Genomic DNA, 228664 nt, shown 5'->3' with positions numbered 1-228664 from the left:
AAGACGCTTGAAGATCTTTCTGGGGGGACGATTTGCACGACACAGGGATCCGGTACTGAAGTCACCCTTGCTAACCTATTCAAGGCCAAAAATGTAGCGAATATCAACGTCTTGACGTTCGATGCTGACGATAAGATATTTGCGGCTTTGGGTAACGGCCGATGCAATGCGATGGCGACAGATCGAACTGCCTTGGCCGGTTGGCGCGCCAGTTCGCCCAACCCCGCAGACTACAATATCCTCAAGGAATCGACCGGTAAATCACCATTTGCCGGCTTCGTCGTCGCGAACGACTCGAAATGGCGCAACCTGTTGAGGTGGACTATTTTCGCACTATTTCAGGCGGAGGAGTGGGGCATTACCACCGCTAACTTGGGCGAGATGCAAAAATCACCCGATCCGGTCATCCAGAAGTTCCTGGGCGTAAATGGCGGATTCGGCACGGACTTCCACGTATCAGATAGTTTCGTCGCTGATATGATCAAGGCCGTTGGCAACTACGGCGAGATGTACGACCGCAACCTGGGCCCGGATACGCCGTATTCTCTTGACCGCACAGGTACCCCAAATGCATCATGGGTCAACGGCGGTCTCCTGTTCTCAGCTCCTTGGGAGTAAGCGGATGTCGCCGTCGGTCAATCCGCTTGTCCGTGCATCGGACTCCGACATGAGAGAAGGGCCAACTAGGCTGCGCCGGTCCTTGCTCCCGAGGCGATCCGTTAAGCGATATATTGCCTTGGCCCGGTATAAGCTGACTCACGGCGTTGTAGTAGCGGCCGTTATTGGGATAGTTATTCTGGCGGCTGTAGCAATCCGCCAGACTTTGGCAAGCCGAGGTATTGACTTCAGCTTTGCTTATTTGTCTGCACCTTCGCGATTCAACATCAGTGAGGGGTTGGCGCCCACCTGGACGGGGTGGGCGCCAACTTTTGAAAGTGCGAACTCTGCGTCGTCGAATTTGGCGATGCTGGCAGCCGGCCTTTTTAATTCGATTAAAGTTGCCCTTCTGGCGATCGTGTTCTCGACAATGTTTGGCATTGGCTTGGGCGTGTCTCGGTTATCAACTAACTGGCTTGTTCGGAATCTCGCCTTCTCGGTTGGCGAGTTCATCCGAAACACGCCGCTACTGATCCAGCTCATGTTCTGGTATTTCGCGGTCATGCTCCAGTTGCCGTCCGCCACAAGCGCAACGAACGTCGATAGGTGGTTCGTCGCAGAGCAATCGGGCGTCTTTTTGCCGCTACCACATCTATCCGATAGTACGGGACCGGCGTCGACGGCTTTGCTCGCTGCAGCAATAATCCTTCTGGCGGCGGCGTGCCTGCAACGCTTCCCTGCGTGGCGACGTTTGACGCTAGTGATCACAGGATTGGGTTTTGTCGGTGCGAGCTACGCGACAGGCTTCAGCATTGATTTTGATTTGCCGGTACTTGGACGCTTCGGTGCGACCGGTGGAATGCGCCTCACCCCAGAGATGTCAGCCATCCTAATTGCCATCATGGTAAACAGCGCAGCGTACATCGCGGAGATCGTTCGTGGGGCAATCGAAGGCTTGCCTAAAGGGCAGTGGGAGGCGGCGGCGGCTCTAGGTTTGTCGCGGGGTGATACGATTAAAGACGTTGTGCTCCCGCAAGTGTTTCGAGTTATTCTACCTTCTCTCACTAACCGCTATATCAGCCTCACAAAGGATACGTCGATCGGTATAGCCGTCGGTTTCCCGGACTTGTTCAGCGTTAGCGGTACTGTGGCCAACCAGACTGGTCGCGATTTCGAGACCGTCATTGTCGTCATGGCGACTTATCTGCTCGTCAGTTGGATAATCAGCGCCTTCACAAATGTCGTCAATAGAAGAATCGCACTGGAGAGAGCGTGATGATCGCGACATTGCATAGATGGGTTCGTCGCAACCTCTTCGTGAATCTTACCGATTCCGTACTTACAATACTCGTCTTTGCTGTCCTTGGCTGGGTTTCAGTGATCTTCCTGCAATGGGTGATTTGGGGCGCGCAGTGGCAAAGGATTTACGAGAGCCTGCGTTTGCTGCTGATCGGCTTGTATCCGGCGGAGCAAACATGGCGCGCTTGGTTAACGCTCGCCATTCTGTGCACTGCGGTCGGCGCCTTGCTACTGCCTTGGTCGCGTCGGTTTGCTGCGGCTATATGGCTGACAGCCTGCGGGATCGCGGTATTTGTTCTGGCTCCGCCCGGGTTTGATCGATGGGGTGGGCTTATGCTCAGCATAATGCTCACGGTAATCGTTTCAACAGCGTCGCTGCCGCTCGGCATTCTGCTCGCGCTCGGCCGCTCTAGCCGTAATCCAAGTCTGCGAGCCTGTTGTACTGGTTATATCGAGGTGATGCGGTCGGTACCACTAATTCTCGTTGTCTACTGGATTTGGATCACCGTGCCGCTATTCATGCCGCAAGCTTCGGTATCCTCGCTTACGCGGGGCATGGTCGGGTTCACCATTTTCAATGCCGCTTATGTGGCCGAATATGTGCGCAGCGGGTTCCAAGCCGTGCCGCGCGGACAGCGGGAGGCGGCGCACTCGCTGGGCATGTCGGACTGGACGGTTGCAACTGAAATAATCCTGCCGCAGGCGCTCCGGGTTGTCCAGCCAGCACTGGTCGGTAACGTGCTCGACGTTTTCAATGGCGCGACGCTCGTGTTTATCATTGGACTGACGGACTTCCTGCGCGCCGGACAACTGATTCTGGTGGACCCCGCCGCCAGTAGTCAGACAAATGAAGTCTACTTGTTCATGTTCGCCGTATATTTCGTTATCGGCTCCGCGATTACTTTTGGAGCGCGGCGAATGGAGAGCCATATGCATAGGAGTACGCGCTAATGATAATGCGGCGGCCTGATGATTCCTCGCAGGCGATGGTGGCATTTGCCAACGTAAACAAATTTTATGGAAACTTCCAGGCGTTGTGCGACGTGACGTTGTCGGTGTCGGCCGGTGAGGTGGTGGTGCTTATCGGCGCCAGCGGCTCCGGCAAATCCACGCTGATCCGCTGCGTCAATGGGCTGGAGACCCATCAGGACGGTTGCGTGGTGGTTGACGGATTTACGATGCCGACGACAAAGGATCTAGAATTCGGCGGCGAGAAGGCTCTGCATCAAATCAGACGCGGCGTAGGAATGGTCTTCCAGCAGTTCAACCTGTTTCCTCACAAGACGGTGATAGAGAACATTGCTCTCGCCCCGATGCGCGTCCGCCGCAAGTCGCGCCAGGAGGCAGAGACTGTTGCTTTACGGCTGCTCGATCGTGTTGGACTGCGAGACCAGGCGCAAAAATATCCCGGCCAGTTGTCGGGCGGTCAGCAACAGCGAGTGGCGATTGCTCGTTCGCTGGCCATGGAACCACATGTTATGTTGTTCGACGAACCCACTTCGGCCCTCGACCCGGAGTTGGTTGGTGAGGTTCTGGACGTCATGCGCGAACTTCGCACCGATGGCATGACAATGATGATTGTCACGCATGAAATGGCCTTCGCCCGTGAAGTCGCTGATCGCGTCATCTATATGGATCGCGGTGCCATCGTAGAGGCAGGGCAACCCGGGCAAATCTTCGATGAGCCGAGAAATGAACGAACCCGATCTTTCCTGTCGCGCGTCCTAAAGCACTGAATCGAGGGCATTCCACCATCCGGTAGGGGCGGCGTCCATCTCGAGACAGTTGGCGGACACACCAATCGCGGTGGTGAAGGAAGACGTCGAAGCCCGGTACCTGAGCTTAGGCACCTGGACCGAAGACGTCGGTTCGGACGCGTAGAGGCAATTCGGCCAGCGAGTCAATGCGGCGCCTGAGCTGATCCTGAGCTGATTACGTTCAGCCGCTAATGCGATTATCGGTAGATGCGCCACTTGCCTTTCTCCTCTGAGACAAGCTTGTAAATTGAACTGTTATCCAGCACTGGTTCGCCCCACAACCCATCTCTTGTCGTGACGACGAGAGTTTCACAAAGATATTTTTCCTTCATAACCCGGAGTTGTTCTTCGGTAACGCTGCCTTCAAAGACACCGACGAAGAAGTTAAAAACGTCTGATGCTTGTTTTGGCGTGAGTTGAGCGGCATAGGAGCGAATAAGTCCAAGAGACGTTGCGCAATTGCGTCGTTGTGACAGTACTGCCCAGGCAATGTTACCTGGCTGGGCCGTTACGTTTGCGAAATCAAGTGGGTTATTGGCGACCGCTTCATTCGTTGGTGTTACTTCGCGCACAGCTTCCCACATTTGAGGAGATGCTCTGAAAGCTCTGCCCCCCTCTGTATCAGATCCTTGAGCTCCAAATTGGAAGGCGGAGGAATAAACAAATCGAGCGCCAGCCAAAATTGACGGGGTCAATAATACGACGGCAGCTGTTGTCGTTAGACGCCCCAACAACGCTTTCCCGCCAATATGCCTGGAAAATAGCTCAGATGTCAGTGTCACCATAGCCAGTATAGATGGAATTACCACGTCCCATCCAAGGTCATTATACAGAAGGACGCTGCGTAGAAATTGCGCACAAAATAACGGCGCAAGAATCGACACAATCAGGGCTCGGTCGATAAGCGAATGTTTTGCGCTTTCACCCGGTCTCTTAGCAAAGCTCCAGATAATAAAACCCACAAATATCACACCAAAATCTAGGGCAAGCAGTACGAGCCAATAACTGACCAAATCAAGCAACCGGTTCGCGCCGATAAACACGGGCAAAACCCAGAATTCCACTGCTCTTCTATAGTGCAGTAAAGCGACCTGTTCGTGGATTAAGACTCCTGCACAGAGCACAGTGATAGCGGCGGCGATCGAAAGAGAAATGGACACCTCTAGCATTCGATCGGCTCTTAGAAGGTGAGAGATCGATAGCACTCCTACGATTGGCAATATCAAAAGTAGCGAAAAACCGCCAGCCCATGTGGAACTGCCGTAAGCCGACGCGAGGATAGCGCCCATAACTACCGCTAAATTCGGACCGCGTGGGGCTGCGTTACAATATAAAAGTTGCGTATACGCCATGATCGCGATCAGAGCTAGGGTGCCGGAGAACACGTGCTGCGGTGCCCATGTAACCGCAAAAATCCACGTTTGGTGAAATTGCATGGTTTGAAAGTGCGAATGCCGTACCATCCAGGTGTCGAGCCAGTTTCCCGAAACGAATTGCACGACCGGCTTAAGAGAACTGACAAGCAAGAGCGGTAGAATCCACCAGGCGGCGTTTGCGCAGCTGCTCCGCGCCACTGCTAGCCATGCCAGAACAAGTGTCGAGAAAAACGCTGTCATGCCGGTAAGAGCAATGTCGGCCTCCCAACCGGTTGCGCCCGTAAGAACGGATAGACACGCCGCTATGAAGTACCAGACGTAGTGATAAATAAGGGTGTTTTGGCTTCCCGCTTCGGAATAAAATGGATTCCTGGGAGGGAGACCATTTTGAGCTATCTCGTCTATTATGGCTATTTTGGCATGGTCCCAGATTGGGTAACCAAGGCTGGCGCTTTCACCGTAATACTGCGGGATAATCGCTAGGGTGGGCAAAAGACAGAGAAGAAATGAAGCGGCGAGCCAGGAAAGACCGGGACTAGTCCGTGAGCGCAGCAGCGGTTCGACGGAGCCGCTCGAGAGCCAGAATGCGACAGCGGACATGCCAAGCACGACCACATAAAGATTGACCGCGGTTAGCGATAACAGATGAAAAATGGAAACGCCTGCAGCGCCGAATGTTCCAAGCCCGATAACGGGCGCAATAAGCAAGCGCATCCTACGGTGGCTGTCGAAGTACTTAGACACCGGAAAACCTACAGCATATCCGATGATGCCCGCAACAACAGCGCTAGATATGACGGAACAGATTCTTATGAGCAAGAGTGCACTCCCAGTCCTGGTATGCCTCGATCAAATTGTCTGGCCGTGTGTCAGACACCATTCCACCGAAAGACGCATTCCTTCGCGCAGGGCAATTTTAGGCTTGTAACCAAGCACTTTTCTCGCTTTAGTGATGTCGCATGCGATGGTCTTATTCATTTCGGACAGAACATGAATGTTCTGGTAGTAAATGCCGACATATTGGAGAGTCGCATCGACCAAGCTTGCGACTTCGCCTACGACGCTCGGCAGACGGAACTTGTTAGGTTTGGCGGCGATGCCGAAATCTTCGCGCAAGACCGCGCCGACGGTCTCAACAATCTCATTCATGGTGTACGGGGCCTCGTCTGCAATCCAGAATATTTCTCCTGCCGCGCGCTGGTGAACTGCGGCCAGAAGCATGCCATGCGTCAGGTTGTCCGTGTAAACCATGGAGCGGCGATTATGCCCCGCCCCAACGAGGGGAAACTTGCCGTCCTTCACCATCTTGAAAAAGCGCGTTTGCCTTGACGGCTGGTTGGGGCCGTAGAACCATGGGGCGCGTACGATGACAATTTCCATCGGGCTACCAGCGGCAATTTCTGCGCGAAGGGCCTTTTCCATCAGCATCTTGGAGCGGCCATACCCCATATAGGGGCTATAAGGACTTTCTTCAGTGAATCTGTGGTCCGAGTGCAGATTACTGCCGATTGGCGAATTTGATGACATGACAACGGCGCGCCGCACACCCGCCCTTTGCCCTGCTGTAATCAGATTGATCGTGCCCTGCGTGTTGACTCCTTCAAACTGGGCAACCGTTTTGGGATGAATGATTCCGGCCATGTGAATCAACACGGCGCCCTCGGCGCCGGCTACAAAGGCCCTGACCGTTTCCATATCCCGGATATCGCCTGTAACGATTTCTACGCCCAGTTCACGCAGCCGTGACACGTCTTCTCCCGCAGGAACGAGAGCCCTCAGTTCAAAGGTCCCAGCTACGAAGCATTCTGCCTCCGACAATCCACTTGTCAGTGCAGCGGCGACGCGCCCGCCCAACCAGCCGGTAGTACCCGTCAGCAGTACAAGAGAAGCATTCAGAGTTATCGCATTTGTGTGGTGCATATTTGCAAACCTATCTGTTTCCAGAGCGCCAGTGCAAAGGCGAGCGCGATGATTTCGACCATGGTGTATCCTGAGTTCCGACAACCAATCCTCACACGATTATTTTTCCCGGGATCACAGTCTTAACCCTGATGCCCGCCTTACGGAGCTGTGTCGCGTATTTTGTGCCATTGCAACCAAGACGGCGCCGCAAGCGGCCTCCCAAATCGGTAGATCGGCGGCACTGTCACCCGCGTAGATGAAACCGTTGGGGAAGCTTTGCTGAAGCCATTTCAACTTGTTGCGGCTCTTTAGGTTCAATGAGCCATCACTTCCTTTTGCACCTTTGACACTGCCAAGATAGCAGCTGATACTATCCGCTATGCGTTGGTCAGCTGCTGTAACGAGATAGGTTTGACGCCCCTCGGCTTTAGCGTTGCGGCTTAGTTCCAATACAATTCGCCATTATTTTCTTCAAGACTGCGCGGCCCTTGCACCAACTGGGCATTGTGCCGAGTAGTCGTTGCGGCGAATGAAAGAGGGCGTCATAGAAGCTGTCGTGAGCAGTATTTGTCTTTATCAAAGTGCCATCTAGGTCAAAAACCAAAGGCACGTGACGGTCAAAGCCGTCCCAATCAATCTTGTTCATCTCAATCCCCGAAACGAAATCGAGTTTGTGCAGCTTCATTCGGCCACTTCATCAAAGAGGCGAACGAAGCGCATAGTAGCAATGGACTATCAAAAGTCGTGCCAATCTGTGCACGACGTGATTCACAAGAGCCTTTCTGCATATTGTTCAGTGAGGTGCATCAGTCGGCGGGAGGAATCCAGCTGAAGGAGGCCGGGTCTCGATCCAGACAAAATCAACACCGATGTCGGCAGTTCGACTTATTCCGGAAATGGTGAACGTGTCACTTCAACTGAGATCGACGTGGGCGCACTTGGGAGCGTCGCGGTAGGGACGCTCGTTTCCCAGCGCCCCGCCCTGATCTGTACGTGCGGAACTACCGCATACTGCTTCTGCCACGGTTCATGATGCGTACTTTGGATTGGCATGCGGATGACAGGCGCGGGACTTTCGGGATGTATCGCCCAAGCATAACGCTGGAACCGGTTCCCGGGTCATGGGAGAGCGCTGGCTACGTCGACGAAGCGAGCGCAGCCATGCGCTGCAGACCTCGGTGCGGAACATGCCCAGCCGTTTCAGGCTCCCGGAATCGCATGGGAGTTCAGGTATCCTTATACCACGCGACGGAGCCAGGCGCCGGTCTCAACGATGGGCGCATGGCGGCGCGTTTCATCGGGCCGTGTCGAATGGCACTCAGCGTCGCCTGCATGCGGGAGGCGATTGGGCGATTGTCACGCGTCGGATTGTGAAGTGCGGATTTATGGCGGGTCGCGACTACATTGAAGCCTGATTGAATTGAACCGCAGGACGGCGGGCCCCGCGGGTCACTTCAAATTCCCCCGGGTAGGGTCAGTCAAACTCCCCCACCCGCAAGACAGGACAGAGGTGGATTTGTTAGTTTGACTTTGTTTCCCGAGCAAGGGCTTCAGCGGCCTCTTTGAGGCGATAGCTGCGTCCATCGAACTCAAGCAGATGGCAATGATGCATCAGCCGATCGAGTATCGTCGTGCTCATGGTGTTGTCTCGCAGATATGTCCCCCAGTCCTGCACGACCCGATTGGAGGTGACGATGACGCTGCGGCGTAGTTTGTAGCGCTGATGGATCAGGGTTTGCAGCCATGCGCCGGCGTCGTCGGGGATGGCGCGTGCGAGGAACAGATCGTCCAGCACGAGGAGATCGCAGTCGATGATTGTTCGCATCCGGGCCTCGCGTTGCGCGGGGGCGTTCAGAGCGTGGCGGTGGAAGAAGTCATCGGTCTCGAGATACTGGACCTTGTGGCTGTGCAGGATCGCCTGATAGGCAATCGCCTTGGCGATGTGGGATTTCCCGGTGCCCGGTTTGCCGATCAGCATCGCGTTCTCGCCGGCGGCAATGAACGCCAGGGTGTGGAGCTGGAAGCAAGTTTGGCGGGGCAATTTGGGATTGAAGGACCAGTCGAATTCGGCGAGCGTCAGTTTTTCATCGAGCCCGGATTGCTGATATCGCCGCTCGATAAGGCGGGATTGGCGACGATCCAGTTCATCCTGCAGGATCAAGGAGAAGGTCTCGAGGAAGGGTTGGTTTGCGCCCTGCGCCTGCAGCACGCGCGTCTGCAGCGTGTCGCGGACGCCCGACAGGCGCAGCTGTCGCAGGCAACGTTCAATTTCGGGTATGGTCATCATGGGGTTGGATCTCCAGTTTGAGGTGAGAAGGGGTAGCGGGAGCGCTCGTGGCGGCGAAGCTGGTCGGGGTTGCGCAGGCGCCACGAGCGCGGGGTGGAGAGGCGCGGTCGTCGTCAGCCCCAGCCTGCCGGCCATTGTTGCCGGCATCGTGTCGCACAGCATGGCTGAAGAGGTCGCCATATTCCGCGGGGGCGCGGATCAGTGGATGATCCTGGGTGAGCTGCGATACCGGCTGTGGGGCTTCTTCAACCTGTTGCAGCGCCTGCTCAAACAGCTGCTCGACAGTCGCGCGTACGTGCTTGTAACGGTAGATGCGGTTGCTGATGGCATGAGCACAGGCCTGCTCGACCAGCCGTGTCGGATACTTCCGGCTCAGCCCGACAATGCCCCACATCGCGCGCTGTCCGGGGCGTCCCTCGGCATCGAACATGTGTTGACACAGGGCCTTGGTTTGGGGGCCGATGCGACCGGCGTTCGCCAGCAGCACGGCGGTTTGCCGCGACGGATTGAACGGCCGTTCGTTCGTCGGCAAGGCGACAGAACCGGGGTGCGTCATCCGGGGATGAATCCGCAGCAGCGCATGGGTGTGGCGATCACGGATCTCGATCGTGGAAGTGTAGATGCGCACGACGACCTGACTGCCGATGGCCGCGGGCCGCGCGGCGTAATAGCTGCTGTCGACGCGGACGGTGGTGTCGTCGCAGACGGTCCGAACGACTTCCGTGAAGATGCGGAAGGGTGCGACGGGCAGCGGCCGCAGGTGTGGCTTCTCTTCCTGGAACATGGCCTCGACCTGACGGCGAGTACTGCCGTGGATCCGCTTGGAAGCCCAGTTCTCCTCCCAGTGCCTCAAGAACTCGTTCTGGGCTTCCAGCGTCTCGAAACGCCGTCCGGCCAGCGCGGTCCCCTGGGTATGTTGAATCGCATTCTCGACGCTGCCCTTCCGATTGGGGTCCGCCACGCGGGCCGGATCGGCGACGACGCCGTAATGAGCCAGCATCGCACTGTAGATCGGATTGAGCTCGGGCTCGTACAGATCGGGCTTGAGGACGCCTTCCTTCAGGTTGTCGAGCACCACATAGCTGGCCACCCCGCCAAAATAGCGAAACGCCTCTTCGTGAAGCTGAGCCCAGACTTGCTGGCTGGATTGCCAGACCACCCGCCGGAAGCTGCGCCGCGAATAGCGCAGCGTCATCACGAACAGGCGGGGACGACGGTACCGGCCGCTCTTGGGATCGATCGTCAGCGCGCCCTCGCCATAGTCGACCTGAGCCTCCTCGCCGGGGAGGAACTCAAGACGATCAAACTGCTTGGGATCGCTTTGTCGCAACGTGCGCACAAACCGCTTGACGCTTTGGTAGCTGGACGGAAAGCCAAACTGATCGACCAAGTCCTGGTAAATCGCCTGCGCATTTCGCTTCAGGCGGACCTGTTCTTCGATCCATGCCCGATGCGGTTCGCAGGCTGAGCGGGCCAGGCTGCTGGTGACCGTCGCTCCCGACACCCCAAAAGCCGGTGGTCGGGGTGGAGGAATTTGGTCCTCCGCGCTTGCCGAGCCGGTGGTCACTTCCCCGGGGGATTTTGCCTCCCCACCAGCCCGCTGCGCTCGGTAACGCCGAATCGTCTTGCGATCGACACCCGTCAGCCTTTGGATCTCGCGCTGGCTGGTGTTGCGATCAAGTAATGTTAGTACGGTGCTTTGCAGATGTGCCTTCAAGACGTTCAACTCCCGGTCCCCTCGCTGTATGAAAGGGGATGAAAATAAACGTCCTGTCTTACCGGCTACCGCTGTTCAGTAGCGCTGCCGGTGACCATCAGGTGGGGGAGTTTCAAGTGACCATACCCGGGGGATTTTGACCGACCCACGGGGCGGCGGGTAAGGCTATGGCCGTCCTGCGGCTTCGGCCGCACGGCGCGCTTTATGTGTTCCGGGCCGAGCGGGTCCAACAACCCGATCTCAATCACACGTTCAAGAGCTAAGAAACTCCTTGCACAACGGGCGGCAACCACAGAAGTGATGTCATTTCGGGCAGCCTCACAGCACGGCGATCAGCCCGTGTCTGATCGGCTTGTGGTTAGGGTTCTCGACATACTTTGTCGGGTTTGTCCGTTTTGCGGCAGGAATGTAGTTTATCGATCTCCTCCCGCCTCTGCTATTCAGCCGGAAAATCAACCAAGAAGTCTTTTGTGGGGTAGGTTGGTGAATTGGCACGAATTTTGAAGCTCTTCTCACAAGGGCGCCAACATCGGCATCCTTAGGTTCCGGCATGAGGACCGGTGGCAATAGTCGAAGGTTGCCAGCGGCTCCCTCGGTCTCGACAGGCAAATGAGGAAAGAGGTCATCTCTTATGCAGCAGTCGGGCAAACGCGTTCTTGACCCCAGTCCCCTGGTCCAAGAACCGGAATTTAGGAGATGCTCGCAGAGAGGAGATGAGAATTTTCGAGCAGAGAGATTTCCCAAGGCGTTCTAGCAGCGTTTGAAATGGGGGGCACTTAAATAGGTCAAAGATGGTGAATACAGCGCTAGTTACCGGCGGCTCCGGGTTTTTTGGGCAAGTACTGAGCAAGCAGTTGCTTAAGAGAGGGACCCACGTCCGCGTGCTCGACTTACACTGCCCTGGCTTCAGTCACCCTAATCTGGAATTTTTCAAAGGCACGATTCTGGACCGCATCGCTGTCAAACAGGCAGTCTCCGGTGTGAACAAGGTATTTCACAACGCTGCTCAAATTCCCTTAGCCAAAGATGTAGACTTGTTCTGGTCCGTCAACAAGGATGGCACGCAGATCATTGCCGACGAATCGGCCGCGGCGGGGGTCCGGAAGTTGATCTATACCTCATCCAGCGCTGTCTTCGGCGTACCGAAATCGAATCCCGTCACAGAGAATACGAAACCAAATCCTGGCGAGGATTACGGGCACGCGAAACTCGCAGGAGAGATCATTTGCAAGAAAGCAATGGAACGCCATGGTCTGGATGTAGCGATTGTGCGTCCGCGGACCATTCTTGGCCATGGCCGCCTTGGCACCGTCCACATCCTGTTTGACTGGATTGAACGGGGCCTCGATATTCCAGTTTTGGCTGGGGGGGCCAACAGATATCAGTTCGTTCACGCAGATGATTTGGCCTGGGCATGCGTTGCAGCGTCGAATTCAAAAGGATTTGCCACATACAATATCGGTGCAGCTGAATTTGGGACAATGCGTGAACTTCTGCAGGCGGTGATCGATCATGCCGGAACCGGAAGCCGAATCAAGTCCATTCCGATGGGACCAACTGCCGTAGCGGCGAATCTGGCAAGCGTGCTCGGTCTCTCCCCCTTGGGCCCTTATCATTTGCTAATGTACGGGCGATCAATGTATTTTGATATATCGAAAGCGGAAAGAGAGCTTGGCTTTAAACCAAATTACTCTAATGCACGAATGATCACCGATAGCTACGATTGGTATCAGGCCAATAAGGGGTCTCTCAGCGAAAGTGCCGCGTCGCACCACAAGTCTCCAGTCAAACAGAGAATTTTGGCACTCGTGCCCTGCTTGCTGCGAGCGATCCCTGGATGAATGTACCGCCTCTGGTCTTGGTTCTTGCTGCAGGCATGAATTCCTGTATTGGCAATCTATTGCTAAAGTGGAGCCGGGCCTCACTGCCTGCCAACGCCGGACTGGCCGATAATTTTCTCTCAATCGGCTTTATGGGTGGAATGGCATTTTATGGCTTCAACGTCGTGCTATTTGCGAAGGCGCTTGACTCCATGGAGATATCAGTTGCTTACCCGATTTTGGCCGGCTCGGGGTTTGTGATGCTGATGATCGCATCACACTATCTTTTCGGAGAACCATTCCAGCCGCACAAGTGGATTGGCGTCGCCCTTGTTTTGGCCGGTATTGTTTTTCTAACTCGAGGGGGTTGAGATGGCATTTGATCGAGTGATCGTGCGAACGCTGATACCTTCGTGGCCATTGCTCGACGGAGAAGAAAAAGCAGTCGTAGTAACTGAAGTCGTACGAAGCGTCAGCCGAGCCATTGCAGGCGCTCCTTTTTATATTCGTGCAGCTGTTAGAAGCGTTTCGATATTCCTGAGCCTTTGCATCTTTTTGATTTCAGCTGGCGCGGGCGGTCCGTTGGCACGCGCGCTCCGCGCGGAGAGGTTTTATACTCTTCTGCAGAGATCGCCCGGTCCCATCGGGTCCGTCATCCGCCTTTATCGATCGATGACGCTACTTGCATTCTATGAGCAGACGCCCGTCGCGGCAAAGCTGTCGTCCATGCGGCCGGGACGGAACTAAAGGCGTGAATATGAAAGGAAGTTTTCGTCCGAGCAATCCACTACAACTGCAAGCGGATGCGGTGATTATCGGCTCCGGTGCGGGCGGTGCCAGCGTGGCAGATGTGCTAACCGCGGCAGGTTTGTCTGTAGTCATGCTTGAAGAAGGTAAGCACATTCCGTCGTCATCGGCTTCTCCTATCGCAAGCGACGCATTTTCGTCTGCCTGGCGCAGCGGAGGAATCACCGCCGCGATTGGCCGGCCCCCGATTAACTACGCGGAAGGCCGTTGCGTTGGCGGGGGAACAGAAATCAACAGCGCTATTACCCAGCGAGTTGATAGCGATCTTATTGCTCAATGGCGCAAGCTCAACAAGATCGATAATTTTACTCCGTGTCAGCTGGCGCTATATTACGAGCGCGCGGAAATGGCGGTAAATGCAAGCCTGACCCTCGGTCCGCTCGGACGTGCCACCGACATTCTGAGGCAGGGGGGCGAAGCCCTCGGCTGGAAAGTGTCGGAGTTGAAACGGGGACAACGTGGCTGCACGGGCGCCAACCGATGTTCTTATGTTTGTCCGAACGGCGCCAAGCAGTCCATGGCAGTGACCCTTCTGCCGAAGGCGGTGGATCGTGGCATGCGGCTGCTGGCGCAAACGCGGGTAGACAATATACGAATTGACAAAGGCCGTGCCACGGAAGTCTTTGCCCGGTCACGCGATGGCGGCGGACAAGCGATGCGAGTGCGTGTAAAAGCCGGCATGGTGTTTGTTTGCGCAGGTGCAATTCACACTGCGGCACTTTTGCGCCGCTCCGGCCAGCGTGAACGCATTGGCAATACGCTTCGCCTTCACCCGACAATCAAGGCAACGGCGCTGTTTGACGAGCCTGTCGACGCGCATCGGTCGCAGCTTCCACTGGCGGCGATTACCGAATTTATGCCAAATCAACGCATTGGCGGATCGGTGTTCACGCCCGCGATCTTTGGCCTCTCGCTTGCGCAAGACTGGACCAATCGCGGGGATCTGATGCGCGACTGGCGGTTTTGCGGCTCATATTACGGCATGATACGCCCGCGCGGAGTGGGGTCGGTAAGACCGCTTCCCGGCATCAACGAGCCGTTTGTCAGTTTCAAGCTCGCCCCGGAGGACTGGATCGCTTTGAGCCAGGTTCTCACTCGTCTTGGCCAAGCCATGTTTGCGGCCGGCGCCCGCAAGGTGTTCCCGAGCATATCCGGCCACGAGGGGTGGACGAGCCCTGATCAGGTACATGAATTCTGGAATAGGCCTCTGCCACAGGCAGCAACCAATCTGATGACCATACACCTGTTTTCCAGCTGCCCTCCCGGCGAGCGTCGGGACGTTTGCGCCGTCGACAGTTACGGACGCGTGCGAGGCCTCGAAAATCTCTTTGTCGCCGACGGCAGCCTCATACCGGAGGCGCCTGGCGTCAATCCCCAATTGACCATTATGGCCTTGGCATTTCGGGCCGCGGAAGCGGCACTCAGTCATTCAGCGCAGGAACGCGCCCGGTCAGCTGCAAGAGACAGAAGCTAGACTTACACTTACACTTACACTTACACTTACACTTACACTTAGACTAAGACTAAGACTAAGACTAGCCCGTCTTATGCACGACGTTGCGTCTGAGAGGTTGGCGGATGTAGCCTAAGCGATTGATTTAGCGTAGGATTCGGTTGTCTAAGCCAACCCTGCCACCGCCTCTCGCGAGCCACACCCGCCATGACCGATGATACGTTGCTGCCGCTCTCATTTCCAGCCGTTGGACGCAAGAAGATCACAGCTGCGTTTGACGGCGGACGCATCACCTCGGATGGTGGCGTCATGCTTTTGGCAGCGGCCGAGCGACGCCTGCAACTGGCCGACAGGCTGGCCGCCGCGATCCACGATCCGCGCGATCCAGCGCGGGTGACGCACGCCATGGCCGACATTGTGCGCGCCCGCATCTTTGCGATCGCATGCGGCTACGAGGATGCCAACGATCTCGACCGGCTGCGCACCGACCCGGCCTTCAAGCTCGCCTGCGGGCGGCTGCCCGACAGCGGGATTGATCTGTGCTCGCAGCCGACATGCTCGCGCCTCGAGAACCTGCCCGACCTGCGCACCGTCATCCGGCTCGGCTGGGTGCTGGTCGATCTGTGGCTGTCGAGCTATGCCGCGCCGCCCAAAAGCGTCACGCTCGACATCGACGACACGGTGGATGTCGTTCACGGCCATCAGCAGCTCTCGCTGTTCAACGCCCATTACGACGAGCGTTGCTTCCTGCCGATCCACATCTACGACGCCGCGACAGGACGCCCGGTCGCCATGATCCTGCGTCCTGGCAGGACCCCGGCGGGCAAGGAGATCCGCGGCCATCTGCGCCGGCTTGTCCGGCGCATCCGCGCCCGCTGGCCGACCACCCGCATTCTGATCCGCGGCGATGGCCACTATGGCCGGGCGCAAGTCATGGCATGGTGCGAGGACAATGCGGTCGACTACCTCTTCGGATTGCCCGGCAACAAGGTTCTCCAGCGTCTCGTTGATGAAGCCGCCGACGATATCCGCACCCGCCGCGCGCTCGAGCAGAAGCCGGTGCTGCGCGGCTATGCCGAGACCCGATACAAGGCGAAATCCTGGAGGACGGAACGCCGCGCCTGCGCCCGCATCGAGGCAACCACCCTCGGCCTCGACATCCGCTTCGTCGTCACCAATCTCGACAAAGGCTCCGCCGAGCATGTCTACGATGTGATCTACTGCGCCCGCGGCCAGGCCGAAAACCTGATCAAGATGCACAAGAGCCAGCTCGCCTCCGACCGCACCAGCTGCCGCTCACCGATTGCCAACCAGGTCCGTCTCGTCCTGCACACCGCCGCATACTGGTTGATGCTCACCCTGCGCGAGGCGGTGCCCACGACCCATCATCTGTGCAACGCCGAGTTCGCTACACTGCGGCTCAGGCTTCTCAAGCTCGGCGCCCGCGTCACCGAAACCGTCTCGCGCATCCGTCTGGCCTTCGCCGCCGCCTGTCCCGAAGCAAGTCTGTTCCGAACGATCGCCATCACGCTGCAGCCCGCAGGGCCATGAGCGCCGGGGCATCAAAGCCCCGCCGAACCCGATACCTTGACCCTCCAGCGCGTTCCAACGTCCAGTCTCAGCTGCGGTGAAAAAGACGCCTCACACCTTCATGACCGAACGCTAAGCGGCAAGGACCCAGGCCGCTCGTGAATAGGACGGGCTAGGCGCGCCGGTAGGTCATTGTTGTGGGATGCCATTGCGCGGCAGGCGGTCACCATAAGCGATCGACGTGCCGAGCAATGAACGTACCCGAACCTTCCTCTCTCGTGTGCTGAAGCACTAAAATAAAGAGCATTCAAAGGTTCAAAGAATCAAAGAATGCGGCGATTGCCAGGACCGGACGGGCGGATGTTGTGGATGTGGTGGATGCCGGCCACACGGTAGATCGGCGCGATCGATCGGATGGTCCGCCTCGGCATCTCCACGCCCGTTGCAGTGCATTCCATTTTAACAACAGATCGTCGGCTGCGGTGGCCGCGTTTCGCCGAGTGCCGCCTGAATAGCGGACAGTGTCGCAAAATTCTCGATAAACGGAATAAATAATCCCACAATCCGATTTTAGTGTGGACCTCGGTGAGCCGCCCGTGAATGATGACGCGACTTCAGATTTTCGTACGGGCAGGAACGCATGGCTGGCAAGTTCGATGTCTCCGCCATCCGCCGCAAGTTCCCGGTAGCCAGTCGCGAGAGCCACGAGGCAACTGGACCGAAAAGTGTCTGGCTTGAGCGGAGCGGAGCCCAAGCGCTACCGCTCCGGTGTTCGGCCGCATCGCCGAAGCTAGATATCTGAGCGCTAAATTCCCCAACGGAGAACAAAATGGATCTATACGCCGGAAAAATCCTTGTTCTTGCCACCGGGGGCTCGATAGCACAAACATCGCCAAAGGATCCGACCTTGCTTGGCGACGCTTTGGTCGATGCCGTGCCGCAGCTCAGGAATATGACCAATATCTCGGTGGAGCAGATCGCTCAGGTATCAAGTCCCGACATCTCGATCGAGAATTGGCTGACACTGGCACGCCGAATCAATGAGGCCCTGGCCGAAGATGACGTCCAAGGCGTGGTGGTTACGCATGGCACGGACACATTGGAAGAAACAGCATACTTCCTCAATCTTGTCGTCAAAAGTGACAAGCCGGTCATTGTGGTGGGAGCCATGCGTCGCCCCTATTCGCTCGGCGCAGACGGCCCAGCTAATCTTTACAATGCTGTCGCCATCGCTAGTAACCCCGAGGGGAGGGGCAAGGGTGTGCTGGTGACGCTGAACGCCGAAATTCATTCGGCCCGTGATGTCACGAAGACCACCTTCAATTTGGACGCGTTCAAGGCGCCGGATTTTGGCCCCCTTGGCTACGTAATGCACGGTAAACCGCATTTTTATCGTTCGCCGAAACGCAGACACACAATAGCGAGCGCGTTCGACTTGAGTGCGGAAAGCTTCCCTCGCGTTGCAATCCTTTACAGCCACGTCGGTGTGACACCTGATATACTCGAAGCCGTGTCGGCATCCGGTTACAGAGGTGTTGTTTGGGCCGGGACAGGCAACGGGAACCTTCCAAAGGTGATCCGGCCTGCAGCTACTGAAGCTGTGAAGAGGGGATTGGTGTTTGTCCGCTCCTCGCGCGCCAACTGCGGCATTGTCGCGCGAAACGACGAGCTTGATGATGACGCACTTGGCTTCGTCGCCGCTGACTCTCTGAATCCACAAAAAGCTCGCATCCTGCTGATGCTGGCGCTCACCCAAACATCCGATCTGGCGAAAATCCAGGAATTATTTGACGCCCACTGATTCGACAGTCGTCCCACTCCAGGCTTGAGGCGAGACCACCTGGAAGGCCGGACCATCTTGAAGTCTAATGAGGTTGCTCCGAAAGCGGTTCATAGAGCGCTACATGAGCAGCGGATGTCCACTATTGATTGCACTTCGAAGTAACCAACAAGATGGTGAGCGCCGCCACACTGCTCCCGCTATGAAAGGAAGATGATAATGGAGGAAAATTCCGACGTAGGGGTTGGCCACGGGGTGTCGCAGCAACTTGTCGAAGAGGTCTTAGGGCACGCGGGCGCCAATCTGAGCGCCAGCCTTGATCGGCTTTTCCAATTCCTGCGGATACCTTCCATTTCGTGCGACGCGTCATATGCACCACAATGCCGCGACGCGGCTTCCTGGATTGCAGATGAGCTGTCAGGAATAGGCTTCGCGGCGTCCGTTAAATCCACTATCGGGAACCCCATAGTGGTCGCGCACAACAAGGAAGCAAATGGCCCGCATGTCTTGTTCTACGGCCACTACGATGTTCAACCGGTAGAGCCTGTCGAGGCGTGGAGCTCCGACCCCTTCGAGCCGAGCCTTAAGGAGCAGCCCGATGGCGAAACCCATATTGTTGCTCGTGGTGCATCGGACGATAAAGGGCAACTTCTAACCTTCATTGAAGCATGTCGCTCGTGGAAGGCGGTGACAGGACGTCTACCGATAAACGTGTCCATGTTCTTCGAGGGAGAGGAAGAAAGCGGTAGCCCAAGTATGGAGGGGTTCTTGGATGAAAATGGGGGCGAACTGGCTGCTGACGTTATGCTGCTTTGCGATACCTATCTATGGAGAGATACGGTCCCCGCCATCACCATAATGTTTCGCGGCATTTTGGAAGAAGAGATTGAAATAAGCTGTGCCAGCCGCGACCTGCATTCTGGTGCGTATGGCAACGCTGCACGCAATCCAATCCAAGTCCTAGCCGAGCTTATCGCCAGCTTAAGAGGTGCAAATGGCGAAGTAGCCATCGAGGGATTCTACGCCAATATACAGGACTTAGACGAAGAACGCCGAGATGATATATTGAAACTTGATTTCGATGCGGATGCATTTCTGAGGAGTGCGGGGCTTTTTCATTCTGCCGGAGATAGTGCCTATTCAGTTCTAGAGCAGATTTGGACGCGTCCGTCCTGCGAAATTAACGGAATTGCAGGGGGGTATTACGGCGATGGTCTGAAAACCATCATCCCGTCCAGTGCTCTGGCTAAGATCTCCTTTAGGTTGGTCCCCGGTCAAGATCCAGAAAGCATTCAATCCAGGTTTCGTGATCACATTCGCGCCAGAACACCTGCCGACTGCAAAGTGAACTTTACCGGACTTGGTGGCAGCCCTGCATCCGTTATTTCGTCGAAAAGCCAATATCTTTCCACAGCACGTGCTGCTCTGAAGCAGGAGTGGAACTGTGAACCTGTACTGATTGGAAGTGGCGGGTCAATTCCAATTGTCAGTATGGTTAAGCGTCGATTGGGCCTGGAATCTCTGCCCATCGGTTTCGCGCGATCAGATAACCGGCATCACAGCCCGAACGAGAAGTATGACCTGTCCAGCTTCCACAAGGGGATTCGCTCGTGGATCCGGGTCCTCGCGGAGCTATCGCGGTGCGCAACCGACCGGCCACCAATGTTGGCTGGTAATAATACGGGGGCAGATCAAGCGTGATCGGCCATCGAAACGACCGATGAGTCTTTGGACGGGAACATTCGTGGCGGAAGCATGCCGCCAAGTCACGCACAGCATTAGGTTGCAACCGAAACAGTTCCTCAGGTAGACAAGAACATGAAACGCAAACCAGAAAATAATTTTGACCACCTTCCACTGTTTCTTTCGAAACAGCACCCGGAGTTTTTGAATATTTTCGAGGCAGTTAACGATCTACCCATTGATGATACCCATTGCCACATTGTGACCGATCGAGATGCGTTCACGACCCCGCAGCGGTTCTTGGAACGAATGTCGTTGGCCGCTTTTGATCCAATACCGGCATATTTTCCTGCCGGCGTTTACGATCGATGGCTAAATGGTGATGAGGCCACACGGCATGATCTCGACAAGCAATTCGGTATCCAGAACAAGGTCGGCGGTATCGTCGGTGACATAGCTCAAAGCGTCTTTGTGAAATTTCTTGTAAAGGAACTCGCGCAATTCTTGGGCTGCGAGCCGAAACTGGAAACGGTCATCGAAGCCAGGAACGAGCGTGGTAAAAACTACTGGGCCTATGTCAGCAGCCTTCTGCGAGACGTGAACTACGAAAACGTCATGGTGGACACCGGCTATGCGGAAGGTTGCGGCGCAGCCGAGATCGACCGCTATGAAGAAAGCATACTGCCCTGCCGTACGAACCGGCTTGCACGAATAGAGATGATCCAAAAGGAGCTTTTTCCTCTCGATATCACATTCGATGAGTACGAGCAGCGATACATGGCGCGGCTACTGGACTTGCTAGACGGTGACGGGAATTACGGAAAGAAATCCTATGGGATGAAGTCCTATCTTCTTCCGTACATTGGACTTATCGAGCCTCTTTACGATAGGGGTCCTGCCCGGGCATCATGGCAGGCGCTAAGGGGATCGTTCCACAAGATTCCAAGCATGGACCGCCAGTCCGAGTACAATCTCTCAAAGGATCTCCGCCGTTACAATTTCACGCTAGCTCTCGAAGAATGCCTCAAGCGTGACATTCCGATGCAGATCCACACGGGCGACGGAGAAGCTCCGTCTGTAATACTGCGCAACCAGGATCCGTTTTACCTTGAGGAAGTTTGCCGATTTGACCGCGATAACGTAATGCGGATGCCAAAAATCATTCCGCTACATGCAGGCTATCCCTCAGTCGGAAAAGCCGCATGGCTCAGCCATCTGTATCCTAACTGCTACTTTGAATTATCGATCATGACGCCGTTCGTGCATCAGAGTCTTTTTCAGCGGTACATGCAAGTCATGGAAGTCGTTCCGCTTTCGAAAATATTGTTCGCAAGCGACGCGTTTCATATCCCCGAGCTTTACTGGTTAGCCGGCCGCTGGGGCAAGCGATACCTCGCAAAGGCGCTCACCGAACACGTCGTTGGAGGAAGCCTTGGCTTTGAAGAGGCAATTGAGGCCGCCGGGATGATCCTGCATAAAAACAACAGGTCGCTATATAAACTGGGCTAGCGCAGCCTGGCTATGTCTCTGACCTTCTACGGCTTATAAGTAAGCGATGCGCCAAGGCACCTTTCCCGAAATAGTGCTCTATAGTAGATAATAGGAAGCCGTTGGTCCGCGTCGCCGCCGATCACTGCGGATCATCATAACGGGTGACGTAGTGGAGTTCGCGCAGGGCGGGGATGACGAGGGCGATGTCTTTGTAGGCCTCATGCTCGATGAAGCGCGCGGTCTCTGGCCCTGGCCTGGGCTTGCCGAGGACGGGCCGCCCCTTTTTGTCGACGCAGTAGATCAGGATCGGCAGCAGCAGGCCGTGGTTGGGGTTGTCGAGGTCGAGTAGCCGTTTCCATTTTTTGATGTTGAGATTGATGGCCGCGTAGAACCCCTGGCACCACGGCCGCGGGTCGATGCCGCCGCTGGGCTTGGTGGCGAAACGGGGCGCATAATCCTGCGGTCTGTCGAAGAGCGTCTCGTTGATCCGGTTGTGGATCCTGGCGACGCTGGCAAACACGGCGTGATCGGTTGCAGATCCTTTGGCCAGGACGTCGCGCGGCAACCCCATGAGCGGGCACATCCAGTATTGCGGGTCCGGGAACCGCGGCCCGGTGACCGCCGCCGTTACGAAGCCATCCAGCGCCGACATGGTCCGCACCAGCGGGCGGTTGGTCTTGGCAGCCATCCAGGCCTCGAGCGCCTCGTCCGACAGCGCCATGTCATCGAGCGCGCTCATGCCGCCAAGGAGAGCTGCATCTCTTCGCGGCGCACCCAATTCCACGGCATCAGTTCGTCCCAGCGCGAGGCTGGCCAATCATTCTGGATGCGCTCGGTGACGTCGGCCATGTAGGCCTCGGCATCGACGCCGCAGAGCTTGCAGGTCTCTATGACGCTGAGCACGACCGCTGACCGCTCCGCCGCGGCGAAGTTGCCCGAGAAAAGCCAATTGCGCCTTCCGACCGCCATCGCAGGGTCATTCTGCCCATGTCGGGCAGATGGTAGAGTTTCATTATCGCTGGCATCCATATTACGGCGGTCGTTTTCGGCATGAAGGTCGCGAGGACCGGGCCAATGGCGCGATCATCCGGGTAGAGATCAGGCCGGGTGAGATCATCCAGGTGGCGGAGTGGATGCTGGATCGGGCGTTTTGCGCCGACATGGAGATGGGCGAACCGCGCGTTGCGGTGGTTGGGCTTGCAGAGCTTCATAGACTGCTTACCGAGCGCGGTTTCAGGCAGACTTCGACGGATGGACTCACGGCCATCCAGGAGGCGCGCCATGAAGGCACTACCACGACCCTCGTCGCTACCGCTGCTGACCCAGCAGCTGAGCATGCCGCTCGATACGCCGCAGATGCGAGGCCTGAGCGACGCGGAACGAAGCGCCGTCGTTGCCAGGCTGGCGACCCTCCTGATGGCCGCGGCCGGCGTCGCGACGAAGGAGGCCAGCGATGACGGGCAATGATCTCCTTCCAGCCACGGTGCTGAAGCGCAAAGCTGTGGTCTACGTTCGACAGTCGACGCCGGGTCAGGTCCAGAACAACCTGGAGAGTCAGCGGCGACAATATGAACTTGTCGATGTCGCGCGCCGCTGGGGTTTCCGTGATGTCGATGTGATCGACGATGACCTTGGTCGTACCGCCAGCGGTGCTGTAGACCGCCCTGGTTTCGAACGACTGGTCAGCGGCCTGTGCACGGGCAAAATTGGCGCAGTGCTCTGTCTCGACGCATCGCGCCTTTCTCGCAATGGTCGGGATTGGCACCATCTCCTGGAACTGTGCGGCCTGGTTGAAGCGCGCGTCATAGATCTCGACGGGGTGTACGATCCCTGTCGGCCGAACGATCGATTGTTGTTGGGCATGAAGGGCAGTATCAGCGAGTTTGAGCTCGGCATTTTGCGAACGCGCATGCTTGACGCGGCTCGCGCCAAAGCGCGGCGGGGGGGACTGCGCCTCAGTGTTCCGATCGGCTATATCTGGCATCGTGAATACGGTCTGGGGCTTGATCCTGATCTTCGGGTACAGCAGGCGATCCGCCTCATCTTTTCGCGCTTCCGCGAGCTTGGCAGCGCCCGTCAGGTGCTGATTTCGCTGACGGCTGATAATTTCCATTTTCCCCGTCCTTCTGACGGGCGCAAAACGGTGTCCTTCGACTGGGTGCCGGTTCGCTATCGAAGTGTTATTTCGATCCTGAAGAACCCATTCTACGCCGGGGTCTACGTCTATGGTAAAAGCGAGAAGCGAACGGAGATTGTCGATGGCAGGGCTCGCAAAAGCTACGGCCACGACAAGCCCTTTGGAACGTGGGAAGTGCTGCTCCAGGATCATCATGAAGGCTATATCGATTGGAGTGAGTTTGAGAGGAACCAGAGCCATATCGCCGTCAATGCCTTTGGACAGAAAGGCGGCATCAAGTCGGGTCGTGGCGGCCGGGCGCTGCTCGCGGGCCTGCTCACGTGCGGCCGATGTGGAAGGCGGTTGGGCGTTGTCTATTCGGGCCGGCCTCCGGGTCATCCCTATTACCGCTGCGAACGTATCAACCAGATGCTGGCCAAGCCACGATGCATGACTTTTGGCGCATCTCGCATCGACCCTGCCATCGGCAAAGAGATATTGAGGGCCGTGACGCCAATGGCGATCGAGGCCGCAATGGAAGCTGACCGTGCGCATCGGGATAATCTGGAAGAACGACACCGTATGGTGGAGCTGGACTTGCAGCAAGCCCGATACGAGGCATCTCTCGCTGAACGTCGCTATGCCGCTTGCGACCCCGACAACCGGCTGATCGCTGCCCAACTTGAGAAGAGCTGGGAGGCAACGCTCAGGCGCGTGGAAGCCTGTGAAGCGGGTTTGGCCCAAGCGCGACAAATCGATCTTGTCACCCCAGTTCCCGATTTTGCTGGCATTGCCACCGACCTGGAGGCTGCCTGGCGCGCGCCTGACGTCGATATGCGTTGTCGTCAGCAGCTCCTTCGCACCCTCGTGTCTGATATCATCGCTGACGTCGATGAAGAACAACGTGAAGTCATTTTGACGATCCACTGGAGGGGTGGGCAACACTCCCAGCTGCGTATTCGCAAACCCAAAGCGGGCGAACATGGCCAGAGTACTCCGGAGGCAGCCCTTGCCGTCATGCGGTCTATGGCTACCCGCTGGTCCGACGCAAACATTGCCGCCACTCTCAACCGGATGGGAATGCAGACCGGACAAGGCAAAACCTGGACGGCGCGCCGTGTCGGGGCACTTCGCACGGTCCATAAAATCCACGGCTACCGATCCGCCGAAAAGAATGGCGAATGGCTCACGCTGACCGAAGCTGCCAAAAAGCTTGGAGTTACAGCCCATCGTGTCCGTCGACTGATCAAGGAGGGCGTGCTCCCTACCGAGCAGGTTGTTCCGGATGCGCCGCACCAAATACGAGCCACTGACCTGGAAAAGGATCAAGTAACCCAGTTTCCGCGTCACAGGGGCCCGTGTCGCATCAAAATGGAAAACCAAAAGTCCCTGTTTCCAGACGTTTGAGGAGGAGGTGCAGTATGAATCGGTCGTTGTAAATCCCCGAATGGCGCGCTCCGCGATGAGGTTGTCGGGCTCGAGCTGGCCATCATAGAGGAAGCGATTGAACGCGCGCCATCGGTTGGTGCCATAGGCGAAGGCCTTGGCGATATCGGCATGGCGCGACAAACCCTTGCCCTGGCGCATGAGCTGTCGTCGCAGCGCGCGGACCAGTGGTCGGGTCCGCATTCGTCGTGCGACCAATCGCTCGGCGGGCGGGAGCCCCCGTATCTCTTCCTCGATCCGGTAGATCGCCTGGATACCAGCCATCGCCGTCGTGCTGAGCTCGGTCGGCTGGCTGTCGTGAACGTCGAATATCTTGCGACGTAGATGGGCCAGGCAGGCAGCTTCTCGAATGGCGCCGCCCTTGTAGAGCTGGTTATAGCCGCTGAATCCGTCGGCCTGGAGCGTGCCGGTAAATCCGGCGAGCTCGCTCATCACGCTCTCGCCGGCGCGGCCCATGGTGGCGCGATACCAGGCGATCGGCGGCTCCTTCGAACCCGAGTTGCGATCGTCGGCGACATAAACCCAGAGCGCGCCCTTGTGTGTCTTGCCGGTGCCGGGCGCCAGGATCGGATGCCGCGTGTCGTCGGTGTGAATCTTGGTGCGGGTACGGCCGATCTCACGGATGCGGTTGTAGATGGGATCGAGCAAGGCGGCGGCGTAGCCGGCGCTGCGCGCAAGCGTGGATCGCTCGATATCGACGCCCTTGGCGGCCATCATCTGTACCTGACGGTAGAAGGGCAGATGATAACCCCACTTGGCCATCATGATATGGGCGAGCGCGGCATAGCTGAGCTTGCCGCGCGCAATGGCCTTGGCTGGTGCGGGCGCCTGGATGATTTTATCGCAGGTCCGGCAGCTGTACTTGGGTCGAACGGTCTCGATTACCTGCCAGGCCTGGGCGACCAGGTCGAGCATCTCCTCGCTATCTTCGCCCATGGCGCGCAGATCGCCGCCGCAGCCCGGGCAGCATGCGCAGGACGGCTCGCGAACGATCCTCTTGCGCGGCAGGTTCGGGTTGAGCTTGCGCACCAGCAACACCCGGACCTTGTCGGTGTCAGCAACGATGGGCAGCTCGATATCCGGCACGCTGGCGGCGAAATCGGTCTCGAGATCTTCGAGTTCGAGCCGCATCTGGCCCAGCTTCTCGGAGGAGCGGCCGAAGGCCTTGCGGTTGAAGCGATCGATCCGCAGCTGCAGGCGCTGGATGCGAAGTGCGGCCTCGACGCGCTCTCTTCGCAGCTGTTCATCGCGTTCGGCGATGGTGATGTCACGGGCAGAAACGGCCGCCTCCAGAAGGGCGATCCGAGCGAAGAAATCAGCGGTTGAGGGAGCTTGTTCCGACACCCAAATTACATACCCGAAAGACCTCGTCCACGGAAGCAAAATCGACACAAAATCAATGAGAAACGACCGAATTTAGCCGGCCAGACGCGGTCGATAAATCTTGTTCGGCCGGCGCCAGTCGATCCCGTCCAGAAGCAGCGAAAGCTGTGCCTTGGTGAGCGACACAGTCACCTGATCCTTGGTGGTCGGCCAGGCGAAACAACCCTCGGAAAGCCGTTTTGTAAAAAGGCAGAACCCCTGGTCGTCATGCGCCAGAATCTTGATGATATGACCCTTGTGTCCACGGAAGCAGAAGATCGCGCCGGTGTGCGGGTCGAGCGCGAGCACCTGCTGCACCATCCGCGCCAGGCTGTTGATCCCGCGACGCATGTCGGTCGCGCCGCAGCAAAGGTAAATCCGGTCGGTCGGCACAACCGTGATCACCTGGTCAACTCCGCCAGGACGATACGCAGCGCTGTCGGATCGACGGTCCCATCAATCCGCAGTCGCGTGCCGCTCGGAAAGGCCACGACGATCCTGCCGGCCGGGTCCGGGCAATCGGCGACGGGGCGTTCGACACCGGGCAGATCGCTCACGTCGATGCGCGCGAAGGTCGCTATCGCCTGATCGGCATCAAGCTCGCCGCCGGCCATCTGCTTGCGCCAGGCATAGAGCTGTGATGGAGCTACGCCGAACGCCTCCGCCACCTCCGTCACCGACGACCCCGCCGCGCTCGCCAGATCGACCAACGCGCGCTTCTCCGTGCAACTCCACAGCCTTCGTTGCCGCACGCGCCCGGGCACCGTTGTAAGATCTTCGGACGCCGCGGCGCCGCTTAACTCGGCGACCGTATCGCCGCTTGCATGTTCCAATGTCATGGCTCGAAAACTCCATGTTCATCGGCCTATTGCAAGGTGCCTTGGCGCATCGCTTACGCTTATAATGGTGCGGCCGCTACAACTGCTGGGCTTCTTGAATCCCGAGATTAGATTAGATCAATCAGAAAGCTGGGCATTACCGGGCGAGCGAACGCTTGAGGTTGCGATCGTTAGAGAATGTGCAGGTGCTTAGAAAGGGGGCCACTCCAGATGGACGGTAACCCTCCGATTGTAACCCTGGAGATTTCTCCGTCCTAGAAGCGCGTCGACGTTATATATTCTTCTCACGCGGCCGCAGTGCTGCCGCTGCCATGCGAAGGCCCACGGATCGGCCCAGCCATGGTAGATCGATCGATCCCACGCCTCGTCGTACTTTCCTGGTTGTGGCTATCGCTCTTCCATGAGCAACCGCACGATTCCCAGTTCGACGTCTCGACACGCCGGACCCTCAATTTCTCCTCAGTGAGATCCCTGACGATCATCCTCACCTCTCAACTGCCGCGTTCGCTGCGCTGCGATCACGCGATCGATAGCGTCCTCGAGGATGTCGAGGCCTTGGCTAAGCTGATCCTCCCCAATGACTAGAGGTGGCAGACACTTCACCACTTCGTCATTGGGACCAGCGGTCTCGACAATGAGGCCCTTCCGGAAAGCGATCCTGACGACCTGACCGGCAGCCTCGCCGGACTTCAAATCAATGCCTCGCATCATGCCACGACCCTTTGCTGACACTCGCCCTGGGTCGTACTTCTGCGCGATCTGATCAAGACGGCTTTCCAGCAGATCGCCTTTGCCTGTGACGGACGCTGCCAAATTGTCCGTCCGCCAGAAGTGCTCTAGCAGGTTGTTGAAAAAGGGCTCGCGACGGTCCCATGTTCGTGATTCACTCTGCCACGAAGAGGCGGAGTGAATCGTGCGTGGCGGTGACGGACAGACGGGCGAGTTGTTCAGCTACGTAGACCTTGAGGCGCGGGTGCGGCGCGATCATCCGTTGCGCCGTATTCGGGCGATTGTGAACGATGCGCTTTCGGCTCTGGAGCGGGAGTTCGCGGCGCTGTACTCGCCGATCGGGCGGCCGTCGATCCCACCGGAGAAGCTGCTGCGGGCGATGCTGTTGCAGGCGTTCTATTCGATCCGCTCGGAACGGCTTTTGATGGAGCGGCTGGAATACGATCTTCTGTTCCGCTGGTTCGTCGGCATCGGCGTTGATGCTGCTGCCTGGGACCATTCGGTATTCTCGAAGAACCGCGACCGGCTGCTGGAGGGCGACATCGCGGCGAAGTTCCTGGCTGCCGTGCTGGCGCAGCCCAAGGTGAAGAAGCTTCTGTCCACGGACCACTTCTCGGTCGACGGCACGCTGATCGAGGCCTGGGCGTCGATGAAGAGCGTCAAGCCGAAGGACAGCTCGGGCGAACCACCGGCAGAAGGCGGCGGACGCAATGCGGAAGCGGACTTCCACGGCGAGAGGCGATCGAACGAGACCCATGCCTCGACCACCGATCCCGACGCCAGGCTCTACCGCAAAGGAAGAGGCAAGGAGGCGAAGCTGTGCTTCATGGGGCACGGGCTGATGGAGAACCGCCATGGCCTTCTGGTCGACGCCTGCCTGACGTTTGCCGACGGGCATGCCGAGCGGGTGGCGGCACTCCATATGATCGAACCTCGTGCGGATCGGTCGGCTGCGATCACGCTCGGTGCCGACAAGGCATACGACGCGGAAGACTTCGTCAACGAACTGCGCTCGATGAAGGTGACGCCGCATGTCGCGCAGAACATCAGCGGCCGCAGCTCGGCGATCGACGGACGCACCACCCGGCACGGCGGCTATGCCGTCAGCCAGCGGATCAGGAAGCGCATCGAAGAGGCATTCGGCTGGATCAAGACAGTCGCCGGGCAGAATAAGACCAAGTTGCGCGGCCGCGACCGTGTCGGGTGGGCCTTCACCTTCAGCGCTGCCGCATACAATCTGGTGCGGCTGCCGAAGCTTATGGCGGTGCCGGCATGACAGCGCCGGCGGGCTGTCAGTTGATCGGTCGCTGGCGAATCGTCGGGGCCGATCTGTGGGATCGAGGTTATCTCGACCTCGGCGGACCCGCCATCATGACCATCGGGACCGACAACAACGGCGAGATCGCCTTTGGCGCCCTGCAAGTCGGCCTCGATCTCAGCTATAGTCCCTCGATGGTCTTCTTCACATGGGCCGGCTGCGACGAGATGGACGAAGTCACCGGCGACGGCTCCGCCGAAATGCTTGACGACGGCTCGATCACGATCACCTTCACCTATCACAACGGTGACGAGGCGATCCTCAAAGCCAAACGAGATACTTCTTCAACAGCCTGCTAGTCTTACTGCGTCACAAGATGCGATGATTGGGCTGTGCCGTGGCACAGCATGGACATCGCATCATTCTGCGAGCGAGAGCGACGGTGAGCTTTCGGCGCAGCGTCGCGATCGAGTTTGAGGTGTGTCGCTCGGGCCGAATGGGTGGACTTGTCGGATCTGGAACCGCGGGGAACGGGAGGTTCCTCGCCGCTTTTGGGACGGGCAAGTGCTGAGGGGGGAATAGTCTCCCGTTCGGAGAGGAGGAACCCGTAAGCCGCTATGCAGAGACTGGCATGGTGGTGGAAGCCTCGCCAACCTCGGCCTTCGTAATGACCAAGACCCAGCTCCTGCTTGAGTTCGCGATAATCCCGTTCAATTCGCCACCGTAGCTTTGTCGTTGCGACGAGCTCACGCAGCGACATCGTTTCCGGGAGGGTGGAAAGCCAATATTTGAGCGGTTCCTTGTCACCTTCGGGCCATTCCACGAGGAGCCATTCCTCGGTTCGTGGATGCCTGAGATTGTAGTCTCTCGAGGCGGGGCGAAGACGAGCAGCGGCAAACCGCGATGCGAGATCGACGTTGCTGCCCTCGCGCCAGGTGATGGTCTGCCACGCGTCTGCCGGCAGGCTCTCGGCAAGGGCCTTGGCCGAGAGGGGTTGATGATCCGCGCTCCGTTGCATCAGCGAGGGCGGCCGTCCCTTTCCGCTCCAGGCCTTGGGCGGCAGTGGCCCTTCACCTGGGCGCCAGACGGTGAGTGTCGGCTGGACGCCCACGGCATAAGCAAGCCCCAGCTCTGTCAGGCCTTGCCGGAACTCGCCATCCGCGCCGTAGCCGGCATCGGCAAGGATCACGCCTACTGGTGTCTTCGTCGCTAGCGCGGCATGGATTTGCTCAAGCGCGATCTGTGGCTTGGTTTGGAAGATTATGTCGTCCGGGATTTTCGCCTTCTTTCGACGTTCCAGATCGTGCGCCCAGATTTCTGGTAGATAAAGCTGCCAGGCGACCGGCAAGCTGCCGCCTTCGTTCGCAATCGAAAGACTGACGGCGACCTGGCAATTGTCCTGCTTGCCAAGCTGACCGCAATATTGACGCGCAACGCCGACCGAATGCTTGCCCTTCTTTGGAAAGCCTGTGTCATCGACAATCCATGCGGTGATCGCACCGCCGCGCTCAATCATGCGCGGTAAAGCCCAATCACGAACCCGCGCCATCAGCGCTTCATCCGACCAGGGCGCTTGTCCCACGAAATGCAAAAGTGACTGGTGCTTGGCTGAAACGCGCGCCGGCGCCGTTATCGCCGCCAACGGTTCGACGCTTTTGCGCGCCACCGGCATCATCAGACCCGTACAATAATCCCGAAGCGGATCCGCCCGATCGGCGTGGCCGATGACTTCGATCAGTGCCTCAACATACCCATCAAATGCAGTCGCTTCGCTGCCGTTCTCGCTGACCATGGCGCTGACCAATCCCGTGAATCAGCACCCTATCACACCCAACTTCCGGCGAATCCCACCTCAGCCGCGACTTTCTGACTCAGTAAGACTAGGGCCGCTCGCGCGGTGACGAAAGCATGGCAATTCCCGCGGAACGTCCCGTTGTGCTCTCCCGGCTCCCACTTGTCGAGTTGTCGATCAATGAGGACGAGGGCCATCGGCAGGCCATAGCCAGATATCGACTTCGCCATTGTAATGATGTCTGGACGTAGCCCAGCAGCTTCGAAGCTGAAGAACGCATCGGTCCGGCCAACTCCCGCCTGGATGTCATCGACGATCAGCAGAGCTCCGTGTCTGTGCGCAATGGCTGCTACTTTGCGTAGCCATGCAGTCCCGGCGACATTCAGGCCGCCTTCGCCCTGGACTGTCTCGACAATCACCGCCGCCGGGGCGTCCACGCCGCTGGAGGGATCCGAGAGCACGCGGTCAAGGTAATCGGCGGTGTCGACAGCGGATCCCAGATAGCCGTCATATGGTAGCCGCGTGACGCCGCCGAGCAGCTGGCCGGCGGCTGCGCGGTGGTGTCGACTTCCGGTGCAGGCGAGAGCGCCAAGGCTTACGCCATGGAAGCCGTTGGTGAAGGCTATGATGTTGGGCCGACCAGTGATCTTGCGCGCTAGCTTGAGGGCAGCCTCGACCGCGTTGGCGCCGGTCGGACCGGGAAACTGTACTACGTAGTCCAGTTGCCGCGGCCTAAGGATCGTCTCTTGGAATTCCCGCAGGAAAGATTCCTTGGCTTCGGTATACAGATCGAGGCCATGGGTCACGCCGTCAGCGGCAATGTAATCTGCGAGGGCGGACTTAAGCTCAGGGGGGTTGTGCCCATAGTTTAGGCTTGAGCAACCCATGAGAAAATCGAGATAGGCTGTCCCATCTCGCGCAAACAGCTGTGCCCCTCGTGCCATCGCGAAAACTACGGGAAAGCTACGGGCGTAGCTGCGCACTTCAGACTCAAGATGATTGAAGATCGCGAATTCCTCCTCGCAATCTTGTGCACTTTGAACATTCATAGTTGCTTCCTCATGCTAGTATTGGCTGGCGGAAGGCTGCGCCATGCCAGCAATACTACTCGACGGCTTTACGCCTTCTAGGCCACCCACTTCCGATTGAACAAAGGAAGTCCCTGTGTATTTTGCTCAACAAAAGACCTCAAGTCCGCAACTCTATGAGGATTACTGGCAGACATAACGACCTTTCCGATCATTCCTCCGAGTTCAACGAACTGCCCTTCATCAAGCCCCCGCGTTGTAAGTGCAGCACTACCGATCCTAAGTCCGCCTGCCTTTGATGGGGAAAGCGTGTCAAATGGGATCGGATTCTTATTCGCGACCACATGAGCTTCCATCAGCAATCTTTCAATTTCACTTCCGGTCGTGCCACACCTCAACACATTGAGAAGCAGTAGATGCGAGGAAGTGCCGCCAGAAACAAGCGTAACACCTGCATGAACCAAGCCCCGCTCCAAGGCTTTCGCATTTCTCAAAACATCTCTTGCATACTCTCGAAACCGATCAGTTTGTACTTCAGAAAGCAAAACCGCACGCGCTGCAATCATGTCCATTTTGGGCGCGCCCTGCAAGCCAGGAAATATTGCCCTGTCGATTTGTTTCGCCAAGCTATTTTTACATAAGATCAAACCGCCGCCACGTGGTCCCCGCAGGGTTTTGTGTGTGGAAGTCGTAACTATGTCGGCGTGAGGGAAAGGAGAGGGGATCGCGCATCCCGCTACAAGACCTGCGGTATGTGCTAAATCCACCCAAAGCAGTGCTTCAACCTCTAGTGCGATCTGGTGCATCTTCTCATAATCAATCAATCGCGGATATGATGAACCTCCGCAGATGATTGCCGCAGGTCGATTTTCGAGCGCAATTGATCGGACCTCATCATAATCCAGTTGCTCGTCGGTCTCTGACACTCCGTAGAAACACCATCGAAAATTTTGGCCGCTCGCATGAAACGGGGCGCCGTGGCTTAAGTGACCGCCGTCCCGAAGCCGCATGGACATTAGCACGTCGGATGGCTGAAAAAGCTCATTCATTATCGCGAAATTGGCAATGGTAGCGCTCATGGCCTGAACATTCGCGTGTTCGCAGCCGAACGCAGATTTTGCTCTCTCGATCGCTAAATTTTCTAGTTGGTCAGCATATTCGCAACCTGAGACACACCGCCTACCCGGGTAACCCTCTGCATTCTTGTCGGCAAATATACTTCCTTCAAAAAATCTGATCGCTGGAGAGGAATAGTTTTCAGAGGCGACCAAGCTTATCTGGGACAACTGACGATGTTCCTCCAAGCGCACAAGGTTGTCGACTTCTATGTCTAACGAAGTTGTAACCTTATCCACTATGATTTCCTCGTTATAAGTCATGGTGAAACGTGGCAACCAATATCCCCTCAACCAATTCAACGAGGGCGCATTCTATGCCTTGAACATCACTCAGATCCCTTCCGACGATTACGAGATCAAACGGACCGCTATCTTCATAGCCCTCTACCATCACAACTGCTCCACGTTTGACGGAAGAATTGTAGTGCAGTTGTCGTTTTTCAAGCAGATCGACAAGATCTGGAAATCGAATGCCAATAGGGATGGCGGTTCGCGACAAGACAACGCGCTCACCGTTTTTGATATCAGGTTCTAATCCTAAGGAATTTGATACGGCCCTTATCGAAGAGAAACCTCCGTGTCGCCCGTTTACTTCGCATGCGAAGAAGCCGACCTCTTTGGCGTTGACGATATCAACGCTGAGGGGTCCGAAATATCCAGCCTCACGGGCATAGTTACCAATGCTATGACACCAAGCCAGAACGTCTTTAGGCAGGTCATCAACAAGCGTTCTATCCCAATATGCACCTCCGTACCCTGGATTGAACAGGATAGACGCGACGCCTACGAGTTCTACTCTGTCTCTGCCAATGTCGAAATGTACGCCTACCGAAGACTCATTTTCGCTATATGCCTCAACGATTACAGGCTCTTTCTCCGTCGCAATCAATCCTATTTCATGAACCCCTGCACGGATGGAACTGGCATCAGCTTCGCGAATACAAACCGCGCGCGTCGCGCCCTGGAACGATCTTTCGATACTCTTGGAGATGACGAAGTTGCCATCACCACCTGAATGACGAGCCACCTTCAGAATTACCTTATTGGAAACCGACAGGGCTCTGCACACAGCATCCACCACTTCCTGAGCGTTTACGCAGACACTGCCACTTGCAATCGGCACGCCGAGATTATGCGCAAACTCACGAAATTGTGCCTTGTCGTTAAAGCGACGTGTTGCTTCTGGACTTGCCCGAACGTTCTGATTTGAAAACGTTATGGGAACATTCCCCAAAAATCTTGCAATGCAAATAGATACTTCGTCGGCGATATACGGCTCCAGACACGAAACGCGGCCCGAAGCCAACGAACTCAGGGACTTGGACAAAGGACTGCCAGCCTCGAGGTCTTTTTTCGAGATCGGTAACGGACGCTTGGTGGCCGTCGCTGAAGTCGTTAGCGACACGATGTTGCTTCCACCCTTTAGGGTATTAACATAGTCTAAAAATGATTGTGATACAGGCGTCGGGGTGATAAGTATGTCGTCGCTCTTAGCAAGCCAAATCATTCTTTTGGCTTCCGCTGCATTATTTTGCAAATAGTTGTCCGACAAAAAGGGAGCTGATGGAGCCATAGCGTCGGAGCCAACATTTCCTAGTACTAAAGTGCTCATCGTATTCTACCCCATAATCGGTCAGCCAACATGTCCGGAAGTTTGTCTTTCTGCTGCCCACCAGTCAATGCAAGCATCAGCAAGGATATTAATTGGGTCGACAATGTCATTATCGTCTGCGATATCTCCGCAGATCGCTGACAATTCACTGCAAGCGAGGATAATTTTGTCAGGGTCGAAAGATCTGGCGGCGTGGACAAGTCTCGTTAAATTGTCCTGTGCATCTGTGATGTTCCCGGACTTGACGTCAGCTATAATCTTGATGGCTTCATGCTGAAGTTTCGTGAGGCTGCGAAAAAACTGTTTGCCGAAGGCGTTTTCATTTGGTCTCGCGTAAAGCCCGTTTTGCATAGATGCGCTCGTTCCTAAGGAAATTGAGCGAAGGTTGTGTGCTTCGCTGCCACGTGAGTCCTCTATGGCTTGTCTTGTGATCTCTACCATATCGATCAATGTTACTGACAGCGCTTGTTTAATCTCTGTGGCCCAGAGATGTGCAGTATTGCAAGGGATAGCGATTGCTCCGCATCCGGCTTTCTCTAGCCAATACGCGCGTTCCAAAATGTGCAGCAAGGGGGCGTCGCTGCCGATTGAAATTGCTTGCGAACGATCAGGGATATTGGGAACCGATAGACAAATAAATGGGATGTGATCCTGGTCTCTTTCAACTCGGCTTTTGCGAGCCAGAACCTCCAAGAATTTAGCAGTCGCCAAGCTTCCCATTCCGCCGACCACTCCAAGTGGTTTTCTTTGCCCAAGTAGTCCGGGAGATAGGGAATTGCGTCGCGGGATGACGTCGATCATCGAAAATTCCTATTGGTAAGGTTTTGCGCCACCGATCATCTGTGATGCGGGCCATCCGCGGTCGTTCCGTTTGCGTGTTCTCAATAGCGATATGTTCTCTACCTGCTCCGCCGCCGTGCGGGATGCCCGGCATCGCTGAAGCTATAGCGACGCGGATCCGCCTAGAATTGCCGAGCTTGTTGACGCACGATGAGCGCTTCAAAAAGCGTGCCAACTGCGCAGAAAGAGCCTGGATAAAGTTTTGACATTAAGATCAAATATTTAAGCTAGAGCGCCGTACGAAATTGGGCCCCACTATGGAGCAGGCGCGACAAACCCGACAGGGCATGTCGCTTGTCGATGGCCGGGTAGAGACAGCGCCAATGCCGGAATTTTCGCATAGGTCTCGTCAATCGAACCGGCCCGCAACTTAACTTGCGGGAATGCCTCGATGTGCGCGCCTAAAAGGTGTACCTGGTGCCGTAGGGCATCTCCTGGCCACTCGGCCGCATCAACGTTCCCATAAGCGGCCTTTGAATCTTCCCCAGTTCGCGTGTTGGAAAGGATATCGCATCGCTATTCTCGCGAATTGGATGGCTGTCCGTTCTGGCATTCCGGGCGCGAGTAAATGTCGCGTGGCATTGTACGATTTTGTCGGACATCGACATGGCTGGTTCGACCCGGGCCATGGTTCTGAAAGCATTTTTCTTTGGTACGCAATTTGCTTGTAGTCAGGAGAGTGTCGAAAAGTCACCAAACGGCATCCTGCCGGGCACGTAATCCGACCGTCGGATAGCAGATGCTTCGGATCCAAAAGAAGGAGGAGGCCCACGCTTGCCGAAAGACAGTCGAGCCAAAACTCCGCAGGCGATTTCGCTGCGGTCGTCCTTAGCGCGGGTGGCAACCCCGCAACCGGTCGACAGAGCCAAGACGCGAATGTTCGCAAAGCCTCCAATGTCATTCTGGCTTCAGTTGCGCCCGCATCGAGCCCCCCAAGGAGAGGGGTACTCAACACCGCCGCTCAGGGGAAGCCGAACCCAAGAACAATACTCGCCAGGATGTGTTCGATTGCATGCATCGAGACGGAAGCGCCGGCAGGTCAGGAACGGAATGCTTTGGTCCGCCCGGTTCGAAAGGCAGCGGAAAACATGGCATCAGGGGATCTCTAAAACTTGGGAGGCTATTCAGACCGAACAAGCGGCCCCACATAGTTTGGAATCGCATTCCACGGACTCAACATTGACATTGAAGTCATAGCTTCATGCAGCGTGAAAAGTCACAGCGTCATGCAGCGTGAAGGTCCCTCTCCGCCCGCTTCAACGATCCTCGCTCCCCTTCGGAACCGAGTATTTCGATCGGTGTGGACAGCCACACGCATAGCCGACCTAGGACGGTTGGTGCAAACCGTTGCCATCGGCTGGCTGATGGCAACGGTTTCGGCTTCCGACCTAATGGTCGCACTTGTGCAGGCTGCCTCCACATTGCCGACGTTCTTCCTCTCAATTCTCGCGGGAGCTGTTGCCGACAATTTCAGCCGTCGGGGGGTGATGTTTGCAGGGCACTGCTTGATGGCATTGGCATCCATCACGCTGGCGACTTCCGTCGGCCTGGGTTTTGTCGGTCCTTGGCTAATACTGGGATTGGCTTTCCTGGCCGGCTGCGGCTTGGCCTTGAATGAGCCGGCCTGGCACGCTTCCGTCGGCGATATCCTGGACAAGCGCGACATCCCGGCTGCGGTGACGCTTATGTCTGTCAGCTACAACGTCGTGCGGAGCATAGGGCCGGTCTTGGGTGGCGTGATCCTGGCCTTCTTTGGACCGTTGACCGCTTTCGCCCTAGCGGCGCTGGGTGATTTGGCGCCTCTCAGTGCAATTTGGCGCACCAAATGGAAAGTTCGCTCTTCTCCCCTTCCTCGGGAGAGAATGACGACGGCGATTCATGACGGAGTGCGCTTCACGGCGTTGTCCTCGGAAATAAGAGCCGCAATCGCCCGTGCAGCCCTTTTCGGCTTGGCCAGCATCTCCATCCTCGCGCTCCTCCCTCTCATAGTTCGCGATCAGATGGCGGGCGGTCCGATCGTATTCGGCATTTTATTGGCCGGCTTCGGCATGGGGGCTTTCATCGCAGGCATGAGCAACGGCTTTCTAAGGCGGATCACGTCTCAAGAGAGGCTGTTGACGTTCGCATCGGCAGCTTGTGCGGCATGTTGCCTTTCCATTGCACTGACATCGTCGGTCGCTGTGGCCGCCATTTCGCTGGTACTCGGCGGCGCGGGTTGGGTTATCGCATGGACGGGCCTTGACGTGTCGGTGCAGTTGTCAAGCCCAAGGTGGGTCGTCGGCCGCACGATCTCGATCTACTACGGCTTTGCCTATGGCGGTATGGCAGCCGGCAGTTGGCTCTGGGGCACTGTCGCGCAGAATTACTCACTGGCTTGGTCTTTAGGAGGCGCCGCGGGGGCACTGTTGCTAGTTGCAGCAACGGGAATCGTGCTGCCGATACGTCCGTGGGAAGAATCGGATCAAGAGAATGCAGATTTTCACGCCCCGGAACTGGCACTCGATCTCACGCCCAGAAGTGGCCCCATCGCTGTCAAAGTCGAATATTCCATTTCGGAGGAAAACATTGAAGCCTTTCTGGGCTGCATGCGTGCAAGGCGGCACGTTCAGAGTCGAGCCGGTGCACGAGACTGGACGCTCCAGCGAGACCTTCAAACGCCTTCACTTTGGACGGAAACATTCCGCACGCCAACCTGGATGGACTTTCTTCGCCTCAATCATCGTCTCACGATTGCGGATGAGGAAGTCGGCCAGCGTCTTCGCGCGTTGCACGACGGAAAGCTTCCTCCGCGCACAGTGCTTTCGATCGAGCGAACGACAGACGCAACTCGTGCCCGTGCCCAACCGGGTTGTCGCAAAGTTTTTGCGTTCACCGGGTACTAGAATTATCCAGTCCCGATCCGGTCGCCAAGTCACTCTCTGCCAAACTGTGCCTCTCCGAAAGCTATTGTCATGGACAATTGTTGCATTTTTTCGCTGTTTCAGTTTTTCGCTTAGCCGGGTCTTCTTCGGCAAAGTCGCTGCTAGTCTGCAGTATCGTCTCAGATAGCAACTTCGCTGCACGGCCCAAGGGCTCACGGAAGCTTTGAAGCTCTTCAAAGCTGACGCGGGCAACTGGAACGGACACGCCAAGACAAGCGATCAAAGTTCCGCCCGGGGCGAGAATTGGAACAGCGCATCCAACCACACCTCTGACAAACTCTTCGTTGGTCCGAGCCCACCCCTCCCTGCGAGTTTCCTCTAGAACAGCGAGAAGGGAATCAGGATCGGTTATCGTCCTGTCAGTATGCTGCTCCATCTTCAGACACCGAACCAGCTTTTCACGCGGCTTCACCGGAAGCATGCTCATGTAAATTTTGCCAGTGGACGTACAATAGAGGGGCGCACTGTGCCCAGGATCAAATTGCAGTCCTTGGGGGGGCTTAACTCGCACGCTGTCGACATAGACCACAGCATTGTTCCGCACGATACCAATCTCGCATTGCTCGCCGATTTCTGCTGAGACATTCTGAAGAACTGCGTGGCGTCGTGCCGTTCGAAAGGCTGAGCCAATCGTCTTGCCCGCAAGCACAACTAGGTTGTTGCCGACAACGAATCGTTTTGTGCCCGCCGCGCGCTGGAGCAGTCCGCGGGACTCGAGGTTGCTGATCAATCTGTGGGCTGTTGGCAAGGGAAGGTCGAGATTCTTGGCAATGTCTGCCGCAGTAACTGCTTTGAGTTGAGTGGCCACAAAATCAAGGATTGCAAATGCCCGATCCAATGGACCATCCGAATTGACGTTTGAGCTCATTAATGACTCGCGCTGGGCTGAGAGGATTCATAATATGAGAATAAAATTCCCGAAATTTGATTATAGCAGCGATACTCAATTTTGAGAATGTCTGACGGCAATTAGAAACACATCCGCTATCGAACCTCTCAATCCCGCCTGATCCTCGAATTTCGCTGCAGGTTTAGTCTTACTGCGTCACAAGATGCGATGATTGGGCTGTGCCGTGGCACAGCATGGACATCGCATCATTCTGCGAGCGAGAGCGACGGTGAGCTTTCGGCGCAGCGTCGCGATCGAGTTTGAGGTGTGTCGCTCGGGCCGAATGGGCGGACTTGTCGGATCTGGAACCGCGGGGAACGGGAGGTTCCTCGCCGCTTTTGGGACGGGCAAGTGCTGAGGGGGGAATAGTCTCCCGTTCGGAGAGGAGGAACCCGTAAGCCGCTATGCAGAGACTGGCATGGTGGTGGAAGCCTCGCCAACCTCGGCCTTCGTAATGACCAAGACCCAGCTCCTGCTTGAGTTCGCGATAATCCCGTTCAATTCGCCACCGTAGCTTTGTCGTTGCGACGAGCTCACGCAGCGACATCGTTTCCGGGAGGGTGGAAAGCCAATATTTGAGCGGTTCCTTGTCACCTTCGGGCCATTCCACGAGGAGCCATTCCTCGGTTCGTGGATGCCTGAGATTGTAGTCTCTCGAGGCGGGGCGAAGACGAGCAGCGGCAAACCGCGATGCGAGATCGACGTTGCTGCCCTCGCGCCAGGTGATGGTCTGCCACGCGTCTGCCGGCAGGCTCTCGGCAAGGGCCTTGGCCGAGAGGGGTTGATGATCCGCGCTCCGTTGCATCAGCGAGGGCGGCCGTCCCTTTCCGCTCCAGGCCTTGGGCGGCAGTGGCCCTTCACCTGGGCGCCAGACGGTGAGTGTCGGCTGGACGCCCACGGCATAAGCAAGCCCCAGCTCTGTCAGGCCTTGCCGGAACTCGCCATCCGCGCCGTAGCCGGCATCGGCAAGGATCACGCCTACTGGTGTCTTCGTCGCTAGCGCGGCATGGATTTGCTCAAGCGCGATCTGTGGCTTGGTTTGGAAGATTATGTCGTCCGGGATTTTCGCCTTCTTTCGACGTTCCAGATCGTGCGCCCAGATTTCTGGTAGATAAAGCTGCCAGGCGACCGGCAAGCTGCCGCCTTCGTTCGCAATCGAAAGACTGACGGCGACCTGGCAATTGTCCTGCTTGCCAAGCTGACCGCAATATTGACGCGCAACGCCGACCGAATGCTTGCCCTTCTTTGGAAAGCCTGTGTCATCGACAATCCATGCGGTGATCGCACCGCCGCGCTCAATCATGCGCGGTAAAGCCCAATCACGAACCCGCGCCATCAGCGCTTCATCCGACCAGGGCGCTTGTCCCACGAAATGCAAAAGTGACTGGTGCTTGGCTGAAACGCGCGCCGGCGCCGTTATCGCCGCCAACGGTTCGACGCTTTTGCGCGCCACCGGCATCATCAGACCCGTACAATAATCCCGAAGCGGATCCGCCCGATCGGCGTGGCCGATGACTTCGATCAGTGCCTCAACATACCCATCAAATGCAGTCGCTTCGCTGCCGTTCTCGCTGACCATGGCGCTGACCAATCCCGTGAATCAGCACCCTATCACACCCAACTTCCGGCGAATCCCACCTCAGCCGCGACTTTCTGACTCAGTAAGATTAGAGGGCCGATTGTCTTAGTGATCAGTTCAGTCGTCGATGAGCAGTTGATGCCCCTTATGGGGAACATGGATCACCCTACGGCGCGCGCTTTGCCCTGTTAATGCTGCAGGCGAGCTGGCTTTGCTCGACGCCAGACCTCGTTTTTTTAACCGTCTCCCTTTCGGCGTGTACTGGTGAATGGGGTTAGACGCCTTCGCACTCCAATCCCTCTTCCATCGATTACAGAGCGCGGACGAAGCAACCTTCGCTGCTGTGTTTTACTTACTGGCTGCATGGCGGGACTGCATGCGGCTCGCCATGACGCTTGCTACAATCCTCAATGCGCCGCTGGCTAGCGAGCTGGATGCGCAGCCAGAGCGCCTTCAAGAGGCAAGATCCTCATGTATTATCATTTTTCGGAATAAACAAGTCCGCTAAACGATATAATGGTGGACCGATAGCTCTTTTTACATATGCTTTTGCCATTGCTGCTCGCAAGCGAAAATTGTGCAGCGCAATGAACAACGTGCGTGCAAATAGCGTCGCCTATGTGCCGGACGACAAGGGCGTGGCTCACCCCGCGGCGAGCAGCGGCGGCTAGCCGAATCGGAGAGATAGATGACGCAGTATTATGATGTTGAGGCGGTGAGGAAGCTATTTCCTGTCGTCGGGAAAATGACCTACCTCGACTCCGGCTTCCAGGCGCCGATGTCAACGCCCGTCAAGCACGCCTTTGAAGCTTTTATAAAGGAAAGTTATGAGACAGCTGGTCCGAAATCCGTGTGGATTGACCGCATGGAGGAAACTCGGGCCAAGGTCGCGGCTTTGTTGAGCGCGGCCACTGAAGAAATCGCATTCACGAAAAACACGTCCGAAGCGATGAACATTGCCGCGAACGCTCTTCCGCTAAAGGCGGGCGACAATGTTCTGATGATCCATGGCGACCATCCCAACAACACGTACGCATTCCTGAACCTGAGAAAGAAGGGCGTCGAGGTCCGCTTCATTCTCATGACGGAAATCGTCAACGCCGACAGCTTCCGCCCGCACCTCGACGCCAATACCAAAGCTATCTCGATGTCGCATGTGGCCTTCCATTCAGGCCATCGCTTCGATATCGAAAGCGTAGGTGCGCTCTGCAAGGAAAAGAACCTCTACTTCGTCATCGATATCATGCAGGCGGTCGGCGTCGTGCCGATCGATGCGAAGAAAGTCGGCGCCACCTTCATCGGCTCCGGGACGCACAAGGGACTCCTCGTTCCCCAAGGTCTGGGCCTGCTCTATTGGGATCGCACCCGCACGGAATTGGAGCCTGCGTATCTTGCGGCAATCAGCCTTGGAAATCCGCCAGCGGACTTCATCGCCCGCCCTGACGACATGGCACTGGCTCCCACGGCCGGCCGCTTCGAACTCGGCAACTTCAACCTGCCGGCAATTCATGGGCTCGGCGCCGCTCTCAATCTGATCAACGAAATCGGCATCGAGAAGATTGAGGCTCATTGTTTTGATTTGGGCGACAGGCTCCTAGCGGGGCTTGATACGCTCAACATCAAGCTTGTTGGCCCCCGCGACCGCTCCACCCGTGCTCCGCATATCTACGTCGCCGCGCTGCCAGCCGATGAATGGATCGACTACTTTGCCTCCAAGGATGTGCGCGTCTCGCCCGAGCGCGATGGCGTTCGCATCTCGCTTGCCATGTTCAACACCGCTTCCGACATCGATCGCGTCCTGCACGTCATAAAGGAACGCGGCAACACGGCCGGGCGCTCCTCAAAGGCCGCCTGATGCCTTACCGGAGCGCGGCAATCGCTGCAGGCTCCAATAACGATAAGACGTGAACCAGGAACACAGTCATGATCGTAAACCCAGCCATTTGCCTAGACTGCATGTACTTCTGTCCGCAACAGCCGCAGGCCCGGTCGCTCTGGGGCGGAAAGAAAGTATCCATGTTGTGTAGGATCGGACCGGCAGGAGCGGTGGCGACCGAAAGGGTAATGAGCGAATTCCTCAAGCAGATCATCCACTGAAAGCCCAGCGCTTTGCAACAGTGCCGGTTTCCGCAAATCACGCGAGGTATCATCGTGACGAACGCTCCACAAATCGAGCGCATTGAGAAAGACCCGCTTGGCCCTGTAAGCATCCCGGTCGATGCCTACTACGGTCCTCAGACGGCGCGGGGCATCGCCAACTTCCCCATTTCGGGTATTAGAATCAGCCATTTTCCGAACTTCATCAAGGCGCTTGCCTACGTGAAAATGGCAGCGGCACGCGCCAACGCCGCGCTCGGCGATCTCGATGAACAAAAGGCCGATGTCATCTGCCAAGTTTGCGAGGAGATCGCGGCGGGCAGGCACCTCGGCGAATTCCCGCTCGATGTGTTTCAGGGCGGCGCCGGGACCTCGACCAACATGAACATCAACGAGGTCATCGCCAACCGCGGCTTGGAGATCATGGGACTGCCACGGGGAAAATACGACAAGCTACATCCGAACAACGACGTGAACTTCGCTCAGTCGACAAACGACGTTTATCCGACGGCGATCCGCCTTGCGATCCTACTTTCACGCGGGGCGTTGCAGCGAGCTTTGGAGCAGCTCGCGGACGAGTTGGAGGCCAAGGCCGAAAACTTTTCGGACGTGATCAAGCTTGGCCGAACGCAGTTGCAGGACGCTGTTCCGATGACGCTGGGCCAGGAGTTTCAGGCTTTCGCGACGACGCTGCGGGAAGATGTGGCCCGTATCGGTGAGATCGCCGCCTTCTTCCATGAAATCAACCTCGGCGGTACGGCGATTGGCACGGGAATCAATACGAACCCTGACTATCAGGCGGCAGCTGTCGCGGAGTTGCGCGGAATATCCGGCGTGCCCGTCGTCTCGGCTGGAAATCTGATCGAAGCCTGCTGGGATACCGGCGCCTTCGTGCTCTTCTCTGGAATGCTGAAGCGGACGGCGACGAAGCTCTCGAAGATCTGCAACGATCTGCGGCTGCTGTCCAGCGGCCCTCGTGGCGGCCTGAACGAAATCAATTTGCCAGCGCTTCAGCCCGGCTCCTCGATTATGCCCGGAAAGGTCAATCCTGTAGTGCCGGAGGTGGTCAACCAGGTCGCCTTCCAGATCATTGGTTACGATCTCACAATCACTCTCGCCTCCGAAGCAGGGCAGCTGCAGTTGAACGTGATGGAGCCAGTCATTGCCTACAACATACTGCACTCGCTGGAGCTTCTGACCAATGCCGTCGATGTACTGCGCACGAAGTGCGTCGTGGGTATTACCGCCAATGCCGAGGCTTGCCGCAAGCATCTCGAAGCCAGTACCGCCGTCGCAACAGCACTAACGCCTGCGATCGGATACGAGCGGGCAGCGGAGCTTGCGAAGGAAGTCTTGGCCTCCGGCAAAACTATTCGCGAAGTCCTGGCCGAGCAGCCCGACCTTTCGGAGGATCTAATCGCGAAAACCGCCGATCCCCACCTTTTGACCCGGCCAACGCGATCACGATTGGCATCGTAACGGCAGGCCAGAGATCAATCGACTGTTTGCGCGGCAGCGAAAGCAGCCGCCCATCTCAGCAGTAATTCAAGAAGGTCCCAACGTGAAAAGCAGAGCTGCAGTCGCCTGGGAGGCGAATAAACCCCTATCCATCGAGACCGTCGAAATAGGCGGCCCGAAGGCCGGCGAGGTGCTGGTGGAGGTCATGGCGACAGGCGTCTGCCATACCGATGCCTACACCCTTGCCGGTCTCGATTCCGAAGGCAAGTTTCCGGCAATCCTCGGTCACGAGGGGGCGGGCATCGTTCGTGAAGTAGGCCTTGGCGTCACGACCCTGAGGCCGGGCGACCACGTCATTCCTCTCTACACTCCGGAATGCCGCCAGTGCAAAACCTGCCTCTCGCAGCGTTCCAACCTCTGCACATCAATCCGGGCCACGCAAGGGCTTGGGCTTATGCCGGATAAAACGACACGCTTTTCCTGCGATAGTGGCGAGATCTTCCACTACATGGGATGCTCGACCTTCTCCAACTTCACCGTCCTGCCGGAAATCGCACTTGCCAAGGTTCGTGAAGACGCGCCTTTCGACAAGATCTGCTACATCGGCTGCGGCGTCACGACGGGCATCGGCGCGGTGATCTATACGGCAAAGGTTCGCCCCGGATCGAACGTTGTTGTCTTCGGTCTCGGTGGGATTGGCCTCAACGTCATTCAGGGCGCGCGCATGGTCGGCGCTGACAAGATCATCGGCGTCGACATCAACCCTGCCAAGGCCGAAATGGCACGCAAGTTCGGCCTTACCGATTTCATTAATCCGAAAGAAATCGGCAACGAAAAGGTTGTCCAGGCTATCCAGGACCTGACCGACGGCGGCGCTGATTACTCTTTCGACGCAACTGGGAACGTCAACGTAATGCGCCAGGCACTCGAATGCTGCCATCGCGGATGGGGAGAATCCATCATCATCGGCGTGGCGGAAGCCGGCAAGGAAATCTCCACCCGTCCGTTCCAGCTTGTTACCGGCCGCGTCTGGAAAGGTACGGCCTTCGGCGGTGCCCGTGGGCGTACGGATGTACCGAAGATCGTCGACTGGTACATGGAAGGCAGGATCAACATCGATGACCTGATCACGCACAAGATGCCGCTTGATGAGATCAACACGGCATTCGATCTCATGCACGAAGGCAAGTCGATCCGTTCGGTGATCGTCTATTGATCGCTGATAAGAACCCGCATGTCGCAGGAAAACCAAGGAGGAACCATGAGCGTTCGACTTCTTCATCCTTTGATCCAGAACGGGCTTCACAAGGGCGACAGCAATCATGCAGGCGGCATTCTTGCCTGCAAATGCACAGATCGACCTGTTAAGGTGAAAGTCGCGGCCGGGATCGCCCACAATCACGCCTGCGGCTGCACAAAGTGCTGGAAGCCAGATGGCTCGGCGTTCTCCGTCGTGGCCGTGGTCCCAAGCGAAAGCGTTTCGGTCGTCGAAAACGGCGACAAGCTCGCTGTCATCGATCCATCTGCCCTTATCCAGCGCCACGCGTGCAAGGAATGCGGCACGCATATGTACGGTCCGGTCGAGCGGGACCATGCCTTCAAGGGGCTGTCCTTCATCCACCCGGAACTGTTCGACAACGGCAATTGGCCTGAGCCCAGTTTCGCCGCGTTTGTTTCTTCGGCCATTGAAGGTGGGGTCGACCCTTTGGAGATGGAAGGCATCCGCGCAAAACTCAAAGATGTAGGACTCGAGCCCTATGATTGCCTTTCGCCGGCGCTCATGGACTTTCTCGCCACATGGACGGCAAAGAAAAACGGCGTTCTGAACTGATGCGAAGCGGCGGGCCGGAACCATCCATCCGACCCGCTGCCTTCTTATGCAGTTTCGCTAATGCTTACGAAGCGATTAGATCCGGCAGCGGAAGGAGTTAAAATGGTCGATATCAAGGACATCAGCGAAAAGGACCGCAACACCGTCCTGCATCCTTTCACGCATCTTAAGGATTTTGCCACGGGCAAGCTTGGCGACCCGACGATCGTCGAGACGGGGAGGGGCATCCGCATCCAGGATGCGCATGGCAATCAGCTGATCGATGGCTTTGCAGGCCTTTACTGCGTCAACGTCGGCTATGGCCGCACGGAGGTCGCCGAAGCGATCTCGCGCCAGGCCCAGCGATCTCGCGCCAGGCCCACCGCCTTGCCTACTATCACTCCTACGCGGCCCACACGACCGACGAGCTCGCTATCCTCTCCGATCGCCTCGTGAAGATGGCGCCGGGCAAGATGAGCAAGGTGTTCTACGGCATGTCCGGCTCGGACGCCAACGAGACCCAGGCCAAGCTCGTCTGGTACTACAACAATCTGCGCGGCAAGCCGACCAAGAAGAAGATCATCTCGCGCGAGCGCGGCTATCACGGTTGCTCTGTCGTGTCTGGTTCGATGACCGGCATGAGCTTTTATCACGACCATATGGACCTGCCGCTCCCGCAGATCGTACACACAGGTGTTCCGCATCACTATTGGGGCGCAACCTCGGGCGAGACCGAGCGCGAATTCTCCGCTCGCCGCGCCGCCGAGCTTGACCAGCTGATAGAACGTCTAGGCCCGGACAATGTCGGCGCCTTTATCGGTGAGCCGGTTCTTGGCACCGGCGGCATCACGCCTCCCCCGGAAGGGTATTGGGAGGCGATTCAGGCGGTGCTCAAGAAGCACGACGTCCTGCTGATTGCTGACGAAGTGATCACCGGCTTCGGTCGCACAGGCTCAATGTTTGGCTCGCAGCATTATGGCATCGAACCAGACCTTATTACCGTCGCGAAGGGCCTGACATCAGCCTACTTCCCGCTCTCCGGGTGTCGCGCTGCATTTAAAGGTGAGACTTCTCGCTTAATGATATCAAGCCCGGGAGCGGGAAAAAGCTGGGGGTAAGAATTTTAGCGTAACCGGAGCTTTTTGTCGGAAGGGGCATTCGGTGGCAGCGCAATTGAGGATGAAGGTCTGGGTCGAATTGGTTGGCGCCGATGGCCTGCCGCTACGTCGAGAGATCGCAATTGTCGCACGCACAACTCGGCTCCCGATTGTCATTTCGTGAAGCGGCGCGTGTTCTCGACCTTTTTGTGCCGGCCATGCGGCCGCACAATCATCGCACTGTAAGCAACCGGCTGGCGAAGGTCGCCGATCAGATCGAGAAATGGGACCTTGCAAGTCCCTATAGACTGAGCCGTGCCGACGGGTCGCCCATTTCCGTGTTCATTGATGGCGCCTACATTCGCGCGGTCCCCGGATACCAGAGCCGCCATTTCGAAATTGCCATGGGGCGGGTTGTGACCAAAGGCCGACCACCGCGTCAGTTCGCGGCCTCACCGCATGTTACCACCGGCAAGCACGACGTTGTTCGTGCGGCGCTGCGGGCGCAAGGGTGGGTGCCAGGCAGCGACGTCACCGTTTTCAGCGACGGAGACGTCGGGCTGCAGGGTATCGTCACCGGCGCAACACGCCAGCCCATCACCCACATTCTCGACTGGTTCCATCTGTCGATGCGGCTCCGTCACATCGAACAGGCGTGGGAAGGGCTCAAGAGCGTTGGCAATCTGAGTATCTACCTTCGAGACACTGCGCTTCATGTGCCGCGGCTTCGTCATCTCCTCTGGAGCGGCTACGTCAGGGAGGCGACGAGAGCCGTGAGGGATATGCTTTGCCAGTTGGAGCAATATGCTCGGCTGCCGGATGCCAGCAACAAGCTCAAGCGCTTCTTCGAACTGGTCAGCAATCTTCAGACCTACCTGATCCAGAACAAAACCTCCCTGGTCGACTACTGCCAACGATATTGGGCGGATCACCCGATCTCGAGTGCCCCGGCCGAATCCGCCGCCAACAGCCTCGTCAATGCCCGCATGAACAAAAAACGTCAGATGCGCTGGTCTCCCGCAGGGGCTCACAGGGTACTTCAGGTCCGCGCGGCGGTTGCCGATGGTCGATTGAAGCAAGCCAAGTTTGCCCTTGCGGCTTGACCCCCAGCTTTTTCCCGCTCCCCAATTTGGATCGCTGCTGCAGTCCCGACCGCAGGCTTTCTTCGCCGGCCAGCGAACCGGTCAAAGGTCAGGTAGATGACTGGCGTCGTGAAAGGGTCAGTATCTGCGAGATCACGAGTCCGCCGACAATCGCTATGCCAAGCGGCACGCGAAGTTCTGCGCCGGGGCCATGGCCTAGGGCAAGCGGCAAGGCGCCAAGCAGCGCGGCCAGTGTCGTCATCATGATCGGTCGAAAACGCATCAGGCATGCCTGCCGGATCGATTCGGTCGGACTGAGCCCCTGTTCGCGCTCCGCCTCCAGCGCGAAGTCGATCATCATGATCGCATTCTTCTTGACGATGCCGATCAGCAGGATGATGCCGATCATGCCCATGATCGACAGGTCCTGTCCGAACAGCAGCAGCGCCAGCAAGGCACCGAGCCCCGCCGACGGCAGCGTCGAAATGATGGTCAACGGGTGGATCGCGCTCTCGTAGAGGACACCGAGCACGATATAGACGGCGATCACCGCCGCCAGGATCAACCAGGGCTGGCTGGCCAGCGAATCCTGGAAGGCCTGCGCGGTGCCCTGGAAGGAACCGGTGACGCTGACCGGCATTCCAGCATTGATCTCGGCGGCGTGGATCGCCGTCACCGCATCGCTGAGCGACACGCCGGGCGCCAGGTTGAACGACAGCGTCGTCGCCGGTAGCGAGCCCTGGTGGTTCACCGTCACCGGCAGGACGCCGTTCTTCACACTCGCCAGCATGCTCAACGGGATCAGCTTCTGCGTTGTTGAGGAGCGGACATACAGGCGGCTCAGCGCATCCGTGTTGAGCTGGAAGCTCGGATCGAGCTCCAGCACCACATGGTACTGGCTGACCTGCGTGAACAGCGTGGCGACCTGCCGCTGGCCGAAGGCGTCATAGAGGACGTCGTCGATCGCCTGCACGCTGACGCCGAGCCGCGCCGCTGTCGGGCGGTCGATATCGAGCGTCGCGCTGGTCGCCGCCGGCCGCGCGTCCGACGACACGTCGAGCAGGCCAGGCAGCGCCGCAATCGCCTTTTTCATGGTCGCCGCCCATTTGTCGAGCTCGGCGGTGTCGCCGCTTTGCAGCGTGTATTGGTATTGCGCCGCGCCCTGGCGCCCACCGATCTGGATGTCCTGGCGGATCAGCATGTTCAGCGTCAGGCCCTCGATGTTGGCCGCGGCCGACTTGAGTCGTGCCATCACCTGCCTGGCGCTGGCCTTGCGTTGTGCAAAAGGCTTGAGGTTGACCTGGATCTGTCCGACGCTGACCGACGGGCTGGGGTTGATCCAGAAGCCGACGTTGTCGACATCCGGATCCTTCTGCACGATAGCGCCGAGCTGTTGCATCTTCGTCGACATCGCCTCGAAGGAAATGTCGGTGGCCGCCTGTGCCTGCCCCTGGATGTATCCAGTATCCTGCTCGGGCAGGAATCCCTTCGGTGTGATCGTGTAGAGCCACAGCGTCAGTGCCAGCGTGCCCACCGTGACCAGCAGCATCAGTGCGCGATGCGCCAGCACGACGTCCAGGCAGCGCGCATACCCGTTGGTCACGGCCTGGAATCCCCGCTCCGACCATCGATAGAACCGTCCATGCTGCCGGTCGTGGTCAGGCTTGATCAGCCAGGCGCACAGCATCGGCGTCACGGTCAACGAAACCAGGCCCGATATCAGGATGGCGATACTCACCGTCACCGCGAATTCGCGGAACAGGCGGCCGACCACACCGCCCATCAACAGGATGGGGATGAAGACAGCAATCAGCGAGATGGTCATCGAGATGATTGTGAAGGTGACCTCGCGCGCGCCGTCTATCGCCGCCGCGATCTTCGACTTGCCCATTTCGAGATGGCGGGTGATGTTCTCGATGACGACGATGGCGTCGTCGACGACGAAACCCACCGCGATGACCAAGCCCATCAGCGAGAGGTTGTCCAGACTGTAGCCGAGCAGATACATCACGCAGAACGTGCCAAACAGCGACAGCGGAATCGTGATGCTCGGAATCACCGTCGCCCAGAAATTGCGCAGGAACACAAAGATCACGCCGACCACCAGCGCGATGGTAATCAGCATCGTGTATTGCACATCGGCGAGGGATGCCTGGATGATCTGGGTGCGGTCGCCGACCACCGTCAGCTTGACCGATGCCGGCAGGCTTTGTGACAGCGCCGGCAGTCGGTCCTTGATCGACTGGATGGTGCTCAGCACGTTGAAGCCGGCCTGCTTGTGGATATCGATCATCACCGAGCGCGTGCCCTGCAGCCAGGCCGCCTGGTGCGTATCCTGGGGCGCGGTGAGAACCGTGCCGAGGTCGCCAAGCAGGATCGGCGAGCCGTTGCGATAGGCAACCACCATTCCCTGGTAGGCCGGCACATCGACAAGCTGGTCGGTGGCGCCGAGCACGACGGTGCGTCCATCGCCGCTGAGCGAGCCTTTGGGCGCATTGACCGTCTGCTGACCGATCACGGTGCGCACGTCCTCCAGCGTCAGGCCGCGCGCGGCGACCTTGTCAGGATCTAGCCGGATGCGCACTGATGGGCGTTGCGGCCCGTGAAAGTCGACGAGGCCGACGCCCATCATCTGCGACAACTGCTGGGCGATCACGTCCTCGGCATAGTGGTCGAGCTCGGTCGTCGCCATGATGTCGGAGCTCAGCGAAAGGGTCAGCAGCGTCGCCTCCGCCGGATTGACCTTGTGGTATGTCGGCGGGCTGGTCATGCTTTTGGGCAGCAAGCCGCTGGTCGCCGAGATCGCCGCTTGCACATCCTGCGCTGCGGCATTGATGTCGCGCGTCAGGTCGAACTGCATGACGATCGTGGTGCGGCCCGACGCACTGGACGACGTCATCTGCGTCACGCCGGAAACGCTCGACAGCGAATTTTCCAGCGGTGTCGCAACCGTGTTCGCCATCGTGTCGGCGCTGGCACCCGGAACCTGCGCCTCAACCTCGATCGTCGGGAAGTCGATCTGCGGCAACGGCGCCACCGGCAGGCTAAAATAAGCCACCGCGCCCAGCATCAGGACGCCGAGCGCCAGCAGGCAGGTGCCGACACGGCGCCGGATGAAGAGTTCCGAGATGCTCATCATTTCGTCTCCAGCGCCACCTTCTGGGACGGGTCGTCGGCCTGCGTCACCTTCACGCTCGTCCCCTCGGTCAGGCGGGACTGGCCAGACACCACGATGTTGTCGCCGGCCACCGCGCCGGAGGTCAGCATGGTGACGTCGCCGACCACATCGCCTGTGGTCACCTTGGCGATGGTAACGGTGTTGTCCGGCTTGACGACGAAGACATAGGGGCCGCTCTGGCCGCTCTGCACCGCGGCCGAAGGCAGCACGACGGCGTTATGCTCGGTACGCACACCGACCTGAACCGTCACCAGTGCCCCCGGCCAGAGCGCCTTGTCGTTGTTGTCGAATTCAGCTTTCAGCTTGATCATGCCGGTCGTCGTGTCGATCTGGCTGTCGATGGCCGTCAGCTTGCCGTCAGCGATCTTCCTGGAGCTGTCCCTGGCGTCGGCGGCAACCGGGAGCGAGCCGGCGGACTGGCCGGACTGAAGGTCGGGCAACTGGTCCTGGGGCAGCGAGAACTGCACGGCGATCGGTTGCATCTGGGTGATGGTGACGATGCCGGTGGCATCATTGGCATGCACCAGCGTACCTTCATTGGCCTGTTTAAGGCCCACGCGCCCGGAGATCGGCGCGGTGATCGTCGCATAGTCGAGATTGAGCTTGGCGGTATCGACCGCGGCCTGGTCGCCGTCAACCGTCGCCTGCATGACCGCAACCTGGGCGCGGGCCGTATCGGCCGCCTGCGTGGTGCCGGCGCCGGACTGGGTGAGCTTCGTCGCCCGTGCTTCGTCGACGCGCGCATTGGCAAGCTGCGCCGCATCCCTGTGCAAGGTGGCCTGCGCCTGCGCCAGTTGTGCGGCATAGGCGCGCGGATCGATCTGGGCAAGGATATCGCCGGCCTTCACCTCCTGCCCTTCACTGAAAAAGATGCGCTGTATCTGGCCGTCCACCCTGGCCTTGACGTCGACCTGGTTGAGCGGAAGCACGGTGCCGAGCCCGGTGCGCGCGATCGGGAGGTCGCGTACAGTGGCAAGGGCCGCCGTGACAGGGATAGGCGCGGCCGCGATCTTGGCAAGCGGCGCGGTGTCCCCCTGGCGGAGCGTCAATGCCCCGGCACCTGCTGCCACGACAAGGATCGCGCCGAGCGCCAGCCACCGTACCTTACGGGATGCGGGCGCAGAACAGTCTGTCGGCTGGCCGGCATCTGTCTGGTCGTCTTGGCTTTCAGGGTCGTCGCGCACAGGGGTCTCCATGGGTTCGACTGCCGTTGTGGCGGAAGAGACGACTGGCATTTCTCTGTTTCAACGGCGTGCCCAAAAATGTGAGCACCCTTGGAGAGAGTTTTCGGCCGGCGTCCCGCTTCTCGACAGGCAGTGCAGTGCAATTGCTGCATTGCACAATCACCATGGGGTCCCGTTCATGTCGGGCCGTTCGCCCGAACATGAAATATCGTTCAGGTAGGAACATGCGCTAGGGCCGCTGCGGACTGAGAACGTAGCCCGAGCCCTGCACCGTGTGGATCAGCGGGGCGGCGAACCCCTCATCCACCTTGCCGCGCAAGCGGTGGATATGCATGTCGACGACGTTGCCGCGCGGTTCGAAATCATAGGGCCATGCCGTTTCGAGCAGCATCGAACGCGTCACGATCTGGCCGGCGTGGCGCATCAGCAGCTCCAGCAACAGGAATTCCCGGTACTGGAGATCGATGTGGCGTGCACCGCGCACCGCGCGCCGACCAAGCACGTCAAGCTCCAAGTCGCCGACCTTCAGCACCGCCTGCCGCCGTGTCGGCTGGACGCGCCTTGCCAACGCGTCGAGTCGCGCCAGTATCTCCGAGAAGGCATAGGGCTTGGCGATGTAATCGTCGCATCCCGCCTGTAGGCCTTCGATCCTGTCTTGCGTGCTGGCGCGGGCGCTCAACATCAACGCCGGCACCTGGTTGCCGTGGGCCCGGATGCCTTTGACCAATTCGATCCCGTCCATCTGCGGAAGCATCCTGTCGAGGACGAGAACGTCGTAGATGTCTTCCAGCGCCATGGCCAGGCCCGTCGCGCCGTCGCGAGCGCGGTCGACGACATGGCCGGCTTCCGAAAGCCCGCGCTTCAGGTAGCTTGCCGTCTTTTCATCGTCTTCGACAATCAGGATACGCATCGGACCGCCATTCTCGCCACCGGAAGATGAACCGTTCCCATGATATGGCGAAATTGCCGGATCAGAGGATCTGGAAGGAGAAACCGAGCTTCCCAGGACCAGGCTGACGCCAAACGCACCGACCGGATTTGCATCTCCCGCAAAACATAGGCGCGAGAGGCGACCATGACCAGATTTGCTCAGTCTCGTCGCGGCCCGCCAGTGACCTTCCTTTGCCATCGTCAGGTCGCCGCTGTGGACCTCCGCCGAGGGCTTTCCGGAATCAAACATGAATCCGATTTAATGTTGGCGCGAAACCGATCTAGGTCGCATGCGTCTAAAGGAATACCATATGCAAGCAACAACATGACCTTGCTCGCCGTCGGAGTGCAGTGTGACAACCATACTGGTGATAGAGGACGATGCGCAGACCTCGCGCGAAATCGAGGCTGCGCTTGTCGACTATGGATATGAGACGCGGACGGCCTTCACCGGCCGCGACGGTCTCGTGAAAGCGATCAGCGATCCCTATGATGCCATCGTTCTCGATCGCATGCTGCCGGGCGACCTCGACGGGCTGGGCGTGCTGGCGGCGCTGCGTGCGGCCGGCATCCATGCGCCGGTGCTGATCCTCAGCGCCTTGACGGCCGTCGATGAACGCGTTCGCGGACTGAAGGCCGGCGGCGATGACTACTTGACCAAGCCTTTCGATTTCCTTGAGCTGACGGCCAGACTGGATGTCCTGCTCCGCCGGCGCAATGCACCGATAACTGAATCCGTGCTGCGGGCCGGCCCGCTGGAGGTGGACCTTCTGACGCACACCGTTCGCCGTCACGGCCAGCTCGTCGACCTGTTGCCGCGGGAATACCGGCTCCTGGAATATCTTGTCCGCAATGCCGGACAGGTGGTGACGCGCACCATGTTGTTCGAGGAGATATGGCACTACCGCTACGACGAGCCAACCAATCTCATCGATGTGCATGTCAGCAAGCTGCGGCGCAAGATCGACACGGCCGGCGAGCCGTCGGTCATCCAGACGGTGCGCGGCTCGGGATATGTCCTCAATGCGGCTGGTTGAGCTCTCCAGGACAACCAGCTTCAGGCTGGCGATCGCGTTCCTGGCTTTGTTCGGCCTGGCGTCGCTGACACTTTTCGCCTTCATCTCATGGGAGGTGAAAGGCTTTCTCTCGAACAGGGTCGACGAATGGGTGCAGCGCGAGGGCAAGGTGCTATCGCGTCTGGATGCGACCGCGCTGGCACAGAGGCTGGATAACCGCCAGCGCGACGACGCCACCACCGAGCGGCCGATTACCCTTTACGATGCGACCGGCAAGGTCCTCGCCGGCAACCCGCTACCCTTCCCCGCCGGACATGACAATGCCACCGCCCCGTTCGAGTTCGGCCACGGAAGCCATCTTCCCATGGCGCCCTTTCGCGGGCTGACCTGGCGATTGCCGACAGGCCAAACCCTACTAGTTGCGCAAAGCGTCGACGAATTGAACGAATTCGGCGACGTCCTGCTCGGCGCAATGTTGCTCGCCGGCGGCGTGACGACGGTTCTGGGATTGGTTGGAGCGATCCTGATCGGCGCCGGTGCCGTCCGGCAACTGGACGACATCACCAAGGCGACCCGCAGCATCGTCAAGGGCGACCTCTCCGGCCGCCTGCCGACGCGAGGCAGCGGAGACGTGGGGCGGCTTGTCGCCGTGGTCAACGAGATGTTGGACGAATTGCAGCGGCTGATGAACGAGGTGAAAGGCGTCTGCGACAACATCGCCCATGAAATGCGCACGCCGCTGACCCGCCTGCTTGCCGGTCTCGACCGTTCGCGAAGACGGTCGTCATCCACTGCCGACTATGCCGAAAGCGTCGACGAGGCGATTGCCGAAACGCAAGGCATCTTGAAGACCTTCGGCGCGCTGTTGCGCATTTCCGAAATCGAGGACGGCGCGCGGCGGGCCGGTTTCATCGACGTCGACCTTGGCGCCATCGTCACCGATGCCGTCGAGTTCTACGAGCCGCTGGCCGAGGACAAGAACATCACGCTCAGATCCTATTTCGAGGGCGAGCCCGCCAGACCCTCGCGCGGTGACCCGAGCCTGCTCTTCGAGGCTTTCGCCAACCTGATCGACAATGCGATCAAATTCACGCCGGCAGGCGGCTCCGTCGAGGTCCGGTTTGCCCGCAGCGGCGCAGCCGTCATCGTCTCTGTCAGCGACACCGGCCCCGGTATTTCCGAGGCCGACCGAACCATAGTTCTGAAGCGGTTCTACCGCGCGGAGCCGAGCCGTCACGAACCCGGCAACGGCCTCGGCCTCAGTCTGGTGGCGGCGATCGCGCGCTTACATGACATGGATATGGTGATCGAAGGACCACCCGGTTGCCGGATAGCCTTGACCCGCAACCGATCCGAGACGCTGTCGCACATAGTCGAGAATTGAGAGCCTGCTTCGCTGAGCGCTGTAGCGCATCCAAAAACAGCCGGTTGTTCGGTTGCCGAACCAGGACGTAGTGACGCGATTTCGGCCCCCGTTTCAGCGATCTTTTCGTGCAGATGGTCGGCGTGGCGTCGCGGTACCGTGACCGGGCTGATCGATACCAAGCCAATTGCGCATCAGGATCCATTAGGTCCTTTCGTTGTCCCAATGGCATACCCCAGGTCCTGTCGCAGATGACGGGGCTCGAACAGAAGGCATCGGGCGGGCGCTGGGGACCGGCTCGAGCTGCAGCGTGTGCTCGATCACTTGCGCGATGGCATACGGTCGTCGTCTGGAAACTGGATCGTCTGTCGCGTTCGCTAAAAGACCCCGTTCATCTGATGGACAAGATCACAAGTGAAGGTGCCGGGTTCTGGTCACTCAGCGGGGCGATCGACACGACCGCAGGTCGCATGATGACGCAGATGGTCGGCTCCTTCACGGAATTCGAACGTGCCATGATCCGGGAAAGGACCACGACCGCTCTCGCCAAGGCACGAGCCGAAGGCAGGATCGGGGGACGGCGCAGAAAACGGCTCTGTCGCAAACCTTTCGGTAAGCAGAGCATGTCATGGAACGCTCCTCAGCTATGGAGGAGGCACGTGATGTTCAAGGGCCGTCATTTCGACCAGTCGGTGATCCTCCTGTGCGTGCGCTGGTACTTGGCCTACAATCTGAGCCTGCGCGATCTGGAAGAGATGATGGCCGAACGCGGCTTGAAGGTCGACCACTCCACCGTGCATCGCTGGGTCGCTCACTTCTCGCCGCAGCTGCTGGAGCGCTTCAACCGGCGCAAGCGTGCGGTCGGCAGCAAGTGGCATATGGACGAGACGTACATCAAGGTCCGCGGCCAGTGGATGTATCTTTACCGCGCCATCGACAGCCTCGGCGACACCGTCGAATTCTATTTCAGCGAAAACCGTGACCTGGTGGCGGCCAAACGCTTCCTCCGCAAGGCGCTGGCGCGCCATGGCCAGCCGGAGCACATCGTCATCGACGGCAGCCAGACCAATCACGAGGCAATCCTTTCCTGCGACGCTGAAAGCCGCCTGCGGCAGCGATCGCGGCGACCACTGAAGCCGATCCGCATCCGCAAAAGCCGGTATCTCAACAATCGGATCGAACAGGATCACAGGCGTATCAAGCGCCGCATTCGATCCATGCTCGGCTTCAAGTCGCAGGCGAGCACAGTGGTTATCCTCTCCGGCATCGAGATGATCCATATGATGCGCAAGCGACAGGCGAGGTATGCCTACAATCCCAGTCCATCGATCGCCGAGCAGTTCGACATCCTCGCCGCCTGACGGACAGGCCGAAATGGCCGTTCACTATCCCATTTCCAAGTTTGCGACAGAGCCGCAATTCTTGGGCCATCTCTATGACTGCGCGCCGGAGCTCTTGAAGGCGGGTGACCTGGCTCGACGTTTCGCTGCACTGATACGCGGCGACGATGATGCCGGCCTCGATCAATGGATTGAGGACGCCACGGACAGCGAACTGGCTTCCCTTGCGGCAGGCATCGGCCGTGACATTGCGGCTGTTCGGGCCGCAATCACCCAGCCCTGGAGCACCAGTCCCGTCGAGGGACAGATCAACCGTCTCAAGACCATCAAGCGCCAGATGTATGGGCGCTCCGGGTATCCGCTGCTGAGAAACAGGATGCTGGCAGCCGCCTAACGACCGTAGAAACAGACGGGGCAACCAAGGGAACGACGCCCCTGCACCAAATATGCGGAAGATCCCAAAATCGCCGCGCGGGTGGTCGAGATGAAAATGCAAATCCGCCTGCACCTGCCGACATCCTGCCCCGACCAGCGTATTCTGCGCATCGTCCTCGATCGCATTCCGCGGCTCGCGACATAACGATGGGGCGCAGGCGCCCCGAAACGAACCCGCCGACCGCAACCTGCAAACCCCACCTGCCATCACGACGGATCATCGCCGGCGCCCGACGAGGCTTGTCAAAATGCACCCCGAGGGCGGCCAGATCGCCGATGCAGGCCGCCGAAAGCCGATCGCCGTGCATCAAGGCGGCTAGTTACCCACGGCCGCCTTTGGCGCTGCCGCTGCGTTCATTCTTGGAAGGCAAAGACAAAACCCGCAGATTGCGGCGCATCTCATTCCAACGGACGCTGAGGATGGTCATTTAAGAGGGTTTCGCTGCTTCACCGCCATGTCGCACGAAATTCAAGTATGCATTCTGCAGCGTCAAAGCAACGGACCCCGGCCGCCCCTCAGCGACCTTCTGTGAATCGATCTGCACGACCGGAACAACGAAGAACGTCGCGCCTGTCAGGAACACCTCAGACATGTGGTGAAGTGCGGAAAGAGTGATGGGCTCTTCCCGCACTTGGAGCCCCAAATCCTTACTCAAGGCAATTACCCGCCTTCGGGTGATACCCGGGAGTATTATCGGGCCTAGAGGGTGAGTCCAAAGAACACCCTGATTGTCCACACCGAAGACGGTGGTTGACCCTCCTTCCGTAACAACCCCGCCCTCGTGGAGGATTGCCTCTCCAGCTCCCATCTCATGGGCTCTCGACTTCGCGAGAACCTGTGCCAGGAGGGAAGTCGACTTTATATCGCGACGCTTCCATCGGAGGTCTTCGACCAAGGCCGCCGAAATCCCCGTGGCAAGCCTTGGGTCCGTATCGAGCGCCTTTGCTTGGACAAGGCCAAGGATGGTCGGCGGCTGACCTTCGCTCGGCACAAAATCACGTTCCATCACACCCCGCGTGACCTGAATGTAGACAGTTCCGGTATCGACAGGATTCTCAAAGATCAAACGGTGATGGATTGCTTGCCAGTCCGCGTCATCTAGGTCGACAAGGATGCCGACCTGCGCAAGCGATGAGCGTAAGCGGGACAAATGCGCCTCGAAATCGACCATGCAGCGATTGACGAATGCTGTGACCTCATAAACTCCATCTCCGAGATTGAAGCCCCGGTCGAATATCGGCACGCGCGCTTGCTCCAGCGGCATATAGACCCCGTTCAGATACGTGATCCGGCCGCCCCCTAAAGAGCCGCTCGTCATCATTGGCGTCCGGAAATCATAGGCCCTCGACCGCGCATGCCGAGCCATGCAGCGAAAATTGTCCCGACCAGGGTGGTGCGTAGTTTCATTCTTGGCCTTTCGCTTTCGCGGGGCTACCGGAGGAACCACGGTGCGACGCCGTGTAATGGCCGTCCACGACATATCTGTGACAACTATCGCATATTACGATCACAACACGATGTTATCCGATGGATGAGTTCCTTTGCGCAGAGAGGGAGATGACATTACTGACTGCCGTACCGCGATAGGCGGCGACGCGAAAACCTGGCGCCGAATTTTGTCGCTGGCTTGCGCCTCAGCGGCAAGAAAGATCTGGCCGGGATTCTGCAAATATCGAATAATGATATGTTTTCATCTCCAAATTCGATTTTTGGGTTTGCTCAATCGCAACTCCGCGGGCTTCATGATCGCATTTCCCAGGTGTCGTGCCATGGTCCCGTAGCGCCTTTCTGAATCGCATGCGCCATGCACGACCCGCACTGCCGGAGTTGTCTATGTCGCTTGTTTCAAGCCGTCTCAAATCCATCCGCCCTTCCGAAACGAAGGCGATGACGGCACGGGCGGCCGCACTCAGGGCCCAAGGGCACAAGGTCATCACCCTCAGTCAGGGCGAACCCGATTTCGATACGCCGCTCAATGTGGCTGACGCCGGTATCCAGGCGATCCGCGATGGTCGAACCCGATATACTGCGGTGGCGGGAGTGGTTCCGCTGCGGGAGGCCATTCGAGACAAGCTGGGGCGCGAGAATGGCCTCGGCTATTCGATCGACCAGATCACGGTCGGATGCGGTGCCAAGCAGGTCGTCTTCAACGCTTTCTTTGCGAGCCTGGAACCCGGTGAGGAAGTCATCATTCCCGCACCGTGCTGGGTGTCCTATCCCGACATGGTGCGTCTGGCTGGCGGCCAGCCCGTGATTGTAGACTGCCTCGAGGCAGACGGGTTCAAGCTGACGCCGGAGAAGCTTGAGAGCGCAATCACCCCCCGCACCAAATGGCTGATGCTGAACTCGCCCAGCAATCCCACGGGCGCGGTTTACAGCGAGGCCGAATTGGTTGCGCTCGCCGACGTCCTGCGGCGACATCCGCACGTCTATATCCTGTCAGACGATATCTACGAGAAGCTTGTTTACGGAGTTGCACGCTTTGCAACGATGGCAAGTGCCGCTCCCGACCTCTTCGATCGCACTATCACCGTGAACGGTGTCTCCAAGACCAATGCGATGACAGGTTGGCGTGTCGGTTATGGAGCAGGCCCGATCGAGCTCATCAAAGCCATCAACGTCATTCAGGGCCAGACAACTTCGCATACCAGCTCGATCTCGCAGTACGCCGCAATCGAAGCGATCGCCGGCGACCAAAGCTACGTTCCTGTGTTCAGGGCCGAGTTCGAAAAACGCCGCAACCTGGTCGTTGCGAGACTCAACGCGGCTCCGGGATTGAGCTGCACCGTGCCGGACGGGGCCTTTTACCTCTTTGCCAACTGCACCGGCGTCCTGGGCCGCGTTACAGCAGCGGGCAAGGTGGTCGAGACCGACACCGACTTCGCCATGTACCTGCTCGAAGACGCGGGCGTCGCAGTCGTACCTGGATCCGGATTCCTGGCATCTCCCTACATTCGCATTTCCTATGCGTCCTCGATCGAGGATCTCACCACTGCATGCGATCGCATCATCGCTGCATGTTCGAAACTCTCTCAGGATGAAGCAGCATGAGCCGGGGCAAAAACCTCAAGGACACCATTGCGAAAAACGGCCTTGCTCATGTGATGGCGGCGCACAGCCCCCTGTCGGCTTGCCTGGCGGAGGAAGCCGGTTTCGATGGCCTATGGGCGTCAGGATTTGAGCTTTCCGCCCTCTATGGCGTGCCCGATATGAGCCTGACCACGATGACGCAACACCTCGACATGGTGCGCGCGATGGCCGACCGCAGCACGCTGCCTATCGTCGCCGACATCGACACCGGCTTCGGCAATGCGCTGAACGTCATCCACGCCATTCAACAGTACGAGCGTGCCGGCGCATCCGCGGTGGTCATTGAAGACAAGAGCTTCCCAAAGGTCACCAGCCTCGTCGCCGACGGCCGCCAGGAGCTCGTGCGCATTGAGGAGTTCCAAGGCAAGGTTGAAGCTGCACTGGCCACCAGAGCCGATCCGGACTTCCTCATCATCGCGCGCACCGAGGCGCTGATCGCCGGGCTCGGCGAGCAAGAGGCGTTGACGCGCGCGGCCGCATACGAGGCGGCCGGCGCCGACATGATCCTGATTCACTCCAAGCAGAAAGACCCCGGCGAGGTGGAGAGCTTTGTGCGGGCCTGGTCGGGCAAGGTGCCGATCGTCATTGTTCCGACCGCATACCCCGAGATGAACGAGGAGCGCATCCGCAAGCTCGGCAAGATCGCCATGGTCATCTACGGCAATCACGCCATCCGCGCTTCGGTGACGGCTATGAAGGATGTGTTTGCCCGCATCCGGAGAGACGGCGGAATTCAGAACGTGAACAGCGACATTGTCTCGGTCGAAGAGATATTCCGCCTGCAGGGGATGGAGATGGCGAAAGCGGAAGAGAAACGGTTCCTGCGCTGAACCCGTAACCAGAGTGGAACCCGGATGCGATGGGCTGTCCTGACGACGCGAGCCCGCATCTTTCAGCTCCATACCCAGACCCGCGGACAAGAATACTCTGAATGAGATACGCCCTCTATTATACCACTCCACCTGATCATGCGTTGACCCGCGTCGCATCGCGATGGCTGGGCCGCAGTGCATTTTCCCACAACTGCGATCAGTCTAGCCAAGCATCAGGCGGTGATCAGGCACTGACCGCTGAGCCGAGACGCTACGGCTTCCACGCGACGATCAAGGCGCCGTTCCGATTGCGCGAAGATCGCACAGCGAAAGAACTTGAGGCCGCCGTCGGCAGTTTCTGTGCCAACCGGCCAATCTGCCCGATCGGCCCTCTGAGTGTTGCGCGGATCGGTAATTTCTTTGCCCTTGTCCCGAGCACCAGAACGCCATTTCTCGGCGGGCTCGCCTCGCGGGCGGTAGCCGACCTGGACGAGTTTCGCGCGCCGATGAACGAAGCCGAGCTTCAACGCCGCCTCCGCTTCGACCTTGATGACGTCGAGATTACAAATCTGGTCCGGTGGGGCTATCCGTATGTGTTCGATCGCTTCCGCTTCCACATGACCCTGACCGGACCGGTGCAAGCCAGCCGGCGTGAGGCAGTAGGCGGTCAGCTCAAGGCGATGTTCGACCCGGTGCTGCTTGCAGAGGACTTGCACATCGACGCGCTGACGTTGTTCGTACAGGACAATCCAGGAGGCGATTTTCTGGCGCAAACGCGGTTCCCTCTTTGGACACGAGAACCGATGAAGGCGACGGGATGATCTGCGCCGGTGCAGATCGCGGAACACTCCTCCTCATCGTCGGTCCCACCGCGGCGGGCAGGGACAGCTTGCTCGACTATTCCACACGGGCTTTCTGGCGCGTCGCCCCGACGTTTCAGTCACAGGACCGGACGTGGTCGACATCTACAACCCGGGCCGCCCGCAGGCTGGAGCTGAAGGAATACACCACTCTAGCAAAGAGAAGCTCGAGCATGGCGAAGGATCCAAAACGGCAGCTGGATGAGCACATCAGGACATTGATCGATGCGCTTGAGGTCGGATATGACGAGCGCATACGCTTCGCATTGGAGAGTTTCGCCCTCGATTCCGGCTTCGAGCGCTTCGCCTTTCTCCACGCCCGAGGACCCGACAGCCGCGCCTTTTCCAACTATCCCGAAGAATGGCAGCGCCGCTACCTTACCAAGAACTACGCCGCCCTGGACCCGGTTGTCGCACACGCCAAACGCACGATGCAGATCAGTTGGTCTGGTCGCAAAATGTCAAACCTTAGCCGCGAAGAGCGGCAGTTCTTCGCGGAGGCCGAGGAGTTTGGCATCGCGGCGGGCTTGACCATGCCGATCAAAACCGGCTTCGGCGCGTTGCCATGCTGACGCTCGCATCAAGCCACACCGACATAGATACCGTCGCAATTCGTGACGCCGCCTATGCCGCCACCGCCGTGGCCTTCGTCCACCTCAACCTGTTGAGATTGTCGGCCAAGGCGATGACCGGCGCGGACGTCCTTCTGTCACCACGCGAAGCCGCCCTGACCACTTTGCGATGGCGGCCGAAGGCCAGACGCAACCCTTCGCCCAGATTCTGGAGAAGATGCCAGCGGTCGGCGACCTGCGTTGCATCGGGAGCACCGCGACGGGCGCCGTAATAAACGCCGGCGCGATCGCGAGCGATGACTTCGATGCCCGGATGACGTTTCAGCCATGACGCGACAGTGTTGGCATTTCGGTCCGGCAACAGATCGAGGACGCGGTTGCGCTCCAGATCGCAGATGATCGTTCCGTAGCGCTGCCCCTTGCGCCAGGCCCAGTCGTCGATGCCGACCACCCGCGGCGCGTCCGGTGGCTCGAACCCGGCTGAGCGGATCATCCGCAGCAGCGTATCGCCGCTTACCGGCATGGCGAGTTTGCGCGACAGGCGCGAGCCGGATTCGCCGCCGACCGCGAAGCCGATCACCAACTGGCTCTCACCGAGGCGTGCAGTGCGTCTCGCTTTCGGCTGCACCGTTTCCGGCAATCGTTCCGTAAAGATCCGCTGACGGCATTGCGGATTGGCGCAACGGAACCGCCTGGCGTGAAGCCGGATTTCGACAACCCGTCCCTGCCACGGCAGATCAGCCACCCGGCGCATGTAGTGGCTGTGGACGCGGCCGGTTCCGCAGCCGCAGGAGGGACAGCTGCGCATTCTGTCGTCTTCGGCCGGGCTACAAGCACCACCTTGTCGGCCTGTGGGAGAATTTGGACAATCGAAAGCTCGGGCGAGACCAGCGAACGGAAGGCATGGAGCACGGGCGAATCACCGGCGTCGACTGCGATTCCGACTCTATGGACTCATTCGCACCGCCCGTGAATCCCGGCCCCTGCACCAAATATGCGGAAGATCCCCTGATTGACGCGCTCTCACGTTGATTGCCGCGCCGCAGTCTAGCGCAAAAGCCCGACAATCGAAGTGCTGCCGATGTGATGGATGCTCGCGACCATGTCGCCGATCACCTCCAAGATCCGACGCTTTTGCTCTTCGAATATCCCTGGCCATGCTGGATCGTAGTCGACGACTTTATCGCATTCATTTAGGGAACGTGGCCCCCCGGATTTTCGGCGGCTTGCCTGATTCGCAGAGCAGCCGAAATGCGCTCAGCCTTGCGCTGGCGAACGCGTGAGTTTGCCCGAGGGTGTAAGTGTGCGACGGCTCGCCGGTCGCAATGACCGAGATCCGTTTCTGGTTGAGGTCGCTGAGGGTACTGTGGCGCGGCGGACGGACCGAATGATCGATCTCTGGGACATCGGCACCTACGACAGCGAGATTAAGGATTATCTCGAGTCCCACCGAGACATCATCGACGGCTATTCTGCCCTCGAGCGGAAGAAGGACATCATGGTCGCCAAGCTCGCGACCTGGGTGCCGATCCAGCCGAACCGGTTCCAAGGCGACTACGCGGCGACGGTCGATGGCCTTGCCGAAATCATGTCAACGAAAACGTTGCGGACATTCCACTACACCCGCATGACTGACGACGAGGTTGAATCCGTGCAGGCCGAAGGCATGGTTCCGACCTCGGTGGATTCCCTGAACAACCGCGTCGATCGTCAGGTCGCTGCCGGAGGGTTGACACCGGAACAGGGCACTAGGATCATCAAGCGACCCCGCCTGCGCACGGATTTCGGCGTCCGCAAAGGCTTCTGGTCAACAACTGTGCCGCTCCATCCGGACGAATCTGCCGTGAAGCTGCTCGTCGAGCACTGGGGCGGCGAATCCGCTTACTGGCTGCTTGTTGGAACGGAAGATGAGGACGTGATCAGCGTTCTGAAGGAAATCGGCCGCGGCAGAGTCTTCGAGATCACGGTACCGCTTGCGGAAGCCAACGGTGGCTTGGCAGGCTTTAGCGTCGCCAGGATTGCCGTCAGGGAATATGCGTGCAGCCTGGGTTCCGAATTCCTTCGCGAAGGCCTCGATCTCGGCGTCGAACACAAACTGCCCCCCTCCAACATTCTCAGGATTCATTCGGAGGGTGAGGAGGGGTACACGGTGATCGGTAGGGGCTACCCGACCACCTATAAGGAACCGGAGTAGGGAGACAGGCGCGCAGTCGAGTTTTCCCACGGCATCGGTCAATTTCTCAGTTTGGGGAACATACGTGCGCCAGGATGGACATTCTGCTGAATTTCACCTGCCGGCGCTGTTTCCGTGGACGCGCGCTTGGACTGCCATTTCTATTGCCCGTCTCGGCTCATGCCGGGGCGGGCTTCCTTGCGTTCTGGGAGGATTTGCTCACCATGGTTCAGAGTGGCGGCCATGGAGATCGCCTCAGAAGCGGCGCCCAATCGGAAACATTAGCACCTCCGCGTTTTGGCGTGGCAGCTTGAACTCTTCGGCGGCAACCGCCTCAATTAACAGGTCCAAGGCTTCGCGTCCCCTCTGGCTCATCGGATCATCGCCACGAAGGTAGTGGTACGCTCGATCTAAATGCACTCGGGCGGCGGAAAAATCGCTTGTCATATGACCCTCTCAGTAGCCGCCCACATTAGCCGTCTACGAGGTGAGGGTCGCGCAATCGTCAATATCCACAGACGGATTTGATTTAAATCGGGGATAATCGGGGGAGTACCAGGACGCCGGCTGACGCTGTCACGTTGTCTGCGTATGAACGCTGGCGCGCATCCATTCCATCGGACGGACCGGGGTTGCGCCTTACGAGATCAGGGCAAAGATCCCGGGCTTTTTGGGGGCGCGTCATTTCCCAGGCCTGGTCAAGGCCGGCGTCTGTGCCTCGGTGGTGGGCGTGTTCGTCCCTGAATGGTCATAGGACGGGAATTGCGAAAATTCCGAAGTAAGACTGCCTTTGAGCCTACGATGTCCGTCGAAGCCAACCCTTCCCAGCGCCCACGGTCGCAATCGTTGCCACTCAAGTCTGAAAGGATGATGCTTAACCGCGCGGGCTTGACGCCAAACTGCGCGGAAATTCCGAAACGTCAGCAACACAAAGCGTGGCAGTCTGAATGTCTCCGGCTGCTATGCCGGTTGCCGATGCTTTTTAGTTGCACGCGAAAAGATGAGATCATGAACTTTCATTTGGGATCATCCATTAACATAATGGATATTATCTGAACTGAGTAATTGATTTATATAAGTTTAGTTCAATAACCGATATTAAGCAACTGTCATGAGTAAGGCAAGCCGTCAATGTTTCACCAGTAACGCTTACTCGACGTCTCGGTTCGACAGATATATGCTACTTGAGACCCCCTCATCGTCTGATAAAATGGACGGGAGACTCTGAATTCTTCTGAACCGCCGGCGTCCCAAGTCAGACCATACCGGCCTTCGCTCGCCTCCCCTCTCGGCGCACTCACTTGTGCGGCATGCAATAGACTCCCTCGGATTCCATCAGTAGCGCGCCACCCTTCAACTCGCTCAGTGCGCCGACCCACGCTTCGGAATAAGTGCGGCTGGCATCCACGGCCGTCAGCCAGAGTACGCGATTGTCGGCCAGTTCGACTTTGACTTCCTGCTGCAAAGGGCTTGCCTGCACGGTCTGTTGATAGTGGCGTTTGATCCTGACATTGCTGGCCGGGAACTCAGCTTCGTTGCTGCCGTAGTTCAGCACAAATCCAGTGTGGTCCTCAGCCACCGAGCAACTGCCATCACGCTCACACACGATTTTGGCGGCGGTCTTGCAATCCCATTTCAGTGAAGCGGGCCACATAGGATTGTCCACACCTGAGCGCGGCTTGTCGCTCTGACTAGCCGCCGCCGTCAACACTGCGCCTGTGTTCAAAATCACCGTGGACAGGAGAAGCGCCTTGAACACTACAAACCTCCCTGAATTGCGACCCCATCGTGCATCGTCCTGCGTGATCGCCCGGCTCATGGCATGTTGAGATTGAACCAGCTTTTCTGGCGCACGCCGTTCGCGTCATCATACTCGATGAACCAGGGCTTTCCGCGCTTCGGCCGAGAGATGGTGTCGTATGTGGAACCGTTGCCAAGGGAATGCCCTCTATCGTTGCCCGTGATTTGGATTTTTGCCGTCACAAACTTTCCGTCGATCTCGATTTGGGCCTGTCGAGATCCGTCGTCATGATTCTGGCCGAGGCGACTATTCATGAAAGTAACGGGCAATGTGAGCCTGTCGGTCGCGATGCGGCAGATACTCCGTTCTTGCCCCATTCCGGGCCGGTCGGAATTTGCGCCAACTGCTTGCCAGCCAGACGGACAATCCTCATACTTCTCGTATTTCGCGGCGCTGGAGTTTGCTTGCGGACAGGTCGGCCAGTTGAAACCCGGGGATTCCATCGCCGCAATCAACTTGGAGATTGGCGGGTGGCACGAGGGGGTACCCTGCCAGTCGCCGGCCAGACAGAGGAGGACCTGACAGCCCCATTCCGACGCTTTCGATTGGGATGGAAGAGCTGCGGCGCCCGCGAGGGCGACGGCACCCACCAAAAGGAATTTGAGCATGGTCATAGCCTTTTCCTCGCTGCGGATTTTGATAGTTTACTATGGATGATCCGCGCGAAAGAGGACAGATAGAAAAGGCAGGTTTGTGCGACTACACCGATTTATGAAACGAGACGACGCAGGCGCGGTCAACAACCCTTTGCGCGCCAACATCGCTCTGACGCTTGAGCGGGAGAGAGCCAAACGTGGCCTATCCCACATGCACATGGCCGAGCTGTTTCGGACCGCCGAGGGCGAAAAACTGGCCTATCGAACCTACATTCAGACTGTGCGTCAGAAAAATAATGTCACATTGACGACGCTGCAGATCATGGCAAACGGCTTGCAACTGTCTTTTGCAGCACTGCTCGCCGGCGGCAAGAAAGTTCCGGAATGGGCGCATCGGTTGGACGACAATGCGATCCGCAAGCGGCTGGCGCACATCATCGATTTTGAGCGTCAACGACGTACTTTGCACCGCTATGAGATGGCCGAACTCATCGGTGTGGCGGAGGCGACATTCACGAAACTGGAACGCGCGAGCGGCAATATCAGCGTGGACACGATTGCGGCGATCGCCAAGGCGTTGAAACTTGATCCAGCGACCTTCCTCTTTTCCGATAAGATCCCGCCAACAACTGACCATATGCTTCTGACGCAGCCGGAGGCGTAGAGAGTCATTTCAGAGCTGCGGTGGAACGCACAGGAATCCTGACCTGCACGGTTGTACCGACACCTTGGGCGCTATGGATGACGAGCTTTCCGTTCAGCGTCGAGACCATCTGGGAACATGCGGTCAGTCCAAGGCCAGTATGATTTCCAGCTCGCGTTGAAAAGAAAGGGGTAGTTGCCTTTGCAACAATTGCAGGTGGCATGCCTGCGCCCTTGTCGGCCACTTCTAGCACGAGATAACTGCGCGGAAGGAATGGTTGTCGTTTGAGTGTCGCAGAGATGAGTACTCGTGCGTTTCTGGCGCTGGAAAACGCGGCCAGAGCGTTTTCGATCAGCTCATTGACCACCAGCCGGAACGGCGCCGCCGGCACGGGATGCAGACGCGCTTTAGCATCGACCAGAACTTGCACCATACTGCTGCGATCGCGCGTGAGATCCTCAAGCAGTTGGCCGAGCGCCACGGTGCTGGAATCTTGTGGTGCATAGGCGATCTGAAGCACGCTGTTGGTGATCGATTCCAGTTCGTTGGCAGCACCGCGCGCAGCCTCAAGCATTTCACCGCTCGGCTGCTTGTCTGGTTGTGCGTGCTCAAGGAACAGCCGCAAGGCTGTGACACGCGATCGGGTCATATGCGCAAACAGCGAAGCGAACGAGCGCATATGCTGGTCACGGCGATTGGCTAGCGCATATCGCTGATGGATCACGAGGTAGAAGGTAGCGCCCAGGCCAAGCGCGATGGCAAAGATGAACCAGTTGCGCGTGGCCGCAATGTCGATGCTGGCTGTCTGCTGCAAGGTGGCACTGTGATCAACGGTAGAGCTGGAAATCTCATAAATTGACTGTTCCAGCTTGGCCATGTCGGCAATGGCTTGAGTGTAGTTTTTGCGCGCCGACACAAGGGGTGCGATTTTCTGTTCGAGAGTCAGGCGAATCCCGCCTAAGAGTTCGGCATCGCGATCGGGAAAAAAGCGGTTCAGATAGGGCAGGTTTTCCAGCTGGGCGACGTTGACGCTGACCAGCGCCATTTGCCGATCGATGTCCGCATCAAGCTTTCCCGTCGCGTCGGCAATGCGAAGATAGCCATAGACCCGTATAAGGCGCTCGCGAATCTGTGCCGCGCGCCACTGAATCTCGAAGGTCTGATTGAGGATGGCATCCGTCTCTTGGCGATAGCGGTCGGATTGGATGAATGTCCACGCACTCAGGCCAAGGGCAGCAGCCATACCGAGATATGGCAGAACAGCGAGCAAACGGCCGTTGAAAAACTTCATTGCGTGGCGCGCAGGATGACTGGGAAAAACACCCAGATCGAGTTCCTTGCGGGAACATATGAAGCGGGCAACTTGTCGAAGGGCCAAACAATGAAGATGGGCCCTTTCTCCACCATGCTGATCGGGCGGAAATCCTGGCCCTGCGGGCAAAGCGAGCCGGCCTTGTCGTTCTCGTTGCAACGACGCTCAACTGCCAGGATCGGATTATAAGACCGGATTTCGTCAATACGAATATCGGAAACGAAGTTGTCAAAGGCGACAACTTTCACCTCCTGCGCGACGGTTACTCCAGCCTTAGCAAGCACGTTTGCAAGCAGCGGCCCACGGTATTCGATTTTCTCGTTGTCGCTCGTCCAGGGGGTTCGCGTGTCATAGGTCTGTTGCGGAAACTCTGCCTGCAGCTGGTTGACCGAAAAGACCGCGACGGTCTTGCCGCTGGCGTCTTGAACCGACACTTCGTTGGGATCGAGCGGGATTTCCTCGGCCGCACTAGCGAGCGGAAGGGCCAGGGCAAACATGACAGCAAGGGCATTACGCAACATCTTCCATATCCTCGTATTCACGGGGTCCATCGTTCTTGGCGAACAGCACGCAAGGTCCTCGGGAGCCCCGCGGATCGTAGGCAAATCCCTTTTCTGCCAGGGCAAGCGTGATGTTGCGGATGCCGTCAAGGCCATAGAGATGGTCGTGCAGCTCAAGAAAGATACGTTCGACGCCGGGCAGCTCGGCGTCTTGCAAAAGTTCTTTCTCAGCACCTTCGATGTCCATGACTAGGGCATTTATTCGATGATCGGCGATGAAACGATCGACGTCGGCCGAGACGATTGAAAATTCGCGCTCATATGGTCCCTGGTTTTTGTCCGTGGATGACATCCAAAGGTCGCGACGAACGTAGAAGGTGAAGGACCGCGGCGGGCCTGCTGTGAGGATGCCCTGGGAATATGTGACATTGTCGAGCTCGTTGGCCGCTATCACGCGCTTGGCTAGTTCCGCTGTTGCGGGATTTGCTTCAAAAGCCCACACCTGAACGCCGGGGATTTTCGCAATCAATGCGGTGATGATGCCAATACCGGACCCTAGCTCCAGTACGCGATCGCGCGCCTTGACCGCCCTGAAGATCCACTTCGCTTCCTTCGCTTCATAGCTCTGGCTTTGAAGCGCTCGCCAGATAACCGGCGAAACATCCCGCGGTTCGACGGGGACCTTGATCCCATGTACGGTTAGAGAAGCCATCGCGATCATAGCCCCTGTGGGAGCGGATGACCTTGCCTCATGAGCTTGGCGCGAGCCTGCTTGTAATATTTCTCGGCCGAGCCGGCATCAATGGCGAGTCGATCGGCCATGAGCGAGAATATCTCCTTGCGTTTCACGCCGGGTGCGCGGTGCGCCATCATGTCGATGGCCTCCTGTTCGCGCGGTGTAAGGACGGAAAATCGGTAATCGGGTTTTGTCATGACAGCCCGCGACAGGCGCAAGGAGAATCCCTTGGTGGAAATATCGTCCAGAACGTCGCTGAACACGCCGGGCGCAAGTCCGGTCTTGCCTAGATAGGCGGCGGCGCCGATTCGTCGGAAACCATCTGCTTCGCTACGGTTGTCGGAACCGGTGACAACAATATGGATTGCACTGGGTGAAGCCTCGATGATCCTGTCGACGACAGCGACGCGATCGCCTTGTGAGGTGGGGTCAAAACCGGGCAAGCCAGGATCGATAACGACAAGATCGAAATGGCTGTTTTGAAGTTCTACGGTCGCGATGTTCAGCGTTTCCGCCCCCAGGACGACGCATTTTTCGAAGCTCGCTTGCACTTCATTCATCAGAGCCAGACGCATAAGCGTCTGGTCTTCGACCACCAGGGCACGAAACATTGAAAGCCAGTCCTTCTACGCAGGCGCCCCCTGCCCTGTCTTTCAGAATAAGTCGCTTCAAAAAAGGGATGGTCCCATCCCTATTTTTCCTCACCTCCCGAGGTATCTGTGTCTGACCGATGTACGCCAGGAGCAGGACGATGCCTATTCAACTGGTCTCCAGCAACCGACAGATGGAACCGGCTGAAGGCGTCGGGAAACTGATTGCGGAACATCGTCAGAGGGTCGCTGAGCTTGAACGTATCGGCAAGCGAGCGATGGAGGCAGAGGGTACGGACGCGATCGTGCTGGGTGCGAGACTGGACGCGGTCATGGCGGAGGAGGCCGCTGTACGAAGGCGTGCTGCCATTGCTCCAGTCGCCACTATCGCGGAGATCAAAATGAAGGCTGCTTACTTTCAACGGCTGACGTCTCATGACTGGTGCGAGGTTGATGTCGACGATTTTCGCGCGTTGCTCGGTTCTTTCGCGAAACTGCCGTCCTAGGAGAAGAGTGCCGAAATCCATGAGGCCACGGTATTCCAGGCCGCATAGAGCCCTGCAGGCACCAAGATGATTGCCAAGAACGCCGCGGCTCCGCCAATAGCGCCGTCACCGCGTCCTTCCACGGGATAGTAATATTTGTGCGCCTCATCGTCGTGCTTCATTCTTGTCTCTCCGATCGCTTATTTAGCAGCAGCTGAACAGGATGCTGAAACGTCGTGCTCCACAAACCTGCACGTTTCATCTTAGCGTTGATTTCCGCGACGAGGTAGTTCTCATTGACAGCTTTGCCCTTTCCTGTCGTTGCGGCAAACGCGTATCCGGTCGCTATGAGCGCGGTGCCGACGTCGATTGTGTCGCCATTCAGCTGCGCACCGCAGACGACAAAGGCCGCCTTGTCGAGGGCGTAGCCGATTGGCTGGCATGTCACCGCAGCGCTATCGAACAGGGCTGCCAGGTGCGCCAGCGAGATGTTCCCGCAATCGAGTTTGTTCCCATTTGGCTGTTCAGCCGACGTACCGCGAAGACACGACTGCACGCCATAGAGGCGGAAAAGGTGGTCGCCGTCACGCCAGGTATCTCCAGTCAGCAGTTGAGCCGATTTCGATACCGCGAAGGGCGTTGGCGCGGCAGATTCGGATGCATCCTGGGCCTGTGCCGATGCGCACAAACCAAAAACGGCCAGCACTGCAAAGCGCGCCTGTTTCATTCCTGGAACTGTCCACCGAGGTCGGCAGAGTGCTCCAGATCGGGGCGCAGCGACTTGCCGTCCTTGTTACGTCCGATTGCGGCCATGTCGAAAAAAACCATTTCGTCATCGTCGTAGGCGACATTGTACGGGTCGTTTGCATTGCCCGCACCCACGAGAGAAAAACACGACACGGCGTCTGGTTCCCCCTTCCCGCTCCGCAGCACAAGCGTTTTGCAAAGCACGACAGAAGCACGATCGTTGTAGATTCCTTCTTCATAGTCCTGCGCGGCCTGCGTGCAGTCCCACTCCTGCGCCTTGTAGGTAATCTTCGGTTTTGGGCAGGCCGCGAGACCGCGCAGTCGATAGGCCACGCCGTTGATGACGCGCTCGGTCGCAGACGGCACTTTGACTGGCGAGATGAGGGTCGCCGCATCGCGCTGAAAGAGCGCACCTTTCGCATCGTAGCGCTCATAGACGAACACCTTTTCGCCCGGCTTCGCAAACTGGAGCAGGTAATGCTCCGAGGGTTGCGCGAAGGCACTTGGGGCGTCGGCGCCACCAGCATGAGCCGCGGCGCCCTGGAGCAGCAAAGCCGTGCAAAGGGCAATCTGTTTCATCCAAATTCGTCCTTGTGGTGCATCTGGTGTTGACACTTTACTAGGGCTGCGTGTAGCCATAGTAAAGTGTTAAATTTTGGCGACAGTATGAACACTCGATCAGCTCTTCTGCTCACTCTATGTGCCGCTACCATGCCTTTCGTAGCGCACGCCCGGGACCTGGCATCAGACCGCGTCGAAGTCGCCTTTGCAACGCCGGCGCAAGCCCTTGCATCAGTCGGGGCGCAAAGGCCGGGGGCGTGCAAAACCGGAAACCGTACTGAAGTCGCCGAACTCGTGCGTTCAATCGCGCGGGACGAAGGCTTCGATGCCGATCTGGCCGAGGCGATTGCATGGGCTGAAAGCGATCTCGGCGCCATTCAGGGTCCGTCCAAGGCCGGAGCCCTGGGGATCATGCAGTTGATGCCGGCCACGGCGGCCGATCTCGGCGTCAGCGACCGTTGCGATACGCAGGCGAATGTCCGGGCTGGCTTGCGCTATCTGAAGTCACTCTATGACGAGTTCCAGGATCCGCTGCTGATGCTTGCGGCTTATAACGCCGGGCCCAACAGCGTCTACAAGGCGCAGGGCATTCCGGTGAATCCGGAGACCGCGGAATACATCGTAAAAATACTGAACCGCTGGAAGTTCGGCGGTGTCGTGAAGAAGTCCGTCCTGACCAAATCCGAAATGCTCGCCGCACCGGCAGCAAGCGAGGACGCTTGGCAGGATGGTCATGTCATGGATCTCGGCAACTGAAAGGAGCCAAGGGTGGAATACAGGAAAGCAGGCAAATTTGCCCTGAAACTGGCCTTGGCCTCGGCGGTCGGAATAGCGCTCGCGCCAGCCACTGCGTATGCCCAGTCGGCCGCGCCAGTCGAAAATGTGCTGCAGTGGTTCGTCGGAGTTCTGCAGGGCAACATAGCGCGCTCATTCGCCATCATCGCGGTCTGTTTTCTCGGCTTCCTCGCCATGACCGGCCGGCTGGCGTGGATGATGGCTTTTTCCATCATCATTGGCATCGCCCTGATCTTCGGCGCCGCCCAGCTTGTGGATGCGGTTCGCGCGACCGCTGGAGGCAGCTGACGCATGGACGACGAGGAGGTCTATGTCGAGCCGGTCAGCCTGCCCCTGACACGCCCCCCGATGAAATGGGGGGTGCGCTATGAGGTTTTTGCCCTGAATGGCATTCTTGCGGTGATCGGCTTTATCGCCACGAGCAGCTTCATGCTCGGCCTTGGCGTGTTTGGCGTGGTGCATCTGGTCAGCGCATATCTGTGCCAGCGCGACCCCTACATGTTCCATATTTTCGAGCGGCGCATCTCCAAACGCGGAGCGGTGGCGAACCTTACTTTTTGGGGCGCGAGGAGCTATTCGCCGTGAGCCTCGATGCCGACCTGAAATTTGGCCGTGAGCGCCGCCGCGAAAAACCCGCGGCGATGCACATCCCCTACCTTCGCCATGTCGATGACAATCTGATCGTGACGAAGAGTGGCTTTCTGGTCGGCGCCATCCAGCTTAGTGGCCTGCCGTTCCAGACGATGGACCAGGCCGAGTTGAACAGCCGAATGTTCAACCGCAACACGACGTTCCGCAATCTCTCGACCTCTCGCTTTGCCGTCTACACGACGATCATCCGCCGCCACGTGACGCCTGAGATCGAAGGTGACTTTGAAAATCCTTTCGTGGCCGAGCTCGACGCCCGCTACATGGACGAGCTCGGGGCGAAAACCCTTTTCGTCAACGAGGCGTATCTCACGGTCATACGCCGACCGATGGTCGGTCGCGTCGGCTGGGTGGACAAGACGCTCAATGCATTCCGCATCAGCACCGCAGGCGAAGAAACCCGCGAAGAGGCGATCGCCGAACTGCATGACATCCTTGACGGGATGGTCAAGGATTTCACGGCTTATGGTGCGCGTCTTCTCGGCGTCGTGAAGCGCCGCGACAGCTTCTTTTCCGAGCCGGCGGAATTTTTGGCGAAGATCCTCGCCGGCGGCGTCGACGTCGAAATGCCTTTGCCGCGCATGAGCCTTGGCGATGTGCTGGCGACACGACAGCTGTTTTTCGGCAAATCCGCGCTGGAACTTCGCGGGCCGGACGAAAGCAAGCTCGGCGCGATGGTGTCGATCAAGGAATACCCACCGTTCACCGCGCCGGGCTCATTGGACGGTCTTTTGCGCCTGCCACATGAGTTTGTCCTGACGCAGAGTTTCGCGATCGAAGACCGTGTAACCGCGATGCGCAGGATCAACACCATCGCCAACCAGGTTGAGGGTTCCGACGAGGCGGGCACGACGGTCGAAGAGTCAGTCCACGACGGCGCCGACAAGCTGGCCGGCGGCGAAGTCGTCTTCGGACAACATCACATGAGCGTCATGGCCTTGGCACCGGACATGACCGGGCTCAACCGTGCGCTATCCGACATCACGGCCGAGCTTTCGCGCATGTCGATCGTGCCGGTTCGCGAGACACTGAACACGGAACTGGCCTTCTGGGCGCAGTTGCCGGGAAATTTCAGCTACATCGCGCGACGTGCGTTGATCTCGTCACTTAACTTCGCCGGTCTTTTCTCCGGACACAATTTCCCGTCCGGCCAACGTGAGAGGCTGCATTGGAAACGGCCCATCGCCTTGCTCGAAACGACCAGCCAGACTGCCTACTATTTCAATTTCCACGTTCACGATGTCGGGCACTTCACGGTGTTCGGCCCGACCGGCTCGGGCAAGACCGTCGTGCTGTCGTTCCTGATGGCGCAAGCCATGCGCATCATGCCGCGGCCACGGTGTGTTTATTTCGACTATATGCGCGGTGCTGAAATTTTCGTTCGGGCGCTCGGCGGTCGCTACGAGGTGATGGAACCTTCCCAGCCAACCGGGTTCGCGCCATTGCAGCAGGAGGATACGGCGGAAAACCGTTCATTCCTCGAAGATCTGCTCCTCTACATTCTGACGCCAGAAGGCGGCGCGCTGGACGTGGCTGAGATGCGCGTCATCAACGCCGCCGTCGACATGATCTACAAAATCCCGCGCGAACAGCGGACCTTCGACCTGCTGCCGGAAGTGCTGCGGGGCTCGCTCATGCCTGGCATGAACGATCTGGCGGCGCGAATACAACCCTGGCTCGACCCAAAGGACAAGGGCTGGCTTTTCAACAATCCCGTCGATCTCATCGATTTCTCGAAGCCCATTGTCGGGTTCGACATGACGAAGATCCTAGGCGACCGAAAGCTGCGCTCGGCGGCGTTGCTCTATATCTTTCATCGTCTTGAGGACGTCATCGACGGCTCACCGATCATGCTGTTCCTCGATGAAGGCTGGAAGCTGTTGGACGACGAGGTTTTCGCCGCCTTCATCAACGAGACGCTGAAGACCATTCGTCGCCGCAACGGCGTGGTCGGCTTTGGCACGCAGACGGCGGAGGACGTCGTCAATTCCTCCATCTCGTCGTCGCTGATCGAGCAAACGAAGACCAACATTTTCTTCCCCAACCCGAAGGCGAGCAAGGAGTCCTACATGGAGCGCTTCTCGCTGACAGCGAAGGAATTCGAGTTCGTGCGCCGCACCGCCAAGGAAACACGCACCTTCCTCGTCAAGCACGACAGCGACTCGATCGTTGCCAAGCTCGATTTGTCGGCGATGCCCGATCTCATCAAGGTCTTGTCCTCGAACGAAGCCAACAGCAAGGAATGCGCCCGGCTCCGGGAGACCTTCGGCGACGAGCCGGAGATGTGGCTGCCATACTTCTGCGGATGGGAGAACGAGCATGACGAAGCGGCTTAGCAGCGCTTGTCTGGCCGTGGCTCTCGCGACGGCGGAAAGCATGAGCGTGGCTGTCGCTCAGATCGCGGTGATCGACGGGCAGAACCTCGACAAACGGCAGGAGGACGAGCAGCACAGCAAGAAGTCGGATGAAGCGAAGAACGACGAAACCGACAAGAAGAAAAGCGTCGTCTGCACCTATTCGAACAAATACCGCTCACAAATGTTTCGCCGGTCGCCAGCCGAAGCGTTGCAGCGCGACGCGGGCAACGTGAAGATGATCCGCTATTTTGCGCAAAAATACGGGGTGCCCGAAGGCCTGGCGCTGTCCGTCGCCTATCAGGAATCGCGCTTCGACACATGCGCCGGGAGCCACACCGGCGTCAAAGGCGTCATGCAGCTGACCAAGGGCACCGGCAAGTCCATGGGACTGGACCGCGACGTGAACGAGCAGAATGTCGAAGGCGGCGTCAAATATCTCGGAATGGGCGTGAAGCAATGCGGGGCGACGAATTACAGCTGTCTCGCCTCCTTCTACAACGGATCGAACGCAGGCGAGCAAAACCAATGGGCCGGCGGCGTCGGCCGCTGGAACAGCTACTTCAACGAATATGTATCGAGCGGCAAGGCTCCCGCCGCCGCGCCGCCACCATTCTCGATCGTAACGGCCGACGGCGTAGGCGGCGCGGCCCAGGGCGCGGCCATGGGCACGGTGAGGAAGGCGGCTGGCGGCCTTGATGCAAGCTCATCGCAGATGGGCGCCAACGACGCGGCAATCGACGCGCTATCGGGCAACGTTGGCCAGGTGACCGAATACAAGGACGCCTGGGAGCTGAACTCGTCGGCTCGTGGGATCAACGCCGATGTCACCAACCAGTACCTCGCCCAGGCGGGGGATTTTACGACGTTGCTGGCCCAACTTCTATCGTTGCAGAATGTTCAGGCATCGCAGTCGTCCAAACTGGTGCAACGGCCGAAGAGCGGCTCTCCAAACCCGTTCTCTTGTGATCCTGCGGAATTGGGGCGGTTGAGGATCGATCGCGGCCGGTGGCTACCATGCGCACTTGAGAATGCGGGGGCAAGCTCGGCCGACAACCGCTCGATGATCATCACCAGTGATCCTGCCGGCGCTGCCAGCGTGATCAATTCTCTACAGCAATAGGAGGCTGACATGAAGAAATTCGCGATTGCTGCCGGCATGGCGCTTTGGACGAGTGCGGCCCTTGCACAGATTGCGGTCATCGATGGCGCCAATCTCGATGTCGCCCGCAAGAATGCGGACAACACCAACTCCATCATGGATTCGAACAAGGACATTCTGAAAAAGAGTGAGGAGATCCTGCAGGCTCTCAGCGGCAGTCGTGACGGTTCGCTCGGCATCGGACAAATGGGCCTCGGCGGCAACATGTCGATTGCCCAGGCGCCGTCGTTCGGATCGATCCTGAACGGCGGGGCTCTTTCGTTTGGCGGCCTGTCGCCCGAAATCCAGAAAATCGCCGGTGCCGTCATCAACGGCCTCCAGCTGGTGAAGCAGCTCCAGCAGATTGCCGGCAAGGAGACCAGCGCCGTCAACACGGCCTATGGCGGCAGCGTCAACGTGGCCTCGCTGCTAAGCGCATTGACCTCGCAGGCTTCGCAGGGCGTTACCCAGCGCCAACAGTCTCTGCAGTCAGCGAGCGGGCAGATCGGGCAGTCGCAGGACGTCAAGGGATCGATGGACCAGAACACACGAATGCAGCTGGAAAACGCGCGCGCGGTCAACGAATTGATCGGCGTCCAGAACGGTGCGGTCGCGGCCCTGAATGAGAAGCTGAAGGGAGATCTTCTTCGCCAGAGCCAGGTGCAGAAGATGATGACACCGCGCAACGTCAATCCGTTCGCGGAATTCGGCAAGAGCGGGGACTGAGCGCTTGTCGAGGCGAGTCCTGCGCATATGCGTTGTGATCGGGCTCGGCGCAGGGCTTTTCGGATGCGCAAATCGCGAGCTGAAAGCGCCGTGCGGGCCTTTGGCGTATGCCCGCTCCGACGAATGCGGCGCGCTGAAGCCGGTCAATTCAACGCCGTTCGCCAGCATCATTGACGAGGATCCATGAACGGTCTTGCCGAAAGCATTCTCGGTGGCATTGACAACATCGGCGAGGACTTCGTCCGCACCGTCTATATGCAGTTGGGCAATGCGATGGGCAACGTCTTCACCCTCATGCTGACCCTCTATATCGTGTGGTGGGGCTATTCGATCCTGAGCGGGCGAGAGTCAATTTCGCCAATCGAAGCGGCTTATCGCCTCGGCCGCGCCGTCATCATCTATCTGCTGCTGACCGGATGGGGGACATTTTCGGCAACGATTTACCAGCTTGTTCAAAGCATTCCGGATGAGGTCGGTAAGGTGATCGTTGGCGCCGTGTCGCGAGCCACCGGCAACCAGCTCAGCGATCAGGCGGCAATTCCAGCGCTGATCGACAATCTCTACAAAGGGGCGCAGGACGTCGCCAATCAGGTCTATAGCGGATCCTTCTATGACATTTTTGGCGCGCTCTTGTCGTTGCTGGTTCTGCTATCAGCCATCATCTTCGCAGCGCTTGCCATTGCCGCAATCATCGCCGCCAAGGTGATGTTGTTCATCACGCTCGCACTGGCGCCGATATGGATCATTCTTTGGCTTTACCGCTGGTCCTCGCGCATGAGCGAAGGCTTCCTTTCGCTGACCACCTTTCTGATGATCCAGCAAATCCTGATCTACGGATTTCTCGGCTTCTACTTTTCGCTCGTCAATGCGGCGCTGAACACCGCCACGTCCGGTGGAGCAACCATGGACAGCAAGATGTCGCTGGTGCTGCCGCTGGTGCTGGTGACGATCATCGGGATCTACGTTCTCATGCAGATACCCTCGATTGCTTCGATCCTGAACGGCGGCGGGTATCTCAGCACCGTGGGAGCTCGCTACTCCTATGGGACCTTCGGCAGGAATGCCGTGCGCTACTCCGGTGCACGATGGGCCGCCGGCCGCGCCGCTCGGGGCGCCCGGCAGCTCGTGGCAAACAGTTTTCGAACTTCGCGAGCAGCGAGGGCGGATGCCGCAACCCGGTCCGCCATCCAACAAGGTGCGCGCGATAACTCCAGGCCTCTGGCCTAAACGAGAACACAACGATCACCGATCGCGGCTCTGGCTCAGGATGCGTCGCGCAAACGAGGCAATAGTAAAGTGTCAACTCCAATGGAAACAGCTGCTAACAGCGGCGGCGAGCTCGTCGACAAGCGCTATTACGGGGCGGGCGCGACCTGGGAAGACGACACGCACCGGTCAATGCGTCGATCGCGTACATTGGCATGGATCGTCAGTGGCGTTTCCGGACTGGTGGCGGTGCTGTCGCTGCTGGCGCTCGTGCTGATCCTGCCGCTCCGGCAGTTCGAACCGTATGTTGTCGAGGTCGACAAATCGACGGGCTACCTCGAGATCATGCGCGCGCTCAAGCCTGGAGATTTGTCCCAGAACGAGGCCGTCACGGCGGCCAATCTGGTGCGCTACATCAGGGCCCGCGAAACCTACGATTCCCGTGAACTGAAAGAGAATTACGACTTGGCGCAGCTCTACTCGACCGACGTCGCGTCCAAGGATTTGACATGGCTTTATACGCCAGCAAACCCACAATCGCTGGACAAGATTTTTGGCCGCAATGTCACTGTCGCGGTCGAGATCAAGTCGGTTTCCCTGCTCAATCGCAACACAGCCTCGGTGCGCTTTGCCACGACGACGCGGCGGGACAATTCGTCCACGGCCGACAATTGGGTGGCGGTGATAAAATTCCGCTACACCTCAACACCGCTCAAGAACGAATGGCGTTTCGACAACCCGCTGGGATTTCAGGTAACGGATTACCGCCGCGACCAGGAATCGGCGCCGGCCGCGGGGAGCCTGCAATGAGATGGCGCGTGGGCCTCGCTCTAACAGCCGCCCTTCTGCTCGGCACGATGCACGGCGCGGCCGCGCGCGACGGCCGCATCCGGTATGTCACTTTCAACAACGACGACGTCACATCGGTGCGCGCAGCTCTCGGTATTTCGACGATGGTCGAGCTCAGCCCGACCGAAATCATCGAAACCGTCTCCGCTGGCGACACGAAAGGCTGGTCGATCATCCCCAAACGCGGATCGCGATTTCTGTTCGTCAAGCCGCTGGAGCGCGATGCGTGGACCAACGTCAACGTGGTCACCAACCGGCGCGTCTATTCCCTGCTGCTGCAGGCGACTGACGATAGCCGTGACCGGGCATCCTTCCAGGTCCGGTTCAAATACCCGGACGAGGATGTCAACGCGCGCCTGCTCTCACAGGCCAAGGAGAGCGCCGCCGATCCGAACTTGAAGGATCTGAACTATGCCGATCTCAACTACGACTATGCCTACAAGGGCGACGACAGCTTGAAGCCGCGCACCGTATTCGACGACGGCACGAGGGTGTTTCTGGAGTTCAAGGGTGACATTCCGGCGATTTTCGTTGTCGACGATAAGCGCCAGGAGTCGCTGGTCAACGTTCGCACGCAGGGCAAATACACCGTCATCGACAAGGTCGCACGGCAATTCACCTTGCGGGCCGATGGCAAGACGCTCTGCCTCTACAACCGGGCTCGACCCAACGCTATCGATCCAGTCGAGCAGGTCTACGGTCCAACGAAACTGACAGGTGGTTCCACCCTGTTCGGATCCAGCGGAGGGCGGTGATGACCCAGATCGACTATAACCAACTGGACGGCAGCCCGACGGTCGCGCGCCGTGGTGCGGGCGTGGGTACCAGGATCGCCCTGGTCGGCCTCGGCGTGGTGCTGATAGGCGCGCTGATATGGCTCAACTGGCCCCGGGAGCCGGTATCGCGCGATATTCGCAGCGATGGCGAGGAAAACTTCAATCCGCCAGAGTTCCGCCCGCCGGCGTTGAACGACCCGCCGCAACCTGCCGACGGCACGATCGACCAGATCGTGGTGCCGCCACCGGCTGACGTCCAGAACGGCACGCAACAAGCCGATAATGTCGATCAGACCGTTCAGGAGGGCGCCGACCTTGATGCGCAGCGACGCACGCTGGAGGCGCAAATGGCGGCCGAGGAGGCTCGCCGCAAGGCCGAGACGGAAGAAGCCCGACGCAAGGCGGCGGCTGAGGACGAGGCTCGTCGTAAAGCGGAGGCGGCCGAGCGCGAAAAAGCGGTGTGGGAACGCCTGCGGTCGAGCCAGATGGTGACGAATGATCAAACCGGCTCGACGGATGCCGGCGCCCAGGCGGCACAGGTCGAAATCGCGCCCGACGGTCAGATCATCCCGGTCCCAGGCGCCGACAGTGACCCCAACAAGGCATTCCTGGCGCAGTCTGAGGCAAGTTCCTCCGGCATCGTCAAAGCCAGGGTTTTTCGACGCACCGATGCGTTGATCCCAGAGGGAACGATCATTCGCGGCTATTTGGAAACCGCTGTTAACACCGACCTTCCCGGCGCCGTGCGCGCAGTCGTGCGTGAGGATGTCTTCTCGCTCGACGGCAGGCGGATCCTCATTCCGAAGGGCTCGCGCCTGACCGGAGAATACCGCTCGGGGCTTGCGCGCGGTCAAAAGCGTGTTTTCATCGTCTGGAGCAGGGTCATTCGCTCGGACGGCATTTCCGTCGATATCAAGTCGCCTGGCGCCGACGCGCTCGGCCGCGGCGGCATGGGCGGGCGTGTCGATACGCACTGGGTTGAACGCTACGGTAACGCCATCATGCTTTCCGTCGTTGGCGGCGTCTCTGAATATCTGTCCTCGCTTGGCGATAGCGGGCAAGATGGACAACAGCGCCAGGTGTCGACGATCGATCCCGTGACCGGCGAGACCACGACCGAAACTTATGGGGGCAATGGCTCGCAGCGCGACGCCCGCGGCATCGCTTTTGACAAGTCATCGACCGCCTTGCAGCAACTCGCGCAGGAGGCATTTCGCGACACGCAGAACATTGGTCCGACAGTCTATGTCGACCAGGGCACATCCATTGTCGTGCTGGTGCGGCGAGATCTCGATTTCTCGGATTTGTACGCCGATCCCGTCCAGGAAGAAGTGGCGCGCCTGAAGGCAGGTGGGCGACCGAAGACGGCAATCGATCCGACGCCTCTCTACACGACGCCAAAGGATAACTTCTATCCCGGCTATGGGAGCCCGGTGAAATGAATGCCGTGCATCCCCTCCCCGACCCTTGGGCGAGAGCCCCGGTCCTGCGCGCTCATCTGGAACCGATATGGCCCTATTTGAACGAAGATTCGGTTTCCGAGATTGCAATCAACAGGCCGGGTGAATTGTTCATCGAACGCCTCGGCGCCAAGGAAATGGAGCACGTCGTCAAGCGCGAGGTCACGCCCGGCTGGATCCGCAACATATCGACTGGCGTCGCCTCGGCGACAAATCAGGTCATCAACGAAGAAAAGCCGGTCCTGTCGGCCGCCTTACCCTCAGGCGAGCGCATCCAATGCATCTTGCCGCCGGCGGCTCCCGAAGGCGGGGCGATCTCGATCCGCAAGCAGGTCATCATGGATATGAGCCTTGCTGCCTACAAGGATCTTGGCGCATTCGAGAACACTGCGATGGGCAGCGGCCTGGCGCTGTCAACCGAAGAAAAGCGACTTGTCGAGATGTTGCACGACACCTCGCCGATGGACTTCCTGCAATATGCGGTGCGCAACCGCGTCTCGATCGTCGTTTCAGGCGGTACGTCGACCGGCAAGACGACGTTCTTGAATGCACTCTTGAAGGAGATCCCGGCTCATGAACGGATCATCACCATCGAAGACACCCGCGAACTGAGGCTGCCGGCTCCCAACAACGTCACCTTGATAGCCTCGAAGGGCGACCAGGGCCTTGCCAAAGTTTCCGCGCAACAGCTGCTCGAAGCCTCCCTTCGTATGCGGCCCGACCGTCTGCTATTGGGCGAGTTGCGCGGCGCTGAAACCTTCGCGTTCCTTCAAGCGATCAACACCGGCCATCCGGGTTCGCTCACGACCGTTCATGCCAATTCCGCCCGGTCTGCCTACGAGCGGCTGGCGTTGATGGTCATGCAGGGCAGCTCGGGCCTCTCACGAGGCGAAATCCTCGACTACCTGCGCGAGGTCATTCCGGTGGTCGTCCAGATGGTCCGCACCGAAGGCGGACGGCGCGGCATCAGCGAGATCAAGTTCACCAAGGCGGAGACGATCTAGCGGGGCCACCCATGCAGAAAATCGCAACAGCAATTTTCATGGTGCTCATGGCGATGGCCCTGGGCGCCCTGGTCTTCACCGTCGCCTATGCCGCGACGGATTGGTACCGGACTGGCTCCCACGTCCTGTTCGACCAGCTGAACGCCAATCCCTTGCCGGTCGTTCGTCAGGCCTGGGCGGACACGATGGCGAGGGATCTTGGCCGGATACAATACGCCATTGCCGCCGGAGCATTCGGGTTTTTTGCGCCCCTAGTCAGCCTGTTTCTCATGCGCCCGAGAAAGCGCAATGACTCTCGCTTCATGACGATGAGCGACGTATCGAAAACCGGCCTGACGAAAGTGGGCGGCGTCTTCGTCGGTCGAGCTAGCGGCAGGCTTGCCGAAATTCTGTCGCCCGGCCGCGATCAGCGCACCGGCAAGATCCGCTTGACGCAGCGCAAGCTGATCGGCGGCAAGAAACTGTGGATTGATGGCGATGATGTCGGCGGCTTCGTCATAGGGCCGCCGCGCTCCGGTAAAGGCACGTCTCTCATCATACCGAACGCCTTGACCTGGCCGCATTCGCTCGTGGTTCTCGACCTGCGCGGCGAGACCTATGCGGCGACCGCAGGCTACCGCTCGACCATGAGCCGCGTGGTGCGTTTTGCGCCGGCTGATCCGGATGGCAATACCGCATGCTACAATCCCATGGACTTCATCTCGCTGGACTCAGCGCAGCGCGACATCGACCTTCGCAATATCGCTGCGGCGCTGTTTCCGCGTCCGCCCTCAAATTCAGACCCTTATTGGGTCAACGATGCCCGCCTCCTTTTTACCGGCATCGCGTCCTTCGTCATGGAATCGCCTGCAATCCCAAACGAGAAGAAAACCTTCGCCACAATCCTCGAGATCATGAACGGTGCCGAGCAGCCGCTCCTCGAATTCATCGGCTCGCTGCGAGAGGAACGCCGCCGCGAATGTTCGCATTTCACGCTGCAAACCCTGTTGCCATATTTCGAAATGTCTGAGCGGCAGTTTTCCGGAATCTATGCCGGCGTGCGGACCGGCATGGCCCCCTTTCTCAACGAGCGCCTGATGCGAGCTACCTCGCGCAGCACGTTCGATATTCGCAAACTCAAGCGCGACCGGATCTCTCTTTATCTCGACGTACGGCGCGAGCAGATTACGTCGCTTGGACCGTTGTTCAACGTCCTGATCACACAGATGATGAACTTCATGTCGGAAACCATGCCGCGTCCGGACGAGAATCCGGTGCTTGTGCTGCTCGACGAGTTCCAGAACCTCGGCAAGCTCGAGAACGTGACCGAAATGGCGAGCGTGCTCGGCGGCAACGGCGTTTCGATGTGGTTTTTCGTGCAGTCGCTGAAGGCTGTGGACGAGATCTATCGCCAGGAGGGGCGCAAGACACTCATCAACGCCGCTCGCGTGCAGATCTTTTTCGGTGCGCAAGACGTTGACGATCTGCGCTATGTTTCCGAACAGCTCGGCGAAACGTCGGACGTGCAAAAGGACGTGACGCGCACCAAGGCTACGTTGTTCGACACTTATTACACGCGCTCGGAGCACCGCAAGCAAGTGCGGCGACCCCTCATGCGGCCGGATGAAATCCGTACCCTCGACAAGAACAGGGTCATCATATTGCCGCGCGGCGAACTGCCAATCCTCGGCACGCGCAATTTCTATTTCGCCGACGGCCAGCTAGCCAAACGCGCGTTCATGCCCCTGCCCGGCTCTGTCGAGGTTTCGCGCACGAAAGGCCCTGCATTGGACGCTTCCGCGGCGGTTCCATCTCCAGCGGTCCCGACGATTGTGCCGAAAGCACCCACGTACCGCTCAGGCCTCTTGCAGACGCGCCTGCGGCGCGGCGCGACATTTGCCGCGAAAGCAAGCAGCATAGCACCCCCTCCACGCCGGCGCACAATCGTAAGAGAACGGCTGAAAGCAACAGACGCCGAATCCGTACCAGTCTATGCCTCTATAGATTTTTCCGCTTTGGCCGCCAAAGCGGTGACAACACGAATAGCGCCCGACAAGGAAGCGGCGGTTGCGGCAATCCTGAACAAGGTGCGTTCTCTGCGCGCCAACGCATCCGACACCGAGACTTTCGATCGAAATCTCAGCATCGTCGAAGAAGCTTTGCCTGATCTAGTCGATTAGGCGAGCAGCCTACGACGATGGCCGCCAACGAGCCTCCCGGCCAACCGAAACAGGCTGTGTTTGATGCGCCACCCGCCACGGTTTAAAGTACGAGGTCAACGTAGCTTCCGCGTTTCAGTCGGCAGTTCTTGCGGTGCTAAGCTGCAATCTCGAAAAGTTCTTTAGGTGTGTTCTGCAGAATCTCCGCGCCATTTTCCGTCACGAGGATGTTGTATCCGTATGACATGGTAACGCCTTCGAACTGCGATATCGACGGCTCAAGGGAGAAGATCATCCCGGGCTCGAGGACTGTTTCGTCACCCACCAGAATGTTCGGGAATTGCGCAAAGGTTGGCGGGTAAGACAGGCCCATCCCAAAGCCCGCGCGACCCACTATGAAGTCGGCATAATCGCCCCTGATGTCTCGGCTGAGGCGGTCGATATCCGAAACCGATGCGCCAGGCCGGATCAGCTCGAAAGGCCGCCAGAACGATTCGTAGTTGATTTTCCAGAGGTGGAGCAGCCGGTCAGATGCCTCGCCCGCTACTACGGTGCGGCAAAGGTTGGAATTATAGCGTTTCCAGGTTCCCGTGAACTCAAAAAGGATCGGGTCACCCGCCTCAATGATTTTCGATGAGGGAAGCGCGTGGAATGTGCCTGAACGCCACCCCGAAGCGATAATGAACGGCAGTGTGGGATATTCGGAGCCGGCAAGCGCCAATTTCGACTGCACCGCCGCCAGCACATCGAGCTCGCTTACTCCCGGGTGGAGAACCTCGGCCATCGCCTCCACAGCGAGGTCGGAGAAGCCGGCAGCTTTTCGCATATATTCGATTTCGGTCGGCGATTTAATGGTGCGCAGCCGCATGATTTTCTGCGTCACGTCGACAAATTGAACTTCTGGAAATGCCACTGTCAGGGCTTTGTAGAGGTCGGCCCGAAGATACCAATTTGCCATCTCGAGGCCTACCCTCTTCCCAGCTATTGCACCGAGGGCGCGCAATTTGTCGATTGTCATCTGGACGGGATCTTGACCGTGCGTCCAGATGACAATGTCGGAGATCCAGCACTGGAAAACGGTGAGCTCTTTCTCAGCTTTATGAGTGAGTAGCGAGGGCTCCTTCGCTCCAGTCTGGAAAAACACGCATTCATACAAATAGATGCCAAGTGGATCGAAGCCGGTGAAATAATTGAGGCTTTCGGGCGCATGACCGAGGTAGATGTCGATCTTCTCTTTCTGGAGCATGGCATCGAGTCGGCTGACTCGGTTCTCAAACTCCCGCAGCGCAAATGTCAGAACCTTGCCATTGGGGTGTTGTCTCAAGTCATTCGTTTGCACGGACATTGGTCCTCCATCCTTGGTGGCGTGCGCGCCTCTCGAGAATGGCGAGATGACGCTTGACACGTGGAAATTTGGGGGAAGGCTAGCGACTTCCCGTTTGCAGATCTGGCGGAGTCAGGCGGCCTAGCTGCCTTTCAATCACGCGCGCGGCGCTGAGTACGTGTGCGTCTTGATACCGCGGTCCGACAAGCTGCAGGCCCACCGGAAGCCCGGCGTCGTCGAGCCCAGACGGCAGGGATGCTGCAGGCTGCTGAGTCAGGTTGAAAGGGTAGGTAAAGGGCGTCCAATCGACCCAGCCGCTGAACCCGTCTGGCTTGTCCTTTCCAACGGGGAAAGGTGCAATGGCGACGGTAGGAGTGATCAGCAGATCAAAGCTTTCATGGAAATCGGCCATTTTTGCCGAAAGATCGAAGCGTGCCTGTTCGGCATCCTTGAATTCCGCGAGAGAGATTTTCTCACCCCGGAGCGCACAATCAAGAAAACCGGGATCCAGCAGCTCTTTCTGTGCCTCGCTCATGCGAGCAATCAGACGCGTTGCTCCGGCGAACCAGAAAGTTGCGAATACCTCTACGGGATTGGCAAAGCCAGGGTCTACCTCAACAACTTCTGCCCCCAGGCCTCGAAGCTGTTGAACAGCTGCGTCGGTGACGCGCAGAATGTCAGGCGCCACATCGGCGTAGCCAAGAGTACGACTGTATCCGACCCGGATCCCGTCCAGGGACTTGGTTTCGCCTGACACGTCGGCCTTATAAGTCGTGCCGCTATAGCCGTCCCGTGCATCGGGACGGGTGATAACATCCATCATCAGCAAAGCGTCATCGACCGTCCGGGTCATTGGTCCAATGTGAGATAGCGCTCCCATGGCACTAAGCGGCCACTGCGGCACGTATCCGAAAGTCGGCTTGAAACCAAATGTGCCGGTAAAGCTCGCGGGAATCCGGATTGAGCCACCGCCGTCGCTACCTTGATGAAGAAAGCCGAGGTTCAACGCTGATGCCACGGCCGCACCACCAGACGATCCCCCTGGCGTCAATTTCGGATTCCAAGGGTTACGCGTGATACCGGTCAGTGGACTGTCGGTAGCTCCTTTCCAGCCAAACTCAGGTGTCGTAGTTTTTCCGAGAATGATGGATCCTGCTTCTCGCATGCGGGCGGTGAGCGGTGCATCTTCATTCCATGGCCCGGCCGCACTGGTTGTTGCTGACCCTCGTCGTGTCGGCATTCCGCGTGTCAGTGTAAGGTCTTTGATTGTTGCTGGCACGCCGTCGAGCACGCCAATCGGCTGTCCCTTGTTCCACCGCTCCTCAGACTGCCGGGCTGCCGTCAATGCTGCATCGGCATCGACGTGACAAAAAGCATTGAGATCAGCGTTGACCGCATCGATGCGCTCAAGACAGTCCCGGATAACCTCCACAGGCGAGGTCGCGCCGGATTTGTATAGCTCGATGCATTCGACAGCCGTCAGGGTCCGCAAGGTCCCGAAACCTTTGGTAACGCTGCTCATTGTATGTCGCGCTCTATCTTGGGTCAGCGGTGGCCGGCGGCTTTAAACGATCACCGAGTTTACGGAATGACTATTTGCAAGAACACCATGCTGGCTTAGTATCCCAGATCAAGTCTCACTTCTCGCCTCATGGGTGTACCCGATACAAATTCTGCCAGGTTCTGCGAGCCCCAGCGGATATTCCTCTCAAGCACGTCATCGGCATTCGCCGCTTGGTCGTTCGACACGATCACATTGGTCAATTTGTGGATTCCAAGGCGCGATCCCCAGCCAATCGGAAATGTTTGGCCGTAATTGTACTGCCACCATACGTCGGTTGCGAAACCACGAAGGGTGCCCGCAGTGAGCGCTTCGTATAGCGGCTTCTCCTGGATCAACATGCCACGCGAGATATTAATGAGAAAAGCCGATCGTTTCATGGCGGCGAGTTCCGCGGCGCCGAAAAACTGATGCGTCTCTTTTGTATCAGGCGTTGCCAGGACGACGTAGTCGCACTTCGGCAGAACATGGTGCAACTCGTCGACCCCGTGCACTGCATCGAAAAACTCGACCGCGGGGCCGCCCTTGGTGCGACGCACGCCGAGGACTTGCATGTCGAACCCCTTGGCGTGTTTGGCGATGCGCCCGCCGATATTCCCTATTCCAATCACGCCGATTGTGCGACCGTGTAGCATCGCCGATCTGTATTCGTCATCATAGAGAGGGAATAGAAACCTACCTTCTTCTGTCGCCCGGTGCTTGAGAAGAGTCTTTTTTGCAAGAGCTAGTACAAACATCATTGCTTGCTCTGCGACCGCGACCGCATTAGCGCCGCGAATGTTGGCGAGCTTGACGCCACGCTGTTTGAAAAGATCTAGCGCGCCCATCAGCCCAAGGTCGTCCACGCCGGAATGCAGCCACGAGAACACCTTGAGCTTTTCCGCGACCTGAAGGATTCCTTCCGGAACGCTAAAAGCAATGATCGCATCGGCGTCGGTCGCCAGATGCTTCACGTCTGAATAGTCGCAGTCGAAACGCGAGAGATATTCGCCCCTCGGTGCCACCACCTCGGTTCCCGGCGGCAGCACTTCTTTGATCAGGCTGATCTCAGTGTCCGTGGCATACCACAAGCATAGAACTTTCATCTGGTCCTCCTGAATTCTGATAATTGGTCGATTCGCAGGTCGCTTCAGACAGTGAGTAGCTTTCCGAATCCCGACAGTGGCTGTGTGTAGCCGGCAAGTCTAAGCGCATCCCAGAGCATTGCTTGGTGAGCGGTGATTACAGGCTTGCCAATTCGTGCTTCGAGGGACTGGATGATTGTCGAAGTCCTCAGACCAGTGCATGGTATGAACAAAGCTTCGGAATCAGCGGAATTTAGTCCCTCGGCCGCCTCTATTATGCTCTCCGGCGTGATATTGATGATTTCATAGTCGTTTTCGATGTGGAATGAACCACAAGACACGACTGAAATACCTTCATCCTTCAAGCACTCGGTCATCGCCGCCGTAACGTCGTCTGGGTAGGGTGTCAAAAGATCGACCCGCCGAATCCCGAGCTGACGAAAAGCCTTGTACGCTCCTGTCATAGGCGATGTTAACTTCGCCCCTGGTGCAGTTCGGTGCAGTTCTGCTTCAAGGGTCGTTTGCAAAATCAGCGCAGATCCAGACGTGCAGCCGTAGGCAAAGACATCGACGGACTGACGGGGCACGAACAGCTCGGCAGCTCTCGCAATTTCATGCGCATGGCCACGCAGATTTTCGACGGTAATGGGGTTTTTCGTCTCAATTCTGGTTGCAGAAATACTAACGCCATCCTCCGGAAGCATCCTCCGCAGCTCGTACTCAGTCACGACATCTGTCGAAAGAGCAATCAAGCCGATTACGACCTGGCCCGCCATCCCTGCGTCCATAGCCGCTTCAAGATGTTTGATTGATAACGTGGTCAAGACGACATGCCCTCGTTTGCTGAAACTTGAAGTTTTCTGACGATTGCCCAAGCAGCACGAGCCGCGCCTAACACGTCATCATCGGAGACTCCGAATTCCGCCGTGTGAACGTGGGTTATGTTTCCGAGCGCTTCGTTGTAACAGCCAAACCAGAAATAGACTGATGGGAGCTTCTCGGCGTAGAATCCGAAGTCGTCTGCGCCTGCGAGAGGTCTCGTCGGAACGAGTGAGTCCCTTCCACAGATTTCGGCGATCGCTTCCCGGGCCGTTCGACTGATGCCTGGATCGTTTACGACGGCAGGTTCTCCGGGAACCAACTTGAACTCTGCCTCTCCACGATGCATTGCGGCGATCTGGCGAGCCAGTTCCTCCAAACGGCGTCGAAGCCTCTGACGGGCGTCGGGCGAACGTGTTCGCAGGGTGCCGTCGAGCACGACGCGATCGCAGATGATATTGGTTGCTTCGCCACCATGGAAACGGCCGATTGAAATGACAGGAGCTTCGTCGGCGTGGCTCTCACGCGATACGAGCTTTTGGATCTCAATGACGAATGTGGACGCGATCGCGATCGCATCAACACCCAGCTCCGGCCACGCCGCGTGGCTCTTCTTGCCTTTGAAGATGATCTGGAATTCGTCGGAAGACTTTGTTACCGGACCCGTCAGGACAGAAAACGTTCCGGAGGGCATTTCGGGGTTCACATGCATCCCAATCGCGCAGTCAAAACCGTCAAGCAGACCTTGTTCAGCGACAGATCGGCCGCCGAGAGGTTCTGCTTCCTCGGCCGGTTGAAACACAACACGCACCTTTCCGGCGAAGTGCTGACGATGGGCAAGCGCCGCCAATACAACGCCTAGTGCTGCAGATGCGTGCGCATCGTGGCCGCAAGCATGCATCTTTCCAGGGAACCGGGACTTAAATGGAATATCTGGGCGAGCTTCTTGGATGGGCAGCGCGTCGATGTCGCCACGAACCACCACGTTTATGGAGGTTCCATTTCCCTCACCGACAATGTCAACGAACAAGCCTGTGGCGTGAAAGACCTGAGGTGTTTGCAGCCCCGCACCACCCAAAAACTCCGCTATTTTTGCCCGAGTGTTGTGCTCCTCATTTGATAGCTCGGGGTTTGCGTGCATGTAGTGCCGGAGAGCGAGAATTTGCTCCTCGCATCCCGCCGGCAAATGGTATGCGTGACTGGCCCGTTTGAGGTCTGTGTCCGCCGCATTCATTGATCGATCACTATCAGCTGGCGTGGAGACTGCGCCAGGCATTCGGGCTGCGTGTCGGTGATAAGGATGCTTTCGGTGATTTCGATGCCCCAGTCGCCAAACCACAGGCCAGACATAAAATGGAACGTCATCCCTGGTCGCAATTCAGTGCGGTCCCCTGTGCGGAAGCTTGCGGAATGCTCACCCCAATCCGGCGGATAAGCGAGACCGATCGAGTAGCCGCAACGGCTTGGCTTTTTCAGCCCGTGACGCTCAATAGCGGTGTAGTAGGCTTGCGCGACGTCTTCGCAGGAATTCCCCGGCACCGCTTTCTCCAAGCCAGCCTCCATTCCCTCAAGCACGGCCTTTTCTGCGTCGACGAACTTTCGATCCGGCTTACCTAGATAAAATGTCCTGGAGAGAGGGCAGTGATAGCGTTTGTGGACGCCGGCGAGTTCGAAGAAAATGCTTTCCCCAGAGCGAAGCTCACGATCTGACCAAGTCAGATGAGGCGCGGAGGCGTCGATGCCCGCCCCGATCATGGGAACGGCCGCTGGGTAATCGCCCCAGAAGCCATCAACGCCACGAGTGGCGGTGTGGTAAATTTCCGCGACAATGTCCGATTGCTTGACGCCGGGTTTCAACACTTCGGCCACGCGCTGATGCATGGCCGTCGCGATTTTGCCTGCTCCCCGCATGTACTCGATTTCGCGGGGCGACTTGATGATCCGCTGCCATTTCACAAGCCTTGTCGTGTCTTTGAAGCTTGCATTCGGCAGCGTGGATGACAGGGCTTCAAAGGCTGCGTGGGTAAAGTAGTAATTGTCCTTTTCGATCCCGATGGAACCGGTGGACCAGCCGAGGTCTGTAACCAATTGGCCAAGGGCACTCATCGGATGATATTGGGAGGATTGGACGTAGTGATCCGCATAGGACTTGATGCGGCTGTCGTCCATGTAAATGGTTCGGCGAGCACCGTTGCCGTCCATTTCGCGACCGAACCAGACCGGTTCTTCGTCCTCATGGATGAGGACGCACTGGTGAACGTAGAAGGACCAGCCGTCATAACCGGTAAGCCAAGCCATGTTCGCGGGGTCTGTGACGATCAGAAGGTGGACACCCTCACGCTCCATTGCTTTGCGGGTGGCCTCGAGCCGAGCTTTGTATTCGGAGATCTCAAACCGTGGTTCCGGTGCAGTCATTGTTGATTCCTCAATTCGGCTGCTCACGCAGCCCGAAGTTTCAGATGGTTTTCCAAAAGCCGAACAAGGGCCGCAGAGCAAAGGCTGACGAACAGGAAGCCTATGGCGACGAGAGTGATTGGTTCGAGATAGCGGTAGCTGAAGTTGGCCTTGGCTAGCGCTTCGCCCATAAGGTCGAGGACGGTGATCGCCGATAGTATTGGCGTTTCCTTGAACATCGCGATTACATAATTCCCCAAAGGCGGGATCATCGGGGGAATGGCTTGCGGCAGGACGATTTCCCTCCACGTCTGCCTTTTGGTCAGGTTGCAGGCCCTCGCAGCCTCCCATTGCCCGGCTGGGACATTAATGATCCCGGCGCGATAGACCTCTGACACGTAAGTGGCATAGTGAAAACCGAGACCGATTATCCCGGCGACCATGGGAGACAAAACAATTCCAATGTCTGGCAGGACGTAGAAGAGAAAGTACAGCTGAACCAGCAGCGGCGTTCTTCTAATCGTCTCTGTTACGAGAACCGCGGAACGGCGAACCGCATCGACTGACGACATCTTGGCGATTGCGAAGAATAGTCCGACGCTCAGAGCCACAACCGACGAGATCAACGTTATCTTTACCGTAACGACGAGTCCTTTAAGCAAATCCGGCGTTATCTCAGCGACGAATTCCCAGCTCCAGTTCATCGGTTAACCTCCGGTGTTTGCGCTGACGATGCCACGCCCAAAGCGTCTTTCAAGCCACCGAACGAAACTTATCAACGCAGACGCAATTAGAAGATAAATGACCAAGATGAGCAGAAAGGGCATAGCGGTGTCGCCTGTTTGGCCTCGTACCACCTGCGCCTGAAACGTTAGCTCCGAGACCGTTATGAGCGATGCCACCGCAGTGCCCTTCATGAGCTCGATCGCGAGATTTCCAAAGCTTGGCAGCATGAACACGACCGCCTGTGGAAGGATCACCCACCAGAGCGACTGCCACCGCGTCAGGTTTAATGCGATAGTTGCTTCCCGCTGATCGCGACCGACGGCGTTGAGCGCCGCGCGAACAACTTCAGCGCCATAAGCGCCACCGTTCAGGCCCAGCGCCAGGACGCCGGACTGCAGTGGAGATAGAGAAACACCAACAAATGGCAGGACGAAATAAGCCGCGAACAGTTGGACGAACACTGAGGTGCCGCGGAAGATCTCCACATAGATCCGCGTTATGGCTCGCACGGAAATCTGGTCTGCAGTGAGAGCAATGCCAGACAGCATAGCCAGTATCAACGCAAGCAGGCAGCTCAAAAACGTGAGTTCCACGGTAGCGACAGCCCCCGTGAGTATGAACCAGCTGTATCCGATTGCAGACTCAAAATTATTCACTGGGATGACCTTGCGCTGCCTTGATGGACCGCCTCAAAGGCGATGGCCTGCGGCGATTATCTTGCGAAGGAAACTTTTCGTGCGCTCGTGGTGAGGCGACTGAAAGATTTCCGACGGCGGGCCTTCTTCAACAATCTTCCCGCGCTCGAAGAACAACACCCGGTCGGCAAAATCCTTGGCGAAACCCATCTCGTGGGTAACCAGGAGCATCGTCATGTCGGTCTCGTTGCGGAGATTTGTGATGACGTTTAGGACCTCTTCCACCAGTTCCGGATCAAGAGCCGAGGTGATCTCGTCAAGAAGTAGTATTTTTGGCTGCAAAGCGAGAGCACGCGCAATCGCGACGCGTTGTTTTTGGCCGCCAGACAATCTTGACGGATACTCATGTGCTTTGTCGGCAAGTCCAACATTTTCCAACATTTGAAGCGCACGTTCTTTGGCCGCCGCTTTCGATAAACTTCCAGTCAGTACCGGCGCGAGGGCAACGTTTTGAAGAGCGGTTTTATGCGGGAAGAGGTTGAAATGTTGGAAGACCATTCCGAAGGCAGCCCGCATTCTGCGTAGATGCGCCTCTGACGACGGCACTTGTTTACCGCCTCTTTGCTCGTGGTTTAGACAAACGCCATTGACGATCACGTCTCCAGCAGTAACCGACTCGAGTGTCATCAAAATTCTAAGGATCGTCGTTTTTCCCGAGCCAGATGGACCAATCAGCGCAAGATGCTCACCGGCTTTAACCGAGAACGAGAGTTGTTCCAGAACCTTGAGGGAGCCATAGCTTTTCTCAACGTTCCGGAATTCAATGATGGGCTGGCAATCAGGAGCCTTGGATGCGACATGCAATCCCATTGCGCTGTCTCCTTTCGTGTGATCGCAGCCCAGCAGCTGTCGCTGCTGGGCATTATCACTGGAGTTCGAATTTACGGATTGCACATCTCGGCTGCCGACTTGGCGCTAGCCAAAATCTTATAGTTCGTTTGAAGACCATATTTCGCCATGATCTTCTCGAATTCGCCGCTGTCTTTTAGCTTTTTCAGGCCTACATTGTAGGCGTCGCGTAGTGCCTTATCCTCTTTATTGAAGGCTGCGGCTGCACAATCAATAGGGGTGTTAGCGATCGGTATGATGGTCTGCAAAGTATCATCACCCGACCGACTCTTCATGTCTATGACACCCGCATCATTGAGGGCGATGGCATCCACGCGTTTGTCTTGGAGCATCTTCACCGCACTGGTGTTGTCAGGATAGGGAACCAGGTTCTCTTGCTTCACTCCAGCTGAGAGCGCATCCCGGGCCTGCAAAGTTCCGGCGCCCACCGCCAGCTTGAGGCCGAGGTCGGCAAATTCCTTGTAGCTTTTAAACTTGCCACTCATGTCGGAGCGGATCAGGAAAGCTTGCGCAGTGCAGATGGCCGGTTCAGCGAAATCAACGACCGTGCACCTTTCGGGGCGAATGTTGAGAGAGCCGGCTGAGAGGATTCTTACGCGTTTCGCCTGTAGGGCTGGTATCATCGCCCCGTACTGTATCAGCTCGCCTTTGAAGTTCTTGAACCCGGAGAGCGCCAATGCGCCCCGATCGATGTCGGGGCCAGCGCCACTCAATGTACCGTCGGGCTTCAACTCCGTATAGGGCGGCTCACCGCCGATGGCGATCGAAATCTCTTGGTTGACGTCGAGATCCTCCGCGATCGCAGCACTCCCCGCTGTGATTGCCAAGATTGCGGTCAGCACCGTTGCGAGGCCGCGAGGAGCAAAAGAAGACTGCCGTTTGGTGTTTGATGCCATTGTTGTTCCCTTTCTGGTGGCTCTTCTAGATCGCTTTGCCAGCAGGACGTCGGTCGAAAATATCCCGACCCGATGCCCCGCGGTTACATGACGAGAGCTTCGTTTGACCTAGGGCAAACTGCTTTTTTCCGCTGCCGGTATAAACATGACAATCGGTCCGATCGTTGTCAATTGACTAAATTGTCCAATGACATTAGGTTGCTGTTCTATGTTTCCTCGCGTTGCGCTATTAAAATTAGACAATTTTCTGACTTTCGCCCGTCCGCAGGGCGGCAGTCGACGGTAGGACCTCCATGACGATGTGGACGCCGACAAACGAACGTCTTTCGCAGCCATATTTTCTGTCGATTGCCGATCAAATAGCGGGAGCCGTCTCTTCTGGGGCTCTGAAGCCAGGCGAGCAGCTTCCGCCGCAAAGGCAGCTTGCCTTTAGGCTCGGTGTCTCGCTCCCTACCGTGTCTCGAGCGTATGAAGAACTCGCTCGCCGCGGTCTCGTGGCTGGGGAAATTGGCCGCGGAACGTTTATCAAAGGTTCTAGCGTCAATTCTGAAGCGGTCACGCCATACGCACCCCTGCGCACATCCGGATTGATTGACCTGTCGATACTGAAGCCAGTTTCCGACATTCTGCACCTCGAACGTATGAAGGAGACACTTGCAGCGTTAGCCGTCGATTTGCCGCCGAGCACCGTCTTCGGCTCTCGCCCAGGAACTCTTTTCGCGCGCCATCGCTCGATTGCAACCGAATGGCTGAAGTATTGCGGCGTCGATACAGATGAGAGGACAGTACATTTGACGAATGGCGGAACGCCCGCCTTGACGGTCGCTTTCATGTCGACCTGTCAGCCCGGCATGACGATCGCAACCGAAGCGATAGGGCTCCATGTGATGCTGCCTTTGGCCTCGTATCTTGGTCTAAAGGTTCAGGGTGTGCCTATTGACGAGGAGGGATTGATCCCCGATGCGCTCGAAAGCGTCTGCCAGCACCACCTCATTCGCGCGCTCTTCATGATGCCCAATGCGCTTGGTCCAACCGCATTTATTATGGGCGAGGGGCGGCGCAATGCGATTGTGGAGATCGCTCGAAAATACGACTTGCAGATCATTGAGGATGACGCCCTGGGGCCGCTCGTAGACAACAGGCCGCCAACTTTTCAGGCTCTGGCACCCGAACGGACCATTTATATCACAAGCTTCACGAAACCGATCATGTCCGGACTACGCACGGGTTATCTCGTGGCGCCCGAACGTCTCCTCCCTGCAGTCGAAAATCGTCATAACGTAACAAGTTGGAGCGCCACACCATTGATTGCTGAAATCGCAGCAAGATGGGTTGAGGATGGGACCTGCCAACGATTCGTGGAATGGCAACGCGAAACACTTCTCGGGCGGCACGAGTTGGTCGCATCTGTCCTCAAAGGTGTTCAATACAGTTCTAACCGTGCAAGTCTCCACATATGGCTTCCCCTTGGTGAGCGGTTTCCAGAAGATGAGTTTGTCTCACACGCTCGCATGCAGGGCGTAGTCCTGGCGCGCGGCTCAGCTTTTGCGATTTCGGAGAATCATCCAGCTGTCCGCATTTCAGTCGGGTCGACCACGGCAGAAGAGCTGCACCGCGGATTGAACGTCATTCATAATTTGCTGCACAGCGAACCTGAACCGGTTCTGCTCTGAACTATGCAAGTTGATTTGACAGTAAAAGTGAAACAGGTTGGCGATCGGATCGGATATGAGACGAACTGCTGAAACTGTCGCGCTGGCTCGACATTGCTTCACCGTAGTCGGATTTGCTGGTGCGCATTGTCCGCCCCGGCTACCGAAGCCTTTAAGCTAACGATGCTTACGCCGGGCTGACATCTTGCTTGGCCCGGCCATGAGATCGTAGTTTTGTCCTCAATCATGGCCCGAAGATACACGGCCCTCCCCTTTGGCCGCTTCGCAGCTCTGGCATCTCGGCGGCTATGTATAAGCGCGTCGAGCTGTGACGGCGCTGCCACTGAGCCCAAATCGCCCTGCCGATCGGCATTTGGTCCCAGGTAAACTGGCGGCAGTGGTTCTTTGCCTAATTTCGGATCGCCTAATGGGTAACGCTGGTGTGACCCGAATGCCTAACGAGGAGCAAACACGCTCCTCACCGCATCGGCCGTTTTCGCCACGACCATGTCGGCTTCCTCGCGGGTCAGGCAGAGCGGCGGGGCGAAGCCGAGAATGTCGCCCTGTGGCATGGCGCGGCCGATGACGCCGCTCGCTGCAAGCGCCGTCGCCACCTGCGGTCCGATCTTCTGCGAGGCGTCGAAGAACACCCGGTCGTCCCTGTCGGCGACGAACTCGACCGCCGCCAGCATGCCGTCGCCGCGCACGTCGCCGACATTCCTGTGACCGCCGACGGCCTTGGCCAGTTCGGCGCGGAAATAGGCGCCGGTCTCGCGGGCATTTGTCACCAGGTCCATCTCGTCGATCAGTTCGAGATTGGCGACGCCTGCGGCAACGCAGATCGGATGCGCCGAGTAGGTCCAGCCATGGCCGAGCGAGCCGAGCTTGTCGGAACCCTGCACCAGCACCTGCCACATCTTGTCGGCGACGATGACGCCCGACAGCGGCGCATAGGCCGAGGTCAGACCCTTGGCGATGGTGATCAGGTCCGGCTTGATGCCGTAGTGGTCGGAACCGAACATGGTGCCCAGCCGGCCAAAGCCCGTCACCACCTCGTCGGCGACCAGCAGCACATCATACTTCTTCAGCACCGCCTGGATTTTCTCCCAGTAGCCGGCGGGCGGCGGCACGATGCCGCCGGTGCCGAGGATCGGTTCGCCGATGAAGGCGGCGACGGTTTCGGGGCCTTCGGCCAGGATCATTTCCTCGAGCTTGTCGGCGCAGTGCTGCGAAAACTGTTCCTCGCTCATCGAGCGGTCGGCGCGGCGGAAGTAGTAGGGCGCTTCGGTGTGCAGGATCGGCGCGCGCGGCAGGTCGAAGGCGTTGTGGAACAGGTCGAGCCCGGTCAGCGATCCCGTCATCACGCCCGAGCCGTGATAGCCGCGCCAGCGCGAGATGATCTTCTTCTTCTCCGGCCGTCCCAGCACGTTGTTGTAATACCAGATCAGCTTGATGTTGGTCTCGTTGGCGTCGGACCCGGAGAGGCCGAAATAGACCCGCGACATGCCTTGCGGCGCGCGGTCGATGATCATCTTGGAAAGCGTGATCGAGGCCTCTGTGCCGTGGCCGACATAGGCGTGGTAATAGGCCAGGTTCTTGGCCTGAGCAGCGATGGCATCGGCGATCTTCTGGCGGCCATAGCCGACATTGACGCAATAGAGACCGGCAAAGGCATCGATGCTCTTCTTGCCATTGTTGTCCCAGACGGTGACGCCTTCGCCACCGGCCATAACGCGGGTCGGGCTCTCGCCGCGCGCGTGCGTGCCCATATGGGTCGAGGGATGGAAGAAATGGTCGCGATCCCAGGCGGCGAGTTCGTTGGACTGGTCGAGCATCTTTTTGACTCCTGAAAAGAGGGCAGTCTCGGGGCGGCTTAAGCTAGATCGAGACAAAGGTATTTGAGATCGGTGAAGGCCTCTAAGCCGTGGCGTGAGCCTTCGCGGCCGATGCCCGACTGCTTGACGCCGCCGAACGGAATCGGCGCGCCGGTGATCTTGACGCGGTTGATGGCGACCATGCCGTAGTCGAGCGCGCGGCCCATGCGCTGCTGGCGGGCGCCGTTCTCGGTCACGACATAAGCGACGAGCCCATATTCGGTGGCGTTGGCGCGGCCGATCACCTCGCCCTCGCTGTCGAACGGTGTCACCGCCGCGACCGGACCAAAGGTCTCCTCGCGCATGATCAGCGCCTCGTCGGCAACATCGGCTAGCAGGGTGGGCTGATAGAACAGCGATCCTGCCGCGTGAAGCTTTCCGCCGGCAAGGCAGCGCGCGCCCCGGGCGATCGCGTCAGCAACCTGTTCCTCGACCTTTTTGACGGCTCGCTCGTGCATCAGCGGGCCGATGTCGGTTTCGTCGGCAAGCCCGTTGCCGACGCGCAACGCCTCGATGCGCCTGGCGAAGGCGGCGCAGAACCGATCCTAGATCGGGCGCTGGACATAGATGCGGTTGGCGGCGAGGCAGTCCTGGCCCGATGTCGCGAACTTGGCGTCGATCGCAATGCTCACGGCTTTGTCGAGATCGGCATCGGCAAAGACGATCAATGGCGCATGGCCGCCGAGCTCCATCACCAGCCGCTTCATCGTCGGCGCACTCTGGGCAGCGATCAACCGGCCGATTTCGGTCGAGCCGGTGAAACTCATGGCCCGAACGCGCGGGTCCTCGCACATCTGGCCGACGATCGTTGCGGCCTTGCCGGTGACGATGTTGAAAACGCCCGCCGGCAGGCCGGCGCGCTCGCCGAGTTCGGCGAGCGCCAGCGCCGACAGCGGCGTTTCCGAAGAAGGGTGGGCGACGATGGTGCAACCGGCGGCAAGGGCCGCCGCTGCCTTGCGGGTCAGCATGGCCGACGGAAAGTTCCACGGCGTGACGATGCCGACGACTCCGAGCGGCTCGCGCCGCACCATCATCTCGGCCCCGGGCAGGTGGCTGGTGACACTTTCTGCGTTGAGCCGCTTGCCTTCTTCCGCATACCACTCGACAAAGGAGGCGGCGTAGTCGATCTCGCCCAGCGACTCGTTTAGCGGTTTGCCCTGTTCCAGCGTCATCAGCAGCGCCAGATCCTCTTTGGCGGCGATGATCAGATCGAACCATTTCCGCAGGATTTTTGAGCGCTCCAGCGGCAGCAGTGCCCTCCAGGTCGGAAAGGCGCGCGAAGCAGCATCTATCGCCTTCGTCGTCTGCCGCGTATCGAGCGCGGCAACGAAGGCGACGGTGGCGCCGCTGGCCGGATCGGCGACTTCGAAACTTTCGGCGGCCTCGCTCGCCGTCCACTGCCCATCGACATAGGCGAGCTCGCGCAGCAGCCGGCGGTCGGTGAGGCGGTCGAGTGCGTCATGGCGGATCGTGCGGGCAAAGTGCGCGGACATGGTTGAAGCCTCCCGGGTCGGACTGATGCGGGAAGTCTATTGGCAATGGGCAGAAAGAGAGGCTGTTTGTATGCCTGCCCGTAGAGAGAGTCTCTCCATTGTGCGTCATGGCAGGAGGATATCTCTGTAGCCTGCTACGATTGCGCCGGCAGCAGGTCAGCTACCGGCAAGACGGTCTCATCCTTCACCGTCTTGGTGACGATGTAGGTGAAGTAACGGTCGATACCGATCTCGCGCTCAAGCAGGCCGTCGACCAGCCGCTGATATGGCGTCGATGTCGCGCGCCATCACCTTCAGCACATAGTCGACACCGCCGCCCACCGACCAGCAGGCGACCACCTCGGGAATGTCACGGATCACACGTTCGAAACGATCGAAATCGGCTTGACGATGACTGGCCAACGTGACCTCCATCAGCACAGTCGCGACCGGCGCCAGGATACGCATGGCGATCGTTGCATGATAACCCGAGACGATGCCGGCCTTCTCCAGCTTGCGCAGCCTCATCCAGCAAGGTGTAGGCGACAATCCGACCTGCTCGGCCAGCGCCAGCTTGGTGATGCGCCCGTCGCGCTGGATGGCGTCGAGGATTTTGAGGTCGATCGGGTCGAGTTTGGCGGCAGTCATCAAGCGTCAACGTTGGTCCAGACTTCTAACCCTGAGGCTTACTCGCCCAGCTGCAGCAAAATTGCAACGATAGCGTTGTTATATGACATAATGTCCTTTACGTCATATTCGATGCGCCTTTGACTGGGGTCGGCAGGCTCAGTTTCACGCCTGTTAGACGGGCATTCGCTCGGACACCATACGCCTACAGCTAGCTTTCAAGAGCTTGTAGCGCCGTCGTTTTTCAGTTTCGAGAAAGCAGCAGCCTGAGGCCGGCATAGCCGAAACTGACCGCCAAGACTCCCTCAATTCCCCGCCGCGCCCGCCGATACATCCTGACCATGGGTTGCGTGGAAAACACGACGGCGTACCCGCAAAAAATCGTCACGCTCAGCACCGCACATCCCGCGAGGATGAGGATTACGTCCGTCGCCGAGGCATCCGGGCCGAGTCCAAGTGTGACCAACGCTATCCAGGCCAGAATCGACTTGGGATTGCCATAGCTGGCTAGAAGGGCGGAAACGCCGGTGGCTGCCATGACGTCCCAGAAAACCGACACGGTGACAACGCCGGCGGCCAGAGCGAGGGCAGCCTGGCGGCCTTGATGCATCGCCGTTCCCATGATCCGCATGGTACTCGGTCCTGGGCTGCCGGCTGCGATCACATAGGCGGCATAGACGAGTAAGAGATGGCTTAGGTTATGTCTTAGGTGCATCAGGAGACCACGCCTATAAAGCGCCAAGCCAGACACAGTACGGTTGGCCATAGCCGTAGCACTCTCGGGCTTATCGGGTGTCAAAGCTCCCTTCGCCGCCTTGAATGCCAGATAGAACAAATAACAGCCCCCTAGAATTTTCAGAACGACGAGAGCCTGGGCAGGCCCATCACAGATCCTTCGCCAGCCTTGGGCCCACTGGCCGCGCTTTATACATCGAAAGTTGCGCCCAGGGCCTGCATCAGGTCGTCGATAATGTCCTGAGGGTGCTCGAGCCCCACGGACATTCGCAGCAATCCACCCGGCGCTTCGGACTTCGCACCTTCGACGGATGCGCGATGCTCGATCAGAGAGTGCGTGCCGCCAAGGCTTGTCGCCCGGACAACAAGCTTGAGGCGGGCGGCCGCGGCCATCGCAGCATCGGTTCCACCTTCGACGATGAAGGAAAGCATCGCTCCGTAACCGCTCATTTGCCACGTAGCCTCGCTATCGGTTGCCGATTTGCTGAACGACGAACCTACCGCAGTTTCCGACCGTCCGATCGAGCGGAATATTTCCAGGACGCTTTGGACGAGCGCCAAAGGCAGCAAGGCAAAACTTCACACATCAACCTCGGGACGCACGATGTTCGAGCTTTGGAGCTGGGTCCTCATGCCGGGTGATGTGTTTGCCGCCGATGCGCACAGTCCCGATACGCGCGAACTGCTCTCGGTTACCCAAGGCTCGCTCAAGGTCACGGTGGGCAGCGACGAGATCATTCTAATGCAGGCGAAAGTGCGCGCCTCGTTACAGATCAACCCCACTCGTATGCCGCGGCATCCGACGTGCCCGCCCACTTCTCGATGGCGGTTCTCGAGCGCGGCGGACAGCGGGTTCCGGCACCCTCTTCGCTGGCAACGACGTCGCCACTGGCTTCGCAAGACCTCGCAGACCACTGACAACCCCTTCACGGTCCTCCTTTGTACGTTCCTCCGCATTTCGCCGTGCCCGATCAGAATGCCCTCTTCGATCTTATCGAAAAGCACCCGTTTGGTATCCTGATCACCCACAGCAACGGCGCACTCGACGCAAACCATATCCCCTTCGAGCTCGATCGCTCAAAGGGCGATAAGGGCGTCCTCAATTGCCATGTCGCCCGCAAGAATCCTGTCTGGGAGGAAGTTGCCAATGGCGACGAAGTCCTCGTCGTCTTCCGAGCGGCCGACGCCTACATCTCGCCGAACTGGTATCCAAGCAAACAGGAATTCCATAAGCAGGTGCCGACCTGGAACTATCGCGTTGCCCACGCCCATGGTCGCATCACTGTCCGGGACGATGAGCGCTATGTTCGCCGCAACGTCGCAAAACTCACTCACATGCACGAGGCCAACCAGCCGGCCCCGTGGAAGACAGGCGACGCGCCAAAGGATTTCATTGATGCAATGACCAAAGCGATCGTGGCCTTGGAGATCGAGATCACCAGCCTGGTCGGAAAATTCAAGCTCAGCCAGAACAAGGAGCTGCGCGACATCCAGAACGCCGGAGAGACGCTGACGGCTCAAGGCGCTGTTGAGGTCGGACAGGCGATGCTCGCGGCGGCAGCGGCCAAATCCCAATAGCAGCCATCTTGTCCCGACAAAGCATAGGTGCTGGATTCCCCAACGGGTGACCGTGAGAGACGAACCTTCGGCTGGCTGGAAACGGGACCAAGCATCTGACTGCCCGACATGAGATGCGTGGCTCTTGATCCTGAACCTCCGACGCACGAACGAGCCTCGGTGACATTTCCCTGCACTCTCGCACGCCTTAAAGGGCCAGCTCAGCGCTCGTAATCGTTATCATTCGAGCGCTGGGTCTTGCGGTCCTGCTCTTCAGCCTGCTGAGTCTTCTGCTTGTTCGCGTCCTTCTGCTTGGCTCTCACCTTTTCCTGCTCGGTGCCGGTGCGCGGCTGCTCTGGCTCGCGGGGATCGTCGCGAGTTGGAAGGTCTCGCCCTCGCGCCTCACGCTCGGGGATCGGCTCGCCACTGCCACCACCGCGACGCTGTTGCTGCCGCTCGAATTGCAGCCGCGCGAGACGGTCGTGCATCTTGTCGTTCACCTCGTCACGATACTGTTCGAACTGTCCTTGATGCGCCGGCGGCAGGGTCTCGCGCATGTTGTCCAGAGCCTCATTGACGCGGGCCATCTGACGCCGCATTTCCAAGGGGGTTTGCGCCATGTTCAAATCTCCTATCGGTGCATTCAATTCTCTCATACCGGGATGGGACAGGAAAGACTTCTGCCCCGATTGATCAGCTCCGCGCCCCGCGGCAGGACCTGGTTGCCCTTCACCTGTCCGATCGCGCCGGAACCGTAGAAAATTGTTGCCGATCGACTCCGCCGCCGTGAGAGCCTGACCGACCACGCCCGCGGTCCGCATCGTCGTCACAGTCTTTTGCCATGCGGCAGCGATTGCATCGCCGTTCACGACAAGGGATTGCCCATCCAAACGGCGTTGTCGCTTGGCCTCCACCCGCTCGATCGTCCTGGCGCTGACTTGGTAACGCGGATCGCTCTGGGCGCGGCTGTAGGCTCCGGCATGCTCCTTGGTGAATGGCCGCGTCATCGCATGATCCATGCGCCGCGTCGCCACCATCGCAATGCCGTTCTCGCGTGCTTTTTCCGCAAAGGTCTCGCGCCAGGCGACCAGATCCGGCTTGTAGAATTTCAGGCGTTCGCCGTCGGCTGACCGTGCCTGCACCATCGCATGGATATGGACGTGCTTGGTGTCGTTGTGATGCGCCAGGACGAACTTGTATCCTGGCGCGCGCTCCTCGAGCACCGCGCGTGCCGCGGCCATGACGGCGTTGGCATCGGTGCCGGCCCTTGCCGAGAAAAGCAGGTGATAGGCATTGCGGCGCTCACGCCCCGAAAACTGCGGGCGCCATTGTTCATAGACCGAAGCCGCCGCCTTGGTCGAATTCTTCACCCCGGGCACAGGCTCGCCATTTGCGTGGCGGACCTGGCTGTGGGTGCGGATAAACTTTTGCAGGAAATATTTCGCCTTGGGTTCACGGCTGACGGCCGCCGTTATCTCTGCCTGGGCTACCACCCCCGCCGCGCCCATGGCTTCAGACAACCGCGCCTCGATCTTGTCGAGCCCTTTGCTGCGCGAATTCTCCCGACCGCCGGCCAGGACCCTCGCAAGCGGCCCCGCTCGCTCATCGGTGTGTGCGTAAACCTCCACCGTCTGTCCGTCCTGCGCATAGATGAACGGTTTCGAACCGAAGGCCTTGTTCAACGCCACGCTCAAGGCGGCATCGGTGACCTCGCCGGCGAGATCGAAACGAACCTCGATAAAATTCGTATTTTCCAGGGGTGGTTCGAATGTCTCGCAAAACGTTTCCAGGAACGCCTTTCGTGCGCCGCCCGTCGCAAGGACCTGTCCATCCTCGTCAAAAATCTCGATGTCGTGCTTCTCGCCTTTTTCGTCCTCGCGCTTCCCTATGTAATTGAGAAGCCGAGCGGCGGCTTCCTTGGTCGACGGAGGATTGGGCATGACCTTGAACACAGCAGGCTGCGCACCCGCCGCATAGCCTGCCCGTGCCGCGACGGCCCGCGCCTGATAGGCGACCCGCGCCGCTCGCCCTGTACCGCTGGGGCGACTCGCGCCACGGCCGCCGCCGCGCCGCTTCCAGTCTTCCTCCTCCTCTTCCGGCCGAAAACCGGCGAGCGTAGCGCCATAGACCATGATCGGCGCGCTAGCGGCTTTGGGCGAGCTCGCAGCCGCAGCGGACTTCGGAGCCCTGCTGGAGACGGAGCTCCCCGCCACTCCTGTCCCTCCCGGCGACGAACGAGGAGGGTTCCTGCCGCCACTTACCATCGAGCCGGCTTGTCCTTGCCCGAGGCGCCCGCCACCACCGGTCCGCTCATAACTCTTCATCGCCTGGAATTCACCGGCCTCGCGCCTGGCGCCCGTCAGTGACTTGTCGTCGTCCAGGTCCTCGCGCTTCACGCCGGACTCGCCCCGCAGATAGCGTTCTATTTCGGCCGCGTAGCCAGCAAGACGACCGCTCATGGCCTGGCCTCCCTCGCCTTGCGGGACCCGCTAGTCATCGCTTTCAGTTCGTCGCGGAACTGCCGCACCAGGTCGCCCACGGCGATCAACGCCTCCTCAAGATCCTCATCATGGGCAACACGGCCGTCGTTCATGGCGCGCACGGCTTGATTGAAATTGACGCCGACGCGCCGCAGCTGATCGGTCATGTCCACGATCGCCGGCCGCAACGCCTCTGACGCGATAGGCAGATGCCCAACCTCAGCCCGTACGAGACGCCGGACGACCTCGCTGACGGTGACGCCATCCCGCTCCGCAATGGCTTTGAGGCTGGCCAACTCGTTAGCCGAAAACCGGATGTGCGTCACCTCGCCATAGCGTCGTGACGTGCTCTTCACCGCTGTTTTCTGGGCGTCAGCATCCATCTCTCAAGCCCGCTTGCGGGCGCTAAGGCCCGCCAGGGCCGCGCCGCCTATTTTGTGTGTATCACAAAATAGGCTATCCTGCCAATAAGAAAGAAACAACGAGGAATGAAAATTAGGCGCGCGCGTCTTCTCACCGGCCCAGTTGTCAGCGGCAGCGGCGGGCGAAATGTTCCATCGTGATTTGATGCGTTGTGTCTATGATGCGTTGGCGACTTGTTTCTATGTTAACATGGAAACATCAGCCCTCTGATGCGTAGTCGGAAAAGCTTAGTCGGAAATGCGCAGTCGGTGGGCCACCGGACCCCTTCTTTCCTGAAGACGGCAGCTGCGCAAAAACTGCCTCTTTAGCGAGCCCCTATCGATGCGCGCCTGGGTTGCCAAATCAGTCCTCCCCGTCGACAATGTCACCATGTTGCGAACGTGATTTCGTTTCATGTGTCCATGATGACTTGTTTCCATGTTGACATGGAAACAAGGAGCCAACGCCGGAAGGAGGCCCCCATGATCATCTCCGCTGCGATCCCAAAGGGCGGCACTGGGAAATCGACGATGCTGCGCACCCTCGCATCCGTCGCGCTGCATCGGGGTTATTCGGTCACTCTTGTCGATGGCGACCGGCGGCAAAACATGAACCGCTGGTTCCAGATGCTGGGTGACGCTGGCAATCGCCCTGACAGCCTGCAGCTGGTGAGCGCGATGACCCCGCAGGAAATCCTCGACGCGGCAGCCACTCACAACGGTGAGCGCTCCGTCGTCTTGATCGATACGGAAGGCACCACAAATGACAACCTCATGGCCGGGCTCTTCGCGGCCGATATTGTCGTCGTGCCGGTCTATTTTGCCCTCGACGACGTGACCGCCGCCATCCAGATTACCGACCACTACATTCCGCTTGCGGTCGAAAGCCGGGGTAGACCGCTGCCTGCGATATTCGTGCTGACCAAGCAGACCATCATCGATGGCAGGGCGCGAGCCCTGACCGAACTGCGCGCCATCATCCAGGCCAACGGCACGCCGATTGCAGAACACGTCCTGCACAATCGTGTTGCCTACCGCGACCTTCAGACCGGGCAAACCCTTTACAGCCCCGCGGTGCCTGACGCGAAGGCGATTGCCGAGAGCGAAGGGGTCTTTGACGACCTTCTGCAAACCTTCATCGAAGCCACAAGGAAAGCGGCGTGAGTGAAGAAACCGCACCTAAACCCGGTGACGACAAGAAAGCCCGCATGATGAAGGCGATCTCCACGCAGCCGCCGGCGCTGCCCAGCATGTTCATCCCACCGAAGGCCGAGACGTCAGGGGCCAAGGAGCAAGCTACGCCACAGATGCAGGAACCGACAAAGCCGTCCCCGGCAGTTGGGCCCGATTTCCGCAAGCTGCTGCGGCAGGGTCAGAAAAAGGACCCCATCGCCGGAAAGAAGATTCGCGAGGAGGAGATGATCCGCTGCGGTTACTACCTGACGGCCGTGGAGCAGCGCCAGTTCAAGTTGCTGGCGATCAGCAACGGGCACAGCATGACTGAACTGCTGCGAAAGGCTGTGCAGGATTATATCCGCGTTCATAAGCACAAACTGCCGAAGGAATAATCGGCGGTATGGAGTCGCTGTCGCATGCTGTGACGGGTGATGTTCGTGGCTCTTTGCGACGCGCAAAAAAAGGGCCCGCGACGGAGCAATCCATCGCGGGCCCTGAGATGTGTTTGCCTACTCGGGTTGGTTGAGGTGTTTCAGCAGTTCACCGAGGATTCCGTCCCGTTCCGAACGATCGCCGGCTGCCGCTTTGTCCTCGACCAGCTTTGCAGCCATTTCGGGCGGCAGCGGCATGAAGTCGTAGCCCTGCGCAGTCGCGGCGTGGCGAAGATATCCAAGCGTTTCGAACGCGCGATCGGCGGTGCCAAGCCAGAGCGCGGGCTCGTCGGTTTCTTCGTGCGGGAACGCTTGCAGGAAGTAGGTCCGAAGTGGTGGATCGTAGCCGATGACAGCGTCTGGATCCAAGCGGACTTTTCCGGTGACGGTGCCAGTGACAGTAATGGTGTAGCGGCTCATTGCAACCTCCTCTTGCCGGTGGAGAAGCCGGCCCCTCGAGGGGCCGGCCACCGATGCCTCACTGGGGGTTGTTCCAGAGGATGACCTTCTTGTTTTCCTCGCCACCCGGGGCGGGAGCGAGATTGCCGAAGATCACGCCGATCTCGGGGGCTTCCAGCTTGACCGAGAGGTATTCCTCACCCGAACGCTGGGAGATGCGGTGCCAGCCGGCTCCGATCTCGAAGCCCGTGCGCTTGTTGACGATCCGGTAGTCGGGGGCGTCCTCGCGCGACTTGTTGGTGTTCGGGATGAGGGTGATCGGGGCGTTGACCCGGAGCGTGGCAAAGACGCCTTCCATCGAGCCGTCGGCCTTGGTGGTGAGGTTTGCGATCGTGGTGGCCATGGTAGTTCTCCTTCGGTTGCATCGGGACCATTCCCGATGGCGCCAAAGGAGAGGGCCGTCCTGCTGCGGTCATCTCGGCGAAAATTCTGGAAAATTCTATTTGCCGAAAAATAGCGGGCAGGCCCTTCGCCTGCCCGCAGATAAAAAACAGAAATCGAATTTTCCTGAATATTCGCCGAGTGTACCCCCAACGGGGGTTGACCGCACAAAGCAGGCGGTCGTCTACAAAGGCGACATGAAACGGGAATGGCCCCGGATGCGGCAGATGGAAAGAACTCAGGCCGCCATCGCTTGGCCGCCCATGCAACGCTGCCGGATCGCCGGCATGCTTGCCCCGCACCTCTCGGGTCATCGTCTGCGTCGTCAAATACCTCGAACAGCAGCCTGGGCGCGTGAACCGCCTTGCGCATTCGGTATGGCGGCACAGCGGTTTTGAGACTGGCAGCGACCTTCAAGCCCCTCGGGGGACGATACCGCGCAGTCAAGTTGGATGACCCGGCAAGCCAGGATGTTCGGCACGCTTGCACCCGCTTCAGAGGCGAGACCGGTGAAGATGATCATCCTGCACAACGCCCCCCATGCTCTGCGTATGTGCCGGTTTCGAAAGGGGCCGGCCCCGGGCGTTCATACAAGTGGATTAGGCGGCGAGGAGACGGATCAACATATCGGATTGAACCCGCCGGGCTGTCGGCAGGACCGCGCGTACATCATCCTGGCAACGTTAGACGCTCCTCCGGCATCATGCGGGCTTCGGCTTGGCGGCGAATGTCCGAACCGGCATGGCGGAGCATGGCGCACCAGTCCTCCACATTGTACGTCGTCGCCATCCGGCCCCTGGCCAGATCGTAAATGACGCACGGCTTGTTCGCGATGGCGAGCCGAAGGACGTTGACGGCCGTGCCGGGTGATGCGCCGTCCCAGACCATCATGCCAAAGTCGGCGCGCCGCGCCATCTCCCGGTCTTTGGCGGCGTCGTACCAAGATCCATGAGTGCCTCCAGGTGACGGGACATGGTAGGCGGCCCAGTCGCCCAGATTGTTGTGGGGTTCCTTGCCGGCATGGAAGACCCCGACATGCTCGTACTTGTAGCCCGCGAGCAGGCCCTGCGCCTCTGCATCGGCTCCCGACGCGTCGCCAACCAGCACGCCGTGCTCGGCAGCGACGATTGCGCCGATGCGAGCGATCGCAGGTTCCGGCAGCTCGAATATCTCGCGCGATCCACCTATGAATATCATCGACATGGTGACTTTCCCTTCCTCTCCAGCGCCCCCCGCCCCGCTCCGGCCGCCCTCTCCCCCTGACCCTGCGCGAGGGATCGTCACCCGAAGGCCGAGACGGCGAAGCCGGCTCGGGAAGCGGCGGGACGCCGCGACGAGAGCCCGGCCGGCCGCAGGCCGGCGCGCCCGAACCCTGCCGCTGCCGGAGGCGCTACGCGCATCTGGCTAGTGGCGCTTCGCGCTTGGAGCTAGTGGTCTTTGTCGGCCAGCCAGAGGCTCACGTCCTGGATCGAGCGCATGGCCGCGAAAAGAGAACGTCAATCCAGACGGCTGACGCGGCGGCCCTCGCTGCGCGCTTCGATAAAGGCGCCTGCGATCTTCATCATGAATGCCTTGCTGAAACGACCGAGGGGCTTACCGTCGGATTCGATGTACCAGGAGCGTTCGGCAATATCGTAGTTGTATTCGTCAACCACAATCCAGCAGCGTTTGAGATCGGTCAGACCGGCGCGGCGGCACTCGATAGCGGAGACCTCCAAACCGACCCGATCGCTGGTCGGTGGCTGGGTGGTTATCGCCAGGAGCGCAAGATGGGTCAGGCCATCTCTTGCGCCGCGGACAGCGATGACCACGCAGGTCGGCCGGCTCTTGCGGCCTTCCGTTTCGCCGCGCTCGTGCTGCCATGCCCAAAGATACGGGTAGGAGATCACCTGACCAGGCAGAAATCTACCGCTCATCATCGTATCCTTCCCCGCGCGCCAATCGGTCGATCTCGGCGGCGAAGAGTTCCGTGTGTTCCTCCGGCATCTCGGAGACATGGTATGCGCGGCGGGGATCGCCGCCGATGCGCATCCGTTCGTAGTGCTCGTAACTCATCAGCACGAACCGGGGTTTCCGGTGCTTGGTAAGAATAACGGGTTCGCGGCTGGCAACGTCGGTGACGTCGCCAACCTGCTTGTTGAGATCCCCCGTCGTGAACTGGCGCATGGCTGGACTCCTTATCGATCTCCATATTATCTGGATTTTCTTGATTTGCAAGAAAACGGCGCTCACGCGCCGCCCTCCGCGAACCGCCAGACGGGGATGCCCAGCCGACACGCCTTGTCGGCAAGGTTGTCGGTGATCCCGGAGCCGGGGAAGACGATCAGACCGTAGGGCACCACCGAGAGAAGCTGGTCATTGCGGCGGAACGGAGCCGCCTTGGCGTGTCGGGTCCAGTCCGGCTTGAAGGCGATTTGAGTGACCTTGCGGTTCTCGGCCCAGCAAGCGGCGATGCGCTCGGCGCCGCGCGGGCTGCCGCCGTGGAGCAGAACCATGTCGGGATGCTTCTCGCGAGCCTTGTCGAGCGCGTCCCAGATCCGGTCGTGATCGTTGCAGTCGAGACCGCCGGCGAAGGCGATCTTGGTCCCGGCTGGAACGAGCACCTCGGTTTCGGCGTGGCGACGGGCAGCGAGGAAGTCGCGGGAGTCTATTACCGACGCGGTCATCGCCTGGTGGGAGACCTTAGAGCCGGTGCGCGGTCGCCATGCCGATCCGGTCTGCGCCTCGTAGAGGTCGGCGGCCTCATCGCGCATGATTTCGAGCACGTTGCGGCGCTCGATATAGGTGATGCCTTCCGCGGTCAGCCGTTCCAGCTCGACCGACTTCACCTCCGAGCCGTCCTGCTCCTGCTGGCTCGAACGCTGGGCCTCCTCGTTGCGGTCGAGGCTGCGGGTTACGCGCTCGGCGGCACGATGAAAGACGTTTGCGAAGGACCAGAGCAGGTCGTCGAGATCGGGTTCGAGCCTGGTGTCGCCGAGCATGCCGGCGAAGGTCTCGACGATGCCGGCGAGGCCGGCCCGGATCACTTCGTCGTCGGGAAGTGGCCGAGCATCAGGTTCGTCCTGATGCGGGCGATGGCCGTACATCTGCAGTTCGAGGATGACGCGGTCGGTCGGCGAGGAGGCGTGGTAGGGCTCATAGGCCTCGTCGAAAGGAAGCTCGTAGGTCATGGCGTGTCTCCGTCGGTTGAGGCCGCGCCTATCGCGGCCTGACAGCGCTCCCCGGCCGCGCCGCGGGCGCGGCCGCACCGAAGGCCGAAGCGCGAGCGGAGGACGGCGCAGCCGTTGCGGCCGTGACCGGGGGGTGGCAGGGGTCGCCTCTCGGGCAGGCCGCGGGCGTGGCTCTCCGGCGGACCGCCGCAATGCCTGCAAGGCTTCCGGTGACGCCGCCCCTGCCCGCCTGCCGGCCCCGCCCGTTCATCCGGGCGGCAGGAAGAGACGGGCATCCTCCGGGACGAGCTGATCGCTGAGCCATGCCGCGAGATGGGCGGGGCCGAGATGGCGCAGATCGTCGTTGAAGTCGCCGAGCTGCGGCCTTAACACTAGGGCGAGAACCCCTGACTCGCCTGCGCGCTGGCTGAGACGCTCGATGCCGTGCCGGCCGGCGGCGTCGGCATCGGCCGCGATGTAGAGGCGACAGCAGCCGGGCGGCAAGATCAGGCCGGCGAGGTGATTGGCCGAGGTGGCGGCTGCCACCGGCAGCGCCGGCATCACTACCTTAAGCGAAGCCATCGTCTCGAAGCCCTCGCCGGCGGCCATGACCGGGACTGGCGCACCGTGTTCAAGGCCGAGCCAGACGCCGTTGCCCAGCAGGTGACCAAGCGAGCGGCGTGGATCGGCGAGCTGCGCCTTGCCGATCTTGCCACTCGGGTCGAGCCCAGGGGAGAGGTAAGTGCGCTGCAGGCCGGTGATCTGCCCGTTGAGGTTGGTGACAGCGGCAATCAGCGCAGGATGAGTCTGCGTTTCGCCCGTCACGAGATCCCGGTAGTAGCAGCCGGGATGAAAGCGCAGGGCTCGCTCATGCGCGGAGAGCAGAATGCCGCGACCGGCAAGGTATCGTTCGGCCAGCGTGCCGGCGATCGGCTGCGTCATGGCGAACAGGCGACGCGCCGCCTCAGGCGAGCCGCGTGCCGCGGCAGGTTGGCGCTGCGTGCCAAAGGGCTGGGGCGGGGGCGGTGGCGGCGGCATGGAGAGGAAGCGACGTGCTTCATCCGCGACCTCGCGGAAGTCGACCAGACCACAGCTCTGCTCGATGACGTCAAGCAGGTCGCCATATTCCCCCGACGACTCGTCGACCCACTTTCCGGCTGCCTTGTCGCCGACCGCCTTGAGCCGCACATGCATGGAACGGCCGCGCGTGTTGCGGACATCGCCGACCATCCAGTAATTGCCCGAGCGATGGCCGTTGGAGAGATATTCGCGGCACACCGCTTCGGCATGATCGCCAAGGCGGCGTGCCAGCTTGGAGGCCGAGCCGGACATGATCGCCTCCCCCTCAAGCCACCGAGGCACGGTCGGTGACGCCGACCAGCGTATGGCGGTCGAGGAGCGCGGCGAGGATTGCGGACCCGCGCGCGGACGTGGGGATGAACAGCCGCAACTTCCAGGAGATGATCTCGGAGATCAGCCCCAGCGCCTTCAGCCGGGGGACCATCGCGTCGGTGAAGCCGATCAGCTCGACACGGTAGTCGTTCATGACCCGACTGCGGCGCAGGATCAGGCCATCGGCGAGTTGCAGTCCGATCCTGCCTTCCACGAGCCCAGTCCAGGCATCTTCCGGCGCGAGCGTGGGCACATCGTCGAGCCCTAGATTGCGGAACATGGTCGTGACAAGGGTAGGCGCAATGTGACGCCCGATGATGCGTTCGCCGGCATCGGTCTGGATCCGGTAGACCTGACAATCATGGTCCGGCAGCCGACGCCAGATCGGCAGCAGCAGACCCGTCACGATGTGAAAGGTGCTGGTGGTGAACTCCGGGACGGCGGCGACTTCTGCCTGCCATAGGTCGCAGAACAGTTTTCGGTCGGCCGGCTGCCAGTGGGTTTCGGCAAGAGCGTCGAGACCGAAGCGCAGCTCGTCCGTCGGCCGCAGCAGGCGTACGCGGTGCTCTATCGTGCCGTCGTCGAGCATCAGGCTCGCCGTCGGCAGCCGGATTGCCGCACGGCTGGAACGCGTGTTCCCCAACAGGACCGATTGCGGCTCCGCGCGGGCGATCGCCAACGCATCGACCAGACCGAGCGGCCGAATACGGTCCTTGCGCGCGACGGTCAGCACATGCGACTGCGCGCCGGAGACCGGGTGCGCGTAGACGGTGCGGCGATCGGTGACGACGATGCTTTCCGCCGTGATGGTCTCCAGACCTTTGTCATAGGAGCCGGCAGCGATCGCGCCCTCGACCTTCGCCGTCATCAGTTGCTCGAACACTTCGAACAGCAGGTTCTGGGTCTCGATGCGGAGCGCCAGCAGGCGATTGAGCCAGGTCGTGATCGGCGGCAGTTCGTCGCGCAGCCCACCCTCGTCGGTCGTCAGCGACAGCCCGGTCACGGTTTCGAAGGTCGTGAGCGAACAACCTTCGATCCTGCCCTGATGCAGCAGCATGTAGAATTGGCGAAGTGCGGCCCGCGCGTAGGGGCTTTCGAGATTGTCCTCGGCACGGAATAGCCCTGCCCCGCCGGTCTGGCGCTGGCCGCGCGTGATCGCACCCAGTGTGTCGAGCCGCCTGGCGATTGTCGACAGGAAGCGTTTGCCGGCCTTCACATTGGCGGCCATGGGCCGGAACAGCGGCGGTTGCTTCTGATTTGTGCGGTGGGTCCGTCCGAGACCCTGGATGGCGTTGTCGGCGCGCCAGCCGGCTTCCAACAGGTAGTGCTTGCGTAGGCGCTGGTTCTTCACCCCCAGATCGGCGTGATAGGAGCGACCGGTGCCGCCGGCGTCCGAAAAGATCAGCACGCCCTTGTCGTCGTCCATGAAGCTCTGTGTCTCGGCGAGGTTGGCCGAGCCAGGGCGGTTTTCGACGGCCAGCCGGTCGATGCCGTCGCGGCCGGTCTTCTTCACGATGCGCCGCAAGCGGCCGGTCACCTCGGCAACGGTGTCGGTGCCGAAGTGATGGATGATCTGGTCGAGCGCGCTACCGACCGGCGGCAGCGATGCGAGTTTTTCGATCATCTCGTCGCGCCGGCGAACGGCCTCGCGGCATTGAACGGGATTGCCATCTTCGTCGTGGACAGGCCGCGAATAGACGTTCCCTTCCGCGTCCGAATATTCCTCGAACAACTGGGTGGGGAAGGAGTGCATCAAGTACCCGCCGACGTACTCGCGCGGCGTGACGTCGACATGCAGATCCGACCATTCCTCGGTGGGGATTTCGGCAAGGCGTCGTTCCATCAGCGCTTCGCCGGTCGAGACGATCTGCACGACCGCCGAATGACCGTCGGCGAGGTCCTGCTCGATCGCGCCGATCAGGGTCGGCGTCATCATCGAGGTGATGAGATGGCTGAAGAAGCGCTGCTTGGTGCTCTCGAAGGCTGAACGTGCAGCCGACTTGGCGTTGCGGTTGAGCGTGCCGGCCTCACTGGTGATGTTGGCCGCCTCGAGTGCGGCGGTCAGGTTGTTGTGGATGACCTGGAATGCATCGGCATAGGCGTTGTAGATACGGATCTGCTCCTCGCTCAGCGCGTGCACGAGCAGGTCGTATTCGACGCCGTCATAAGAGAGCGAGCGCGCCGCATAGAGGCCAAGCGATTTGAGATCGCGGGCGAGCACTTCCATCGCCGCGACACCACCCCCCTCGATTGCCGCGACGAACTCGGCCCGGTTGGCGAATGGAAAATCCTCGCTGCCCCAGATGCCGAGACGCTGCGCATAGGCCAGGTTCTCGACCGCGGTCGCACCGGTCGCGGAGACGTAGACAACGCGCGCGTCGGGAAGGGCGTGCTGCAGCCGCAGGCCTGCCTTGCCCTGCTGCGACGGGGCGACGTCGCCACGCTCGCTTTTGCCGCCAGCGGCATTGGCCATGGCGTGGGCCTCGTCGAAGACGATAACACCATCGAAAGAGCTATTGGTCCCTGAAGGGCCTTCGGCCCTTCCCGCGAGGTTCTCTCCAGTCGGGCCTTCGTCCCTCCTCGCCTCTTGTCCGACCCAGTCGAGGATCTGGGCGATCCGGGATCTCTTGCCTTCCCGTTCCTGCGAGCGCAGCGTCGCGTAGGTTGTGAACAGGATGCCCTCGGCAAGGCGGATCGGCGTGCCCTGCCGATAGCGCGACAGCGGCTGGACGAGAAGTTTTTCCTGGCCAAGTGCTGCCCAATCGCGCTGGGCATCTTCCAGAAGCTTGTCCGACTTGGAAATCCAGATCGCACGGCGGCGGCCCTGCAGCCAGTTGTCGAGGATGATGCCGGCGACCTGTCGTCCCTTGCCGCAGCCGGTCCCGTCACCCAAAAACCAGCCACGGCGGAAGCGGACAGCGTTCGCAGCGCCTTCTGGCGCGGCCGAGACGACATCGCAGGTCTCGTCAACCGTCCAGGCGCCGGTGAGATGGCCGCAATGAGCCTCCCCGGCATAGATGACGCATTCGAGCTGGGCGTCCGACAACAGGCCTTCGTCGATGATCGCATCAGGAAGAAGCGGCCGATAGGAAGGCTTCGGCGGCGCGACGGCGGCCATTGCCGCCGATTGTACCAGCGGCGTCGGATGCGGTTTTGCGCCGGGAATGTCGATCGACTGGAGCGCGTAGGGCTCGTAGATCGTGTCGGTGAGCCGGCCGCCCTCTTCCGGCATCCAGTCGCGCAGCTCATAGGCAAGGGGGACCGGCGGCGTGTTGTTTGCCTTGACCTGGCGGGCGGGTTTCGCCTGCGCAATCGGGCGGACCGATTGGATGGGCTTTGCAGCAGCCCTTGAGACAGCGAGGGGTGCGGTTCTTGCTCCTGATCGGGCGCCCATACGCATGGCGGCACTGCGCAGGATGCCGCTGGACAATGCACCGATCGAGTCCGGAAGGCCGCCCGGCGTCCGGGGCGGCAGATCCGTGATCCAGGAGAGCAGCGTTTCGACATCCATGGCCTTGCCCGGCGAGCCGGAGAAGCTGGTTGGGTCGGTAGCAGGAACTTTGTCGATGATGGTCAAGCGGGTCTCGGCCATCGTCCCATGGCGGGCGTAGACACGGCCGTCGATCGCTGCGGTGAAGATGACGGTGCCCTGCTGCTGCAGCCGTTCGAAGGCGGGCCGCCATTTGAGGTTTTCGGGAGACAGCCCGGTGCCGGTGATGGCGACCAGGCGCCCGCCGGCGCGCAGGCGTGCGAATGCGGAAGAGAGATGCCGCCATGCCGCGTCAGTGACATGGCCGTCGACATAGGCGCCGACGCTGAAGGGTGGATTCATCAGAACGACAGACGGCTTCATAGCTGCGTCGAGATGATCGTCAATATGGGCGGCGTCGTGCCGCGAGACGGGCAACCGTGGAAACAGCAGGCCGAGGAGATCGGCCCGCGTCGCGGCAAGCTCGTTGAGGGCGATCGAAGCGCGCGTCATCTCGGCATGGACGGCGAGCAGACCGGTGCCGGCGGAGGGTTCGAGAACGAGGTCGCAAGATGCGATCGCCGCGGCGTGCGCCGTGACGAAAGCCAGCGGCAAGGGCGTGGAGAGCTGCTGCATGGCCTGGCTCTCGTCGGAGCGCCGCGTGTGGGTGGGAAGAAGGTCGGCGATCCGCTTCATCATCGCCAGCATTGCCTGGGGCGTGCTCGACCGGGACAGGATCGCCGGGCCGAACCGGCGCAGAAACAGCACCTGGGCGACTTCGAGCGCCTCATAGGCGTCCTTCCAGACCCAGAACCCTTGCGCATCGTTGCCGCCAAAACCTGTCGTCATGGCGGTGCGCAGTGCGGCGGTGGTGACAGGCTTGCCCTGCTCGAGGAAAGGCAGAAGCAGCGTTGCCGCTTGATAGATTGCCTGGGCGTTGTTGATGGAGGCCGGCGTCGGCGCGTGGAGGGGAGCGGCGGTCGGGGTAACGGCAGCTGTGGCGGAAACGATGTTCATGGAGATGTCCTTCGCGAGAGGGGGAATGATGCCCGCGCCGGCACTCTCTCCGCGCCAGCCGGGCCACACTCCTCCCGGCTCCCCTCTGCCTCTGGCGCCGATGCACCAAAGGGGTTGCGCTCTGTGCAAACCCATGACTTGAATGCGCGCACAGGGATGCGGCGGCGACCTGGAGCTGTGGAGGTGATGCGACGGTTCAGAAATGGCAGTGCGGTCTACGAGGAGGGAGCGCCTGACCTGCAGGCGGCGCTGGCGAACGCCTATGCCCGCAGCGAGCGTCCGCTATGCCTGTGCCGCGAGCCGGGCTGCCCGATGTACATCGCCCGCATCGGCGACCTTCATCTGATCAAGCGCATGCCGCTGAGCGGCGGCGGGCATGATCCGTCCTGCGATTCATATGAATCGCCTTACGAACTGTCCGGCCTGGGCGCCTTGATGGGCAGCGCGATACAGCTCGATCCGCAAAGCGGCATGGCGGCCCTCAAGTTGGACTTCAGCCTATCGAAGACAGGGAGCCGGGCCGCATCCGTGCCTGCGGGGCAAAGTTCCGCCAGTCTAACCGCCGATCCCAGGAGGATGTCGCTGCGTGGCCTCCTTCATTATCTGTGGCACGAAGCCGAATTGACGGTCTGGACATCGAGGTGGGCTGGCAAGCGACATTGGTGGAATGTCCGCTGGCATCTGCTCGAGGCTGCCGGGCAAATGACGGTGAGGGGCGGTCCGCTCGCGGATATCCTGTTCGTGCCCGAGCCGTTTCGCGCCGAGAACAGGCAAGCGATCGAAAATCGTCGCAACGCCGTCCTTGCAACTGTGCTTCCGCCGAAATCCGGCCCCCGAAAGTTGCTCGTCCTGATCGGCGAGGTGAAGGAGATCGTGCCCGCCCGATCCGGTCAGAAACTTGTCATCAGACATTTGCCCGGCTTTCCCTTCATCATCGACGATGCATTGCATCGGCGTTTGCAGGTACGTTTCGAAAATGAACTGTCGCTGTGGGGAGCGGATTCCAGCTCACATCTCATGACGATCGCGACGTTCGGACTGAACCCGGCCGGCCTCGCCATTGTCGAGGAGATCGCGTTGATGGTGGTGTCCGAGAACTGGATCCCTTATGAGACGGTCCCGGAGAAAAGGCTCGTCGATGGGCTGGCTCGTCTTCGCGAGAAGAGCGTGAAGGGATTGCGCTTTGACCTGCAACCCGACCAGCCGATCGCCAATGCGTTGCTTCAGAACAGGGACGATCCGACAGCGCTCTTTGTCGTTCCAGCCGGAGCGGACGAGACCTTTGAAGCGTCGCTCGACGAAATGATCGCCGCGCGTCCGGAGATCGGCTCCTGGGTGTGGCGGGTCGGCGAAGGCGATATGCCGCCGCTGCCGCTCTGAGCGTCGGCGGAATTTCCAACGAGGCTCAGTATGTCTTACGCAAGGCCCAGCTTCTTCTTGAGCTCGGCATTTTCCTTGCGCAGACGGTCAGCAAGCAGGTTCTTAAGGCGCCTGTTTTCTTCTTCGAGCGCGACAAGATCGCGGAGATCGCCGTTGTCGGAAGAGGGTGCGGCAGCTCTTTTCCAAGAATAGTAGGTCTGCTCGGATATGCCGGCCTGGCCGACCGCAATCTTGCTGGTCGCGCCGGCAGCGATCGATTTCTCGATCTGGGCAAGCTTCTGGGCGCGTTCATTCTCGGAATATGTCTTGCGGGCGGTCTTCGCTACCACGGGAGCTTCCGCGGCCTGGGGCGCAGGTTTCGCTCCGTTCTTGCGGACCGGCTTTACGAGCTCTGCCTTCGCTTTCTTTGCTCGCGGAACTTTCTTCTTGGATTCAGGCACTTCCACTTTGGCTGGGGCAACTGTCGTCTGAACAGTCTGAGCGTCCTGAATATCGGCCATCATATACTCCGCTTGTGGTTTATCTCCTTCTTCAGCATCAAGGGGTCTTATACTGAAGTCAATGACCTGGGAATTTGGCAGCTGAGCAGCATAGCCCGGCTGTGTCATCTCCGTGGCAATCTTGGACAGGTCGAGATCGCCCCAGATCGAATGGCTTGGCTTTTGCTTCCCGCGCCTCTGTTTCACTTCCACGATGAATGGCCGGATCTGGCGCTTCATAGTCTGTTCCTTGATGTGAGCATGACTTGCAAGCCAAGTCGCTGTTTCGCGTCAGCGAGTATCCGACGTATCTTATCGCTCTCGCCGTGCTTTATCGGAGAAGCCCCGCAACGAGCAAGCGGTGTGTCATGGCCTTGGGCAGCGGGGTCAATCAACGGGGGCAAACATGCCTACCGAGAGAGAGCTGCCTCATACACGCGATGCTCAGGCGTCTAGCTGGCGGAGTGCGATGACTGTGCACAATCCGGCTGGAGCGATTGCAATCCCTATTTTCTTGGGAACTAATCTTCTCATGGCGGCGGATGAGCTGGATGCGCTTGTTTTCGGGATGGCGGTCGACAGCGTTCGGGCGCTTCCTGTTCCTTTCACGGAAAAAGTCGCGGAAGTCGCCAACAGAAGCCAGGGCGTTGTGCTTTTCAATTTGCGCATCGATGGCGACATGGAACTTCAGCGCGTCGCCGCCATCCGGTATCCAAGTAATCAGACAGGGGTTCTGGTGCTGGATAAGCAGGGCTTGTGGACCAGCCATTGCATGGTCAATGGCACTTTCTCCAGCTTTATCGCTCCGTTGGAGGACTGGAACACGCTGCCGCTCGCAACGCAGGCCAGGACGAGTATCGCCGGCCCGGCCAGCCTGTTCATCGGCGCTTTACGTAATGCCGGATACCTCCCGCGTGGCAGGCACTGACCCCAAGTTTTGCCGAGGGCCGGATGCTTGTATCCTCGGGGCAGTTGGCCATACGGTCTCGCATGTCTCAACAGCTTGAGGATGGGCCGTACGCGGGTGCATCCATTGAGCGAAAGTCGGTCACCGTGATGGAGACGCTTCGCCGCCGAAGCGCGGTTCTTATAGATGCCCATCGTCGTCTTCCTTCGTCAGCTCCGACGCAATCGGACTTTGGATAGGAACTCATCGATCTCGAGATCCGACAGATCATCGAGCAGCTTGAAGGCAGCATCATGCCTTCCGGCGTTAAGGAGAATCGTGCGTTTGCCTTGATGTTCGGCCCACCCGGTCTCGGGGTCTGCGTTGCGGGCGGTCCCCCTGAGCTCGACAGGGATTATGTTCCAGATCGCCTCGAGCTTTTCTGTGCGGGTCATGCTGTCGCTCGCGCCGGTCTCGTGGGCGATGATGGCGGCGCGCATCTTGTCTGGCGACTGCCGATCCGTGAGATCGCAGAAGCCATGAAACCAGCGCTCGCGGCCCCAGATCCGGATCGCGAAGAATACGCTGGTGACGTTGCCGGCCTTATACTCAGACATGCCGAACATGCCGGTGCGCATGAAGAGCGGCGGCAGCAAATCGAGCATGAAGTGATATTCTGACGCGTTGATCTCGAACCACTCGGCTGAATAGGGAGTGCCGGAAAGCGGATCGATGCCGGGAGTGTCTTTGTGACGGCTGAACAGTTGGAACATCTGCTCGCGGGTGGCGACGCCGTCGAGCACCTTCCTGAAGGGTGGATGTGCGGTCATAAGGTTCTCCTGAAGGCAGGTCGGCCACGCGCGGCATCACCGCGCCATGGCAACTGCTTGCTGTGTTGTGGCTGGCGACGGGCCGAGCCTGCGGCCGGCACGTGCACTGGCGATGATGGGGTTTGCAGGAGTTTAGGCGGCGCGGCGCTCGGAGGAACACGAAGCGTCTCGACCAATCCCGGTGATGGCACGGACGGCGGCGGCGAGCGCCGGGATGTCGTCCAGCATGCCGAGGGCGACGAAGTGGTTGGCTCCGCCGGTATAGTCCTTGCGGCCTTTGCAGGTGCGGATCAGGATGCCGTGACCAGAGGACTGCCCGAACTGGCCGACCTGGATATAGGCACGGTCATGGTGCAGGGTAATTTCACCGCAAACGGCGATGCCCGCCCTGTTGGAGCGCAGGTCGAAGCTTCCCTGCGGCAGCGCAAGTTCGGCGGCGAGTTTCTTCAGCCGTGAACGGGCTGTGGTGTGGAAACGTCTCTTCTGCTGCTCGTCGTAGGAGCAGGATCTTTTCCAGTCGAACATGTCGATCTCCATGAAACAAAAATGCCCGGGCGCGCTATGGCGATCCCGGGCTTGAGAGTGAGTTGGAACTGAATGGGTCCGGCGGGAGCGCCGGGCCCGGTGCGAGCGTGAGGCCGACTATTCAGCGGCCTGGAGGTGGTCCGTTTCGTCGCCGTCGATCGTCACCGGCTCATCGGAGGACGGATCCGCATCGTCGGCGAGGAAGGCCGGCAGCTCGGCGGCATCGCCGTCGAGGGCTGCCTCGTCCGACATGTCGCCGGTGACCGCGTTGCCAGCATCGGCAGACACTTCATCGACCTCAACGCGCAGCGGCTCGGGCAACCAGTTCGAGCCTTCGAGAAGCCGGGCGGCTTCACGGGCCATGATGTCCTTCTTCATGTGGTCGATCAGCTGCGCGGAGTCTGCGCCACGCGCTTCACGGACAGCCTGTAGAATCCGCGCCTTGGTGAGCCGCCCGAGGAACTCGACCGTGGGCGTCCAGCCGGCGTCGACCATGTCGAACTGGAGCGAGCGGCCAAGCACGTCTGCATGCTCGAGCGCCTTCGCTCGCCTGTTCCAGGGTTCGACCACCGCATTGAGGGTCAGCGAGACGCAGTGCGCGAACAGCGCCTTGCGGCTTGCTTCATCGAGGCCGAGAAGGAAGTCCCACAGGCCTTCCGCCTCTTCGGGCAAATCGCGGTCCCAGGCTTCGTGCCGCTCGGCGATCTCCTTGGCCCAGGATGTCTCGGCAAGACCGTCGACCTGGCTGAAGCTGCCGCTCTTCATGCTGATCTCCAGGCACGTGTTCGGCGCGAAGCGATAGAAGACCTGCAGGACGAAGGCATGGAGTGCGGCGATGATGGCGATATCGACGTCGCCGGCGAGAGCGTTGCGTAGCGCCAGCGTGCGCTGCGCGGTCAGGTCGAAGACAAGCCGATCAGGCAGTGGCTTGATGCCATCGTCGTCGCCGTCGTCGCCAGAGGCGTCGTTCACCGGCTTGCCGTTGACGACAACACCATCGCCGTCGTCGTCGCGATTGGATCGGGTTCCGCCGTCGGCGCCCCCTTCCTCGCCCTCATCGACGTCGCCGGTTTCGGTCCGCGGCTCGTCCTCGGACCGCACGAAACCGGCGTCGATCTGGAGCTTGCCGTTCGCGGCAAGCGTAACGAACACACCGGCAATGGCCGTCTGGGCGGGATCGTAGCTTTGAGGACGATCATCGATCGCATCGAGCTCGGCACCCAGCTGGTCGAGCTTGGCCTCGATTGCCTCGTCGGTCTCCTCTGCCTGGGCATAGTCCGCATCCAGCTTGTCATATTCGGCCTTCAGCGCGTCGTAGCGTTCGATCTCCTCGGCGCTGAGCTCCTGCGCCTTGGCGTAGATGCGCCGCATCCCGGAGGTGTGGCCATAGGGAAAGCTGATCGCCGCCTCCACCCATTTCCAGCCTTCGGCGCGCATCGCCTCGGCATCCACCTTCAGCCTGTCGAAGACAAGCTGCTCGAGGAGTGCGGCATCCTGGAACCAGCCGCCGGAATCCTGCTCGAAGAGATCGCGAAATATGACCCCGCCGGCAGCCTCATAGGCTTCGGCGCCGACATAGACGGCCCGACGATCATCGGCCCGGACCGTGGTCTCGGTCAGCAGGCGCCTGATGTAATACGGTTCCTGCGTGTGCGAGCTGGCAATCCGCTCCCAGACCTGCTCTTGGCGCGCATGATCGTCCGAGATCGAAAACGCCATGATCTGTTCGAGCCGGATTTCGTCCTTCTCGTAGAGACCGAGAAGTTTCGGCGACACCGAGGCCAGCCGCAGGCGCTGCCTCACCGTCGCCGGCGATATGAAGAAGCGGGCGCCGATCTCCTCCGGATCGAGGCCCTGATCGCTGAGCGTCTTGAAGGCCCGAAACTGGTCGAGCGGGTGCAGGTCTGCGCGCCGCAGGTTTTCGGCAAGCGAATCCTCTTCGGCCGACGTCTCTTGCCCGCGGTTGACGATGCAGGGGATTGGCTCGTTCTTGGCCAGGCGCTTTTGCTTGATGAGGATGCCAAGCGCGAGATAACGCCGGCCGCCGGCGGGCACCTCGAACGTGCCGGTCTCCTCGCCCTCACCGTCAAGCACGGGACGGACGTTCAGGCTCTGGATCAGCTTTCGCCGACCGACGTCTTCGGCCAGCTGCTCGATCGACACGCCGTTCTTGATGTGCCGGACATTTTTCTGCGACAGCATTAGCTTGTCGTAGGGAATGTTCTCCGCGGCGTTCATCGCGATCTTCTGAATGGCGTTCTTTGCCATGGTCAGGTTCTCCATGACGAGCGGCCCGGGGCCTCTCCCCGAACCTCCAAGCCCGTCACCAACCCTCCCCTCCCCCCTCTGCCTCAGGTCTGGCGCCGACCCCGGCCCCGGCTCGCGGACCTCGACGCGGGACCAAGCCGCAGGAGGGGCCTTCAGCATGTTGGAGTCGACGGGTTTCTCCCACGAAAAGAGCGCCGTCCACTTGCTTCGGAGGACCGCGCTGGGATCGATGGAGACCGCCCCTAGGCGAGGCCGGCGACGAGAGTTTTCGCTGCCGGCCTCCGCCGAATCAGGCGGCGAAATCGAGAAGCTTCTTGGCTTTGCCCTCCATTTCCAGGCGGACATCCTGATGCGACTTGTCGCGCGCGACCCGCGTGATGCCCTGCACGAAATCAAAGATCGATTCCGGTGGTCTGCCTTCCTCCATGAGAACAGTATCGATGATCTTCGTGGTCTCGGACTTGGAGAAGCCCCGCTTGCGCAGGAAGCCCTGGCGGTCTTCGTCGTCTCTGGCAACGATCCGTTGCCGAGCCGTCTTGATGCCGTTGACGAACGGCATGGGCGAGGAATCGGCAAACTGGATCAGGGCCGGCTCGGCTTCCAGCGCGAAACGGGAGGCCGCGTATTTTGAATGGCGGATGGTGATTTCCTCGAAATCTTCCACGCCCCACAGATTGCGATTCTGACAAACCGCGCGCAGATAGAAGCTGGCGATCCCGAGGGTGCGGGCTCCGACTTCGGAATTCCAGCAATAGAAGCCGCGGAAATAGAGATCCGGCTCCCCATTCGTCAGCCGCCCGGCCTCGATCGGGTTCAGATCGTCGACGAGGAACACGAAGATATCGCGATCAGACGCGTAGAGCGTCGTGGTGTCGCTGGAGATGTCTACGTGCGGATTGTAGATTCCCGTTGACCAGTCGAGCACGCCGGGCACTTTCCAGCGCGTGTCGCCGGTACCGTCGCCGGCGATCTTTTGCACGGCGTCCACCAGTTCTGAGTCAAATATTCTGCCGTAATCAGGGCCTGTTACCGCACGCAACTCGAGGCGTCCGTTCTCGATTTCCAGCGTCTTCACCTGCTCGGCACGGTGGTTGAGGAGACCATGCTGAAGGTTGATCGCCGCCAGCGGAGCCGGAAGCTGACGCAGATAGGTGGCCGGCGCGCCAACCAGGCTGGCGAGTTGGCCAAAACTCCAATGCGTGGGGGCAACTGGGGCAGGCGCATCGGGTAGCATTAGCCTCAGGCGCTCCGGATCGTCGCGGCTGGCCTCGACGCGGATCAGCTCACTTTCGACGATGCGGGTCTTGCTGCGCTCCGACCGGCTCTTCACCGAATTCCGAAGGTCGGTGAGCGACAGGTATCGCTCGTCCGCCGGCCGGTTGAACCATTCTGACGACACGCGGCCGATGCGCTGGCCGCGGCTGACGTCGACCTTATAACCGGCACGCTCGTTGCGCTTGGGCGTGTGAATTTCCATCTGGGTCATGAGTGTCGCTCCTCGGCGGGCGCCGGAAGACTCTCTCCCGGTCCTTTACCCGCCACCGCAACCCGCCCGCCCTCTTTCTCTCCCGGCGCCCGCGCCCCTAGAAGCGTCGCCATTGCGGCAGCAGCCTCTTCAAGGCTTGCAACCGGGAAGGAAGGCGCGGCCTTCTTAGGAAAGCCCGAGCCTGGGACCAAGCGCAGCTTCACCTTCCGGACGCGACAGAATTCCGCTGTGCTTTCTTGCGCAACAGGGCTGAGGCCCCTCCGGATTCAGGTAGCGGCCTGCTGAAATTGGACAGGCAACTTTCTCTCGAGATTGAGCAACTGCAGTTTCTCTTCGGTCCCTAGCCAATACCGGTATAAACTGACCCAACGTCATGATACGCGAAGACCGTGGCATGGTCGGAATTGAGAGTGTAATTGCATGTCGAGCAGGTTCGTCCGGCCGGTGGTGGTGCAAGTTGGCCGGCAGGACCGTGAGCGGGTGATATTCGATGTGAACGACGCAGCGACGATTCTGCTGCGGAGTTTCCCTCATCAGACGACGAAGCGAAAACTGGCTATGGATGCATGTCTTCAGGTTCTGCGCGGTGAAGCTCAAACGCCGGTTGCGAGACGGGCCTTCGTTGCAGCGGCGTTGGAAGCGAACATCCTACGCAGCGACTGAGGTCCATGTTGATAGTAGCCTCAATGGCTTCGAAAGTGACTGTGAAAAGTAGAGCTTCACGCCAGCACAGTGATGACCGGGATTTGTTCAGAGCATCGAGGCCTGCCATCGCGGGAAACAACCCGACGTTCATCTGCTTAACGCGACATCGGTCAGGAAGACCGCAAAGTAACTCGATCGGAGATGGAATATGCGAGATTTGCCGAGCCACATCGATGCTGATGTTGTGATTGAAGTCAGTCGGCTTCTCGATGATGCCGAGGATATCGCCCCGTTGCCGGTGCACGAACTGGTCAAGCGGATTCGTACGACACTGCAGACCCGCCTTTCCGATCTAGCAATCGAAAAACTTGTCGTCGAGATGGCGTCTAAACGTGGATTGCCCATGGTCTTCGACAAGCCTGCATGACCGGAGAGAATGGCAGTCCGAGAAAACGGCCATGTACCCGTCTTCGCCTGCCAGGCTGGCGAAGATAAGCCATTGGCTTGACAGCTCTGACCACGGTTCTCAGTTCACCGGGGAACTGGCAACGCGATATTGGACGATATTGGTAGAGAGGTGGCCCAACCAGTGGCCGAACGTCGTCGCCCCAGTTACCAGTTTCTCGCGCGTAAGAAAAAGGCCGGACCCTTGGTCCGGCCAGGTATGAAGGTCAAAACCTCCAGAGGGGAACGCGCCAGACGAATGGGAGGAAACATCCGACGCACCGCACATATGGGCCAGCAAAGGTTACACTTCAACGACATGCCGTAGGCCACCAGACTTGTTCTCTTGGTGCACTGAAGCTTGCCTGCCTGATGCGATTGCTGAAGCTTTGAGCTAGGCGCAAAGCGACAAGCTGCGGGATTGGCGATCGTCATCCCGTCATCCTCGCCGTCGCCCCGTTCGCCTTGAGCGCCGCCATCAGCATAGGCCCGACAGAGAACTGCCCTGCCGTCGCCTTTTCGGTCAGTACCCGCAAATAGCCGCCGGCCGAGTTGATGGGTTTTGTTGCAACGGCTGAATTGGGGCGCAGAGAGGCCTGATGCGAGGTCAATCAGGCGGCGAGGATTTCGAACTGCTCGGCCAGAGACGGATTCGGATTGAAGGCGTACCTCGCCTGTCGCTTGCGCATCATGTGGATCATTTCGATGCCGGAAAGGATGGTGGAGGCGGTGGCCGTCGATTTGAAGCCAAGCATCGGCCGGACCCGGCGCTTGATGCGCCGATGGTCCTGCTCGATCCGATTGTTCAAATACTGGCTCCAGCGGATGCGGATCGGCTTCAGCCGGCGCCGGGTGCGATCCTGCAAGCGATTTGTGGTGTCGCAGGAAACGATCGCCTCGTGGTTGGTCTGGCTCCCGTCGATGATGACGCGATCCGGTCGGCCATGACGCTCCAGCGCCTTTATGAAGAAGCGCTTGGCCGCCGGCAGGTCGCGCTGCTCGCTGAAATAGAATTCGACGGTGTCGCCGACGCTGTCGATGGCGCGATAGAGATACATCCACTGGCCGCGGACCTTGATGTAGGTCTCGTCGACATGCCATTTGCCGGTCACGCTACGCTTGCGCCGGTTGAAACGCTCGAGCAACAAGGGCGAGAAACGAACGGTCCAGCGGTGGATGGTCGTGTGATCGACCGTAATGCCGCGCTCGGCCATCATCTCCTCAAGATCACGCAGGCTCAGATTGTAGGCAAGGTACCAGCGCACGCACAGCAGGATCACGGATTGGTCGAACTGGCGGCCTTTGAACATTGCAACCCTCCGAAATGATCGAAGGCTCCTTGCCACAGCGCTGGTAATCAAAAGGTTGCAACAGATCCGGAACGGCCCGCAGCAGGAAAGAAGCGGCTTTGACGACAGTCTCGCACAGCATCCGCAGGATCGCATTCCTCACGCCCGGCAACCATCCGCGACATCGAACTCGAAAAACGCGTTCCGCTGGACAAGGAGCCCTCGAACAAAAAAGGCCGGGCTCGAATGCGGCCCGGCCAAAAGAAGGTCAAAACCTTCAGAGGGGAACACCGTCCGGCGGAATGGGAGGAAACCGCCGAACGATTTTGCCTGTTTGATCTTATTTCAGAGCTTTGGCGACGAATGACATTCCAAAGAAAGCGCGAGACGGCAAAAATTCGTGCTCCGCATTGCCGCAAGCCTCACGGCGCGCTGCTCCGGACTCGAGAAGATCGGCTTAGTGCCGGCGTGCCACAGCGGGATGCGAACGCAGCCAGCTTTTCAGAACGTTGGTTCCGACATCGCGGAACAACGGTTTGTCCGGATCGCTCGTCGGTCCGCGCGGCGTCACGACGCGATGCATGGTGGCCCGCAGGTATCCATTCGATGCCAGTTCGAGCAGTTGGTCCACATTGACCCGCTTCCGTCATACTCGACCGGCTGTCGAGACCGCTTCGACACTCACTCACAAGCCCAAGGGAGAAAGCCGGGGCAAAGTATCCCCTCGCCTGTCGCTGTGAAGGAGATGCAGGCAATGCTGTTTCAGGCGCATGAACTCGCCCGAGGCGATGATCTCGGTCATGCGCGGCCTCTCGAAAGGCACGGTGATTTCCTCGTGGATCCGGCCGGGCTGCGCCTGCATGACGATGATCCGGTCGGCGAGCAGCAGGGCTTCGTCGATATCATGGGTGACGAATAGGATCGTCTTGCGGAATTGCTCCCAGATATCGAGCAACAATTCCTGCATTCGAAGCCGTGTCAGGGCATCGAGCGCCCCGAAGGGCTCGTCCATCAGCAGCAGCCGTGGCTGGTTGACGAGAACACGCGCGATCTCGACGCGTTGCTGCATGCCGCCGGACAGCTGGCCGGGATAGCGCCCAGCAAAGCCGTTCAGACCGACGAGCTCGAGCATTTTCTCCGCCTCGAGACGCCGCTGCCGGCGCTTGACGCCGCGCATCTTGAGGCCGAAAGCGACGTTGTCGCGCGCGTTCTTCCACGGAAAGAGCGTGTGGTGCTGGAAAACGATACCGCGTTCCGGATGGGGGTCTTTTACGGGCTGTCCGTCGACCGAAAGGACGCCGGCAGTTGGCTTGATATGTCCCGCCAAGGCGCCGAGCAGGGTCGACTTCCCGCAGCCGGATGGCCCCAGAAGACAGACGAATTCGCCGGGAGAGACTTCGAAGCTCGCATCACTGACGGCTTCGAACGCACTGCTGCCGCGACCGAGCCGGATCGAAACATGATTGGCCTCGATACGACCCGTTGCCGGGCGAAAGCTGCGCTGATGGGTGTTCATCATTTGCTGTCCTTCGTGTGCCATGGAAGAAGTGCCGCCCCTGCCGCTCGCAAGAGGGCGCTGCTTCCCATGCCGAACAGCCCGATCAGGATCATGCCGACGATGATTTCAGGATAGTTTTGCAGCGTGTAGGATTCCCAGGTGTAGTAACCGATACCGAACTGGCCGGCGATCATCTCGGCGGTGACGAGACAAAACCAGGACGTGCCCATGCCGATGACCAGGCCCGTGACGATGTTCGGCGCCGCGCCTGGAATAATGACTTCCAACAGCATCGCGGTCCGCGTGCTCCCCAGGCTGCGCGCAGAGGCGATCAGCCTTGGATCGACGTTTTCCACGCCATGGACGGTGTTGAGCAGGATCGGAAACAATGCGCCCGTGAAGGTGATGAAAATCATCGAGAGTTCCGACGACGAAAACATCAGAACCGCAAGCGGAATCCAGGCGACGGCCGGGATCGGCCGCAGGAGCTCGATCGGGGCTTGCAGGAAATCACCAAGCCACTTCGAGCGACCGATGACGAGGCCGAGGCCGATACCGATCACGGCGGCGATGCCAAAGCCCGCCAGAACCCTTTCCAGGCTGCTCGATATATGGGCAAAGAACTTGGGCGAGCGCAGGAAATCCAACGCTGCCGAGACGACATCCACGGGCAATGGCACATTCTCGAACGTGACAATGCCGAGATTCAGTCTGAGGCTCGATGCGATCTGCCAGAGAATGAGGCAGATGGCGAGGGATCCGGCCCGGCGCAACCAGCGCCCAAGGTGGAAACGCGTCATGGCCAGCGTCAATTGCTGGCCATGATCGAGGCCTTGGCGGCAGCGAAATCCAGCACCTTGCCACCATGATCCCTGGCCCATTTCTCGGCGTTTTCCTTCAGAAGGAAGGCGCTGACTTCGCCGCCGTCGGCGCGCACGAACCAGGCCTGATTGCCGAGCAGCTTGATGCCGCTTTCACGGTCCTGCGCATAAAACACCCGGACCGGCTTGCCCTCACCTTCGATGGCCTTGAGCGCCTTGAATGCGTTCTGCGGCGACGCATAGTGTCGGACGAGCGGCTCACCCTGGACCCAGATCTCAGCAACGCGCTTGGGATCGCTGATCGCTTCACCGGTGGCAGCATCCTTGGCATTCAAAGGCAGCTGGGCATAGTTCTTGAGCGAGACATCATAGTCGAGCCCAGACGCCTTGAATGCGGCCTTTATGAACCGGTCATCGACAAAGCTGTTCACGTCGAGCGACTGGTCGGTCTTTTTCAGGAGCCTCAAGGTGTCGATCGCAGTAGCGACAGCCTGGCGGTATTCCGGCTTCCAGGTGAGATCACGGGTCTGAAGTCCGAGCGGTCCATGGAACAGGTATTCGACCTCGGCGTCGACGCCTGTCACCTTGGCGATCAGCTCACTGTATTTCTCCGGCTCCTTGGCGATCAACTGATTGGCCTCGATTGCGGCGCGAAGATAGGCAACAACGATCTCGGGATATTTTTCGGCATAGTTGGCATCGACCAGAGCACCGTGGAAAGTGGGCGTCTTTGCCTGCGATCCGTCATAGATCTTGCGTGCGAAGCCGCGCCACGGGAAGAGTTCGGCAAATGGGACAAAATCGGCATGCGCCTCGATCTGGTTTGCCTGGAGGGCCGCGCCGGCAACTTCAGGGGCCTGGGTGATGATCTTCACGTCGCTTTCGGCGTCCCAGCCCTGTGCCTTGATGGCGCGAAGCAGCATGCCGTGCGAGGTCGATGCGAATGGAACGGAGATGGTCTTGCCCTTGAGGTCCGAGAGCGACTGGATGGGCGAAGCGGTCGGCACGACAATGCCATTGCCGCTGCCGTTCACGCTGCCCGACAGCACTGAGATGAACAAGCTCCTTCTTCCGGCCTTGATATGGGCGAGACCGTTGAACGAGCCGGGGAAATCCGCCATCACGCCGAAATCAAGCTTTCCGGCGATCTGCTCATTGGTGATCGGCGCGCCGCTCGTGAAGTTCTTCCACTGAATATCATAGCTGACGTCTTTATACTTGCCGTCGTGCGGCAGGTATTTGTCGAGCAGCTTCAACTCACGGATTAGCAATCCGCCCGTGGCGGTATTGATGGTGGTGTCCTGCGTGCCGATCGCCACGCGGATGGTTTCGGCACCCGCGGCAGAAGCGAATCCGGCCGCCATAAGGGCAAGGGCAGCCAAACGTGTGCGAAAATTCATGGGTTTTACCTCGTGATCTGATTGCCGGCATTCGGCGGCTGTATTTGCTGACCCGGTGGCGCTTGCCACCCGCTGTCCCGCGAATTTATGTGACCGACGGGCTGAAGGCATAAGCAATTACTTGCGCGGTTGCGGAGCCGGTTTCGATCCCGGGCATGCCCGTCAGTATTAAATTCGTCTTGCTAAAACAAAAGGTTACGCTGGCGCCGTTCGAAATTGGGACAAGAATCATCTAAGTCAGGCATGAACGGCGCAATTATATTCCTTTTTTGTCTATAGAATTTATATATTTTACGCGTTTCACGATGCAGAAGGAGCCGGATATGAGCCTCGAGATGCTTTCGACCGATTTCGAAGCTGAGCGTAAGAAACATGAGCCGGTGCTCGAACTGCCCGAGCAGGTCGTTCTTCCCGGCGATCGGGCGCTCTTTCTCAGCGAAAGCGTGGAAGGGCTCGACGATGGCGCCCATTTTCTCGATACCCTGACATCAGACGAGTGGGCGAAACTGAGGGCGCATGGCCGACGTCTTGCTTTTGCAACCGGTCAGCCAATCTTCACCCAGGGCGATACGCACGGTGGCATTTTCATCATCGAAAGCGGCAAGGTTCACGTCTTCTACACGGCACCGTCAGGACGCGAAATCACCCTCGCCTACTGGACAGCGGGGCATTTCATTGGCGGCCCCGAAATGACCGGCGGTGGAATTCATATCTGGTCCGGAGAAGCATTGAGTGAATGCCGGATGCTGTTCATACCGGCCAATGCGTTGAAGAAGCTCGTCGTCGAGCTTCCGAATTTCGCGCTCTGTCTTCTACAGGGACTTGCAGCGAAGGGCAGATGCTATTCGGCGATGGCTCAGATGCTCGGCACGCGTTCGGTGATCGAACGTCTGGCGCAGTTCCTGATGAACCTCGGTACCCTTCATGGCGTGCGCGACGGACGGGCAATCGTCATCAATGCCAAGGTGACGCATGACCAGATTGCGGCCATGGTCGGCTCCACCCGCCAATGGGTGACGATGATGATGAAGCGCTTCCAAAAGGAAGGGCTGGTAACGGTGACGCCACGTCATATCCGTATCGAACGCCCGCACGCGCTGATGGAAATGGTTTCGAAGCGCGCGGCGGGGTGAGGCCACGCTTCGGCTTCCCTAACCCAGCCGCGTCAGCGCCCAGCGAACAGTCTTGCGTACGTCCGGATCAGCGTCGCCGATATGCGCCATGAGAGCATCCCGCGACGATGGATCAGCGATTTCACCGAGCGCCGCCGCGGACTCCTTGCGCAGCGAGGCCATGTCGCTCGTCAACAGCTCGGAAATCTGCCGTACCGCCGATTGCGCCTTTAGCTTGCCAAGCGCATTCAGGCATTTTTGCCGAACCTGCCAGTATTCGTCGGAAAGGCCGGCGGTCAGTCCGTCGACGGCCGAGGTCTGGCGGATGCGGCCGAGCGATTCGGCGGCCGCGGCCCGCACCTGCCAGTTCTCATCGTCGAGGGCAGCCGTCACGGCTGCCGCTGCGGCGGGGTGGCTCGTGAAGGACAAGGCGTTGACCGCAACGGACCGAAACGGTGGCATCGGCATCGCGCGTCGCGGCGATGAGGGACGGCAAGGTCTCTTCCAGCTTGAGATAGGCAATGACGCCGAGCGCCTGTTCACGCACATTGGCATCTTCATCCCGCATCGCGGCCAGAGCGGGGCCGAGTGCCCCACGCGAACGCAACGCTTTCAACCCGCGAAAACCCGCAGCCCGGACGAAGGCTCGCCCGTGACTGACGAGCGGCAGAATGGATTCAGCTGCCGCCGGATCCTTCAGTTCAGCAAGGCTATCGGCGGCCGCCTGGGCCACCGTCAACTCCTGATCCGCCACTAGGCGGGCAAGGCCCGCAGCCGCCTCAACGGCGTCGAACTCGGACAATGCGATCGCCAGCTGCAAACGCACTGTCGCGTCGGGGTCGGCAACTGCGGTCAGGAGATGCGGCAGCACATCCGCGCTCGCCGTCTCGGCAAGGTCGATCACGGCAAGCCGTCGCACGGCCGCGTCAGCATCGTTCAGACGCTCGCCGATTTCCTCGATGTCGCCAAAATCTTCGAAGGGATCGAAAGCAGTCATGTCAGCGCAACAGATAGGGGATGTTGACGGTTACAGCGCCGGTCGGACAATCCTTCTCGCACGGCATGCAGTACCAGCACTCGTCGAATTTCATATAGGCTTTGCCAGTGAGATCGCTGATGCGCAGGACATCCAGTGGGCAGACATCGACGCAGACCGTGCAGCCCTTGTCGGCGATGCATTTTGCCTCGTCCACGACGACGGGAACGGTTGTGGGTGAAAGCGCAAGCGGCATGGTTTTCCCCGTCAGGCTTGATTGGAAACGCGCAGACGGTCATAGGCTGTGCGCTCCTCGTTCTCGATCGGAACGATGTAGGGTTGGATTGGCCGCTTCTCAGAAACCAAGCGGCCGTCGACCTTGCGCAGAAGCGTATGGCAGAACCAGTTGTCGTCATCCTTTTTGGGGTAATCGACGCGGTTGTGATAGAGTCCCCAGCGGCTCTCCGTGCGGAAGAGCGAGGCATGCGCGGCCATGTCGGCGCAGTCGAGAATGGACGACACTTCGAGCGAACGCATCAGTTCATGCGCGTCGCGTGCGACAAGGGCGGTTTCGAGATCATCCCTGACCTCGGCGAGCCGCGCCTGCCCGATCTGCATCCTGGCCGTCACCTTGGGCGGCTGCAGATAGTCGTTGACCAGCCGCCGGGCCTTGTATTCCAGCTGGTTGGGCGGGATGCCGTCCTCGCGCCGCGTCGGTGCCAACACCCGCTCGCGCTCCGCCCGGACAAACTCGCTGTCGAAATCCGGAAGGTTGGTTTCCAGCGCGACTTCGGCAGCGTGCTCGCCGGCGACGGCTCCATTGGTGAAGGCGCCGAGCATATAGTTGTGGGGCACGCTCGCCATGTCGCCCGCGGCGTACAGGCCCGGCACCGTGGTCCGGGCGAATTCATCGACGAAAACGCCCGACGCGCTGTGACCCGAACAGAAGCCGATTTCGGAAATGTGCATTTCGATCATCTTTTCGCGGTAATCGGTGCCCCGCGCCTGATGGAACCTGCCACGCGACGGGCGCTCGACCTTGTGCAGGATCTCTTCGATCTCGCCGACCGTGTCGGCATGAAGGTGGTTGAGCTTCAGGAACACTGGCCCCTTGCCCGACTGTAGTTCGTTGTAGAATTCCTGCATCATCTGTCCCGACCAGTAGTCGCTTTCGATGAAGCGATTGCCCTCACTGTTGGCGGTATAGGCTCCGAACGGACCGGCAACGTAAGCGCAAGCCGGACCGTTATAGTCCTTGATCAGCGGATTGATCTGATAGCATTCGAGATTCGCGAGCGCGGCGCCCGCATGATAGGCCATGGCATAGCCGTCCCCGGAATTGGTCGGATTCTCATAGGTCCCGAAGAGGTAGCCGGAATGCGGCAATCCGAGCCGGCCCGCCGCCCCCATGCACAGGATCACGGTCTTGGCACGCAGCACGAGGAATTCAGCCGTGCGCGTGTTCACCGCAATGGCGCCCGCGATCCTGCCGTCGCTGGCGGTCAACAGGCGCGTTGCCATGAAGCGGTTGGAGACCAATATCCTTTCGCGCTTGATCTGCCGGTAGAGCGCCTTCTTGACGGTATCGCCATTCGGCATCGGCAGCACATAGGTTCCGAGATGGTGGACCTTCTTCAGGTCGAAATCGCCATTGGCGTTCTTCTGGAAACGGATGCCGAAACGGTCAAGTTCCTGGATGATGTCATAGCAGCGCGAGGCATATTTGAAGACCGGCGCCTGATCGACAATGCCGTCATTGGCGATCGTGATCTCCTTGGTGTATTGCTCGGGTGTCGCATATCCCGGGACGACGGCGTTGTTCAGCCCGTCCATGCCCATGCAGATAGCTCCGGAACGCTTCACATTGGCCTTTTCGAGCAGGACGACATTCAGAGCGGGATTTTTCTGCTTCGCCTTGAGCGCCGCCATCGGTCCGGCTGTGCCGCCGCCGATCACCAGCACATCGCAGGTGACTTCCGACAGCCCTTCGACAAAATTATCCATTCTCGTTCCTCACGCCGCAGAATCGGCGATTTCGCGCAGATAGCTCCAGGGATAGATGCCCCTGTCATGACCGTCGGAGAAAACCAGGCGTATGGCATAGGAACCGATCGCCTCTGCGCTCGTCACGGTGACGGTCTCGAACGAGTGTTCGTAACCCTCGATGTCCGCCCGCACCTGCTGTGCCGCGCGGCTGCGTGCCCGCAGCATGGACGCCGGGATGAGCGAGACCGCACCGTCATCCCATGTAACGGACAGAAGCCTGCGCGAGGCAGTGACCTTGAGCTCAAGAGGTATCATGGCGTTCCCTGATGGTTCGCCCCATCCTAGGGAACAGCGGAACATGGACACGCAATAAATTGCCTGCGGCCAGCATGCTTTTTGAAACCGGGATAAATCGGGTCGGAACAGAGCTGTTCCAATCTCGGACGGAACGCGCCGCACAGCCCTTCGCTGACACCGTTCACAGCAACAGTGGTGGCCAATCCTTCCAGGTATATCTCGATGCCATCCGGCGCATAAAGCAGGTGCGCGCCAAGCGGCGCCAGCTTGGCGGCATCCTCGTCCTCGGTGCGCGGATGCGCGGTGAGATCGGCCTGCCTGTTGAACTGCTTCGCATTGATGAAGAGCGTGACGATCACCCGGTCGGAGCCGTTCCATGGTCCGGCAACGTCCGCACGAATGAAGGCCTATCGTGACGTTGACGCCGCTGTCGACATCTAGGCCCTAAGAGGGATATCTCCGTTCCACCTGGACCTTCTTCCGCGGCGCCGGCCCGATCAACGAGTCGCTCGCCGCCTCACAGCTCGACTTTGCCGCTGGCCTCGGCGACCTGCCTTCCATCGTCGGCCGCTCGCGCGGCTTGCAGACGAAATATCTGGCCTCAGTCGGCAGCCACGATGCGCTGTATATCGCGGTGCCCCCCGGTAGAGCAGTTCCGCGGTACCAATTTGCAGATCGCCACTGACCGCGTCCTCGAAAAGCACGGCCTCACCGAAAAGGACATCTGCATCGCAGCAGCCATTATCTTCTGGCTCTGATCAATGCGTCCTGCCCCGGCTTTTCAGAGGCGAAAGATAACACTTATAAAGAATTACCTGACACTGTCACCTTGTGCACTGCGCCTTATCAGGGTGATTTCACCAGGAATGCTACAGGGTATTTGGCACACGTATTGGCGGTTAACGTGCTGCATCTCCAGAACAATATCCTCGAAATGATCGCCAGGGGCGAAACGCTCGAAGCGACGACGGACCGTCTTTGCCACCGGATCGAGAAACTGTTGCCGGGCGTCCGGTGTTCCGTCCTGCGCGTTGACGGCAACGGCTTGTTGCATCCCCTCCCAGGGTCCAGCTTCCCGAATGAATATATGGCTCTTCTCGAAGGCCTGATGATCGGTCCGCTTGTGGGCTCCTGCGGCAGTGCGGCCTATCTCGGAAAAGCCGTGGCTGTGAAGGACATCGCGACCGACCCGCGCTGGATCGGCTTCAAGGAGCCGGTCCTGGCGCTGGGCCTGAAGGCCTGCTGGTCGAGCCCGATCTGCGATGCAGAGGGCGCTGTGCTCGGCACCTTTGCCCTGTACTTTCCGGAGAAACGCGGCCCCACCCCTCGCGAGGAGAAGGTTGTCGCCTCTTGTACCTCTCTGTGCGCCATCGCGCTTGAGCGTCACCGGCGGGTCGTCGAGCGAGAGCACGGCGCCTATATCGATGCCCTCACCAACCTGCCGAACCGGGCGAGTTTGGACGTCGCCCTGGAGCGGCTGTCCTTTGGCCAACCGAGCGCCTGGGCGGTCCTGATCATCGACCTCGACAACCTGAAGACCATCAACGACACCTTCGGCCATGCCGCCGGCGATGCTTTGCTACAGGCGGTGGGGTCACGTCTCGCCGAAAGCGCAGCGCCTGACCGTGTGTTCCGCATGGGCGGCGACGAGTTCGTCGTCATCCTTCAGAGAGCCGGAGCGCCCGCCGGCATTGAGAGCACGGCGCGTCATATACTCGACACTCTGGCTGTGCCCGCCGACTGCGACGGGCACATGATCCTGGCACAGGCTACGATCGGCGGCGCAGTGCTGTCGGCGGGGGACGTCGATGCGAAAAGCGTGCGCCAAAACGCCGATTTCGCGCTCTACCACGCCAAGGAAACTTCGCGAGGTGGCTTCGTGCTGTACTCGCCGGGAATCGGCAGCGCAATCAAGACCCGGATCGAGGTGATACGCGATGTTGACGTGGCTTTGCGCGAAGGCCGGATCGACGCGTTCTATCAGCCGATCCTGCGGCTCGACACCCGCGAGATCATCGGCATGGAGGCCCTCTGCCGCCTTCGCAAGCCGGATGGAGAGATCGTTTCCGCCGCCGCTTTTCACCAGGCAACCTCCGATGTCAGCGTCGCCTCGAATCTGACGGAACGCATGATGGCGATCGTCGCAGCGGACGCGCGCTCGTGGCTGGATCAAGGTATTCCGTTGCAGCATGTCGGTATTAACATTACCTCAGCCGATTTCCACAGCGGCACGCTTTACGCGCGTCTCGAAGCCGCGTTCGGCCGCGAGAACGTTCCGTTGAAGCACATCATTTTGGAGGTCACGGAGTCGGTCTATCTCGGGCAGCGCGATCCGGTCGTCGCTCGAGAGATCAAGGCGTTGCGGGCCCATGGCCTGCGTGTCGCACTCGATGATTTCGGAACCGGCTTCGCTTCGCTCACCCATTTGCTGACGGTGCCGGTCGATATCATCAAGATCGACGAATCCTTCATTGATCGCCTCGTCCAGGGAGATCCGAGCCTGGCGATCGTCGAGGGCTTGGTCGGCATCGCTCGCAAGCTCGACATCCAGGTCATCGCCGAAGGCATCGAGAACGAAAACCAGGCCGTCTTACTTGCGGAGATCGGGTGTCAACTCGGTCAGGGATATCTGTTTTCGCAAGCGGTACCACGTCAGATAGCGAAAGGCCTTTTGAAGCGGTTCGGGCGACCAACTGCTGAGGAGACCAGGGTAGCGAGCGACATAGCGAACCCAATCGATCTGATCGCCTGACAGAAATCCCCCCCTGGGGGCGGCTTGAACAGGCGATACAGAATGCTGCGGCGCCTCGCAGAGAATGTCCGAAGAGGAGACAAATATGCGCATGCCATCCGCGTCACAGCTTATTCGCAAGGCTTTTGGTCGCACCGGGTCGGGGCAGTCATCGGCAGGCCAGGCTATCCGTTCGGACATTCTCCCGGAGGAAACGAATTTCCGGATGCTCACTGAGAACAGCGGTGACGTCATCATGCAACTCGGGCCGGACACGAAGGCACGCTACGTTTCACCGTCATGCACCCGACTTCTGGGATGGCTTCCGGAGGAAATGGTGGGGCATGGTCCGGAGGAGTTCGTTCCGCCCGAGCATCTTCAAAACATCGCTGCGGCAGCCGCGCTCTTGCTTGCCGGAGCAGATGAAGGCGAGCCGCTTGCGATCGAGATCCGGCGGAAGGATGGGAAAACTATTTGGGTGGAGAGCAAGGCGCGTATCGTCCGTGATCCGCTAACTGGCGTTCCAGGCGACTTCGTCCTGATCATGAGAGATATAACAGACCGCAAACGGCTCGAAGAGCAACTCCGCTCGCTTGCGATGACGGACGGGCTGACCGGCCTGGCCAACCGCCGAGCCTTCGATGAGACCTTGGACAGGGAATGGCGGCGCACCGTTGGCAGCGCTGGACAGATGTCCTTGCTGTTGCTCGATATCGATCGTTTCAAAGGCTTTAATGACAAATACGGTCATCAGGTAGGCGATGATTGTCTTCGTGCCGTCGCTGCCGTTATGAGAGACGTGCTTCATCGTCCAGGGGATTTGGCGTCGCGATACGGCGGGGAAGAACTCGCCGTCATCTTGCCTGATACCGACAGCGAGGGAGCACTTGAAATAGCGGAGCGGCTGAGGATCGCAATCGAAAACCTCGGCCTGCCTCATGACGACAATCCGGAAGGCGGCGGACACGTCACCGTAAGCATTGGTTCTGCGACCGCACTGTCACGATCGGGCGGGACGATCAGGATGCCGGAAGGCCTGCTTCTCGCCGCCGACACCGCCCTTTACAAGACCAAGCACAAAGGCCGAAACCGCGTCGAAGTTGCACTGCTCCTCGCATCGGAAGGTCCCGACGCGGTCTGATCAAAAGACGCTACAGCCCCGCGCACCGACTCAGCCAGAAGGTCCCGATTTCGTTGGCCTGGGCCAGAAGCAAACCTCGAGCGCGGCAGATATGCCCTCTGCCCTCTGCACGCTGCGGTCACCCGGTTGCCATTGACGCAGCCCGGCTGTGGGCGGGTTTGTAGGCCGTCTCGCAACAGCGGCGTAATAGGGCCAAAAGCGGTCCAGATAGGCATCGGTTTGGATGCGTTTGCGGCTGGCAGGCATTGCTGTCTCCGGCCAAAAACATGATAGGAATATGGTCCTGCCTCGTTGTCAAGAATGTGCCGAGCCGTCAGTAACTTTTTTTGATGACAAGCACTTTCGGCGGAGTCATCTTCGCCTGTCGGCGGGTCTCTCCGCCGCCGCCTTTGTGTCGTTCAAGATCTCAGCCCGCAGGAGGCCCGGATGATTGATCGTCTCAACCTTGACCCAGCCCTCTATCCAAGTGATTTGGAAAGCCTGAAGTCGGTTTTCTTTGCCAAGAGAGCCATATCCAGCCGGGGTCACCAGAAGCCGAAAATGTTGCCTCTGACCTCGTGCGCCTTTTCCAGACCGGACTAAGCGACCAGACTTGCCTGCTCATAGCAGCTAGTGGTGAAAGCCTGACACTTGGTACCCGCGATGACGGGCAAGATCCGACCCATAGCTGCCGTTCGCGCGGGGGCGCCCCTAGGCAGTCATTGTGCCCAACCCGTTTAATGCGGCGACTAGATCCCCATACTTGCAAACGATTGTGTCTGCACCGGACATCAACAAACTATCCCCATGATTGCCGCCGCAGTGACCGCCAGCGGTGAAACCGATGACGTGCATACCGGCTGCCTTACCCGCCATGACGCCATTGACGCTATCCTCGACAACCACGCATTCGTCGGGGTGCGCGCCCATGGCGGCGGCGGCATGGAGAAAGAGGTCGGGCGCAGGTTTCCCGTTCCTGACCATGTCTGACGAGAAGATATGAGGATCGAAGAGGCTGATCAGGCCGGTATGCTGCAGTTTCCAATGCAGCCGCGCGGAAGGCGTGCTCGATGCGACGCACCTGAGCGCCGTTATACCGCTAATCGTCAGCCGAGCCTCTGGTAAGGCCGCCAGATGCTTGTCCATTCGAGCAGACGTAAGTTCATCTAGTCGCTCAAAGAAGTCGGGAGGGAGGGTCCCCCCGCTCTTCTGCTCGACTGTTGACTGGAGCTTTGTCTTCCACATCGCCGGGGATAACCCCATGAATGCTTGCGTGTAGGAGCCACGTTCGAAAATGACTCCGATGGACGCTAGGAACTCAAGTTCGGCGGCGAGATAGATCTCCTCACTGTTCACAAGCACGCCGTCACAGTCGAAGATAATGAGCTTCATCGAGAGCAGTCCGGTTTAGGTCATCTCCTCGCTATAGGAATAAGCGGCCGCTTTCCACCCTGAGCTGCCCTACGCGTCGGGTACCAAGCGTCAGGCTTTCACCACTAGGGCGCGACAGCAGGATTTGAGGCGGGCAGGCTAACCGTTCCCTCATGGACCCGCACTGAATGCTAGCCGGCGCGATGGCCGAGCCCGTGCACCCCTGCAACTTCGTCGAACATGCTCGACAAGTGTCGGATTTTTCTGAGACAGAAGTTGAGGGCCAACCCGTCCGACTGATCTCGGGCATATCGGTCAAATCCTGTACTCATAATACGACCGGCCCGTAAACCGTGTCGTTGCAATATCTGCGTACGGGCCGTGGGCAATGCGCCGTCTAGCAGGCTGTTGAAAAAGGGGCTCGCGACGGTCTCATGTTCGTGATTCACTCTGCCACGAAGAGGTGGGAGTGAATCGTGCGTGGCGGTGACGGACAGACGGGCGAGTTGTTCAGCTATGTAGACCTTGAGGCGCGGGTGCGGCGCGATCATCCGTTACGCCGTATTCGGGCGATTGTGAACGATGCGCTTTCGGCACTGGAGCGGGAGTTCGCGGCGCTGTACTCGCCGATCGGGCGGCCGTCGATCCCACCGGAGAAGCTGCTGCGGGCGATGCTGTTGCAGGCGTTCTATTCGATCCGCTCGGAACGGCTTTTGATGGAGCGGCTGGAATACGATCTTCTGTTCCTCTGGTTCGTCGGCATCGGCGTTGATGCTGCTGCCTGGGACCATTCGGTATTCTCGAAGAACCGCGACCGGCTGCTGGAGGGCGACATCGCGGCGAAGTTCCTGGCTGCCGTGCTGGCGCAGCCCAAGGTGAAGAAGCTTCTGTCCACGGACCACTTCTCGGTCGACGGCACGCTGATCGAGGCCTGGGCGTCGATGAAGAGCGTCAAGCCGAAGGACAGCTCGGGCGAACCGCCGGCAGAAGGCGGCGGACGCAATGCGGAAGCGGACTTCCACGGCGAGAGGCGATCGAACGAGACCCATGCCTCGACCACCGACCCCGACGCTAGGCTCTACCGCAAAGGAAGAGGCAAGGAGGCGAAGCTGTGCTTCATGGGGCACGGGCTGATGGAGAACCGCCATGGCCTTCTGGTCGACGCCTGCCTGACGTTTGCCGACGGGCATGCCGAGCGGGTGGCGGCACTCCATATGATCGAACCTCGTGCGGATCGGTCGGCTGCGATCACGCTCGGCGCCGACAAGGCATACGACGCGGAAGACTTCGTCAACGAACTGCGCTCGATGAAGGTGACGCCACATGTCGCGCAGAACACGAACGGCCGTCGTTCGGCGATCGACGGGCGCACGACGCGGCACGGCGGCTATGCCGTCAGCCAGCGGATCAGGAAGCGCATCGAAGAGGCATTCGGCTGGATCAAGACGGTCGCCGGGCAGAATAAGACCAAGTTGCGCGGCCGCGACCGTGTCGGGTGGGCCTTCACCTTCAGCGCTGCCGCATACAATCTGGTGCGGCTGCCGAAGCTTATGGCGGTGCCGGCATGACAGCGCCGGCGGGTTGTCAGTTGATCGGTCGCTGGCGAATCGTCGGGGCCGATCTGTGGGATCGAGGCTATCTCGACCTCGGCGGACCCGCCATCATGACCATCGGGACCGACAACAACGGCGAGATCGCCTTTGGCGCCCTGCAAGTCGGCCTCAATCTCAGCTATAGTCCCTCGATGGTCTTCTTCACATGGGCCGGCTGCGACGAGTTGGACGAAGTCACCGGCGACGGCTCCGCCGAAATGCTTGAAGACGGCTCGATCACGATCACCTTCACCTATCACAACGGTGACGAGGCGATCCTCAAAGCCAAACGAGATACTTCTTCAACAGCCTGCTAGGCGAGGCGAATGCTCCGGACTTCCAAGCCTTTCTTGCCTTGCCCGCATTCGACAAACACCTTCTGTCCCTCCACCAGCACGCTGAGCCCTGAGCGGGCCAGGGTGCTGGCATGAACGAAGACGTCCTTCTCACCGTTGTCAGGAGCAATGAAGCCAAAACCCTTTTCGGGTTTGTACCACTTGACCGTGCCCGCGCTCTCCAGCTCCGCACCCGTCTCGGCGATAGTCCCTCCAGCGGCGAGCTTATGTGACGGAGTTTTCGCGATCTGATCGCCGATCTCCAGCACCTGCGCGACTTGATGACCTTTCGGACTTTTTTCGACGGTGACCTTGAGATGCGTCCCCTCGGCCACATCCCGGCTTCCGGCCGCCTCTAGCACTCGGACGTGCAGATAGGCCTCCCTGCCGTCCGACAGTTTGACGAAGCCAAAACCCTTGCTGACTGTGAACCACAATACCTCGGCGTCGACAGGGTGTGCGGTGACGGGCGCCGGGCGCTGAAAGTAGCTTGGCTCGGAGGTCCGTTCCGAAAACGAAACGGGGTCATCGTCATGGCGATGCCCGCGTGGCTCGCGATGGTCTCGATATTTGCCCATGATCATCTCGACTGGCAGGATGGCGAACTACGCTACCGTCAAGATAATCTCAATCGGGCGACGCGATTATGTCAAATGGCCGTGATGGCCGCAGCTGTGCTCGGCCTATCGGTCGAACCCTTTGAAACTAGATTCATTTCACCAGAAACAATAGTGCCGGCGCGTCGATTTATTGACTCGCATTAGGCTGTGCTGGAGTTCGAGTGCGTTGATGGCGGCGCGGGCGAACTGGAGAAGAATGTCGCAATGTCGATCGACGCGCTTTGAAATCGGCGTGTACATCCGGCCGTGTGATTGCCTTGGAGTTGGCAACCGCGCTCAATGGTTGCCTCGTTCCCCAACGTTACCACCCATGGGTGTCGCGTTTGGCACATTTTTGTGCAGCGGCGAGGAGCTAAAATCGCGACCCCGCTTGGTGTTGACGCGCCGACAATTATCAGACAAAACCAAATTAAATCGATTCAGCCGCCTACGCGGCAAAGCTCTGCCCAACCACTTCGGGGACCATGGACGATCGCGCAAAAGGCATCAGGAAAGGCAAGGCCGCGGTTAAGGCCAACGACGTCAAAGCCGACCTGATCGCCGTCGTTGTGGCAATGAACGGTGGTGGACCTTGTGTTCTCACCGTTGGACAGGAAGCCGCGCTGCCCTCGGGGCCATTCGAGCTTGCTCATCGTTCGCTGCAGTCGGGCCTCAGGGGATGGGTGGAACAACAAACCGGCCACCCGCTCGGCTATATCGAACAGCTCTACACCTTCGCCGATCGCGACCGGATCGGCGCCGAAGAGCGCGTAATCTCGATCAGCTATCTCGCACTTACGCAGATCGAAGATGCGGGCGCCGCAGCCAGGCGATCCTGGGCAAGCTGGTACGACTATTTTCCATGGGAGGATCACCGCTCTGGCGCGCCGGCGGCAGTGCTGCAAGATTTGCGACCGCGCCTGAGGGAATGGGCGGATAGCGCTGGCGACGCAGCAGTACGGCTTGATCGCCGGCGGCGCGCGGCTGTTGCCTTCGGCTTCGACGACCGGTCATGGAACGAAGAGTTCGCGCTGCAGCGTTATGAACTACTCTATGAGGCGGCGCTTGTGGAGGAAGCGATACGCGGTAGACCTTCAGCCGCACCTACTCCGGTAGTGGGCAAATCGATGATCGCCGATCACCGCCGCATCCTGGCAACGGCTATTGCGCGGCTGCGCTCCAAGATCAAATACCGGCCCGTCGTGTTCGAGCTGATGCCGCCGCTCTTTACGCTTCTGCAGCTGCAGCGAACCGTGGAAGCGCTCTCCGGCAGGCTCATCAACAAGCCGAATTTTCGCCGGCTCATAGAGCAGCAGGAGCTGGTGGAGAAAACCGGGGAGACGACCACTGAGACCGGCGGCCGGCCGGCGCAGCTCTACCGCTTCCGCCACGACATTCTCGATGAGAGGCCGGTGGCCGGGACAAAATTGCCGCTTACGAGGGCTTGACATCTCTTATAGTCACAAAGGATATATAGGTCTTATATTCTTCTAGACTATAACTGGAGGCTCGATGAGCGCCATCCTGCCTTCAGGCGCGTCGCTGTACGAGCGCGTTCGCCACTTTGTCCCCACGATCGAATGGCCGGTCTTTGCCGAGGACATCGAGGCCATTCTCGACCTCAAGAAGCAGCGCAACGCCGTCATCCTCGCGCACAACTATCAAACGCCGGAGATCTTCCACTGCGTTGCCGACATCGTCGGCGACAGCCTGGCGCTTGCCCGCAAGGCGATGTCGACCGAAGCGGATGTCATCGTGCTTGCCGGCGTGCATTTCATGGCCGAGACGGCAAAGCTGCTCAATCCGCAAAAGACGGTGCTCATTCCCGATCTGCGCGCCGGCTGTTCGCTGGCGGATTCAATTACTGCCGAAGACATCCGCCTGCTGCGGCAACGCTATCCCGGCGTGCCGGTCGTGACCTACGTCAACACGTCGGCCGAAGTGAAAGCCGAGTCCGACATCTGCTGTACCTCGGGCAATGCGAAAGCCGTCGTGGAATCCCTGGGTGTTCCTCGGGTGATCATGCTGCCGGACGAGTATCTGGCTCAGAATATCGCCGCCCAGACCGAAGTGAAGATCATCGCCTGGAAAGGCCACTGCGAAGTCCATGAGCGCTTTACGCCGGCCGATATCAGGGAGTTGCGCGAAAGCCATCCCGGTGTGATCGTGCTGGCGCATCCCGAATGTCCGCCCGACGTGGTCGCGGAGGCAGACTTTTCCGGCTCCACGGCCGCCATGTCCGATTATGTCCAAAGGCAAAAGCCGCCACGCGTCGTGCTGCTGACCGAATGCTCGATGAGCGACAATGTCGCGCTCCAGCATCCGGAGCTCGAGTTCATCCGGCCCTGCAATCTTTGCCCGCACATGAAGCGGATCACGCTCGCGAACATCCGCGAGGCTCTCGAGCAAAACCGCCATGTCGTAACCATCGAACCGGAAATTGCCGGGCGCGCGCGACTTGCCGTCGAGCGGATGCTCGCCGTATGAGCGCGGATGTCCGCAGCTTCTTTGGCCGGCCCATCATAATTGGCGGCGGCATTGCCGGATTATTGACCGCGCTGCATCTGGCGCCAGAACCGGTGCTTCTTCTGTCCAGGACACCGCTTGGAACCGACGCATCGAGCACCTGGGCCCAGGGCGGCCTGGCTGCCAGCCTTGGCGTCGACGATGATCCGGCACTGCATCTCGCCGACACGCTCGCCGCCGGCGACGGGCTGTGCGACGCGGAAATGGCAGGCCGAATCCTGCAAGCGGCTCCTGACGCGATTGAGACCCTGGCGACGCTTGGTGTCCGCTTCGATCGAACCGGGGAAGGAGCACTGCTCCTGGGTTTGGAGGCCGCGCACGGTCGCCGACGCATTGTTCATGCCGGCGGCGACGGCAGTGGGCAGGAAATCATGCGAGCGCTGGTCGAAGCCGTGCGTTCCACTGCGTCGATTGTGGTCGTCGAGGGCGTTGAGGCGCGGCGGCTGGCGGTGGAGGACAATACGATCCGGGGCGTTTGGGCAAGCTGTTCGATGAGCCCTGTGTTCCTGGGTACCGGACGTGTCGTCCTCGCGACCGGTGGGATCGGCGGCCTGTTTTTCGATACCACCAATCCTTTGGGCAGTTGCGGACAGGGGCTGGCGCTTGCGGCGCGCGCCGGTGCTGTCCTTGCCGACCTGGAATTCATCCAGTTTCATCCGACCGCGCTGGACGGGCCGGCTCGCCCGATGCCGCTGATCAGCGAAGCAGTTCGCGGCGAAGGCGCGACGATCGTCGACGAAACAGGCCGACGCTTCCTCGAAGACTTGCATGACGCGGAACTCGCGCCACGCGACGTCGTGTCGCGCGCAATCTGCACGCATCTTTCGAACGGCCACCGCGTCTTTCTCGATGGACGAGAAAAGCCCGGCCCGACATTCGCGCGGCAGTTTCCAACGATCGCATCCGCCTGCCGGGGCGCCGGCATCGATCCGGCGCGCGACCTGATCCCTATACGGCCGGCCCAGCACTATCACATGGGCGGTGTCGCGGTGGATAGGGACGGACGTACCTCCGTTGCCGGACTATGGGCTTGCGGCGAAGTCGCCTCGACCGGGCTGCACGGCGCCAACAGGCTCGCCAGCAACTCGCTGACCGAGGCGACCGTTTGCGCGCGCTGGGTCGCCGAAAGCGTGGCGGGATCTCCGATCGGTGTCAGAACGCGATCGACGGCACGGGAAATTCCGGCGCCCGATCCACTGTCCTTTCGCCCTCTTCTGTCACGCACCCTTGGCGTGAAGCGTGATGGTGAGATGTTGCGCGAGGCCGTTCGGACATTGCTTCCGCTGGCCAAACGCCACGATGCGGCGTCCGATCCTGCGACAGTGGGACTGATGATCGCGATTGCCGCCTTGCTGCGCCAAGAAAGCCGCGGCGCTCATTACCGCACTGACTTTCCCGATCGTGCGATCGTCGCCCGCCGCTCCAGGCTCACGCTTGATGAAGCCTTGGCGACAGCCCGGGAATTCGCATGTTCAACGCTTGAAGAGGTTGGGCAATGAACCTTTCGCCGCTTCCAGCAATCATGCTTGAGCCTCTGGTGCGGGCAGCACTTCTGGAGGATCTCGGCCGGGCGGGTGATCTGACGAGCGACGCGATCGTGCCGAAGAACCATGGCGCGACGACCGTGCTGGCGGCGCGCCAGGCCGGAGTTGTCGCCGGGTTTGATCTGGCGAGGCTCGCCTTCAGGCTGATCGATGAGACTGTGCAGGTTACGGTAGAGTGTCCGGACGGCAGCGAGGTGGCGCACGGACAGACCATCGCATCGGTCAGCGGTCCGGCCCGGGCCATTCTCACCGCCGAACGGACGGCGCTCAATTTTTTGTGCCATCTGAGCGGCATCGCTACGACGACGGCATCGATTGTCAATGCGATCCGCCAGTATCAGGCGAAGGTCGTCTGCACCCGTAAGACGACACCCGGCTTGCGGGCAGTCGAAAAGTACGCCGTGCGCGCTGGCGGCGGCTCCAATCACCGTTTCGGCCTCGACGACGCCATCCTGATCAAGGACAACCACATCGCCATCGCCGGTGGTATTCGCCCGGCGATAGAGCGAGCGCGAGCGAGCGTCGGCCACCTCGTCAAGATCGAAGTCGAGGTCGATACGCTGGCCCAGCTGGAAGAGGCCCTGGCGCTGGCTCCCGACGCAGTCCTGTTCGACAACATGTCGGTCGACGAGCTTTGCCAGGCGGTGTCCATGGTTGCCGGCCGGGCTATCACCGAAGCTTCGGGCAGGATCACCGCCGCGACAGCGCAAGCGATCGCCGCGACCGGTGTCGATCTGATTTCCATCGGCTGGCTGACCCATAGCGCGCCGATCCTGGATATCGGCCTCGACTATCGGAGCTCATGACCGCCTGAGGAACGCACGAAAGCCGGCGGATGAACTGTCCGGTCGCCGCCAATCGGCGAGCGAAGAAGCCGTGAAGGCCGGAACCCCAGGGAACAGGATAGAGATGCACGCCACCAATCCGACAAAGACAATGCCACCGGCTCAATCCGCTGACGACGGGATGTGGACCCGGGAAGAGGCTCGGGCACTTCACGATGCGCCCTTCAACAATCTCCTCTTCCTGGCGCAGACCGTTCATCGGCAAAATTTTGATCCAAACAGGGTCCAGCTCAGCCGGCTTCTCAGCATCAAGACGGGCGGCTGCCCGGAGGATTGCGGCTATTGCAGCCAGTCGGCGCATCATGAAACCGGCCTGAAGGCGTCGAAGCTGATGGAGGTCAAGCACGTCATCGCCGAGGCGACCAAGGCGCGTGATGCGGGCGCCACCCGCTATTGCATGGGCGCTGCCTGGCGAAACCCCAAGGCGCGTGACATGGATGCGGTCGTGGCGATGGTCGAAGGCGTCAAGGCGCTCGGCATGGAGACCTGCATGACGCTCGGCATGCTCGATCTGGAGCAGACCACTCGTCTGAAACAGGCTGGTCTCGACTATTATAACCACAACATCGATACGTCGGAACGCTACTACAGCGAGATCATCAGCACGCGCAGCTTTGCCGACCGGCTCGATACGCTCGAACAGGTTCGCCAATCCGGCATCAAGGTCTGCTGCGGCGGCATCGTCGGCATGGGCGAAGAACCGGTGGACCGGATCGACATGCTGGTGACGCTGGCCAATCTGCCGGAGCACCCCGAAAGCGTTCCGATCAACATGCTCATCCCGATCGCCGGCACCCCGCTGGCCGAGGCCAAGCCCATCGAGCCGATCGAGTTCGTGCGCGTGATTGCCCTGGCGCGCATCATGATGCCGAAATCGCATGTGCGACTTTCGGCCGGCCGCACCGCCATGACCGACGAGATGCAGGCGCTGTGCTTCTTTGCCGGCGCCAACTCGATCTTCGTCGGCGACACGCTGCTGACGGCGGACAATCCCGGCGAGGACAAGGATCTTTTGCTCTTCCGGCGCCTTGGCATCGAGCCGATGGCACTCGAGGCGCAATGAACGGGGCACCGCTTGCCCGCTATGAGGCAACCTTGCAGGGACTGGCGCGCAGGGACCGGTTGCGGACACTGTCGCCGCGCACCGGGCTCGACTTCTCGTCGAACGACTATCTCGGGCTGGCCGCCTCCAGGAGACTTGGCGAGGCGGTTGCGGCTGCCATTGCGCGAGGTACGCCGGTTGGCGCCACCGGGTCGCGGCTGTTGCGCGGTAATGCGCCCGAGCATGAGCAGCTGGAGGCGGACGCAGCGGGGTTCTTCCGCGCCGAACGCGCGCTTTTCTTCGGCAGCGGCTACATCGCCAACTTCGCCCTCCTGACCGCCTTGCCGCAGAAGGGCGACCTGCTGGTCCTCGACGAACTCGCCCATGCCAGCATGCATGAGGGGGCCCGCGCTGGCCGCGCCGAGTTCAAGCTGGCCGCGCATAACGACGTCGATGCTGTCGAGGATGCGATCACCCGCTGGCGCGCCGAAGGCGGCATGGGATGCGTCTGGATCGCCGTCGAAAGCCTCTACAGCATGGATGGCGACCACGCGCCTCTTGCGAGCCTCGTCGCGCTTGCCGACCGGCACGAGGCATTCATCGTCGTCGACGAAGCGCATGCCACCGGCGTCTGGGGGCCGGACGGCCGGGGGCTGGCCGCCGCGTTCGAGGGTCGTGACAACGTCATCGCGCTCCACACATGCGGCAAGGCGCTTGGCGCTTCGGGCGCGCTGGTCACCGGGCCGGGAACGCTGTGCGACTATCTCGTCAACCGTTGCCGGCCATTCATCTACGCCACCGCGCCATCGCCGCTGATGGCGGTCGCGGCACGCGAAGCGCTCGCCATGCTGTCCGACGAGCCGATGCGCCGTGTTCGGCTGCATGAACGCATTGCCTTCGCCGGCCGCCAATTGGCCGAGCGCTGTTGCGTGACGCCCAGCGGCTCGCAGATCCAGCCCTTCGTCATCGGCGATGTCGGGCGCACCATGGCGGTGGCGGCGGCATTGCAGGCGCGCGGCTTCGACATCCGCGGCATTCGCCCGCCGACCGTGCCCGAGGGCACATCGCGGCTGCGCATTTCGCTGACGCTCAACGTCGATGAAGCCGACATTTCGGCCATGGTCGAGGCGCTCGTCGAGGTGTTGGCAAAGGCATGACCGAAGGCGCCATGACCCAACGCATCGTCATCACCGGAACAGACACCGGAATTGGCAAGACCGTATTCTCGGCCGGGCTCGCCGGCCTGCTCGACGGCTTCTATTGGAAGCCGGTTCAATCGGGTCTCGACGGCGAGACCGACAGCGAGGTGGTTGCGCGGCTTGCCGGCCTGCCGTCGGGGCGCGTGCTGCCGGAAGCCTACCGCTTGAACAGCCCACTGTCGCCGCACCGTTCGGCCGAGATCGACGGCATATCGATCAAGGCTGCCGATCTTTCATTTCCGGTCCTGCCGGCGCCGCTGGTGATCGAGGGCGCGGGCGGCCTGATGGTGCCGCTCAACCGGAAGACAAGGTTCATCGACATATTCGCTGAATGGCGGCTGCCGGTCATTCTGTGCGCCCGCACCACGCTCGGCACCATCAACCACACGCTGCTGTCGATCGAGGCCCTGCGGGCCCGCTCCATCCCGCTGGCCGGCATCGCTTTCATTGGCGATGAGATGGCCGATACGCAACGGACCATCGTGGAAATGGGCGGTGCGCCGCAGCTCGGCAGGCTGCCGTATCTCGATCCGCTGACGGACAAAACGCTGAAGGACGCAATGGTTGCCGGATTTGCTTTCGCCTCGGGTACGGGGGATCACTGATGTCGCAGGTCTGGCATCCCTTTACCCAGCACGCGCTTGAGCCCGTGATCCCTGAAATCGTCCTGACGGAGGGAGCCTATCTCCACAAGGCTGACGGCACGCGTATCCTGGATGCCATCTCCTCCTGGTGGGTCGTCACCCATGGCCACCGCCACCCCCGCATCATGAAGGCTATCGAGACGACCGCGTCGAGCCTCGACCAGATCATCTTTGCCGGCTTCACGCACGAGCCGGCAGAGCGCCTGGCCAAGGCACTTGTCGGTCTCGCTCCCGCCGGGCTCGATTGGGTGTTCTATTCCGACAGCGGCTCGACCTGCGTCGAAGTCGCGCTGAAGATGGCGCTCGGTTATTTCCGCAACATCGGCGCGCCGCGCTCGCGCATCGTCGTCATGGAGCACAGCTATCATGGCGACACGATCGGCACGATGAGCGTCGGCGCCCGCGGCGTGTTCAACGCCGCCTACGAGCCTTTGCTGTTCGAGGTCGACACCATCCCCTTCCCGGCCGCCGGGCGCGAGCAGGAGACACTGGATCGGTTCGAGGCTGTCTGCCGCGACCGGCGCGCCGCCGCGCTGATCGTCGAGCCGCTGGTGCTTGGCGCCGGCGGCATGCTGATGTATCCGGCCTGGGTTCTGACCGAATTGAAGAAGATCGCCGAGGCCTCCGGCACGCTGTTGATCGCCGATGAGGTGATGACCGGCTGGGGGCGCACCGGTACCATGTTCGCCTGCGAGCAGGCATCGATCTCTCCTGATATTTTGTGCACCTCGAAGGGCTTGACCGGCGGCGTGATCCCGCTGGCCGCCACGCTCGCCACCGATGCCATCTTCCAGGCCCACTATTCGACGGACCGCAAGAAGACGTTTTTCCACTCGAGTTCCTACACCGCCAATCCGATTGCCTGCGCGGCGGCACTTGCCAATGTCGAGATCTGGCACGACGAGCCGGTGGCCGAGCGGATCGCGGCCCTGAGCGCGATGCAGGTCGCTGGGGTTCGGCGCTTTCACGACAATGCCAGCTTCACCGACTGCCGGGCGACCGGCACGATCGCGGCTCTCGATCTGCGCGCCGATTCAGCCGGTTATCTCGCCGAGATCGGACCGAAGCTGCGCGCGTTCTTCCTCGCGCGCGGCATGCTTGTTCGTCCGCTCGGCAACGTCCTCTACCTTCTCCCGCCCTATTGCATCACTGGCGACGAGTTGGACGGACTCTATGACGCCATCGAGGAGGCCGGTGAACGCTTCGGCTCAAAGCCATGAGCAGGTCGTCGTGCATTCTCGGATTTGGCCACCATGCGCCTGGTCGCAAAGTGGCGAATGCCGAGATCGAGAACAATCTCGGGCTCGAGCCTGGCTGGATCGAGCGGCGCACCGGAATACGGTCACGCTTCTGGGCGACGGAGGAAGATACGCTGTCCGGTCTTGCCGCGCAGGCTGGCGACATGGCGCTGGCGAACGCCGATATTGACCGAAGCGACATCGGTCTGCTGTTGCTTGCCACCTCGACGCCCGACCACCTTCTGCCGCCCAGTGCACCCCTTGTCGCGCACAAGCTCGGCCTTGGCCGCGCAGGCGCGGTCGATTTAACCGGCGCCTGCGCCGGCTTCATCTATGCGCTGATGTTTGCTGATGGATTCACCCGCCTGCACGGCAAACCAGCGCTGGTCATCGCCGCCAACATCCTCAGCCGCCGCATCAATCCAGCCGAGCGCGCAAGCTCGGTGCTTTTCGCCGATGCCGCCGGCGCCCTGGTGATTGGTCCTTGCGAGGATACCGATCAGGGCATTCTCGGCGCTTCGGTGGATTCCGACGGCTCGCGCTACGGGCTGATCCAGATACCGGCCGGCGGAAGCAACATGCCGTTCCATGACGGCCTCGACCTTGGGCAAACCCGGATGACGATGACCGATGGCCGCGAAGTGTTCGCCAGGGCTGTCGAGATGATGACCGATTGCTCGACAAGCGCGCTCGCCGCCGCCGGAGTGCGACCACAGGATGTCGGTCGGTTCGTGCCTCATCAGGCGAATGCGCGCATTTTTGATGCGGTCGGGCGAAACCTCGGCATAGCGGATCAAGCAATCGTCAAGACGATCGCCGAATACGGCAACTCTTCCGCCGCGACGATCCCGCTGTCGCTCTCGCTTGCCAATCAAACAGAGCCGTTTCGACCGGGCGAGAAAATCCTGCTCGCCGCAGCAGGTGCAGGTCTCAGCGGCGGCGCACTCGTCGTCGGAATTTAGCGGGAAACCCGGCTGCCAAGGTCGACCTTGTATGATGAATAGGGACAGCAGAAATGCGAAAAATAGTCGCCGGCAAGCTGCACGGCATCCATGTCACCGAAGCGAACCTCAACTACCACGGTTCGATAACGCTCGACCCTGACCACTGCGAAGAAGCCGGGATCCTGCCCATGGAATTCGTGGAGATATGGAACCAGAATTCCGGTGCGCGGATTTCGACCTATGTCATTCTGGGCGAGCGCGGCTCACGCTGCTGTGTTCTAAATGGAGCAGCTGCCCGCACGTGCCAGCCAGACGACCAGATCATTGTCTGCAACTCCATCTACCTGGACGAAGCGCATATCACCTCGCTGAAGCCGCGGATCGTCACGTTCGACCAGGACAACCACATACTTGACCGCCTGAGCTACTCCGTCGATCTTGACGCGGATGGCCGCTACACTTTCTCCATCCTTGACGAGGCGAATGAGGCTTTGGCCATTCCTGCGTTGGTCTCTGGGGCGTGACTTGCGCTCCGCATATGTGACGGCCTCTCCCCCCGTTCCAACTTGCTCGGTGCTGAAGAGAGGATCTAAAACCTGCCGGAGCCGCTGACACTCCGGCTTCGAACGGAGGAGTCCGGTCGCCTTTCGATACGGCGGGCTTTCGTGAGATGTCGCAATGTCTCGCATCTCCATGATGCTCGAACAGCGACGCGCCTCAATGTATTTTGCGTGTTTGAACCCCGTCTCAGGCTACTTGCGGTGGCGGCTTGCAAATTCTTGCCGCCTTTTCCAGCGCCGCGGCCGGTCCTTTGCGACCTAGCTTTTCATGATCTTTGCCGCCGTGTCGATCAAGCAGGCCACATAGTCGTCTTCCGCATCGGCGGCGGTGCCAACCATCACCATAAATATGGCCAGCCGGACGGCCGCAAGCAGCGTTGAAATGGCCCTTCGGCGATGTGTTTCTCCCGCCGGCGCCAAAGGCTCACCAGCCATCCAACGTCTCCCTCAATCCGGTGTAGATATCAGCGTTCGTCAATCGGCGGCTTGCCAGCAAGGCCGAGCCTGGCTCGTTGGTCATCGGCGGAATTTTCGGCGGGAGACTGTGTCTTGAACCGAAGAACTGTCAGTTTGCCGTCCTCGACAATATGAACGACCCATCCCCCACCGGCGCGTTTGACGCGCACGTCGTTTGGTTCGCCAGCCACCATCGCTGCCCCCCATTTGGTCGCCCTGGACCGAGACTGGAAGTCGTTCCCCGCAAAGCGAAAAGCACGGTACCTTACGTAACGTCAAGCACAGATTTTCTGATAGCTGACGCTTTATGGTTTGGACGGGGGCAGCGATTTCGGCCCGGAACCTCCGAGCCCGCCGCATCTTGCATTCGGATCGATTTAGATGCCCGAATTTTGCATGTTAATGCGGCCTTAATTATCCGCGGCTAATGTGGATGGGAACGCGTATTCAGTTCGAGTAGCTCTGCAAAAAGCCCGCCGCTCTTGCCCCTAGGAGTGGCGGGTTTTTCGGTTGTGAAACGCTGGCGCGGAGAAGCTGCAGATGGATGCAGCCCGACGACAGTGGCGGTGCTTCAGACAATCTAATCCTAATCGCTGCGCTGCAAACAGGTCGCGACCGGTGGGCAGCAGGACATCGTCGGCAAGCCGTGGTTTTTGCAGCAGCGCGTCACGATCGCCCCACTGGTTTTGTCAAGCCGTCATGCAGAGCACTGGTTCAAGCCGGACTGAATCCGGCGAGCATCGTTCGTTCCCCCCATCCGTCTGTAAAGCCGAGAATGGCGATATCAATCCTGTCGAGTGGCATTTTTCGTGATTCCTGCGACTAATTGGCCATTTTGCGCAACGATTATCGAAGCGCACCCTCTCGCGCAAGCGTATTCGCAAACACCTGCGCGCCGATTCATGGTTCACTGGGTTTAGACAGGGAACGAGCCTAAAAGGGCCGGATCAGGAGATAAAAAGATGCGCGTCGGCTGCCCCCGAGAAATCAAGAATCACGAATACCGCGTCGGCCTCACGCCCGGCTCGGTCCGCGAATATGTCGCCCATGGCCATGAAGTGCTGGTCGAGACCGGCGCCGGTGCCGGCATCGGCGCCGACGACAACGCCTACCGCGCCGCCGGCGCCACCATCGCCAAGACGGCCGCGGACGTGTTTGCCAAGTCCGACATGATCGTCAAGGTCAAGGAGCCGCAGCCCAACGAATGGGTACAGCTGCGCGACGGCCAGATCCTCTACACCTATCTCCATCTCGCTCCGGATCCGGAGCAGACCAAGGGCCTGCTGGCTTCCGGCGTCACGGCGATCGCCTACGAGACGGTGACCGATGATCGCGGCGGCCTGCCGCTGCTCGCGCCGATGTCGGAAGTCGCCGGCCGCCTGTCGATCCAGGCCGGTGCCACCGCGCTGCAGAAGGCCAATGGCGGCCGCGGTGTGCTGCTCGGCGGCGTGCCCGGCGTGCTGCCCGGCAAGGTCACCGTGCTCGGCGGCGGCGTTGTCGGCCTGCATGCGGCCCGCATGGCGGCCGGCCTTGGCGCCGACGTCACCATCATCGACCGTTCGATCCCGCGCCTGCGCCAGCTCGACGACCTCTTCGCCGGCCGCGTCCACACCCGCTATTCGACCGTCGAAGCGCTAGAAGAAGAGTGCTTTTCGGCCGACATCGTCGTCGGCGCCGTGCTCATCCCGGGTGCTGCCGCGCCGAAACTCGTTTCGCGCGAAATGCTGTCCGGCATGAAGAAGGGCGCCGTGCTGGTCGACGTCGCCATCGACCAGGGTGGCTGCTTCGAGACCTCGCATGCCACTACCCATGCTGACCCGACTTACGAAGTCGACGGTGTCATCCATTACTGCGTCGCCAACATGCCCGGCGCGGTGCCGGTCACGTCGGCGCACGCGCTCAACAACGCGACGCTTCATTATGGGCTACAGCTCGCCGACAAGGGCCTGAAGGCTTTGGTCGACGACCACCATTTGCGCAATGGCCTCAACGTCCACAAGGGCAAGATCACCAACCGCGCGGTCGCCGAAGCGCTCGGCTACGAACTGGTTGAGCCGAAAGCCGTTCTCGCGGCCTGATTTCACCAAAAAGAGTTTCCTCCCGTCTCGCCCGCCGGTTCGTTCCGGCGGGCTTTTTTTGGCGACGATTGGCAGAGGCGTCTTCCCCTCCCCTTTTCGTCCATGTCGCGGTGCAGCTCGTCGGGGCGAAACGCTGGTCGACGATGAAGCTGAACGCGCAGCTGGAGTCCCCGGCTTTTCCTGATGCGACTGAGTACCAGGAGCCTCTCCCCGTTAGAACGCGCTTTGGCGCCCCCGGGGTGCCCGGTGCAATCGTTCCCGGTCTCGACCAGATCGTCGCTGAGGAACAGGAGTACACCCGCCCCACCGGCAAGTCCGATTCTATTCATTACGTGCGTCCAGCTCTGCTCGCAGATAGCTATCGTCGAGCGTGCCGGACCGGAATTCTCCGAATGATCGATTCCGATCTTCAGAACAGAAGAGATCGAGAACAGGCTTGGCAGCGTTTCAGGTCAGGATCGCTCCCTCTTGCTACATCCAGCATGGATGCGCCAACCGCGGTCGGATCAATACGACGCAAGACGGTCCGGATACGTCGCTATTGACCGCGGTGTAGGACGACCATCGCAACAGTCTTGCCAGGGGCTTTATTGCTTTCAGCGGCAACCGCCATTATGTAGCGACACTTCGCCGACTGTCTTTCAAGCCACCCGGAGTTTTTCGTGACAGAAGAAGCCGACAACAACATCAACGTCCTCATCGAGCTCACCGCCGATGTCGTCTCAGCCTATGTCGCCAACAATCCGGTCCCGGTGGGTGAACTTCCTGCCCTGATTGGCCAAGTGCACGCGGCATTCAAAGGCACGGCCGGCGCCAATGTTTCCGCAGAAGAACCGGAGGCTCTCAAGCCTGCTGTATCGATCAGGAAGTCGCTAACACCGGATTACATAATCTGCCTTGAGGACGGGAAGAAATTCAAATCGCTAAAGCGCCATCTGTCGACCCACTATGGGCTCACGCCAGACGAATATCGCGCCAAATGGGGTCTGCCGGCGGATTATCCCATGGTCGCGCCGAATTACGCCGCTACGCGCTCGGCATTGGCCAAGACGATGGGGCTCGGCCGCAAACCGAAAGAGCCGGAAACGCCCGCGCCGGCAAAGCGGACCCGCAAGAACGTCGCAGCTTGATTTCAGCAATCGAGCTTTGTCTCGGGGTGCGCAGTTGCCATTGGCACAATCTGCATCTGTCTGGAATATGAAAAGGCGGGGTCTACCCCGCTTTCCCTTTCAAGCAGCTTGGCTTCTCCAGCAATTCGCGGGCTGCAGCATCCGCTGCTCAAGCCGTCCAGTCGAGCCCTGTGCTCGCCCGCTCTGATCACGCGGCGTCAGACGATCCTGAATCCATCGCGTCCATCCACTGTTGACAGGAGCCAAGGGAAAAAAGATTCAGCCGGCTTTGCTGAGGCTGCCAGCTGAGGACTTGCCGGTGCGGCGGTCCTGTTCGATTTCATAGTTGATCTTCTGGCCATCAGTGAGGGTCGAGAGGCCCGCTCGTTCAACGGCGGAAATGTGGACAAAAACATCCTGACCGCCATTGTCGGGCTGGATAAATCCAAATCCCTTGGTGCTGTTGAACCATTTTACCGTTCCAGTCGCCATATGCGTTTTCCTTTGTAACAATTGCAATGTGGGCAGGCCTCAGGCCAGTCCCGATTCATAACCGAAACTTTAGCGGTAGGCGCAGCAAAAACTAGAAATCTGCAAGGCTCGTTTTGACCGGCGGCTGTAACTCCTCATCTACCGTCCAGCGTCCGCCCGTAGAGGCTCACAACGACACGCGTTACGGCCCCGATGCGATACCCGAGACGGACGGGCCTAGAAGGGCAAGAGCTACCAGCCACGGCGACGAGAAGTTGATCGCTTGGGGCAAATGGCCTGGACGACGGCGCTATCGGACGGTTCGGGCCTCGCCGGTTTAGATGGAGGCTGGCCGTCGGCCTTCCCCGCGGCAGGTCCACCCCGCCCAAGGGACGAACGACTTTTCGTGAGAGGTGGTCCTATGCAAAAGCCACACGTGCGCAGTAGATGTCCATCCGGCCGGAAAGGCCAAGAGCCTCTAGGGAATCGACATTGCCGCTGCTCCCGCCCTTGATCCGCCACCTCAAATCACCTGACCTGTTTGGCAGCCTTGACCGCCTGCAGGCGCTTGGCAAACCAGTCAGTGAGCGCACATTTGAGGTCCTCAACCCGTCGACGGGCGAAGTGCTGGCAGAGCTTCCCGACATGGGCGTCGAGGAGACACGCGCTGCGGTCGCCAAAGCCTATAGCGCGCAGCCTGGATGGGCGGCATTGACGGCCCGTGAGCGCAGCGACGTTCTGTGGCGCTGGCATCAACTGATTATCGAACACGCCGATGACCTTGCTGCGATATTGACCGCGGAAATGGGTAAGCCCCTTGCCGAGGCCAAATCGGAAGTGTCGCATGCCGCGGCCTACCTGCAATGGTACGCCGAAGAGGCCAACCGCATCTATGGCGAGACGATCTCCGCACCATCGACGGACCGTCGCTTGCTGGTAATCAAGCAGCCGATCGGCGTCGTCGGCACGATTACGCCATGGAATTTCCCGGCTTCCATGGTGGCGCGCAAGATCTCGCCAGCCTTGGCGGCGGGCTGCACGATCGTGCTGAAACCCGCTGAACAGACGCCGCTCGTTGCCGGCGCAATGTTCGCCCTTGCCCATCAGGCTGGCTTTCCCGAAGGCGTGGTCAACCTGATCTATGCGTCTGAAGGCGATGCCGTCGGCCGCGAACTCTGCACCAACCCCAGGGTCCGCAAGATCAGCTTCACCGGCTCGACCGAGGTTGGACGGCTGCTCATGCGACAGTGCTCGGACCAGATCAAGAAGGTCAGTCTCGAGCTCGGCGGCAATGCGCCTTTCATCGTCTTCGATGATGCTGACGTCGATGCGGCCGTCGACGGTGCGATCCAGGCCAAGTTCCGCAACGCCGGCCAGACCTGCGTTTCCGCGAACCGGCTTTACGTCCAGTCGGGCGTTCACGATGAATTTGTCGACAAATTCGTTGAGCGGGTTCGCCAGCTTCAGGTTGGTGACGGTTTCGATCCTGGTGTCGCCATCGGCCCGCTGATCGACATGCATGCGCTCACCAAGATCCAATCGCATATCGCCGATGCCGTCGCTAAAGGCGGCACAATTCGCTGCGGAGGCGAACGCATTGGCAAGGACGGCACATTCTTCCAACCGACGGTCCTCACTCAAGTCTCCAGCGAGATGACGATTGCGCAGGAGGAGACATTCGGACCGCTGGCCCCCACCATTCGCTTTGACGATCCGGATCAGGTCGTGCACGAGGCAAATGACACGATCTACGGTCTGGCCGCCTACTTCTATGCCTCGAACTTGCAGCGTGTCTGGCGTGTGGCCGAGGCCTTGGAATATGGCATGGTGGGCATCAACACGGGACGCATGTCATCGGAAGCGGCACCCTTCGGCGGGATGAAGCAGTCCGGCATCGGGCGGGAGGGTTCCCGTCACGGGCTCGAGGATTACCTTGAAATGAAATATCTCTGCATGGGCGGCATCTGAGGCCTCTGCTTGCGAAATCGCGGAGCGGCCGACGCAAGCGATTTCGGAACATGTGAACCATGCCCGTGCCAGATGCCTATACCGGCACTTTTCCACGGCCGGACTTGCAGGCAGCGAGCCATTGCATGGCGGAAATTGCATCTTCCAATATGGCTGCCCGTTTCGCAAAGCCGAAAAAGGCATTGCGTGCTGCGCTTACGGGTTTTCGCCCATCGTATGCATCATAGCAGGCCTTGATGGCGGCTTCGTGGATCAGGTCTCTGCGATCTTCTGGCCAGTCATTGAGGAAATCGATAGCGTCCGCAAGGCTGGCAATCTCCTGCACGATGTAGGTTGCACGCTTCACGAAAACTGGGCTGCTGAAAGCATCAATGTTCATTGGTTCCTCCCGACCTACTGAACGACTGGTCCGCGTGAACAGGCGCTTCATCGACACCCGCCGACGATTGCAGAATGTGTTGTCAGGGCAATGACGGTTCAAGAGGAAAGCAGGGGCTTTGGTAGGCTAAACCTGCCGCGGCTCCAGAACCTCGCAATGAGGATGCGATGACCCGGCTTTGTGGGGCTGTGTTGTCCTGGCAGTGTGTCGTCGCACGGGCTCATCCGAGACCTCCAACTGGACTGACAGCCGGCCGCCAGCTCAAAGCGTTGCCGACGGTCGGCCGCTCTAGCCTGCATACCGCGCCATGCTGACAGCAGGACAAGAGATCGGGAGCGTACCCCCAGGCGTCGGCGGTGAGCAGCTTTCGTCATGGCTTGGACGGCGGCAAAGTCTCCGAAAAACTTTGGAGAATGCGTGGCGGCGGGTGGACGAAAGCGTACGCTCCGCCTAGAGGACACTCGCAACTCCCCTAAGTCCGCGAGATCACCATGAGGCAGCCGCAGCGACCCTTTGTCGTCGAGATCAAACAGAAGCGTGGGCTCCTGAAGCGGCCCCAGTCGGTCTGGGCCGGCATCGACCTCGCTGCCATCGCGAACGAAGTCGCGGAAGCGAAGACGGAAGGTGCGATCGCCAAAGCGACGCCGCCGCCGACTTTTCCCGAAGATGTTCGTCCTCAGCCAATGCTCACCACCGGTGAAGCAGTATCCGACGCCAAGGACGGGATCGTGCCCGACGGATCGTCGCCTAAGCCGCTGGCGGTTGAGGAAGCGCCGATGCCGGAAGCATCGAATGCACAGGCTGGAGGCAGACGAACCCGCAAGTTAAAGCGGTGGCACAAAGATGTTACTTTGCCGCGAGGTCAACGATGGAAGCGGCGCCTGCCATGGGTGCTCCGTCAGAGCCGGGCCTAGCGGTGGGTCTACTGCTTCAGCATTGAAGCCGCCCTTGTCAAACTGACAGACCAGCAGTGCATCCAAAACGAAGAAACTTGAGCCGGACCATAGGTGACGCCTATCGGCTGCTCTCGGATTTGGGTGCGAGAATGAAATCAAAAACGGGCTGAGGCAGCTGTCCAGGCGTCTGCTCGCGCAAAGCAGTCGGGAGAGTTGTGGCCGCTTTGGCTTCGACCGCGAGGGCGGCGGGTGTCATTCCGATTGCGGCCTCGAAGAACCGGCTCGGCAGAAGCGCCACCTGACAAAAGAGCGCCGCAGCCCTTGCGGCATGGCGCGCGGCAGCGACCCGCTTTCCCTCCCTGATCTTCACCCCGGCCGCCGCCAACAGGATCAATCCCTTGAAGAACACGCGATGCTGGGCGCTTTGTTTCGCAGCATGCCATAGCGGCTCCCAAGCCTCATGAGCTTCCCAGTAATAGCCGTGGTTGAAAAGGTCGATGCCCCATCGGAACACGTTTGAGCTGAGTGATTCCTGGACCGTGACAACGGTCCCCGGATCGCTTTGGTAACTGTGACCCAAGGGGTGGAGAACCGGATGCGGATATTTGCCAGGCAGGTACGCGTAGCCCGGGAAATTCTTTTCGGGCACCAAGCGAGGACGTGACATAGGCCCAGCAATCACGAAAGCGCGGTGGTGGCAATTCCAGATGAAGTAATCGCTTGCGCCAGAGTGCCAGCGGTAAAGAAATATCTTGCGCTGTCCCGACAAAATGCGCTCATGGGGACATTCCTCCATGGGCACGTGCGCCGGGAGGGCACCTCTAACACGACCGGTAGACCGAGGGAGGGCTCAACCCAATGAGCAGGGTGGCGCGCGAAGATGCGAGTCCGGCTTCGTCGGCGACATTTGCGCCGCTCGAGAATGCGACCTTTCGATCGATCTGGCTTGCCACACAGGTCGCCAGCCTTGGCTGGCTGATTCAAACTGTTGCCATCAGTTGGCTGATGGCGACCATTTCGACCTCGGACGTGATGGTCGCCCTTGTGCAGGCTTCGACCACACTGCCCGTATTCGTCCTGTCGATTTTCGCCGGGGCCCTGGCTGACAACTACAGCCGGCGCAATCTCATGTTCGCCGGCTGGTGCGCGATAGCGTTGTCCTCGGCGATGCTGACTGTTCTTGCGACGTTGGGGATTTTCAATCCTTGGGTGGTTCTCGCCTTCAGCTGTTTGGCCGGAGCCGGAGCCGCTTTCACCGATCCTGCCTGGCATGCGTCGGTGGGCGATATCTTGCGAAAACGCGAAGTCCCAGCCGCGGTCACGCTCATCTCGGTTGGATACAACGCCATTCGAAGCGTCGGCCCGGCGCTCGGTGGCATCGTCGTTGCCTCCTTTGGACCACTGACAGCTTTCGCTTTGGCGACACTGACCTATGTAGCGCTGCTGTGGACCATAGGGCGCCGCAAATGGGATGTTCCCGCTTCACCTCTCCCGCGCGAGCCATTGACGACTGCCATCCATGACGGGGCGCGCTTCACGGCCCTCTCTGCGGAGATCAAGGCGGCAATCGCGCGTGGAGCGCTTTTTGGCCTGACCAGCATCTCCATACTCGCGCTCCTGCCTCTCGTTGCCCGCGATCAGCTAGGCGGAGGACCAATCGTTTATGGTGTCCTGATGGCCGGCTTCGGGACCGGCGCCTTGTGCGTCGGCATTTGCAACAATGTCTTGAGGCGGTCGCTGTCCCAGGAGCGGCTGACTACACTGGCATGCATTGCCTGTGCGGCGTGTTGTCTGTCTCTTGCTCTCACCTCCTCAGTGGTGGTGGCGGCCATTGCGCTGGCGCTCGGCGGCGCGGGCTGGGTCGTCACCTGGACGGGGCTCGACGTGAGTGTTCAATTGGCAAGCCCAAGGTGGGTCGTCGGTCGCACGCTCTCGATCCACTATGCCCTTTCGTCTGGCGGTATCGCGGCCGGCAGTTGGCTGTGGGGCTCAGTGGCTGAGACCTATTCGCTTACCTTGGCACTCGAGGTTTCCGCTGGCGCGCTAATAATGGTCGCGGCCACCGGCTTTCTGATGCCTATCCGTCAATGGCAAGACTCTGATCAGGATCCTTTTGGCTTCGAAACGCCACAGCTCGCTCTCGACCTGAAGCCGAGAAGCGGGCCGATCGTCGTCAAGATCGAGTACTCAATACCGGAGGCAAACGTCGAAGCTTTCCTGGACCGGATGCAGGAACGACGGCGAGTACAAAGCCGCGTCGGTGCACGGCACTGGAACCTCCAGCGCGATCTTCAGGATCCGTCGCTTTGGACAGAAACCTTCCGCACGCCGACGTGGATGGACTATCTGCGCCTGAACCATCGCCTGACGACCGCGGACAAGGAGTTGGACCAACATCTGCTCGAATTGAATATGGGAATTCCGCCTCATACCAAGCTTTCGATTGAACGACCGACCGGGGCAACCCGCAAGCGGGATCAGTCGACGCGATTTTTCTTCCGGCTGTGATCGCAGGGTTGCACTGGTAAGGCTGGAATGGCGAGGCGACATGACCGGCTTGTGGTCCGGGAATGGTTGGAAACCAACGCCTACAAGCATGAGACCGTGAAGCATTCCAATCGCGCACATACGAAGCGCTCGCGCTATGAACTGCAGTTGGAAGCGACGATCCCGGACGCCGAAGAAATGGCTCTTTCCGAGTGCCATCAGCGCAACCGCCGGTCTTGCGAAGGGACGCGCCAGGTTTGCATCAACTAAGACGCATTCTTCGAAAACTCGGCGCTTACGAGTTTGACAGACAGAGTGTCGTTGCTCGGTTTCCACACGGAAGTGTCATGAATGATGGCTAACGTGCTCTTCCTTAGGGGAGCGATTCATCGTTGGTGGACGAACAGCAAGCGCATAGCGACGCCTACCGCCTCGATCGGATGGACAATGGTCGCGCCATACCTCTTGCGATTTTCTATTCGGCGGCCGAGGCATTAGCCGTCTTAGGCTGTATGGTCGGTGGCTATCGCTTGATGCTTGGCGACAGACAAGTATGGCCTGCATCCGGCGGTCATGACGGCATCGCAAGTTAGGCACGCCGACCGCTGGACGTTCGGTGTTGCCAAGACGTCTCTACTCCGCCTCGGCCGGACTGAATCTAGCTCCCCCTGGGGTCCAGTTTTGAGCGGATTGTGCCGATCGCCTTCATGATGGTGTCGGCGGCTTGCCGGTCCAGCGCGATGTCTAGCAGGCCTTCAGTTGTCCGGATCGAGAGAATGCCAAAGGTGCCTTTCTCGTCCATGACCGTGCCGACATGGATTTCCGTCGGCACGAAAGGCCGTGCTCTTTCCACACGTTTCATGGTTACTCGCGTCGCTTTGGGCGGCTTCCGACAATCACGCGCGAGCTCAAGCTTATGGTTAGACAGGCCCCGTTTCTTGTCTGGGAACGTCATCTCATGGCCGTAAATTGCCGCCCGATCTGAACGACACGGCGCGACAATGCTCTCGCTGAGGCAAACCGGAATGCGCCTGTAGGCTGCATTTTCTGCCACTTCCATAATTTCCGTGTGACCGTTACGGCGGTTTGCCGATGACACGGGAACGGCTGACAAGCGACCTCCGTTCTCCAAAGCAAGGCGGTTCAAGGAGCCTCACAGGGAGCGGAAGAACTCGCGTTTCCTTTTTTCACGGTCCGCTGAAAAGTCTTCAGCCTAAACATGACTATTGTGGTTCGCCTGTCGTATTTCCCAAGGCTATTACCCGGTAGAGTGACAGCGCTTCGCCGCTCGCGGCAGGGAATGGCAGAACCATGCCAAGTACGGCAAGACGGCGCAGACCGTCACGCTCTAAAGAAGACGTCACGTTCCAGAGGGAATCTTCATCAGGGGTCCGGCGATCGGGAGGTTCGGCCGGGTGAATGGACGACGACTATGACGCGCTCAGGAGATAGATGGCACGATCCAAGCCAGGCAACTGCGCGGATCGCCTCCCAAAAATGGCGGGCCGGTCCCGGTATCGAGACGCCGTCGCGAGATTTTCGCGGCCGTGGTGGCTTCTCTGTCTGTTGTCCGCAGGGCGGTGTGCATAGCCGATGAGTGAGCGCTAAAAGGCATAGCCGCCTCCGCAAAGCGGTGGCGGCAACAGAAGCGCCATCGATGCGAATTTCGTCACGACCACCGTCCTGTCGTTCGCACAATTTTGCGAACGCCCCGCCGTCTTGCGCGCACGCGCCGTCAGACTGCGCGTCGATAGGTCCAGAGCTGTGCGGGCGGGATGTTGCGGACGACGAAATCATAGTGAGACACGACATAGCGGTCGGGCATTTTGATCACCGGCGACAAGGGTCCGTAGGTGATCTGAATCACAGGCCTCCCGCGAGGAATTCGGACGAGCAAATCCTCGAGCAAGGCTATGCGCTGTTCCATCGGAAAGCTCAACAGCGGCACCGCACTTATGACGCAATCGAATTGCTCCCCGCTCCGCTCGGCCAGCACTTCCTCCAGCGCGAACGCATCGCCCAATCGAAAATCCACGCCCGGGAAGGCTCGCGTCAGGCGCCAATAAAAATCCTTGGAATACTCGACCGAAATTAGCTGATGCGGCTTGATGCCTCTTTCCAGGATTGCCTTGGTGATGACGCCTGTTCCCGCGCCAAGTTCAAGAACCGGCAATCCGGATGCCGGATTGATGACGCTTGCCATGCGACGCGCGGCATGAACGGACGTTGGCATGAGCGCGCCTACTCGTTTCTTGTCCTTCTGCCAGCCCTTGAAGAATTGCACTTCTTCTTCAAACTTTCTGGCGAGGCGCTCCTTCAATCCAAAGACCATATCCACTCCCTGCTCCGGCCATTTGTCTGGGTCATTTTGACGACGCACGTTTGTCCAAGCCCTGCGGCATTCTCAATCATGCGGCATTGGCTGCCGCGAGCAGCTCGCCTTTGCACTGCGCAGGCAGAACTCCGACGTTATCGATAAGCCGCGTCCCGCCGATCCAGGCGGCGACGATCAGGCGGGCCGGTCGATCCGCGGCGGAAAGCGGCGACAGGTCATGGTCTGCTCGTAGCTCGAGATATTCGACCTCGTCGTATCCGGCAGCGAGGATCGCTTGCCTTGCCTCGGCAAGCACAAGCTCGGCTCGCAATCCCGCCGACAATCGCCCGGCCGAAGCCGACAGGACTTCGGCGAGCCTTGGCGCTGTTAAGCGCTGTGCGGCCGAGAGCCTGACATTGCGCGACGACATCGCCAGGCCGTCGGCTTCACGTACCGTCGGACATGCTACAATCTCGATCGGAATGTCGAGATCGCGCACGAGCCGGCGAACGACGTGCAGTTGCTGGAAATCCTTCTCGCCGAAGAAGGCGAGATCAGCACGCGTCTGGAGAAAGAGCTTGGCGACGACGGTTGCCACGCCGTCGAAATGGCCCGGACGGAACGCGCCGCACAGGCCCTCGCTCACCCCACTGACCGAAACCGTGGTGGCGAAATCTTCCGGATACACGTCGGCCGCATTTGGCGCGTAGAGCAGATGAGCGCCCAGCGGCGCGAGCCTGGCGGCATCGTCATGCTCAGTGCGCGGGTAGGCCGCGAGATCGGTCGCGCTGTTAAACTGTTTCGGGTTGACGAACAGCGTCACGATAACCCGGTCGGCCTTGGCAAGTGCTGCACGCACCAAGCTCAGATGGCCTTCATGCAAGGCACCCAAAGTCGGCACGACAGCGACCTTCAGGCCATTCTGACGCCATCCGGCCACAGCCATGCGCAACTCGGCGACGGTTCGTGCGATCGGAATGCTCATGCGCCTTCTCCACTGTTTGCCGCCCTTGGCGCATCGCCGAACAGATGCTCGGCCGTTGGAAAGCGGCGGTCTCGCACGTCCTGCGCATAGTCCGCAATCGCCGCCTCGGCGATCTCACCGAGTTCGGCATAGCGCTTGACGAATTTCGGCCGGAAGTCGCCGAAGATGCCCAACATGTCGTCGACGACGAGAATCTGCCCGTCACAGACCGCCGAGGCGCCGATACCGATCGTCGGGATCGCTACCTCTGCGGTGATCCGGCGGGCGAGCGCCTCGGGGACCTTCTCCAGCACCACCGCGAATGCCCCCGCTTCGCTCACAGCAAGCGCGTCGCACAGGATGCGCTCGCCGTCCTCGCCCCTGCCCTGCACGCGGTAGCCGCCGAAGGTATTGACCGCCTGTGGCGTCAAGCCGACATGGCCCATGACCGGCACGCCGCGTGCGGCGAGGAAGCGGATCGTCTCAGCCATTGCCTCGCCACCTTCGAGCTTGACCGCCGCGCAGCCGGTTTCCGCCATGACAAGTGCAGTATTGCGAAAGGCCTGCTCGGGGCTTTCCTCGTAGGAGCCGAACGGCATGTCGACGATCATCAGCGCCTGCTCAAGGCCGCGTCGCACGGCCTGACCGTGCATGATCATCATCTCAAACGTCACGCCCAGCGTCGACGGCAAGCCGTGGAGCACCATGCCGACGCTGTCGCCGACGAGAACAATGTCACAGTGCCGATCAACGAGCTTTGCGACCGGCGTGGTATAGGCCGTCAGGCAAACGAGCGGCGTTCCACCCTTCCGGGAACGGATATCCGGCGGTGTGATCGCCTTGATGTTAGCAACCGCGCTCAACAAGGGCTCCTTCCCCAACGTTACCAACCATTAGGGGCTGCGTTTGACACATTTTTGTGCAGGTGCGAAGAGCTAATAATGGCGGTGGCGCGTGACGTTGACGAGCCGACACTCACGTCAGAATCAATTAAATCGGTTAAGCTGCTTCAGCGTGCCCATCGAGGGATCATGGCTATCAGGCAAGGTCGAGCAACGCCGTCATTTCGACGGCGCCAAGGTGAGACATTGAGGCTCCATCGGTTCGAACCCAATGGCAACGACCCATATTCCACACTCCCTTTTTATGCGACAGGCGAAGCACAATCATCAACATGGGATTACGGGGTATGGGGTTCAAATTCGCCGCCAGGCGTCAGCTTCGCGCCCAATGTCGGTCGTTCAAGTCAACCCAACCGTTTCTCGAAAGCGGACATTAATGCGCGGCGGCACAAGGAACGGTCTTCGCGCAGGCTATACTCCGCCGCTTGTCGGAGCCTGCAGTTCTGATCAAAAGGGTGCGTATCATTGGCTGTTTGCGCAGTTAAATTTTTCCCCTACCGGTGATTGTCCGGTGGTCACTTTATGATGGCGGAGCGATTCCCAGATTTGCGTAAATGATCTTTAGCTTAGCCCATGCTGTGTCAAGAATCTCTTTAGCCGGAACCAAGCTATAGCTATAATCATCGTTTGTTGGATTTGTTTTGACGACAAGGCACATCTCACCCTTTGCAATCGTGTGATTGGTGTTACGCCGACATTTTCTTTGTCGTTGCGCCTCTTCGACGGATACATGAATAAGGATATCTCTAACCTTGGGCATTACGATCCGATCTCCTTTCGAATGGCGTCCCGAACCTGATCGCCGAGCACGTCCAGAGCCGCCAGTGCATCCTCATTGTCGTCGGCGCCGGGTTCTTTCCGGCTACCCGAGGCGATGCCCAGATGCTCGTTGACAGCGGTGTGCAAGAGGCTGGCGACTGCTGCCCGGTTGTCCCGCCCAGCGACCGTCTTGATCGCCTTACCGACTTCACGGCCTGCGATCGTATATCCAAGGTCCTTCAGGATGCGGGCAACGACGGAATTCGTGCGCTGCGAAAGCCGCCTGCGGGCTTGAACGCGCCGGCTTTGCGGCTGCACTGGTAGGCTCGCGACCTCGGCCAAATCGGCGCGGTCTTGTTGTTTATTCCGCAAGGTTTCGCGCAGCACTTCTTTCTTGATAAGGTCGCGGAGCCGAATCCCTCCTCCAATTTCGTGGTTGAGCATTTCTTCAAGAACGCGGTCGTCTTCGGGATCGAGAAACGAGCGGTTGATGAACGATCCAATGATCTCGCTGTCGACCAACATGCCAACGTCAAAGCGACGCGGCTCTCCGCTGCCGTCCCCTTCCAGCTCCTCGTCCTGACCCTGCAGCCATTTTCTGATGAGGGCCTGGTCATCGAAGTCAATCTCACGGAAGTCGTCCCAATGCGCATCGGTGTTCAACCCGACGTGAGAGACGACATAAGCGTTGTTGTCTTGGTGTTCCGGCTTCGCCTCATGCACGACACGCATCACGCGGCCGACGAATTGGATGTAGGGAGAGAGACTGGCGAAGGGGCGGAAGATCGCGGCGACGCTAAGCGGGGGATGGTCGAAGCCCTCCCCCAGCATCTGCACCTGCACGATGCAATCGAGCCTCCCACCACGGAGGTTTTCGATCACTCGATCCTTTAGCTCGTCGGCCATCTCGCCATAAATTTCCTGCGCTTTCAGCCCGCGCTCTTCGTACAGGGAGCGCACTTGACGGGCGTGATCGACTGAGCAGGCTACCGCTATAATCTGGTGCTTGAAGCCGGTGCGCTCGCGCAGTTCCCGGAGGTACTTAATGCTCGCGTCGACGATGTGGGCGTTGCATTCCGGCGCAAGCGCAACGCCCCGGCGGAACCAAGCGTTTTCCCGGAGTGTCATCACCTCTTCCAAGGTATGGCGACGTGTATCGTCCCTGTAGGTGAAATATAGTTCGGAAGGTGCGACGTTGCGGGAATGAATCTGTTTAATGTATCCCCTCACCATCGCTCTGGTATAGGGATAGCGATAGATTACCTTGCCAAGCGGACGTGTGCCATCGCCGCGGAACGGCGTCGCTGTGAGGCTGATGACCTTGGCATTCGGAAATTTCTCGAAGACCTTGGTCCAGCTTGCCGCAACATTGTGGTGGCCCTCGTCCACCATGATAATATCGAAATAATTCGGTGGGAACTGCGGCAACCACCTGTCGGCCGAACTGGCGAGCTGATGAATATTTGTGACGACAAATTGGCTGTCATTGCAATCGTGAAGGTTGGCGTCGACACCGTCCAAAACAGCCCGGAATGGACCAGCTGAGAAATCGTGCAGCACGGCGGCGCGACGCCAGAAGTTTTTGGGGTTCGTGATGTCCAGCGCTTCTGCGACGCCTTTCCTGATCGTCAGATTCGGGGTGATGACGAGCGCCCGTCCTTGGGCAATACCAAAGGGCAACGTGGCGATGACACCCGTTTTTCCGCAACCGACCGGTATCTGAAGTATCACGGGCTCATTTGATGCCGCGAAGTGGGTGCGAACTGCCTTATGTGCGCCCTGCTGCGGCTCGCGTACCAAGACGTTCGCCTCGATGTCGGCCGTCAGAGTTTGAAAAAGATTTTCATCATCCGAAACCGCTTGCTCGGCGCGCTTATATTCGAGACGAAATGGTTCGAGGTCAGCGCGTCGATAAAAGCGGTAGCCGCTGCCCGGCCGCCTTACGGGTTTCAGCTTCTCGGCGGCATCCCAACGTCGAAGAGTATCCTTTGAGACGCCGACATAATCGGCGGCATCCGCGAGCGATAGAAAATCAGGCCGATCATTCTGCATCATGGCGCAACATCATGCAACCTTATGCAAATGTCAACAGCTCATTTAGAAGCTGAGATTGCCACTTGGGCGCCTCTTTCGCGGACTTAGAACGTGGGGTTGAATGTTCGGCTCCCAATATCGTTGGGATGGATGCAAGCCTGCCTGTTCTAAGAAGATGTACGGGAACGGATACATCAACCTTTTAAGTGCTTTCCGTCGGACGCAATGAGACGGGCGACACCCGTCCCGGTCGCCGATCGCAACGGCCACGCCCATGAGTGCCTTGCAGAAGCCTTTGACACCACCTTTAATGTCTTGATCTTGGTCTACCCGGGGAGTTCGGGTTAAAGGCGATGTCGATTATGCGCGCGTCATCCACTCAGCTTCATTTCGGCGCCTCCAAGGCAAAACCCAGATCTTGAACCTGGGCGACAGCGACTTTTACAGAACACGTCTCACGCACTCGCTCGAGGTAGCGCAGATAGCTGTCGGACTGACGATCCAACTCCGGCACAACTTGCCTAGCCATAATGCAATCCATTACCTGCCCGAGCGAAGCATGATGCAGGCGATCGCCTGCACTCACGACCTCGGCCATCCGCCATTCGGCCATGGTGGTGAGGTCGCGCTAAACTATTGCATGCCGATGCCGGCGGCTTTGAGGGTAACGGGCAGACGCTTCGCATCCTCTCAAAGCTTGAGAAGATGTCGAAAGCGGCTGGCTCCAACCTCACGCGCGAAACTATGCTCGGCGTCCTCAAATATCCCGTGGCGTACAAGGAAGCCGCAAGCCCAAGCAAGAGACCGAAGCTCCTGGAAGATACTAGTGGTACGCCGATCCTCGATCGAAAGGCGTCGAAACCACCGAAATGCTACCTCGACTGCGAACAGGGTGTCGTCGACTGGCTTCTCGAGCCGCTCGCGCCGGCCGATCGAGAGGAGTTCCAAGCGTTCAACGAGGTGCCGGGTAAGCATCAAGAAGCCCGGCATAAATCGTTTGCGTGCACTCTGATGGATCTGGCAGACGACATCAGCTTCGGTATTCACGATCTCGAAGATGTGCTGGCGGGTTTTGTTGCAACGGCTGAATTGGGGCGCAGAGAGGCCTGATGCGAGGTCAATCAGGCGGCGAGGATTTCGAACTGCTCGGCCAGAGACGGATTCGGATTGAAGGCGTACCTCGCCTGTCGCTTGCGCATCATGTGGATCATTTCGATGCCGGAAAGGATGGTGGAGGCGGTGGCCGTCGATTTGAAGCCAAGCATCGGCCGGACCCGGCGCTTGATGCGCCGATGGTCCTGCTCGATCCGATTGTTCAAATACTGGCTCCAGCGGATGCGGATCGGCTTCAGCAGGCGCCGGGTGCGATCCTGCAAGCGATTTGTGGTGTCGCAGGAAACGATCGCCTCGTGGTTGGTCTGGCTCCCGTCGATGATGACGCGATCCGGTCGGCCATGACGCTCCAGCGCCTTTATGAAGAAGCGCTTGGCCGCCGGCAGGTCGCGCTGCTCGCTGAAATAGAATTCGACGGTGTCGCCGACGCTGTCGATGGCGCGATAGAGATACATCCACTGGCCGCGGACCTTGATGTAGGTCTCGTCGACATGCCATTTGCCGGTCACGCTACGCTTGCGCCAGTTGAAACGCTCGAGCAACAAGGGCGAGAAACGAACGGTCCAGCGGTGGATGGTCGTGTGATCGACCGTAATGCCGCGCTCGGCCATCATCTCCTCAAGATCACGCAGGCTCAGATTGTAGGCCAGGTACCAGCGCACGCACAGCAAGATCACGGATTGGTCGAACTGGCGGCCTTTGAACATTGCAACCCTCCGAAATGATCGAAGGCTCCTTGCCACAGCACTGGTAATCAAAAGGTTGCAACAGATTGGTCAAAAGCCACGGACCCTATGCTCGATCGAAGTTGCAGATGGCTTGCACCAAATGTTCGCCGCCAATTTGAGGCGCCCTCGAATTATCGATCTGCAAGGCCCTTTCGCCATCGACCGAAACTTGGCTGTTTCTCAGAAGGCGCAGTCTAATCGCATCTTTCGTCTCGCGGCCCCGTGCCGCAAGCCTTTGAGCGAGAATTGCGGGTGGAACTATGATGCTTACGACGAGTAGGTCTGGATAGCGTTGACGGGCCACTTCCAGCATGGCGCGCGAGCCGTTGGCGACGACGACATCGCCGCGTTCCAACCATATGTCGATTTCTGATGATATGCCGTAGCGGTGACCATGGGCTTGCCAGTGGAGAGCAAACCCTTCCTGGACGACACGCCTTTCGAATTCGTCGTCTTGAACGGCCTCGTGGAATTCGCCTGTTGTCACCGGGCGGCTGATGATACGACGAACAAAGTGAACGCCGGGATCATCTCTGAGGCGCATTCGAGCGTAATCAATCAGAGTGTCTTTGCCCGCGCCGCTCGCACCGACAACCAATACCAGCTTTCCAGCGATCGGGCTCATGAGGCTTTCCCATCAACCCGCTGGACGGACAATTGCGGTGCTCTGAGTGGAAAGGTGGATCGCACATAAAACACGGATGTCGGGTTGTCCTGGACGAAAAGTGACAGGGTGTTCAACCTGTAGTCCTCATCGAGATGGGTTTCAAAGATCGCGGTAAGACGCTCTCGTGTCTTGGGCTGAAGCGCCGCAGGCAGGCGATCGCTCAGGGTCAGATGAAACCTGAAACGATCAAGGACGTATGGGTAACCCCAACACACGAGGTTGTTGATCTCGGTCTCCTCCAGGGACCGATCCATGCGCCGCTGAAGTTCAGCCTCGTTCATCGGAGCCCTGAAGCGATCGAACTCCTGGACAACGCGCGAGGCGAAGCCACGTACGGCCGGCGTCGGATAAGCTGGAACAAGAGCAAAGAAGCCGTCGATCAGACCGATCCGCAGCGGGCCGATCGGGCATGAGGGGCAGACGTCTGCGAAAGTTCGCAGGGCGTCTTCCAATTCCTCGAGCGAGCAATCGCTTGCCAACCGGAAGGGGGCTTTCAGCGTCGCATGGAAGCCGTAGCGGTAGGGCTCGGACACTGGTTCTGTGTATGCATTCCGCGTGCTTGGGTTGGTGCTCTTGTCGAATGCGTCGCGCCCTAGCCATTCGAAGGCAGCCTTCGTCAGCGGATGGTCCCGGGCTGGCGTATAATAGATCGCGTAGCGAGGGAAGGGAGTGTCAGGCATCACAGCCCCCCAACGCTGCCGTCGGACCAGATCATGCGGCCGCCGCGGATGGTTGCGCGTAAGCGGGGCATGCTGCCTCGCTCGGCAACGACGAGATCGGCGCGCAGACCTTCGGCGATGCGGCCGCGATCGACAAAACCAAGCGCCTGAGCTGGATTGGCCGTTGCCAGGGCCACGGAGGCGGGAAGCCCGCCGCTGCCGATGTCGCCGAGCGCCAACAGGGCCGGAAGAATAGCGGAGGGATGGTAGTCGCTGGCGAGGATATCGAGGACGCCGTTTTCATAGGCTTCGCGGGCCGACAGGTTGCCTGAGTAGGAGACGCCGCGCAGCGCGTTAGGTGCCCCCATGGCCGTTGCCAATCCCTGCCTCCTCGCTTCGGCGGCGACCTCGAGCGTGATCGGGAATTCGCTGATCGCTACGCCGAGACAATGCATCAGTGCGACCTTTTCGAGCGTGTCATCATCGTGGGATGCCAGCGGTACCGCGCGCGTTCTTGCCAGGTTTGCGAGGTCCATCACCACATGCATGCTGTCGCCGCCGGCGGCCTTGTCGGACATACGCTTCCTGACGAGCTCTGCCGCCGCGCTTTCATTGATCCCGTGCTGTTTCGCCACGTTGGCAACATGTTTCTCGATGTCGCGATACTGACCTTGGCCAGGGGTGTGGTCCATCAAAGAAATCAGTCCGACCGCACCGGCGTTCAGCAGCCGTTCCACTGTGGGCAATGCAGATGGAAACGTGACTTCAATTCGCGCATGGACATGGTGATCGACGAGAAGCTCATCTCGCATGCCAGTAAGCGCACCAATCATCGCGGACGTGTGTTCGATAGAGCGAATATGTCCATAGATCTCCGGCTGAAACGACAGCGCCGCGAAGGCCGTCGTCACCCCGCAGGAGGCGAGTTTTCGGTCGAGATCGTAGATCCCGAGCACGAGCGGCATGCGCACGTTGACGCGTGGCTCGACTTCCTTCTCTATCATATCGCCGTGCATGTCGACGAAGCCGGGCAGTAGAAGTCTACCATTGCCCTCGACGGCCGCGTTGGCAACCAGCCCTTCCTTGATTTCGGCGATGACCCCGCCTTCGATCCTCAATGCGCCTTGCTCGATAACGCGATCTTCAAGGACGATCTCAAAATTGTTCAACCACATGATCTTGTTTCCGTCGTAAATACTTGATGCAAGAAGCCGTCACCGGCCTTCTCGACCGTCGGCAACCGGCTTTCCTTGTTCAGCCGAGAGGTTCGTGCGCTTCAGCGCTCGCCGTCCTCGACCCTGATGGCCTTCAGGTAGATTTCGTGATCGATGAGGCCGGCCACGTCTTCCGGGTGGTGGAACACGCCAATCATTGCAACGCCGGCCGCCTTGAGTTCGGTTAGCCGGTCGACCAGTGCTCTGCGAGCGTCGCGGTCAAGCGAGGCGGTCGGCTCGTCGAGCAGCAACAGGCGTTGCGGCAGGATGAGCGCGCGGGCGAGGTTGACCTTCTGCTGCTCACCCCCGGAGAAGGTGGACGGATAAGCGGCCCAAAGCTGTTTCTTCACACCGAAGGCATCGAGACAGCGGCGTGCCTCGACAAGGGCTTGCGCATGCGGGGTACCTGCCTGCCTGAGCGGTTCGGCGACGACCTCTTCGGCCGCGACACGTGGCCGGGCATTGAGGAATTGGGTGACGAAGCCGATTTCCCGGCGCCGCAACATGGCAATATCGACATCGGCCGCCGAGGCAAGGTCGATAATGCCTTCGCGGGTGTGATAAAACACGTGACCGGCGCGCGGCAGGTAAGAGCGATAGAGCGTACGCAGCAGCGTCGACTTGCCGGCGCCATTTTCGCCCTTCAGCAGGATGAACTCACCTTCGCCAAGTTCGAACTGGATGTTTTCGAATGCGTAGAGCGTACGCTTGAGGTGATGCATCTCGAACTGCTTCGAGAGGCCGTCGACGCGGAGCACAGGCGCCCATGTCTTGGGAGTAGAAATCTGAATGTTCATGTGGATGTCTTCCCTCAAAGCTTGGCGTGAACGAGCTGCTGGGTGTAGGCGTGTTGCGGATCCTGGAAGATCTGGTCGGCCAGACCTTGTTCGACCACCATGCCGCGGCGCATTACCATGGCCCGGTCGGCCATGGTGCGGATCACGCCGAGATCGTGCGACACCAGCACCATGGTGATCGCCCGATCACGTTGCAGGCGCTTCAACGTATCGAGCACAAGCGCCTGAACACTGACGTCGAGACCGGTGGTGGGCTCGTCGAGCAGTAGCACCGCGGGCTCCAGTGCGATGGCCTTGGCGAGTTGGACGCGCTGCTGCATGCCGCCTGACAGTTCGCGCGGCGTGGCATCCATCCGCTCGGTTGGAAACTCCGAAGCTGCGAGGGACTGGCGTGCCCGTTCTCGCAGCTCGGCGAAGTTACGGTTTCCGGCAATCAGCAGGCGTTCGGCGACATTGCCGCTGCTCGTGTGGTTCATCAATAGACCAAGATGCGGGTTCTGGTAGACGATGCCGATATGGTGCGCCCTCAGCATGCGTCGCTCGAAGCGATCGAGGTCAAAGAGATTGCGGTCTTCGTGACCTGGCAGGACCAGGTGATAGCAACCCGTATCCGGTGTCTCCTCCAGGTTCATCATTCTGAGCAGCGTCGATTTGCCGGAGCCGGATTCGCCTACTATCCCAAGCACCTCGCCGGGATAGACGGTGACATCGACGCCACCGAGCGCCTTGACGTCGCCGAAGTTCTTCGAAATTCCGCGCATGGTCATGATCGGCTCGGCCAGCATGAGCCGCGGCGGCTGGCGTTTAAGAACCGCCGGAGTGTCCAGATTAAGCACGGTCATCAGTCCATCCTTCCGTTCTTGTACCAGGTGTCGCCGATCTCGACCGGCTCGCCTTCCGCCTTGCGGATGTGCTTGATGCCGAAATGGCTGTCGGAGAGTTCATAAGCCGAGGAGCCATCGTCTTGCGGCAGCTCGTTCATGAAGAAGCCGGTGACGTGGCTGCGGTAACAGGTCTTGTCCCGGTGATCCTCGACCCGGTAAGGCACGTCGTCGAAGACAAGGGGTTCGACCTTCGTGTACGGGGGGACGGCGTAGAGCCGTTTCTCGCGCCCGGCGGAAAGGATGGTCAGGTGGTCCGCCTGATTGAGCTTCGGCACATCCCAGCGTGGGATGGGCGAGGGCGTGATCACATAGCGGCCGTTGACGAGACTGGGATATTCGGCGCCCTGCATAATGCGTCCGGACTTGACGAGCTGCTCGTAAAGGACGAGCCAGAGCTGGCCGTAGTCGGCGTCGCCATGCATGTCGCGGGCAATCGACATGTCCGGCTGCACGGGGCGCAGCGGCTCCGGATTTGGCACCTGTAGCACGAGCACCTGATCCTCACGGAGCTTTTCCTCCGGAATGCGATGGCGCGACTGGACGATCGTGGCTTTGCCCATGTCCTCGGTTTCGACTACGCCCCCGACCCGACCGAAGAACTTGCGAATGCTGCTGGCATTGACGGAATCGTCCGCACCCTGGTCGATCACCTTGACGACCGAAGTCGGATTGAGGAGCGTCAGTGTCACCTGCAGACCGCCGGTCCCCCAACCGCGCGCCATCGGCACCTCGCGGCTCGCATAGGGTACCTGATAACCTGGAATGGCGATGGCTTTCAAAATGCGGCGGCGCAGTTCGCGCTTGGCGGATTCATCGAGGAAGCCATAGTTGAAAGCAGCCCACGGCTTGGTCAGTTCCTGGAGCTTCACAGCGCCACCTCCTGTTCTTTGGTTGGCAGTTTCTTTGCGCCGGTCGCAGCAGTTGCAGCGTTACCGTTCGCCTTGGCGTCACGGATTGCGTCGAGAGCCGATTGGAACGTGACGTAATGGGGTAGCTTGAAATGAATGCAGAAGCCTGAGCTTTCGACCGGCTCGGTGTGGTAGAGCACGAATTCCTCGGTGGAGGCGGGATGAGCGTCAGGCCGGGTAGAAGCGAGATCGAGGGCCGCCGCGGCAATGACCTTGACCTCGTTCCAGCCGAAGGTGGCCGAGAAGCCAAGCTCCAGGCTCTTCGACTTGGAGATGATCTCGGCCTGGCTGACACGCACGCGGCCAGCGCTGAAGACCGTGCCGCGCGGGTGGCGCAGCCGTACCGGAGCTTCGCCAAGACGCAACTCATTGACCGTTGGGTGGATATCGCCATAACCGCGCATGGTTGAATAACCAAGCGCCAGCGTGCCGCCGGTATCGGCTCTCGCCAAGCTTTGCAGCTTATGGGCTCGGGGTGCCGGGAACAGCAAAGGTTCACGCGTCAGATCAGGGATGTTTTCTGGCGAGACTGTTTCGACCGGGTGATCAGCGATCAGCCCTTGCGCCTTTTGCCAGTCCGTCAAGGAGGGTTGCGTTGCGGGGGCAGGTTCAGCGGCCGGGATGACCGGCTCGGGCGTATAATCTTCTCCCATCAGCACGCCGACCTGCAGCAAGCGGTGCGAATAGTCCAGGGTCGGCCCAAGGATCTGGCCACCCGGAATGTCCTTGAAGGCCGCTGAGACGCGACGAACCGTGAAGAGGTCCGGCTGCGTGACGGGCTCGGCGATGGCGATGCGCGGCTGTGTCGTGCGGTAGGCACGCAAGAGCAGGACTGCTTCATATAGGTCGCCGCCCGCCTGGGCGAGTGCAAGCGCGGCCAAATCCGGTTCGTAGAGCGAGGCCTCGCCCATGAGACGGTCGACGAGATAGGGCAGACCGTCACGTAAGGCCTCGACTGTGTCCTTGGTAATGGTTCCGAGATCGCTGCGGAACAGACGCTCCGCCTGTTCGATGGCGTGTTCTCCGCCACGGGTTGCCACATAAGCCATCAGAGCACCTCGATTTTGGTGGAACGGGGAAGGCCGATGATGCTGTCGCCATCGACCAGGTAGACGTCAAAGCCAAGCGGGTAGCGGATTGCCCTCTCGCGCATCTGCCAGAACGAGGAATCGATGCCGTCGACGGCGATCGTCACGCTGTCTTTGATACCGGGGCCGGTCAGGTGCAGTCCCTGCCCGAAGCCGAAGCGGGCCGGTGCGAATAATGTGGCTGCTTCGTCCGGATAGGCGAGCGTGCCTGTGCGCAAGACTGCGTGCCTGGAGACCTTGTCCTGTGTGTCGATCACGGTGAACACATAGTCGGCTTCACTGAGCGAAACGGCACGGGCGCCACTTCGCTTCAAGGCTTGTTCAAATTCAACATCGTCTTCGACATGGAATGAGCATTCACGATCGATCAGGCTTTCGGCCATTGCTGCCAGTCCGCCGGCAGGCAGCGTGCGAATGATACCGGGGCGGCTGAGCGCCCACATCATCTCCTCAAAGGTGGCATTGGTCCGACTGTCATCAGCTGTCGGAAGAAGAGAAAGTGTCATTAGAACGTCTCCATCTGCACGCGGGTCGCCTCGACTTTCCTCAGCCGTTCCCGGTCGCACTCCGCCTGGCGGCGCTGCTCCGTCTGAAGAAACTCGAGGATCGGCTTCGCTGGATGGCCTGCGGCCATCGCGGCATCGATCACCGCCATCGCCATGGCATGTTCGAGATCGTGGCCGACAACCGCACCGTAACCTTCCACCCCGCGGCCTGGCACTTGTATGTGCGCTTCGGCAACGAGGACTTCGCCGAGATGAAACGCGGTCCCTTGGACCGTGTCCTGATAGGGCAGCATCGCAAGCCCCGTCCGGTTGTTGATGACGGCGACGTCGCCGATGTCGTCGAGGATCTGCTCGGCGACGGCCTTGATTTGAGCCGGGCGGCTGGCGGCGAGAATCTCGAGCGCTTGGCCGTGATGATAGTTTCCGATGACCGGATTACCGGCCGTGAGTTTAGTCATTGCTGTTTCCTTCTTCACGGCATGTCGTCGGGCGCCGTCGTTGACCACAACGATCGCGGAGCGGAGCCCGATGCATTCGGACAGGCTGAAAGACATTCGAATGTCTGTTCTTTAACTCGCTTACATGACATGTCTGTGTCAAGCCGAAAAGATTCGCGTTCTTCCTATTTTTCGGTCAAAGACCGTTGGCGCAGCGGTGATGTCGGGCTTCCTTCACTTGAAATAACGTCCGAAAATCGCTATGACATTCGAATGTTTGGGGTGATCAGGCGGATTGATATGGAAAAAAAGCTGCGGCATGGACAATGGCAAGAAGTTGAAAGCGCGCTTGCCGAGGACATCTTGACGGGCCTCATGCCGCCAAAAGCGCAAGTTCCCACAGAGACCGATCTGATGCAGCGTTTCGAGGTCGGGCGACATACCGTGCGACGCGCGGTCGCAAGCCTTGAGCACCGGGGTCTCGTCCAGGTGGAGCGCGGCAGAGGTACATTCGTGCGGGACGCGCGCCTCGACTATCGGCTTTCCGATCGCACGCGGTTTTCCCAAAATCTTCTGGATCAGGGCAGAGAGCCGGTTGGCCAGGCGATTCACGAGGAGGTCATTGCCGCATCGGCCGCAATCGCGGAAGCTTTGAGGCTGCCGGTTGGCGAACCCGTCTACCATATCGTTCGACTGGGATTTGCCGACGAAGAGCCCATCAACTATTCGCACGCCTTTTATCCCGTGCAGCGCTTTCCTGGTTTCGACGAGGCCCGTCGGAGCGGACGAAGCGTCACTCATATTCTCGCCGAATATGGAGTGCCGGATTATCTTCGGTTGCGCACCGACCTCATCATCCGCCTGCCGACGGCGGAAGAAGCCCGGCAGCTGTCACAGTCCATATCCCAACCGGTCGTCGTAACCAAGAAGATCGACGTTGATCTGAAAGGCGTTCCTGTCGCCTATTCGGAGTCGGTATGGCCAGGCGAACGCGTACAGTTCTCCATCGACAATACCAGCAAGCTTCTCGACATATTGGCGCGCAACAGCAACGACTGAGGCGATTGCCGGACGGCCCAATGACGGCCGACATGTTGGCGGTGCGCCCGTGTCGGTTGCGTCGTCGGCGTGACGTCATTGAGGCATCACCATGATGCTAACCAACTGTCGAAACGCCAAGCTCCGAGTGCCTCTCGAGTGCCGAGGTTTTTCCAGGCTTGTCTGAGGCGTAGCTTTGTCGCGCAGGCTTTCAACGCCCGAAGATCGTTCTCGCCATTCCCACATAGGCAGCCATAAGCGGGCATGAGTTCACATAAATACACAAAAACTGTCATCCGGTTGTCATGGAGCGCTGCCAAAAGATCGCCAACTCTACTGGAGGTGACGATGACAAAGTTTGAACTGACAAGACGTAACGTTCTGGCCGGCGCACTCGCTGCAACTGTCTCGGCGAGCACAGGATTTAAAGCCCCGGAAGCCCACGCCGCCGGAACCGCGCGAAAGGCTTTGCGGGTCGGAATGTCCGGATATCCGCGCACGCTTGAACCCGTGATTGCCACTGATACGGCGATCCGCCGTGTCGTGCGGCAGCTCTTCGACACGCTGATCACGCGTGAGCAGGATGCAAGCATGGCGTTGAAGCCAGCCCTTGCAGAGCGTTGGGAGCGTATCGACGCGCAGTCCCTGCGTTTCTTCCTGCGTCAGGGTGTCGTCTTTCACGGCGGTGGCCCGTTGACGGCGGACGATGTTGCCTTCAGCCTCGGACAGGACCATTTGCTCGGGCCCGGACGCAAAGGTGCCACTGAAGCACTAGCCCTGTTGGATGGCATTGACCGCATCGATATCGTCGATGCGCACACGGTGATCGTGCGTACGAAGGGTCCGGATGCCCTTCTCGAGCAGCGTCTGGCGGCCTGGGGATCGGAAATTGTCTCCAAGCGCGCCTTTGATGCGGCGGGTTCCTGGGAGAAGTGGACGGCGGCGCCTGTCGGTACCGGCCCCTATCGCTTCGTCAGCCAAAAGCTCGATGTCAACGTGGTCCTGGCGCCCCACGATGCTTACTGGGGTGGCCGCCCCAGCTTCGAAAGCATCGAATACCGCATCATCCCCGAGCTTGCAGCCCGCGTGAACGGCCTTTTGGCCGGTGAGCTCGACCTCGTCACGGATATTCCGCCGGACCAGTTCGCCGATGTCCGCAAGCGGGCTGAGCTTGAGATCGCGGGCGGCCCGGTTCAGAACATTCGCACGCTTGTGCTCGACAAGACCGATCCGATCCTGAAGGATCCTCGCATCCGCAGGGCAATGAGCCTCGCGATCGACCGAAAGCTGCTGGTCGAAAGCCTGTGGGATAATGCGCTCCCAATTCCGAACGGCTATCAGCTACCGACATACGGTGCGGGCTACATTGAGGATTTTCCAGCCTTTGCCTACGATCCGGAAAAGGCCCGGGCATTGCTCAACGAAGCCGGCTATAAGGGTGACGAGATCACCTACCGCCTCCTCAACAACTATTATCCGAATCAGGTCTCGGGCGCCCAGGCAATGATCGCGATGTGGCGCGAGGTCGGCCTGAACGTGAAGATCCAGATGATGGAGAATTCGGGGCAGCTTAAGCAGAAGCCGGTTCACGCAATCTTCGACAGTTCCAACACTGCCTTGTTTCTCGATCACCTCGGTCACCCGTGGCGGGAGTATGGGCCGTACGGCGCCTGGACGCAGGCCGGCGTATGGGAAAACCAGGAGTATTTTGCGCTCGGTGCGAAGCTTCGGGAAACCGTTGAGCCGGAACAGCGCCGGCCGATCATTCGCCGGATGCTCGAGATAATCCATGACGTGGATCCGCCTAGCATCGTCCTGCACGTTTCAGGGCAATTCTATGCGAAGCGGAAGGATTTGCCCTGGCTGCCGGGGCAGACTCTCGAGCTCAATTTCGGGCCTTCAAACCCCGGCCTGACGAGGGCTTAAGGCGGATGAGGGACGATCGCATAACATTGGTCACTGAGCGGGGTGCTTCCAAACTGGGAGCGGCCCGCCACCAGAGCATCCTGGCGATGATCTCCCGCGGAGAAATCCTCGCGGTCGGTGAGCTTGCCAGCCGCTTTGGCGTCTCGCAGGAGACTATTCGCCGCGATATCCGGGCTTTGGACGATGCCGGAATGCTCAAGCGCATCCATGGTGGGGCGGCTCCGGCAGGAGCCGTCGACCTGACGGCGCGGCGGCCCGTCATCGAGAGGCTGTCTGTGGACCGCGAGGCAAAGGCGCTCGCAGCCGTCGCGGCGCTACCGTTGTTCGAAGAGGGCATGAATGTCTTCCTCGGCGGCAGTTCCACCATGGCCTTGCTCGCTGACGAATTGGCCCGCAACGGGCCTGCAATGTCGGTAACGACGAACATGATCGATATCGCAACCGTTCTTTCCGCCACCGAGCGTTTTGCCGTTACCCTTCTCGGCGGCATCATGAATGCCAAGACGCGGACATTGACCGGACCCGACATGTTGCGCGGTCTGGAAACGCGCATCTTCGACCTCTCCGTCTGCGGTGCGAGCGCAATCGACCCCAAGCATGGTTTCCTTGGACCGTCCGAAGGCCATACCGCCATCGGTGCGGCTCTTGCCGACCGTTCCAGGCGGCTCGCCTTTGTGGCTGATGCGAGCAAATTCGCGCGCTTGGATGCACATGTCATGCAACCGCTGGACAAGGTCGATGTCCTGGCGACCCACCAACCACCTCCTGAAGAGGCGGCCACTGCGCTGCGCAATGCTGGAATTGCGGTGTTGCTGCCGCAGGAACTGGATGAAGCCTTAGACGACCGGAAGGAGCAGCGATGACTTTCCACGCCTTTAACCCCTCCGCCCCCCCGATCGTCGAGATTTCTGATCTGCGCGTTGCTTTCGATGCGACGCCGGTTCTGCGCGGGATCGATCTGACCATTGCCCGTGGCGAGGCAGTCGGCATGGTCGGCGAAAGTGGCTGTGGGAAATCCGTGACCTGGCTGGCCGCGCTCGGTCTTCTGCCGAAGCGGGCCAGTATCAGCGGCAGCGTTCGACTTGACGGTGAAGAACTGCTTCAGGCCTCGAGGCGGCACCTGGAACAGGTGCGCGGCGGTCGCATCGCCATGGTCTTCCAGGATCCGGCGAGCGCGCTGAACCCGGTCCACAAGGTCGGCGATCAGGTGATCGAAGCGCTCAGGCTTCATCGCGGCCTCAAGGGTGCGGCGGCCAGGTTTGAGGCCCTGCGCCTGTTCGATCAGGTCGGCATTCCCGACTCCGCCCGCCGCCTTGGAGCCTATCCGCATGAACTTTCCGGCGGCCAGAACCAGCGTGTCATGATCGCCATGGCGCTTGCGGGGCAGCCGGATGTATTGATCGCCGACGAGCCGACGACCGCTCTCGACGTGACCATCCAAGCGCAGATCCTCGACTTGTTGCAGCAGGTGCGGCGCGATACCGGCATGGCGCTGGTCTTGATCTCGCATGATCTCGGCGTCATCGGCGAGGTGTGCGATCGCGCGCTTGTCCTCTATGCCGGCCAGGTTGTCGAGGAAGCGCCGGCCGACCTTTTATTCTCACGTCCTTCGCATCCCTACACAAGCGGACTTCTCGCCGCCCTTCCACGCATCGATGGCCCGCGCAAGAACCTTGCAACCATCCCCGGGATCGTCCCGCATCCAAGTGAGTTGGCGTCCGGCTGCGCATTTGCACCGCGTTGTCATCAACGCGCGCTGATCTGTTCAACAACTGAGGTCAGACTTCCCGTCGGCGGGCAACAACTGCGGCATCGGTCCGCATGCCTGCTCCACGGCTCGACGCCGGCGCGACCCGACGTCGCTCTGGCATGAGTGCCGTCCCGATTATCAAGGCGGACGGGCTGGCGCGCCGCTACACGAAGCAACGCGGCCTGTTTCGGAAACCGCAACTGGTCACAGCCGTCAAGAACGTTTCGTTAAGTCTTGCGCGCGGCGAAACCTTGGGACTTGTCGGCGAATCCGGTTGCGGGAAATCCACGACCGGACGTCTTCTGGTTGGCTTGGAGCAGGCCGATGCCGGTTCGATCGCGTTTGACGGTGAACGGCTCCCGCAAGCCTCCGATCCGGCCTGGAGACGGCTGAGGACGCGAATCCAGATGGTCTTCCAGGATCCGCTCGCAGCACTCGACCGGCGTTGGACCATCGGCGCCCAAGTTGGAGAGCCGCTTGACATCCACGCCATCGGGGAAAAGGGCGAGCGTCCCGATCGTATCAAGGCACTCTTGGCGGATGTGGGACTGCGTGCCGATCATGCCGCACGTTATCCGCACGAGCTCTCGGGCGGTCAGCGCCAGCGCGCGGTGCTGGCGCGCGCTCTGGCAAGCGATCCGGATCTTCTGGTCTGCGACGAGCCGGTTTCGGCTTTGGACGTCTCGATCCAGGCGCAGGTGGTCAACCTCCTGACTGAGCTGCAGGAAAAACGAGGCCTGGCGATGATCTTCATCAGCCACGATCTGCGTGTCGTTCGTCAGGTCAGCCACCGCATCGCAGTCATGTATCTTGGCGAGATTGTCGAAGAGGGGTTGCCCGACGATGTTCTGCACGAACCGTTGCATCCCTATACCCGCGCGCTGGTATCCGCAGTTCCGCAAGCGGGTAGGCGCTCCGAACGCGTAATCTTGCAGGGTGACCCGCCGAACCCGGCGGCAAGACCGAGCGGCTGCCCCTTCCATCCGCGCTGCCCTGTGGCGCGTCCGCTCTGTGCCGAGCAGGCACCGGAATTGCGCAATGTCGATGGTTCAAGAAAGGTCTCCTGTCACTTTGCCGAAGATGACGCCGGGAAAGTAAGATAATGCTCCACTTCATCCTCATACGCCTTTCGCGCGCGTCATTGACGATCCTGATCATGGTCACCTTCGCCTTTGTTATCCTGCGCGTGTCGGGCGACCCCGCGCTTGCCTTGCTGTCACCGGAAACGCCCGCCTCGGTAGTCGAAGCCTTCCGACAGAGCTGGGGACTCGATCAGCCCCTATGGGTGCAGTACCTGCGCTATCTGCTCGCAATCGCGCATGGTGATCTCGGTCAATCGATGCGCGACGGGCGTGCTGCCGTCGTCGTCGTGGCTGAGCGTATCCCGACCACGCTTCTTCTCACGGTGCCCGCCCTCATCCTCAACATCGCAATCGGTATTCCTGCGGGTATTCTCGCTGCACTGAAGCGCGACAGCTTTGTCGATCGAGCTGTCATGACCAGCGCAATCGCCGGCTTTACCGTGCCGTCCTTCGTGCTCGGCCTGCTCTTGGTTCTGGTGTTTGCCGTCGAGCTTCCCTGGCTGCCCTCAGGAGGTGCCGGTAGCATCCAGCAAATGATCCTGCCGGTGGCGACACTCGGCGTCGGCGGCGCCGCCGTTCTCGCGCGCTTCACCCGCAGCGCCATGCTGGAGGTGCTGGGCGAAGCCTATATCCGCACCGGTAGCGCCAAGGGTGTTGCGTGGCGGCGTGTCATCAGTGGACACGCCTTGCCGAATGCGGCCATTCCGATCCTCACCATCATCGGTTTCATGATCGGCAATCTGATCGCCGGCACGGTTCTGGTCGAAAGCGTGTTTTCCTGGCCGGGCCTTGGCAGCTTGCTCGTGGTTTCAGTCATGAGCCGCGATCTTGCCGTCGTGCAATGCATTCTGCTGTTTGTGGCGGCCGCGATGATCCTTGCCAATGTTCTTGTCGACGTCCTTTATGGCGTGCTTGACCCACGTCTGCGCGCCACTGGCCGTACCTCCGGAGGTGCATGACATGTCGGATGTTCCCGCAGCCAACGTTGTTGCGACGCCTACGGTGCAGAACCGCAGACGTTCGAAGTGGGCCATGCCCATCGCCGTCAGACTGGCACTATCCTGGATTTGCCTGATGCTGCTCGCCGGTGTCCTTGCCAACTACCTCACCTCGCAGGATTTTACCGCACTCGATCTTCGCCATCGGCTGGTGCCGCCGGTCGGCTTCGGCGGCACGACCGCGCATCTACTTGGCTCCGACGAACTTGGGCGCGATGTCCTGGCCCGTCTCCTGGTTTCGATTCGGATCAGCCTCCTGATCGCCTTCGGCGCGACCTTGATCGGGGCTGTGCTCGGAATCACACTCGGCTTTCTTGCGGCGCATTTTAGAGGCTGGGTCGAACAAGTGGTTCTTGCTTGCGTCGATTTTCAGGCGAGCATGCCGTTTCTCATCCTCGCTCTGGCCGTACTTGCTTTTTTTGGCAATTCGCTGCCGCTCTTCGTCGCGCTGCTCGGCCTGCATGGATGGGAACGCTATGCGCGCATCACGCGCGCCTTGACGATTAGTGCCGGTGCCCAGGGCTATGTGACGGCGGTGCGTCAGATCGGCGCCGGGCCATGGCGTCTCTATCTGCGCCATGTCCTGCCGAATATCGCCTCGACGCTGATCGTGACGATGACCATCGCCTTCCCCGACATCATCCTGCTCGAGAGCGGTCTGAGCTTCCTCGGCCTTGGCGTGCAGCCGCCTCTCACCTCGCTCGGCAATATGGTCGGCTACGGCCGCGACTATCTGACCCGTGCGCCCTGGATCCTGGTCGCGCCGGCTGTAGTCATCTCCATGACGACACTTTCTATTTCGCTGGTCGGCGACTGGTTGCGCGACCGGCTCGACAAGACAATCTCGTGAGAAAAATCTATGACCCATTCGACCGATTCCCGACGCGCTATCCTCGTTAGCTTCGATGGCCTTCGCGCCGATCTCATCCGTCCGGACACAACACCCAATCTCGTCAAGCTGCAGCGCCAGGGTGTGACGCTCGCGCGGCACCGAACCGTCTATCCGAGCGAAACCCGGGCCGCGATGCCGAGTCTTGTGACCGGGGCTTGGCCAGGGCTTCACGGCATGGTCGGCAATGCCTATCTCGACCGCGCAACCCTGCCATCGCTTTACGCTGATACGTCAGATGACAGGCTGATCGAACAACTGGATCAGGCGAGCGGGGGCACGTTGTTCGGCGCGACATCGCTCGGAGAAGTCCTTGCGGCCAATGGCCGGACCCTTGCGGTCCTGGCCTCCAACTCCGCTGGCACGACGCGGCTGTTCAATCACAAGGCGCGTGCACTCGGCCATCTGACCGTTTCAGGGCACTATCCTTCCGTGTGGTCTCCGCAGACGCTTCTCGAGGATTTCGAACGCCGCTTTGGGCCAATGCCACCCGTGCCACCGCAAGGCACGCCCGACTTGCAGGCTCAGACCTTCTTGACATCGGCTTTGCTTGAAGCCGTCTGGAAGGAGACCGCGCCCGACGTCGCGATCCTCTCGTTTGGCGAACCGGACATTTCCTCTCATTATTGCGGCACAGCGGAGGAAAGAACACTGCAGGCGCTCGCCTGGACAGACCGGGAGTTTGGACGGGTGCTGGATTGGTTCGAGAGCGAGGGAAGGGCACAAGGAGTGCACCTCGTCGCCGTCTCGGATCACGGTCACGTCAGTGTCCATCAGCGTGCGGACGTGCACGAGGTGCTGAAAAGCGCCGGTTTTCGCAGTGCATGGGCGCCTGCGCGTGACGTGGATGCGTTGGTTGTCCCCGGTCAGGTGGGAGCGATCTATCTCGCCAATCCGTCAGAGGAGAACATCCGTCGGGTTGTGGCGGCGATGACCGAATCTCCCTGGTGTGGTTCAATCTTCACGACCGGCCGTAATGAAGTAGAGGGTATTGCACCGGGCAGCTTTGCGCGCAGCCTTGTCAACATGGAACACGCGCGCGTGGCTGATATCCTGTTTTCCTATAGGGCCGATGACGAGATTGATCCTTTTGGTCTTATCGGTCGCACCTGGAGTAGCGATGGGCCGATTGGGCATGGCGTTCATGGCGGGCTCCATCCAAAGGAAATGCAAGCCGTTTGCATTCTGGCGGGCGAGGCTTTCAAATCCGACGCGGTTTCCGATACGCCGTCCGGTATTTGTGATGTTGCGCCAACAATTCTCGAGTTGATCGGCCTTGTCCGACCGGAAGAGATGCAGGGGCGTGTGCTGGACGAGGCATTTTCGTCGTCACAAAACGCTGAGCTAATCGCGTTCAAGGAGACCATCCGAGAAGCAGGGACTGGCGGATATAAGCAGTTTTTGCGCCATCTGCATGTGCGCGGCACGACATACGTCGATTCAGGATGGGTTGAAGCTAGAGGTATGATTTGATGTTCTCTGAATGGTCGTCGACCAGGACGGCAACCGCTTTCTCCAGATCGGCAAGCGGTTCACAAATCATGTCGAGCGGCCAGTGCGTCTAATATCACGATGGCAAAACTAGGCAGGGGAACGTGTTCGAATAGCGCTTCGACTGAAGGATCTAGAATACACCTATGTACAGGAAGCTCCTGCTCAAACGTCAGCCGCAATATCGATGGATCTGTTGCAACCTTTTGATTACCAGTGCTGTGGCAAGGAGCCTTCGATCATTTCGGAGGGTTGCAATGTTCAAAGGCCGCCAGTTCGACCAATCCGTGATCTTGCTGTGCGTGCGCTGGTACCTGGCCTACAATCTGAGCCTGCGTGATCTTGAGGAGATGATGGCCGAGCGCGGCATTACGGTCGATCACACGACCATCCACCGCTGGACCGTTCGTTTCTCGCCCTTGTTGCTCGAGCGTTTCAACTGGCGCAAGCGTAGCGTGACCGGCAAATGGCATGTCGACGAGACCTACATCAAGGTCCGCGGCCAGTGGATGTATCTCTATCGCGCCATCGACAGCGTCGGCGACACCGTCGAATTCTGTTTCAGCGAGCAGCGCGACCTGCCGGCGGCCAAGCGCTTCTTCATAAAGGCGCTGGAGCGTCATGGCCGACCGGATCGCGTCATCATCGACGGGAGCCAGACCAACCACGAGGCGATCGTTTCCTGCGACACCACAAATCGCTTGCAGGATCGCACCCGGCGCCTGCTGAAGCCGATCCGCATCCGCTGGAGCCAGTATTTGAACAATCGGATCGAGCAGGACCATCGGCGCATCAAGCGCCGGGTCCGGCCGATGCTCGGCTTCAAATCGACGGCCACCGCCTCCACCATCCTTTCCGGCATCGAAATGATGCGACAGGCGAGGTACGCCTTCAATCCGAATCCGTCTCTGGCCGAGCAGTTCGAAATCCTCGCCGCCTGATTGACCTCGCATCAGGCCTCTCTGCGCCCCTATTCAGCCGTTGCAACAAAACCTCCGGAAGGCTGTGTACTTTACCTGTATGCCGATGCGTCGAAGGGATATTCGCTTGATGGGCTTCTCAAGGCGCTTTCCAAAGGCCCTTCATCGATCGTGACCGCGAATTGTGACCGGGTCGCCATCGACGGTCACGCTCCTTTTGTGACTCCGGGAGAGAAACCGAGGCGAAGCTCGCGAGAAACGGCCAACGAAAAGCTACCCCACCACGCGGCCCCACAACCACTGTCGAGTACCGGCTGCCGCTCAGCGGCAAGCGGCGCCGGCGTCCGAAGGCGGCGATGCACGTGGACGCGCATGCCAGGATAGGCACCCTACTGAAGGGTGTGCTGACCGACATGCGAGCGCGCGCAGGCGCGTACAAGCGCGTTGATGCTGTCCGAAGCGAGCTTGATGACTGGGTTCAATGCGAACACGATCGGGCGGCCATGCCCGATGAGGTGTTTTTCGACCTCGATACGGAGAGAATTCCGCCGGAGGAACGTCCAAAACTGGCGAACAACACATCGAGGACCTCCGCCTCGCACAGTCCGTCCTGACGCAACACTATCCGGATTGTGCGCCGTTGAGGGACCTCGTGGGAAAAATCGATCTTGCCGTCATATCGCTCGAGAAGTTGCGGTGACGATGGCGGTCGTCCGGCCAGGCACAGGCGCACTATTCGTCGGCGTCGGCATCACTCTCGCCGGGGCCCGAAAACCCCGGCATGACGTCGCCCGCCAGAAGCTTTTCCTTCGACAGCAGCCCCGCATCCTCGAGAGCCTCGAAGTCGGGAAGATCGCGCAAGGTTTCAAGCCCGAATTCCAGCAGGAACTGTTTCGTCGTCACATAGGTATAGGGGGCGCCGGGCGTCGGGCTTCGCGGGCCTGAGGCGATCAGGCCGAAGGAGCGCAAATTGCCGATCAGGTCGCGGCTGATCTCCTTGCCGAAGAATGACGACAGTTCGGCGCGCGTGATCGGCTGAAAGAAGGCAATGCACATCAAGACCAGCACTTCAGATTGCGTGAGGTCGACGGCGCGTTCGCTAGAGCCGACGGCGGTACGGATGGCGTCGGCATAGGCCGGCCGCGTCAGGTGCTTCCAGCCGCTGGCGACCGCGACCAGATCGTAAGGCCGGCCCCGCAGCTCCTCGCGGATGTCGTCGATCAAAAGGTCGATGCTGCAGGTCTTGCCGACGATGCGGGTAAGCACCTCGCGGCTGACCGGTTCGCTGGCGGCGAAGATGGTTGCTTCAACGCGGTTCATCCATTCGCGCCAACGTACTTCTGGCGGCAGGTGATCCAGTTCGCGGTCGAACAGGTGACCATCTGATCGCTCCTTCGCCCTTTTCCCCCTCGCCTGCTCCATGGTCTCACAGCCCGTAGATGCGGAAGGTCGGACGGCCGGACAGCTCGCGCACGGCGCCAAGTTCGATCAGCCGGTCGAACAGGCGGCGCAGGCCGCGGTCGCTGATGCCGGCGATCTTTGAGGATGCGACGATCGCGTCGTCGGACAGCAGCTTCTCGACGACAGTGTCCGCCCCTTTTGCCCGCAGTTTTGGGGCGACAGCCAGCAGGCGGTCGGCGCGGCGGCCGAGCTCGGCCGCAAGATCCATCGCCTGCAGCGCCGCCTGCGCATAAGCCGCCCAAATGCGTTGCCGGGACGCCTGACCGGATTCCCGTTCGGCATGGGTTGACCGACGACCGCCTGCCGCCGGGTGCAAGCCGAACAGGGGCACCGCATACGTCCACCCTAGCCGGTCGGCCAGAACAGCGTCCGCAAGCCACGGTCCAAGCTCACGCGTGGCGCGACTGTGATGACGCTCGAGCACGGCCATCGCGTCGACCGCGCCAGCGACTGCATTACCGACCGCGCCAGCGATCGCCTGGATTTCGTCACCGATTTGGCCGGCCGCCGCCTCGTCAAGCGCGCTCCCCAGATCCGCGGCGACATCGACCAATACCGCCTCGCTGACCAACGTCGCGACCGGACGCGATGCCAGCGTTCGCCAGGCAAGCAGCATACCGCCGGCGGGTCCAACGTCGTCGCCGGGACGGGTGAGTAGCAGCGCGTCGCGCAGCGCCGCCTCGTCCTCGACCCGGCCGGCGCGTTTGGCGGTTGCCGCCGCTGCCGCGAGTGCCAGGCGCTGCCGCCAGGCGCCGGCCCATCTCTCCTTCCGGCGCACCACCGCATCGAGGGCGGTCAGCGCCGCGGCCGCGGCAAATGCAGCGTCTTCAATCGAGTCCGGACCGGCCGCCGCGGCGCGCAGCCAGGTCGGCACGGGAGTGGCCAGCGCAGCCGGGGCTGCACCGGTGACGACCACAGGTCCATGGCGAAGCAGTTTCGGTCGCAGAATCATCGTCGACAGCATGAATTATCGCGGCGCTTCTGGCAACGAAAATGGCCGAAAGCCGCCGTGCCCGTCGACAGTTAAAAACGAACGATAAACCGTAGCCTTTCGTTTTGATCTTTCTAGAGGAGAAGACGTGACCGACCTTCATTCAGCCGGCAGCATTTTTTGCTGTCAGACCTTTTCCGGAGGAAGCTCGCCGTTGAGATGGTCAAGGCCCGGCTCACATTTCGACGGCTTCGACAGCGGCGATTTCGTCGGCGCTGAGTTCCGCGGTCAGATCGACCCGCCGGTCGCGCTTCGACAGCCGGACAAAATCCTCGTAAGCCAGCAGCACGGTGCACGGCAGGCCGTTCTTGGTGATGATGACAGGGTCGCGAACCGCGGCATCCTGATAGGCGCCGAAGTTTTTCGAGACGGCGGCGGCGGTGACGGTGGTGGTCATCGGCTGAACTCTTTTCTTCCGGAAGATACGGGTTTTCCGCGCTTTCCACAGGTATCAGCCAGCCATCGTAATTCGCGCTTCAGCTGGGCGCAAAGCGATAAGCTGCGGGATTTGGCGATCATCATCCCGTCATCCTTGCTGTGGCGCCGTTGGCCTTGAGCGCCGCCATCAGCATCGGCCCGACCGAAAAGGTCCCTCCCCTGGCCTTATCAGTCAGCGCTCGAAGATAGCCGCCGGCGGAATTGATGTGCTGAGCACGTTGCAGGATACAGGCAATCACCACCGCCGCAATCTCCTGGCCCATCGCATGGCAGGCTTCCTCATACGCTGACGGCGAAACACCCAGATATCCCCGCACCTGGGCGGCGGTTATCATGAGATCGCGCCAATTGCCGATGCCGTCGACGGCGTAGTCCGCAATTTCGGGACAGGCCTTCAGCACCATCCCCAGTGGATAGGTTTTCGGGGGCGCTGCGGTCCTCGTGCTTGGCTCGGCCGCCGCCCCGCTTTTCTCTAAAGCAGGTTCAAATTCAAAAATAGAGTCGGTATTTGAATTAGATTGCTGCCGCTCGTTTTGAGAGTCATTGCCGCTCGGATTCGTGGATTTCATATGGATTTCCAGCAGCTTATCCACATCATCACGCAAGGCGGCCAGATCGGCAACGATAGGCTCGAGCTCGGCAGTGCAAGCTCGGCGCGGTATCGCCTCCACAACGCCGCGGAAACGCTTCCACAGGCCTCCCCAGTCGCCCGGGACATCTTCGTCAAGGGCCGCCTCGATCAGCTTGTGGATGTCACGGCGGTGCAAGGTGATCCGCTCGCGCATGAGCCTGACCGCCCGGTTGTCGGCACGAACACGCTCGGCCGCCGCCTCGAACTCGTAAGCACGGGCCAGCAGGGGTGCCAGGGAGAAGCCGAATGCTTCCTGAATCTCCCCTCCCCTCCCCTTCCTCGCATAGCGCTTACCGTTCGGGCTATCCCGACGGATGATCAGCCCGCAGTCCACAAGAGCCGCCAGGTGTCGCCTGACTGTGGGCTCGGGCATTCCGTGCGCCCTGAGCGACAGCTGGGCGTTCGAGGGAAAGACGATGAGCCCGTTCTCCTCGCTCAACTCACTGTCCGGGAAAAATGACAGCAACGCATTCAGAACGGCCAGAGCGCGATCGCCGATGCCGACGATGCTCTTGCCCTCGCAGAGGTTGCGATAGATCTGCCATTTGTCGACAGCCCTGCCCTTTGGGATTTCACGTGAGTCGTTTTGCGCTGCCAGCATGGCAAGCGACATCGGCCGCCGCCCAAAGGGCGTCGTTGCAATACCCGTCTCCATTTTCTTTCACCCTCGATTAGGCAAAAGAAATCCGCTCGCCGAAACGACGCTTAAACCGCTTGACACTGATTCGCGAAAATGTGATTCTCAGCTTGCTTATGGTTGAGAAGGGCTTCCGCGACGGTGACGTTCGGGGGCCTTTTTCTTTTGCGGTTTCAGTTCTCCTGTTTCGACTTTCTGAACGCTTCGTAGAGTTCGCCCAGATTGCTTGAAATCCACTCGCCGAAGGGCTTCGCTTCCTTTTCCGTGAACACGAGCGAGAAATCCTTGGGACGTGATTTGGTGACGATGTTGACCGATTTGTCTTTAGGAGCCCAGCAGTTGGCAGCTACTGCGTTCAGTTTCTTCGTCGAGGCTGTCTTGTTGGCCTTCTTCGCGAGATTGAAGACCATCAGAAAGCGGTCGTTGGAACTGGTTTTCTTGAACTTGTCCTGCCCCAGCAGATGTTCGAGGCCATCGACATTGCTGCTCTTGAGGAGGATGGATAGATCGTACCACCTGTCCCTACCAACTCCCCTCGCAGCTCCGATCTTGTAGATCACGGCATCCGGGATGTTAGTGGTTACAGACTGCAGTTTGGACAAAACGGTCTTGTTGATCGCCAGCGAAGACATGATCGTCGCGTTGTCAAACTGTACGGCCAATTTCCTTGCGAACAGCGCCCGCTCAATGAATGAGAGATCGGCACGAGCGGTGTTTTCCTGCCCTTGAGCGATCACGTGTTCCTGATCGGAGAGCTGCCTGACTGCTGCATTCACCTTGATGCCGAGCGCTTTCGCGGCCTTGGCTCGACGATGCCCAAAAACGATCTGAAACCGACCTTCGGAACCTGGTATCGGCCGTACCAAGATGGGGCTGTCCTGGCCCCTTTCGGCAATGGCCTGGATCAGTTCCTGTAGGCTTGAATCGTCATCGTCATCAAGACGATCGACGACGAACGAGGCTTCCAACTGGTCGGGGTCCAGTTGGATGATCTGGGTGCCGGACAGTAGCTGCTTCTCTATTTCCTCGGCAGCTGCAACCTTTGCGGCCATCTCGTCGGCGGCGCGGCTCATCATCCCGAAAGCGCCACGGCGTCCGGGAGCCCCGGCGGATGTAGACGGCTTGGAAATCAAAGGGTTTGCAACGTTAAGCTGGGAGCCGCTGTCCCTGTTCTGCTCATTAGACGCCTTGTTCTCGAATGAGTTTACGGGCGTAAACTCGTCATCGGCGCCCTCATCCAGCAGGCCTGCCATGATGCCCTTCCTAGCCATCAGCTTGCCCTCCCCCAGGCACTGTGGATCAACGAAACCAGTTCCCCGTTCACGGAATGCAGGGATTCCACGGCACGATCATACGTTGAACGGGTGAGTTGCCCCCTCTCGACCTCGTAGAGGGTCTGCTTGGTGATCCCTGCGTCAGAGATTGCGGTGGATTTCACCATCTCGTTCTTGAGGACAAAACCTCCGAACAGCGACCGCATGAAATGAACCATCTGTGACTGCGGGATGTCGCCAGGTTCGTATCGGGTAACCAGATAGCGCATCCAGTCGAGGCTCATGTTTCCACCACCGCGCTTGATGGGATCGAGTATTTCCCCAAGCATTAGCAGGAACTGACACATCGACATAACGTCCAGCATCTGCGGGTGGACCGTTACAAGTACCGCCGTCGCAGAGGATAGGGCGGTGAGGGTCAGGTAGCCAAGCTGGGGAGGGCAGTCCAGGACGACAACATCGAATTCGTCTCCGACATCAGAGAGAGCTGCATCGAGACGCGTGAAAAACAGCCGCCCCATGTCCCGGGTGCCTTTTTCGGCGAGGATCAGCGGAGTATCGTATTCAAATTCCTGCAGTTCGAGGTTTGCCGGAATAATATCGAGACCAGGAAAATTGGTTTTCCGGATCAGCGCGCTAATCGGTTTCCTATGTTCATCGTACCGGATGGCTTCGTAGAGCGACGGGAATTGATCCAGTTCAGGCTGGATACCGTGCAATGCGGTCAAAGACGCCTGCGGATCGAGATCGATTGCAAGAACCCGATGGCCAGTCAACGCAAGATGCTGGGCAAGATGTGCCGTGGTGGTAGTCTTGCCGCTGCCACCCTTGAAATTGACGACAGCTACGATCTGTAGGTGTTCACCTTCCTTGCGGTGGGGAACATACATGCGAGAATCCGAGCGCCCTTTCTGGTCGAGGTAATGACGCATTTCGAGCATCTGCTCGGCCGTATAGGAGCGGCGTCCGGTTGGTGTTACATTCGGCTGTGGCCCTTTGCCGTTCAATGATAAGTTTTTGAGATAACCAGCGCTGATTCCGAGGTAGGAGGCGACTTCGGACAACTGGAACTGCCGAAGCGTTTTCACCGCATCTGGAGGAAAGTTGTCCAGACGATGCTTTTCAAGGCGGCTGGAAAGCGCCGCGCCCTGCTTCAGGATCAGCTGATCAAAATCCAAAAGAGGCTTATTGGCGTCGAATGCGATATTCATAAGCTGAAACCTGTAAGTGCGAATATTTATCCGCAATAACCCATTTATCGCACTTAGGCCCGATTCTCTGGATCTTGCAAGGATTTTAAAGTTAACGAAAGCTTAAACGCTTTGCTCTGCGGCGTCGTTTACGGCCGTAAACTCATTGGCAGCTGCGCCGTCGATTCGCAGGAACGCACGGGGTTTCCTATCAAAAATGCGCCGATGGGGAAGCGTTTCGCGACGATTGCGGCCTTGATGCGTTCAGAAATCAGCGCGCTTAAGCTACGTCACAGCACCGATGGTCAGTAGCAAGAACGTGCCTGCGCTGCCGTGGTGTCGATCGGATCCCGAAGTGGTCGGAAATTGGCATTTTGGCTGTGACGTCCTCGATCGTTTCGATCATGTGGTTGACTGAGCACGCCAGAAGGTCAAGGCGCACCATCGCCGGCGTCGCTGGCGTCGAGATTGCGCAGCGCCCAATGTGACAGGGCTGCGCGTAGCCGATTTGCCGCGACTGTGCCTGTATTACTGGGCCTGAGAACGCGTTCTTGAGGGCAGAGATTCAAACAGCGAGGATCAGGACACCCGATCCTTTGATGACGTCGCGCAATTCCCGACGGAGAAAGGTGGCAACTTGTGTCATCGGCCCGAAAAGACTACCTTACGGCCATTATGAGCAAGCATTTAGCATCCGTCCTGACGACTGTGAACGGGCCCTACAGCGTGCAGCTGGGCGAGGCGACGCTGGCGCATTGCCTTGCAGATCTCGATTTGGCCAAACAGCACCCCGGCCATGTCAGCGCCTTTCTCGGTGAAGTTCCCCCCGCGTTGCAGGTCGAGTTCGCTGTGGTGCATCATATCCAAGTCCCCGAACTGAAAGCCTTCGCCGCTGCGTTCTCCGCCTGGTCCGGCGAGAGCTATCCGCTTGCTGCGTGATGGCCGAACAGGATAGCCGTCGCCCTTCCGAATGGCGGCGGCTTTTTCGCATCGCCGTCGATCTGATTGACCAGCTTCGAGAGAATGCCGGCGGCTACGACTTCGAATGGTCATTTGGCGGAGGCACGGCTATGATGATCCAGATCGGTCATCGTGAAAGCCATGACATCGATATCTTCCTCGATGACCCTCAACTGCTCGGCTTCATCGACCCGTCTAAAAGCCGCCTGCGTTTTGATTTGGTGCCATCGGATTATCAGGGGGATGGGCTCCGGTTTCAGAAATTCGCCTTCGAAGGCATTGGTGAAATCGACTTCATCGTTGCCGGAACGCTAACGACGACGCCGTTCGAAACCCGTGTAGTGGAAGGCAGGACGGTGCGTCTTGAAACCATTCCGGAAATTATCGCCAAGAAGGTCTATTACCGGGGATCGGAAACCAAGCCGCGTGACATTTTCGACATCGCTGCTGCTGCCCGGTCTCAATTGGGCGAGGTCGTCAACGGCCTGCGCACGCTCCCCGAGCACGTCGCTCGCACCAGAGAGCGGATGGAAAGGCTCAACCCGGAATTCGTCGGCCGCGCCATCGCGCAACTGATGATCATGCCTGACTACGAAGCGTCGGCCGCCGACAGTCTGGTCGCGGCGATCGCTGTGCTCGACGAGGTGTTGTCATCACCTCAAAGAACCTGACCGCCTTACCCTAGGGATCGACCGGGGAAGGGGAGGGCTTTTCAAAGCCCGGACGCCTTGGTGAGATTGACCCGGAAGCGGTCGCGCTGGCGCTGGTATTTGCGCGTCATCTCAGCCGAAGCGTGGCCAAGCTGTTTTTGCACATAGCGCTCGTCGACCTCGGCTGAGGACGCGAGGCCAGCGCGCAGCGAATGGCCAGAAAACTTTTGGCTGCGCTCGCCCTCGGAAAGATCACCGCGCACGCCGGCAGCCAAGGCCGCTCGTTTGACCAGCCGCGCCACCTCCTGATCGTTGAGCCGCTCGGCGCCGACAGCCTTGCCTTGCCCGGTAACGCGCCGGAACAGCGGGCCATGGCCAATACGCGCTAATTTGAGCCAGATCTGCACCGCGACAACCGGGCACGTGCTGTCGGCCGAGCCGCGGCCGATCTCCACCTCGCGCCAGCCGGTCTTGCCGCGCAACGTAACCAGCACGCCCTTGTCCGGGAAAAATTCAATCCAGCCGCGGCCATCCTCGGTTTGATCGCGCGCGACATCAAGGCCGACGATTTCGGAACGGCGCAAGCCGCCGGCGAAGCCCAAAAGCAGCATGGCGCGGTCGCGCAGGCCGCGCAGCGTACCACGGTCGAGCGTTTCCAGCATGGCGATGAGATCGTCACGCAGGATGGCTTCCTTTTGTCGGGGAGGGGAAGCGTGGCTGTTGCGGATGCCGGCGAGCACGGTGGCGATATGCCGGTCCTTCCGGACGAGCGGTTGACCGCGTTGCGTATAATTCCAGGTCAGCGACGACAGGCGGCGCTCGATCGTCGCCACCGATTTTTTATCCCGACCAGATCCCGAGGCCTGGGCCGTGATGTAGAGGCCGACAATTTGGGGATCTGGCGGCAGCGGATCAAACGACTGGCGCCGGCACCAGGCGCAAAAATGCTTCCAGTCGGCGGCATAGGCGCGACGGGTATTTACCGAACTTGCCGCCTCGACATAATCGCGCGCACGGTCGGCCAGCTTTTCGAGATGTGCAGGCAGCGATGCTTGTCGCGAATCAAGGACCAGCGGGGGAGGGGAGGGAGCCTCATCCGGGCGCCCCATTTCCATGACGACGTCGACAATGTCAGGCAGGTCGTCGGTGTCGGTCGCGTCGACGGGCGTCATGAAATTACGGGCACTGCCCATCGGCGCTCTCGTTCATTGGAATGTCGCAGTGGTGCGATTCTTGAGAACACAACGTGCGACCAACGCGCCGAATTGTCCACCGCGAGGCGCTTGACGAATAGCCCCGAGTTTTGCTTCCCGCCACGCACGACAAAGAGCGGGGCGCTCCCGCGTCGGGCGGGCACTTATGGACGATGCGGCGATCGCTTCCACGCCTTGCCCTTCCTTGCCGTTCATTGCACTCGCATTCAACATATTCTATGTTTCGTTCAACAAAGGAGAACCCAGGATGAGCAATCGTGGCGTAACGGCAGCCGAAAGCGAGGAGCGGATTGCCCACACCCGCAACCGTCTGGTGCTTGAGCAAGCGAGGGCGGTCGGCCTTCTTGGCGCGGCCAAGAACACACGCCTTTCCGGCAGGGTGCCGTCGGAATTGATCGAGGCGGCGAAGAAGCGCGCTCATGTGACTTCCGATACCGAACTGCTGGAGCTCGCCCTGTCGCGGCTGGCCCTCGAGGATGATTTTGGCATCCGGCTCGTCGGCCGCAAGGGCAGCATCCCGGCGGACATTGATCTTGGCGTTTGATCTCGGGAGCGCGTTGCGTTCTCTCAAACCGCAGCGGCGCACCGCGAGGCTGGAACGGCGGCCGGATTCCGCGCTGTCCTGGGCAGGCGAAGAGCCGCCTGTCGGCGGCGCGCTGCTATTGGACGCCAGCGTCTATCTGGATGTCCTGCAGGGGCGCACGCCCGAAGCGGTCGATGACCTTCTCACCTATCGGCTTTGCCACCACTCGGCCGTATGTCTTGCCGAGCTCAGCCATGTATTCGGCCGTCTCGACCCGGCCCACGCCACGACGAAGTCGGTCCTGAAAGTGGTAGCGGACACGATCGAGGATATTCCAGCGCACCGGCTGCATGCTCCCGACGCCACCGCCTGGGGACGGGCTGGCATGCTTGCCGGTCTGCTGTTCCGGCTCAGCCATCTGCCGAAAGGGGAGGGACACGAACGCCGCTTCCTCAACGATGCGCTGATCTTTCACCAGGCCGGTCTGCTGGGAGCCACGGTTCTGACCGGGAACATCCGGGATTTCGATCCCCTCAATCAGCTTGTCCCGTCGGTGCGTGTAATTTTCTACCGGCCGGCTACAGGTTTGCCCTCGCAAGGTTGAAAGCATTGCCGGGAGATAGGCGCGTCACCCGTCGTCGCCGCGGGCGAGGGGAGTGACCGCTGCGAACAATGAAAGGTCGAACGGGGAAAGGGCGAACGGTTGCGAAAAGGGCAAAAATGCGCTATACGCTGCCTTGAGGTGGACAACGCTATGATCGTTCCATCTTGGTCGGGTCCAAGGCTGCTGGCAGCCGATAGCCCGAGGGCCAGGCGAGATAATTTGCCGGCGTGATGGCGACAGTCGGCAGCTTTCGTGCCGCGACATGGATCTCATTTCCGGTGAAAAATAAGGGCTGCTGAGGCATTTCGCGGCCGCTTTTTAAAACGAACGATAATGCAAGATTATCAATCGTTATTTATCCACGACAGGCGCGGCGGTTATTGCTCATTCCGATTGCGACAAGCGCCGCGATGATCCATGCTACTTCCGATGATTCTGCGGCCCACATCTCTCTCGCGCCACCCCGGCACGCTTCTTGGCGCGGCCGCCATCACTCCGGCAGTCCCCTTCCCGGCCTGGCTGCGCCGGGCCATCCCGGATGCGCAAAGCCTTGCGGGAAAAGGCGCAGGGCCAAATGCCCTTGAGGACGTCGCGCTCGCCGCAGGCGCCACCATTGGCGCGCTCGATGCGGTGGTCCGCCGGCAGGAGCGGTGGGCCGGCGCCTGGCGGCAGCGCCTGGCGCTTGCGGCGGCCGCGGCAACGGCGAAGCAGGGGGGTCGCGTCGAGGATGGAAGCGCGCTGCGCGACACCGTGCTGCTCACACGCCCGGGCGATTTTTTGTCTGTCGGCCCCGCCGGTCTTTTGCTCCTCGCCTGGCGTCGGCTGGCATCGCGGCCGGCGGAGGAGTTGCTGACGGAGAAAAGCCTTGCCGCGGTGCTGGAAGAGTTCGGTTATGCCCGTGGCGACGATGCGGTCGGCGATCTGGCGGACGATCTCCGGCAACTCGGTGCCGGCGCCGGAATGGTCGCAATGCTGACAGGTACGTTCATGGCCGCCGAACGACACGGTTTTGGGCGCGCCGTCGGAGCGTGGCTTGCCGACGCCCTGCTGGCGCAGCGGCTGGGCTGGACTCATGCCGTGCCGCTGCTGGGCGGCGCAGCGGCCTTGGGCACAAGCGTTCGCCCGCGTCAATCGGCAGCCAGCTCTGCGGCGACAAGCATTGAGACAAATCCTGAACGTGCCAAAAGTCTGCTTGCCGCGCAGGCGCGCGCTGCGCTGCGCGCCATCGATCTTTTCGCCGAGCTCGAGCGCCGCGCGGACCGGCTGCTTGCCATTGCGCCGAAACTCCGGGCCAAGGCGGCGGATACTGTTGTCGACAAGCTCCTGTCCGACGATGCGATCGTTGCCTCGGAAAAGATCTCAGGCATGAGCGATCGCGGCCTGCGCCGGCTGTTCGACCGGCTGGTTGAACTCGGCGCCGTGCGTGAACTGTCCGGCCGCCCAGCCTTCCGCATCTACGGGCTGTGACGACGATGGCGGAGGCAGCGCGCAGACGAGGAGGGAGCCGGTCAGATGACCGTCGATCAGGCGAACGGCGATCAGCTGACCAGCTGTTTGACCGGGAGCTGGATCACCTGCCGCCAGAGGCGCGCTGGCGGGAATGGATGCATCGCGTCGAGGCGACGATCTTTGCAGCCAGCGAGCCGGTCGGCCGCGAGACGCTGGCGCGCATCGTCGGCAAAAGCTGCAGCATCGACCTTTTGATCGACGACATTCGCGAGGAATTGCGTGGTCGGCCCTATGACCTGGTCGCCGTCGCCGGCGGTTTTCGGCACCTGACCCGGCCGGCCTATGCCGACGCCATCCGTGCCGCGGTTGGCGGCAACGAGCGAGCCGTGGATCTGACACAATCTGAAGTGCTAGTGCTGATGTGCATCGCCTACTTCCAGCCCATCACCCGCGCCGAGCTTTCTTCGTTCTTCGGCAAGGAGATCAGCCGCGATTTTATTGGTCATCTGCGCGGCGCGAAGCTGATTGCCTCCGGTCCGCGCAGTCCGACACCCGGCGCGCCCTACACCTATGTCACGACCAAAGAATTCCTGCTGGAGTTCGGGCTCGACACGCTGCGCGACCTGCCGGATTTCGAGGCGCTCGAGGATGCCGGGCTGCTGTCGAAGGAAAAACTGCTGGCGGGGGACATCATGCCGGACTTTGCCGGTAGCGAAGAATACGGCGGGGTCGAGGTCGACGAATGACTGCCCGCCCACGCGAGAGTCGCTGGCGCTTGCGGATGCTCGCGGCTTAAGGGTGCGCTATCTGGACGAAGCCGAATTGCGCGACAAGGACGATGACATTGTCCCGACCGAGCTCGAGACCTCGTCACGCACTCGTGCCAGACTCAAGCTCTATGCTTCGATCGGCTTGCGCTCATTGCGGTTTATGGAGACGGAGCTACTGACGCACGATGTCATCGTTGAATAGCGCCTACCTCGAGTTCAGCGATCGATAGAGCCTGTCCACCGAACCGGCGCCCCGGCACGGTTGCCGTGCCGGTGCTCATGAACCGACGTTCGAACCTAGACGCCGACGGTGAACCCTTCGACAACCTCGTGCCTGCCTTGAACTCGAGTCTCGATGGCCTGCGGTGCTTCTACTAGCGCCCCATGGAAACTACCTCTGCCATGTTAGTCACCGCGTCGACCAGAACCTTGACAGCATGCACGGCGGGTCCCTCGACGAGCATGCCGCACTCCAGGTTGGCTGCCTTCGATCGCCTCAGCAGGTTTGCCGATCCGACATAAGCGGCGATCCCATCAGCCAGCACGATCTTTGCGTGAAATGTCTCCTGCGTAAGGTCGCCGCCGCCATAGTCGATGATGCGCGTGGTCGCCTTTTCAAGGCGGCGCCCCGCCTCAGCGCAGCTGCTCAGCTGCGACGCATCCCTTATGACCAGGATGCGCTCGATTGCCTCCGTAGTCTCGAACAGCTCGGCGGCCCAGGCGGCCCCTACCTTGTCGACGTAAGGGATCATTACCGTGAATCGCTGACGCGCCAACGATGCGAGATGCCGGAAGGCGTCCGTTGTCGGCGTGAGGGTCACGTAGTCACTCGCAATGTCGGCAGCGAGAGCGTCCGCCAATCGACTGGGCGTCGGTGGCATCGTCACGACGAGCCTGGCGGTAGCTCTTGGCGAAATGAATACTTCGTTGGTCATTTCGCCACGGCCGCGTCGAAGAAGCCGACCAGGTCGGGTGCCGATCTGGGTTCCCATTCCAGTCCCTTGCCGCCCTTGAGGACAGCACGCGACAGCAGGAGATTGGAGGCGATGCAGCTTACCTCGGATACCATGACGCAAGCCGGGCAAGCGCCGCCCCTGGCGTCGCATAGGCTGCCAGAGCCGCATCGCAACATGCGCGGATCGAGCGCGCGGCGCAGAAACTCATCGGAACGGTTGCGCCACATTGCGGAGATGTTGCCAAGGTCAGGGGTCATGCCCTTCCGGTAGATCACGAAGGCGAGGTCTGCCGGGAAGATATGCTCGCCGATGCCATCGCGGTCGACGCCTGACGAATCGGCTAGCGAATGCATCATCTGGTGCGACAGGGTGTGGAGAAGCAGGTAGACATACGCTGGCACTGTGCGCGGATAGCCGCCGCTACCCTCGCGGTCCTTGAACATTTCGAGGAATGGGCCGAAATCCTCGTAGCGCTCCAGATAGCCTCGGCCGAGACCATCGTCGGGCACGTCAGTCACCATATTTGCCTTCAGCCAGCGGACCACTCTGGCCTCGTCCAGCTTGAAGTAGAGTGCCTCGTTCTGCTGCTGGGTCACGTATATCGGTCGTTTCGTGCCTTGGATCGGCAGCTGGTCGAACGCCTTGAGGCGAACCGGCATGTCGACACTCGTGCCCTGGTGCTCACGCTTGTAGACGGGCGTCGCGGAAACCCGTGTGAAACCGAAACTGAACTCGCAGATTGGCAGATTGCGGACGATCACCAAGCGCTCCATGCCCAAATGCGTCAGGAGATTCCCAATATTGGACTGGTAGCGCGCCTTGCGCTGGGGATCGTTGACGACGTCGGTCAGTGTGATGTCGGGCTCCATCACGTCGACGGCCGCGTGTCGGGCCATAGCCTCTTCGACATGCTCCCGTAGGAAAGCGTCGTGCTGGATAGTGAGCCTGATCGGGTCATAGCGGCGCGTCCAGTCCTCGCGCTGCGTAATGGCTCTCAGGACGCCTGTGCTGCCCAGCCTGCCGCGTTCAACAATGCCAGCAGCGAACCACCCCTCGCGCAACTCGTGGGCGCTATCGCGGTATGATCGGGCGCGCTCAGGTCGACCGCTTTCTTCCGCGCGGCGAGCCATCTCGAGGAAGCTAAGGTAGTCGTCCCAGTCGCTGCGGTGCTTCGGGTCGGCCTGCACCGCCGCCCGCACTTCGTCCTCCGCTGGCTCAGCGAACGGGATATTATGAATTTGAGCCAGCTTCGCCACCAGCTCGCCGACCCGCGGGGGCGTCATCAGCTCAACTACGGCGCTATCCTGGAATTCGATGAAGCTGGTGCGCTGTGGGTAGAAGGTTGAGTTGGCCCGGTACGACACCGGCAGCATATTGATTTCGATCCACTGGAAGGCGCGACCACTGGTATTCTGCTCGGTTTGCAATCGGGCTAGAACCTCGGGCTCGGCCTTCTTGAGCGGGCGCGTATCACCACAGCCCTCGCAGACGTACCGCCATTCCGAGAAAACAGGGGCGTCGTTCCGCAGCTTGAAGCTGGTTGAACCGCAGGTGCACATCCTGATCTGGCGCGTGCCGCCGGTCTGCGGATCAAAGTTGTAGTTGAACGGGCTGAGGGGCTGAATCTCGCCCGACCAATGCACGTAAACGACGTCGATCTGGGTCCAGCGGGCATCGTGTCCATTGCACTTTCTTGGCAGCGGCTGCCTCGCCTGATCCGCTATGCTCTCGTATTCACGGGTCGAGCCGCAGATGCCGCAACGGTAAACGAGGGGATAGGGGACGTAGCCAACACGGTCCGGTCCTGTCATCTGAAAATCGCCCCGCTCGATCCGGACCTCCCCGGTCCGGGAATCGCGAAAGGGGCCGTCGAGGACGAGTTCGGGCAGGGCGTCAGGAACGGCTTTCATCGCCCGATCGCGCCAATTGGTGGCGAAGTCACTCAGATTCTCGAAGACGAGATCGATCGTCGTCCGGTTGAGCTGCTTGGAGATATCGTTCGCCAGTGGGACGGAGCGGCAGATTCCCTTGCCTCCCTCCCACGTCATAAGCACTCCGGGTGCGTAGGAGCTGGCGAGCTGCACGCGCGATCGCGACATAGTCGGCGGCTCTAACGCTTCCGGCTCGCGCCTTGCACCACCGAAGGATGACGGCCGGCGGTTTGATGTGCGCCAGTCTCCGCCGGTGCCTTTACCCTCGCGCATCGTCGCCTCCGTCTGCATCCAATTCCGAGGCTGTGCCGCGTTGGGTCCTGATCGCCCGCATCACCTTCGCCAGATCCTGCCGATCGACATCGGTGGATCGCCCCCGCGCGAGGGGATCTCGGCCCGCGGCCACTATGTACCCCGCCTCGTCGACGTCGCGCAGCGATGTCATTGGGGGTCGGAACGCCGGCAAGTCGTCCCAATAGTCCCGCAGGCTGGCGATCGTGCCCCGGCTCGAGATGTCGCGTACGAACGTATCGACCTGCTTCTCCACCAAGGCTCGGTAGAAGTCCTCGTAGTGTGGAGCGCCCAGCTGTGACGCACCCTTGCCGGCGAAACCACTGGCGCGCAGCATGAACCCGCCCAACGCCTCGCAAAGCGCGACATGGTTGCGCTGCGCCAGGGTGGCGAACCGGCTGATCTGGTCCATGTGACTTACTTCCGCTTTCCGTCCATCGTCTTGGGCCAGGAATTCGCGCGCCTCGCGCAGCATGGCCCACGCCTGGACATACGACGCCATGGTCCGCTTGATCGCGTTCTCTGCCCACCGTTCGACAGCGGGCGGTGCGATCATGCGCTCAAGGAATCGGTGGAAGATGTCATGGGTCTCGATAACGTAGCGATCGCGACGGTTCTGGGGCGTCGGTAGCAGCATCACGAACCCTACATGCGTGCGGCCGACACGGCTCGACGCCTGGATATACTCGGCGATGTCGGAGGGCAGGCCTGCGAAAAACATGCTGTTGAACCGGTCCACGTCCACGCCATGGCTGATTGCCGACGTGGCGACGATGTTGCGAAGGGTTGCTGCAATATCGGGATAGTCCCCACCGACGAACGACTTTTCGGCATCCTCCATGACTGCCTGGATGTCCTTCATGTCGATCCCACCCGATATCAAGCGGCTTTCAAACGCGGCGTGGCTGCGACCGATACGCCTGTGTTGGTTTTCAACTGCCGCACCCAACGCATCGATGATTTGATCGCCACCCTTCTTGTTGGTGACATAGGCGAGTGCGATGCGATGTAGGTCGACGAGCGCCATGATTTCGCCGGCGCGACCTTGGGCAACAGCGCGATCAATCGCCGCGCGATGCCAATCTCCGGTCGCGCCCGGAGAAACCGCGTCCCGGATAGCGGCAACGGCTGCGGGGCGGCTGCCCTCGTCGAGCATTCCATCCCATAGCGCGGTGATGATGCTGTGAAACGCCGACAGCACGCCAACGGTCGTGACCGTGTGGGTGGCGTCGTTGGTCATGAGGGATACGTAGAGACGCATCCACGGCGTTGTTTGCTCCGGCGCCTGCGCGAACGGGAGAGATGCAGCGAGCGCGACGCGCCCTTCGTTGCCGGCTGGCGGCGCTGCAGGTTCGGCGAAGAACGAGTGGTAGAGATCTGGCCCTGGATAGGGAAAGCGCAGAGGCACGCGCTGATAGAGTGTCTCAAGCTGGCGCTCGGGGGCCGAAATGGTGGCAGTCGCCGCGATGACCTTGGGCATTCGCGGCGCGCCCCACCCGTCACCATTCCAACGGCGCGCGACCTGGAGTCCGTCACCGGCCATCTCGGCCACGTCCTCAAGGATCGTCTCAAGCAGGGTGTCAAACAGTCCGCTGAAAGTGCCGAGACTTTCCTCGAGCAGGTGCGCCTCGTCTTGGATAACGAGCGAGGGGAACGGATCGTGGAAGACACGCGTGCCCTTGGCGTACGCGGGGAAGACGTTGAAATTGTCGTCTTCGGCGGGATCGCGGCGGAGGTCATCCTCGCGTCGCGGTGTGTCGAGGTTGCCCCACCGGTCGATTCGACGGGCCAGACCGAACATGCCGAGCACCTTGCTGATCGTAGCCGTGTGCTGGCCCAGCATGGCCAGCTTGTCGACGGTCCCGAGCACGATCGCGGGTGCTCGAGCGTAAATTGCATCATCGGTCAGCAGGAACGGCAGCGGATGCCGTCCGCCATGCTCCCGATTCCACTCGCAGCTGTCGTTGAAGCAGACGATCACCGCCCGCTTACCCAGCGGGCCTTCGCCCTCGTCACGCCTCAGCCCGGTTGGCTGGCCGCATACCGGGCACTCGGGGATCTTGTCATAAGCCTCGCGCGCCTCGACGTAGCGCCGACCCTGTGCACGCTGTTCGTCATCTCCCGACTCGCCGTCAAGCTCGCTGTCGTCGGCGAACTCCCGATCGCTCGCCAGCGGGATGTCAGCGCGGAATGCACGATAATGGTTGGGCGTGTTCTGGTTTCCGACCCAGAACCCCATCTCGAACGGCCAGTTCCCCACAGCGTGCCGGCGACGCACGAGTTCGGCCCGCACCACCAGCTTGAGGAGACGCTGCGCCTGCTGAAGCGTCAGCAGGCGCAGCGGGTAACGGATCATGGCCGTTATGCCACGATCTTTTCCGCGCAGTCGGTCGAGAAACATGGCGAACAGCAGCGTGCCGTAGAACGCCTCGGACTTGCCACCTCCGGTCGGAAAGTACAGCAGGCTGACGCCGTCCTCGTCCAGCATGGGATCATGGTACTCCCGCCACTCTTTGATCCGAGAGCTGAATACCGGGACATGGGCGAGGACGAATGCCATCTGAAACAGTCGCCAGCCTCGCTTAGGGTCGTGCGCGTCGCGCAGAGCGAAGGCCTCGTTGGTCATGGTCCAGGCGCGCCAGGGGGCGGCCCGGGGCTCGAGGGTCTCGCGATCCGCCCCGGCGAGCCCTGATAGCATTTCATATGCTTTTCTGGACGCGATCAGCATCTCGACGCCGCGCTCGATGTAGCGGGCCTCGGCGCGCTGTGCGGCAATATCCTTTCGCAGTCGGGCGGACTCGATCTCCGCATCGGCGCGGTCGAGACCCGCCGTCACCGTGTCCTTAAGGCGAACCTCTTGCTCATCGATCCATTTAACATAGGCTCGCGGCAGCTCGAACAGCTTGGTCGCGTCGAACCCTGGGTTCTTGAGGATGGCGAACTGGAACGGTAGGTCGATCTGGCGAGCGACGATGCGCGGCTGAGCAAAGCGCGGCGCGGCCGTCGTGGCGAGATGTAGTTCGCCGGCGGCAGCGTCGGCGTGAATGCCGCAGTTTAGGCCAATCGCAGGATAGTCAAGATGGTCGCGGAAGCGGTAGGACGGTTCCACGCGGTCCAGCCGAAGGGGTCGGTGTGCGGTCTGCGGCAGGGTCAACGAAAGACCTGCGCCAAAAACCGTGTTGCACTGACCGTGCGCATCTCGTGGCGTCGGCTCGGGCGACTGGTTGTCGAGCATGACGCGCAGCGACAGCCGGCTCCGGTCGAGGAAGTCTGCCTGCCGCTCCACCTTCAGCACCACTCGCGAGAGATCCGGCACAACGCGAGCGCGATCGACCGGTTGGGCGGCTAGCGCGGCCATGGCCGCGGTCCACCTTGCCTCGTCGAGTGTCTCGCCCGGTTGCACCGTGGCGTCACGCCAGGCTTCGGTGACCCCGTTCCCGGTAACCCACGCCTCGAGCTGCGCCCCGACCGCGTTTGCGAGGCTCATGTTGTACGCATCGACCGTCACAGTCAGTGTTGAGTCGTCCGCATCGGTGGCAAACTCCAGGGTTGGAAGGGCCAGATCGAGCCGACGCCATTTCCCGGGTATTGGTGCCGGGTCGACATGGTGCAACGGTATTGCGCGGCTCTCGCGCACAAGGCGCGCAATCGGTGCCGGCTGAGCGATGTTGTCGTCGGGGGTGTTGGGATCTTCGACCACATTGTCGGGCGTTGGCTCGGCGTCCGGTGGATCGGGTTCTCCGGACAGCAGTTTGATGCCGTGCGCCGCGTACGCCTTGGTCCGGATCCCCGCGAGAATCTGCGCACGCTGCGCACGCACCTTCGAACGCTTCGCCTCGTCCATTCCCTTCCAATCGGGACGATCAACTCCGGCTGCCTGCAGCGCCGGCACGCGCTCTGTGCGGATCGCGTCGTCAATCTGCTGCTGGATGCTCTTGCGCAGTCTGAAGTCGAAGTCGAGCTCACCACCGCCGGCTACGAGATCCTTCCAGAGAGGGATGACGCGTACATAGACCGAGAACCGCGGGGTGACACGGATAGTCGCGCGAGTCCCAGCACCCACGACAAGGTCTACGCCGACCGCGGCGATCCGGATGTCCGATGTCTCGTCCACGACGCCGCCAACATCGAACCGTGGGAGCAGCTGCCCTGCGAAGACCCCACGACGGGGCGAGCTGCCGAGAATGGTGCGCCCGCGCTCGTCGCCACCGCTGACTCTGGCGACGAGTGCGTTGACCAACGCGTCGCACACTGCCTCCTTGAGCTCGACGTCAATTTCACCCAGCTGCTTGTCCGAAAGTCCCTTCACGTCGCCTCCAAGCTCCGTGTGTCCGCCACGGTAGCCACGTGTTCTTCGGCCATGGCCCGGAGTGCACGAATGTCATCACTCCGGTCGCGATTGCTGGCGAGCGCGGCATGAGGGTCCGTCAGGATACCACGGAAGGCGTCATGGAAGATGTTGCCCGAGCGCAGGCGATGCGAGCGCTGCGCGACCACTGCCCACAGCCAGAAGCTCTCCGCCAGCTTAGGGCCTATCCCGAGCACACCGGTGAAACGCATGAACGTCTCGCGATCGTGCGGCGCGTGCGGCACCACGTCGTGGAGTGGCTTGTCGAGCTCGTCGTCAAGATCGACCCAGTAGCGCGCGGTTTCGATTGAAACACGCGGTTCACCCATTTGCGACACGACGACCCGCAGGCGTTCGTTGACTGAATCGCCGACTGTGGCGCCGAAGCGCTTCGCGACCTGCAGATGGTATTCGCGAATTTCGGCCGCGGCGGTAGCGCGGACATTTACGAGCGTGCGCGCCCGCTCGACAAAGCCCGGCCCTATCACGCAAACCTCTTCGCCCTTGCGAACCTGCGAGGCCGGTCGCTCGATGAAGGAGGTCGTCGCGGCGCTGTCGTTGCGCAAGACGATGCCTGTCGACGCACGTGCGATGATGCGCTGTCCATTATTCATGATTATTTCAACCAGACGGCGTTCGCCTCGAGAACCTCCGCTGAGGTCGACCACCGACCCCGTTGGGAATTCGATGTCGTCGGTCGGCATCTCGGAATCGAGCTGCACCGCGTGTCGCCCAATCTCGCCGACGCGCGCGGTCGCTCGAGCCGCGAACGCTTGGAGCCGGACGGCAAGCGGGGCCACGTCGATTTCCTGCGCCAGCCGGTCGGCGTCCCTGGCCGCAAAAGCTAGCGTATCCGCGTCAGCAAGAAACACGACCTGCTCGGGCAGCCACGGTTCGGCCAGTGTCGCCAGGATCGCCGAACGCGTCGGCGCGACAACAATGGCTCGCTTGAACTGATTGCGCAGTGAGCTGGGCATCGCCGTGATGGTGCTTAGCACGCGCGCGCCACCAAAGCGGATGATCCCGTTGTCGAGCCGTTCCGTCAGTCTTGGATGCGCCGCCGCCAACCGGTCGGCCGCGAACTCGGCCACCATGTCGGAGCGGAAAACAAAGGCTGACCGGGAGCTGGAGCGAAGCGCCGGCTGGATCGCCTCTGCTAGTAGGGTCGACATCGGCGTCGCCCGCTCAAGGGAACGCATGATGCCAGTTGTCTCAGCAGTGACCTGCGTCTCCGCATCCGCTTGGCTGGCAAGGCTGCGAGGGTCGGAAAGGGACGCGACATCCGCCGCAACGCGATACGTCGCCAGTCGATCATTCGCCGTCGCAGTCGATGATTCCCGCTCGAGAAACCGGCTGAGATCGGCGATCGATCCCGGCAGGCAGGCGGAGCGCCGAACTGTGGCGATCATGTTTCGCGCCGTCTCGGCCCCGGCCGGATCCCCCATCTCAGATAGCCTGTGCGCGAGCCCACGGAGCCGCTCGATATTCCGGTCGACGTCGCCGAAGAAGCCGTCGACTTCTATCCGTGAGCCGCCCTCGAACTGTAGTTTCGGCTGGTTGGTGTCCTGAACGATCCCGGTGGTGGGCGAGTAGACGACGTGTCCCACGGCCGGCGTCACCTTGGCTTTGCGTCCAGGTTGTTTCGTTCCGAGAAGCTGAAATCGAGCAGTTTGGTATGTCCACGGATCATCCGCGAGCACGAGAATGCCGGCGGTTGGATGGACCTCCCGCATGCAGCCGAGCATGTCCGCAGCGTGCTTCAGCCAGTTCCATCCCAGCCGGTCGCGTGCATTCCGCGAAAGGTCAAGAATCAGAAAGTCGGGCGCCCTCGTGATCGCCCTCAGCTCCACGCCGAGCCGATCCCCGGCTCGGATGGTGTAGAGATAGTATGCCGCCTTTAAGGGGTTGTCCGCGTCGCCGGACCGCTTGTGCGTCGCGATGTCCGTTTTGCTCCGCGTTCGCCAGAGCACCGAGCTGTTAGAAGGTCGCTCTCCTCTCGGTGGACCGTGTGGCACTATCTCGTCGAGGATCGGATGCTCGAACTCGGCGTAGTCCCGACCGTCCGTCGCTCTCCCGGTCAGCTTGCGGACACGGGCCAGAACCTGGTGGTAATCCTTGGCAGCGTCGCTCTCCCCATCCAGGTAGCGCTTCAGGTGGTCGAAGTGAACTTCGCCAATACCATGGCGATCAACCTGCACGGCGCGAGCCTGCGCGTGTGTGCTGCGGGCATAGGGGAATACGACAGCGCGCACTTCGTCGGCTCTTTTCCGACTGAGCGAGCGTTCGTTCTTGATTGTGATTTCGACGGGCTCCGCACTGCGGATGGCCGCAATCGACAGCAGGGAGACGATCGCGGAGGGCGACATCCGAGTCGGTGGCCACGGCATGATCACCTGAGCCGACCCATCGCTCGCCACTTCGGCAGCCGATCGGATGAGCCGCTCGTAGGCCGGTGTGAGCACAACCGGCTCCGGCGATCCAAGTCGATGAAGGGGCTGCCCGGCAAGAGCCTCCATATACCGTTCGACGTTCCGCGGCGGTCGCTGGACAGGTTCCGGGGCCAAGACCGTTTCCGCCGCCCGCCGCGATGCCATCGACGCTATCTTGGAGGTGAGACCTGCGCGCTTATCCAGCTGCGTCTGACGCTGCAGCGCCCGGTCCTTGAGTTCAGTGCCAGGTGCCCGGTCAAAAGGTCGGTACCGCGCCATCACGCGTCAACCGATTCTTGCTGACTGCGGTATGCCGTCAATGCTGCGGTTTCCGCATCTCCGTCGGCCTCGCGAAGCGCAGCCGAGAAGGCCGCCGGGGTCGGAAGATCAAGTTGCCGAAGCAGCGTGACGGAAACCGCCGCCGTTCCAGACACACGGCGGTATCGCTGATCGACCGCTCTCGTGTTGAGCAGCTTGACGGCGAGGGCGAGCCGTTTGGGGCTCTCGGCGGTGAGAACGATCGTATGATTTTCAGTGACGAAGCCGCCCCATCGCACCACAATTGCAGGATCGACCATTGCCGCGATAAGCCGTCGTGGCTGTTTGTCGTTTGTCGTGCGCTGCATGACAGCTGCAGGCGTCCGGACCACGGCTGCGCTTGCTTCAGCGAAGGTAACGAAGTCCATCTTCGTACCCTGCTTGCCTGCGGGTCGGCACACCTGCCCCGCTCGAACGTTCTTTGCCCATACCAACGGAAAGCCGTCCAGGCGTCCGAGCTTCGTCACAAGCCGGGCCCCTTCACGGTTCCAGACGAAATATCCTGCCTTCGCGGTTACGCCATAGTCGGCCAGCGTCGCACCGCCGATCGTTTCAGGGTCGACCGGCGGCAGCGGCCAAGCGTCCTCGGACTTGGCGGGAAGAACCTGCGCGACGACGGTCGCCACCGGCGACGTCGTGCCGATGATTGGGAACCGAACCTTCACATCCGGGCGATGTGCCTTTCCCTTGCGTGCTACTAGCACACTGATGTCCTGGGCCACGTCAAGAAAGACCCCGTCGCGACCCGCGATCGAGCCGATGGTAAGGACCTCGCCTTGGGACCGAATGAACTGGCGCATGCGATCATAGAGCGGGCCCGAACGAAAGCTCGACGGGATGACGAGCGCCACGATCCCGCCGGGCTTCGCGTTGCGGAAGCAGAGTTCGGCAAATAGGGCATACTTGTTTATGTGCCCGCTATGGGCGACCCGCCGCCACGCATTTCCGCGGACCTCCTCCATCGACATTCGGCCGTACGGCGGGTTCGCGATGACCAACCCATAAGAGGCCGGGATCGGTACCCGCAGCGCGTCCCCTATGAGGATCACATCCCGCGGTAGGGGTGCCTTCAGCCGTTCGGCTATTAGCCTGCGTGACAGGGTCGCGAGGCCCGCGTCGATTTCGATGCCGTTTAGCCGGTACGCAACCTCGCGTGCAGCAAGGCCCGCCGAGGTCATTCGCCCAGCGATCGTTGAGAGGAAGGCCGCGCCACCCGCCGCCGGATCGAGGACGTCATCGCTAGACAAATCAAATCCGGCTTCAATGGCGAAATCGACGACCGCATCTGCAACCGCTGGGGGGGTAAAGTAGGTGGCTTGCGACCGCCGAACCTTGGCTGGCAACATGAGCGTGTAGAGCGTCCCGATCCAGTAATGACGCTTGTCGACTGGCAGAGCATGGAGCGCCTTTCGGAATGGCTCGAGCCGTTCGTCCACGCCGAGATCTGCAAGTAGATCGAGGCATGCATCGGCGCGGGCCTGTGGTGAGGTGGCCTCACGCGCCAAATCCCGCGCAGCAAGGCGAGCACGAGCGAGCAGCGTCGTCTTGCTCCCCTCCGCCTCCACTCGTCCCCCTCTTCTGACGGTCATGCCGCCGTCATCCACCCGACAAACAAGTGCCGGTACTCGCATCGATAAGACTATGCCCGCCAGCGAACGTCCAGATCGGAAGTTCGTCTATCGTGTCCTCTCAGCTGGACAGTCTTGAGATTTCTTTGGATCGGTGCCCTGTAATCAAATCGCGTCGCAGCTGCGATCATTCTTCGAACAATCTCATCGTGCTGACCTCGAGCCTCTTGAACTCGTTTTGCACCGCCTCAGGCGTCAGCCAGCTCTCTGGCTGGAACCAGCCATGCGTCGCGAATACGCTCAAGAAGGGGAGAGCCACGCGACGGAGCGCCCCAAAGTAGTCGTCCCGCAGGTCAGTCCATTGCAGCGTCGTCGTCCTGGCAAATCGATCGTCGGCGAGCTTGCTGGAGGCGACCATCCGGAAGCTGTCCCACATGAGAACGCGGTCGGCGAGCCCGCGCCAATCCATTCTGACGATGACTTGCGCGACCCCGGGTAGTTCCTGACCCATGAGGCGGGCATGGGCGAGCAACGAGTGGATCGCTACGAGCGTCCAAAGCGGCGTCAAATGTTTGGGTGGTGGTGGTTGGCCTTCTCTCGACCAATTGTCGCGAAACGATTCCACGCTGACCGCGATGCCGCATTCGTAGATTCGCCAGTAATCGAATGCGCTTGAGATCAGGGCGGTGTTTTCCACTCGCATGCCCTCAAGATAGGTGGTTTCCTTGCCAGCCAATGTTGACATTCGTACCTGCGGCGCGCGTTCCGGCACGGTGAGGGGAAGGAACGAACCCCATCCGTAATAGGCATAGCGATGCATCGCCACGGACACCCGCTCGTTCAGCGCCCGCGGGTTCTCAATATTGATCGGGTCGCCGTCGGCATCGACCAAGGCGTAGCCCATGGCAGAAAAGCTATCGCCTGCTTCCAGTACTCGCTGCTGATACTTGGGTTCCACCCGCCCTGCCAGAACGCGGGTCTGCGCGGTGAAATCAGCGGCCGTCTCCGATACCGCCGCGACGAGCAACTCGACCATGTGGACGTCTGGTTGCAACCGTCCTCCCAACGACTGGCGCAGGATCTTTCCCAATAGGTCCACGCGATACGAGAGGCATCGCTCCAGAAGGGCGTTCCAATCATCAGCGCTTCGGATAGGCACGCTCTCGGGACCGGCCGCCCTGATGTAAACCGTGCCTTGGGATATGCCGGTCAGCCTGCCATTCGCGCCTTGCGGACCGTCTGCAATGGCGACGACGGGGCGCGACCCATGCGAGGGCACCACCACGACTGGGTATGTCACTCCCTCAAACTCGGCGCCCTGGACCAGCAGTTGCAACCGCGGATCGAGATACTTCTTCACGATACTGGAGAGAGCATCTTGCCCGAACGAGGAAGACGGCAGGTCGGTGGCACCAAGTGGCTTGCGGGTCTTGTCGTCGACGCCGAAGACAAGATAGCCCCCGCCATGATTGGCAAGCGCCGCGATATGGCGGGCGAGCTTGGCTCTGTGCTCGGCCTCCCCCGTATCCATCCAGGCTTTGAATTCGACGCCCAGGTTCTCGTTGGCGCCGGCAATGAGATCGGACAGGTCTGAAACGGCGATCTTGTCAGCCTCTCGGGCAGCCGCCATCATCTCAACCCGAGCGCTCGGAGCCAGGCGTCGACCTGACCAAACGCGTCCTGTTGCCATTGGTCGGCTGTGCGATCGCCCAAGATGTCGGTCTCTTGGACGAACTGGCGCACGCAAGTCGGACCATAGGCGTCGACCGTATCGAATTTCTCGGCAATGAAGCCGAAGCCTTTCGCGCCGCTGGCATGATCCAGCAGCGGCCGACAGACTTCGGCTAGCGCCTCGGTGCCCTCAGGGTAGTTCCGGACGCAGTAGTAGATGTCGTAGGCATCCTTCTGCTTATAGCGGCCGTTGAGAGCATGGCCCTTCATAGCGAGCAAGGCTGGAATCGAGCAGACCGCGATTTCCACGCGGTTTGTGCCGCCTCCTGGCATGGGCCCCGTGATCGCCACCATCTGATAGAAACGCAATGCCAAGTCCGCGCCGTCGGCGCGTTGCACTGCGAACTCGCTGATCAGAGGCGGCACGTTTTTGACGATTTCCGCGTCTCGCGGCATGAGGAAATCGACGATGATGTCGATCGGACCTCCGCCATCGGCGGCCGGAACTTGTCGAACGAGTTGGAAGCGCCTCAACTCGGCGCGCTGTTCATACCCGTGGCCCATGAGCGCGCCGATCAGCGTCGTATATTCGCCGTCACCCAGTGCTTCAGCGTCGAGACTGAGATCGACATCCAGCGTTCCGACATGCGGCATGTCTTCGTTTCCGAGCAAGAGCCATGGCACGGCTCCGCCGATGACCGCGAACTTCCCTTGGAAGCTTCCCAGAATCTGGCCGATCTCGACCAGGACTGACTTCACAGCCGATGTGGTGCGGTCGTCGTAGTCCGCCGCCGATTGCGGCTCTGCAGGAGTTAGCGGTGCCATACGAGCTTCTCCTGGCGCAAATGGTCGGCGGCTTCGCGCCCACGCTCACCTGCCGCCGCCAGGTCGAGATACGTTTGCACAGGGCCAGTGCACAAAATGCCCGGCACCGGCTCGATAGCATCCCGGAAGAGGCCGACATCCTTGGGCAATGTGACCAGCACATTTTCACCTTTGGATGCCGAAGACAGCTGCATTGCATCGGTCAGCCGTGCGAGCCCGTCGTCGTCGGCATAAAAGTACTGCGTGCCGCTTCGCCCGTATGGCGACAACCATTGCGCTGCCGAGAATGACGCGAGGATCGCTAGTCCGACTTCCGGCCTCGCGCTAAGGGCGCCGCGCACGGCTGTCTCAAAGCCAGCTCCGTGGAGTGGCGAATAGAAGCGCAAGCGCCTCCCTGCGGGGGGCTCATAAGCCTCGCGCCAAGCGTCGAGTAATGCGTCAGGCTCGATCAACGTGAGGCCATCTGAAGATGCTTTTGCCCATTCGCGGTCGATAAGGGCGCTGCGGACGTTACTGACATGACCGAGGCTTACCGCCGAAGCTTCGGCGAGTTCAGCAACGCGCCACGGTCTGTCCGGATCTCGCAGCAACGCGCGCAGCACTTGCGCAGATTTGGGTTTGAAAAGGGATTTGAGCTCCCTTCGTTCCGCGCTAGGCTTGCCTTCGACATGCCGCTCTATGAAGATGCCGTCAAAGATAATATTGGCATTGCCCGCCAGATCAAGAAATCCGACCTGGTAGTCGCTGCACAACGCCTGAGCCTCTGGAGAGAGGTACGGCGCTACAAAGATCGGTATTGCACTCCCATCGAAATGGGCAGCGTAGTTGCGCAGTTGGAGCAATCCCATACGAACATAGCGGGGCTGGCCGCTCGACTTGACCTCACAGATGAGCGTATGCCGGCGATCAGCAACGACCACATGCGCCAGGATATCGACGCCACGGTCGGGACCGCCGACGGGCTCGATCTCGATATGGTCGACGACAAGCGCTGGGACGCGTTGCAGAAGCGCGGTGAGGGCGTCTGCCGCCTGCTGCTCCAAGTTTTTCATCGATTCAACAGATTTTCAACATTCGTTGAAAATGGCATGTTGATTGAAATTACACAAGCCATTTCACCCGAATTGTCTCGTTCAGCGAATGCTGAAAGGCACGACTATAGTGAAAAACGACAAGCGAGGGGGAATATGTAACATATCCTCTTGCCCCTGACCACGTAATATGTAACATATCTCCTATCGAAGGCCGCAGGAGAACCCCATGATGCCCGTAGTGAGAATTAATGATGCTACCTTTGCCGATCTAAAGCTCATCGCAAGTTGGTTCGGCACGAAAACGCCCGCCGATACGCTGGATCGTGTCGTGAAGGAGGCGATGGACCAGCTCGGCTTGGAGCGTGACGATGAGCCCGATGAAGCCGTTGTCTCGGAGGGAGGCGCCATACAGTTCGACGTAGCGCCCGGTCTGGCTTTCACGAAACCGTTGTCGGCGACGATCAATGGGAAGGCGATCCCCAGCCCGAGATGGTCATCGATCCTGCTCACGATGATTGCTCAACTAAAGTCAAAAGGCCTCGACGGTGACAAGCTTGTCCGTGAACTGGGGATCCCGGCCAAAGCCGCCAAGTTCGAGGACGAGGGGTTCAAGTACCACCCCGACCTGGGTGTTTCGGTGCAAGGCCAGTCGGCTTCCGATGCATGGAAAGAGGTCGAACGCCTTGCCAAGAAGTGGCACATTCCGGTCACGGTCGAGTTTTGGTGGCGCCAGAATCCAAAAGCTCAGCATCCCGGTCGGACCGGCGTATTAAAGGCAGGTAGCCAGCCCTGATTATGAAGCACGACGGTGATGACGGTCGCGGCGTACGCCTGTCCTGTTCGTGAGGGTTAGCGCGATTTGTCCGACGACAGGCGTGTGTGTAGTTGGAGCGCCCCGAGCTGTTTTCAGCTCTAGCTATGATTCGTTGAATTATGACGCATTGGCGTTAAGGTGACAGTATTGGGGGGCGTCGACAATGCTGAGTGTGGTGCAGGTCTGGAATCCAGACGATTGGGAGTTTTTTGCCCAATCATTACTTCATGGGCGGCACGGCCCGCTGCACGTGCAGAAAATCCCATCTGCCCACAAGGGTGACTACGGCATTGACTACTATTGCACGAAAGACGCCGTTGCTTACCAATGCTATGCGGTCGAAGAACCAATAGATATCTCGGTCAGGGCAGAACGCCAGAAAAAGAAGATAACGACGGATCTTGGAAAGCTAGTCAAAAATCACGTCGAGATCGGAAAACTGTTCCACGGCGTGCCTATTAGGCACTGGGTGCTTATGGCACCCCTCCATGACAGCAAGGACGTGAACCTTCATTGCGCGAAGAAAACGAAGGATCTGCGCGACGCCGCTTGTCCGGCATTCGACCCAACGGTCGAGGTGATTATTCAAGACCCGAGCAACTTTCCGAATGACGCCGTCGCTCTGGGGATGTCTGCCCTTTCGAAAGTGACTCTGTCTATTCCAACACCCTCGCAATCAGAGCTTGCGACGTGGGCGGCGGGGTCTTCCGATCTTCTAGCCAATGCCACCGGGAAGCTCAAAAAGCGGGCGCCGCCTGACAAGCTCGATGACGTCGTAGGCGAAGCGGTGAGATCCTTCCTTCAGGGCAACGCATTGCTTGATGCCCTTCGCTCTGGTTCGCCCGATCTCCACGAGAAGGTCACGTCCGCGGTGAGGAGCCGGGCGCGACGACTAGAGTTCGCGGGGCCACCGTCTACTGGGTCTGCCGGGGAAATACTGCACGCGGAACTCGATGCACTGATCGCGGCGATGCAGGAGGCGGCCCCAAGTCTTTCGGCGCAGAACGCAGAGCAGATCGCGTACGGCTCCATATGTGAATGGATCATGCGTTGCCCGCTGGATTTTCCCAATGCCCAGTGAGTCGAGCCTTCGGCATGCCATACTCGGTGGGGCATTCACCTATACGGCACGTCCTGACCCTATGCCGGGGGACCTCCGCATGTCTTGGGGAATAGCCGTGCTGGTTCTCGCGCTCTTCTACAGCCGGGCGAAAAAATCGAACTTCCAGAAGCTCCAGTTTATGGCGCACGCCGTTCGATTGCCGGAGGGCAGGGAGGAAGTCCGCGGGCTTCTGTCAGGTGAGTATAAGCCCACTGAGGTTTCTGTCCGAGTAGAGCCATCCCTCAATCGAGCGGTGGCATTGGCATATGCACTGAAGCTGGTGAAGATTGAAAGGGGCACGTCTGTCTCGCTGACAGACACCGGTGAGAAAATGGCTTCGGTCATCGTGAAGGGTGACGACACGCTGAAAGAGGAGGTGTCGTTCCTTCGCGAAGTAGCCCCGAAAGTGACCGAGGCACTCATGAAGCGGGTTTGGCGGCTAGAGGACCTCCTATGACACTGCGCTTTCAGCGTTTGCGACTTCGCGCGGTCACATCCGACGGGGTGTATGGGGCGGATATTCCATTCTCACCTGGCCTGACGGTTCTGTGGGCCGACAACACCAAGGGTAAATCGACCTGCATGCAAGGCATGCTTTATGCCTTGGGCCTGGAGCGCATGCTGAGCCCACGGCGAGAGATCCCCCTGCCGCATGCGATGACAACCTATCTCAACACGGACGAAGAAAAGCGCGTTGACGTATTGGAATCGAGTGTGTCGCTCGAAATTGCGAACGGGAATGACCAGGTCATCACTGTAAATCGTGCCGTGAAGGCGACTACGGATACGCGGCTTGTTACCGTCGATTTTGGTGCCGCATTGTCTGGCCATATAACTGGCCTTCGGCGACAGAACTTTTTCGTTCTCGATCCCGGTGCGGCTCAACGAGAGGACGGTTTTCACCACTTTCTAGAAGGGTTCCTAGGATGGAGTCTGCCACAGGTTAGGCGGTACGACGCCCCCGAAACGAAACTCTATCTTGAGACCGTGTTCCCATTGTTTTGGGTTGAGCAAAAGTTCGGCTGGACGGCCATACCGGCGGCTATTCCGACCTATATGCGAATTCGCGAGGTGCACAAGCGCGCCGTCGAGTTCATTATGGACCTCGATGTCTACAACCTTGAAGTTCAACGAGAACGCCTTGCGGAGCGCCTTGCAGCCAATTCGAAAGAATGGTCCGTGGCTCGGCAAGAGTTGGAGCGATTTATCGCCAGGGGTGGCGGAAGAGTATCGGGGCTGAGTGACGTACCCGTCGCCGATCCGGCTGCACTATCGAACGCGCATCTGCAGTTGGCGGAGGGGAAAGACTGGGTTCCTATGAGTTCGGTCGTTGCCCAACTTCGAGGCAGTATCACGGAATTGGCCGCAAAGGCGGTCCCAGATGTAGAGGAGCAATCAGAAGAAGTTACGCAGAGGCTGTCACAGCTGACACAAGATGTCGACCAACTAAACGTCGAGCGAATTCGCGTTCATGGAATTCAGCAAATCAAGACTGCCGATATGCAGTCGCTCACACGGCGAATCGCGGCTCTCGAAGACGATCTCTCCAAGAACCTCGACGTCCAAAGGTTGCAGCGGTACTCCGGTGTAACTGCCGCATTGACGCCAGATAGGTGTCCGACATGCGAGCAGGCACTGGTCGATACCTTGCTGTCACAGGACGCTCTCTCGGCGGTAATGCCTATCTCTGACAACATCGAGTACATTCGATCGCAGAAGAAAATGTTCGAAGACATCCTTGCGCGGGAACAGGCCGATGAGAATGAGCGGCGTGATCAGCTCTCAGCAGTCGGTCGGAGGCTGTCCGACTATTACGCTCAGATCCGGCTTCTTCGATCAGAACTGGTAGCGCCGGGCGCCAACCCGTCCGCCGCCATCATCGAAGAGCGCATCCGGGCCGAGGCACGCTTGCGAGACCTGGAAGCCCTTCAGGCAATCTTCGATGACGCCCTGGAACGGCTTGGGGCTCTGCAAGAAGTGTACGGTGTGCTCCTCCTGGAGCGAGCCGAAATTCCAACCGAGAAGCTCTCTACCAGCGACCATGACAAACTCAACCGGCTGACCTCACTGGTTCAGGACCAAGCCAAAGATTTCGGCTTCAGCACGTTCTCGCCGACGGAGTTGTCGATTTCACAGGACAGCTACAGGCCCGAGAAGGAAGGATTTGAGATCGGCTTCGAGACATCAGCGAGTGACGCCATTCGCCTGAAGTGGGCCTATCAATTGGGACTGCTCGAGCTCGCCAGTGATAGATCCACCAACCATCCCGGTATGCTTGTCTTCGATGAGCCGCGTCAGCAATCGTCTTCTCGCCCAAGTTTTCAGAACCTTCTGAAACGCGCGGCCATAGCCAAAAAGCGGAACCAGCAGGTGATATTCTCCACGAGCGAAGATCTTGAAACCCTTAAATCGATAACTTCTTCGATTGACTGCGAGGAGGTGATCTTTCCTGGCTATATCCTTCAAAAACTCGAATAATTCCGTATTCAACGAGGTCATCAAACACTGGAGTGACCGCGTTGTCGCTCTTGGCGGAGGAGATTGACGTGTACGATCAGCTCTGACATGCGGCGGATAGCCTGAAGTCATCAGTCGCGGTCTTCAATCTGGCTTTGAGAGCGGCAAGCGCCCCGCCTCTGGGCAAACGCTGTGCGACCCAGAGCAAAAGATCCGTCGCCTGAAGTCGGGCATTGTCTTTTGATGACGGCATCTCAAGTTTGGGCGAGCTCGTATTTGGCCAGCCCAAACACTCAAGGCGACGTTGCCCGACATCGAGCGGGTGCTTCTGGAGCTCGAGGCGCTCCATGAGGTTACGGGCGACGCCAAGCCGGGGCGGCTGCGCGGGAGTCAGGATAGAAGATCGGGCGAGGGAAGGCTCGGCCCGGATGTCCTTATCAAGTAGCAAACACGCTCTTCACAGCATCCGCCGTCTTCGAAACGACGATGTCGGCTTCTTCACGCGTCAGGCAAAGCGGCGGCGCGAAGCCAAGGATGTCGCCTTGCGGCATGGCGCGGCCGATGACGCCGCTGGCGGCAAGGGCGGTCGCCACTTGCGGCCCGATCTTCTGCGAAGCGTCGAAGAACACCCGGTCATCCCGATCGGCGACGAACTCAACCGCCGCCAGCATGCCGTCGCCGCGTACGTCGCCGACATGTTTGTGACCACCGACGGCCTTGGCCAATTCCGCGCGGAAATAGGCGCCGATCTCCTTGGCATTGGTCACCAGATCCATCGCGTCGATCAGCTCGAGATTGGCCACACCGGCGGCGACGCAGATCGGATGCGCCGAATAGGTCCAGCCGTGGCCGAGCGAACCAAGCTTGTCGGAACCCTGCACCAGCACCTGCCACATCTTGTCGGCGACGATGACGCCCGATAGCGGCGCATAGGCTGAGGTGAGGCCCTTGGCGATGGTGATCAGGTCCGGCTTGATGCCGTAATGGTCGGAACCGAACATGGTGCCCAGCCGGCCGAAGCCCGTCACCACCTCGTCCGCGACCAGCAGCACGTCATACTTCTTCAACACCGCCTGGATTTTTTCCCAGTAGCCGGCCGGCGGCGGCACGATGCCGCCAGTGCCGAGGATCGGCTCACCGATGAAGGCGGCAACGGTTTCCGGCCCTTCGGCGAGGATCATCTCCTCGAGTTTGTCGGCGCAATACTGCGAAAACTGCTCCTCGCTCATCGAGCGGTCGGCGCGGCGGAAGTAGTAGGGCGCCTCGGTGTGCAGGATCGGCGCGCGCGGCAGGTCGAAGGCGTTGTGGAACAGGTCGAGCCCGGTCAGTGATCCCGTCATCACGCCCGAGCCGTGATAGCCGCGCCAGCGCGAGATGATCTTCTTCTTCTCCGGCCGTCCCAGCACGTTGTTGTAGTACCAGATCAGCTTGATGTTGGTTTCGTTGGCGTCGGACCCGGAGAGGCCGAAATAGACCCGCGACATGCCTTGCGGCGCGCGGTCGATGATCATCTTGGAAAGCGTGATCGACGCCTCTGTGCCGTGGCCGACATAGGCGTGGTAATAGGCCAGGTTCTTCGCCTGGGCGGCGATGGCGTCAGCGATCTTCTGGCGGCCATAGCCGACATTGACGCAATAGAGACCGGCGAAGGCATCGATGCTCTTCTTGCCATTATTGTCCCAAACGGTGACGCCCTCGCCACCCGCCATCACCCGGGTCGGTGATTCACCGCGCGCGTGCATCCCCATATGGGTGGAGGGATGGAAGAAGTGGTCGCGATCCCAGGCGGCGAGTTCGTTGGACTGTTCGAGCATCTTTTTGACTCCTGAAAAGAGGGCAGTCTCGGCGCAGCTTAGGCCAGATCGAGACAAAGGTATTTGAGGTCTGTGAAGGCTTCTAAGCCGTGACGCGAGCCTTCGCGGCCGAGTCCTGATTGTTTGACGCCGCCGAACGGGATCGGCGCGCCAGTGATCTTGACGCGGTTGATGGCGACCATGCCGTAGTCGAGCGCGCGGCCCATGCGCTGCTGGCGGGCGCCGTTCTCGGTGACGACATAGGCGACGAGGCCATATTCGGTGGCGTTGGCGCGGGCGATCACCTCGTCCTCGCTGTCGAATGGTGTCACGGCGGCGACCGGGCCAAAGGTCTCCTCGCGCATGATCAGCGCCTCGTCGGCAACATCGGCTAGCAGGGTGGGCTGATAGAACAGCGATCCAGCCGCGTGAAGCTTGCCGCCGGCAAGGCAGCGCGCGCCCCGGGCGAGCGCGTCAGCAACCTGCTCCTCGACCTTTTTGACGGCCCGCTCGTGCATCAGCGGTCCGATGTCGGTATCGTCGGCAAGCCCGTTGCCGATCCGCAAGGTCTCGACGCGGCTGGCGAAGGCGGCGCAGAAGCGATCGTAAATCGGGCGCTGCACATAGATGCGGTTGGCTGCGAGGCAATCCTGACCGGAGGTGGCGAATTTGGCGTCGAGCGCTATTGCCACCGCCTTTTCGATATCGGCATCGGCAAAGACGATGAGTGGCGCGTGGCCGCCGAGCTCCATCACCAGCCGCTTCATCGTTGGCGCACTTTGCGCCGCGATCAACCGGCCGACCTCGGTCGAGCCGGTAAAACTCATGGCGCGAACGCGGGGATCTTCGCACATGCGGCCGACGATCGGTGCCGCCTTGCCGGTCACGACATTGAAGACGCCGGCGGGCAGGCCGGCGCGCTCGCCGAGTTCGGCCAGCGCCAGCGCCGACAGCGGTGTTTCCGAGGAGGGATGCGCGACGATGGCGCAGCCGGCAGCAAGAGCGGCCGCCGCCTTGCGGGTCAACATCGCCGACGGAAAATTCCACGGCGTGACGATGCCGACCACGCCCAGCGGCTCGCGCCGCACCATCATTTCGGCGCCAGGCAAATGGCTGGTGACGCTTTCGGCGTTGAGGCGTTTGGCTTCCTCGGCGTACCACTCGACGAAGGACGCCGCATAGTCGATCTCGCCCAGCGATTCCTTCAGCGGTTTGCCCTGTTCCAGCGTCATCAGCAGAGCTAGGTCCTCCCTGGCGGCAATGATCACCTCGAACCATTTTCGCAGGATCCTGGCGCGCTCTTGCGGTAGCAGAGCCCTCCAGGCCGGAAAGGCGCGCGAGGCGGCGTTGATCGCCTTCGTTGTCTGGCCTGCATCGAGCGCTGCGACGAAGGCGACGGTCGCGCCGCTGGCCGGATCAGTGACTTCGAAGCTTTCGGCAGTCTCGCTCGCCGTCCACTGGCCATCGATATAGGCGAGCTCGCGCAGCAGCCGGCGGTCGGCGAGGCGGTCGAGCGCGTCATGGCGGATCGTGCGGGCAAAGTGCGCGGACATGGTCGAGGCCTCCCGGGTCGGACTGATGCGGGGAAGAATATTCGCCATCGGCAGACAGAGAGGCTGTTTGGGTGCCTACGCGCAGAGAGAGTCTCTATATTGTGCGCTATCGCAGGAGGATGTCTCTGCGGGGCCGCTTACGATCGCGCGGGCAGCAAATCGGCCAAGGGCAAGACGGTCTCATCCTTCACCGTCTTGGTGACGATGTAGGTGAAGTACCGGTCGATACCGATCTCGCGCTCCAGCAAGCTATCGACCAGCCGCTGATAGGCGTCGACGTCGCGCGCCATCACCTTCAGCACATAGTCGACGCCGCCGCCAACTGACCAACATGCGACAATCTCTGGGGTATCGCGGACAACGCGCTCAAAGCGGTCGAAATCGGCCTGTCGATGGCTGGCCAGCGTAACTTCCATCAGCACGGTGGCGACCGGCGCCACAACGCGCATGGCGATCCGGGCGTGATAGCCCGTGACGATGCCGGCCTTCTCCAACTTGCGCAGCCGCATCCAGCATGGAGTCGGCGAAAGTCCGACTCTGTCGGCCAGCGCCAGCTTGGTAATGCGCCCGTCTCGCTGGATGGCGTCAAGGATCTTGAGGTCGGTTGGGTCGAGCTTCGCAGCAATCATTACTGTCTACTCTCTCACTTGTCGCGTTAGTTTCGCGAGTCTCGATGGTTGAAGATCTCAGGTCGGCCGTGCCTGGCGAGCCTCCTCGAGCGCTTCGACGTAAAACGCGGCCTCCATCGTGATTGAAACCCGATGGGCCAGCACTCGGACGTGGACGAAGGCTGTCAGGTAGACAAAGGCGCGCCGCATTGGGATATAGCTGATGTCCATCGCCCAGACATGGTTCGGCCGTGCGATCTTTCGCAACAGATACGGGTAGCGGCTCGCAACTGGCTTGCTCGTGTTCGATCGCCGATAGATCGCAGAAATCCTCAGGCGCTTCATCAGCGTCGCGACATGGCGTCCGACCACGACACCGACTCGCCGTCGCAGCGCCCGAAGCCTCCGGGCCCCGGCGAAGGGGCAATCGAGATGCAACTCGTCGAGCCGGCGCAT

At 59.8% G+C, this 228664-nt stretch carries 203 protein-coding genes and 16 pseudogenes (1 of these 219 cut by a window edge); 100 read left to right on the top strand and 119 right to left on the bottom strand.

Annotated elements, in window-relative coordinates; genetic code table 11:
• The 4 genes from BPNPMPFG_RS33800 to BPNPMPFG_RS33785 all read left to right on the top strand — a co-directional run.
• Window positions 1-618, top strand: partial view of a transporter substrate-binding domain-containing protein gene (locus tag BPNPMPFG_RS33800; protein WP_258597170.1) — the 3' portion only. It extends 420 nt beyond the left edge of the window; only the last 618 of its 1038 coding nucleotides appear in the window; its start codon lies beyond the left edge, outside the window; the stop codon is at window positions 616-618.
• A 118-nt stretch (window positions 619-736) separates the two neighbouring features.
• Window positions 737-1873: an ABC transporter permease subunit gene (locus BPNPMPFG_RS33795; RefSeq protein ID WP_258597169.1), complete on the top strand. Its 1137-nt coding sequence runs from the start codon at window positions 737-739 to the stop codon at window positions 1871-1873.
• The gene (locus tag BPNPMPFG_RS33790) at window positions 1873-2847 is read left to right on the top strand and encodes an amino acid ABC transporter permease (RefSeq protein ID WP_258597167.1); all 975 of its coding nucleotides are present in this window, start codon (window positions 1873-1875) and stop codon (window positions 2845-2847) included. The genes BPNPMPFG_RS33795 and BPNPMPFG_RS33790 overlap by 1 nt, the downstream gene beginning before the upstream one ends.
• 5 nt (window positions 2848-2852) lie before the next feature.
• The gene (locus tag BPNPMPFG_RS33785) at window positions 2853-3632 is read left to right on the top strand and encodes an amino acid ABC transporter ATP-binding protein (RefSeq protein WP_319946012.1); all 780 of its coding nucleotides are present in this window, start codon (window positions 2853-2855) and stop codon (window positions 3630-3632) included.
• A 218-nt stretch (window positions 3633-3850) separates the two neighbouring features.
• On the opposite strand, the gene BPNPMPFG_RS33780 is transcribed toward BPNPMPFG_RS33785, so the two are convergent.
• The 5 genes from BPNPMPFG_RS33780 to istA all read right to left on the bottom strand — a co-directional run bounded on the left by BPNPMPFG_RS33780 (window position 3851) and on the right by istA (window position 10944).
• Window positions 3851-5848: a hypothetical protein gene (locus tag BPNPMPFG_RS33780; protein ID WP_258597165.1), complete on the bottom strand. Its 1998-nt coding sequence runs from the start codon at window positions 5846-5848 to the stop codon at window positions 3851-3853.
• 30 nt (window positions 5849-5878) lie between these two features.
• Entirely contained in the window at window positions 5879-6949 is a 1071-nt protein-coding gene (locus BPNPMPFG_RS33775) for an NAD-dependent epimerase/dehydratase family protein (protein WP_258597163.1), read from the bottom strand.
• 409 nt (window positions 6950-7358) lie between these two features.
• Window positions 7359-7616, bottom strand: a complete 258-nt coding sequence (locus tag BPNPMPFG_RS33770; RefSeq protein ID WP_258597162.1) for a hypothetical protein — start codon at window positions 7614-7616, stop codon at window positions 7359-7361.
• Window positions 7617-8450: 834 nt separating this feature from the next.
• Complete coding sequence (istB, locus tag BPNPMPFG_RS33765; protein WP_258590131.1) at window positions 8451-9218, bottom strand: IS21-like element helper ATPase IstB; 768 nt, start codon at window positions 9216-9218, stop codon at window positions 8451-8453.
• On the bottom strand, window positions 9196-10944 hold the full coding sequence (istA, locus tag BPNPMPFG_RS33760) for an IS21 family transposase (protein WP_258590130.1): 1749 nt from the start codon (window positions 10942-10944) through the stop codon (window positions 9196-9198). The genes istB and istA overlap by 23 nt, the downstream gene beginning before the upstream one ends.
• A 782-nt stretch (window positions 10945-11726) precedes the next feature.
• Here istA and BPNPMPFG_RS33755 point away from each other — a divergent pair.
• The 7 genes from BPNPMPFG_RS33755 to BPNPMPFG_RS33725 all read left to right on the top strand — a co-directional run bounded on the left by BPNPMPFG_RS33755 (window position 11727) and on the right by BPNPMPFG_RS33725 (window position 21517).
• The gene (locus BPNPMPFG_RS33755) at window positions 11727-12776 is read left to right on the top strand and encodes an NAD-dependent epimerase/dehydratase family protein (protein WP_258597160.1); all 1050 of its coding nucleotides are present in this window, start codon (window positions 11727-11729) and stop codon (window positions 12774-12776) included.
• Window positions 12773-13126: a DMT family transporter gene (locus BPNPMPFG_RS33750; RefSeq protein WP_258597159.1), complete on the top strand. Its 354-nt coding sequence runs from the start codon at window positions 12773-12775 to the stop codon at window positions 13124-13126. Before BPNPMPFG_RS33755 ends, BPNPMPFG_RS33750 begins: the two co-directional genes overlap by 4 nt.
• A 386-nt stretch (window positions 13127-13512) precedes the next feature.
• Window positions 13513-15036, top strand: a complete 1524-nt coding sequence (locus BPNPMPFG_RS33745) for an FAD-dependent oxidoreductase (protein ID WP_258597674.1) — start codon at window positions 13513-13515, stop codon at window positions 15034-15036.
• A gap of 186 nt (window positions 15037-15222) precedes the next feature.
• Window positions 15223-16566, top strand: a complete 1344-nt coding sequence (locus BPNPMPFG_RS33740; protein ID WP_258597158.1) for an IS1380 family transposase — start codon at window positions 15223-15225, stop codon at window positions 16564-16566.
• Between the two features lie 808 nt (window positions 16567-17374).
• Window positions 17375-18346, top strand: coding sequence for an asparaginase (locus tag BPNPMPFG_RS33735; RefSeq protein WP_258597157.1), 972 nt, complete (start codon window positions 17375-17377; stop codon window positions 18344-18346).
• A 198-nt stretch (window positions 18347-18544) separates the two neighbouring features.
• Complete coding sequence (locus BPNPMPFG_RS33730; RefSeq protein WP_258597155.1) at window positions 18545-20026, top strand: M20/M25/M40 family metallo-hydrolase; 1482 nt, start codon at window positions 18545-18547, stop codon at window positions 20024-20026.
• 117 nt (window positions 20027-20143) lie between these two features.
• Window positions 20144-21517 (top strand): amidohydrolase family protein, encoded by a 1374-nt coding sequence (locus BPNPMPFG_RS33725; protein ID WP_258597153.1) that lies wholly within the window; start codon window positions 20144-20146, stop codon window positions 21515-21517.
• 121 nt (window positions 21518-21638) lie between these two features.
• Here BPNPMPFG_RS33725 and BPNPMPFG_RS33720 read toward each other — a convergent pair whose 3' ends face one another.
• Complete coding sequence (locus tag BPNPMPFG_RS33720; protein ID WP_258597152.1) at window positions 21639-22220, bottom strand: UPF0149 family protein; 582 nt, start codon at window positions 22218-22220, stop codon at window positions 21639-21641.
• A gap of 14 nt (window positions 22221-22234) precedes the next feature.
• Window positions 22235-22468, bottom strand: a complete 234-nt coding sequence (locus BPNPMPFG_RS33715) for a transposase domain-containing protein (protein WP_258597150.1) — start codon at window positions 22466-22468, stop codon at window positions 22235-22237.
• A gap of 484 nt (window positions 22469-22952) precedes the next feature.
• Here BPNPMPFG_RS33715 and BPNPMPFG_RS33710 point away from each other — a divergent pair, with 484 nt between their 5' ends.
• Window positions 22953-25022 carry a recombinase family protein gene (locus BPNPMPFG_RS33710; protein ID WP_258597673.1) on the top strand — a complete coding sequence of 690 codons (2070 nt, stop codon included), beginning with the start codon at window positions 22953-22955 and terminating at the stop codon, window positions 25020-25022.
• A gap of 81 nt (window positions 25023-25103) precedes the next feature.
• On the opposite strand, the pseudogene tnpC reads toward BPNPMPFG_RS33710, so the two are convergent.
• From tnpC to BPNPMPFG_RS33690, 4 genes and pseudogenes are all read right to left on the bottom strand, one after another.
• Window positions 25104-26405, bottom strand: a pseudogene (tnpC, locus tag BPNPMPFG_RS33705) (IS66 family transposase); the annotation flags it as partial.
• 72 nt (window positions 26406-26477) lie between these two features.
• Window positions 26478-26828 (bottom strand): IS66 family insertion sequence element accessory protein TnpB, encoded by a 351-nt coding sequence (tnpB, locus tag BPNPMPFG_RS33700; RefSeq protein WP_258597149.1) that lies wholly within the window; start codon window positions 26826-26828, stop codon window positions 26478-26480.
• The gene (gene tnpA / locus BPNPMPFG_RS33695; RefSeq protein ID WP_258597148.1) at window positions 26825-27262 is read right to left on the bottom strand and encodes an IS66-like element accessory protein TnpA; all 438 of its coding nucleotides are present in this window, start codon (window positions 27260-27262) and stop codon (window positions 26825-26827) included. Before tnpA ends, tnpB begins: the two co-directional genes overlap by 4 nt.
• Window positions 27263-27721: 459 nt before the next feature.
• On the bottom strand, window positions 27722-28075 hold the full coding sequence (locus tag BPNPMPFG_RS33690) for an aminotransferase class III-fold pyridoxal phosphate-dependent enzyme (protein ID WP_258597146.1): 354 nt from the start codon (window positions 28073-28075) through the stop codon (window positions 27722-27724).
• 100 nt (window positions 28076-28175) lie between these two features.
• On the opposite strand from BPNPMPFG_RS33690, the gene BPNPMPFG_RS33685 reads away from it, so the two are divergent.
• Together BPNPMPFG_RS33685 and BPNPMPFG_RS33680 are read left to right on the top strand one after the other, a co-directional pair.
• Window positions 28176-29267 carry an IS5 family transposase gene (locus BPNPMPFG_RS33685; RefSeq protein ID WP_258597145.1) on the top strand — a complete coding sequence of 364 codons (1092 nt, stop codon included), beginning with the start codon at window positions 28176-28178 and terminating at the stop codon, window positions 29265-29267.
• Window positions 29264-29608, top strand: a complete 345-nt coding sequence (locus tag BPNPMPFG_RS33680) for a hypothetical protein (protein WP_258597143.1) — start codon at window positions 29264-29266, stop codon at window positions 29606-29608. The genes BPNPMPFG_RS33685 and BPNPMPFG_RS33680 overlap by 4 nt, the downstream gene beginning before the upstream one ends.
• A gap of 2 nt (window positions 29609-29610) precedes the next feature.
• Here BPNPMPFG_RS33680 and BPNPMPFG_RS33675 read toward each other — a convergent pair whose 3' ends face one another.
• The 5 genes and pseudogenes from BPNPMPFG_RS33675 to BPNPMPFG_RS33655 form a co-directional block, all read right to left on the bottom strand.
• Window positions 29611-31041 carry an IS701 family transposase gene (locus BPNPMPFG_RS33675; protein WP_258597141.1) on the bottom strand — a complete coding sequence of 477 codons (1431 nt, stop codon included), beginning with the start codon at window positions 31039-31041 and terminating at the stop codon, window positions 29611-29613.
• Window positions 31042-31130: 89 nt separating this feature from the next.
• A pseudogene (locus BPNPMPFG_RS33670) lies at window positions 31131-32090 on the bottom strand (diaminobutyrate--2-oxoglutarate transaminase); the annotation flags it as partial.
• A gap of 77 nt (window positions 32091-32167) precedes the next feature.
• Window positions 32168-33463: a serine hydroxymethyltransferase gene (glyA, locus tag BPNPMPFG_RS33665; RefSeq protein WP_258597140.1), complete on the bottom strand. Its 1296-nt coding sequence runs from the start codon at window positions 33461-33463 to the stop codon at window positions 32168-32170.
• Complete coding sequence (locus BPNPMPFG_RS33660) at window positions 33438-34799, bottom strand: preATP grasp domain-containing protein (RefSeq protein ID WP_258597138.1); 1362 nt, start codon at window positions 34797-34799, stop codon at window positions 33438-33440. The genes glyA and BPNPMPFG_RS33660 overlap by 26 nt, the downstream gene beginning before the upstream one ends.
• Before the next feature lie 21 nt (window positions 34800-34820).
• The gene (locus tag BPNPMPFG_RS33655) at window positions 34821-35600 is read right to left on the bottom strand and encodes an aspartate/glutamate racemase family protein (RefSeq protein ID WP_258597136.1); all 780 of its coding nucleotides are present in this window, start codon (window positions 35598-35600) and stop codon (window positions 34821-34823) included.
• A gap of 1265 nt (window positions 35601-36865) precedes the next feature.
• On the opposite strand from BPNPMPFG_RS33655, the gene BPNPMPFG_RS33650 reads away from it, so the two are divergent.
• Window positions 36866-38521 (top strand): MFS transporter, encoded by a 1656-nt coding sequence (locus tag BPNPMPFG_RS33650; protein WP_258597134.1) that lies wholly within the window; start codon window positions 36866-36868, stop codon window positions 38519-38521.
• 67 nt (window positions 38522-38588) lie between these two features.
• Here BPNPMPFG_RS33650 and BPNPMPFG_RS33645 read toward each other — a convergent pair whose 3' ends face one another.
• Together BPNPMPFG_RS33645 and BPNPMPFG_RS33640 are read right to left on the bottom strand one after the other, a co-directional pair.
• Window positions 38589-39428: an IclR family transcriptional regulator gene (locus tag BPNPMPFG_RS33645; RefSeq protein WP_258597133.1), complete on the bottom strand. Its 840-nt coding sequence runs from the start codon at window positions 39426-39428 to the stop codon at window positions 38589-38591.
• A gap of 169 nt (window positions 39429-39597) precedes the next feature.
• Window positions 39598-41028 carry an IS701 family transposase gene (locus BPNPMPFG_RS33640; RefSeq protein WP_319946011.1) on the bottom strand — a complete coding sequence of 477 codons (1431 nt, stop codon included), beginning with the start codon at window positions 41026-41028 and terminating at the stop codon, window positions 39598-39600.
• Window positions 41029-41716: 688 nt separating this feature from the next.
• Between BPNPMPFG_RS33640 and BPNPMPFG_RS33635 the strand changes: the two genes are divergently transcribed.
• From BPNPMPFG_RS33635 to BPNPMPFG_RS33610, 6 genes and pseudogenes are all read left to right on the top strand, one after another.
• On the top strand, window positions 41717-42883 hold the full coding sequence (locus BPNPMPFG_RS33635; protein ID WP_258597131.1) for an aminotransferase class V-fold PLP-dependent enzyme: 1167 nt from the start codon (window positions 41717-41719) through the stop codon (window positions 42881-42883).
• Window positions 42884-43179: 296 nt separating this feature from the next.
• Entirely contained in the window at window positions 43180-44604 is a 1425-nt protein-coding gene (locus tag BPNPMPFG_RS33630; protein WP_258597129.1) for an aspartate ammonia-lyase, read from the top strand.
• 82 nt (window positions 44605-44686) lie between these two features.
• On the top strand, window positions 44687-45799 hold the full coding sequence (locus BPNPMPFG_RS33625; protein ID WP_258597127.1) for an S-(hydroxymethyl)glutathione dehydrogenase/class III alcohol dehydrogenase: 1113 nt from the start codon (window positions 44687-44689) through the stop codon (window positions 45797-45799).
• A gap of 45 nt (window positions 45800-45844) precedes the next feature.
• A complete protein-coding gene (gene gfa / locus BPNPMPFG_RS33620; RefSeq protein ID WP_258597126.1) occupies window positions 45845-46414 on the top strand; it encodes an S-(hydroxymethyl)glutathione synthase in 570 nt (189 codons plus the stop codon).
• 102 nt (window positions 46415-46516) lie between these two features.
• Window positions 46517-47436: pseudogene (locus BPNPMPFG_RS33615) on the top strand (aminotransferase class III-fold pyridoxal phosphate-dependent enzyme); the annotation flags it as partial.
• A gap of 206 nt (window positions 47437-47642) precedes the next feature.
• Window positions 47643-48593, top strand: a pseudogene (locus tag BPNPMPFG_RS33610) (ISKra4 family transposase); the annotation flags it as partial.
• Between the two features lie 88 nt (window positions 48594-48681).
• On the opposite strand, the gene BPNPMPFG_RS33605 reads toward BPNPMPFG_RS33610, so the two are convergent.
• The 3 genes from BPNPMPFG_RS33605 to BPNPMPFG_RS33595 all read right to left on the bottom strand — a co-directional run bounded on the left by BPNPMPFG_RS33605 (window position 48682) and on the right by BPNPMPFG_RS33595 (window position 53844).
• On the bottom strand, window positions 48682-51711 hold the full coding sequence (locus BPNPMPFG_RS33605) for an efflux RND transporter permease subunit (RefSeq protein WP_319946020.1): 3030 nt from the start codon (window positions 51709-51711) through the stop codon (window positions 48682-48684).
• Window positions 51708-52934, bottom strand: coding sequence for an efflux RND transporter periplasmic adaptor subunit (locus BPNPMPFG_RS33600; RefSeq protein ID WP_258597631.1), 1227 nt, complete (start codon window positions 52932-52934; stop codon window positions 51708-51710). The genes BPNPMPFG_RS33605 and BPNPMPFG_RS33600 overlap by 4 nt, the downstream gene beginning before the upstream one ends.
• 229 nt (window positions 52935-53163) lie before the next feature.
• Complete coding sequence (locus tag BPNPMPFG_RS33595) at window positions 53164-53844, bottom strand: response regulator transcription factor (protein WP_183454827.1); 681 nt, start codon at window positions 53842-53844, stop codon at window positions 53164-53166.
• A 373-nt stretch (window positions 53845-54217) separates the two neighbouring features.
• On the opposite strand from BPNPMPFG_RS33595, the gene BPNPMPFG_RS33590 reads away from it, so the two are divergent.
• The 5 genes and pseudogenes from BPNPMPFG_RS33590 to BPNPMPFG_RS33570 all read left to right on the top strand — a co-directional run bounded on the left by BPNPMPFG_RS33590 (window position 54218) and on the right by BPNPMPFG_RS33570 (window position 57977).
• Window positions 54218-54901, top strand: a complete 684-nt coding sequence (locus tag BPNPMPFG_RS33590; RefSeq protein ID WP_258597625.1) for a response regulator transcription factor — start codon at window positions 54218-54220, stop codon at window positions 54899-54901.
• Window positions 54888-56264 (top strand): sensor histidine kinase, encoded by a 1377-nt coding sequence (locus BPNPMPFG_RS33585; protein ID WP_258597622.1) that lies wholly within the window; start codon window positions 54888-54890, stop codon window positions 56262-56264. Before BPNPMPFG_RS33590 ends, BPNPMPFG_RS33585 begins: the two co-directional genes overlap by 14 nt.
• Window positions 56265-56377: 113 nt before the next feature.
• Window positions 56378-56752, top strand: a pseudogene (locus BPNPMPFG_RS33580) (recombinase family protein); the annotation flags it as partial.
• Window positions 56753-56905: 153 nt separating this feature from the next.
• Window positions 56906-57604 (top strand): IS6 family transposase, encoded by a 699-nt coding sequence (locus BPNPMPFG_RS33575; RefSeq protein ID WP_258597671.1) that lies wholly within the window; start codon window positions 56906-56908, stop codon window positions 57602-57604.
• Entirely contained in the window at window positions 57549-57977 is a 429-nt protein-coding gene (locus BPNPMPFG_RS33570) for a transposase (RefSeq protein WP_413776908.1), read from the top strand. The genes BPNPMPFG_RS33575 and BPNPMPFG_RS33570 overlap by 56 nt, the downstream gene beginning before the upstream one ends.
• 469 nt (window positions 57978-58446) lie before the next feature.
• On the opposite strand, the gene BPNPMPFG_RS33565 is transcribed toward BPNPMPFG_RS33570, so the two are convergent.
• Window positions 58447-59340, bottom strand: coding sequence for an aminotransferase class IV (locus tag BPNPMPFG_RS33565; protein ID WP_258597609.1), 894 nt, complete (start codon window positions 59338-59340; stop codon window positions 58447-58449).
• Window positions 59341-59852: 512 nt separating this feature from the next.
• Here BPNPMPFG_RS33565 and BPNPMPFG_RS33560 point away from each other — a divergent pair.
• The 4 genes from BPNPMPFG_RS33560 (at window position 59853) to BPNPMPFG_RS33545 (ending at window position 63353) form a co-directional block, all read left to right on the top strand.
• Window positions 59853-61070 carry a pyridoxal phosphate-dependent aminotransferase gene (locus BPNPMPFG_RS33560; protein WP_258597603.1) on the top strand — a complete coding sequence of 406 codons (1218 nt, stop codon included), beginning with the start codon at window positions 59853-59855 and terminating at the stop codon, window positions 61068-61070.
• On the top strand, window positions 61067-61939 hold the full coding sequence (locus tag BPNPMPFG_RS33555) for a phosphonopyruvate hydrolase (RefSeq protein ID WP_258597590.1): 873 nt from the start codon (window positions 61067-61069) through the stop codon (window positions 61937-61939). The genes BPNPMPFG_RS33560 and BPNPMPFG_RS33555 overlap by 4 nt, the downstream gene beginning before the upstream one ends.
• A gap of 101 nt (window positions 61940-62040) precedes the next feature.
• Window positions 62041-62742, top strand: a complete 702-nt coding sequence (locus BPNPMPFG_RS33550) for a DUF1045 domain-containing protein (protein ID WP_258597589.1) — start codon at window positions 62041-62043, stop codon at window positions 62740-62742.
• Window positions 62743-62954: 212 nt separating this feature from the next.
• Window positions 62955-63353, top strand: coding sequence for an autoinducer binding domain-containing protein (locus BPNPMPFG_RS33545; protein WP_258597588.1), 399 nt, complete (start codon window positions 62955-62957; stop codon window positions 63351-63353).
• Window positions 63354-63405: 52 nt separating this feature from the next.
• On the opposite strand, the gene BPNPMPFG_RS33540 is transcribed toward BPNPMPFG_RS33545, so the two are convergent.
• Window positions 63406-64161, bottom strand: coding sequence for an ISL3 family transposase (locus BPNPMPFG_RS33540; RefSeq protein ID WP_258597587.1), 756 nt, complete (start codon window positions 64159-64161; stop codon window positions 63406-63408).
• A 239-nt stretch (window positions 64162-64400) separates the two neighbouring features.
• Complete coding sequence (locus BPNPMPFG_RS33535; RefSeq protein WP_258597664.1) at window positions 64401-64502, bottom strand: GrpB family protein; 102 nt, start codon at window positions 64500-64502, stop codon at window positions 64401-64403.
• Between the two features lie 238 nt (window positions 64503-64740).
• On the opposite strand from BPNPMPFG_RS33535, the gene BPNPMPFG_RS33530 reads away from it, so the two are divergent.
• Window positions 64741-65547, top strand: coding sequence for a hypothetical protein (locus BPNPMPFG_RS33530; protein ID WP_258597585.1), 807 nt, complete (start codon window positions 64741-64743; stop codon window positions 65545-65547).
• Window positions 65548-65781: 234 nt separating this feature from the next.
• Here the strand turns inward: BPNPMPFG_RS33530 and BPNPMPFG_RS33525 are convergent, their stop codons facing one another.
• A complete protein-coding gene (locus BPNPMPFG_RS33525; RefSeq protein ID WP_258597584.1) occupies window positions 65782-65973 on the bottom strand; it encodes a hypothetical protein in 192 nt (63 codons plus the stop codon).
• A gap of 151 nt (window positions 65974-66124) precedes the next feature.
• On the opposite strand from BPNPMPFG_RS33525, the pseudogene BPNPMPFG_RS33520 reads away from it, so the two are divergent.
• A pseudogene (locus BPNPMPFG_RS33520) lies at window positions 66125-66280 on the top strand (N-alpha-acetyl diaminobutyric acid deacetylase DoeB); the annotation flags it as partial.
• A gap of 543 nt (window positions 66281-66823) precedes the next feature.
• On the opposite strand, the gene BPNPMPFG_RS33515 reads toward BPNPMPFG_RS33520, so the two are convergent.
• Both BPNPMPFG_RS33515 and BPNPMPFG_RS33510 read right to left on the bottom strand, forming a co-directional pair.
• On the bottom strand, window positions 66824-67285 hold the full coding sequence (locus tag BPNPMPFG_RS33515; RefSeq protein WP_258597582.1) for a hypothetical protein: 462 nt from the start codon (window positions 67283-67285) through the stop codon (window positions 66824-66826).
• A gap of 56 nt (window positions 67286-67341) precedes the next feature.
• Complete coding sequence (locus tag BPNPMPFG_RS33510) at window positions 67342-67941, bottom strand: hypothetical protein (protein ID WP_258597581.1); 600 nt, start codon at window positions 67939-67941, stop codon at window positions 67342-67344.
• 97 nt (window positions 67942-68038) lie between these two features.
• Here BPNPMPFG_RS33510 and BPNPMPFG_RS33505 point away from each other — a divergent pair, with 97 nt between their 5' ends.
• Window positions 68039-68587, top strand: coding sequence for a helix-turn-helix domain-containing protein (locus BPNPMPFG_RS33505; protein ID WP_258597579.1), 549 nt, complete (start codon window positions 68039-68041; stop codon window positions 68585-68587).
• A gap of 4 nt (window positions 68588-68591) precedes the next feature.
• Here BPNPMPFG_RS33505 and BPNPMPFG_RS33500 read toward each other — a convergent pair whose 3' ends face one another.
• From BPNPMPFG_RS33500 to BPNPMPFG_RS33485, 4 genes are read right to left on the bottom strand one after another with little or no spacing between them, the layout of a single operon-like run.
• The gene (locus tag BPNPMPFG_RS33500; RefSeq protein ID WP_258597577.1) at window positions 68592-69857 is read right to left on the bottom strand and encodes a sensor histidine kinase; all 1266 of its coding nucleotides are present in this window, start codon (window positions 69855-69857) and stop codon (window positions 68592-68594) included.
• Window positions 69854-70399 carry a putative pterin-binding protein gene (locus BPNPMPFG_RS33495; RefSeq protein ID WP_258597575.1) on the bottom strand — a complete coding sequence of 182 codons (546 nt, stop codon included), beginning with the start codon at window positions 70397-70399 and terminating at the stop codon, window positions 69854-69856. Before BPNPMPFG_RS33495 ends, BPNPMPFG_RS33500 begins: the two co-directional genes overlap by 4 nt.
• The gene (locus BPNPMPFG_RS33490; protein WP_258597573.1) at window positions 70389-71090 is read right to left on the bottom strand and encodes an FkbM family methyltransferase; all 702 of its coding nucleotides are present in this window, start codon (window positions 71088-71090) and stop codon (window positions 70389-70391) included. Before BPNPMPFG_RS33490 ends, BPNPMPFG_RS33495 begins: the two co-directional genes overlap by 11 nt.
• 5 nt (window positions 71091-71095) lie before the next feature.
• Window positions 71096-71725: a response regulator gene (locus BPNPMPFG_RS33485; protein ID WP_258597571.1), complete on the bottom strand. Its 630-nt coding sequence runs from the start codon at window positions 71723-71725 to the stop codon at window positions 71096-71098.
• Between the two features lie 140 nt (window positions 71726-71865).
• Here BPNPMPFG_RS33485 and BPNPMPFG_RS33480 point away from each other — a divergent pair, with 140 nt between their 5' ends.
• Window positions 71866-72210 carry a hypothetical protein gene (locus BPNPMPFG_RS33480; protein WP_258597568.1) on the top strand — a complete coding sequence of 115 codons (345 nt, stop codon included), beginning with the start codon at window positions 71866-71868 and terminating at the stop codon, window positions 72208-72210.
• Here the strand turns inward: BPNPMPFG_RS33480 and BPNPMPFG_RS33475 are convergent.
• The 3 genes from BPNPMPFG_RS33475 to BPNPMPFG_RS33465 are packed head-to-tail and all read right to left on the bottom strand — an operon-like array spanning window position 72207 to window position 73515.
• Window positions 72207-72371 carry a hypothetical protein gene (locus tag BPNPMPFG_RS33475; RefSeq protein ID WP_164753924.1) on the bottom strand — a complete coding sequence of 55 codons (165 nt, stop codon included), beginning with the start codon at window positions 72369-72371 and terminating at the stop codon, window positions 72207-72209. The genes BPNPMPFG_RS33480 and BPNPMPFG_RS33475 overlap by 4 nt on opposite strands.
• Entirely contained in the window at window positions 72368-72916 is a 549-nt protein-coding gene (locus BPNPMPFG_RS33470) for a thermonuclease family protein (protein WP_258597565.1), read from the bottom strand. Before BPNPMPFG_RS33470 ends, BPNPMPFG_RS33475 begins: the two co-directional genes overlap by 4 nt.
• Window positions 72913-73515, bottom strand: coding sequence for a hypothetical protein (locus tag BPNPMPFG_RS33465; protein ID WP_258597564.1), 603 nt, complete (start codon window positions 73513-73515; stop codon window positions 72913-72915). The genes BPNPMPFG_RS33470 and BPNPMPFG_RS33465 overlap by 4 nt, the downstream gene beginning before the upstream one ends.
• A gap of 66 nt (window positions 73516-73581) precedes the next feature.
• Here BPNPMPFG_RS33465 and BPNPMPFG_RS33460 point away from each other — a divergent pair, with 66 nt between their 5' ends.
• The 11 genes from BPNPMPFG_RS33460 (at window position 73582) to virB11 (ending at window position 84456) form a co-directional block, all read left to right on the top strand.
• Window positions 73582-74253, top strand: a complete 672-nt coding sequence (locus BPNPMPFG_RS33460; protein ID WP_258597562.1) for a lytic transglycosylase domain-containing protein — start codon at window positions 73582-73584, stop codon at window positions 74251-74253.
• A gap of 12 nt (window positions 74254-74265) precedes the next feature.
• The gene (locus BPNPMPFG_RS33455) at window positions 74266-74580 is read left to right on the top strand and encodes a TrbC/VirB2 family type IV secretion system protein (RefSeq protein WP_199645893.1); all 315 of its coding nucleotides are present in this window, start codon (window positions 74266-74268) and stop codon (window positions 74578-74580) included.
• Window positions 74581-74583: 3 nt separating this feature from the next.
• The gene (locus BPNPMPFG_RS33450) at window positions 74584-74877 is read left to right on the top strand and encodes a VirB3 family type IV secretion system protein (RefSeq protein WP_137935424.1); all 294 of its coding nucleotides are present in this window, start codon (window positions 74584-74586) and stop codon (window positions 74875-74877) included.
• Window positions 74874-77276, top strand: coding sequence for a VirB4 family type IV secretion/conjugal transfer ATPase (locus BPNPMPFG_RS33445; protein WP_258597560.1), 2403 nt, complete (start codon window positions 74874-74876; stop codon window positions 77274-77276). The genes BPNPMPFG_RS33450 and BPNPMPFG_RS33445 overlap by 4 nt, the downstream gene beginning before the upstream one ends.
• Window positions 77260-78417, top strand: a complete 1158-nt coding sequence (locus BPNPMPFG_RS33440) for a lytic transglycosylase domain-containing protein (RefSeq protein ID WP_258597558.1) — start codon at window positions 77260-77262, stop codon at window positions 78415-78417. The genes BPNPMPFG_RS33445 and BPNPMPFG_RS33440 overlap by 17 nt, the downstream gene beginning before the upstream one ends.
• Before the next feature lie 9 nt (window positions 78418-78426).
• Window positions 78427-79161, top strand: a complete 735-nt coding sequence (locus tag BPNPMPFG_RS33435) for a type IV secretion system protein (RefSeq protein WP_258597556.1) — start codon at window positions 78427-78429, stop codon at window positions 79159-79161.
• 183 nt (window positions 79162-79344) lie between these two features.
• On the top strand, window positions 79345-80388 hold the full coding sequence (locus BPNPMPFG_RS33430; RefSeq protein ID WP_258597554.1) for a TrbL/VirB6 family protein: 1044 nt from the start codon (window positions 79345-79347) through the stop codon (window positions 80386-80388).
• A gap of 81 nt (window positions 80389-80469) precedes the next feature.
• A complete protein-coding gene (locus tag BPNPMPFG_RS33425) occupies window positions 80470-81177 on the top strand; it encodes a VirB8 family type IV secretion system protein (RefSeq protein ID WP_258597552.1) in 708 nt (235 codons plus the stop codon).
• A complete protein-coding gene (locus BPNPMPFG_RS33420; RefSeq protein WP_258597550.1) occupies window positions 81174-81971 on the top strand; it encodes a TrbG/VirB9 family P-type conjugative transfer protein in 798 nt (265 codons plus the stop codon). The genes BPNPMPFG_RS33425 and BPNPMPFG_RS33420 overlap by 4 nt, the downstream gene beginning before the upstream one ends.
• The gene (gene virB10, locus BPNPMPFG_RS33415; protein WP_258597548.1) at window positions 81971-83434 is read left to right on the top strand and encodes a type IV secretion system protein VirB10; all 1464 of its coding nucleotides are present in this window, start codon (window positions 81971-81973) and stop codon (window positions 83432-83434) included. The genes BPNPMPFG_RS33420 and virB10 overlap by 1 nt, the downstream gene beginning before the upstream one ends.
• On the top strand, window positions 83431-84456 hold the full coding sequence (virB11, locus tag BPNPMPFG_RS33410) for a P-type DNA transfer ATPase VirB11 (RefSeq protein WP_413776907.1): 1026 nt from the start codon (window positions 83431-83433) through the stop codon (window positions 84454-84456). The genes virB10 and virB11 overlap by 4 nt, the downstream gene beginning before the upstream one ends.
• 251 nt (window positions 84457-84707) lie before the next feature.
• Here virB11 and BPNPMPFG_RS33405 read toward each other — a convergent pair whose 3' ends face one another.
• The gene (locus BPNPMPFG_RS33405; RefSeq protein ID WP_258597705.1) at window positions 84708-85019 is read right to left on the bottom strand and encodes a hypothetical protein; all 312 of its coding nucleotides are present in this window, start codon (window positions 85017-85019) and stop codon (window positions 84708-84710) included.
• Between BPNPMPFG_RS33405 and BPNPMPFG_RS33400 the strand changes: the two genes are divergently transcribed.
• Window positions 84900-86615 (top strand): type IV secretory system conjugative DNA transfer family protein, encoded by a 1716-nt coding sequence (locus tag BPNPMPFG_RS33400; protein ID WP_258597662.1) that lies wholly within the window; start codon window positions 84900-84902, stop codon window positions 86613-86615. The genes BPNPMPFG_RS33405 and BPNPMPFG_RS33400 overlap by 120 nt on opposite strands.
• Before the next feature lie 136 nt (window positions 86616-86751).
• Here the strand turns inward: BPNPMPFG_RS33400 and BPNPMPFG_RS33395 are convergent, their stop codons facing one another.
• From BPNPMPFG_RS33395 to ehuB, 10 genes are all read right to left on the bottom strand, one after another.
• Window positions 86752-87939: a M24 family metallopeptidase gene (locus tag BPNPMPFG_RS33395; protein WP_258597544.1), complete on the bottom strand. Its 1188-nt coding sequence runs from the start codon at window positions 87937-87939 to the stop codon at window positions 86752-86754.
• A gap of 79 nt (window positions 87940-88018) precedes the next feature.
• Complete coding sequence (locus tag BPNPMPFG_RS33390) at window positions 88019-89440, bottom strand: amidase (RefSeq protein ID WP_258597542.1); 1422 nt, start codon at window positions 89438-89440, stop codon at window positions 88019-88021.
• Window positions 89441-89535: 95 nt separating this feature from the next.
• Complete coding sequence (locus tag BPNPMPFG_RS33385) at window positions 89536-90564, bottom strand: NAD(P)-dependent oxidoreductase (protein WP_258597541.1); 1029 nt, start codon at window positions 90562-90564, stop codon at window positions 89536-89538.
• 44 nt (window positions 90565-90608) lie between these two features.
• Window positions 90609-91367: a maleate cis-trans isomerase family protein gene (locus BPNPMPFG_RS33380; protein WP_258597534.1), complete on the bottom strand. Its 759-nt coding sequence runs from the start codon at window positions 91365-91367 to the stop codon at window positions 90609-90611.
• The gene (locus tag BPNPMPFG_RS33375) at window positions 91364-92596 is read right to left on the bottom strand and encodes a M20 metallopeptidase family protein (RefSeq protein ID WP_258597531.1); all 1233 of its coding nucleotides are present in this window, start codon (window positions 92594-92596) and stop codon (window positions 91364-91366) included. Before BPNPMPFG_RS33375 ends, BPNPMPFG_RS33380 begins: the two co-directional genes overlap by 4 nt.
• Window positions 92593-93777 carry a M24 family metallopeptidase gene (locus BPNPMPFG_RS33370; protein ID WP_258597529.1) on the bottom strand — a complete coding sequence of 395 codons (1185 nt, stop codon included), beginning with the start codon at window positions 93775-93777 and terminating at the stop codon, window positions 92593-92595. Before BPNPMPFG_RS33370 ends, BPNPMPFG_RS33375 begins: the two co-directional genes overlap by 4 nt.
• Before the next feature lie 23 nt (window positions 93778-93800).
• A complete protein-coding gene (ehuD, locus tag BPNPMPFG_RS33365; protein ID WP_258597527.1) occupies window positions 93801-94460 on the bottom strand; it encodes an ectoine/hydroxyectoine ABC transporter permease subunit EhuD in 660 nt (219 codons plus the stop codon).
• Between the two features lie 3 nt (window positions 94461-94463).
• Window positions 94464-95138, bottom strand: a complete 675-nt coding sequence (ehuC, locus tag BPNPMPFG_RS33360) for an ectoine/hydroxyectoine ABC transporter permease subunit EhuC (RefSeq protein ID WP_258597525.1) — start codon at window positions 95136-95138, stop codon at window positions 94464-94466.
• A gap of 33 nt (window positions 95139-95171) precedes the next feature.
• A complete protein-coding gene (gene ehuA, locus BPNPMPFG_RS33355) occupies window positions 95172-95987 on the bottom strand; it encodes an ectoine/hydroxyectoine ABC transporter ATP-binding protein EhuA (RefSeq protein ID WP_258597523.1) in 816 nt (271 codons plus the stop codon).
• Between the two features lie 71 nt (window positions 95988-96058).
• Window positions 96059-96922: an ectoine/hydroxyectoine ABC transporter substrate-binding protein EhuB gene (gene ehuB, locus BPNPMPFG_RS33350; RefSeq protein WP_258597521.1), complete on the bottom strand. Its 864-nt coding sequence runs from the start codon at window positions 96920-96922 to the stop codon at window positions 96059-96061.
• A 293-nt stretch (window positions 96923-97215) separates the two neighbouring features.
• Between ehuB and ehuR the strand changes: the two genes are divergently transcribed.
• Entirely contained in the window at window positions 97216-98595 is a 1380-nt protein-coding gene (ehuR, locus tag BPNPMPFG_RS33345) for a MocR-like ectoine utilization transcription factor EhuR (protein ID WP_258597515.1), read from the top strand.
• Window positions 98596-99029: 434 nt separating this feature from the next.
• On the opposite strand, the gene BPNPMPFG_RS33340 is transcribed toward ehuR, so the two are convergent.
• From BPNPMPFG_RS33340 to BPNPMPFG_RS33320, 5 genes and pseudogenes are all read right to left on the bottom strand, one after another.
• Entirely contained in the window at window positions 99030-100409 is a 1380-nt protein-coding gene (locus BPNPMPFG_RS33340; RefSeq protein ID WP_258597514.1) for an aspartate aminotransferase family protein, read from the bottom strand.
• 38 nt (window positions 100410-100447) lie between these two features.
• Window positions 100448-101941, bottom strand: a pseudogene (locus BPNPMPFG_RS33335) (NAD-dependent succinate-semialdehyde dehydrogenase).
• Window positions 101942-102075: 134 nt separating this feature from the next.
• Window positions 102076-102568: pseudogene (locus BPNPMPFG_RS33330) on the bottom strand (Lrp/AsnC family transcriptional regulator).
• Between the two features lie 223 nt (window positions 102569-102791).
• Window positions 102792-103262 carry a LysE family translocator gene (locus BPNPMPFG_RS33325; protein ID WP_413776909.1) on the bottom strand — a complete coding sequence of 157 codons (471 nt, stop codon included), beginning with the start codon at window positions 103260-103262 and terminating at the stop codon, window positions 102792-102794.
• A 209-nt stretch (window positions 103263-103471) separates the two neighbouring features.
• Window positions 103472-103744 (bottom strand): annotated as a pseudogene (locus tag BPNPMPFG_RS33320) (PLP-dependent transferase); the annotation flags it as partial.
• 19 nt (window positions 103745-103763) lie between these two features.
• Here BPNPMPFG_RS33320 and BPNPMPFG_RS33315 point away from each other — a divergent pair.
• Window positions 103764-104303 (top strand): cupin domain-containing protein, encoded by a 540-nt coding sequence (locus BPNPMPFG_RS33315; RefSeq protein WP_258597703.1) that lies wholly within the window; start codon window positions 103764-103766, stop codon window positions 104301-104303.
• On the top strand, window positions 104222-104860 hold the full coding sequence (locus BPNPMPFG_RS33310) for an FMN-binding negative transcriptional regulator (RefSeq protein WP_258597513.1): 639 nt from the start codon (window positions 104222-104224) through the stop codon (window positions 104858-104860). Before BPNPMPFG_RS33315 ends, BPNPMPFG_RS33310 begins: the two co-directional genes overlap by 82 nt.
• 200 nt (window positions 104861-105060) lie before the next feature.
• Here the strand turns inward: BPNPMPFG_RS33310 and BPNPMPFG_RS33305 are convergent, their stop codons facing one another.
• Window positions 105061-107235, bottom strand: coding sequence for a relaxase/mobilization nuclease domain-containing protein (locus BPNPMPFG_RS33305; protein ID WP_258597511.1), 2175 nt, complete (start codon window positions 107233-107235; stop codon window positions 105061-105063).
• Window positions 107236-107294: 59 nt separating this feature from the next.
• On the bottom strand, window positions 107295-107702 hold the full coding sequence (locus BPNPMPFG_RS33300; protein WP_258597510.1) for a MobC family plasmid mobilization relaxosome protein: 408 nt from the start codon (window positions 107700-107702) through the stop codon (window positions 107295-107297).
• Window positions 107703-108203: 501 nt separating this feature from the next.
• Here BPNPMPFG_RS33300 and BPNPMPFG_RS33295 point away from each other — a divergent pair.
• Both BPNPMPFG_RS33295 and BPNPMPFG_RS33290 read left to right on the top strand, forming a co-directional pair.
• Window positions 108204-108884: a nucleotide-binding protein gene (locus tag BPNPMPFG_RS33295; protein WP_258597509.1), complete on the top strand. Its 681-nt coding sequence runs from the start codon at window positions 108204-108206 to the stop codon at window positions 108882-108884.
• Complete coding sequence (locus BPNPMPFG_RS33290) at window positions 108881-109288, top strand: hypothetical protein (protein WP_258597508.1); 408 nt, start codon at window positions 108881-108883, stop codon at window positions 109286-109288. The genes BPNPMPFG_RS33295 and BPNPMPFG_RS33290 overlap by 4 nt, the downstream gene beginning before the upstream one ends.
• A gap of 117 nt (window positions 109289-109405) precedes the next feature.
• On the opposite strand, the gene BPNPMPFG_RS33285 is transcribed toward BPNPMPFG_RS33290, so the two are convergent.
• The 8 genes from BPNPMPFG_RS33285 to BPNPMPFG_RS33250 form a co-directional block, all read right to left on the bottom strand.
• Complete coding sequence (locus BPNPMPFG_RS33285) at window positions 109406-109747, bottom strand: hypothetical protein (protein ID WP_258597507.1); 342 nt, start codon at window positions 109745-109747, stop codon at window positions 109406-109408.
• Window positions 109748-109805: 58 nt separating this feature from the next.
• A complete protein-coding gene (locus BPNPMPFG_RS33280; protein ID WP_006205585.1) occupies window positions 109806-110129 on the bottom strand; it encodes a DUF736 domain-containing protein in 324 nt (107 codons plus the stop codon).
• A 707-nt stretch (window positions 110130-110836) separates the two neighbouring features.
• The gene (locus tag BPNPMPFG_RS33275; protein WP_258597498.1) at window positions 110837-111370 is read right to left on the bottom strand and encodes a hypothetical protein; all 534 of its coding nucleotides are present in this window, start codon (window positions 111368-111370) and stop codon (window positions 110837-110839) included.
• Between the two features lie 293 nt (window positions 111371-111663).
• Complete coding sequence (locus BPNPMPFG_RS33270) at window positions 111664-112083, bottom strand: hypothetical protein (RefSeq protein WP_128305978.1); 420 nt, start codon at window positions 112081-112083, stop codon at window positions 111664-111666.
• A complete protein-coding gene (locus BPNPMPFG_RS33265) occupies window positions 112073-112333 on the bottom strand; it encodes a type II toxin-antitoxin system prevent-host-death family antitoxin (protein ID WP_057143280.1) in 261 nt (86 codons plus the stop codon). The genes BPNPMPFG_RS33270 and BPNPMPFG_RS33265 overlap by 11 nt, the downstream gene beginning before the upstream one ends.
• A 62-nt stretch (window positions 112334-112395) precedes the next feature.
• Window positions 112396-113337 (bottom strand): DUF2493 domain-containing protein, encoded by a 942-nt coding sequence (locus BPNPMPFG_RS33260; RefSeq protein ID WP_258597497.1) that lies wholly within the window; start codon window positions 113335-113337, stop codon window positions 112396-112398.
• Window positions 113338-113583: 246 nt separating this feature from the next.
• Window positions 113584-114648 (bottom strand): DUF7146 domain-containing protein, encoded by a 1065-nt coding sequence (locus BPNPMPFG_RS33255; protein ID WP_258597495.1) that lies wholly within the window; start codon window positions 114646-114648, stop codon window positions 113584-113586.
• 13 nt (window positions 114649-114661) lie between these two features.
• Window positions 114662-119194, bottom strand: coding sequence for a strawberry notch-like NTP hydrolase domain-containing protein (locus BPNPMPFG_RS33250; RefSeq protein WP_258597493.1), 4533 nt, complete (start codon window positions 119192-119194; stop codon window positions 114662-114664).
• Window positions 119195-119380: 186 nt separating this feature from the next.
• Here BPNPMPFG_RS33250 and BPNPMPFG_RS33245 point away from each other — a divergent pair, with 186 nt between their 5' ends.
• Window positions 119381-120574 carry a DUF1173 domain-containing protein gene (locus BPNPMPFG_RS33245; RefSeq protein WP_258597492.1) on the top strand — a complete coding sequence of 398 codons (1194 nt, stop codon included), beginning with the start codon at window positions 119381-119383 and terminating at the stop codon, window positions 120572-120574.
• Between the two features lie 35 nt (window positions 120575-120609).
• Here BPNPMPFG_RS33245 and BPNPMPFG_RS33240 read toward each other — a convergent pair whose 3' ends face one another.
• Entirely contained in the window at window positions 120610-121293 is a 684-nt protein-coding gene (locus BPNPMPFG_RS33240) for a transposase (RefSeq protein WP_258597487.1), read from the bottom strand.
• Between the two features lie 229 nt (window positions 121294-121522).
• Here BPNPMPFG_RS33240 and BPNPMPFG_RS33235 point away from each other — a divergent pair, with 229 nt between their 5' ends.
• On the top strand, window positions 121523-121981 hold the full coding sequence (locus tag BPNPMPFG_RS33235) for a hypothetical protein (protein WP_258597472.1): 459 nt from the start codon (window positions 121523-121525) through the stop codon (window positions 121979-121981).
• A gap of 188 nt (window positions 121982-122169) precedes the next feature.
• On the opposite strand, the gene BPNPMPFG_RS33230 is transcribed toward BPNPMPFG_RS33235, so the two are convergent.
• The 4 genes from BPNPMPFG_RS33230 to BPNPMPFG_RS33215 form a co-directional block, all read right to left on the bottom strand.
• The gene (locus BPNPMPFG_RS33230) at window positions 122170-122769 is read right to left on the bottom strand and encodes a DUF1419 domain-containing protein (RefSeq protein WP_258597470.1); all 600 of its coding nucleotides are present in this window, start codon (window positions 122767-122769) and stop codon (window positions 122170-122172) included.
• 132 nt (window positions 122770-122901) lie between these two features.
• Complete coding sequence (locus tag BPNPMPFG_RS33225; RefSeq protein ID WP_258597468.1) at window positions 122902-123294, bottom strand: hypothetical protein; 393 nt, start codon at window positions 123292-123294, stop codon at window positions 122902-122904.
• A gap of 117 nt (window positions 123295-123411) precedes the next feature.
• A complete protein-coding gene (locus tag BPNPMPFG_RS33220; RefSeq protein WP_258597466.1) occupies window positions 123412-125562 on the bottom strand; it encodes a ParB/RepB/Spo0J family partition protein in 2151 nt (716 codons plus the stop codon).
• Window positions 125563-125851: 289 nt separating this feature from the next.
• Window positions 125852-127048 carry a DUF932 domain-containing protein gene (locus BPNPMPFG_RS33215; RefSeq protein ID WP_258597464.1) on the bottom strand — a complete coding sequence of 399 codons (1197 nt, stop codon included), beginning with the start codon at window positions 127046-127048 and terminating at the stop codon, window positions 125852-125854.
• 420 nt (window positions 127049-127468) lie between these two features.
• Here BPNPMPFG_RS33215 and BPNPMPFG_RS33210 point away from each other — a divergent pair, with 420 nt between their 5' ends.
• On the top strand, window positions 127469-127711 hold the full coding sequence (locus BPNPMPFG_RS33210; RefSeq protein WP_258597462.1) for a DUF982 domain-containing protein: 243 nt from the start codon (window positions 127469-127471) through the stop codon (window positions 127709-127711).
• A 190-nt stretch (window positions 127712-127901) separates the two neighbouring features.
• On the top strand, window positions 127902-128120 hold the full coding sequence (locus tag BPNPMPFG_RS33205; RefSeq protein WP_258597460.1) for a hypothetical protein: 219 nt from the start codon (window positions 127902-127904) through the stop codon (window positions 128118-128120).
• A gap of 448 nt (window positions 128121-128568) precedes the next feature.
• On the opposite strand, the pseudogene repC (BPNPMPFG_RS33200) reads toward BPNPMPFG_RS33205, so the two are convergent.
• The 6 genes and pseudogenes from repC (BPNPMPFG_RS33200) to BPNPMPFG_RS33175 all read right to left on the bottom strand — a co-directional run.
• A pseudogene (gene repC, locus BPNPMPFG_RS33200) lies at window positions 128569-128694 on the bottom strand (replication initiation protein RepC); the annotation flags it as partial.
• 54 nt (window positions 128695-128748) lie between these two features.
• On the bottom strand, window positions 128749-129447 hold the full coding sequence (locus BPNPMPFG_RS33195; RefSeq protein WP_258597458.1) for an IS6 family transposase: 699 nt from the start codon (window positions 129445-129447) through the stop codon (window positions 128749-128751).
• Window positions 129448-129883: 436 nt separating this feature from the next.
• A pseudogene (locus BPNPMPFG_RS33190) lies at window positions 129884-130063 on the bottom strand (isopenicillin N synthase family oxygenase); the annotation flags it as partial.
• 48 nt (window positions 130064-130111) lie between these two features.
• Entirely contained in the window at window positions 130112-130942 is an 831-nt protein-coding gene (locus tag BPNPMPFG_RS33185) for an ABC transporter ATP-binding protein (protein WP_258597654.1), read from the bottom strand.
• Window positions 130942-131724 (bottom strand): ABC transporter permease, encoded by a 783-nt coding sequence (locus BPNPMPFG_RS33180; protein WP_258597456.1) that lies wholly within the window; start codon window positions 131722-131724, stop codon window positions 130942-130944. The genes BPNPMPFG_RS33185 and BPNPMPFG_RS33180 overlap by 1 nt, the downstream gene beginning before the upstream one ends.
• An 8-nt stretch (window positions 131725-131732) precedes the next feature.
• Window positions 131733-133145 carry an ABC transporter substrate-binding protein gene (locus BPNPMPFG_RS33175; protein ID WP_413776906.1) on the bottom strand — a complete coding sequence of 471 codons (1413 nt, stop codon included), beginning with the start codon at window positions 133143-133145 and terminating at the stop codon, window positions 131733-131735.
• A 323-nt stretch (window positions 133146-133468) separates the two neighbouring features.
• Between BPNPMPFG_RS33175 and BPNPMPFG_RS33170 the strand changes: the two genes are divergently transcribed.
• The gene (locus BPNPMPFG_RS33170) at window positions 133469-134278 is read left to right on the top strand and encodes a Crp/Fnr family transcriptional regulator (RefSeq protein WP_258597455.1); all 810 of its coding nucleotides are present in this window, start codon (window positions 133469-133471) and stop codon (window positions 134276-134278) included.
• Window positions 134279-134296: 18 nt separating this feature from the next.
• Here BPNPMPFG_RS33170 and BPNPMPFG_RS42955 read toward each other — a convergent pair whose 3' ends face one another.
• The 7 genes and pseudogenes from BPNPMPFG_RS42955 to BPNPMPFG_RS33140 form a co-directional block, all read right to left on the bottom strand.
• Complete coding sequence (locus BPNPMPFG_RS42955; protein ID WP_319946019.1) at window positions 134297-134719, bottom strand: HEAT repeat domain-containing protein; 423 nt, start codon at window positions 134717-134719, stop codon at window positions 134297-134299.
• A complete protein-coding gene (locus tag BPNPMPFG_RS33165) occupies window positions 134628-135254 on the bottom strand; it encodes a HEAT repeat domain-containing protein (RefSeq protein WP_319946018.1) in 627 nt (208 codons plus the stop codon). The genes BPNPMPFG_RS42955 and BPNPMPFG_RS33165 overlap by 92 nt, the downstream gene beginning before the upstream one ends.
• 1 nt (window position 135255) lies before the next feature.
• A complete protein-coding gene (locus tag BPNPMPFG_RS33160; protein WP_031256548.1) occupies window positions 135256-135489 on the bottom strand; it encodes a 4Fe-4S dicluster domain-containing protein in 234 nt (77 codons plus the stop codon).
• Window positions 135490-135500: 11 nt separating this feature from the next.
• Complete coding sequence (locus tag BPNPMPFG_RS33155; RefSeq protein ID WP_258597449.1) at window positions 135501-137237, bottom strand: fumarate reductase/succinate dehydrogenase flavoprotein subunit; 1737 nt, start codon at window positions 137235-137237, stop codon at window positions 135501-135503.
• A 9-nt stretch (window positions 137238-137246) separates the two neighbouring features.
• Window positions 137247-137534 carry a DUF971 domain-containing protein gene (locus tag BPNPMPFG_RS33150; protein ID WP_258597447.1) on the bottom strand — a complete coding sequence of 96 codons (288 nt, stop codon included), beginning with the start codon at window positions 137532-137534 and terminating at the stop codon, window positions 137247-137249.
• Between the two features lie 125 nt (window positions 137535-137659).
• Window positions 137660-137884, bottom strand: a pseudogene (locus BPNPMPFG_RS33145) (pantoate--beta-alanine ligase); the annotation flags it as partial.
• A 443-nt stretch (window positions 137885-138327) separates the two neighbouring features.
• Window positions 138328-138570 (bottom strand): hypothetical protein, encoded by a 243-nt coding sequence (locus BPNPMPFG_RS33140; RefSeq protein ID WP_258597701.1) that lies wholly within the window; start codon window positions 138568-138570, stop codon window positions 138328-138330.
• Between BPNPMPFG_RS33140 and BPNPMPFG_RS33135 the strand changes: the two genes are divergently transcribed.
• Complete coding sequence (locus BPNPMPFG_RS33135; protein WP_258597650.1) at window positions 138454-140268, top strand: sensor domain-containing phosphodiesterase; 1815 nt, start codon at window positions 138454-138456, stop codon at window positions 140266-140268. The genes BPNPMPFG_RS33140 and BPNPMPFG_RS33135 overlap by 117 nt on opposite strands.
• An 85-nt stretch (window positions 140269-140353) precedes the next feature.
• Complete coding sequence (locus tag BPNPMPFG_RS33130; protein ID WP_258597445.1) at window positions 140354-141388, top strand: sensor domain-containing diguanylate cyclase; 1035 nt, start codon at window positions 140354-140356, stop codon at window positions 141386-141388.
• A 690-nt stretch (window positions 141389-142078) separates the two neighbouring features.
• Here the strand turns inward: BPNPMPFG_RS33130 and BPNPMPFG_RS33125 are convergent.
• Window positions 142079-142759 carry an HAD family hydrolase gene (locus tag BPNPMPFG_RS33125; RefSeq protein ID WP_258597443.1) on the bottom strand — a complete coding sequence of 227 codons (681 nt, stop codon included), beginning with the start codon at window positions 142757-142759 and terminating at the stop codon, window positions 142079-142081.
• Between the two features lie 455 nt (window positions 142760-143214).
• Here BPNPMPFG_RS33125 and BPNPMPFG_RS33120 point away from each other — a divergent pair, with 455 nt between their 5' ends.
• The gene (locus tag BPNPMPFG_RS33120) at window positions 143215-144306 is read left to right on the top strand and encodes an IS5 family transposase (RefSeq protein WP_258597440.1); all 1092 of its coding nucleotides are present in this window, start codon (window positions 143215-143217) and stop codon (window positions 144304-144306) included.
• Complete coding sequence (locus tag BPNPMPFG_RS33115; protein ID WP_258597438.1) at window positions 144303-144647, top strand: hypothetical protein; 345 nt, start codon at window positions 144303-144305, stop codon at window positions 144645-144647. The genes BPNPMPFG_RS33120 and BPNPMPFG_RS33115 overlap by 4 nt, the downstream gene beginning before the upstream one ends.
• Here BPNPMPFG_RS33115 and BPNPMPFG_RS42950 read toward each other — a convergent pair.
• On the bottom strand, window positions 144644-145243 hold the full coding sequence (locus BPNPMPFG_RS42950) for a cold-shock protein (RefSeq protein ID WP_319946017.1): 600 nt from the start codon (window positions 145241-145243) through the stop codon (window positions 144644-144646). The two genes, BPNPMPFG_RS33115 and BPNPMPFG_RS42950, sit on opposite strands and share 4 nt — an antisense overlap.
• Before the next feature lie 506 nt (window positions 145244-145749).
• On the opposite strand from BPNPMPFG_RS42950, the gene BPNPMPFG_RS33100 reads away from it, so the two are divergent.
• From BPNPMPFG_RS33100 to panD, 10 genes are all read left to right on the top strand, one after another.
• Window positions 145750-146712: an NUDIX hydrolase gene (locus tag BPNPMPFG_RS33100; RefSeq protein ID WP_258597433.1), complete on the top strand. Its 963-nt coding sequence runs from the start codon at window positions 145750-145752 to the stop codon at window positions 146710-146712.
• A 64-nt stretch (window positions 146713-146776) separates the two neighbouring features.
• Window positions 146777-147751 (top strand): quinolinate synthase NadA, encoded by a 975-nt coding sequence (gene nadA / locus BPNPMPFG_RS33095; protein ID WP_258597431.1) that lies wholly within the window; start codon window positions 146777-146779, stop codon window positions 147749-147751.
• The gene (locus BPNPMPFG_RS33090; protein ID WP_258597429.1) at window positions 147748-149289 is read left to right on the top strand and encodes an L-aspartate oxidase; all 1542 of its coding nucleotides are present in this window, start codon (window positions 147748-147750) and stop codon (window positions 149287-149289) included. Before nadA ends, BPNPMPFG_RS33090 begins: the two co-directional genes overlap by 4 nt.
• Window positions 149286-150140: a carboxylating nicotinate-nucleotide diphosphorylase gene (nadC, locus tag BPNPMPFG_RS33085; RefSeq protein WP_258597427.1), complete on the top strand. Its 855-nt coding sequence runs from the start codon at window positions 149286-149288 to the stop codon at window positions 150138-150140. Before BPNPMPFG_RS33090 ends, nadC begins: the two co-directional genes overlap by 4 nt.
• A gap of 160 nt (window positions 150141-150300) precedes the next feature.
• On the top strand, window positions 150301-151242 hold the full coding sequence (gene bioB / locus BPNPMPFG_RS33080) for a biotin synthase BioB (RefSeq protein ID WP_258597425.1): 942 nt from the start codon (window positions 150301-150303) through the stop codon (window positions 151240-151242).
• Complete coding sequence (locus BPNPMPFG_RS33075) at window positions 151239-152378, top strand: 8-amino-7-oxononanoate synthase (protein WP_258597423.1); 1140 nt, start codon at window positions 151239-151241, stop codon at window positions 152376-152378. The genes bioB and BPNPMPFG_RS33075 overlap by 4 nt, the downstream gene beginning before the upstream one ends.
• 11 nt (window positions 152379-152389) lie before the next feature.
• On the top strand, window positions 152390-153025 hold the full coding sequence (gene bioD / locus BPNPMPFG_RS33070) for a dethiobiotin synthase (protein ID WP_258597647.1): 636 nt from the start codon (window positions 152390-152392) through the stop codon (window positions 153023-153025).
• Window positions 153025-154284, top strand: coding sequence for an adenosylmethionine--8-amino-7-oxononanoate transaminase (locus BPNPMPFG_RS33065; protein WP_258597422.1), 1260 nt, complete (start codon window positions 153025-153027; stop codon window positions 154282-154284). Before bioD ends, BPNPMPFG_RS33065 begins: the two co-directional genes overlap by 1 nt.
• The gene (bioZ, locus tag BPNPMPFG_RS33060) at window positions 154281-155264 is read left to right on the top strand and encodes a 3-oxopimeloyl-[acyl-carrier-protein] synthase BioZ (RefSeq protein WP_258597420.1); all 984 of its coding nucleotides are present in this window, start codon (window positions 154281-154283) and stop codon (window positions 155262-155264) included. Before BPNPMPFG_RS33065 ends, bioZ begins: the two co-directional genes overlap by 4 nt.
• A gap of 53 nt (window positions 155265-155317) precedes the next feature.
• Window positions 155318-155770 carry an aspartate 1-decarboxylase gene (panD, locus tag BPNPMPFG_RS33055; RefSeq protein ID WP_258597419.1) on the top strand — a complete coding sequence of 151 codons (453 nt, stop codon included), beginning with the start codon at window positions 155318-155320 and terminating at the stop codon, window positions 155768-155770.
• Between the two features lie 294 nt (window positions 155771-156064).
• On the opposite strand, the gene BPNPMPFG_RS33050 is transcribed toward panD, so the two are convergent.
• Both BPNPMPFG_RS33050 and BPNPMPFG_RS33045 read right to left on the bottom strand, forming a co-directional pair.
• Window positions 156065-156241, bottom strand: a complete 177-nt coding sequence (locus BPNPMPFG_RS33050; RefSeq protein ID WP_258597417.1) for a hypothetical protein — start codon at window positions 156239-156241, stop codon at window positions 156065-156067.
• Window positions 156242-156270: 29 nt separating this feature from the next.
• Window positions 156271-156456: a hypothetical protein gene (locus tag BPNPMPFG_RS33045; RefSeq protein WP_258597415.1), complete on the bottom strand. Its 186-nt coding sequence runs from the start codon at window positions 156454-156456 to the stop codon at window positions 156271-156273.
• A 768-nt stretch (window positions 156457-157224) separates the two neighbouring features.
• Between BPNPMPFG_RS33045 and ald the strand changes: the two genes are divergently transcribed.
• Together ald and BPNPMPFG_RS33035 are read left to right on the top strand one after the other, a co-directional pair.
• Window positions 157225-158340 (top strand): alanine dehydrogenase, encoded by a 1116-nt coding sequence (gene ald, locus BPNPMPFG_RS33040; protein ID WP_258597413.1) that lies wholly within the window; start codon window positions 157225-157227, stop codon window positions 158338-158340.
• A gap of 662 nt (window positions 158341-159002) precedes the next feature.
• Window positions 159003-159470, top strand: coding sequence for a Ros/MucR family transcriptional regulator (locus BPNPMPFG_RS33035; protein WP_258597412.1), 468 nt, complete (start codon window positions 159003-159005; stop codon window positions 159468-159470).
• Between the two features lie 258 nt (window positions 159471-159728).
• On the opposite strand, the gene BPNPMPFG_RS33030 is transcribed toward BPNPMPFG_RS33035, so the two are convergent.
• Window positions 159729-159941 (bottom strand): cold-shock protein, encoded by a 213-nt coding sequence (locus BPNPMPFG_RS33030; RefSeq protein WP_019863204.1) that lies wholly within the window; start codon window positions 159939-159941, stop codon window positions 159729-159731.
• Between the two features lie 471 nt (window positions 159942-160412).
• Here BPNPMPFG_RS33030 and BPNPMPFG_RS33025 point away from each other — a divergent pair, with 471 nt between their 5' ends.
• Complete coding sequence (locus BPNPMPFG_RS33025; protein ID WP_258597410.1) at window positions 160413-161888, top strand: NAD-dependent succinate-semialdehyde dehydrogenase; 1476 nt, start codon at window positions 160413-160415, stop codon at window positions 161886-161888.
• Between the two features lie 76 nt (window positions 161889-161964).
• Here the strand turns inward: BPNPMPFG_RS33025 and BPNPMPFG_RS33020 are convergent, their stop codons facing one another.
• Window positions 161965-162267 carry a DUF982 domain-containing protein gene (locus tag BPNPMPFG_RS33020; protein WP_258597409.1) on the bottom strand — a complete coding sequence of 101 codons (303 nt, stop codon included), beginning with the start codon at window positions 162265-162267 and terminating at the stop codon, window positions 161965-161967.
• Window positions 162268-162758: 491 nt separating this feature from the next.
• Here BPNPMPFG_RS33020 and BPNPMPFG_RS33015 point away from each other — a divergent pair, with 491 nt between their 5' ends.
• A complete protein-coding gene (locus BPNPMPFG_RS33015; RefSeq protein WP_258597408.1) occupies window positions 162759-163181 on the top strand; it encodes a hypothetical protein in 423 nt (140 codons plus the stop codon).
• Window positions 163182-163281: 100 nt separating this feature from the next.
• Here BPNPMPFG_RS33015 and BPNPMPFG_RS33010 read toward each other — a convergent pair whose 3' ends face one another.
• On the bottom strand, window positions 163282-163932 hold the full coding sequence (locus BPNPMPFG_RS33010) for a DUF309 domain-containing protein (protein WP_258597407.1): 651 nt from the start codon (window positions 163930-163932) through the stop codon (window positions 163282-163284).
• 89 nt (window positions 163933-164021) lie between these two features.
• On the opposite strand from BPNPMPFG_RS33010, the gene BPNPMPFG_RS33005 reads away from it, so the two are divergent.
• The 3 genes from BPNPMPFG_RS33005 to BPNPMPFG_RS32995 all read left to right on the top strand — a co-directional run bounded on the left by BPNPMPFG_RS33005 (window position 164022) and on the right by BPNPMPFG_RS32995 (window position 166243).
• A complete protein-coding gene (locus BPNPMPFG_RS33005; RefSeq protein WP_258597405.1) occupies window positions 164022-165671 on the top strand; it encodes an MFS transporter in 1650 nt (549 codons plus the stop codon).
• A gap of 66 nt (window positions 165672-165737) precedes the next feature.
• Window positions 165738-165920 (top strand): hypothetical protein, encoded by a 183-nt coding sequence (locus BPNPMPFG_RS33000; RefSeq protein ID WP_258597404.1) that lies wholly within the window; start codon window positions 165738-165740, stop codon window positions 165918-165920.
• Window positions 165921-166042: 122 nt separating this feature from the next.
• Entirely contained in the window at window positions 166043-166243 is a 201-nt protein-coding gene (locus BPNPMPFG_RS32995) for a hypothetical protein (RefSeq protein WP_258597402.1), read from the top strand.
• Window positions 166244-166308: 65 nt separating this feature from the next.
• Here BPNPMPFG_RS32995 and BPNPMPFG_RS32990 read toward each other — a convergent pair whose 3' ends face one another.
• The 5 genes from BPNPMPFG_RS32990 to BPNPMPFG_RS32970 form a co-directional block, all read right to left on the bottom strand.
• The gene (locus tag BPNPMPFG_RS32990; protein ID WP_258597400.1) at window positions 166309-166512 is read right to left on the bottom strand and encodes a hypothetical protein; all 204 of its coding nucleotides are present in this window, start codon (window positions 166510-166512) and stop codon (window positions 166309-166311) included.
• 873 nt (window positions 166513-167385) lie between these two features.
• Window positions 167386-167982 carry a phospholipid N-methyltransferase PmtA gene (gene pmtA / locus BPNPMPFG_RS32985; protein WP_258597640.1) on the bottom strand — a complete coding sequence of 199 codons (597 nt, stop codon included), beginning with the start codon at window positions 167980-167982 and terminating at the stop codon, window positions 167386-167388.
• Between the two features lie 76 nt (window positions 167983-168058).
• Window positions 168059-168949, bottom strand: a complete 891-nt coding sequence (gene panC, locus BPNPMPFG_RS32980; RefSeq protein ID WP_258597398.1) for a pantoate--beta-alanine ligase — start codon at window positions 168947-168949, stop codon at window positions 168059-168061.
• Window positions 168946-169791, bottom strand: a complete 846-nt coding sequence (gene panB, locus BPNPMPFG_RS32975) for a 3-methyl-2-oxobutanoate hydroxymethyltransferase (RefSeq protein ID WP_258597396.1) — start codon at window positions 169789-169791, stop codon at window positions 168946-168948. Before panB ends, panC begins: the two co-directional genes overlap by 4 nt.
• A 798-nt stretch (window positions 169792-170589) precedes the next feature.
• Complete coding sequence (locus BPNPMPFG_RS32970; RefSeq protein WP_258597395.1) at window positions 170590-172644, bottom strand: DEAD/DEAH box helicase; 2055 nt, start codon at window positions 172642-172644, stop codon at window positions 170590-170592.
• Between the two features lie 319 nt (window positions 172645-172963).
• On the opposite strand from BPNPMPFG_RS32970, the pseudogene dgt reads away from it, so the two are divergent.
• A pseudogene (gene dgt / locus BPNPMPFG_RS32965) lies at window positions 172964-173691 on the top strand (dGTP triphosphohydrolase); the annotation flags it as partial.
• A 53-nt stretch (window positions 173692-173744) separates the two neighbouring features.
• Here the strand turns inward: dgt and BPNPMPFG_RS32960 are convergent.
• The 10 genes from BPNPMPFG_RS32960 to phnG all read right to left on the bottom strand — a co-directional run bounded on the left by BPNPMPFG_RS32960 (window position 173745) and on the right by phnG (window position 181741).
• Entirely contained in the window at window positions 173745-174443 is a 699-nt protein-coding gene (locus tag BPNPMPFG_RS32960) for an IS6 family transposase (RefSeq protein WP_258597394.1), read from the bottom strand.
• 85 nt (window positions 174444-174528) lie between these two features.
• Window positions 174529-175089 (bottom strand): phosphonate metabolism protein/1,5-bisphosphokinase (PRPP-forming) PhnN, encoded by a 561-nt coding sequence (gene phnN / locus BPNPMPFG_RS32955; RefSeq protein ID WP_258597393.1) that lies wholly within the window; start codon window positions 175087-175089, stop codon window positions 174529-174531.
• Window positions 175086-175811: a DUF1045 domain-containing protein gene (locus BPNPMPFG_RS32950; RefSeq protein WP_258597392.1), complete on the bottom strand. Its 726-nt coding sequence runs from the start codon at window positions 175809-175811 to the stop codon at window positions 175086-175088. The genes phnN and BPNPMPFG_RS32950 overlap by 4 nt, the downstream gene beginning before the upstream one ends.
• A complete protein-coding gene (locus BPNPMPFG_RS32945) occupies window positions 175811-176965 on the bottom strand; it encodes an alpha-D-ribose 1-methylphosphonate 5-triphosphate diphosphatase (protein ID WP_258597390.1) in 1155 nt (384 codons plus the stop codon). Before BPNPMPFG_RS32945 ends, BPNPMPFG_RS32950 begins: the two co-directional genes overlap by 1 nt.
• A 101-nt stretch (window positions 176966-177066) precedes the next feature.
• Window positions 177067-177801: a phosphonate C-P lyase system protein PhnL gene (locus BPNPMPFG_RS32940; protein ID WP_258597388.1), complete on the bottom strand. Its 735-nt coding sequence runs from the start codon at window positions 177799-177801 to the stop codon at window positions 177067-177069.
• Between the two features lie 14 nt (window positions 177802-177815).
• Window positions 177816-178643: an ATP-binding cassette domain-containing protein gene (locus BPNPMPFG_RS32935; RefSeq protein WP_258597387.1), complete on the bottom strand. Its 828-nt coding sequence runs from the start codon at window positions 178641-178643 to the stop codon at window positions 177816-177818.
• On the bottom strand, window positions 178643-179554 hold the full coding sequence (locus BPNPMPFG_RS32930; protein WP_258597386.1) for an alpha-D-ribose 1-methylphosphonate 5-phosphate C-P-lyase PhnJ: 912 nt from the start codon (window positions 179552-179554) through the stop codon (window positions 178643-178645). The genes BPNPMPFG_RS32935 and BPNPMPFG_RS32930 overlap by 1 nt, the downstream gene beginning before the upstream one ends.
• Window positions 179551-180642, bottom strand: a complete 1092-nt coding sequence (locus BPNPMPFG_RS32925) for a carbon-phosphorus lyase complex subunit PhnI (protein ID WP_258597385.1) — start codon at window positions 180640-180642, stop codon at window positions 179551-179553. Before BPNPMPFG_RS32925 ends, BPNPMPFG_RS32930 begins: the two co-directional genes overlap by 4 nt.
• Window positions 180642-181187, bottom strand: coding sequence for a phosphonate C-P lyase system protein PhnH (gene phnH, locus BPNPMPFG_RS32920; protein ID WP_258597384.1), 546 nt, complete (start codon window positions 181185-181187; stop codon window positions 180642-180644). The genes BPNPMPFG_RS32925 and phnH overlap by 1 nt, the downstream gene beginning before the upstream one ends.
• Window positions 181187-181741, bottom strand: coding sequence for a phosphonate C-P lyase system protein PhnG (gene phnG, locus BPNPMPFG_RS32915; protein ID WP_319946016.1), 555 nt, complete (start codon window positions 181739-181741; stop codon window positions 181187-181189). Before phnG ends, phnH begins: the two co-directional genes overlap by 1 nt.
• A gap of 183 nt (window positions 181742-181924) precedes the next feature.
• On the opposite strand from phnG, the gene phnF reads away from it, so the two are divergent.
• The 11 genes and pseudogenes from phnF (at window position 181925) to BPNPMPFG_RS32860 (ending at window position 192332) form a co-directional block, all read left to right on the top strand.
• Window positions 181925-182683, top strand: a complete 759-nt coding sequence (gene phnF / locus BPNPMPFG_RS32910) for a phosphonate metabolism transcriptional regulator PhnF (RefSeq protein ID WP_258597383.1) — start codon at window positions 181925-181927, stop codon at window positions 182681-182683.
• Window positions 182684-183010: 327 nt separating this feature from the next.
• The gene (locus BPNPMPFG_RS32905; RefSeq protein ID WP_258597382.1) at window positions 183011-184588 is read left to right on the top strand and encodes an ABC transporter substrate-binding protein; all 1578 of its coding nucleotides are present in this window, start codon (window positions 183011-183013) and stop codon (window positions 184586-184588) included.
• 5 nt (window positions 184589-184593) lie between these two features.
• Window positions 184594-184749 (top strand): annotated as a pseudogene (locus tag BPNPMPFG_RS43275) (DeoR family transcriptional regulator); the annotation flags it as partial.
• A 30-nt stretch (window positions 184750-184779) separates the two neighbouring features.
• Window positions 184780-185451: a DeoR/GlpR family DNA-binding transcription regulator gene (locus tag BPNPMPFG_RS32895; RefSeq protein ID WP_258597379.1), complete on the top strand. Its 672-nt coding sequence runs from the start codon at window positions 184780-184782 to the stop codon at window positions 185449-185451.
• Complete coding sequence (locus BPNPMPFG_RS32890) at window positions 185448-186461, top strand: ABC transporter ATP-binding protein (RefSeq protein ID WP_258597377.1); 1014 nt, start codon at window positions 185448-185450, stop codon at window positions 186459-186461. The genes BPNPMPFG_RS32895 and BPNPMPFG_RS32890 overlap by 4 nt, the downstream gene beginning before the upstream one ends.
• Entirely contained in the window at window positions 186458-187441 is a 984-nt protein-coding gene (locus BPNPMPFG_RS32885; protein ID WP_258597375.1) for an ABC transporter ATP-binding protein, read from the top strand. The genes BPNPMPFG_RS32890 and BPNPMPFG_RS32885 overlap by 4 nt, the downstream gene beginning before the upstream one ends.
• On the top strand, window positions 187441-188379 hold the full coding sequence (locus BPNPMPFG_RS32880; protein WP_258597373.1) for an ABC transporter permease: 939 nt from the start codon (window positions 187441-187443) through the stop codon (window positions 188377-188379). The genes BPNPMPFG_RS32885 and BPNPMPFG_RS32880 overlap by 1 nt, the downstream gene beginning before the upstream one ends.
• A 73-nt stretch (window positions 188380-188452) precedes the next feature.
• Complete coding sequence (locus BPNPMPFG_RS32875; protein ID WP_258597372.1) at window positions 188453-189268, top strand: ABC transporter permease; 816 nt, start codon at window positions 188453-188455, stop codon at window positions 189266-189268.
• A 9-nt stretch (window positions 189269-189277) separates the two neighbouring features.
• Window positions 189278-190780 carry an alkaline phosphatase family protein gene (locus BPNPMPFG_RS32870; protein ID WP_258597371.1) on the top strand — a complete coding sequence of 501 codons (1503 nt, stop codon included), beginning with the start codon at window positions 189278-189280 and terminating at the stop codon, window positions 190778-190780.
• 275 nt (window positions 190781-191055) lie between these two features.
• The gene (locus tag BPNPMPFG_RS32865; RefSeq protein WP_258597369.1) at window positions 191056-191739 is read left to right on the top strand and encodes an IS6 family transposase; all 684 of its coding nucleotides are present in this window, start codon (window positions 191056-191058) and stop codon (window positions 191737-191739) included.
• Between the two features lie 335 nt (window positions 191740-192074).
• Window positions 192075-192332 carry a DUF5623 domain-containing protein gene (locus tag BPNPMPFG_RS32860; protein WP_258597367.1) on the top strand — a complete coding sequence of 86 codons (258 nt, stop codon included), beginning with the start codon at window positions 192075-192077 and terminating at the stop codon, window positions 192330-192332.
• Between the two features lie 118 nt (window positions 192333-192450).
• Here the strand turns inward: BPNPMPFG_RS32860 and scpB (BPNPMPFG_RS32855) are convergent, their stop codons facing one another.
• The 6 genes and pseudogenes from scpB (BPNPMPFG_RS32855) to repA form a co-directional block, all read right to left on the bottom strand.
• A complete protein-coding gene (gene scpB, locus BPNPMPFG_RS32855; RefSeq protein WP_258597365.1) occupies window positions 192451-193140 on the bottom strand; it encodes an SMC-Scp complex subunit ScpB in 690 nt (229 codons plus the stop codon).
• Window positions 193141-193144: 4 nt separating this feature from the next.
• Window positions 193145-194143, bottom strand: coding sequence for a DUF1403 family protein (locus tag BPNPMPFG_RS32850; protein WP_258597364.1), 999 nt, complete (start codon window positions 194141-194143; stop codon window positions 193145-193147).
• Window positions 194144-194296: 153 nt separating this feature from the next.
• Window positions 194297-194567, bottom strand: a pseudogene (locus tag BPNPMPFG_RS32845) (type II toxin-antitoxin system Phd/YefM family antitoxin).
• Window positions 194568-194688: 121 nt separating this feature from the next.
• Window positions 194689-195894, bottom strand: a complete 1206-nt coding sequence (repC, locus tag BPNPMPFG_RS32840) for a plasmid replication protein RepC (protein ID WP_258597362.1) — start codon at window positions 195892-195894, stop codon at window positions 194689-194691.
• A 155-nt stretch (window positions 195895-196049) separates the two neighbouring features.
• On the bottom strand, window positions 196050-197129 hold the full coding sequence (gene repB / locus BPNPMPFG_RS32835) for a plasmid partitioning protein RepB (RefSeq protein ID WP_258597360.1): 1080 nt from the start codon (window positions 197127-197129) through the stop codon (window positions 196050-196052).
• Between the two features lie 17 nt (window positions 197130-197146).
• Window positions 197147-198361: a plasmid partitioning protein RepA gene (repA, locus tag BPNPMPFG_RS32830; protein WP_258597358.1), complete on the bottom strand. Its 1215-nt coding sequence runs from the start codon at window positions 198359-198361 to the stop codon at window positions 197147-197149.
• 705 nt (window positions 198362-199066) lie between these two features.
• Between repA and BPNPMPFG_RS32825 the strand changes: the two genes are divergently transcribed.
• Together BPNPMPFG_RS32825 and BPNPMPFG_RS32820 are read left to right on the top strand one after the other, a co-directional pair.
• Window positions 199067-199279: a hypothetical protein gene (locus BPNPMPFG_RS32825; RefSeq protein ID WP_258597356.1), complete on the top strand. Its 213-nt coding sequence runs from the start codon at window positions 199067-199069 to the stop codon at window positions 199277-199279.
• Entirely contained in the window at window positions 199279-199971 is a 693-nt protein-coding gene (locus tag BPNPMPFG_RS32820) for a nucleotidyl transferase AbiEii/AbiGii toxin family protein (RefSeq protein WP_258597354.1), read from the top strand. The genes BPNPMPFG_RS32825 and BPNPMPFG_RS32820 overlap by 1 nt, the downstream gene beginning before the upstream one ends.
• A 41-nt stretch (window positions 199972-200012) precedes the next feature.
• Here the strand turns inward: BPNPMPFG_RS32820 and BPNPMPFG_RS32815 are convergent, their stop codons facing one another.
• Complete coding sequence (locus BPNPMPFG_RS32815) at window positions 200013-201143, bottom strand: site-specific integrase (protein WP_258597352.1); 1131 nt, start codon at window positions 201141-201143, stop codon at window positions 200013-200015.
• Window positions 201144-201411: 268 nt separating this feature from the next.
• Between BPNPMPFG_RS32815 and BPNPMPFG_RS32810 the strand changes: the two genes are divergently transcribed.
• The 5 genes from BPNPMPFG_RS32810 (at window position 201412) to BPNPMPFG_RS32790 (ending at window position 204712) form a co-directional block, all read left to right on the top strand.
• Window positions 201412-201708: a hypothetical protein gene (locus BPNPMPFG_RS32810; RefSeq protein ID WP_258597350.1), complete on the top strand. Its 297-nt coding sequence runs from the start codon at window positions 201412-201414 to the stop codon at window positions 201706-201708.
• Window positions 201698-202291, top strand: a complete 594-nt coding sequence (locus tag BPNPMPFG_RS32805; RefSeq protein WP_258597349.1) for a type II toxin-antitoxin system VapC family toxin — start codon at window positions 201698-201700, stop codon at window positions 202289-202291. The genes BPNPMPFG_RS32810 and BPNPMPFG_RS32805 overlap by 11 nt, the downstream gene beginning before the upstream one ends.
• A 429-nt stretch (window positions 202292-202720) precedes the next feature.
• The gene (locus BPNPMPFG_RS32800) at window positions 202721-203758 is read left to right on the top strand and encodes a DUF1403 family protein (protein ID WP_258597347.1); all 1038 of its coding nucleotides are present in this window, start codon (window positions 202721-202723) and stop codon (window positions 203756-203758) included.
• 5 nt (window positions 203759-203763) lie between these two features.
• Window positions 203764-204486 (top strand): SMC-Scp complex subunit ScpB, encoded by a 723-nt coding sequence (gene scpB, locus BPNPMPFG_RS32795; RefSeq protein WP_258597345.1) that lies wholly within the window; start codon window positions 203764-203766, stop codon window positions 204484-204486.
• A gap of 52 nt (window positions 204487-204538) precedes the next feature.
• Window positions 204539-204712 carry a hypothetical protein gene (locus BPNPMPFG_RS32790; RefSeq protein ID WP_258597343.1) on the top strand — a complete coding sequence of 58 codons (174 nt, stop codon included), beginning with the start codon at window positions 204539-204541 and terminating at the stop codon, window positions 204710-204712.
• Window positions 204713-204884: 172 nt separating this feature from the next.
• On the opposite strand, the gene BPNPMPFG_RS32785 is transcribed toward BPNPMPFG_RS32790, so the two are convergent.
• The 8 genes from BPNPMPFG_RS32785 to BPNPMPFG_RS32750 all read right to left on the bottom strand — a co-directional run bounded on the left by BPNPMPFG_RS32785 (window position 204885) and on the right by BPNPMPFG_RS32750 (window position 219899).
• The gene (locus BPNPMPFG_RS32785) at window positions 204885-205445 is read right to left on the bottom strand and encodes a phospholipase D-like domain-containing protein (protein WP_258597341.1); all 561 of its coding nucleotides are present in this window, start codon (window positions 205443-205445) and stop codon (window positions 204885-204887) included.
• Window positions 205442-207670, bottom strand: a complete 2229-nt coding sequence (locus BPNPMPFG_RS32780; protein WP_258597339.1) for a DUF8724 domain-containing protein — start codon at window positions 207668-207670, stop codon at window positions 205442-205444. The genes BPNPMPFG_RS32785 and BPNPMPFG_RS32780 overlap by 4 nt, the downstream gene beginning before the upstream one ends.
• The gene (locus BPNPMPFG_RS32775) at window positions 207657-211997 is read right to left on the bottom strand and encodes a helicase-related protein (RefSeq protein ID WP_258597337.1); all 4341 of its coding nucleotides are present in this window, start codon (window positions 211995-211997) and stop codon (window positions 207657-207659) included. The genes BPNPMPFG_RS32780 and BPNPMPFG_RS32775 overlap by 14 nt, the downstream gene beginning before the upstream one ends.
• Window positions 211994-214498 (bottom strand): hypothetical protein, encoded by a 2505-nt coding sequence (locus BPNPMPFG_RS32770; RefSeq protein WP_258597335.1) that lies wholly within the window; start codon window positions 214496-214498, stop codon window positions 211994-211996. Before BPNPMPFG_RS32770 ends, BPNPMPFG_RS32775 begins: the two co-directional genes overlap by 4 nt.
• A 245-nt stretch (window positions 214499-214743) precedes the next feature.
• Window positions 214744-216372, bottom strand: a complete 1629-nt coding sequence (locus BPNPMPFG_RS32765; RefSeq protein ID WP_258597334.1) for an HsdM family class I SAM-dependent methyltransferase — start codon at window positions 216370-216372, stop codon at window positions 214744-214746.
• A 166-nt stretch (window positions 216373-216538) separates the two neighbouring features.
• A complete protein-coding gene (locus tag BPNPMPFG_RS32760) occupies window positions 216539-217984 on the bottom strand; it encodes an AlbA family DNA-binding domain-containing protein (protein ID WP_258597332.1) in 1446 nt (481 codons plus the stop codon).
• Window positions 217981-218847: a nucleotidyl transferase AbiEii/AbiGii toxin family protein gene (locus BPNPMPFG_RS32755; protein ID WP_258597330.1), complete on the bottom strand. Its 867-nt coding sequence runs from the start codon at window positions 218845-218847 to the stop codon at window positions 217981-217983. The genes BPNPMPFG_RS32760 and BPNPMPFG_RS32755 overlap by 4 nt, the downstream gene beginning before the upstream one ends.
• The gene (locus tag BPNPMPFG_RS32750; RefSeq protein WP_258597328.1) at window positions 218835-219899 is read right to left on the bottom strand and encodes a type IV toxin-antitoxin system AbiEi family antitoxin; all 1065 of its coding nucleotides are present in this window, start codon (window positions 219897-219899) and stop codon (window positions 218835-218837) included. Before BPNPMPFG_RS32750 ends, BPNPMPFG_RS32755 begins: the two co-directional genes overlap by 13 nt.
• A 208-nt stretch (window positions 219900-220107) precedes the next feature.
• Here BPNPMPFG_RS32750 and BPNPMPFG_RS32745 point away from each other — a divergent pair, with 208 nt between their 5' ends.
• From BPNPMPFG_RS32745 to BPNPMPFG_RS32730, 4 genes are all read left to right on the top strand, one after another.
• Entirely contained in the window at window positions 220108-220674 is a 567-nt protein-coding gene (locus tag BPNPMPFG_RS32745; protein ID WP_258597327.1) for a T4SS efffector SepA family protein, read from the top strand.
• Window positions 220675-220858: 184 nt separating this feature from the next.
• Window positions 220859-221776: a hypothetical protein gene (locus BPNPMPFG_RS32740; protein ID WP_258597325.1), complete on the top strand. Its 918-nt coding sequence runs from the start codon at window positions 220859-220861 to the stop codon at window positions 221774-221776.
• 97 nt (window positions 221777-221873) lie between these two features.
• Entirely contained in the window at window positions 221874-222254 is a 381-nt protein-coding gene (locus BPNPMPFG_RS32735) for a hypothetical protein (RefSeq protein WP_258597323.1), read from the top strand.
• Window positions 222251-224275: a coiled-coil domain-containing protein gene (locus tag BPNPMPFG_RS32730; RefSeq protein WP_258597321.1), complete on the top strand. Its 2025-nt coding sequence runs from the start codon at window positions 222251-222253 to the stop codon at window positions 224273-224275. Before BPNPMPFG_RS32735 ends, BPNPMPFG_RS32730 begins: the two co-directional genes overlap by 4 nt.
• 416 nt (window positions 224276-224691) lie before the next feature.
• Here the strand turns inward: BPNPMPFG_RS32730 and BPNPMPFG_RS32725 are convergent, their stop codons facing one another.
• The 4 genes and pseudogenes from BPNPMPFG_RS32725 to BPNPMPFG_RS43270 all read right to left on the bottom strand — a co-directional run.
• Window positions 224692-226068 (bottom strand): aspartate aminotransferase family protein, encoded by a 1377-nt coding sequence (locus BPNPMPFG_RS32725; RefSeq protein WP_258597320.1) that lies wholly within the window; start codon window positions 226066-226068, stop codon window positions 224692-224694.
• A 38-nt stretch (window positions 226069-226106) separates the two neighbouring features.
• On the bottom strand, window positions 226107-227600 hold the full coding sequence (locus tag BPNPMPFG_RS32720; protein WP_258597317.1) for an NAD-dependent succinate-semialdehyde dehydrogenase: 1494 nt from the start codon (window positions 227598-227600) through the stop codon (window positions 226107-226109).
• A 137-nt stretch (window positions 227601-227737) separates the two neighbouring features.
• The gene (locus BPNPMPFG_RS32715) at window positions 227738-228229 is read right to left on the bottom strand and encodes an Lrp/AsnC family transcriptional regulator (protein WP_258597315.1); all 492 of its coding nucleotides are present in this window, start codon (window positions 228227-228229) and stop codon (window positions 227738-227740) included.
• Window positions 228230-228276: 47 nt separating this feature from the next.
• Window positions 228277-228664 (bottom strand): annotated as a pseudogene (locus BPNPMPFG_RS43270) (transposase family protein); the annotation flags it as partial.

Origin of the sequence: Mesorhizobium sp. AR07 (assembly GCF_024746815.1) — a bacterium.
In the GTDB taxonomy this organism is placed as follows: domain Bacteria; phylum Pseudomonadota; class Alphaproteobacteria; order Rhizobiales; family Rhizobiaceae; genus Mesorhizobium.
Note: the sequence above shows the minus strand (reverse complement) of the source record. Positions and strands in the feature narration are given on the sequence as shown.

Coding starts and splice junctions, on each gene's coding strand:
- bioB (WP_258597425.1), top strand. CDS start 150,301: ATGTGGACCCGGGAAGAGGCTCGGGCACTTCACGATGCGCCCTTCAAC.
- BPNPMPFG_RS32875 (WP_258597372.1), top strand. CDS start 188,453: ATGCCCATCGCCGTCAGACTGGCACTATCCTGGATTTGCCTGATGCTG.
- BPNPMPFG_RS33740 (WP_258597158.1), top strand. CDS start 15,223: ATGACCGATGATACGTTGCTGCCGCTCTCATTTCCAGCCGTTGGACGC.
- BPNPMPFG_RS33710 (WP_258597673.1), top strand. CDS start 22,953: ATGACGGGCAATGATCTCCTTCCAGCCACGGTGCTGAAGCGCAAAGCT.
- BPNPMPFG_RS33020 (WP_258597409.1), bottom strand. CDS start 162,267: ATGAACATTGATGCTTTCAGCAGCCCAGTTTTCGTGAAGCGTGCAACC.
- BPNPMPFG_RS33645 (WP_258597133.1), bottom strand. CDS start 39,428: ATGAGCTCAAACGTCAATTCGGATGGTCCATTGGATCGGGCATTTGCA.
- BPNPMPFG_RS33440 (WP_258597558.1), top strand. CDS start 77,260: ATGACGAAGCGGCTTAGCAGCGCTTGTCTGGCCGTGGCTCTCGCGACG.
- BPNPMPFG_RS33185 (WP_258597654.1), bottom strand. CDS start 130,942: ATGAACACCCATCAGCGCAGCTTTCGCCCGGCAACGGGTCGTATCGAG.
- BPNPMPFG_RS33550 (WP_258597589.1), top strand. CDS start 62,041: ATGAGATACGCCCTCTATTATACCACTCCACCTGATCATGCGTTGACC.
- ehuB (WP_258597521.1), bottom strand. CDS start 96,922: ATGGCATCAAACACCAAACGGCAGTCTTCTTTTGCTCCTCGCGGCCTC.
- phnG (WP_319946016.1), bottom strand. CDS start 181,741: ATGTCTTTCAGCCTGTCCGAATGCATCGGGCTCCGCTCCGCGATCGTT.
- BPNPMPFG_RS33065 (WP_258597422.1), top strand. CDS start 153,025: ATGTCGCAGGTCTGGCATCCCTTTACCCAGCACGCGCTTGAGCCCGTG.
- BPNPMPFG_RS32730 (WP_258597321.1), top strand. CDS start 222,251: ATGACACTGCGCTTTCAGCGTTTGCGACTTCGCGCGGTCACATCCGAC.
- BPNPMPFG_RS32890 (WP_258597377.1), top strand. CDS start 185,448: ATGACTTTCCACGCCTTTAACCCCTCCGCCCCCCCGATCGTCGAGATT.
- pmtA (WP_258597640.1), bottom strand. CDS start 167,982: ATGGTCTTTGGATTGAAGGAGCGCCTCGCCAGAAAGTTTGAAGAAGAA.
- BPNPMPFG_RS33325 (WP_413776909.1), bottom strand. CDS start 103,262: ATGCACCTAAGACATAACCTAAGCCATCTCTTACTCGTCTATGCCGCC.
- BPNPMPFG_RS33565 (WP_258597609.1), bottom strand. CDS start 59,340: ATGATGACGAGCGGCTCTTTAGGGGGCGGCCGGATCACGTATCTGAAC.
- tnpA (WP_258597148.1), bottom strand. CDS start 27,262: ATGACATTGGAACATGCAAGCGGCGATACGGTCGCCGAGTTAAGCGGC.
- BPNPMPFG_RS33150 (WP_258597447.1), bottom strand. CDS start 137,534: ATGATACCTCTTGAGCTCAAGGTCACTGCCTCGCGCAGGCTTCTGTCC.
- BPNPMPFG_RS33525 (WP_258597584.1), bottom strand. CDS start 65,973: ATGACAAGCGATTTTTCCGCCGCCCGAGTGCATTTAGATCGAGCGTAC.
- panD (WP_258597419.1), top strand. CDS start 155,318: ATGCGAAAAATAGTCGCCGGCAAGCTGCACGGCATCCATGTCACCGAA.
- BPNPMPFG_RS33015 (WP_258597408.1), top strand. CDS start 162,759: ATGAGGCAGCCGCAGCGACCCTTTGTCGTCGAGATCAAACAGAAGCGT.
- BPNPMPFG_RS33540 (WP_258597587.1), bottom strand. CDS start 64,161: ATGCGCAGCTGTCCCTCCTGCGGCTGCGGAACCGGCCGCGTCCACAGC.
- virB10 (WP_258597548.1), top strand. CDS start 81,971: ATGACCCAGATCGACTATAACCAACTGGACGGCAGCCCGACGGTCGCG.
- BPNPMPFG_RS32895 (WP_258597379.1), top strand. CDS start 184,780: ATGCTCAAGCGCATCCATGGTGGGGCGGCTCCGGCAGGAGCCGTCGAC.
- BPNPMPFG_RS33165 (WP_319946018.1), bottom strand. CDS start 135,254: ATGACTGCTTTCGATCCCTTCGAAGATTTTGGCGACATCGAGGAAATC.
- BPNPMPFG_RS33485 (WP_258597571.1), bottom strand. CDS start 71,725: ATGTTTCGTGCCCTGGTGGTCGAAGACCAGACGCTTATGCGTCTGGCT.
- BPNPMPFG_RS33595 (WP_183454827.1), bottom strand. CDS start 53,844: ATGCGTATCCTGATTGTCGAAGACGATGAAAAGACGGCAAGCTACCTG.
- istB (WP_258590131.1), bottom strand. CDS start 9,218: ATGATGACCATACCCGAAATTGAACGTTGCCTGCGACAGCTGCGCCTG.
- BPNPMPFG_RS33730 (WP_258597155.1), top strand. CDS start 18,545: ATGGAGGAAAATTCCGACGTAGGGGTTGGCCACGGGGTGTCGCAGCAA.
- BPNPMPFG_RS33130 (WP_258597445.1), top strand. CDS start 140,354: ATGCGCATGCCATCCGCGTCACAGCTTATTCGCAAGGCTTTTGGTCGC.
- BPNPMPFG_RS33370 (WP_258597529.1), bottom strand. CDS start 93,777: ATGACTGCACCGGAACCACGGTTTGAGATCTCCGAATACAAAGCTCGG.
- BPNPMPFG_RS32725 (WP_258597320.1), bottom strand. CDS start 226,068: ATGCTCGAACAGTCCAACGAACTCGCCGCCTGGGATCGCGACCACTTC.
- phnF (WP_258597383.1), top strand. CDS start 181,925: ATGGAAAAAAAGCTGCGGCATGGACAATGGCAAGAAGTTGAAAGCGCG.
- phnN (WP_258597393.1), bottom strand. CDS start 175,089: ATGAGCCCGATCGCTGGAAAGCTGGTATTGGTTGTCGGTGCGAGCGGC.
- BPNPMPFG_RS32810 (WP_258597350.1), top strand. CDS start 201,412: ATGAGCAATCGTGGCGTAACGGCAGCCGAAAGCGAGGAGCGGATTGCC.
- BPNPMPFG_RS33500 (WP_258597577.1), bottom strand. CDS start 69,857: ATGAAGTTTTTCAACGGCCGTTTGCTCGCTGTTCTGCCATATCTCGGT.
- repC (WP_258597362.1), bottom strand. CDS start 195,894: ATGGAGACGGGTATTGCAACGACGCCCTTTGGGCGGCGGCCGATGTCG.
- BPNPMPFG_RS33650 (WP_258597134.1), top strand. CDS start 36,866: ATGCAGCGTGAAGGTCCCTCTCCGCCCGCTTCAACGATCCTCGCTCCC.
- BPNPMPFG_RS32990 (WP_258597400.1), bottom strand. CDS start 166,512: ATGAAACGTGTGGAAAGAGCACGGCCTTTCGTGCCGACGGAAATCCAT.
- BPNPMPFG_RS33420 (WP_258597550.1), top strand. CDS start 81,174: ATGAGATGGCGCGTGGGCCTCGCTCTAACAGCCGCCCTTCTGCTCGGC.
- BPNPMPFG_RS33660 (WP_258597138.1), bottom strand. CDS start 34,799: ATGAGCACTTTAGTACTAGGAAATGTTGGCTCCGACGCTATGGCTCCA.
- gfa (WP_258597126.1), top strand. CDS start 45,845: ATGAGCGTTCGACTTCTTCATCCTTTGATCCAGAACGGGCTTCACAAG.
- BPNPMPFG_RS32715 (WP_258597315.1), bottom strand. CDS start 228,229: ATGATTGCTGCGAAGCTCGACCCAACCGACCTCAAGATCCTTGACGCC.
- virB11 (WP_413776907.1), top strand. CDS start 83,431: ATGAATGCCGTGCATCCCCTCCCCGACCCTTGGGCGAGAGCCCCGGTC.
- BPNPMPFG_RS32865 (WP_258597369.1), top strand. CDS start 191,056: ATGTTCAAAGGCCGCCAGTTCGACCAATCCGTGATCTTGCTGTGCGTG.
- BPNPMPFG_RS33280 (WP_006205585.1), bottom strand. CDS start 110,129: ATGGCCACCACGATCGCAAACCTCACCACCAAGGCCGACGGCTCGATG.
- BPNPMPFG_RS33230 (WP_258597470.1), bottom strand. CDS start 122,769: ATGACCGCACATCCACCCTTCAGGAAGGTGCTCGACGGCGTCGCCACC.
- BPNPMPFG_RS33195 (WP_258597458.1), bottom strand. CDS start 129,447: ATGTTCAAAGGCCGCCAGTTCGACCAATCCGTGATCCTGCTGTGCGTG.
- BPNPMPFG_RS33300 (WP_258597510.1), bottom strand. CDS start 107,702: ATGGATGCTGACGCCCAGAAAACAGCGGTGAAGAGCACGTCACGACGC.
- ehuR (WP_258597515.1), top strand. CDS start 97,216: ATGACGATGTGGACGCCGACAAACGAACGTCTTTCGCAGCCATATTTT.
- BPNPMPFG_RS33775 (WP_258597163.1), bottom strand. CDS start 6,949: ATGCACCACACAAATGCGATAACTCTGAATGCTTCTCTTGTACTGCTG.
- BPNPMPFG_RS33375 (WP_258597531.1), bottom strand. CDS start 92,596: ATGAATGCGGCGGACACAGACCTCAAACGGGCCAGTCACGCATACCAT.
- BPNPMPFG_RS32755 (WP_258597330.1), bottom strand. CDS start 218,847: ATGGCACCGCTAACTCCTGCAGAGCCGCAATCGGCGGCGGACTACGAC.
- BPNPMPFG_RS32880 (WP_258597373.1), top strand. CDS start 187,441: ATGCTCCACTTCATCCTCATACGCCTTTCGCGCGCGTCATTGACGATC.
- BPNPMPFG_RS33140 (WP_258597701.1), bottom strand. CDS start 138,570: ATGCAACAAGCCGTTGCCGTCAACGCGCAGGACGGAACACCGGACGCC.
- BPNPMPFG_RS33210 (WP_258597462.1), top strand. CDS start 127,469: ATGTCGAGCAGGTTCGTCCGGCCGGTGGTGGTGCAAGTTGGCCGGCAG.
- phnH (WP_258597384.1), bottom strand. CDS start 181,187: ATGACACTTTCTCTTCTTCCGACAGCTGATGACAGTCGGACCAATGCC.
- BPNPMPFG_RS33530 (WP_258597585.1), top strand. CDS start 64,741: ATGATCGATCTCTGGGACATCGGCACCTACGACAGCGAGATTAAGGAT.
- BPNPMPFG_RS33090 (WP_258597429.1), top strand. CDS start 147,748: ATGAGCGCGGATGTCCGCAGCTTCTTTGGCCGGCCCATCATAATTGGC.
- BPNPMPFG_RS33205 (WP_258597460.1), top strand. CDS start 127,902: ATGCGAGATTTGCCGAGCCACATCGATGCTGATGTTGTGATTGAAGTC.
- BPNPMPFG_RS33075 (WP_258597423.1), top strand. CDS start 151,239: ATGAACGGGGCACCGCTTGCCCGCTATGAGGCAACCTTGCAGGGACTG.
- BPNPMPFG_RS32960 (WP_258597394.1), bottom strand. CDS start 174,443: ATGTTCAAAGGCCGCCAGTTCGACCAATCCGTGATCTTGCTGTGCGTG.
- BPNPMPFG_RS33680 (WP_258597143.1), top strand. CDS start 29,264: ATGACAGCGCCGGCGGGCTGTCAGTTGATCGGTCGCTGGCGAATCGTC.
- BPNPMPFG_RS42955 (WP_319946019.1), bottom strand. CDS start 134,719: ATGCCACCGTTTCGGTCCGTTGCGGTCAACGCCTTGTCCTTCACGAGC.
- ald (WP_258597413.1), top strand. CDS start 157,225: ATGCGCGTCGGCTGCCCCCGAGAAATCAAGAATCACGAATACCGCGTC.
- BPNPMPFG_RS33635 (WP_258597131.1), top strand. CDS start 41,717: ATGACGCAGTATTATGATGTTGAGGCGGTGAGGAAGCTATTTCCTGTC.
- BPNPMPFG_RS33170 (WP_258597455.1), top strand. CDS start 133,469: ATGAGCCTCGAGATGCTTTCGACCGATTTCGAAGCTGAGCGTAAGAAA.
- BPNPMPFG_RS33490 (WP_258597573.1), bottom strand. CDS start 71,090: ATGGCTTCTCTAACCGTACATGGGATCAAGGTCCCCGTCGAACCGCGG.
- BPNPMPFG_RS33675 (WP_258597141.1), bottom strand. CDS start 31,041: ATGGTCAGCGAGAACGGCAGCGAAGCGACTGCATTTGATGGGTATGTT.
- BPNPMPFG_RS33220 (WP_258597466.1), bottom strand. CDS start 125,562: ATGGCAAAGAACGCCATTCAGAAGATCGCGATGAACGCCGCGGAGAAC.
- BPNPMPFG_RS32940 (WP_258597388.1), bottom strand. CDS start 177,801: ATGAACATTCAGATTTCTACTCCCAAGACATGGGCGCCTGTGCTCCGC.
- BPNPMPFG_RS33790 (WP_258597167.1), top strand. CDS start 1,873: ATGATCGCGACATTGCATAGATGGGTTCGTCGCAACCTCTTCGTGAAT.
- BPNPMPFG_RS33450 (WP_137935424.1), top strand. CDS start 74,584: ATGGACGACGAGGAGGTCTATGTCGAGCCGGTCAGCCTGCCCCTGACA.
- BPNPMPFG_RS33755 (WP_258597160.1), top strand. CDS start 11,727: ATGGTGAATACAGCGCTAGTTACCGGCGGCTCCGGGTTTTTTGGGCAA.
- BPNPMPFG_RS32750 (WP_258597328.1), bottom strand. CDS start 219,899: ATGAAAAACTTGGAGCAGCAGGCGGCAGACGCCCTCACCGCGCTTCTG.
- scpB (WP_258597345.1), top strand. CDS start 203,764: ATGGCGGAGGCAGCGCGCAGACGAGGAGGGAGCCGGTCAGATGACCGT.
- BPNPMPFG_RS33255 (WP_258597495.1), bottom strand. CDS start 114,648: ATGTCCGGCTCGGCCTCCAAGCTGGCACGCCGCCTTGGCGATCATGCC.
- BPNPMPFG_RS33265 (WP_057143280.1), bottom strand. CDS start 112,333: ATGCGCCAGTTCACGACGGGGGATCTCAACAAGCAGGTTGGCGACGTC.
- BPNPMPFG_RS33465 (WP_258597564.1), bottom strand. CDS start 73,515: ATGAAACAGATTGCCCTTTGCACGGCTTTGCTGCTCCAGGGCGCCGCG.
- BPNPMPFG_RS32935 (WP_258597387.1), bottom strand. CDS start 178,643: ATGACCGTGCTTAATCTGGACACTCCGGCGGTTCTTAAACGCCAGCCG.
- BPNPMPFG_RS32885 (WP_258597375.1), top strand. CDS start 186,458: ATGAGTGCCGTCCCGATTATCAAGGCGGACGGGCTGGCGCGCCGCTAC.
- BPNPMPFG_RS33435 (WP_258597556.1), top strand. CDS start 78,427: ATGAAGAAATTCGCGATTGCTGCCGGCATGGCGCTTTGGACGAGTGCG.
- ehuD (WP_258597527.1), bottom strand. CDS start 94,460: ATGAACTGGAGCTGGGAATTCGTCGCTGAGATAACGCCGGATTTGCTT.
- BPNPMPFG_RS33585 (WP_258597622.1), top strand. CDS start 54,888: ATGCGGCTGGTTGAGCTCTCCAGGACAACCAGCTTCAGGCTGGCGATC.
- BPNPMPFG_RS33715 (WP_258597150.1), bottom strand. CDS start 22,468: ATGGCGGTCGGAAGGCGCAATTGGCTTTTCTCGGGCAACTTCGCCGCG.
- BPNPMPFG_RS33030 (WP_019863204.1), bottom strand. CDS start 159,941: ATGGCGACTGGAACGGTAAAATGGTTCAACAGCACCAAGGGATTTGGA.
- BPNPMPFG_RS32780 (WP_258597339.1), bottom strand. CDS start 207,670: ATGCGCGAGGGTAAAGGCACCGGCGGAGACTGGCGCACATCAAACCGC.
- nadC (WP_258597427.1), top strand. CDS start 149,286: ATGAACCTTTCGCCGCTTCCAGCAATCATGCTTGAGCCTCTGGTGCGG.
- BPNPMPFG_RS33575 (WP_258597671.1), top strand. CDS start 56,906: ATGTTCAAGGGCCGTCATTTCGACCAGTCGGTGATCCTCCTGTGCGTG.
- BPNPMPFG_RS33270 (WP_128305978.1), bottom strand. CDS start 112,083: ATGAGCGGTAGATTTCTGCCTGGTCAGGTGATCTCCTACCCGTATCTT.
- bioZ (WP_258597420.1), top strand. CDS start 154,281: ATGAGCAGGTCGTCGTGCATTCTCGGATTTGGCCACCATGCGCCTGGT.
- BPNPMPFG_RS33655 (WP_258597136.1), bottom strand. CDS start 35,600: ATGATCGACGTCATCCCGCGACGCAATTCCCTATCTCCCGGACTACTT.
- BPNPMPFG_RS33555 (WP_258597590.1), top strand. CDS start 61,067: ATGAGCCGGGGCAAAAACCTCAAGGACACCATTGCGAAAAACGGCCTT.
- BPNPMPFG_RS32820 (WP_258597354.1), top strand. CDS start 199,279: ATGGCCGAACAGGATAGCCGTCGCCCTTCCGAATGGCGGCGGCTTTTT.
- repB (WP_258597360.1), bottom strand. CDS start 197,129: ATGGCAGGCCTGCTGGATGAGGGCGCCGATGACGAGTTTACGCCCGTA.
- scpB (WP_258597365.1), bottom strand. CDS start 193,140: ATGGAGCAGGCGAGGGGGAAAAGGGCGAAGGAGCGATCAGATGGTCAC.
- BPNPMPFG_RS33720 (WP_258597152.1), bottom strand. CDS start 22,220: ATGGCGCTGTCGGACGAGGCGCTCGAGGCCTGGATGGCTGCCAAGACC.
- ehuA (WP_258597523.1), bottom strand. CDS start 95,987: ATGGGATTGCATGTCGCATCCAAGGCTCCTGATTGCCAGCCCATCATT.
- BPNPMPFG_RS32860 (WP_258597367.1), top strand. CDS start 192,075: ATGCACGTGGACGCGCATGCCAGGATAGGCACCCTACTGAAGGGTGTG.
- BPNPMPFG_RS33605 (WP_319946020.1), bottom strand. CDS start 51,711: ATGATGAGCATCTCGGAACTCTTCATCCGGCGCCGTGTCGGCACCTGC.
- BPNPMPFG_RS33405 (WP_258597705.1), bottom strand. CDS start 85,019: ATGCGGCCAGGTCAAGGCGTTCGGTATGATGAGAGACGTGCCTTTACC.
- BPNPMPFG_RS33510 (WP_258597581.1), bottom strand. CDS start 67,941: ATGACCATGCTCAAATTCCTTTTGGTGGGTGCCGTCGCCCTCGCGGGC.
- BPNPMPFG_RS42950 (WP_319946017.1), bottom strand. CDS start 145,243: ATGGGCAAATATCGAGACCATCGCGAGCCACGCGGGCATCGCCATGAC.
- BPNPMPFG_RS33180 (WP_258597456.1), bottom strand. CDS start 131,724: ATGACGCGTTTCCACCTTGGGCGCTGGTTGCGCCGGGCCGGATCCCTC.
- BPNPMPFG_RS33725 (WP_258597153.1), top strand. CDS start 20,144: ATGAAACGCAAACCAGAAAATAATTTTGACCACCTTCCACTGTTTCTT.
- BPNPMPFG_RS33045 (WP_258597415.1), bottom strand. CDS start 156,456: ATGGTGGCTGGCGAACCAAACGACGTGCGCGTCAAACGCGCCGGTGGG.
- BPNPMPFG_RS33340 (WP_258597514.1), bottom strand. CDS start 100,409: ATGCTCGACCAGTCCAACGAACTCGCCGCCTGGGATCGCGACCATTTC.
- BPNPMPFG_RS32950 (WP_258597392.1), bottom strand. CDS start 175,811: ATGCCTGACACTCCCTTCCCTCGCTACGCGATCTATTATACGCCAGCC.
- BPNPMPFG_RS33385 (WP_258597541.1), bottom strand. CDS start 90,564: ATGAAAGTTCTATGCTTGTGGTATGCCACGGACACTGAGATCAGCCTG.
- BPNPMPFG_RS33275 (WP_258597498.1), bottom strand. CDS start 111,370: ATGTCGATGATATTCATAGGTGGATCGCGCGAGATATTCGAGCTGCCG.
- BPNPMPFG_RS33395 (WP_258597544.1), bottom strand. CDS start 87,939: ATGTCCGTGCAAACGAATGACTTGAGACAACACCCCAATGGCAAGGTT.
- nadA (WP_258597431.1), top strand. CDS start 146,777: ATGAGCGCCATCCTGCCTTCAGGCGCGTCGCTGTACGAGCGCGTTCGC.
- BPNPMPFG_RS33225 (WP_258597468.1), bottom strand. CDS start 123,294: ATGTTCGACTGGAAAAGATCCTGCTCCTACGACGAGCAGCAGAAGAGA.
- panC (WP_258597398.1), bottom strand. CDS start 168,949: ATGAGCATTCCGATCGCACGAACCGTCGCCGAGTTGCGCATGGCTGTG.
- BPNPMPFG_RS32970 (WP_258597395.1), bottom strand. CDS start 172,644: ATGATGCAGAATGATCGGCCTGATTTTCTATCGCTCGCGGATGCCGCC.
- BPNPMPFG_RS33545 (WP_258597588.1), top strand. CDS start 62,955: ATGGCGAAGGATCCAAAACGGCAGCTGGATGAGCACATCAGGACATTG.
- BPNPMPFG_RS33770 (WP_258597162.1), bottom strand. CDS start 7,616: ATGAAGCTGCACAAACTCGATTTCGTTTCGGGGATTGAGATGAACAAG.
- BPNPMPFG_RS33475 (WP_164753924.1), bottom strand. CDS start 72,371: ATGAAGCACGACGATGAGGCGCACAAATATTACTATCCCGTGGAAGGA.
- BPNPMPFG_RS33125 (WP_258597443.1), bottom strand. CDS start 142,759: ATGAAGCTCATTATCTTCGACTGTGACGGCGTGCTTGTGAACAGTGAG.
- BPNPMPFG_RS33390 (WP_258597542.1), bottom strand. CDS start 89,440: ATGAGCAGCGTTACCAAAGGTTTCGGGACCTTGCGGACCCTGACGGCT.
- repA (WP_258597358.1), bottom strand. CDS start 198,361: ATGAATATCGCATTCGACGCCAATAAGCCTCTTTTGGATTTTGATCAG.
- BPNPMPFG_RS33495 (WP_258597575.1), bottom strand. CDS start 70,399: ATGTTGCGTAATGCCCTTGCTGTCATGTTTGCCCTGGCCCTTCCGCTC.
- BPNPMPFG_RS33155 (WP_258597449.1), bottom strand. CDS start 137,237: ATGGATAATTTTGTCGAAGGGCTGTCGGAAGTCACCTGCGATGTGCTG.
- BPNPMPFG_RS33260 (WP_258597497.1), bottom strand. CDS start 113,337: ATGACCTACGAGCTTCCTTTCGACGAGGCCTATGAGCCCTACCACGCC.
- BPNPMPFG_RS33785 (WP_319946012.1), top strand. CDS start 2,853: ATGCGGCGGCCTGATGATTCCTCGCAGGCGATGGTGGCATTTGCCAAC.
- BPNPMPFG_RS33640 (WP_319946011.1), bottom strand. CDS start 41,028: ATGGTCAGCGAGAACGGCAGCGAAGCGACTGCATTTGATGGGTATGTT.
- BPNPMPFG_RS32925 (WP_258597385.1), bottom strand. CDS start 180,642: ATGGCTTATGTGGCAACCCGTGGCGGAGAACACGCCATCGAACAGGCG.
- BPNPMPFG_RS32850 (WP_258597364.1), bottom strand. CDS start 194,143: ATGCTGTCGACGATGATTCTGCGACCGAAACTGCTTCGCCATGGACCT.
- BPNPMPFG_RS33745 (WP_258597674.1), top strand. CDS start 13,513: ATGAAAGGAAGTTTTCGTCCGAGCAATCCACTACAACTGCAAGCGGAT.
- BPNPMPFG_RS33115 (WP_258597438.1), top strand. CDS start 144,303: ATGACAGCGCCGGCGGGTTGTCAGTTGATCGGTCGCTGGCGAATCGTC.
- BPNPMPFG_RS32740 (WP_258597325.1), top strand. CDS start 220,859: ATGCTGAGTGTGGTGCAGGTCTGGAATCCAGACGATTGGGAGTTTTTT.
- BPNPMPFG_RS32760 (WP_258597332.1), bottom strand. CDS start 217,984: ATGATGGCGGCTGCCCGAGAGGCTGACAAGATCGCCGTTTCAGACCTG.
- BPNPMPFG_RS33505 (WP_258597579.1), top strand. CDS start 68,039: ATGAAACGAGACGACGCAGGCGCGGTCAACAACCCTTTGCGCGCCAAC.
- BPNPMPFG_RS33160 (WP_031256548.1), bottom strand. CDS start 135,489: ATGCCGCTTGCGCTTTCACCCACAACCGTTCCCGTCGTCGTGGACGAG.
- BPNPMPFG_RS33240 (WP_258597487.1), bottom strand. CDS start 121,293: ATGAAGCGCCAGATCCGGCCATTCATCGTGGAAGTGAAACAGAGGCGC.
- BPNPMPFG_RS32800 (WP_258597347.1), top strand. CDS start 202,721: ATGATTCTGCGGCCCACATCTCTCTCGCGCCACCCCGGCACGCTTCTT.
- BPNPMPFG_RS33480 (WP_258597568.1), top strand. CDS start 71,866: ATGCCTATTCAACTGGTCTCCAGCAACCGACAGATGGAACCGGCTGAA.
- BPNPMPFG_RS33430 (WP_258597554.1), top strand. CDS start 79,345: ATGAACGGTCTTGCCGAAAGCATTCTCGGTGGCATTGACAACATCGGC.
- BPNPMPFG_RS32870 (WP_258597371.1), top strand. CDS start 189,278: ATGACCCATTCGACCGATTCCCGACGCGCTATCCTCGTTAGCTTCGAT.
- BPNPMPFG_RS33235 (WP_258597472.1), top strand. CDS start 121,523: ATGACTGTGCACAATCCGGCTGGAGCGATTGCAATCCCTATTTTCTTG.
- BPNPMPFG_RS33570 (WP_413776908.1), top strand. CDS start 57,549: ATGCCTACAATCCCAGTCCATCGATCGCCGAGCAGTTCGACATCCTCG.
- BPNPMPFG_RS33295 (WP_258597509.1), top strand. CDS start 108,204: ATGATCATCTCCGCTGCGATCCCAAAGGGCGGCACTGGGAAATCGACG.
- BPNPMPFG_RS33215 (WP_258597464.1), bottom strand. CDS start 127,048: ATGACCCAGATGGAAATTCACACGCCCAAGCGCAACGAGCGTGCCGGT.
- BPNPMPFG_RS32765 (WP_258597334.1), bottom strand. CDS start 216,372: ATGACCGTCAGAAGAGGGGGACGAGTGGAGGCGGAGGGGAGCAAGACG.
- BPNPMPFG_RS32815 (WP_258597352.1), bottom strand. CDS start 201,143: ATGGGCAGTGCCCGTAATTTCATGACGCCCGTCGACGCGACCGACACC.
- BPNPMPFG_RS33050 (WP_258597417.1), bottom strand. CDS start 156,241: ATGGCTGGTGAGCCTTTGGCGCCGGCGGGAGAAACACATCGCCGAAGG.
- BPNPMPFG_RS32720 (WP_258597317.1), bottom strand. CDS start 227,600: ATGTCCGCGCACTTTGCCCGCACGATCCGCCATGACGCGCTCGACCGC.
- BPNPMPFG_RS33735 (WP_258597157.1), top strand. CDS start 17,375: ATGGATCTATACGCCGGAAAAATCCTTGTTCTTGCCACCGGGGGCTCG.
- BPNPMPFG_RS33470 (WP_258597565.1), bottom strand. CDS start 72,916: ATGAAACAGGCGCGCTTTGCAGTGCTGGCCGTTTTTGGTTTGTGCGCA.
- bioD (WP_258597647.1), top strand. CDS start 152,390: ATGACCCAACGCATCGTCATCACCGGAACAGACACCGGAATTGGCAAG.
- BPNPMPFG_RS33245 (WP_258597492.1), top strand. CDS start 119,381: ATGCGACGGTTCAGAAATGGCAGTGCGGTCTACGAGGAGGGAGCGCCT.
- BPNPMPFG_RS33175 (WP_413776906.1), bottom strand. CDS start 133,145: ATGAATTTTCGCACACGTTTGGCTGCCCTTGCCCTTATGGCGGCCGGA.
- BPNPMPFG_RS32945 (WP_258597390.1), bottom strand. CDS start 176,965: ATGTGGTTGAACAATTTTGAGATCGTCCTTGAAGATCGCGTTATCGAG.
- BPNPMPFG_RS33750 (WP_258597159.1), top strand. CDS start 12,773: ATGAATGTACCGCCTCTGGTCTTGGTTCTTGCTGCAGGCATGAATTCC.
- BPNPMPFG_RS33560 (WP_258597603.1), top strand. CDS start 59,853: ATGTCGCTTGTTTCAAGCCGTCTCAAATCCATCCGCCCTTCCGAAACG.
- BPNPMPFG_RS33285 (WP_258597507.1), bottom strand. CDS start 109,747: ATGAGCCGCTACACCATTACTGTCACTGGCACCGTCACCGGAAAAGTC.
- BPNPMPFG_RS32785 (WP_258597341.1), bottom strand. CDS start 205,445: ATGACCAACGAAGTATTCATTTCGCCAAGAGCTACCGCCAGGCTCGTC.
- BPNPMPFG_RS32745 (WP_258597327.1), top strand. CDS start 220,108: ATGATGCCCGTAGTGAGAATTAATGATGCTACCTTTGCCGATCTAAAG.
- BPNPMPFG_RS33100 (WP_258597433.1), top strand. CDS start 145,750: ATGGACGATCGCGCAAAAGGCATCAGGAAAGGCAAGGCCGCGGTTAAG.
- BPNPMPFG_RS32905 (WP_258597382.1), top strand. CDS start 183,011: ATGACAAAGTTTGAACTGACAAGACGTAACGTTCTGGCCGGCGCACTC.
- BPNPMPFG_RS33425 (WP_258597552.1), top strand. CDS start 80,470: ATGGAAACAGCTGCTAACAGCGGCGGCGAGCTCGTCGACAAGCGCTAT.
- BPNPMPFG_RS33005 (WP_258597405.1), top strand. CDS start 164,022: ATGAGCAGGGTGGCGCGCGAAGATGCGAGTCCGGCTTCGTCGGCGACA.
- BPNPMPFG_RS33250 (WP_258597493.1), bottom strand. CDS start 119,194: ATGAACATCGTTTCCGCCACAGCTGCCGTTACCCCGACCGCCGCTCCC.